A 230,686-nucleotide genomic window follows, 5' to 3' on the forward strand; every position below is an offset into this window, starting at 1 on the left:
CACAGTCGAAGTCTTCAAAAAGAGATCTACACCCTTTCACTGACAAACGACGACGAGCTCAATCGCTACGTCGAAAACCATCAACAAGAAAAAAGCACGTTATCACAAGGGCTTTGTATGTTGATTAGCCATCGTCAATTTACTAAATCGCTTCGCGAAGAAGCCGTTAGTATTTGGCTTCAAAAAAAGCGCCGACAATTTACCTCGGGCCTCAAATTACTGAACGTGATTGGCGTACTTAGCCCTTTGATTGGCCTTTTAGGTACCGTTATCGGTTTGATTGAGATGTTCAAAGGCCTTTCCGCTACTCAAGGCGGCATATATCCAGCAGAGCTTGCAGATGGTCTAGGTTTGGCCATGTCCACCACAGCGGCTGGTCTCCTGATCGCCCTTCCCGCCATAGCTGCATCTCAGTTATTTAGCCTTTGGGCAGACCGTACATTGGCGAAAATAGAATACGTGCTTAACCATTTCAATTTACATCTTGCTGGTGTGTCTTTTGATGAAAGTGAGATGTGTTGCGCCAAAGTGACCCGTTGCCCGCCGACTTGCTCAAGCCAAGTTTCTGCACGAAATACCGTTTCGGATGACGCCGCATGATTCAATCACGTCCTGACAACGAAATAAGCACGTTTACGCCCGACCTGACGCCGCTGCTCGACATCATTTTTATTGTGATGGTGTTTCTATTGCTGACCGCCAACGTGGAATTCAAAAGCATGGAAATCGCTATTCCACAAACCAACGACAGCGCCGTGTTGGATTCCCCAAATCAAAATGTCATTGCCATCAATATATTAGCGGGCTCTCCCGCGTGGGCAATTCAAGGCATACCAATGGATGACTGGGAAGCGTTCACGAGCGCCTTATTAGACGCAATAAAGGCAAATCCAGATAAAACCGTGGTCATAGCCGCAGATAAAACGGCAGATGTACAAAGCATGCTCAAAGTGCTGGCCTTTATGCAAAACAACAAAATCACTGCCACTAACATTGTGATGGAAGAAGAATGAAAACGAATACATCAATTAAAGCGCTCTCATTAACTCTTTGTATGTTGATCAGCCCACTCTCTATGGCAGCAGACAAAGAGACCCGCATTATTAGCGCAGGTTCAACCGTGACAGAATTGCTCTTCGCACTCGGTGCTGACAATAACGTGGTCGCTGTCGATTTAACCAGTCGCCACTATCTCGATCAACGAGACATTCCAGTGTTGGGCTATCACAGACAACTCGCCGCAGAAGGTCTTCTTGCACTCAGCCCTACTCACTTACTCGGTTCGCCAGATATGGGACCTGATTCAACATTGCAACTGCTTAAGCAAGCAGGTGTCACCGTTGAAGCCTTGCCAACAGGCAATTCCATTGACGCATTTCATGACCGTGTCGATACCATTGCGCAAATCACCGATACACAGCAACAAGGTGAGCTTATTAAAAAGCAGGTTGAAGAAAGAATCGGCGCGTTGAATGCACAACAACCCGTTAACGCACCTTCGGTTCTATTCATGATGCTCTCGGATGGTAGGCCTGTGACCGTGGCTGGCGATCAAACCACCGTCAATACCGTTATCCAATTGGCTGGCGGCAACAATCCAGCCGCAAAAGAAAGCACCAGCTACAAACCCCTTTCAGCGGAAGCTATCGTGACGATGCAACCCGACTACATATTGGTGTCGGATCGCACATTGGAACAAGTTGGTGGCATGGATGGGATGCTAAAGCAACAACCTCTGCTTGCCGCTACCCCGGCGTTTCAAAACAACAAGGTGATTCCTATCCGTGGTCACTCGATTTTGGGCGGGTTTGGATTAGCAAGCCTTGAGTTGGCAACGTCGCTTAATACCCGTTTTAACAACGATAACTAACACGCAGCGGAAATAACGGAATACAGAATGAACGAGTTAATGACGCGTCGCGTACCTGTTCGATGGATGCTGCTATTTGCTACCATCTTGCTATACACCGCCATGGTGAGTTCCATCACACTGGGCCCAATGGACATCAGTATCACGGATAGCTTAAAAGCCTTACTCCCAATAAAAGCAGACCTGCCAAATTATGTCAGCGTTATCATTCAGCAAGTGCGCTTACCTAGAACCCTGTTAGCCATTTCCATTGGTGGCATTTTGGCTATCTGTGGTGCTGTGATGCAGGGGCTTTTCAGAAACCCACTGGCTGACCCAGGTATTATTGGCGTGTCCGCTGGTGCTTCATTAGGCGCAGCGATTGCCATCGTGTTGTTTGGTGGAGTCATTGGACACACCGCCTTTCTAACAATGGGTACGGTTCCTCTGTTTGCATTTCTCGGCGGCGCGGCGGCCACTTTCGCCATTTACTACTTGGGCACAAACAGCAACGGCACATCCGTCACGATCATGTTGCTGGCTGGCGTAGCGCTGGGCGCAATTGCTGGTGCGGGAATGGGGCTGCTTAACTATTTTGCTGATGATCAGGCGCTGCGTGATTTATCACTATGGACCATGGGATCGTTAGCAGGCGCATCGTGGGATGCGATCATTCTGGCCTATGTTTCGTTGTTTGTACTGGCATTTTTCTATCAACGAAACGCCAAAAAACTCAATGCGCTATTACTCGGTGAAGCAGAAGCGCGTCACATGGGCATCAATGTACAGGCATTAAAGCGCCAGCTGATCCTACTCACTGCTGCTGGCGTCGGTATCACCGTCGCGCTGTCAGGGATGATTGGTTTTATCGGCCTCGTTGTACCACATATCGCGCGCATGCTGACGGGACCTGACCATCGAACCTTGCTGCCTGTTTCGCTGGTGCTTGGTGGCCTTATTTTGCTGGTCTCAGACATGATTGCACGAACCATTGTGGCACCTTTGGAAATCCCCGTGGGGATTATCACTGCAGCCATCGGGGCACCCTTCTTCTTGGCGCTATTGCTAAAACAACGAGGACGACTGGCGTAATGAGTATTGAAATCAAACACGCTTCGCTTTCAATGGGCAACAAAGTCCTACTCGATGATGTTAGCGTTCGGTTTAACAGCGGCGAACTGACCATTATTCTTGGCCCCAATGGCACGGGTAAAAGCAGCTTACTAAAACTGCTCAGTCGAGAATGGCCGTGCAATGGTGAGCTTAATTTCTATGACAAACCCGCGCCTGAATGGAAACCTGAAACTCTGGCGCAGTCTGTCGGTATCTTGCCGCAATCTAGCAGCTTAACGTTTGGCTTTACCGTTAGAGAAGTCGTTGAACTCGGTGGGTTAGCGTTGAGCGTGCCGCAGCGAGAGATTAACAACATTGCGACTGCCAATATGACGCAAACCGATGTTCTTCATCTTGAAGACCGGCTTTACCCAAGTCTCTCTGGCGGTGAAAAGCAACGGGTGCACCTCGCACGCGTATTAACACAAGTATCCAGAGCAGCAAGAAGCACAGTACTGATGTTGGATGAACCCACATCAGCATTGGATATCGGCCACCAACACAAGACATTACGTCTGGCAAAGCAACTAGCCAACGAGGGATCTGCCGTGATCGCCGTGATCCACGACCTTAATCTGGCATCACAGTACGCCGACCGCGTCATCATGCTAAATAATGGTAAAATAGTGGCGGACGGAGCCCCGGAAGCTGTCTTAACCTCGACCAACATTGAAGCAGTTTATGGCTGGCCTGTTCAAGTTATCCCCCACCCTGAACAGAACTATCCAGTGATCTTGGCCTAAACGGTTAACGTCCCATACCAAACCTATTTAAGCGCTCCTTTGTGGAGCGTTTTTTGTTTAATACCAATTCTTCACCCACAGAAACCCAAAACATGGCTAAATTTTTGGTATGGCGCAGTTTTGCTACGACATCACTGTTTAACGATACTACGCTGTAGAAAAAGCGATATAACGCTTAGAGTCATTCTGTATTAAGTCACTTAAGTGTCTTGGTATAAACAGTCTTACTCTCTGAGCATCAACCAAAACAAGGGTCTTATAATGATTCGTACGGGTATTGTTGGCTTTGGCTTTTCTGCACAAACCTTTCATCTGCCGTTTCTCTCTGTCCTGCCTGATTTTGAGCCTGTCGCGGTCGTGTCTTCTCAACAAGCACTTGTTGGTCAATTGCTTCCACAAGCTAGCTGTTATTCAAATATCGAAGCAATGCTGCGCGATGCTGACCTTGACCTTGTCGTTATCACTACACCTAACGACACCCACTATGACTTTGCCAGACAAGCGCTAGAAGCGGATTGTCATGTTCTGTTAGAAAAACCCTTTGTAGTCAATAGCGGTCAAGGGTTAGATTTACTGCGTATATCCAATACGCGCGGTAAGATTCTGTGTCCTTACCAAAATCGACGTTGGGATGGCGACTTCCAGACCGTTAAATCACTCATTGATTCAGATGAGTTAGGTAAGATTCGTGTGTTTGAATCGAATTTTGACCGATTCCGCCCTGAAGTGAAGCAACGTTGGCGCGAACAGCCTGGTGATGGCGCAGGTATTTTGTATGATTTAGGTTCACACCTTGTTGATCAGGCGCTTTTTCTATTTGGTGAGCCTTTGGCTATCACTGCTCATTGCAAAGCGATGCGCAATCAATCGAAAGCCACTGACTATTTTCACATGACCCTTCACTATTCAGACAAAGAAGTCATCCTCAATTCCAGTCCATTCCGATCGGGTAAAGGCGCGCGATTTGTCGTTCAGGGTGATAAAGCGACCTTCTCTTGCTTTGGTTTAGACGTACAAGAACAACAGTTACGTGACGGTGTCACAGTGACATATTCAGAATTTGGCCGCCAACAGCACCAAGGCAAGCTAGAAATCGGTGACAACGTCACTGAAAAAGATATCGAACTCGAATACGGCTGCTATTCGGATCTCTTTGCGCAACTCGCAAGCGCAATTCTAAACGGCACACCTCCGCCTGTTGATACCTATGATGCAGTAAAAGTGATTTACGCTTTAGAACTGGCACAGCACTCATCTCAGGCAGGTAGAACCGAGCGCTGGGAGTTCTGATTTACCCTCTCGTGACTCAGTTATTCACTAATGCCAGCGTGTTAGCTGGCATTGGTAAATCAATAAAATCTTAACCACTCTGCCATCTCTGGATGTCGAACCTTTCTCCTACCATTTTTTATCATGAGAGCAGTCATCGGTACTTCCTTAGCCCTCCCTTAGTTTTCCTCTACTTTGGCCATTCGGTGCCTTAGGTAGCGAAATAAAGTAATGCCCCATTTAATCAGCAATGTAGTGGTTTAATGATCCCGGACACCATTTAAGGTGGTAAAGTCACCACTAAAGAAAGAGGTGTTCCATGACAAGACAACGTCGTTCATTCTCCGCTGAATTTAAACTAGAAGCAGCCTGTTTGGTACTTGACCAAGGGTATTCAATTGCTGAGGCTAGCCGCTCATTAAACGTCGGTGAAACGGGACTCAGACGCTGGGTCACACAACTTGAACAAGAGCGCGGCGGTAGTACGCCAGTTTCCAAAGCCTTAACGCCAGAGCAGCAGAAAATCCAAGAGTTAGAGGCAAGGATCCATCGACTTGAACGAGAAAAATCTATTCTAAAAAAGGCTACTGCTCTCTTGATGTCGGACGAACTCGAACGTACGCGCTGATAGACCAATTGAGAGAGCAAGAACCGGTAGAATTGGTCTGTGCTGTGTTCAATATCGCCACGTCGACTTACTATGAGCACTGCCAACGACGCCATGATATTGATGCTGAACGTTTGCATCTTCGTAGCGAGATCAACCGACTGTTTACGCTGAGCAGAAGCTCTGCGGGTAGTCGCACTCTGGTCGACATGATGACTGATCTCGGACATAAGATTGGACGATTCAAGGTTCGCCGATTGATGAAGATGCACAACTCATCAGTAAGCAACCCGGTTCACATAACTATAAGCAAGCCTCGATTGAACGGCCAGATATTCCCAATCAGCTTGATCGTCAGTTCACTGTCGACGCCCCAGATCAAGTATGGTGCGGCGATATTACCTATATATGGGCGGGTCATCGTTGGTGCTATCTTGCCGTTGTCATTGACCTGTATCGCAGACGGGTTGTCGGTTGGGCCATGTCTGACAGTCCTGATGCGGCATTGGTGACAAAAGCGCTGTCGATGGCGTATGAGCAACGAGGAAGACCAAGTGGCGTGATGTTCCATTCGGATCAGGGGTCTCAATACGGCAGCCGCCAGTTTCGACAACACCTGTGGCGGTATCGGATGACACAAAGCATGAGTCGCCGTGGCAACTGTTGGGACAACGCTCCGATGGAAAGGCTATTTAGAAGTCTAAAATCTGAATGGATACCAGCAACAGGCTATGCATCTTTCGCTGAGGCATCCAAAGATATCAGCCATTACCTGATGAGCTATTACAACTGGAAGAGACCGCATAGTTATAACGGTGGTCTTCCACCTGCGAAAGCTGAAAATCGGCCTAATTTACTGTCCGGAATGAGTTGACCACTACACAAGAAGATGAGGATAAGCGCGGCAAAAGTAGCGCTAATAGCGTCGAAATAACAAGTTATAGTGCGTATAAGTTGAAAGATAGGAGGCGTCAGGTCGAATAATACATTTCAGATACAAAAAAGCCTGCACAAGGCAGGCTTCTATAGGATGAATCTAACACGTCAACTTTCTATGTTTACATCATGCTCTTTGCAATCACGTAAACCAACATGCCCGCGAGCAGCCAGAACACAGACATATTAAACTTACGCAATACAGCAAAACCGACCACCACTGCCACCATGTCGGCAATACCATGAACCGCTGACACCCAAACTGGCTGATAGAAAGCAGCAACAAGCAAGCCGACCACCGCAGCATTGATCAATACCACCGACCCTGCAAACTTATTGTGATTCATGACTTTTTGCCATACGGGTATCGCGGCAAACAGGAGCAATGCACCCGGCAAGAAAATGGCAACTGTAGCAATGACACTGCCGATCACAGGGTGAATACCATCCATCGATGCGCCAACGTAACTAGCAATCGTAAACATGGGCCCTGGAACGAGCTGCGCAGCTGCATAGCCTTCGACAAGTGCATCACCCGTTACTGCATCACCAATAAGGGGCTGCAGCAATGGCAACACGACATGGCCGCCACCAAACACAAAACTACCCGCTTGATAGAAATGGCTAAACATACTCACTAAGGGCGCACTGCTCAGGGTCGGCAATATTAGAAGTGCTGCAAAGACACCGAATAGAACCAATGTTTGTAAGAGGCTCGTATCTTTGTTCGCTTTGGCTTCGGTAGACACTGGTTTACGGATGAACAACCAACCGAGTATGCCTGCGACAACGATTGGCAATAACTGTGCAAGTAACCCTGACTGCCATAAAATCCAGCTTGCAGACCCCGCACAGACAATAAACGTGACGGCGTCACTGATAAATTTACGCGCCATTGTCCATATGGCGTCAGCGACAACGACTACGGCTAACAATTTGGCCGCAGAAATGAGTATGGTCAACCATGTCGCATCGCCAAGGCTTGCACTATACATAGCTGCGAGCGTCAACAATAAAAAAGATGGAAACGTGAAGCCAACGAATGCGGCAATCGCCCCCAGATATCCTGCTCGGTGATAACCAATGAACATACCCAACTGACTGCTTGCAGGACCAGGTAAAAACTGGCACAAGCTCAGTGCCATCGAGAATTTCTCTTCTTCAATCCATTTGCGCTTATCCACGAATTCACGTTGGAAATAGCCAATGTGGGCAACAGGCCCGCCAAAACTCATACAACCAAGAACTAAGAAACGAATAAATACGTCAAGCATTACAGATGTACCTCCATGATTGAGGCCGATTCTATCGGACTTCACCACATTAGTAGAAACAATTCATATCGATGATCACTATTAACTGCATCAATTAACTCACCGATACTCTGATCTGCCCGTCTTAATTTTGTTGCTTGGATCAGTAAGATCCGTTCTTTTTCTACATTTGTATGTAAGTGCACACTAACTAGCACCATGGTTGTTTCCACACGAAAACAATGATCTTTAATTGTTTAAAAATCAGTGGTTTAATTGGAAGTGAAAACCATGATTCTTAACTTGTACTGTGTGAAATCTAGTTACAAATGGCGATCTTGAGTCAACTTTATTACAAAGTTGGATCAATAGTCCCTGTTCAAAGTTAATGAGCCTTTTTCCTCAATCGCTCACGAAGATTAAAGTGAGCAGACAACAAGCATCGTCTTTTGTCAGTGGAAAATGCGCACTTCTGTGGAAACCATATGCGTGATTGCAATGAGTTGGTTTGTTATGGCTGTTTACCCTATTGGAAGAATTAGTCGCCATAGGTTCATCTGTACTACTCGCTTAATTCATGATGAGCTATCTACAATAACAACGTAAATTACGCCATGTGACACTGTCACTCGTTCAGTGCTCATGAGTTGTGATACGCTATGCCCTTCTTCTCATAGACGAAATTTCCGCATGTTAGATAATCTTCAGCAAATGGTTATCCTCGCTACCGTCGCGCATGAGCAACATTTCACGCGTGCCGCTGAGTTTTTGGGGATATCTAAATCACAAGTCAGCAAGCAGATCCGCTATCTTGAGGAGCGTCTAGGCGTTCAACTTGTGCAACGAAATACGCGTTCGGTCGCGTTAACGGAAGCGGGTAAACAGTACGCCGCGTTTGGCCGACAGATTGTTGAAACGATGCAAGATGCGGAAGCGATGGTTGCGGGCTATCGAAACGAGATATCAGGCCGCTTGAAGATTGGTATTGCTCAATCATTTGGCAATGCGCAGATCACTCGTTTGCTTTCGACATTTCAAGAAAAGTATCCCGCGCTAGAATTGGAAGTGCATTTATTTGACCACCGCCCAAACTTGGTCGAAGACGGTTTTGATTGTTGGCTAGCTATTCATGAACATCCACCTGAAGGTATGGTGGCGCGTAAATTAGGGGATTGTCAGTTTAAGATTGTCGCCTCTTCCTCGTATTTGAACACGCATGGCGAGCCGAAAAATCCTGCTGAACTCAGAGAACACAACTGTATTACGTATCAGAGTGTTCAACGTACTTACGATCAGTGGCTATTTCAAAAAGATGGAAGCGAACAATCTGTCACCATTCGCGGTACGTATCGGATCAATAACGCACCCGCGGTTTTAGAGGCTGCAAAGTCGGGTGTCGGCATCGCCTATATCGCAACATATTTGCTGAATGACGAAATCGAATCTGGTCAGTTGAAAGTATTGATGCCGAGTTGGAAGCCGACGCTCAAATTACCCGTTTATGTTGTGTATCCAAGAAGGGAGTTCTTAGCGCCGAAGGTGAGGCATTTTGTTGATTTTCTTGCGGAGAACATCGACGTGACAAACAATCAACGCTCGTCATTTTAGTCTTTAACAGGCTAAAAGTCAGAGCGCTATGATCGAACAACATTACACGTGCAGATAAAACAAAAAAAGAGTGACAACGTCACTCTTTTTTTTGTTATTTTTGTCTTAAGTATCTTATATTATTGAAATTTTTACTGAGCATCCACTTTCTTGTCTGTTGGCATCGCATACATGGATGTCACAATCTGCGCCACACCCTCAGGCAAAGAAGATATCTTACTGTCAAAAAGTGCGCGATCACTGTCAGTTATCGACGAATGATCTTTGCCAGCTGCAATATAATTCGACGGGAACAGATGATAATTTTGATAAATCTGACGGTCGATTTCAGCAGCGAGGGCAACCGGTGTTTCGAACTCATTCCCAATAACGTCACCAAACGCAACGTGGATACGACGTTTTTGTCCGACGATCCCTTGAACAATGCTTTCAATGTCTTCGAACTCACCTTTCTCATAGCCACCATCTTCTTGCTTTCGGTAAAGCTCATTGGCTTTAGCTGCATCACAGGGATCGTTTTCATAAGAGATCGTAACAGGGACAATACGCAATGATGCGATGTAATCAGCAAAAGGGATCTTTTCGCGACGCCCTTCTACATGAAACATTTTCAAAATAGCAGGATCAGTTTTGTCGTTTCCATCTTTGGCACGACCTTCTTTTTGTGCAATCCACACTGATTGATTTTCATCGATCGAATGTTTGATATAAGCAGACAGTTGTCCCAGAGCCTTCATCATTTCACGTGGCCCTTTGGCCGAACGCTTAACAATAAAACTCTTGTTCAACTTCATCAATTCGGTGGCGCAAGGCTTTTTCAGCAAATTGTCGCCAATGGCGATTCTTAACGTATCAAAGCCTTGGGTGTGAAGGCACCAGTTTACCATTGCCGGATCCATCGCAATATCACGGTGGTTTGAGACATACAGATAGCTTTGATTAGGGTCAAGTTTATCTACGCCACTCGTCGTAAATCCTTCCGATGAATTTTTGATCATTGATTGCATGTAGCTCGATACATTCAATTGAACATCACGAACCGAGTTGATTTTTCGCCATTTAGCGCGAAGGTATAATTTCATGAGCGGTTTTAGTAACCACCCGATAGTCCCTGACAGTCGAGAGAAACGATATTTTAGGATAGCCGAAATGAATTCGTCATCATTAACCAGGCGCTCAATGGCTGCCGGAACTTCATCATCGCGATAAGGGCGAATTTCTAAAAACGGATCGTTAGTTTGTGGCACGAGACTCTACTTACTCCGATAAAAACTGCGACATTTTACGCGCTTATAAGAATTGGAACATGGTTTTGATCGTCATTCATGACAGGTTGGAGGTCATACCTCCCTCTCTACGAGTCAGATCGTAACAAATTGATTATTTATCGCTCAAGAAGATACTCACAGCTTGATCTAGTTAACAAAACAAAAGAGTATGTGCGCGTCAGAACGAGAGAAAATCACAATGAAACAAGCTATCGAATTTAATCACTATCGTGCAGACACCATGATTATCGGTGCACGCAAGAAACAACACTATGCAAGTTACCTCCATGTACATAAAGGTACGGCATTAATACGCCTTGGTAAGGCCGAATTGCCCGTTTGCGCTAACCAAGGTTTCTGGCTACCGATTGACTGCCTCAATGCTGTTACCATCATGAAAGGCTCTCAAGTATCAACGCTAAACTTCTCTGTTCGTTCAACCGCTTTGCTGTCTAATCAGGCTGGCTTTATTGAAAAATCGCCGTTGATCACTGGCATCATTGAGCAACTGCACGCTCGTCAAGAAAAAGGCAACGAAGATTGGGATGCACCATACGGTCGACTACTTCGTTGTGCTCGTGACTATTTAGCCACTTTAACACCCCATGATATTACCACGGACTCGTTCCGCCTATCGATGACATCGCTAGATGCTTTAGGCAACGGCAAAGCTTTGTCAGAAAACACGGGCAAAGCCTTGGAACATGCACTCGGTTTATCAACAGAAGACATTGCGGTTCAACTACGGGTGCGAGAGTGGGTGCGCCTATACAAATCGGGACGCTCAATTAAAAAGATAGCGCTAGCTGTGTCACTTTCTGAAACTGAAGTTGAACAACTACTGCGTCAAATAGCAGGTATCAGTTAAACGGCAGCTGCATTTGAAGTAAAAATTCGGTATCGCTATCCTCATGCCAACGCATATCAAATCGATACCGAGCATCACTGATTTTCGATTCCGTACTGAAACTAAAGTTCAAACCATGGTTCATAATCCAATCTTCGGTTGAACTCTCTTTAAATGAAAGTCCTTGGTATTCCTCAGGCTTCCATATACCAAAACCATAGAATGTAGTGCCACTGGAAGTCGTTAGATATTGAGGAACGTCTAAATCATACTTCCAACCATCCCAAATTGATGGCAGTGGGATATCTTCCACTGTCCATTCAATCACACTTCTTTCATATGACTGAGAAAAGTGAACGTTATACGCCCCTCCATTCTTCAATGTATCGGCTTTCGGTGCTTGTTGTTCAAGGTAAGCAGCATGTAAAAGTGACGGTGTCACTAATAGCCCTAAAGCGACACTTATTTGTTTTATTATCTGAGTCACAGTCAACACATAATCCTACAAGGTAGTTAATCCAGGAGACAAAAAGAAGGCATCTCTAAATTGGAATGTTTTTATATTTTTTGTTTCGTTGCAAAGACGAAGGCCTGCGGTTTGTCAGTCTGACCTCTTCGCTTTATTCCATCGCGCTAAAATCAATCTTTGTCATATTCGCAGCCACCGTTGGCGTTGTCAGGTCTGAAATATCTATATTTTGTTCGAGTCTTTTCCTGATCTCCGTACTTCTCACCGGCACACTTTCAGGGCATGCCAGCACGCTCCAGCGCTTTAGGATATCTTGAGAGCGATAGAATTTTTCAAAGCTTAAAAAATTGTCAGGCCCGAGTACGAAGGTGAGATCAGAATTGGGATATTGCTTCTGAATATGGTTCAGCAACGCCCACGTTGTCACTGCACCTTCTTCACCTAAGCTTTTTTCATCTAAATAAATGTCTAGATTTGAACAACCCGCATCTTCAATGAACCCTTTCACCCATTGGCAACGTTTGGTGAAATCTGCCATCTTTTTTCCCCAAGCATGTGAATAACTTGGAACAAGCAACACCTTGTCGTAGTGCGCTAGTCGTTGCACCACACTTAGGTGACCAAGACTGGGAGGATTGAATGCACTACCAAAAATGGCAATTTTTTGATGTAAGTCCGTATTGACCATTATTAATCGTTTTTTGACAATGAGTTACATATAGATACTGAATCAGGCTGTAAGGTTCAATCTATTTCTCACAAAAGCATCACTAAGTGGGCAATAAAGCAACATCGGCATCATACTGCTCAAGCGTGGCCATTCGGGTAGATCAATCTCATGGCATAAAACGTACTTATTTCAACCAATAGGTCTTTATCTCAATGAATGTTCATGATTTTGGCATCGAGATATTGCAGAATAGAGCAAAAGAGAAAATGAGGAATCCCGCGAAATGGAACAAGCTATCCGCGCAGAGATGCGAGTACTGCCAACTATCGATGCAGAATTCGAAATACAACGTCGTGTTAACTTCATTAAGAAACGCTTGGTCGATTCAAGAACCCAATCCTTGGTGCTAGGCATCAGCGGCGGCGTTGATTCTTCAACCTGCGGGCGTTTGGCTCAACTTGCTGTTGAGCAGCTGAATCAAGAAACAGGCACCAATGACTATCAGTTCATTGCCGTGCGTTTACCTTATGGGATTCAACAAGACGAAGATGAAGCACAACTTGCGCTGAGTTTCATTCGCCCTACCCATTCTGTTAGCGTTAATATCAAAGACGGTGTTGATGGGATGCATTCAGCCACACTGGCAGCACTCGAAAATACAGGACTGACGCCAACTAACAACGCAAAAATCGACTTCGTGAAAGGCAATGTTAAGGCACGCGCTCGCATGGTCGCACAGTACGAAATCGCAGGTATGGTCGGCGGGCTTGTATTGGGAACGGATCATTCGGCAGAAAACATTACAGGTTTCTATACCAAGTTTGGTGATGGAGCCTGTGATCTTGCCCCGCTTTTTGGTTTGAATAAGCGTCAAGTTCGCCAACTTGCCGCCCAACTGGGTGCACCAGATCTGCTCGTGGTTAAAACACCAACAGCAGATCTGGAAGAACTGGCGCCTCAGAAAGCCGATGAAGATGCGCTTGAGCTCACCTATGACGAGATTGATGATTTCTTGGAAGGCAAAGATGTGTCAGATCGCGTTAAAGAAAGACTTGTTCATATCTATACAGTGACTCAACACAAGCGTCAGCCTATCCCTACGATTTACGACGACGAATAATTTCTTATTCGACTTCATAGATAAAAAACGCGCCTATCTTGGGCGCGTTTTTGTTTCGGACAATAAAAACCAAAACAGCATTCGGTATAACGTGTTTTTAGTACCGTCCTATTTTATCTCCAACCTCAATCAACATATCTAACTCCCACCAGATCATCTCACACAGTCCATGTCGGTATGTCGCTTTACGAAATTCAGCATGCTCTGATTGATACATTTTGTATTTTTCATGATGAAAGAGGCGGCAAGCTTTAACATTGGCAAGCCTGTCACACGATTTTACGATAAGTGCAAGACGTGCGGCCTCACTGGATTCATCAAGCTGGATGAGTCTTTGATGAAGTTGATGCTTTTTACTTTTTCGATCGCCACCCATGGGATCGGTGACATAGCTGACAGACAATCCAATCATGCCGCCAAACTCGACGACGAGCTCATCAACACTTGTTGTAGTGTCTTCGAGTATATCGTGCAATTGGGCAATGATCATGGCGTTGATACCGAAAGGCTGTGCAAGCCTTTCAACATCATCGAGGTGCACAGAATAGGGGAATTCACCATAACGCTGCCCTTCATGTCGGGCTCTGGCAAATGTTCTAGCTAGCAGTAAACGATCATTCAAGGCGATACCTAATATGTTGCACGTGAACTGTAAATAGCTTTACAAATTCAACGTGATTCAATATATGTATAGATTACCGCTAGAAAACAAAAAGAAAAACGGCCAATTATTGGCCGCTTTCACATTAATCATCTTTTTTTGATGCTTCGCGTTCTCGGATCTCGTTTGCCACAATCATAATGGCTTCTCCGCTGCTCATGCCTTGCGCCATCAGTGCGTGAATACGATCAGCAGCAACTTGTTGCTCTGCGTGCGTTAATGTAGGCGAAAAGTTCATACGCGACCTCAAATTCTTACGATAAGAAGTCGCGTATTCTACTGCCCAGCGGGGGCAATGTCACCTTAGAAGGTGAATGCCAACTGTGCAGAGGCACCATAACTGTTCTCATCAATAATCTGAGCAGCTATATCAAAGTGTACTGTATTGAAAGGCGACAAGCCGAGACCTAACGTCACGGTGCCGTCCAGGGTATCTTCCATGTCTTGAATATACCCTGCTCGTACCTGAGCCCATCCCCACGCGTTAAATTCCGTCCCTAAGCGAACCAACTGCGTATTGTCTTTTATCTCTGGTCCACTTGGTGCTGAGAAGCGTTTTTGCTCATTCAAATCAATATCTAGGGCTAACGTGAATAAATCAGTAACAAATGCCCCACCCACTGTGTAAAGTGGCGCGATCTCATACGTATATTCGCGCGTATAGAGTACCGTCTTAATATCTTGTGCAATCAGATTTTTTGCTGCAAAGCCAACACGAAATGGGCCCGTTTGCCACGCTGCGCCCAAATCCACGTTGAACACGCTTTCTTCTGTTTGATTGGCATCTGAATCCCAATCATCAGCATCAAAATCATCAATCGAGACTTCGTAGTGATACGTATAATACTTCTGCGATTTCGGGGTGATACCTAACGCAATACGTTGGCCAGCAAATTCGATATTTCCCCCCAACGCTAGCCCAACATCAACCACTGCAAATGCCAACACACGAGCTTTTGACGTTAATGTTGGCGCTGAGCCTAATCCGACATTTTCAATGGCTGAAATATCAGCATCTTCCACTTCGGGCATGATTATGGCTTCGGTGTAGCCTTTAACATAAAAGTTACCCGATATGGTCGATGTGGGTACGGCTATCGCACCACCAAATCCGCCACTAACATAAGCCACTTTGTTTTGGAGATTTTCAAGGGCATTGGCCGTTGCCGTAACATTGTCAGGGTTTTGAGGATTATTTGAAAAACTATCAAATACACCACTGAAGTCTTCCAAGGCATCGACAAGATCATCAGGATCGCGATACTGAATACCGATGACCGGAAACAGCACTCCAAATGCGGAATCTGGCTCTAACGCTACCAATGCTGGGTTATGAAAACCAGCAGTGAGGTAGCTTGCTGCTGCTGTGCCTGCGCCACCCATTGCATCAATACGAGGATCAATACTGTAATTTGCTGCAAGTGAAGGTAAAGAAACCATGGCCAAACTGACTGCGAGTAAGCTTTTCTTCATAACATGAATTCCATTTCTGATCATCAAAGGTCAGGAGACTTAAGCACATATCAATGACACGCTGTCTCTCTGTTTGTTTACAATCATGATCTTAGTCGACGATAAGTATCAACTTGGAGACACGTTTTAAAGGTGTGACATCACTCATGTGTATGAGCGAAATATGTGCAGAAAATAGTAGGGATATTCGCAAATAGCCTCAACGACGACTTACTTAACGTCTTTGTTTAATGACAGTTCTTTTAAATCAATATCGGGTAAATCAATTGATCGAGCAATGCGTTGAACATCTTCAAATAAAATAGCTCCCTGCCAACGCCTTTCTATCAACGCCACTGAAAACCAATACTGTCCATTAGGTACATCTATCACCGGCAACGATGTAGGCAAGTTTTTGTCTTTATCTTCTGACCAAATGGGGGCATCTTCCACGCCAGTTTGCTGATAAAGATTCATCGAGAGAAATGGACGCGGGCAAGTGCTCTTGAGATCTATCCTTGGCGCAATACGCCAGCTTCTGCTGTCTTTCCAACTGATCTTTTGGATCGGCTCAGGTTGAGCAATAAGCACCCATGATGACCAAGCCTCTCCTTCTTTGGAAGTGAGGTCGAGCTTGTAAAGACCCGCAGGAACAGCGCCGGCTACCGCTTCAAACTCCAACTTGAATTGGTTTTCGTTTTCCTCTGTCAGTTCTGAAAGAATCAACGATTGATTGGGCCATTCCGCAAATGAAAGGCTGGCTATCCCTTGGTTGGAGTTGCCATAAATGGAGAACTGATAGTAAACACGGTTAGGGGTTTGAACCGTTTCACGACGAATCACCATACTTTCCAGCCAGCTAGGCAAAGACAAGGTGCTCAAACTTCTTCCACAGTCTTCACTGATCGCCAAAGACAGTAATTCAGTCAGATGACGATGCTCAGTACTGGTCTTTTCTTGTTGCCATGCTTCCACCATCGCATCAAAACTTTCTGCGGTATTTCCTTCCAACAAGCGTTGATGAGCCGATGTCAGCGCATCCGATCCACTAAACCATGCACAGACACCTTTCAGGGGCAGCGCTATCATGACGAAAAGAAATACCGCGCGAACCATTATTGCACTTTCATCCTATATCCCACACCGCGAAGTGTTTCGATATCAATTTCAGGTAGCTTTTGGCGAAGCTGAAGGACATGAGTGTCTACCGTACGCGTCGTCGGGTAGTGGTTGTAGCCCCACACTTGATCCAACAGTTCGTCTCGCGTAAATACACGTCCCGCATTTCTCGCTAGAAACGCCAAAAGGTCGAATTCCGTTCGTGTCAAAATCACTTCGTTATTAGAACAAATCACACCACGTGTTGACAGGTTGATACGCAGTTTACCCACGACGATATCGTCGGAATCAACATCGTCTTCTGATGCAGGTTTACGTAAATGCACGCGAATACGTGCCAATAACTCAGCCTCTGCAAATGGCTTTGTCATATAATCAGTCGCGCCGGAGTCAAGTCCTCCCACTCTGTCCCGCACTGACACCATTGCGGTTAACATGATCACAGGGACTTCTTTAATTTTTCGCCAATCCGGCAACCAATCCATTGAATCGCCTTCCGGCAATTGACGGTCCAAGACGACCAAATCAGCATCCGCCCACAATGCTTCTACTTTGCTTGCACAATCTGCGTACAAACATGTATATCCGTTTTGCTCAAGACTGGCCAATAGGCCATCTGCTAGGTTTGCGTCATCCTCAACGAGCAACAGAGTCGTTTGGGTCACAAGGTATCTCCAAAATAAACGTCGTTGGAGGGCCGATAAGTATTAATTGGCCCCCCATCCTTTCAATCATCGATTCAACAATTGTCAGTCCAAGCCCTAGGCCTTTCTCACTGACAAAAGGTTTACGTATTGTTTTCCAATCCTTCGCGGTTAACTGTCCCTGATCCTGTACTTGAATCTTCAGTAAACCATTACTGATTTCGGCATTCACCTTAACGGGTGCGACACCATATTTCTTTGCGTTGCTTATAAGGTTGTCTAGCGATGTCGTCAACCAATAAATGTTAACTGCAACACACCCATCTTCTTTGACAGCCAATTCAACATCACGTTCTTCACAAATGTAACCCAGCCACTCAGAAAGCGAAGGGATATCCTCTCGGACAAGCTGTTGCTGATTCGATTGCAAATAATCTTTGCTCGCTTCTGCCAATTGCTTGAGACGCATTGAGTCTTCACACAAACGCCGAAATTCATCATAAAGCGCTTCGGGGAGGCTATCGAACTTACGCCTGAAGCCTTCAACCGTCATAGACAGACTCGCAATCGGAGTGCGAAGTTCATGCGTCAAAATTTGCAGTACTAGCATGCGTTCTTGCATCAAGCGTCTTTTGACTGTCCAACGGTTGAATACCCAACCGGCTATCCACAAAAGGTTTATCACTGCCAATATGACAACAAGATTCGACCAATATGAGGGGGCTTGTTCTTGGTTCCAACAGACATTGCCTATACGAGACAAACAATACGCGTCGTTATCCGTTGGGGATGCTAACAAATCGCGTTTTTCAAGCAACGGAAGCCATACATCGATACCATAAATTTTGTATTGGCTGCCTTCACGCAGCCATAGCTCTTCACCAGACAGGATTGATTCGGCCCCATCATTTAGCGCACTCACGCCGTTTTCAGGCATCCGTTGCAGACGCCCTAACAAAGTATCAGGCGGCGCAAGTAGGCGCTCTTTTATGTGAAAGAAGCGAAGAAGCTCATCTCTGCGTTCGGGGAATTTCTCGACGTACTTCGCCGCATAACTTCCCCCACCAGGGTGAATAAGATTCGATCGTGAAAACCAAACAGGTGGCAAGCGAGTGTTAAAACACAGCGCACGCGTGAAAACCAAAGGATCCGTAACCAATGGGCTAACAGGCCACGCGCCTTTGCATTTCTCAGAGGCTTGATAAAGTCGTTTCAAATCTTTCAGGGGGTAGTTTACGGACTGAGGCAATAAGCTGCCCGCTACCAATAGCGGCTTGGGATATTCGCTATGAACAGCATTCAATGTATACGCTGCCGCAGGTCGCTCTAATAAGAGTGATGACCTGAAAGCACCGAGTTGCTCAGGGAAAGATCCGTTGGCCAGTATATAAGGGCTGACAAAAGACAACATGATAAGTAGGAACGTACGCATTCGAAGAGAGTAGCATCAAAATATTACCAATTGTCAGTACTTTGTCAGAGTGAACGCTGCAAATAAACCTGTTGGCTACTCCTCATACAAAAAAGGCCAGCTTTCGCTGGCCTTCCTATAACGCTACTACGGCTAGAGCGCGAGATTAAAGTGCTTTCGCAATCGCTTCTACGCTTTCTTTCGCATCACCAAACAGCATTGCAGTGTTCTCTTTGAAGAACAGTGGGTTTTGAACACCCGCATAACCCGTATTCATTGAGCGCTTAAACACGATAACATTCTTCGCATTCCACACTTCAAGAACAGGCATACCCGCAATTGGACTGTTAGGATCTTCCATTGCTGCTGGGTTAACAGTGTCATTCGCGCCGATAACTAGAACCGTGTCCGTCTGTGGGAAATCATCATTGATTTCATCCATTTCAAGCACGATATCATATGGCACTTTAGCTTCAGCAAGCAAAACGTTCATGTGGCCTGGCAAACGACCCGCTACAGGGTGAATACCAAAGCGAACATTGATACCTTTCGCACGAAGTTTTTCCGTAATGTCCTGAACAGGATACTGCGCCTGAGCTACCGCCATGCCGTATCCTGGCGTGATGATAACCGAGCGAGAATCTTTCAGCATTTCTGCTACTTCTTCTGCTGAAGTTTCACGATGCTCACCATACTCAACATCACTTGCTACAGAAACTTCCTGACCGAAACCACCGGCGATAACGCTGATAAAAGATCGGTTCATTGCTTTACACATGATGTAAGAAAGAATCGCACCAGACGAGCCTACCAGCGCACCGGTCACAATCAACAGGTCGTTTGCCAGCATGAAACCCGCTGCCGCTGCTGCCCAACCTGAATACGAGTTCAGCATTGAAACCACAACCGGCATGTCCGCACCACCAATCGATGCGACCAAGTGGTAACCGAACGCGAATGCAATCAACGTCATTATGATCAGCGCAAACACACTGCCATCAGCTTTCACGAAGTAAGCCATCAACAATGCAGATGCCACGATCGCTGCCAAGTTAAGCTTGTGCTTATGTGGCAGATTCAGCGCAGATGAAGAAATGATGCCGCGAAGCTTTCCAAAGGCAACGATAGAACCAGTAAAGGTTACCGCACCAATGAACACACCCAAGAACACTTCCACCATGTGGATAACGTGCTCAGTGTGCGCAAATTCGCCGCTGTATTCTGGTGGCGCGAGAAAGCTGTTAAAACCGACCAATACCGCAGCCATACCCACAAAGCTGTGAAGTACGGCAACCAGTTCTGGCATTTCAGTCATTTCAACTTTCTTGGCGTAATAAATACCGATCGCGCCACCGATGATCATTGCAAGAATGATCCAAGTGATACCTTGAGAGTACGGGCCGAAGATGGTTGCAATCAATGCAATCGCCATACCCGCCATACCGTAATAGTTACCGGCTCTCGCTGACTCTTGCTTTGATAACCCAGCCAAACTCAGGATAAAAAATAGTGCAGCAACAATATATGCCGCTTGTGCTAGTCCTGCAGACATTCCTTGCTACTCCTACTAATCTTTACGGAACATTTCAAGCATGCGCTTGGTAACGGTGAAACCGCCAAAAATGTTAATGCTTGCAATAAGAACCGCAATGAATGCGAGGAAGGAAACCACACCATTACCTTGTCCAATTTGCAACAAAGCACCGACAACGATAATGCCTGAGATGGCATTTGTTACTGACATTAGCGGCGTATGCAGCGCATGGGTAACGTTCCAAACCACGTAGTAGCCAACAACACACGCCAAAACGAACACCGTAAAATGAGACAAAAACGCAGGTGGCGCGACAGAAGCAACCCAACCAAAGCCACCCAAAGCAACAGCCAGCCCCGCCAGTTTCTTCTTCGTTGAAACCGGTTCGTTAACTTTCTTCTTGGCAACAGGTTGAGCGTCTACTTTGGCTTGTGGTTGAGCAGAAACTTGAATGGGTGGCGCAGGCCAAGTGATTTCGCCGTCTTTGACCACGGTTACACCGCGAAGGACAACATCGTCGAAATCAATGTTGATGTTGCCGTCTTTTTCTTTACAAAGAAGCTTCATCAAGTTAACAAGGTTAGTACCGTATAACTGAGAAGATTGCGTAGGAAGACGGCTTACCATGTCGGTGTAACCGATCACTTTAACGCCGTTTTCAGTCACAATGACCTTATCAGCTTCGGTGTATTCGCAGTTACCGCCATTAGCCGCAGCAAGGTCGACAATCACGCTACCCGCACTCATCGAATCAACCATTTCTTTGGTGATAAGCGTTGGCGCAGGACGACCAGGAATAAGCGCGGTCGTGATAATGATATCTACGTCTTTCGCTTGTTCTGCATAAAGCTCAGCCGCTTTGCGATTGAAATCATCAGACATTTCTTTCGCATAACCATCGCCACTGCCCGCTTGTTCTTCGAAAGCGACTTCGAGGAACTGCGCCCCCATACTTTCGACCTGCTCTTTTACTTCAGGACGAACGTCAAAGGCACGAACAATAGCGCCAAGGCTACCCGCAGCACCAATCGCAGCGAGACCTGCAACGCCAGCACCAGCAACAAAGACTTTCGCTGGCGGCACTTTACCCGCAGCGGTGATTTGACCCGTAAAGAAACGACCGAATTCGTGGGCAGCTTCAACCACGGCACGATAGCCCGCGATGTTCGCCATAGAGCTCAACGCATCTAGCGCCTGTGCACGTGAAATACGTGGAACCGCATCCATTGCCAGTACGTTGATTTTTTTAGAGGTAAGTTGCTGCATCAATTCTTCGTTCTGGGCAGGCCAGATGAAGCTTACAAGGGTTGCACCCTCTTTGATTCGTGCAATTTCGTCAACGCCAGTCTCTGCGTTTTTCACAGGTGCGTTAACTTTAAAGATGATATCTGACTGCCATACGGAATCGGCATCAGCGATTTTTGCTCCAGCCTGCTCGAAAGCAGCATTGTCGAAACTTGCTAGTAATCCAGCATTGCTTTCAACAACAACTTCGAAGCCCATTTTAATCAGCTGCTCAACCGTTTTCGGCGTAGCAGCCACTCGCGCTTCATGCGCAAGTATTTCTTTTGGAACACCAATTTGCATAGTTAGTCCCTGACTATTGGCAGTATGAGTAATTTGTTTGTAGCGAACTGAAAAGGCTTAATCAAGCATTTTTGTAGTAAAAACACCAAAATAATCAATGACCAGCTTAAAAACGAGTAAATCTTAATGACTTTTAGTAATAAAATAACGCCATTTGTTTGTGGACAGAGGTCTTACCTCCAAACACTCACAACGATTAAATTATTGATTAAATGCTAATTTAGCCATCAAACTCACTAGGCCACTTTTCGATTCCGCACCCATTTGAATCCTTGGTGTACTATTTGACCTAAAACACAAACATTTGCGTTGATCTCGGTCACCTAGCTAAACATTCTTTCACCCATTTGATCGATAAAAAGTTGAGACTTTTTCATCATAAGGTCTGTTGCACCCGCTTCACTCAGAAGCAGATCCGACCGAATAAATTGATGTGTGCGGATTTCGCCATCGATCTCTTTGCAAATGCGACCACTGATGCGAAATTGACCGCCTTCGGCCTTCGGCTCTGGATAAATGAGAAAACCTTTGTATTCGGTTGGCTCTACCTCTTTGCTAGGCTTATCTTTATCGCCAAACAACCAGTTAAACAATCCCACGCAATCTCACCTTCTATGGTTCTTCAATAGTAATCAATCATACTGACGAACTGCGTCTGGCTTGTCTATACCCAAACAACACACGGTACACACCACGAAAAAAACTAAATAACAATGATCGCTAAAACTTGCGCTGATGGTGAGACAATCAATAGTGATGAGGATGAGTGTATCAATGAGTAAATTTGATGTTCAGAAGGGAAAAACAAAAAACGCCGGTTCGTCACCAGCGTTTTGTCTATTTCTTTTCAAGTGGTCATGAAAAAATTAGCGGATCAGCCCGATATCGCGCTTGATGTGTTCTGGCAAATCATTCGTTGAATGAAAGGCTTTGTTCGCATCGTTGTTGCGCAGTACGTCCATCACATGGGCAATCAATCCTTTGAAAGAAACCGCATAGTTTTTTTGCACTTTATCTACAGAAGTCATGGCTGGGCCAAGGTTTACTAGCTGTGTCATGTTTGCCTCACTATGTGATTGTCTTTACTGCACAAATTCTATTCGCATTCCCATACTTTATGAAATGACATTATTTTCTCTTTCAAATTAGTTTTTCTAATATCAAAAATAGAAATTGTCACCTTCAGTTGTCAAAAATACGCATAATACTGGGATTCTACGATTGGTTACCTAAAAATTACGCATTATTAGATTTTATTTATCAATGTATTTTCATTCTGATAACATCTCGCTTTAACAATGAAGGTCGAGACTCTCTTGCTGACATTTCTTAGTAAACACTCATCAGTACTTCTTATTGTCGCCGCACTTTTAGGTTTTACTTTTCCTACTGTGTCAGCGGCCAGTATCCCTTACCTGCCATATGTACTGTTTACACTCATGCTGTTTACTCTGATTGGGATTAATCAACGTGCGTTAGTTCAGGCTATCTTTAATCGCGCAGCATGGCTCTATGCACTCGCACACGGCGGCGTCACTACCCTGTTTGTTTCCAGTATTGCTTTGCTGTTTGGTGCCAGCACTGAATTGCTCATGGCAGCAACTGCCGTGTGTGCAACCGGGAGTCTTTTTGCCACCCCTGCCATCGTAAGGTCAGTGGGATTTGATCCATTAATGGCAATGGCATTTACTATATCGAGTACCCTGATGATGCCCGTCATTTTATACATCAACCTTGCTGTGTTTAGCGGGGATGAATTCTCTCTCGATCTACAAAGTTATTGTTTAAGACTGATTATTTTCATCTTCGGCCCCATGGTGATTGCCTCCCTCATTCATAAATATGCTTCCCAAAAACACCTGTCTCGCATCCACGGTAAATTGGCCCAGTTCACCATATTGCTGGTGTTCAGCTTTCCGTTTGGTTTAACCGGCCAATACCGAATGCTTTGGAACGACGATAGATCCTTTGCTATCTCTATGTTTTTCATGGCTTTCGCAATTTGCGTTTTATTTTTCATGATTGGATTGGCATTGTATTGGAGAAAAGGGCGTGAAGCGGCTTATGTCGCAGCGATTACATCCGGCAATCGAAATGTTCTCTTGACCTACTCGGTGGCAGGCGCATTTTTGGGCCCGCTATATTTGCCGCTGGTCGGGGCATTGCAGTTTCCCATTTTCTTGCAGCCTATTATGGTGAAGTTTCTATTGAGAAGACGAAGTAAAAAGGAGCAAAGCGTAGAGATGAATAAACGAAAAACTGAGTGATAAGAAAAACGACAAACACCAACACGACGAACGTGCTGTCTAGATTTTTAGCTTAAAACAATCTTTTAGTCTGATGGGCCCTTGTCTCAGACTCCCTTTCGCCACGCTTAGGCTATTTGTGGTTAACCACCAGCGCCTGGCACGAAATACACCAACGATAGCCATGCCGCCACCCAAAAGGCTATTAATCCGAAGTCAAACCAATCGCGTTTTTCTACCATGATTTATTCCCCTTTTAACACATCACTCATTATATCGACACGGTATCCGGCTTCTTGAGGCCTTTCGGATATATCTAATTCATAGACGGCAAAAGTCCGCCTTGTTTCCAAAGGCTTGCAAGTTTTGGGCACAAATGTGAAGAAGAACAATAAATAATCAGCTTATTGAAAAATAGCGGCATAAATTACCGCTATTTCAATGTATTAACGCACAGTTTCGAAGCAGAGTTACCTGGCGGAATCAGACATTCATTTGAGAGTCACATGACGGACAAGGGATATAATTTGCCATCACGATAGATGGTGCGATCAGCGCTTCCTTGGTTCGCGCATACTCAATAAAGCTTTCTGAAAGCGTCACGTCAATAGAACGAGGAGGCTCTTTGAGATGCTTAAGTGAGTCATACCCTTCTTTACCTTGCGACGTATAAGCGGAGGAAACCGCAGTATAAGTGGTATCCGGTTCAACGTTCAGCCACTCGCCATTAAGGCTTTGGTATTCAAGCGTTGTAATGCGATCACCTTTCGGCTTTTGGCATTCATACACATATTTGAGCCCAGCAGCATAAGGAAAACTACCGTCGCCTGTACCTTCCGTGCCATTGTTGATTGCGTTGTCTATGGCTCCTTCAAGCGCTTGCTTAACTTGCAGACCCGTGGGTTTGTAAAGCATCAAATCAATAGCAAACGGCAAAAGCCTGCCTGCAATTTCTGCTGCGGTCAGCTTGCCTTGCTCAAGGCTGACGCGAACGCCACCAGCGTTATGAATAGCAAAATCTACTTGATGACCTCTTTGACGAGCCGCATACAGAAAGCCTTCACAAACGAGGGGTGCAATGTCGCTTCCCCCTTTTTGATCCGGCACACGCAGATGCCGCAATCTCGCGGGCAAGCTCGTGACAACGTCACTCTTTAGCTTTTCAACAGCAGGCTTATAACGCGCATTCAGAACCTCTTTGATGGATTCATCACCACGACAATGCAGCACATTGGGTTGTTGTTCGAGATATTCTTTCGCTGTCTTAAATGCTTCTTCAGGAAGGCTTTGATCCCAAGATGCATCCATAGCAAGGCTTCTACCCAACATGAGATAGTTGCTGCCACTGTATTCGCTGACTTTACCCAGCTCATCAAGCGTCACGACTAACTGACCCAACGCGAAGGAATGGCAACCCGCCTGCACCACCAGCGTATTATTGATCAATCGACCATATGGGCCCATGTCGCCTAGGCCAAGATTACTGAAATCGCCCTGTAACACATGGCTGTGGCCACCTACGATGACAGAAACACCCTCCACTTCTTCCGCCACTTTTAGGTCTGGCTCATAGCCCAAGTGACTCAGTAGAATGATGTGGTGAGTGCCGAGCTCGCGTTTGATGTAAGAGACAGTATTGATGATCGTCTGTTTGGCATTAACAAACGGCGTATCGGCATCCGGCATGGCAATATCGGCCATCTTATCCAGCGCCACACTGAAGATGGCGACGTTCTGATCACCGAAGACTTTAACTAGTACGTTCGCTATTTGTTTGTCTGGGTCATACGGCAGCAACTGCTTTTTACCCTTAACAGGGCAGCGCTTAAGATCTGACTCGTTACTCACGTCCCAATTGCCAGCAAGCAGGGGAAATTCTATTTGATCAAGAAAGCGCGAAACCGCGCTATTACCGAGGTCAAGTTCATGATTCCCCAAAGCCATGGCATCGGGTTTGAGCAAATTGAGCAAGGTGGCATTCGCTTCGCCTTTAAACAAACTGTAATAAAGCGTGCCTTGGAAGCAATCACCCGCATGAAGAAACAGGAAACCGTCTGTATTGGCCTGTGTTTTCTCTTTAAAAGATTTAACAACGGAAGATATGCGAGCAAACCCACCTACATTGGCATAAATACGCTCTTCAAGTCCTTTCACAGCCAGTGACATCGGTGTTGGTTCGAAGTGAGAGTGGGTATCGTTGATATGCGCGATGGCGAGCGTTATTGGCGTGACGGTAGGCATGATTTCCTTTTACGCGTTTCACAAAATCTGAGTGTATCAAACTATAAGTCTAGTTCACATATATCACAGTTTTGTTGCAAGGAAATTCATGGCTTCATTATGATGGGAGGCACTAAGTCACAATCGTTCAAGGTGTTATCAGTGCGATAAAGGACAAAAGCTTTATTGAAGCGCCAAGGGTTAGGCTAATCATAGCGGCATACCACCACTTCATTTCGTCCGAAGAAAGGCTTTGAATATTAAACAGTACCACATTGAGTCTATGCCACTTTTCCGTTCGATAAGCATATTGGAAAGCACAACGCACCAGCATCACCACTCCGGTAACTAAGAAAACCGTTTCAATCGCGTGTGCAATCACTGGCAGCAAACCATTCACTCCATGTTTTTTGTCAACAGACAAAATAATACAAATGCGCAATCAAGATTCAATGTTTTATTTACATGGAGGTGAGAGTTCGTGAAGTGAGAAGTAAAAGGCAATGTCTCTTAAGCGATTCAAGGCTATGTATTCGAAACTATGTATTCGAAGCTATGTATTCGAGGCTATGTATTCGAAGCTCAGCTCAATCTGTCATTAGCTCCCAGAATCAAACAAGAAGAGAGCATGGCTCCCTTCTTGTTAAGTTAGTCGGTTAAAACACCATTCTGATAATCTTGAATCGCTTGATTAATTTCATCCATTGAGTTCATGACGAATGGTCCGTAATGCACGACAGGCTCATCGATGGGCAAACCCGCCAAGATCAACACACCGGAATCCTCAAGCGCAGTCATAGAAAGCTGCTCACCCGCTGAAAGCTGAACCAAATGGCCCTGCGCGGTCAACTTACCCTCGATCTCAATCGCGCCTTTATACACATACAGGTTTACTTGATAGTCCGGCGAAATTTCAATATCTCGCTTCTCACCTGACTGGGCCTGCCAGTCGGCAACCAGTGTTTCTATGCCCGTTTTTTGTAGAGGTCCAGTGATGGCCTCACCGTTTTCGGTCGCATTACCTGCGATCATTCTAAGTAGGTTTTGCGCAGACCCAAACTCGTTGATCTCGGGGGCTTGGAAATCATGATATTGCGCCGGAAGCATTTTCTTGGCGGCGGGCAAATTAATCCAGATTTGAAAACCGTGCAATTCTCCATCGCTCATAATCGGCATTTCGCTGTGAATCACGCCTTTCCCTGCTGACATCCACTGTGCACCACCGCTACTCAACTCACCTACATTCCCCATATGGTCGCGATGTTGGAAATGCCCTTTCAGCATATAAGTCAAGGTTTCAATCCCGCGGTGCGGATGCGGTGGGAAGCCACCAATGTAGTCATTCGGATTATCGCTTTTTAGCTCATCAACCATCAAAAACGGACTGAGCTTCGCGTCATTGAAACCATGAACGCGATTAATTTTTACGCCATCGCCATCTTTAGAAGGGTGAGACTGAATAACACGAGTGACAGTTCTTAATTTCATAACAAGCTCCTTTGTTGTAAACAGTCTAAGCCAGAGTGGCTAGGGGAAAAACCAATCAAACAGGAACAAGTTGTTCTATTTATTCGAACAATCGATTTTGGTGATCACGAGCAAAAAGATTTTCTGTTCCAGCGCGTGCATCTCTGATATTTATACCCAAGTTCTACTCATTCACGGATGAATTTCAATGATCGAATGGCAGGCAAACCACCTTTGGCACCACAGCGAAACGTATCGCTGTTTTGGGGTCGATATCGGTCAACGAATGACGATTATTCGGCTAGATGATGAAAGTTTGTTAGTTCACAACCCGTGTGAACTCACTGAAGAGATCAGAACGCAGATTGCCACACTTGGCAAAGTGAACTGCGTGACCACGGTTAACCAGAGATTGCACCATCCTCTTTCTGACTGGTGGCTTGTTTATCCTAATGCTTATTTCTATTCAGCACCGGGGCTTGCAACAAAGCGTACGGATATCGGTTTTGATGGCGAGCTCACGTCCACAAGCTCGCCTAGATGGCGCAACCAGCTTTACCAAACCGTGCTGCGTGGCAATGACCAACATGAAGAAGTGATTTTTTGTGACCCCGCCAGTCGCACACTTGTCGTGGGAGAAAGCCTGATCTTATTGAATGACGGTTCAATATTGCGCCGCACAGCAGGCAAGGCGAGTGGATGCAGCAAACACGCGGTAGTTCCTTTCAACCAACGCTTTCGCATCAAAGAACCCAAATTGCTCCGGCGATCGCTACAAGAAATTCTCACCTGGCCGTTTGATCACATACTGCCTGTACATGGTGACCCTATCTATGATGACGGAAAGAAGAAACTTGCCGCCGCCTACAACTGGATGTTGCACAATTAAGGACTGTGTCGTGTCTTACGACGAATTGATAGCCCTTTACATTCAAGTCGCTATAATTGGCCGATAATTTTTCCTCGTCCCCACAGAAGCAGTTCATGAAACAAAATATTTTGACCTTTTTGAAAGGAATGGCGATGGGCGCGGCTGATGTCGTACCCGGCGTTTCCGGTGGCACTATCGCATTTATCACCGGCATCTATGACACCCTTTTGGAAAGTATCCGTCGCGTCAATCCTTCGATATTTTCTCGTTGGCGTAAAGAGGGTTTCACCGCTGTATGGACACATGTCAATGGCACCTTCCTCTGCGCTTTGCTAGCCGGCATACTCACGGCAATTTTAACGCTAGCAAAAGCCGTCTCTTATGCCCTAACTGAACACCCGGTCGTCATTTGGTCGTTTTTCTTCGGCCTTATCGTGGCGTCTGCAATTCACATGATTAAGCAAGTGGAACGCTGGTCGATGGGTGAAATTGTTCTCGCCATTGCAGGTGCCGTGTTTGCTTATGGCATTACCGTGGCGAATCCTATTTCACTAGAGTTCAACATGCTAACCGTTTTCATTGCGGGTTCAATTGCCATCTGCGCCATGATCTTACCGGGTATTTCAGGCAGTTTTATTCTTCTACTACTTGGTATGTATGGGCCAGTGTTGGACGCAGTAAAAGGCCTAAACATCCCTATTCTTGCCTTGTTCGCTTTAGGCTGTTTAGCTGGGTTGTTGACCTTCTCGCATGTCCTGTCTTGGTTGCTTCGAAGCTATCGCAGCCTCACCATTGCTTTTCTAACTGGCCTTCTGATTGGCGCATTAGGAAAAGTGTGGCCTTGGAAAGAAGCGATAAGTTTCCGCATTAACTCTTCTGTCGAGCAAGTACCGTTGATGGAGAAAGCCCTGTCTCCCTCTGCCTTCGAAGCAGCAACGGGGCAACCTTCTCAACTTGCTATTGCACTAGTGATGATGATCGTCGGGTTTGGGTTGGTACTCGGTCTAGAGAAAGTCTCACAAAAGCTGGCTGACTAATCCCCCCATCACGTCCACATTAGTACATCAAATGAAAGGGTTGCTTCTTGGCAGCCCTTTTCATTTGCACTATTTCAAGACCTTACTCACATAGCCCCTCGCGAAAAAGTGATACGCTTCCCGTGTCTAATTCTTACTATTCCTCTTTATGAAAAACAGCCGTAATCCACTTCGTCGTTTGGTTGACGTTTTATTCATTATTGTATTTTTGTGCGCCGGTTACTGGCTTGCTGATCGTTTTCTCTTTGCAAACACTGAGGAAACGAGCGATCGCGCTCCCGACTGCACGCTTGGCACATCACCTTGCGTGTTTTCGTCAGCAACCGCATCACTTGTCAGCGATACCGTTGCCCCCTTGAACCCTACAACATTGAATGTCACAGTCACAGATGCCGATGCTCCCTATTTGCTTTTGGAGCTTAAAGGCGTAGAAATGAACATGGGTGTTTACAAGTTAAAGCTAACAAGAACCCAGGCCAATCAATATCGTGGTGATGTTATGCTACCCATTTGTATGGATGCTGAAATGACATGGCGCGGCGCAATTAGCAGCCCTGAAAAAGATATTTTGCTGCCTGTAGACATAAGGATGATGAGATGAAAACAAAGATCATCGTGTTAGCTCTGGCTTTGCTTGCCGGGCTAGGCGCGAGATACATGGTTCAGCAAAGTGAACCCACCTCGCCCAGCGTTCAACTTGGCCAATTGCACAGTGGCAAACAAACGGTTGATCTTTTTGACAACAAAGACGAACGATTACGCGTGGTCTATTTTGGCTATACGCACTGCCCTGATGTGTGCCCAACCTCATTGGCCATTCTTTCCGCCGCGCTCAAATCGCTCCCTGAAGACACGTTAGCCAATGTGCGGCCGATGTTCGTTACGCTCGATCCCAAAAGAGACGATGCAGACGCGGCGAAAGAATATGCAGGATATTTTCACCCGATGATTGAAGGTGCAAGTGGCAGTGAACAAGAAATTGCAGCATTAGCGCGCAAATATGGTGTGCTTTATCAAATTACCGAACTCGAAAACTCTGCCATGGAATACGCGGTTGACCACAGCTCCTATTTTTATTTTTTACATCCTGATGGCACCTTGGTTGAAAAAGTCCCGCATACGCTGAATCCAAACATGGTGTCTGATGCCATCTTGCGACTTACTACCGTCACGCGGTAACTTGCAGCCGTAGAATATCAACCGTTATATCAACGCGCTCATTGCGCGTTGTACTCACAATTAATCAATATCTACAAATAAAGGAACTCTTGATGAAAGCCCCGTCTTGCCTATGCGCTGCACTCTTTGGTTTACTCACGTTTTCTGCACAAGCAGCGATTGATGTTCATGACCCCTACGCACGTGCAACGCCGCCAAGAGCACCTAATAGCGCCGCATTTATGGTTCTCACTAACTCAGGTAACGAAGCCATCAACCTCATCAGCGCCGCCTCGCCCGCAGCAGGAAAAGTTGAACTACACAATCATGTCATGGCTGATGGCATGATGAAGATGCGACAAGTCGAAACCATCGTTATTCCTAGCCAAGGTAAAGCAACATTAGAGCCCGGTGGTTTTCACGTTATGCTTCTCGATTTGACGGCGCCATTGAAAGAAGGTGAGACACTTTCTCTCACACTTCGCTTCTCAGACGGTACAGAAATCACACAATCACTACCTATAAGAAAGACAATGGTTGAATCAAAAATGAAACACAGTCACGATAACGGCTAGAAATCTGCCAAAGTTCTAAACATTTATGCTGACGTGTGACTTAGATTTTTAGGCTGTATCAACATTGAGGCGGATATCAAAGGGCAACAGGCGGCAGAATAGACAATGGCAGTCTATGGTTATACTGCAGCCAGTTATTCAACAGGTAAAAGCAGTACAGTAATGCAACCCAACAAAAACAATGAGGTTTTAACTATGAAAATTCGTCTTCTAGCGTTAGCAGCAGTTGCATCCAGCGCACTACTTGCTGGTTGTTCTGGCAATTCAGCGCTTGAGCAAAGTGTTGCAGATATGTCATCTAAAGTAGATTCTCTTTCAAACCAAGTTTCAGCTCTACAAGGTGACGTTGCTGACGTAGCAGCTGCATCAGCATTGGCTTATGACGAAGCTGCTCGTGCAAATGAGCGTATCGACAACATGGCGCAGTCTTACACCAAGTAAGTTTACTGCACCATATATATCCTATAATTCTGCGGCATCTTCGGATGCCGCATCATTTCCTAACTCTATCGGCAATCCAGATTGCACCGCTAACGCCGCTCTGTAACGATTCACATTCATTCTGTTATTTTCTAGCCATTGAGCGGTACGTGCGTCAGGATGTGTCAAAATTCGAGATCCTGCTTCGGTTTCATCTTGTGAAAGCGGACGGTGAACTTCAACATACACCGCACCATCAGGTTCGTAGCTGGTTTTTACTGGCTCATTGATTACACGCACTTTCTCACCAACCGCCACTTCATTAAACAACCAGTTAATATCCTCCGGACGCATACGAATACAGCCTGAGCTGACACGCAATCCAATGCCGAAGTCTTTATTAGTACCATGAATCAAATAGCTACCTGAGCCATACGCAAGCCTCAGCGCATGCGTGCCCAGTGGGTTCTCAGGCCCTGCTGGTACCACTTCGGGCAACACAATGTTACGTTCTTCAAGGTATTCTTTTCGAATACTGGCTGGTGGTGTCCATGTTGGATTTTCGCGTTTTTGGCTGATTTTGGTTTTCATAATCGGCGTGTCACGGCCAATACGACCGATGCCAATCGGGAAAACATTTACTTTGCCGATTTCTGGCTCAAAGTAGTAAAGGCGAAGCTCGGCTAGGTTTATCACGATGCCATCGTAATCGACTTCGGGCAGAATAAGTTGCTGAGGAATGGTTACGAATGTGCCAGGTTCTGGGAGGTAAGGGTCAACGCCAGGGTTAGCGGAAAGCAGTGCAAGAAAGCCTACGTTGTATTCTTTTGCAATCAATTCAAGGTGTTCACCAGATTTAACGACATGCACGGTGTTTTCACCAATCAGACGCGTGTCTTTCTCTGGCCATTCGTATTGATTTGCCTGAAGTGCAAAAGGTGTCAGAAGAGCACACAGAATTGATAATCGTTTTAGCGTTAAACTCATTGATCAAATTTCTCGTCGATATTTTATCTAGAACCGTCTTCAGTTTTGTATCCCAGCTAAAACACACTCGATAAACGAGAGCTGCATTAAAACGGTTAATAGGCCTTAGCCCTATAGAGTATAAGATATCACGGCACGACACCTATTCTCGAAGCCAACCGCATCTATTAACCCAGCAAATATTCAATTTTTCTCGCGGCTGAAACAAAACGTAAAAAGCGCCCAACGGCGCTTTTCAAACTGTTCATTTCGTCTAGCGCTTACTTGATGTTCACCTTCTGAACTCAATGTTCAGTGTTAGAAGAACATACGCAACCCAAACGAGCCTTCGAATTTGAAAGCGGCGTCTTCTTGCCAATACCAAGCGGTTCCTGCCTCTCCATAGAGCTCAACATTGCCATGCCCCATAGGCAATGCAACACCTAATCCAGCTCTTGGTCCCCATTTATGTTTGGGATCATCCACCCATTGCATTCCCGCATAGCTATATAACGGTGCGTATTCTGGCCTTGCGAGCCACTCACCCAAATTCCATAAACCATCAACCGCAGCGCCTTTCTCTTGAATACCCAAAGAAACACGGACAATATCTTGTGACACTGTCACGCCAGACATGGGCGAACCAAAGAATACCCCAGCAGACAATCCTTGCGCGGATACAGAGACTGAAGGCAATGCCAAAGCAAACAAAAAGAGAATACGTTTCATCTTAACTTCCATTTTAATTCAACTGAAAGAGTGCATCTTTCAGGTACACAACTATGCACTAAATGTGGTCGGGCATATCGAGATAGTGGGCTTACTGAAAAGTGGGGCGAGTCATGGATCAAAATCCATACTGCTTATAAAACAAACACTTCACCATATGCATCGACAACATCTCCACTCTACATGCCAATGATCACATCTACCATCATCCAAGACGTATTTTTCTACGTAAGACATAAACTAGTGAAAGAAATTTGTCGTTATAAAGGTCTATTAGAATCAATACATAGGCTTTTGATTAAAATCTGACTTAACGTCACAGCCGGAGAGCATCAATGCTGATTCGTGTACCTAAGAAATCCGAAATAAAAGAGAATGAACTCACACCTGAATCCGTGTATCACTCACGCAGGGACGTTTTGAAAAAGCTGGGCATCGTGACAGCAACCCTGCCTTTTGCGGCTCAGAGTCAAGCTAACATCTTTGACATATTCAGTAGCGGAGAAGACAACGCTGAACCAGCGACAGTTTTTCAACGATTCCCGCTTATAACAAACTCAAGCCCTTATGGGAGTGGTTTGTCACTGACTCCGGAATCAAAAGTGCTTACCTACAACAACTTTTATGAGTTTGGTACAGGCAAAGGCGACCCTGTTGAAAACAGCCAGTCTTTTCGCGTTGACCCTTGGAAACTCGAGGTGACTGGATTAGTCAATAACCCTATCACGCTAAGTTATGATGATTTGCTCAAACAGTTTCCATTAGAAGAGCGCTTGTATCGAATGCGCTGTGTGGAAGCATGGTCGATGAATGTGCCATGGATAGGCTTCTCACTTGCTGCTCTATTGAAAGCTGCCGATCCTCTTGGCAGTGCGAAATACGTTGCATTTGAAACCCTACACGATCCCAAACAAATGCCAGGGCAAGCCTCTCAGTTTGTTGGTGGTGGGATTGACTACCCCTACGTTGAAGGATTACGCCTTGATGAAGCCATGAACCCATTAACATTGTTAAGTGTGGGCTTATATGGTCAAACTCTTGCCCCGCAAAACGGCGCACCGGTGCGCTTGGTTGTACCATGGAAATACGGATTTAAGAGCATCAAGTCGATCGTTAAAATTCATCTTTTGGAATCACAGCCAGCAACAACGTGGAACTTGCTTGCTCGTCACGAGTACGGGTTTTACGCCAACGTGAATCCTCAAGTTGATCATCCGCGTTGGAGCCAAGGCTCAGAACGTTTCATTGGTGAAGGATCAATCTTCAGTTCTCGTCGTCAACCTACACTGATGTTTAACGGCTATGAAGATGAAGTGGCGAGCTTGTACAAAGGCATGGATCTGAGGTCTAGCTACTGATGCCACTCACAGCAAAGCGAATCGTTTGGGTAAAAGCGCTGATTCATGTCGTCAGTCTGACGTTTGCGGCCAATATGGTTTGGTTAGTGCTGAACAACAAGTTCGGCGCTGACCCTGTAGACGGCATCACTCACTACACTGGGCTGGCTGCGCTTAATACTTTGATCATTACTATGTTAGTTAGCCCCATTGCGAAGTATGCCCGACAGGGTTTACTGATCCGTTGTCGGCGGGTGCTTGGGCTATATAGCTTTTTCTGGGCAACCTTACACGTGCTCACGTATTTGGCGTTGGATCTGACATTCGATTTTTCACTTCTAGGCACAGAAATCCTAAGCCGCCCTTACCTCACCGTCGGCGCATTTTGTTGGGTAATACTTTTTGCACTAACCGTGACTTCAACATCACGTATCCAACGGAAAATGGGCGTGAAATGGCAGAAACTGCACAATTCTGTTTATTTGGTTCTTATTTTGGCACCGATTCATTTTTACTGGTCATCAAAGTCTGAATTGCTTGAGCCTTCCCTCTATTTTTTGTTGGGAGTTTCACTACTGGCAATTCGCTGGAAGACCTTAAAAAGAATCGTATTAAACCCGATGCTTAAGCGCGGATAGCCTCACTTTTGAACGCTTCACCACATTTAGCTACCAGAGATAGTGCAAAGTGTAAATTTTTGCCATACTTTAGATAACCCTCTGTCGTGGGGCTTGTTTTGGAGTAGGCATTTTTGCTTGATGAACTTATTTCACAGAGCCTGCGAGACTTTCAATCAGACTGTCTCAATTTCTGTGAGCACCACTATCCGACGATTCATAATCGTGGCATGAATGAGAGCCATCTTGGTAAGGCTTTAGCACGACGGATCGTACACTCCTATGACAAGCTCAACATTGATGCTTTTCTTCATCAATTGGATGAATCACCTGCCCTAAAACAACCTGTGTTTCGTGTCGACGCACCCGATCATCAAATCTACATCGTTGCCCATCGACTCATCAGTGCAAACCTTGCTTGCCGAAAAGGCATTGTGAAAGACATGCATTGGACACTCGACCATATTGATACCACCAGCGATAAAGAGAAGCGCGTGATTTTAGTGGCGGACCACTGGATCGATCGCTCTTCTGCCAGCAAGTCAGTACCGAGTTGGTGGTTAGGCCACCAGCCCATTCACCAAGCCGATTTCGCTGCACAAGGGGTAAGGCTTCTTGAGGCTGAACATTCTCTGGCGGGTGATATCGAACTAGAATGCGCCCTAACTGGCGGGCTGAACCGGATTTTCCATCCATTCCATCGTCAGCGAGATGGCCTGCCTCTCTATAAATATTTGTTGTTAACCGCCACATATCCGCTTTAGTTATACGTATGAGTTCTGCGCATGCTTTATCCTGCGTACTTGCATTGTCTCTGGATGATGTGGAAACTCTAGTAGGCCAGACTCTCAGCGCGGCTTTCTAAGCGCCAATTAACCACTATTCGATACTCTTAAGGGGCATGGATGCTCGAAAAAGTCATTAGCATACTGTTCCCCGTTTTTGCGGTGGTTGCGGCAGGCTTTTTCGTTGGAAAGAGCTTTCGCCCCGATATGCGACACGTTAATCGAATCAATATCGATTTGATGGTGCCTTGTTTAGTGTTCACCACACTGTCCGTGATGCCCATGGGCGGAGAACAAAACGCACTGTTTATTGCAGCAGTCATTGCGGTATTGCTGCCCGGCGTACTGATGATACCCATCTGCAAGATCCTATCTTTGCCCTACAAAACATGGGCTCCCCCACAGATGTTTAGAAATAGCGGGAATCTCGCTATCCCCTTATTTGGTTATGCATTTGGCCTCATTGGAGAAGCGCCCGCCATCTTGCTGTTTGTGGTTTCCATGATGCTTCACATCACGGTGGGGTTGGCCATGCTAAGCAACAGCGAGTATCGCTTTCGTCAAATATTCAAAATGCCGATATTGATTGCTTCCATCCTCGCACTGATTTTCAATTTCAGCGGGATAACTGTGTGGGCGCCGTTAAACGAAGGAATGATATTGATTGGCAACGCAGCGGTGCCAGTGATGTTGATTTCTCTCGGGGTGCAACTCACCGCAATTCAATGGTCAGGATTGGGCGTGGGTATTCTCAGTACCTTCTTGAGCCTCGCAACAGGGGCGGTAAGTTTCGCCGTGATCTACTTCTTCGTGCCCCTGCCACCGGAGCACCTGCGTATGATGCTGTTGTTCGCCATGCTGCCACCTGCCGTGATGAATTTTTTGTTTGCTGAGCGTTTCAATGTGGGCGCAGATAAAGTCGCCTCTATGGTGTTGTTTGGTAACTTCCTCACCATCGTGACGTTACCCGCGTTGCTCATGGCTGCGTTTGCGCTGTTTTAAACCAGATTTAAACGAAGTTTGATCAAGTTTAAGCCTGCTAGAGCGCAGGCTTTTTCCAGACAGATTTAAAGTCAAACCAGCCCACCTTGTTAGAAGACACATCTTCCAGCTCACGTCCATCCACCACACCAAGCCAAATGTGAAACAACGGGATAATCTGCGCTGAACCCACCAAGGTTTTACCGATGGTTTCCGCGTCAAAATGCGGTTGGTCTTTATCACGCCACGTCGCCATTTTTTCAACAACAACGCTAAATTCATCTTGGGGCATTGCCGCTGAAAGGTGCTCAAAGTTCATTAACCAAGGCAAAATGGCATCGCTGCGCTTATTTCCTAAACTCATACCACAAAGCCAAATATCCACTTTCTTTACTTGTTTCGGCTCCATCATGTCTTCATAAGAAACGACTTCGATGTCTAACACCACCCCTTCTTTCGCCAGCAACGCCTTCAGGGCTTTAGCCATCAAAGGAAATAACGGATTGTCCGATTGATGCGCTAATCTCAGTGTTGTTTTTGAAGACGGTACAGCAATGTCAGAATGAGAAACATTGGTGTGAATCCAGCCTGGTAACAAACCATACGCATTGGTCAGGCGGTATTCGCCAATGCCGCTTTCTGCCAAGTATGGCAACAAACGTAACGACGACAGCCTATCGCTTAAATAAGCCGCCCAACGCGGGTCTTTCGCCACACCACTGCGGCGATTTAGCATCAGGTAATTACACCCTTCATCCAGCGCCAAGCGTTCTTTGGTTCCATTTTGCAAAATGCCCTGACGTGAATCCAACGCCGTCGGATCCAATGTTGCCGTGGGCTGCAAATAGCACATCGCCGCACTGTCTAAGACCCAGATCTCGATTTCATCCGTCAAGGCACGGAAGCCAAAATACTGATCGTGTGCTTTCAACACGAGCTGGTGGCTATTGTTCTCGACGACACGATAAGGCCCTGTACCAACAGGAAACTGCTCACCGTTTTTTGACGTGGCTGCTTTCTTCGATTGAATCGAGGCCATAGGCACTGCCAATGTATCGGGCAAGCGGCGATCTGGGCGATTCAAATAGAAATCAATGACATTGTCTTCGGGCGCCACAATGTGGTCGATATGCGAGAAATAGACATTCTCGCTAAGGGTTTGCAGTGACCAAATCACATCATCGGTCTGCAACAAGCTACCGTCATGAAAACGAACAGCGGGTCGCAGGTAAAATCGCCAATGCGTATCTGAAAGAGCTTCCCAATGGTGGGCGAGATCGGCTTCTACCTCTTCAGTCGAATCATTAAACCGAGTGAGTCCATTAAATATTTGCGTGATCAGGTGTTGCTCTGAACGTCGAAGCGGTTTGGCAGGGTTCAAACAAAGAAACGCGCGATAATAAGGAAGGCGAATGATCTGCTTACCTTCTTGCGTCGATACCCCGAGTTGTTCTTGGATAAGGTGCGCCAACTTGGCCGCGTCATTACCCAATTCTTCGAGTGCCGCATCCAGCTTTCCGTCTTTAACCCACTTTCTGACACGCTTCATTTGCAGATCAGAATCAGTACGGTGAAAAGTCAGTCGGCTTTGTTTACCACGCCCTACCGCAGGCTCCCAACTCAACCAACCTTGCTCTCCCATTTTACTCAGCACCATCCGAGCATTACGACGAGTACAACTGAAGATTTCAGCCATATCTTGGAGGTTTGTATCACTGTCCTTACCACTGAAATGGGCAAAGACTTTTGAAAACTGAGTTTGAAGACGCTGTCCTGACATAAAAGGGGAACCTAATTTCAAAGCAAGTGGGCATCAGAATTTCCTATTTTAACCCAAATTTTGGGAATGCCTACTGTTACTCGCTTTTTATCAATTGGTTAAGAGATATACAGTTACCAAAATAGTTTCCTAATTCTTTGGATTGAGCATTGTTATTTAACGCCATAGAGCTATTATCGATGCTCAACTGCAAGATGCCTAGCTGGCACAGGAGCCACCATGAGCGACGCCGCTGTTCTTTCTCACTTCCGCAAAAAGCATTTTTGGATGGCAAGCCATGTTGAAAACGCTCAATACCCAACGCCTGAGAGCCTTCAAGGTCTGAAATGCTATCAAGTAGCCGAAACAGAACCTAAGCAAGTCGAACGAGCTGCTGTCTCAGCGCCGGTTGAAGGTTATTCGTTTTATGCTGTGGATTGCCATCCATTGATGGTTCGCTACGCACGCACTTTAGCGCAAAAGTGGCCTGAAGCAGAACATGCCGCGATGCTCGAATATTTGTCTCAATTGTCGCTGACAGACATTCCCACTCCTGATGGCATAAATGTGGCGCTCTATGTAGCGATGCAATCGGGTAAACCTGTCGCAACGGGAATGATATTCAGTAGTACCGAAGAAAACGGTGTGTCGGTCGTCGGACCTTTACGATATCTATGGCATGACTGAAGAAGCAGAACGTGCAATACGTGGACATTTGGCGACACTCACAGACACCGAGGTTCTTGTTAGCGAGTAACGCATCCACCGCCAACGTCCAACTGTAATGTCAGCTTAGATGAACAAAAATAAAAAAGCAGAGCCAATCGGCTCTGCTTTTTTATTTCTCACTTACCCTGCACTAGGATAAGCCATTAAAATAACGTGTTAGTTTGGTTTACGCTGACAAAAATTGAAGCAAAAGATGTACTTACTCAGCGTAATCCAATTTTACGCACGTGATGCGCGTTCTTTCTTCACAATCACAAATGCTGCACAGATGAATGCGATGACAAGAATAGTTTCCACGGGGTTCTCCAAGATTTTTTTAGGCAGCATTAAGCCACAGTAATAAAAGGTAACAACATAAGGTTGTTTTTTCGGCAGCGAGTATAACCAAAACTCGTAACCAGATCTCGTCAAATGTTAAAAAATTTACATCTAATTTCGATGCCATGTTGAAGGGCATGATTTAACGCGATTCGACAATTCGGAGTTTATCTGCACATCGCCTTTAAAATCCTTGATTTACCGCAGATATAACAAAAAAACCACCTCATCTAGAGGTGGTTAAAGTTTGCTTTTGCGGGTGATACTAATATTTTGTAACAGTACTATTGAATCGCTGCTCCCAAGGACGCCCATTGGCCGATCAGATCTCGCTCTTCTTGCGTCATCTTCGTTAAGTTACCCAGAGGCATGATATTTGTGGAAACCGATTGGGCGACTATCCTCGTCACTTCGAGCTGAATTTGTTCTGGCGTATCGAGCATCACACCCGCAGGAGCCACCGCAAAAGCGGGATGTGTCGGCGATTGGGAGTGACAAACCGTACAACGTTCCGAAATAATGGTTTTCACTTCAATAAACGCCAGCGTATTCTGAGATTCTGCATTGGCTCCTGCTGTCGCAGGGGCAGAGCCTGAAGGAGAAATCGGCGAAGATACTGGCGCTGATACATACGCCAAACAAATCATTCCCAACGCTGCCGCCGGCAATGTCCATGCATACTTTTGGCTCGCATGTCGCGTGTTGAAGTAATGGCGAACCAAAACACTGAGCAACGAAACACCTGCCAGCACCGCCCAATTGAACTCATGACCGTAAGTGCTTGGAAAATGGTTGCTGATCATGATGAACAACACAGGCAACGTGAGATAGTTATTGTGTCGCGAACGCAGTAACGCTTTAGCTGGAAGGCTTGGATCAGGCGCTCTCTGTTCTTCAATCGCTTTCACCAAGGCGCGTTGCCCAGGCATGATCACTCGGAACACGTTACCCACCATAATGGTACCGATAATGGCACCAACATGGATGTAAGCGCCACGACCGCTAAACACGAGGCTCAATGCCCAAGCGGCGAACACCAAACCAACGAACAGCGCCACACCCAATAGCATTGGCTTTTTACCCAATGCCGAGTTGCAGAGAACGTCATAGCCAAACCAACCAGCAACCAGTGACGCGATACCAATCATGACTGTCGTGCTTGAACTAAATTCTGACCCCGGTTTCACCAAGTAAATATCAGCATTGGCGTAGAACACGATGAAAAGCAGGGTCATGCCCGTGAGCCACGTAAAGTAAGCTTCCCATTTAAACCAGTGTAAGGTTTCTGGCATTTTTTCAGGCGCGAGTTTGTATTTTTCTAAGTGATATATACCGCCACCATGAATGGCCCACAAATCACCAGACAAACCATCGCGCGGGTTTTGTCGATTTAAGTTATTTTCCAACCACACAAAGTAAAACGACGCACCAATCCATGCCACGCCAGTGATCATGTGCATCCAGCGAACCGCTATATTGAGCCATTCCGTGATATAAGGATCCATTACACTCTCCTTTTCGGATGCCGTTGATCATACCCATTCAATACGCACTCAATGCTCACTGAAAAACCGCATCTTGGCATTGCTTGGGTACATTATCGGCTACGTCATCCCTTACTGTTTTTTCTCAGATATTGACGCTCACTTTAAGCAAAGCAGGAATCGCTTGGCTTTGATAAGTCAAAATCACAATTCAGGTGCTAATATCACACGTGTTTGTTCTGAAAAGAAAAACTCGTCACAGTTATTCCCCGTACCTTCTCGGTCGACCACCAAGAATCTATCTTTTGCCGTCAATGCCAGTACAGGGTGATGCCACACGCCACAGTGATAATTCACCCCTTGCGTGCCTTTGGCATAGAAAGCGCGGATCGAGCGCGGATCCAGCTCCTCACCCACGGGCGCAACTAACACTAAGTAGTCATGACCAAGCAGCGGCATAAATGCCTGTGAGCCTTTCGGGTGACGCTCCAGCATCTTGATAGAAAGCGGATAGGAAAGCGGTGTTGCCTCAAAAATATTGATGACCACGCCACTCCCCTCATCCACTTGTGTGGTAGCAAGTTTGTGGTAACGACGTGTAGAACCGTTGTTGATCATGAAGAAGTCTCGATTTTCTGCTTCAATCACGTCTCCAAATGGCGCAAACTTTTCTTGCGTCAGCGGTACCGGCGTCAACGTAATCATGTTGTCGAGGGCAATATCTTTTTCCATGTCCATTTTCATCCTATGACTGTCTGCAACGCGTCTGTTTTTCAGTCTGATTTTCGACCAAATACGCGCACTCGACTGATGCCACCATCTGGGAAAATATTCACTCTAACGTGAGAGATAGTGCCCAGCCTATTCAGTTGATCCGCAAACTCATGGATATTATCGGCTGACAATTTTTGACTGGGCAGAAGTTCGCGCCAGAACAAGCTTTGTGTCGCGATTTGATCGTCCGTACCACCTTCAACAAAAGCGGCTTGAATAGACAGGCTGTCAGGGTAATTACCTTTAAAGTGCGCCGTATCGACAACGATGCGATCAACCAAACCTGCATGGCCCAGCGACAAGATAACCCAGTCATTACCGGGTACACGTCGACGCGCGGTTTCCCAACCGTCACCCATATTTACGCCACGGCCCGGCATAATGAGATTACTCATATGACCAAAGTGTTGATCATTACACGCTAACGCCCTGCCGCCATTTTCCACAGCAAGTAGGTCTAACTCTTGCTCAGTACTCACTCGATCCCAATCCATTTCGGGATGACCATACACACGCAATCGAGCAACACCACCATCTGGATAGATGTGGAATCGAACATGCGTACAAGGCTTTTGAGAGGAAACATCTGCAAAATGATGACTGTCGCCACGCAGATCTAAAGAAGGTAAGAGTTCATCCCACTGCTGGTGGGTTGCAGGTTCGCCATCGGGGCAATAACACCCTTCCAATGACGCGGACGGCGGATAGTTTCCAGTAAAGTGAGCGGTATCAATATCGACACCGACAACTTTTCCCGGCAGACCCAATTTAACGACACAGTAATCATGGCCTTCTTCACGCTTACGACGTGATTCCCAGCCATCCATCCACTTGCCATTTTCGTCATAAACATCTTCTTTCCATTCTGCTGGGGCATCATCGACAAGGCGCTGTTTGTCTGCAAAAAAGTCGTCAGTCGCATAGATTGCTTGCGAGCCCAGCCTGCTGCTGGCGAGATTGACGAGCTTGGTGAAATCAGGACGATTATCCATTTCCGTTGCTTCCTTCAAGAGTAAGAAGCGTCTTTTTTCCTTTCACTGTGGCAGGAAACCAAAAGCCGGTTTCCTGCGAGCTTCAATTTGCGAGACGCTGTATTCGCCGTCTACATTAATTAGTCGTTAACAGACGGCGGCCAGAGAGCTACAAATCACGTAGCCTGAACAAAGCGATGTTGTTGATTTCCTCAATCGCTGTGTTGAATTCGGTGATAACGTCATTTTCCAAACGACGCTCAAAAGCGTCCAAAATCAAATGCCGATTTGCCCCCTTTACCGCCATGATAAAAGGGAACTGAAACTTGTCCTTGTAGCGCTGATTAAAATCCGTAAAGCGCACAAATTCTTCGGTCAAACATTGATCAATGCCCGCACTTGCCTGCTCAGTCGTCGATTCAGCCGTCAGTTCACCAGCTTGCGCAGCGCGTCCGGCCAAATCAGGGTGAGCCAAAATCACCTGCATTTTAGATGCTTCGTCAGCATTGTTCAGAACGTGTGCCATTCGAGCATGCAGAACATCCTGATCGTTAAAGGCTTGGTCCAGCCCGTCGCCATAAGCTTGTTCCGCAACCCAAGGGCTGTGTTCATACACACCGCCAAAGGTTTGAACAAACTGATCTTTCGTTTGTTCACTTGGGCGACAGGTCGAAAATAATCCCATTGTGCTACCTACTCCTTGGTCATCGATGGATGCGGATGATGCTGATGCCAGTGTTTGGCAATATCGACACGACGCGTGATCCATACACTGTCGTGCTGTTTCACGTACTCAACGAAGCGCTTTAACGCAGCCAGTCGTCCAGGCCTGCCAATCAAACGGCAATGTAAACCGATAGACAGCATTTTGGGTGCATCCAACCCTTCCTCGTACAAGACATCAAAACTGTCTTTAAGATACTGGAAAAACTGTTCGCCAGAGTTGAAACCCTGCACGGTTGAAAAGCGCATATCATTGGCATCTAGCGAATAAGGAATAACGAGTTGGGGTTTACCCGGTGGCGTGCCATCTTCATGCCAGTAAGGCAAATCATCATCATAGGCATCAGAGTCATATAGAAAACCGCCCTCTTCAGCCACCAGCCGACGCGTATTTGGGCTTGTTCTGCCGGTGTACCAACCTACTGGTCGCTCGCCTGTTGTCTTCTCGATCGCTTCAATAGCTTTGGTCATGTCTGCGCGTTCGTCTTCTTCGCGCACATATTGGTAATCAATCCAACGATAGCCGTGGCTACAAATTTCATGGCCTTCGTTCGCCATGGCTTTGATCACATCAGGGCTTCGCTCTGCTGCCATGCCCACGGCAAAGATGGTTAATGGGATTTCATGTTGTCGAAACAAGCGAAGAACACGCCACACGCCTGCACGCGATCCATACTCATACATTGATTCCATACTGATATGACGAACACCAGCCAGAGGTTGTGCTGAGGGTATTTCAGACAAAAAAGCTTCTGATTCCCGGTCTCCATGCAAAACGCAGCGCTCGCCACCTTCTTCAAAATTGAGTACAAATGAAACCGCAATCCGAGCCTCCCCTGGCCATCTTGGGTGAGGAGGATGGGCGCCATAGCCTTTTAGATCTCGAGGATAGTCACTACTCATCGCGCCATTCCTATCATTATATTTGCGTCAAAATCTTGCGTGTTTAGTCACTTCCATTTCCCTGCTTATCAAGTCGATGTCAGCGAAGTTCACAAAAAGCGGGTTTCGCCATTCACTGGCAAGCTCAATTTTAGTATTACATTTTGTATACAATTTACAAGAACAAGTTAACAAAATGTTGCCGCCTTCATGTTTTCGACAATTCGATCCTGTCTAGATTAACTGCCATTTTTCACGCTAACCCCTTTGATTACGGTATTTATTCCCAGATTCTCACAATTAGCACTGCGTATTTTTTGACCTTTACAAGACTTAACTATTGTGTACATTTTAGTTATTAGATGTGCACATACGGCAGAATTCATTGCTACTGGGTAACGTTGATTTAACGGACCAATACAGCAGGAAGCTGTATCAATCGGGTTGACGTCACTGATGCGACGCCATTGCACAAAGGAACCGTTACTCATGAAGGACGAAGTGAAGATGGGAAAGCTGACAACACATGTTTTGGATACAAGCAAAGGTAAACCTGGTTCAGAGATAGAAGTCACGCTATTCAGGGTCTCTGGTCACAGTCTAGAACATGTCGTCACCACAATGACAAACCTTGATGGAAGAACGGATGAACCGTTACTCGAAGGTACAAACTTCCTAAAGGGAAAGTATCAATTGCAGTTCAATACCGCCGGTTATTTCCACAAAACAGGTGTCACGTTAAGTGATATTCCTTTTCTTGATGACGTGGTGATACGGTTCGGTATCGACGACCCTAGCGCTCACTTTCATGTTCCGCTGCTGGTTTCTCCGTACAGCTTTTCGACTTATCGAGGGAGCTGAAAAAACGCCCCTCGCAAATACTCACAGGACTAAATCGACATAGAAAGCGCGAACAGGTTCTTAGTGAAATTGGACAGAAGTAACAGGATGGAAACGATGGACAAGAATAGCACTGTTGAACAAACATCAGTAAAGAGTGGCTTTCTGGAGCGGTTCTTCAAACTCAGCCAACACGGCACATCAGTAAAGAACGAGTTTATTGGCGGGATCACCACCTTTGCCACCATGGCATATATCATTTTCGTGAACCCGAACATCATGTCAGCGTCTGGCATGGATCCCGGTGCGCTCTTTGTCGCTACCTGCATAGGCGCAGCCATCGGTACTTTGATGATGGGACTATTTGCGAACTGGCCTGTTGGTCTTGCGCCAGGGATGGGGTTGAACGCATTTTTTGCTTTCACCGTCGTTGGCGAAATGGGCTATAGCTGGCAAGTCGCACTCGGTGCCGTGTTTATTTCAGGTGTGATCTTTGTGGGTCTCAGCGTGTCACGTGTCCGTGAATGGGTCATCGAAAGTATTCCCACCAGTTTGCGTTATGGCATGACAGCGGGGGTCGGCCTATTCCTCGGCATTATCGGGTTAAAAAGCGCAGGCATTGTTGTCGGTAGCTCGGCCACCTTGGTGACACTGGGAGATTTTACTCAGCCCCCTGCCATTCTTGCCGCCGTGTGCTTCTTCATTATTTCCGTGTTGTCTGTGAAGAAGGTCTTTGGCTCCGTGCTCATCGGCATATTCAGCGTGACGCTCATTGGCCTTGGGCTCGGTCTTTTCGAATACAACGGTATCTTTTCCGCACCGCCAAGTATTGCCCCAACATTTATGGCCATGGACATCGCAGGCGCGTTCAATGTCGGCATGATCAGTATCATTCTCGCTTTCCTTTTCGTGAACATGTTCGATACCGCGGGTACGCTAATGGGCGTGGCTGAGCGCGCAAACTTGGTCAACAAAGAAACCGGTAAAATAGATGGGCTACCAAAGGCGCTCAAAGCAGACAGTCTGTCGAGCGTCATCGGCGCTTGCTTTGGTTGTCCTCCTGTCACCAGTTATGTTGAAAGTGCGGCAGGTGTTTCTGCCGGTGCGCGTACTGGCTTATCGGCGGTTGTGGTTAGCTTGTTGTTTCTGGCCGCCATTTTCCTCGCGCCGCTGGCAGGAATGATCCCTGCCTACGCCACGGCTGGTGCACTGATTTATGTCGCATTTCTCATGATGAGCAGCATCAAGAACGTCAACTGGGATGACTTTACCGATTCCGTCCCCGCTGCTGTTACCGCGCTCATGATGCCACTGACTTTTTCAATCTCAAACGGCATCGCATTGGGTTTCATCACTTACACCGTACTCAAAGCAGGCACCGGAAAATTCTCAGATATTTCCATCGCCATGTATGCATTGAGCATTCTCTTTGTATTCAAACTTATCATTCTTGGATAACAAAAACATAGGGACCCGCAGAGGTCCCTTTTTTCTATTTTAGGATTGGACAACCTTTCAATCAGCATCAAGGGTAAACGGAATTTCACTATCATCGCTGTCGAAGGGAACGAGACAGTAAGAGGAAAACACTATGAAATTGCTTTACGAGTTAAATGACAGGCCACCAGCAGGCTCAACATTCTTGCTGGCACTGCAACACATGCTTGCTTCCATTGGGGGCATTATTGCTGTCCCTCTCATCGTCGGCAGCGCCATCGGATTGCCTGCCGGTGATGTCGTGACACTGATTAACGCAGCACTATTCGTTTCTGGTGCCTTTACTATTGTTCAATGCCTTGGATTAGGCCCAGTGGGTATTCGGTTACCCGTGGTTATGGGGTCAAGTTTCGCCTTTTTGGGGATAGCTATCGGGATAGGCAAAGCTGATGGGGTCTCCGGCATAATGGGCGCAGCCCTCGTGGGTGCCTGTCTGGTCATTGTTTCAGCCTTCTTCATGGAGCAGATCCGAAAACTGTTTCCTCCCGTTGTCAGTGGCGTTGTGGTTACCTTGATTGGTTTAACGATATTACCCGTCGCGATGAATTGGATTGGTGATGCCCCCGCAGGCAGCGATCAATTCGCCACACTGCCGAAGCTATTTCTCGCTACAATTTCGCTATTGGTTGTCCTTTTAGTTTCGACCTATGCCAAAGGCGGAGTGGCAGCATCAGCCATCGTGATTGGTTTGGCGGGTGGTTACCTTGTCGCACTCAGTATGGGCATGGTCAATCTCGATCAGCTCCACAATTCAAGCTGGTTTGCTGCGCCAGAGCCCTTTAAGTTTGGTCTCAGTTTCTCTTGGTCGGCCATCATAGGCATGTGCCTTGCGTACATCGTCGTGATTGCAGAAGCGACAGGAGATTTCCTTGCCCTAGCCAGTAACTGTCATCGCACCATTTCCGGTAAAGATCTGAAGCGTGGACTGTTAGGTGATGGTATCGGCAGTGCCGTTGGCTCTTTATTTGGCGCCATGCCATTGGCATCGTTCAGCCAGAACGTCGGTATTGTGGGCATTACTGGGGTAGCAAGTCGCTTTGTGGTTGGCACCACTGGCGCATTGCTGATCCTTGCAGGCTTATTCCCTAAATTCGGCGCGTTAGCCGTCTCCGTACCGAAACCTGTATTGGGTGGTGTCGGTTTTGTCATGTTCGGGATGATTGCTTACGCGGGTATCCGCATGCTGGTGAAAGCCGCCGATACGCGTCGTAACGCCTTGGTGATTTGCGTATCGCTAGCAGCAGGTTTAGCCGTCACCATTAAACCTTCGTTACTCCAGCATTTACATCACGATATTGCGCAGCTTCTTCACTCCGGTATCACCACAGGCACGATTGTCGCCGTGATGTTGAATCTTGTTTTACCAAAGTCGAAAGAAGATGTGACCGCTGAGCGTGAAGCCGAAGAGGAAGAAATGAACAGCGAACACACTCAGCCATTGAACGAAGACACTGCCGACCCAGTGATGGTTCGCGCTGCCGCGCAAAAAGACGCGTCACTCGATGAGGATTCCAAACCGACACCCTAATCCTCACCTAGCACGCTATCGCCCCGTTCATTCGGGGCGATTTTCTTCAAAGACTCTGTTCTCAATCACATTGACTTCACCGACAAAGGATCTTCTCATATGGCGACAATCTGGCTTAAATCTCCCCTCGCAATTTGGACAGCCACTAACGAAGACGCGTCCGGTGGTGTGGTGATTGAAGGTAATACTATCGTTGAACTGGTCGCGCAGAACGCCCTACCATCCGTCAATGTCGATCAGATTGTGGATGCCTCAGAACATGTCGTGTTACCCGGCTTGATCAATGCGCATCACCACTTCTACCAAACCCTGACTCGCGCCTATCCCGATGCACTGGACAAAGAGCTGTTTCATTGGCTCAAAGCCTTGTACCCAGTGTGGGCAGGGCTTGATGAAGACATGATGCGTTTAGGCACAGAACTCGCGTCAGCAGAGCTGTTACTTTCAGGGTGTACAACCGCGTCCGATCACCATTACTTGATACCAGTAGGCCTCGAACACGCCATCGACATTCAAGTTGAAGCCACGCGAAAACTGGGATTGCGCACCGTGCTTACGCGTGGATCAATGAGCCTTGGTGAAGATCAAGGTGGCCTACCACCAAGGCACACCATTCAAACCGAGCAAGCCATTATTGATGACAGCCTACGTTTGATCCGCGATTACCATCAACCTGAATTGGGTGGAATGACACACATTGCTCTTGCTCCTTGCTCGCCATTTTCAGTCACCACAGAATTGATGAAAGAAACCGCACGCGTCGCCAAACAACACGATGTCATGCTTCACACCCACCTTTGCGAAACCATCGACGAAGAAGCCTTTTGTTTAGAAAAATTCGGGCTGCGACCTGTCGATTACCTCGAAGATGTCGGCTGGCTTCACAACCGAACATGGCTCGCACACGGTATTCACTTTAATGATGAAGAGATCAAACGATTGGGTCAGGCCGGTATTGGCATTTGCCATTGCCCGAGCTCAAACATGATGCTGGCTTCGGGTATTTGTCGGAATTTGGAACTCGAAGCAGCGGGCGCTTCGGTTGGGCTTGGTGTGGATGGTTCCGCCTCCAATGACGGTTCAAACCTCGTTAATGAACTTCGAATGGCGACCTATATTCAGCGCCTACGATACGGGTCCGCCAAGGTTAGTCATCTCGATGCTTTCCGTTGGGCAACCCAAGGCTCTGCAAAAAACATTGGCCGCAGTGACATCGGGACTCTGTCCAAAGGCATGCTGGCAGACATCGCGATGTTCAAACTCGATGAAATCCAATTCTCCGGCAGTCACGATCCACTTGCCGCTCTCGTGTTGTGTGGCGCCCACCGTGCAGACAGAGTCATGGTGAATGGAGAATGGCGCGTGAAAGACGGAGCACTCATTGGTGTCGATACACAAGAGTTGATGGTGAAGCATCGCGCCGCAGCGCGGAGATTGGCGGAAAAGGCACAACAGTTAAAACGATGAGTGTGGTTTTCTGAGTAGCTTCAAATCACATGATGATTTGATAAACCGCCTTATTCGAATCATCTGGTGATTAGAATAAAACGTTAGTCACCTTAAAACGTGGCAATGAAAACACGCCACTACGTGCAGCATTTCACTTGGTAGAAAGCGCCCTCTCTGGCATCATGCGCCCAAGATCGCCGTGGTCAGTTACGGCACAGTAAGTGTGAAGGTAGTCAGTGTTAGAAAACAGCCAACAATTAAGTAACCGTTACGATGAACACGGTTACTTTGTTCTCAGAAATTATTTCGATGAAGCTCAAATTGCTTCACTAAGAAAAGTCATCCTCAAATTCCACGAACTGTGGAAAGACGACAACAGAAGATTCTATCGAGAAGAAGCATTTAACTCGTCTTTGATCACTGGCAGTGAATATCTGCCCGATGAAGACAGAACCCAACTTTTTGAGTTCATCAGCTCCAAGAAAATCATGAATGTGGTCAATGCGGTTATACCGGAAAACCCTGTGTTCATGAACACGCAATTGTTCTTCAACCCAGTGAATCCGGAACAAAAAGACTTCTGGCACCGCGACTGTCAGTATGACTATGACCTTGAAGACCAAAAACGAATCATAAAGGACACTCAAGTCACGCACCTGCGGGTTCCACTGTTTGACGAACCCGGCATGGAGATCATTCCCGGTACACACAAACGTTGGGACAGCGAAGAAGAACACAATGTTCGCCAAGAAGAAAACGGTAAGGTAAGCAATGACGAGATCTCGGGTGGGATCAAAATTCCACTGGCTGCGGGTGATCTGTTGGTCTTCTCCGCCGATATGATCCATCGCGGCCTATACGGGTTAGATCGTTTGGCGTGGGATATCTTGATTTTTGATTCAGCGGCAGATTATATCGATTACATTGATGATGACTGTCTACCTACCCTCGCCATGCTGAACAAGCTTGCCGACCCAAGATTGTTTATTAACACGATGAACCTGAAATCATTGGCGTGTGCTTAGAGACTTTGAAAACAAGTGAAAAATCCCCAAAAGGGGATTTTCTGACCGCTGACAACCTCATCGTTAGAGATAACCGCCCTACCTCAGCATCATGTTTTACGCCTCTTTACACTGCGCTTTCATCGTCGATATCGATGATTTTGCACCATCCAAACTATAGTCAAACTGAACACTGCCGATATTTGACCAAGTAAGTTCAAGGGACAAAGTATCGGAAGATTGAATGCCTTCCAACAGATAAGCCTGATCGCTCGCTGTCGGGTTCAAATAATGTTGGCTTGAAGGCTGACTAATCGAGATCTCTCTAACGTCATCGTTAAATCTTACCTTCGCAATCAAGGGATCATCATGCATTAACATTTTTGGCATATTGGTTAAGCCAAAATACACACGCGTGCTCTCCCCCTTGCATGACAGACCAATCTAGCTTTCGGTATCGGCATGAAAATTCAAATGACTGGAAGGATAAGAGGACGGAGATATCGCCTCATACGCCACCTTAGAGCTAAACGCAGAGGTGCTTTCCGTATTGACCCATTCTGTTGTTGCTCCAGCAAACAACATCGCTCCCGCTGCAACGGCTCCCAGTGAATTGATCATTAGCACTTCCTTTCATTATTTTGTCTACCTTCAGACTACCTGTGCTTTCTGAACACAACGTAAACGACACACCCATGGTCATGATTATTCATCATGGCGTAGCCACAAACATTTAGCTCGGTGCTACCTGAGTCGCATCAATATTATCCAATGCTCGATATCTGCAAGCGCTGTGCTCAAATGAGGTAATTTCAGCCCATTGAGGACGACACAATGAATCGCGATCCCGCTCTTATCAGCAACAACACGACAAACTATCAAGGCGTGGTAGAGCGATTTTCATTTGTGGCCGCCTCGTTGAAAAGCAACATTGCAAACGAAGATGCTGAACGCCATATCGTCGTATACCTTCCCCCGTCATACGCCGAGAGTCCAAAGCGCGAGTATCCTATTGTCTACATGCTTCATGGCATGGACAGCCATCCAGAGCGTTGGTTTGACCAAACCGCAACCAATCCGGGCATTAGACACATCATGAATAATTTGGGCGAACGCGGAAAAATCGAAGACATGGTCGTTGTCGCCGTGGATGGCAGATCGTCTATCAAAGGCGCTTGGTATCTCAACTCTCCCATTTCTGGCAATTTCTTTGATTATCTGACGCAAGACATGATTAATGAAACTGAAAGCCGCTACCGTGCCAAAAAGGGGAAACGAGGCATTTGTGGACATTCAATGGGGGGATTTGGCGCACTCTACGCAACAATGCTTCATCCAGAGTTATATCAAGCATGTGCGGCATTAAGCCCTGGTGGAATGATAATGCGCGAGCATCGCTACCAACAACATGCTGAGTTTTTCAAAAATCAGGTAGAAGCTTTCACCAAAGGCGAAGAGTGTGAGTGGTTTTTCTATGCCTATCTTGCCATTCTTCGTGCCATTGCACCGGACAGGAGTAATCCTCCCTCTTACATCATTCGCGACATGGACGCAGCGATGCGAGCACTGGAACAATTTCACCTTTCAGCCATTGCTAAAAAACGTGCGCCTTTCATCAATAAGCAGGGTAAATACACAGCCATTGGCGACCGCGATATAAACGCGCAAGACGAATTACCTATCTATGCCGAGATCGGCTCAGATGAGGGCGAAGCAGCAGGCGAACCGATTCTAGAAAACTTCAAGAAGATGATCGCAACGTTTGAAGAGTTAGAGATTCCCATCACCCATCATGTCTTTGAGGGCGGACACATCGACAAAGTTGGAGAACAAATTGATCGAGGGATTCGGTTTATCGACGCTTCGTTTAAACAGTGAAATTGACAAATATATGCCTATCTGGGGTGTTTGATCCCCTCATCTCCTTTAGCCCCGTTGTAACCGCTTGAGTGAGCCGCCAAACACCGTCAGCAACAAGCCGACAATCACCACAACAGCACCAAAAACCTGTTGCGCGTTCAAGGTTTCTCCCAGCAACACGGCAGCACTGATCATCCCCACCACTGGCACCAACAATGAAAGCGGTGCGACACGCCACGTTTCATAACGGCCCAGCAAATAACCCCAAATACCATACCCCATTATCGTGGCGACAAAGGCCAGATAGAAGATAGAGAAAACAGACTGGAACCGGATATTTTGCAGGCTATATACAATGGCCTCTTTGCCTTCAAAAAACCAAGAGAATACAAGGAAAGGCAATACTGGAATTAAAGCGCTCCATACCACCAACGACAGCACAGGAACCTTGTTATCACGCATGATCACTTTGTTTGAAATGTTACCCAAACTCCAGCAAAAAGCGCCGGCAAGAGTCAGCAACATCGTGGTAAACGACAGGCCGACAGCAACGTCGCTGCTGCCCTCTGTGCCTGCGAGAAAATACATACCGGTCGAGGCGACAATAATCCCGACGATATGATGCCATTTAAGGCGCTCGGACAAGAACAACGCACCGAGTAAAATAGTAAAGAACGCCTGCGCTTGAAGCACCAAAGAAGCAATACCCGCAGGCATTCCGCTCTTAATAGCAAAGAACAAGAACGCAAACTGACCGAAGCTGATGGTTAGCCCGTAACACAACAACCAGCGCAGCGGTACATTTGGCCGTTTAACAAAGAAAATCGCGGGTATCGCCACCAAGCTAAAACGCAAAGCGCCCAATAGAAACGGCGGTACTTCGCTCACCCCGACTTTAATTACGACGAAGTTGACTCCCCAAACGACAACAACGAACAGCGCCAAAAACAAATCTTTTACGGTCATGCTTTTTCCTGCTGTTAGCCATGGTTTCGGTGTTTAAAAACCGTTCCTACCCCACGCGCTAAATTTATAGAATAGAGAATTGGCGCGAATCACCAGCCTGAGGTGAAGTAGAGTTGATAGCGTAGAAAAACACAAGTAAAAGAAAGGCTAACACCCAGCCAAAACATCCAATAAACACATTCAATCCCCTCACCCTTACAGCCGTCTTATAAAAGCGAGTGAAAATATGAGAATGATCTTTGTTGGTACTAGCGACTGTTTTTTCTTTGTTGGGACAGTCATTATTAAAAAATGGAAAATACATTTCATATGCCTTCCTACTCTTTGTTGGGACAGTCATTATTAAAAAATGGAAAATACATTTCATATGCCTTCCTACTATTGGCTAGTAGCAAGCTTTTGAAACTGGATAAAAGAGGTTCAAACTAGATTTCAAAGGAGATCGACATATAACAGGTATGCGAAAATCACCAATGTGGTGATTATTAGTGCTTGCAGGAAGTGTTGCCGATGCTAGCTAGCAGCGATGCGAAACCCGCAAAGTCGTTTTCGTCCAAGCAAGGGCAGCGCTGTTTTGATGGATGATTCAGAGCCAATCAAGGTTCCCTTTTCAACTTGCGCGTAGGTACTAAGCCATTCAGCGGAATCAAACCCTAGGCGGTTGAGTATCTCAGGTTCATGATCATCAATATGACCGCGCTTATCCTCTCGGCATTGACGCCCCGTCCAATCAACCAACTCTAAATAATCCATCAAGCGAAAAGGTATACCATCAGGCATATTTTCTCTGGGGTTTCCCGCAAAAGGCAGCAACCCTACAGCGCCAGGTTTATCAGTCTCTATCGCTTCAATTCGCGCTTTCACACTCGTGAAGTCAGACGTTTCCGGCGTGTCTGCGATCGCGGCGCGTACTGGGTTCAAATCCACATAAGCCATCGCTGCCGCTAAGGCTTTTTCATCTAACAGCGCCTGACTTTTAAACCGTCCTTCCCAGAAGTGGCCTGTGCATTTGTCTTCTTTATTGGCCTCTGACGCGATATGTTGATTGAGCAACCGCATGAACCAGCTAATCGAAGTAAGCCTCTCCCGCCATACTTCAATGATCTCGCTGCATAGTTCAGCTTCTGCCTCTGACAGTTTATCACCTTGAATAAAACGCTGGATAAGTGAAGACCCTTGATGAAACGCCAACCAGCGCTCAACAACATCACCTTGCGTCAGCTCGTTGGCTTTTTCCGTATTGATATGAAGAACCACATGGTAATGATTGCTCATAATGGCGTAAGCACAAACATCGACACAGAATGCATTTGCCAACGCTAACAACCGTTTTTCAATCCAGCCTCTGCGATGTTCGTAGGATTGTTGTGCTTGTTCGTCGTAGCCGCAGAGAAAAGAGCGGCGAACACAGCGCGAAACGCAGTGATAATAAGGGGTGGCGTCGACACTGATGAGAGAGGCGCGGGCTTTTGTCATTAGCAGTAAAGTGGCTATCTATTAAACGATACAGAGATAATATCGTTCAACAGTTAACCATTCATCTTTGAGCATTGCCTTTGAGCCTAAAAGCACAAAGCCATGAAACTGACAAATCTATGCCTTTCTAAATGTGCCTGTCCCCTTTATTCAGCACTAACTCCGATACGCCACCTTTAATTCCAAGCTCTTGTTTTAGTACGACGATAACTGTAGGCAATTGCTTCATATGATCGGAATGTTTTTGGATAGCAAATAGGAATGTGCTTTGTTGATCTAAGTTTGAAGAGTGTCTTTTCAAACCTAATTCGTAAAAAGTCTCTGCTAAATCAGCTAAGTAGCAAAGAACTGCACTGGACGTTTCTGCACTGACCGCAGTGTACATTTGGCCAAATATGTATTCGTTTTCGGATAGCACTCGATTGATTTCAGTCTGATCCATGCTCGGGTCAGCCATTTTCACTACTAATTGAGTTTGTCGATTCAAAGCGCCAGAAATGCTCAAAATAGTGTCTTTTTTGATATCTTTCCTATGGTTTTTGCTATTCCATACATTTGTAGCAACAAACGTAACAAACGCCACCACTATGGCTGCGATAGAAATCATTTCAGATATACTCATTTACATCCTTTAGCCTAACGTTCGAATAACGGGCGTTTACTAACACAAACTGATTGAAACACCTAAATCACGGTGTTTCTATGAAAATTGCGCCACGAGTAAACGTCCCTGTTTATTTGCTTGTTAGCTTTACTTTTCCGCAGTATTAAATTCTAACTTAACTCGCTGACCTAACCTTTTTGATGGAAGTCCGTTGACTATATAAGGCGAATATTTCCATTTACGCAATGCTTCAATTGCTAAAACGTCATGCCTTGAATCTGGAATTGATTCAATGACTTGAATATTTTCGGGCGAGCCACTTTCATCAATATCGAATGTAAGTAAAACGTAGTGTTGCTGTGAAGCGGCTGAATTACTCTGACAACCAACTAAAAGTAACACTAGAACGAGAAAACAGCTCCGTATCATATCCCTACTATCCGTTCTGCCAAGTAATGCTAACGTCGTTTTAAGGGGCGAAAAACATTAGCTTCATGCAAAAAAGCCATCTTAAACGCCATAAGTTGATTTAACAAAAATTGCGGGTGCGTTTTGCGTCCGCCTTGAAAACCTTTGTTATAAAGCAGCCACCCAATCTGTTTGAATAGCCGAACCTCGCCTTTTGCCTTTGCAAGCAGCCCTTGGGATGCTTGGTCTTTTCTGGCCATTGATGGCTTGTTTGCAACACTTTCAATGATGAGCGGCGATCCAAAACCAAACCGCTTTTTAGTTGAGAAAACTACTGTGGTTTGGCGCTCAAAGTCGCTGCTTACATGTAAGTAAAATTACAGCGTATAACGCCTGCATAACACGTTTGCTACGATACAGACTTAGCTGAATTTTACTACCTTAATCACTGAAACCAAAGGCAAACTGACAACGCCGAGTGTAGCAAATCGTGTTGATGCATTTGTTATAAGCGATTCTGATTTTGCCAATAACTATAAAGACCACTGATGTCTGACGAACACATTAAACTCATTGCGCCCTTGATTTGGTCATCGCTCCATTGCCACCATTTCATTTCTAACAACTGAGCAATCTCAATTTCAGTGAAACGATAACGAATATGTTTAGCTGGATTTGAGCCAACAATTGAATAAGGCGCGACATCTTTAGTTACGACAGCTCGACTTGCGATAATTGCACCATCACCGACTTTTACACCGCTCATAATCATTGCTTCAGTGCCAATCCAAACATCATTACCAATTACCGTGTCCCCTGAACGTTCAAAACCATCTTTAGCGTCCGAGAAATTTTCATTCTCTTGATAGAAAAACGGAAACGTACTGACCCAATTATTTTGATGTCCTTGATTGCCTGCCATCATAAAAACAGCACCCGAACCAATTGAGCAATAACTACCAATAATTAATTTATCAATATCCGTTCTATCAGCCAATAAATAACGAGCACAATCATCAAAGCTATGATTATGATAATAGCCAGAATAGTAACTATGCTCACCCACAATAATATTAGGATTGGTCACCTGTTCTTTCAGTGACTTACCCACAAAAGGGCTTTCAAAATAATTGTTCAACCTAAATCCTCTTTTAAGCTTATAACGTCGCGATAACAGGCGCATATCAAACCGCCAAAAACCGCTTAAACCATTGTATTCACGATGCTTTTAAAAACACCGAACCGAAATTGCGTCCTGTTGATAGCCTTGTTAGCGCAAGATTCGATTGTGCGCGGCTTGCCGCCAACCACCCTTTTGAACAAGAAGAATGACTTAAACACAAACCAAATGACTTGAGTTAACCACCAAGAAAAAGCCCTTTGATTTGAATTTTGCGCTTCAACCGATAAAACAAACACTTTAACCAACAGACAATTTGAAATGTAAAGTCAGACCCATTTAAACCACCTGCTATGAAAGGCCTTGTTGATCAAATCGTTAAGCTAACGAATTGATCCTATTTGATTTTAACGGCCTAACCAGTTGGTTTTCTAACAGGCATACCGAGTCTTATGACTTTGTTCATTGCCTTGACGTTCGCTAACGCTTCTCCGACTTGTGCGTTGTAATCTCTTAACGTCAATTTTGGACTGAGTAACTGCTTATAGCGGTACATCGCCGTTTCTGACAATGACCGTTTGTGATAACCACTTTCTTGTTTCCACGTGGCGAGATCACCCGATTTTAAGGCGCTTACAGCTATGTTTCGAGGATGCCCTTCCTCCCAAAAACCTGCGTTACTTCTCGGAGGAATGGTGGGTGTTATCCCCTTATTTTTCAATACACGATGGCACGCTTTAGTATCATAAGCACCGTCAGCGCTCACTTGTTGAACCTTTCGACGAAGCGGATTCAACAACGTCGGTAAGACTTCATTATCACCAACACTATCCAAGCTCACTTCAGCAGCAATGGTCTCGTGCGTAGCGGCATCAATAGCGAGGTGCAACTTACGCCATACTCGGCGTTTTTCTTTACCATGCTTACGCATTTTCCATTCACCTTCCCCATACACTTTTAGACCAGTGGCATCGATGACGACATGAGCGATAAAACCCACGGCTTGGAGAACGATAGTGAACTTCGACGGTCTTTGCTCGCTTGCTAATACAGCTATAAGAAGGAGACGTCAGTGGAACATCCATGAGCACAAACAGCGAGTTAATGAATCCTTCGAGTGCTCGCAAAGGGAGCTTGAAAACTCCTTTGATCATCAATGCCGTCTCGATCGATGCATCACTGAATTGAAAACCCCGACCGCGCTTCCCATGGTGTTTATTGCAGCGCCAAGATTTGATGGCAGCAGCATCAATCCAAAAGGTGACCGAGCCACGATTTTTCAGGGCTTGGTTGTATTCTTTCCAGTTGCTGATCTTGTGCTTGGATTTGCCCATCATCATCTACCTGTTTGAGGTCCTGATGATCTGATCGCGGCTATTGGGATTAGTTCAATGATTTAGGAAACAACGCCGCTATGAAAAGCAGGTTTAGCTACCAAACTTCGTACCAAGTACATCAAGAAAGAACAGGCAGCTAACATTATATTAGACCCCAAAATGGGGCGTTTAAACACCCCATTTTGTCCGATAACAACAGTACGTTAAAAGGTGAATTCTTGTAACATACTAATTTTTAATAGTTTTAACCACATTTCAAAATATGTTCATGGAGAAATACCCCAAAACGGCCTGCTTCGATATTATACACCTCGCGCTCAACCACTGTGCATCTAACCAGTGGTTGATTTTTACGAATATACACCCCAAACCGACGCATTCAAAACACAACCACCTCGCCCCACAGCAACACCCCAAACTGCCCAACATCACTGCCTACTTTACCAGCCCAAAAATACCACAAAGTGCATAAATCACGGCATGATTTACGTCGCAGTTAAGCGCGGGTGCTGAGTTTTTAATCAACAAATTAAGGAGGTTGTGAAGCAAGACTATCTTTGCAACTATTTCAGGGAGTTAAAGGAAAACCAGCCATCAATCGGCATGCCTAACCCCACACCCTTTCAATACCAGATTGACCAAAAACTCTGCGGCTTGTTCGAAGTCTTCGTCGTCGAGTTCATATTGTCCGGAGACTTGGCAAATCTGCCAGTTGAAGTCAGCGTAGGTTTGGGTGGAAGACCAAAGCATAAACATCAGATGCTTGGCGGGAACAGGGTCCATCCAGCCTTGGGTAATCCAATATTCAAACTTGTTGAGGATCATTTTGGATTGATCGATCAAGGCTTCTGCAATGTCTCTCGGCAAATGCGGCGCACCGGCCATGACTTCGGCAGCAAAGGTTTTTGATGCGGAGGCGTGGTCACGAGAAATTCGAAGTTTGGTGCGAATGTATTGGGTCAGCGCTTCTCTTGGGTCATCCAGTTGCTCAATCGGCAATGAGGCTTCGAGCAACGGCAAGGTGACGCTCTCCAATACCGCGCGGTAGAGGTTATCTTTGGTGTTGAAGTAGTAATAGAGGTTGGGCTTGGGGATTTCAGCGCGTTGGGCAATTTCGGCGGTTGTCGTGGCAGCATAACCTTTTTCAGCAAACAGTTGGCTGGCAACGTCGATGATCTTTTCCTGATTTTTCGCCCTGATGCGTGACATTACCCGTCCATGGATTCATTAAGTGCTTAGCTCAACTCTAATGAATCAACGGCAAATCATCCAGTCGCACTGGTGGAATTCACGATAAATGAAACAAAAAAAAGCCCGTCGTGAAAGAAGCGGGCAAATATCAAAGGACCGATATGATATCTAAAACAAAACTCGGTAAAGCTTAAACCATGCTACTCACCGCGAATATTGTGGTTTGAAAGGGATTCAATGGCTTTAATCAGTGCGGAGTGATCCCAATCCTGACCGCCTTGTTCTGCGCACAAGCCAAAGAGATCTTGGGCTGATTGCGTATTGGGCAATGCGACACCCAGTGTCTTGGCCCCCGTTAAAGCCAGATTCAAATCTTTCTGGTGCAGGCGAATTCTAAAACCGGGGTCGAAGGTGCCCTTCACCATGCGCTCTCCGTGTACTTCCAGCACTTTGGAATTGGCAAAACCGCCCAGCAAGGCGTTGCGAATACGCGCCGGATCAGCGCCCGCTTTAGAGGCAAATACCAACGCTTCCGACACCGCTTCTATGTTCAGCGCGACAATGATTTGGTTTGCGACTTTGCACACTTGCCCTGCGCCGCAGTCACCCACCAAATTGATGTTTTGACCCATGGCCCCAAACAAAGGCAATGCTTTCTCAAAATCAGTTTCAGCGCCACCCACCATGATGGTCAGTGTGGCATTGATGGCTCCCACTTCACCGCCAGACACGGGCGCATCTAAATACGCTGCGCCGCTTTCTTTTACGCGCGCAGCAAACTGCTTGGTTTCTAGCGGTGAAATTGAGCTCATGTCGATCACGGTTTTCGATGCATCTAACGCGGGCTCAATCCCTTCTGCGCCGAACAGTACCTCATCAACCTGCGGTGTATCAGGCACCATAATGATGATAAAATCTGCATCCTGAACGGCTTCTCGATGGGTGGCGAAGGTTATAGCGCCTCCTTCTTTCAAGCTGGTTGGTGCTGAAGAGCGACGTTCAGAAAGATGAAGTTGATAACCTGCCTTTTGCAGATTCTCTGCCATGGGTTTGCCCATGATGCCCGTGCCGATAAACGCGATTGTCGTCATGCTATGACTCCTTATTCTGTTGGTAGTCCGCTAACCATTTCAGCCCTTCGTGGGTTGTGGTGGCTGGTTTGTACTCGCAGCCCACCCAACCTTGGTAGCCAATGCTGTCGATATGATTAAACAGGAAGTGATAATTCAGTTCGCCCGTTCCTGGCTCATGTCGACCTGGGTTATCCGCGATTTGAATATGACCAATGCGATTGAGTGAGGAGGCCATCGTTTGGGCGATATCGCCTTCCATAATCTGCATGTGGTAGATGTCGTATTGCAGTGAAATGTTGTCACTGCCCACCGCATCACAAATCTTCAACGCCTGTTGGGTATTGGTGAGCGCAAAGCCCGGAATGTCACGGGTGTTGATGGCTTCAATCACTAGCCTTATTCCTGCGTTTTCCAACTGTTCATTGGCAAATATCAGGTTCTCAATCAGGGTCGTTTCTGCGTCTTCTTGAGTGACGCCTTTGGGCACAATGCCTGCCAGACAGTTTACTTGGTCGCATTCAAGTACCTTGGCGTATTCAATCGCGGTGGCAACGCCTGCGCGAAACTCATCGACTCGCGATGGGTCTGCAGCAATACCTCGGTCGCCATTGTCCCAATCACCCGATGGGAGGTTGAACAGCACTTGTCTCAGTTGGTTTCGATCAAGTTCTGCTTTCAGTTCCTTTGCGTTAAACGCATAGGGAAACAAGTACTCCACGCCTTTGAATCCGAACTCGGCCGCGGCACTGAAGCGCTCAATAAATGGCAGTTCGTTAAATAGCATGGATAAATTGGCAGCAAGCTTTGGCATATCAATCTCCTTATCTCTGTGTTCTTTGTTCTTGCTTCTTGATGTTGTATTTGCGCTGTGCTAACACTTATCTGTCTTGCGCCGCCAAAGCGGTGGGAGCGTCAGCTATGGATTCCGCCAGCGATTCGAATTCATTCACGGCATCGATTTCAGCGCCCATGGAAATGTTGGTGACCTTCTCCAGAATGATTTCCACCACAACGGGAACGCTGTGTTTTGCCATTAGTGCTTTCGCTTGTTCTAGTGCAGGCGCAATCAGATCAGGGTCTCTGACTCTTATCGCCTTACAGCCCAAGCCCTCTACGACAGCAACATGATCGACACCATAATCGGCCAATTCTGGCGAATTCTGATTTTCGAAGGCCAGTTGTACGCAGTAATCAATATCGAATTGACGCTGCGCCTGACGGATTAAACCAAGGTAGGAGTTATTCACCAGCACATGAATATAGGGAAGCTTGAACTGTGCACCGACAGCTAACTCTTCGATCATGAACTGAAAATCGTAATCGCCTGAAATCGCCACAATTTGACGCTCGGGGTCGGCAGCGCGAACGCCTAAGGCCGCAGGCACTGTCCAACCTAAAGGCCCAGCCTGACCACAGTTAATCCAGTGGCGCGGTTTATAAACATGCAGGAACTGCGCGGCGGCAATTTGTGAAAGACCAATGGTGCTGACGTAGCAAGTCTCACGGTCAAATACGCGGTTCATTTCTTCGTAAACACGCATGGGTTTGACTGGCTGTTCGGTGTAATGGGTTTTACGCAGCATAGTGGCTTTACGCCGCTGACAATCACTCACCCAAGCGCTGTGATCTTTCAGGCGACCTTGAGATTTCCATTCTTTGGCGACCTCAACGAGTTGCGACAGGGCTAAAAATGCATCTGACACGATGCCGAGATCCGGACAGAAAACACGGCCAATTTGCGTCGGTTCAATGTCGATGTGAACAAATTTTCTGCCTTCGGTATAAACATCAACCGATCCCGTATGGCGATTAGCCCAACGATTGCCAACGCCAAACACCAAATCAGACGCCAACATGGATGCATTGCCGTAGCGGTGAGACGTTTGAAGCCCCACCATGCCCGCCATCAGTTCATGATCATCCGCGATACTTCCCCATCCCATTAAAGTAGGAATAACCGGTACGCCGAGAATTTCAGCGAACGCTTGCAACAGCTCAGACGCATTGGCATTAATCACACCGCCGCCTGACACAATTAATGGCCGCTCTGCTTCATTGAGCATTTTCAACGCCATTTCCGCTTGATGGCGTGTCATCGCAGGTTTGTAGGGGTCAAGAGGCTCATAGCTATCAATATCGAATTCGATCTCAGCCAGCTGAACATCCAAAGGCAGGTCTATCAACACAGGACCAGGACGACCAGAACGCATCACCTGAAAAGCATGCTGAATCGCCCGAGGGACTTGTGCTGGCTCCATCACGGTTGAGCACCATTTGGTGACAGGACGCGCGATCGATTCTATGTCTACCGCTTGAAAATCTTCTTTATGAAGACGCGCTCTTGGTGCCTGCCCTGTAATACATAAGATGGGTATGGAATCAGCCTGCGCAGAATAAAGCCCCGTGATCATATCGGTGCCTGCTGGGCCAGATGTGCCAATACAAACGCCGATATTTCCTGCATTTGCTCGCGTGTAGCCCTCAGCCATGTGCGATGCGCCTTCAACATGACGAGCGAGAATATGGTCTATCCCTCCCACTTTCTTCAATGCTGAATAAAAAGGGTTGATGGCAGCCCCCGGAACACCAAATGCTTTCACCACCCCTTCACGCTTTAACACTTCTATGGCTGCATCAATCGCTCTCATCTTTGCCATGCAAAACTCCTTTTGTATACAATTTAAAGCTTAATTGTATTTTTAGATCGAATAAATTTTAACCGCAAGGGATTTTTAACATTTTCCCAACAAGAGAACGACGGTGAGTAACCTTCAACGGCATCAGGCTTGGCATGGAGGGAGTGGTCTGACAACTTACGAAATATCAGAGATTAGAAGAAATCACTATTCACATCGCATTAACATTGTGTTTTTATTGTTCACTATAAAACAAATAATAAAACACCATAATTAGAAAAATTGTATACATTCAATAAAGGACCTTACCGATGCATGACATTCAGAACAATCCAGAACATCAGCAAAAACAACGCCAAATTGATCAACCCAACGCCGCTGCATCAAGGCTAGAGGTCATTGGTTCGCTTTTTAGCGAAGAGGCTAAAGCGATACTCGATACAAAGGCATTAGCATTTTTGGAAGCCCTGTGTGTGAATTTTGCGGGTGATCGGCAAACACTGCTCGATACACGAATAGCGAAACAGGCTGAATTTGACAGCGGATCACTGCCAGATTTTCGTGCCGATACGCAGCCAATTCGTGATGACCCGAATTGGAGAGTGGACGCAGTGCCTGATGCCCTGCTCGACCGTCGCGTTGAGATCACAGGCCCGATCGACCGAAAGATGGTGATTAATGCCCTCAACTCTGGGGCCAATGTTTTCATGTGCTGCTTTGAAGATGCAACGTCGCCGACATGGGAGAATATGGTCAATGGCCAAATCAACATGCGCGATGCGAATGCTGGCACGATTGCGTTCACCGAACCCAAAAACGGTAAGCACTATCAACTGATAGACAACCCTGCCACCTTGATCCATCGCCCTCGTGGTTTGCACTTAGAAGAGGCGCACATTCTGTTTGATGGCAAGGCGATGCCTGCTAGTTTGATGGATTTTGGCCTGTACTTTTTCCATAACCACCAGAGCAGAAAAAACACAGGACAAGGCGTGTATTACTACCTGCCGAAACTCGAATCAATGGAAGAAGCCGCATGGTGGGAATCCGTATTTGATTTTACGGAGCAATATTTCAACGCAGATAGCGGCACCATTAAAGCAACGGTTTTATTAGAAACACTGCCAGCCGTATTCCAGATGGAAGAGATTCTGTATGTCATGCGCAAGCACATCGTCGGTATGAACTGTGGCCGTTGGGATTACATTTTCAGCTACATCAAAACACTAAAAAACCATACTGACCGTATCCTGCCCGATCGTCATGCCATTGGCATGGATCAGCCGTTCCTTGAGGCATACAGCAAGCGTTTGATCCAGACCTGTCATCGTCGCGGGGCACTGGCTATTGGCGGTATGTCGGCGTTTATTCCTTCCAAAGATCCCGAAGAAATGGATCGCGTGACTAAGAAGGTTGTCGATGACAAACGCCGAGAGGCCACCAACGGCCATGACGGCACTTGGGTTGCACACCCGCATTTGGTTTCTCTGGCACGCGAAGTGTTTGATCAATACCTCGATGGCTCTACTAATCAACGTCACTTCATTCCTGACGGCACATTCAGTAGAGAAGCATTACTTCGCCCAAGCCGAGGGCCGAAAGACGAGCAAGGGGTAAGAAAAAACATCCGAATCGCGGTGCTTTACATGGAATCGTGGCTTCGCGGCGTCGGCTGTGTGCCTATTTATGGAATGATGGAAGATGCCGCCACCGCAGAAATTTCTCGCGCAAATATTTGGCAATGGTTGAAACACAACGTGTCGTTAGATGACGGGCGCACTTTTACCACTGAGATGTTTAGAGAATGGTTGGATCAAGAAGTGGCTGAAATGAAAGCATCTTCAGATGACCCCAACAGCAGGAAATTCGATCAAGCGTCTGATCTGTTTTTCACGCTTTCGACCGACAACCATTTTGCCGACTTTCTGACGATTCCTTGCTACGCAAAACTCGAATAACAAGCATTGGCGGCTTGCTTAACCCGTAGCCGCCCACAAAGTCTAGGAGACTTCCAATGGAAAATCTGACGATGATAAAAGCACTGGAAATTACCACTCAAGTATTTCTTGCGGCACAAAACCGAAAAACGGCCCCGCTCACTGTTGCCATATTGGACAAAGGCGGCGCGTTAATCTCGCTTCAGCGGCAAGATGGTTCCAGTATGATGCGCCCAGAAATTGCCATCGGCAAAGCGTGGGGAGCCTTAGCACTGGGTTGCTCATCAAGAAAGATTGCTGATGATGCGCAAGCAAGGCCAAATTTTATCTCGTCGATTTCCACGCTTGCTCAGGGCAATTTGGTGCCTGTTGCTGGCGGGGTTCTCATTCGTGATGAACACGCCGAGCTACTGGGTGCGGTAGGGGTTTCTGGCGACATTTCTGACACCGACGAAGCGGTTGCGATTGCAGGGATTATCGCAGCTAAATTGAACACAGATACGGCTCTCAATGCGTAGTTAATAGTGCGCAATTAATCGACGCACAAACAAAACCCTTCAGGCTCCCTCCATTTGCGGGGAGCTAAAACAACAACTATCAATGAATCATTACTGTACCCAAGCATCTTGAGGTTGTTTGGGTACAGTCGAACCTCCGCAATCACCAAATTCTCATCAATCTCCTGAATGGAACAGAACACGCACCGCAAACATAAACGCAATCAATACAATAATTGCGTTGATGTTGTACAATCACTTCAACTATTCTTATACAAACCAATAGTCAAAATTATCAATTTTTTTGCGTTCGCTTTCAGAACGTTATTTGTCAGTTGGCTCACCCTTGGTGGGTCGTGAAAGGGATAACTGTATGACAGGGCTTCTCAAAGCTACCACAAAAAAAAGTAAACCGACGAACCCTAAAATGACACAAGATGACATCGTATACGGTCATATTTTCGATGCCATCCTCGAGCAACGTCTTCCGCCAGGTACCAAGCTTAGCGAAGAAGCGCTAGGTGAAATTTTTGGTGTAAGCCGCACCATTATTCGTCGTGCACTGCTTCGCCTTTCTGTTGAGCAGGTCGTCAGCACGCGCCCGAACCGAGGTTCGATTGTCGCTTCACCATCTGTTAGCGAAGCACTGCAAATACTCAAGGCCCGTGACGTTATGGAACTCGCGATTGTTGAGCTTGCGGCTGAAAATGCCACCAGCGAGCAAATCGCAAAGTGCCGTGCCATGGTTGCAGAAGAACATGAAGCCATCGCGCTAAATGACACAGGCCGAAGCATTCGCCTTTCCGGAGAGTTTCACATTGAGCTGGCTGCGATGGCAGACAACCTCCCCTTGATGAGCTTCCAGCGCAGTTTGGTTTCCCAATGTTCTTTGATCATTGCGCTTTATGAATCAACCAAGCAACATAACTGTTCTTACGATGAACACACACAACTTCTTGATGCCATTGAAGCTCGCGATAAAGTGAAAGCGATGGCGTTGATGAAAACGCATCTCAACCACATCAAATCAAAACTTAACCTTCACGATGAAACCAACGCTCAAGATCTTCATGCCGTTTTTTCTAACGTGCTGAAAAAGAAAGCTTAAGTTCTGAGTCTAGATTCTACATATTCACTCTGTAGTGGGACAATCATGCCTCCCCCACATATTGCCCTTATCTTCCATTGCCTTTTCCGTTGTCACGAAACCAATCCCACCTATCGTTTCCGAGATTATGAGACGATCAAACTCACAAATTGTATACAATAATTAAAGACAATTTAAGATTCTAACAACCCAAAAGACCAATTATCCGTTGATTTATAATGATTTTCCTTTGTTAATTTTCACGATCACACTTGTTAACAGAAAGTTGACCCATCGGTCAGAAATGACTAGTTTATAGACAATGGATTCGAAAGCGTCATGGAGGCAGTGTGATCCGTTTTCTCTTAAATCAAACCTTGCAGGAAGAAAAGGATATTTCTCCCAACCTGACTGTATTGAATTACCTTCGCGAACATGTGCGCAAGACAGGTACCAAGGAAGGATGTGGTTCCGGTGATTGCGGTGCATGCACCGTCGTGTTGGGTGAGGTGGTAGATGGCAAGCTTGAATACCGCAGCCTGAACTCCTGCCTCACCTTTGTTTCGGCACTTCACGGAAAACAGCTTATTACCGTGGAAGATCTTCGAACGAAAGAGGCGCTTCATCCCGTACAGAAAGCCATTGTCGATTTTCACGGCAGCCAATGCGGCTTCTGCACCCCCGGTTTTATCATGTCGATGTTTGCACTCACCAAAAACACACCGAACGCCGATAAAGAAGATACCTATGAAGCGCTCGCTGGCAATCTTTGTCGTTGCACGGGTTATCGCCCTATCGTTGAAGCGGCGTTATCACTCAGTCAAGAAGCGCCCATCCGCGATCAGTTCTCCGATTACGAGCGAGAAACCGTCGAAAAGCTCAATGCGATGGGTAAACCCGAACTTGAACACCATGCTGATGGTAAGACGGCTTTTACCCCGACGAACAGTGACGAACTTGCCAAAACCTTGATGGCACATCCCAATGCCAAACTGTTAGCAGGTGGCACTGATCTGGCGTTGGAAGTCACGCAATTTCATCGTGACATTGATAAGCTGATTTACCTCGGCCATGTCGATGATATCAAAACCGTGAACGAGACTGACACGCACATCGAAATCGGTGCCAATGTTCCGTTAACGGATGTGTATCGCGCGCTCGAACCTCACTACCCTGATTTCGGCGCACTGATCCAGCGTTTTGCTTCTCTGCAAATCCGCAACCAAGGCACAATTGGCGGCAATATTGCCAATGCTTCGCCGATTGGTGATGGGCCACCGTTGTTAATAGCGCTAGGTGCGACAATCACGCTTAGACGTGGAGAAACAGCACGTGAGATCGCGCTGGAAGATTTCTTCAAAGACTACAAAGTCACTGCGCTGCAAACCTCTGAGTTTATTCAGACGATTCGTGTACCCAAACCGTTGCCAGACCAAGTATTCAAAGCATACAAAATCTCCAAACGCTTTGATGATGATATCTCGGCGGTATGTGCTGCATTTCGCCTGAAATTCATCGGTGACACTGTCACAGAAGCGCGCATGGCGTTTGGTGGAATGGCAGCCATTCCAGCTCGGGCCGTTAAGTGTGAACAGGCATTAGTCGGCAAACCGCTTTCTTTAAGTACAGTGCAAGCCGCCATGACTGCGATAGCCGATGACTTTTCTCCCATTTCTGATTTCAGAGCGACCAAAGAATATCGCGCTGAAACGGCAGCGAACCTGCTTTATCGACTGTACACCGAGTTGAACTATTCATCTGGTGGCAAAATGATTGAAACGAGGGTGATTCACTATGTCTCGTAAAACAACCCCCTCCATGACAATGGAAGAAATGACCACGCAGGCCAAAGCCGGACTAATGACAGGTGTCGGCAAATCCGTGAAGCATGAAAGTGCTGAGAAACAGGTTTCCGGTGAAGCACTGTATATTGATGACCGCGGCGAATTTCCCAATCAGCTCCACGTTTATGCGCTGATGAGTCCCCATGCGCATGCCAACATCACCAAGTTGGATGTGACGCCCTGTTACAACGTGCCAGGTGTGCGTTCGGTGATCACTTCAAAAGATGTACCAGGCGAGTTGGATATTGGTCCTCTTCTCCCCGGCGACCCAATGCTGGCTGACGGTAAAGTCGTTTATGTCGGCCAACCCGTCATAGCCGTTGCCGCAGACAGTCTCGACAACGCCCGCAAAGGAGCAGAAGCCGCCATTGTTGAATACGAACTCTTGCCTGCCGCGCTAGATGTTGAAGAAGCATTGGCACAAGAACTGTTTGTGACTGACAGCCACACTCAAAAACGTGGTGATTCTGCCGCTGCCATTGCCAACGCTGATCACGTCTTAGAAGGATCACTACACATTGGTGGTCAAGAACATTTCTACTTAGAAACGCAGGTTTCTAGTGTCGTTCCGACCGAAGATGGTGGCGTGATTGTCTATTGCTCCACCCAAAACCCGACTGAAGTGCAAAAGCTTGTGTCATCGGTTCTTGGTGTTCCTATGCACAAAGTGCTGATTGATATGCGCCGAATGGGGGGTGGATTTGGTGGTAAAGAGACACAAGCTGCTGGCCCTGCCTGTATCGCAGCGGTTTTCGCCATTCAAACCGGTCAACCGGTGAAGTTCCGACTACCTCGTCGTGAAGACATGATGATGACAGGTAAACGTCACCCTTTCTTTAATCAGTACAAAGTTGGTTTTGATAACAATGGTTTGATTGAGGGAATCGATATTGTGGTGTCTGGTAATGCTGGGCATTCACCCGATTTATCACGCTCGATTGTCGATCGCGCCATGTTCCACTCAGACAACGCGTATTTTCTTGGCAACGCCACTGTCACAGGGCATTGCGTGAAAACCAACACCGCATCAAACACGGCTTATCGGGGATTCGGTGGCCCTCAAGGGATGATGACCATTGAACACGTGATGGACTCCATCGCTTACCATCTCGGTAAAGATCCGCTCGATGTGCGAAAAGTAAACTACTACGGCGCAGAAGGCGAAGGCCGTGATGAAACCCACTACTACCAGAAAGTGGAAGATAACTTTATCCACGAAATGACCACAGACTTGGAATCAGAGTGCGACTATCAAGCAAGACGAAAAGCCATTGCTGATTTCAACGCGAGTAGCCCGATCCTAAAAAAAGGCATTTCCATCACGCCTGTGAAGTTTGGGATCTCTTTTACGGCGACCTTCCTGAATCAAGCTGGCGCACTTGTGACCGTGTATACCGATGGCAGTATTAGCCTGAACCACGGTGGCACAGAAATGGGCCAAGGTTTGAACACCAAAGTCGCCCAAATCGTCGCCGAAACCTTCAGCGTTGATATCAGCACGATTCAGGTGACCGCTACCAATACTGAAAAGGTGCCAAACGCTTCGCCCACAGCGGCCTCTTCAGGAACAGATCTTAACGGTAAAGCGGCACAGAATGCTGCGTTGATGATTAAAGAGCGCATGGTGAGTTTCGCCTCGTCGCATTTCGATGTTTCACCAGAGGCTGTGGTTTTCAGTAATGGCATAGTTTCCGTTGGCGACAAAAAGACGATGACTTTTGCCGATTTCACTGAGCTTTGCTGGTTTAACCAAATCTCACTGGCAGCGTCTGGTTTTTATCGCACACCGAAGATCTTTTACGATCACGAAAAAGCCCGTGGACGTCCCTTCTATTACTTTGCTTATGGCGTGTCTTGCTCTGAAGTGATTATTGATACGCTAACAGGGGAATACAAAGTGCTCCGTGCTGACATTCTCCACGACGTGGGGGCATCACTTAACCCAGCGATAGATGTCGGTCAGGTTGAAGGTGGCTTTATTCAAGGCATGGGATGGCTGACAACGGAAGAATTGGTCTGGAACGACAAAGGCCAGCTGATGACTGCAGGCCCGGCAAGTTACAAGATCCCAGCTGTCGCTGACACGCCGGAAATTTTCAACACGCGTTTGGTCGAAAACCGCACTAACCCAGAAGATACGGTTTTCCACTCCAAAGCCGTGGGCGAACCTCCTTTCATGTTGGCGATTTCGGTATGGAGCGCGATTCGCGATGCCATTGTGAGTGTTGCTGAAGAAGGGGAAATCCCGCACCTTCCTGCCCCCGCCACACCCGAGCAGGTTTACAACGCCATCAACCAGGCTCGTAAAGGCAAATCTGCCGCGGATTTTTCGCTCTAAGCAGATAACCCAGAACCATGGATTGGAGAACAGTGATGTTTAAAGACAATTGGATCCAGGCACTGGCTGACTTTGAAGCCAAAGGCACACCTTGTGTGATAGTTACAGTACTCGAAGACAAGGGCTCCGTGCCACGTGGCGCAGGCACGAAAATGCTGGTGACGGAAAACGAGGTCATTGCCACCATTGGTGGCGGGCATCTTGAGCATGTTGCAATGAAAGCCGCGCAAGAGATGCTAACGCTCGGTGATAGCGAGATGAAAATCGAGCGGTTCAATCTAGGCGCAAGGCTGGGGCAATGCTGCGGTGGCATTGTCACACTGAGCTTCGAACCCATTGGACAACAACGACATATACTGGCTCTTTTCGGTGCTGGCCATGTTGCCAAAGCACTGGTTCATGTTCTCGCCACCCTGCCATTCAAGGTGATATGGATTGATGAGCGTGAAGCGCAATTTCCTGCTCAAATTCCTGACAACGTTGAAATGCTATTAACGGACGACCCCGTCGGTGAGGTGGCTAGCCTGCCAGCCAACAGCATGTATCTGGTGCTGACCCATAACCACCAGCTGGATTTTGATCTCTCTCGCGCCATCCTCAAACGCGGAGACAGCCGCTACTTCGGTTTGATTGGCTCACTGTCTAAGCGCAAACGTTTTGATTATCGTCTGAAAGAACGTGGATTTAACGATGATGCCATCAATACCATGATCTGTCCCATCGGTATCGAGGCCGTAAAAGGCAAACACCCCGCAGAAATCGCCGTTTCCGTCGCGGGCGAGCTTATCGCCTGCTACCAAGGTGAACACATCTCTAGCAAACGGGAGCATACGCCACAGAAACGGGCAGAAAAACTCTCTATTCTGAATACACAACCAAGCGAAAACCCAAACAATAAAAATAACGAGAAAATAAGGGCATAAAGGAATGAAAGACCCAAAAGCTCATCCTACAAAAGCCTTTCGCGCTGCTATTTTACACAGTCTTGCCAACCCAACGGATGTGGGTTTGGAAGATTCATACCAATATTTTGAAAACGGTATGCTGCTTGTCGCCGACGGTCACATTGTTAACGTCGGTCATGCAGAGGATATCCTTCCAATGCTTGATGCCAGTATTGAAGTTGTCGAGCTTGACGGAAAATTAATCATGCCGGGATTTATCGACACCCATATTCACTACCCGCAGACGGGTATGATTGCGGCCTATGGCGATCAACTGATCGATTGGCTGAACAACTATACCTTCCCTGAAGAAAGGCGCTTTGAAGACGATGACTATGCGCGAGATGTCGCGGTGCATTTTCTTGATGAACTGGCGCGAAACGGCACCACCACTGCACTCGTGTTTGGCACTGTGCATAAATCCTCTGTTGATGTGTTTTTTCAAGAGGCAGAGAAGCGCAACCTGCGCATGATCGCGGGAAAAGTGTTGATGGACCGAAATGCGCCGGACGATCTGACCGACACACCCGAGTCTGGCTACGCCGACAGCAAAGCGCTGATAGAAAAGTGGCACAACAAAGGTCGACTTCATTACGCTATCACGCCACGTTTTGCGCCGACCAGTTCGTCTGAACAGCTTCGATTAGCCGGAAAACTGCGCCAAGAATATCCCGATGTTTACCTGCACACACATCTGTCTGAAAACCCCAAAGAGATAGAATGGGTGGCGGAATTATTTCCAGACAGCAAAAACTACTTGGATGTTTACGACTCACACGGTTTGCTCTCGAATCGCTCAGTGTTTGCCCACGGCATTCATTTGTGCGAGCAAGAGTGCGCAAGACTGGCAGAAACCGATTCAGCGATTGCGTTCTGCCCCACGTCGAACTTGTTTTTAGGCTCGGGCTTGTTCCCTTTGTCGAAAATGGAACAAAGCGGAATTAAAGTAGGCATGGGTACAGATGTCGGTGCAGGCACCAGTTTTTCACTGCTTCAAACCATGAGCGAAGCCTATAAGGTGATGCAACTGCAAGGCGAGAAACTGCACCCACTAAAATCGTTGTATCAAGCCACGTTGGGCGGAGCAAAAGCACTCTCATTGGATAACGACATTGGTAACTTAGAGGTTGGGAAAGAAGCGGACTTTGTGATTATCGATCTTCATGCAACTCAACTGATGAAGTTTAGAATGGAGCACGCGGAATCATTAGAAGACAAACTGTTTGTGCTCATGACACTGGGCGATGATCGCGCCGTATTTGATACATACTCTTATGGGCAATCCGTGTATCCCGTCAATAACAGGTAGAACTTCTCATATCCCATAACGAAGAATCTGTCTCATGTCTACGCTGAGACACTTAGCCTCTCGGCCAAAGCCTCCTCCTGATTGCCATTAAACACTCAGCAGAATCAATTCCGCTGAGTTCAATGGACATGGATTCATCACAACTTAAGTGTTGTCGTCGCATTTATTGCTCACTCACGACACATGAATCATCTGACTCTTAAATGAGACAGATAAAGGCTATCTACAGTCCCAAACACAAAAATTAACCACAAAAAAAGCGCCTTAACAAAGGCGCTTTCTTATTCAATCGACGATTACTCTTCGACGGGCTTTTTCTTCTTAACCATAAAGACATCTTCACCCACAGACACACCTTGATAGAAGCTTTTATTGCGCTTCTTCGGTGCTGCTTTTTTAGAGGTTGGCTTATTGGTTTTCTTCGCTTGAGTCGGTTTCTTACTAAACGCTTTCTTACGTTGAGGCACCAGACCTTTAAACTTACCTTCCAACCCTTCAAAGGTCGCAAAGGTCATTTTCTTGTCAAGGAAGCCTTCAATGCTTTTGAAGCTGTTCCAGTCTTTCGGGCCAACGAAAGAAATCGCGATACCTTTATTACCAGCACGACCTGTACGGCCAATACGGTGAACATATTCTTCGGAGTGCTTAGGCATATCAAAGTTCACAACATGCGAAACGTTTGAAATGTCCAAGCCACGCGATGCCAGATCTGTTGTGACCAACACTCGATGCAAGCCGCGCTCAAACTCATTCATGATGCGGTTACGCGCACTTTGGCTCATCTCGCCGCTCAGTGCGACAGCCTTGATGCCACGCTCTACAAACATGTTTGCCAAACGTTCAGTATCTGCTCGCGTTGCAGTAAATACCATTAGCTGTTGATATTCTTCTTCTGCTAGCACGCGATCCAGCAATGCTTGCTTGTGATCTAGGTGGTCACATAGATAGAAGCGCTGCTCGATATCTTTGTGTTCTTCGTTAACAAAACCAATCGCTACGCGCTTTGGTTCATTCAACATGTCAGCGGCAATATCATTCACTTGGCGATGATCAAGCGTTGCAGAGAACATCAGCGTTTGACGACGACGGTGACCCGCAGCATCGTTAATCGCTTTAAGCTGAGGTGCAAAGCCCAAATCCAACATGCGGTCGGCTTCATCAAGGATCAACATTTCCAAACCTTCTAGGCTTAGATGGCGATGCTCAAGGTGGTCAGCAAGACGACCAGGGGTCGCAACCACGAACACTGGGTCTTTACGAAATTCTTTCGCTTGATCATTGAAGTTCTCACCACCAAGGATCAACACGGCTTTGTATTGTGTGCCCGCAATCAATTTACGCAACTCACCATATACTTGTTTTGCCAATTCACGAGTAGGTGCAAGCACAACAACACGTGGATCACGGCGGGTTAACGCCTTGACGTGCATCACGCGCTGCATCGCTGGGAGCAAGAAGGCCAGTGTTTTACCTGAGCCCGTTTTAGACGACGCCAACAAATCTTTCCCTGCATTTACAACAGGAATGGCGGATGCCTGAACATCTGTCGCGGAATCAAATCCCCAGTGTTCAATTGTTTTTAGCAGGCGCTTGTCTAAACCCAGGTCTTCAAATTGCAAGGTGATACTCCAATGTTTCTTTATATACAGGCCGTTACTGCGTATTCGTTATACTTATCAACGCAAAGTGACGCCCCACAGAAATAGGCGCGGATCTTATCATATTTCTTCATTACCACACATTTTTATTGTGCGTGATCACACTTTCACCGACAACCAGCATCTATCCATCGGTATTTCTCTTTTTGACAGGTAGCGTGGGGTTCAAACTAGTCATACCGAGAAACCAATTAATGCCAACATCCAGCCCACTATATGCTTGGAAACGCTTTACGCTTGAAGAACGCGAACACACTTTTCCAAACGGATTAGTGACCTCGCACATCACCCTTACCCATCCTGGTGCCGTGCTTATCCTGCCAGTGGCGAATGACGGTAAATTGGTCATGATTCACCAATACCGTCCATCTATCGATCGTTGGATTTACGAGTTTCCCGCAGGCACCATGGAATTAAACGAATCACCTGATGTGTGTGCAAAACGTGAACTTGCCGAAGAAGTGCAATTAGCAGCCTCTGAGTGGCACAAGATTGGAGAATCACTGCCTGCTCCCGGGTTTTGCGATGAAACCCAGTATTTGTATGTGGCAAAACAGGTTTCAGACTGTGAAGGCGAACTGGACGACGATGAAGTGCTTGAAGTGGTGCATTTCCCTGTTGATGAAGTGGCTCGTATGATAGCCAACAACGACATTCAAGATAGCAAAACCATTGTGGCATTTTGCCGCGCTCAACTTTTAGGGCTGATACCCTGATAATTCCCAGTCCAGTGTCTCTTTGATTTTTTGTATCAGCGCTGACTACCTTTCCCTGCGACCTACGCCACCTCACATGGCGAAGGTAATCGGCACGTCGATCACAACGTGCCTTTTAAACAAAGTGTTAACATTGACATCCGACCAGTTGAACAATTAACGTGAGTGAAGCAATTTCAACTCAAGGAAGAACAATGAAACAGACTCTTGCCCATGCTAACCGAATGCTAAAACTATTCGGATTCTTCAAAGTTCCTTTAATTTGGTATTGCCGCCCTAAAATTCTTGTGCTCAACGAAGAGCGCGTTCAAATTCGAATTCCACTGAAGCGCAGAAACAAAAATCACCTGAACAGTATGTATTTCGGCGTTTTGGCGGTAGGTGCTGATGTGGCAGGCGGTTTTATGGCAATGAGTAAATCTGAGTCTCGAGGCAAGACAATATCACTTGCATTCAAATCAGTGACCGCGGAGTTCCTAAAGCGTCCAGAGGCTGATGTGATTTTCACATGTGACGACGGAAAACTCATCGATCAGATGCTAGATCAGACAATATCAAGCGGCGAGCGTGTCAATCAACCCGTCAGAATCACGGCAACATGCCCTTCCTTACATGGTGATGAACCGATGGCGATCTTTGATTTAACATTATCAGTAAAAGCAATAGGCTGAATTTTTCACACAACTTTGCTGGATACACCCAAAAAATACAATAAGTCTCTAAAATGAAATAACTATTTCTTTGCCCTTTTATTGTTTTCGTTATTAGACTTAAGTATTAAAGCGAATTCAGCGGAGTCTGTTTTGGGCAAAAAAATAAGCGACTTTTTCCAACTCGATACAGCGCCCGGCATCATCCTTATTGCCTCCGCTTTTTTAGCACTCATTATTGCTAATTCCCCCCTTGCTCCCTATTACCTCGCCCTTCTCGATACGCCTATTCACTTCAAAGTAGGTTCGCTAGATATCGAGAAAAATTTATTACTCTGGATCAATGATGGTTTGATGGCCATTTTCTTTTTACTTATTGGCTTGGAAGTAAAACGTGAGTTAATACAAGGCGCCCTGCGAACTCGCTCTAGAGCCATGTTCCCTTTGATTGCGGCTGTCGGCGGAATGGTTTTTCCGGTGCTTATTTTTGTTTTGTTTAACGCAAACGATCCACAAGCTCTGGGAGGCTGGGCAATACCTGCCGCTACAGATATCGCTTTTACATTGGGTGTATTGGCGTTGTTTGGAAAACGCGTTCCTGTGAGTTTAAAAGTGTTCCTGCTTGCATTGGCGGTGATCGACGATCTTGGCGCGGTGATCATTATTGCACTGTTTTTTAGCAGTGATTTGTCTTTGCTCGCACTGTCCATTGCCGTTTTAGCTTCTGCCACTTTGTTCTACATGAATGCAAAAGGCGTTGCTCGATTGACGGGGTATTTATTGGTTGGTGCGATTCTTTGGGTCGCGGTACTTAAATCAGGGGTACACGCCACTGTGGCGGGCGTTATTCTGGGCTTTGCCGTTCCACTGAAAATTAAACATCACCGCATCAGAAGCCCTTTGCGTTATCTTGAGCATGGCATCCACCCATGGAGTAGCTTCGTTATACTGCCGTTGTTTGCATTTGCCAACTCGGGCGTTCCAATGGAAAACTTCAACATGGGCATGATATCTGAACCCCTCCCTCTGGGTATTATTCTAGGATTGCTGTTAGGCAAGCCTATAGGGATTTCCATCACCTGCTATGCATCAATCAAGTTAGGGATAGCCAGCTTGCCAAAGGGTGTTCAGTTTGCGCACATCATGGCGTCATCTATCTTATGCGGTATTGGTTTCACCATGTCGATATTCATCACCACTCTGGCCTTCCCTGGCGTCGATAATCACGCATTGGTCGACTTGTCTCGTATTTCTATTTTTATTGGATCGATATTGGCTGCGGTCTTGGGTTATCTGGCATTGAAGTATGCTTTGCAGTTACAACCAAAACCGAACGCTGACGAGATTGAAGCAGAGCAAAAGTAGCGCCTTTCTAAATGGACATTAACAACTAGAATGCGACTTCTCATTCGCTGGTAAATGATTTCCACCTCACTTGTAGACACAAAAATGTCACGCATTTTCTCCCCTTTTTTCAACTGTCATAAGTCAGAAGTTCTGCAAGTTTTCTGGCGTGTTTTTACCCCACCAAAGCCCAACTATTGACATTTATAGAAGCCGCATCACAGCAGTGTTCAAAGAGGAAACCTACCTAGTTATCAACTGTTTCTGTGGATAAAAAATCATTTATCCACATGCCAAAAACGCACAAAAGCCATTGATATTAAAGGAATTAATATAGTCCAGAAATAGATGCTGTTTTTCATGCAAATTTTCTTTGTGATTTTCGGCAAATAATAGACATGAAAAAGGCCTGCAATATACAGACCTTTTGACGGTGAATGTTACTTAGTCAGCAGCGAAATATTTCACTCTATAGAAGATTCGATAAAGCACAGGAACCACAATCAAAGTGAGTACTGTGGCAAAACCCAGCCCGAACATGATGGTTACAGCCATTGGTTTAAAAAACACATCAGGCAAGAGTGGCAACATGCCAAGTACCGTGGTAATAGCTGCCATACAAACGGGACGAAAACGGCTCACAGACGCGTCGACAATGGCAGTGTATGGTTCTTTTCCGCTTTCCATTTCAGTGTTGATTTGGTCAATTAAAACAATGCCATTCTTAATCAACATGCCCGATAAGCTCAAGAAACCTAGCAATGCCATAAAGCCAAACGGTGTATTAAGCACCAACAAGCCAGTCGTGACACCAATAATAGCCAGAGGCACGGTTAACCAGACGATGAGTGAGTCCTTCACTGAGTTAAACAGAAATACCGTAATCAAGAACATGAACAGATAACCGAGAGGCATGGTAGTGAACAAGCTTTCCTGCGCATCGCCCGACGATTCATATTCTCCACCCCATTCGATGCTGTAGCCTTTAGGTAGTGGAATAGCTTCAATTTCTGGCTTGATACGTTTTAACAAGGTAGCCGCCGTCACATCTTTCAACGGATCGGGATCAGCAAATACCGTTAATGTACGCTTGCGATTTTCTCGCACAATAAGCGGGTCTTCCCAAATCAAATCGTAACCCAAAATAACCTGCTGCAGTGGGATAAAGTCATTGAGCACTGGGCTCCAAATTTTTATCCCTTCAATGGTTTTCACATCCACACGTTCAAGCTCTGGCAACCTGGCCACAATCGGCATCAAGGTGGTTCCATCGCGATAGACACCCACATTCAAACCTGAAAACGACATCATGAATAGGTCATCAACATCTGCTTTAGTAATGCCATAACGTCGGGCTTGGCTTTCATTAAACTCTGGTTGCAGAATTTTTGTTCGCTCTCTCCAATCATGACGAACATTCACCACATCAGGGTCGGCTTTTAATGTGTCGACTACCTTAGCGGCAATGGAACGCAGCACACTCGGATCTGAGCCGACAATGCGAGTCTCGATTTTTGAACCGCTAGAAGGCCCAAGTTCAATACGCTTTAGCTTGTACTGAATACCGGGGAATTCCTTATCAATGTGTGATCTTACGTCGGACATAGATGGTAATACTGCATCGTAGTCTGTCACTCGAACGATCAGTTCACCGTAGGCTGAGTAACTTTTTTCAGGTGCATAGGTCAGCATAAATCGCTGCGTACCTTTACCTGTGCTCGTTGATACGTATTTAACCGTCGGCTGTTCACTTACCCATGCTTCCAATGATGACAGTGTTTCTTGGGTTGCACGGATATCCGTTCCTTCTGGCATCCACACGTCCACCATATAAACAGGCGTTGTTGAAGACGGAAAGAACGACTGCTTAAGCAGCGTGAAACCATAAAGAGAGACGGCGAGTGCGACAGAAAGCACCAACACGGTGAGGTAAGCGCGACGCATACAAATATCAAGAAGCTTTGTATACACCACAAACAACACGCCGTTGTATGGATCACTTTCGCCATCACTCTCGCTGGCGCTTTGCTCTTTAAAAAACAGGTTGGCGAAAAATGGCGTCAAGGTAATTGCGGTAAACCAACTGAGCATCAGCGATATGAGTAATACGCTGAATAACGTACCGCAATACTCACCCGTGGAATCGCTCGACAATCCAATGGGGGCAAAGGCAGTGACAGAAATGACGGTTGCACCCAACAATGGCCACTTGGTCTGAGTGACAATGTCAGATGCTGCTTCTATTCTGGTTCGCCCTTTCTTCAACCCAATGAGTATGCCTTCCACCACCACAATGGCGTTATCCACCAGCATACCCAGCGCTATAACCAATGCACCAAGCGAAATGCGCTGCAAATCAATTTGGAAATACTTCATGAAGATAAAAGTACCCAAAACGGTAAGCAGCAATATCAAGCCAATCAGTAATCCCGACCTCAGCCCCATGAACAACAACAGCACCACGATCACAATTGCCACTGCTTGCGCTAGGCTCACAACAAAACCGTTAACGGATGTTTCCACTTCCACGGGTTGCGCATACACCACACCGATATCAATGCCGATAGGCTGATTTTCTTTTAATTCCGCCAAACGGCGATCGACCCGTTTTCCAACCTCCACAACATTGACCCCTTCGGCAAATGAAATGCCGAGGTTTAATGCCCTTTCTCCGTTGTATGAAAGTAAGTTGCTTGGTACGTCTTGATAACCACGGGTGATATCAGCGACATCCTTTAAATAGATCAGACCACTGGAGCCAGCTTCATTGATGATGAGATTACCGAGTTCATCCACGCTTTTAAATTCGCCGGTTGGATGAATACGAATATATTCATCACCCACCCGTAATGCGCCCGCGTTACTCACCACGTTTTGCGTCGCTAAAAGGTTGTAAATGACTTGTGGCGATATCCCCAAGTTCGACAGACGCCGTATCGAAATTTCGATAAAAACTTGCTCTTGCTGGGAACCGGTAACTTGTACCTTGGCCACGCCATCAACCAGCTCAAGATCTCGCCGAAGAAAATCAACGTAATCCGTCAGTTCTTTCGATGAGTAGCCTTCACCTGTTATGGCCAGCAATACACCATATACGTCGCCAAAATCATCAATAACTTGCGGCGTATTCACGCCAGGAGGAAAACTGCCTTGAAGGTCGTTAACTTTGCGTCGCATTTCATCCCAGATTTGGGGTAGATCATCCGGTCCGTAATTGTTCTTCATTGTCACCGTGATTTGTGACAATCCACGGCTGGAAATGGATGTCACTTCATCAACATACACCAGTTGCTGAACCGCTTTCTCTATCGGGTAGGTGACTTCCTCTTCCACTTGCTGTGGCGTTGCTCCGGGGTAGCTTGTGACGATAAGTGCACTTCATCTTTACCGCGCGTTGATATTGAACAGTGGCTAATTGATGAATAGATTTCGCTTTTTCTAGCAACAATAAGTATTCAGCTTTGTCGAGTTCCGCCAGTACGCTTCCTTCGACAACCTCCTCTCCTGAAAACACCGGCATGGCAATGATTTTGCCTTCTACTCGAAAAGCTAACACCGCCTGATCATCGGCCTCAACGGTTCCAGGAAAAGCTCGCTCAACGTTGCTTTCTCCAATCGAGACGGTCATTAATTTTGCGGGGCGTGCTTCAGGTTCAGGGATTGAAACTTCTTCACTGCAACCCATTAAATAAAAACAACACGCAAAAATAAGCGTTATTTTCATCATAACTCTCCTTGTCAGAACAATTTTATTGAGAGGATTTGAAAACGTACGAGTAGCGCAGTAGCACTTGAAAACCCTGAAGATAGAGTACTCGAAGAAAGGATAGAATTAGCCAGATATGGTCATTTTCTTATATATCAAACAAATAACTGCGTAATTTTGACAATATCACTCTATGTGATTAGAGATTATGTAATATTTGTTCCATTTAATTCTGAACAAATTGTTTCAACTTCACGGGTAATAGTACCCGTGCTCTGATCCAATTCAGGAAGAAATTGTTGCAGGTCCTCGATAGCTTCACCGGGCATTTTCTCTATGCGTAAACACAATTCTGCCAAACCATCCGCGCCAATCATTGATGCTGCGCCTTTCATACGATGCGCGATTTTTTTCGCAGCAGCAACGTCGCCACTGTCGAGTGTTTGCTGAAAAGCATCAATATCTGCTTGCTGTGCCGACACATACTTCCCAAGAATATGATGAAGCAGCTCCTCGCTGTCCCCAACCTGATCGCGAATACGCTCTAGGTCGAGACTAGGATGCGGAGCAGCCATGTTTGACGATGACAGCGAAGATGACATATCTGCGTGTGACGTTTCTTGAGAAGTCAGCTTGTTATGATTGTTCACGGCGTCATTGAGCCTAAGGGTCGACGTATAATCATCTTCCAAAGTACTCGATACATATTTACTGCTGACATATAGCAACATCAAGTTGACCAATTGTTCTTTAGTAAATGGTTTTGCTAGGTGAGCGTTCATCCCTGCACCAATACAACGTTCTGCATCTCCCGACAACGCATTCGCTGTTACCGCTATGATTGGCGTATCAGTATCAAACTCACGAATTTTATTGGTTGCTTCAAACCCATCCATCTGTGGCATCTGGCAATCCATCAGTATCAGGTCATAAGGCGTATCGGTGTGCATTTCCAATGCCTTAAGACCATCTTCTGCGAGCGAAGGGTTACACCCTAAGCTATTAAGAATTAACATCATCAAATCTTGATTCACTAAGTGATCTTCTGCCACCAGCACGTTTAACCCTTCAAATCTCACAAATTCCGTCGATTTGACTTCAACAGTCGGCAATGGTTTGTCTATCGCCAAGGAATGGAACAATGTATCGGGGTTCACAGGGTTAATCAGACACGGTAAGCCCAACTCATCAATGACGCCATCGTGGCTGATCATGATCGAATTTGCCGCCATGTTGATGACGGGACGCATCTCTCCCATGACGCTGTCATCGATGAAAAGCAATGTTGTCTCCGTGATGGATTCATTGGGCGTTTTACCCGGCGTAAATTCCGACACATCCATACCAACACTAGACAGATAGGTGTTAAAGACCGTGAATAGCTGGGCGTCGTTAGTTGCAATGACAGCATTAAGGTTGCGAATATCATCAGGAAGATGCATACCACTAAACAACGTGTCGTTCATGTCTTCTACACTTTTCAGCGGTATATCGACAGTGAATGTCGTCCCCATACTTTCTTTACTCACCACGGTCAGGGTGCCATGCATAAGTTCAGTGAGTTTCAGACAAACGGGTAAGCCAAGTCCTGTGCCTTGATAAGATCGCGAATAGGAACTGTCAACTTGCGTGAAATTATCAAAAATTGCCTGCTGGTTTTTTTCTGGAATGCCGATACCTGTATCTTTGACTGTCAAACGAACCATCGCCTTTCCATCAACGACAATCTGACTGATGTGAACCATGACAGAGCCTTTCTTGGTGAATTTAACGGCATTACCCACCAAGTTAAGAATGATTTGGGTGTAGCGAACAGGATCCAAAATCAACCAACGAGGAAGATCTGGCTCAATCAAGCAATGAAGGCGAAGGCTTTTTTCTACCGCGCGAGCGTGAAACACAACCAAAGCATCATGCACCAGATCAACCAATTCCGTTTCCTGCTCGATAAGCTGCATTTTGCCCGCTTCGATTTTGGTCAAATCGAGTACATCGTTAATGATATTTAGCAAGGCATTAGATGAATGAGCGAGCGTATCAACAAAATAGGATTGTTGTTGGTTGAGTGGCGTATCTTTGAGCAAGTTAGACATGCCGACAATGCCATTCATCGGCGTTCTTATCTCATGGCTCATCATGGCAAGGAAGTTGGTTTTAGCTTCGTTGGCGCGTTCCGCTTCTTCTTTCGCGCTCAACATTTCTTCGGATATCAAATCATTAAGTTTCTTTTGGCGCACAAAGTTGACCATCGCACTCAGGCTCGACAATACCGGCTCTAGCCAAGAAAGTAGATCATCATCGTAGCTCGTCGATTCATCAAATAGGCAAACCACACCAACTAATTGATTCGATAAAAATAAAGGCATGCATAGTGAATTGATAATGAGCTTATTGTTGTTGGTAGTCAGCCCTGCAACTTGCAGGCTCTTATCCCCTTTTGTTGTTTCAATTACCTTGGTGACAACACTCTTAACAAATTCCTCAGACACATAGCCATTAGCAACAAGGCGAGTTTGTGCCAAAGGACGATAGTTGTCTTTCTCGTTGTAATCGACCTCTACAATCAAGCCGTGGTTACTTTCCCCGATCCGGAGTAGTATTTTCAGTACTTCTTTAAAGCTGTTGTGATAATCATCGCTGACAAGAAACTTATCTTGAAGTGTTTTCACTGCGGAAAAAAGTTCAGCACCTTTAGACACTTTTATTTTGTCGAGATGTTGCTCTGTAATGTCTCGAATAATGGCAACTTGAAGTTGTGCATCATTAACTTCAATTTTCGTCGAGCGAACTTGAACAATGACTTTGTCATGAGATCGCACAAGCTCGTAATTTAAATTCTTAGTGTTAAAGCCATACAAAGCTTGCGAGAAATAAGCGCGTGAATCAGGGACCACTTTTGCAATAATGTCGGTGAGCGACGTTTTTTCTAATGGGATATCGTCCAGCTCAAACATCCGCTTTGCGGCATCATTGAGTGTCGTCACTTTGTGGTCTTCCCCGAGCACCAGCAATCCATCTTTGTAGCTGTGAATGATGGTATTGAGGTAATTTTTACTGGCTTCAATTTCTTTAATCGCGCGCGCATATTTCCATATCAAAAACATGATCATCAAATCGAGCAAAAATATCTGCGCAATACCCGATACGATTTCAGATGTCAGCGTGTTTTCAATGGGTCTTGGGTCTTCATAGATAATGAGCTCGCCAACTGGTCTGGGTTTATCAAGCTCCGAGTATGTAATCGGAAAGCGATGAAGGCGGAACTCGTTATCAAATCGGCCATCTTTGGGGGGCGTGATATGGCGGAAACTATCATCGTTCGCAACCACCTCAATGCGATACACGAATCGAGAGAGCGCCTCGCTCTCTAAATCCTTAACGACGGTCTCAAAATCAAAGTTCCAAAGTTGATTGGGTAAGCGATAAGACAAGCGTGTAGCAATAGACGCAATTTCATACTCTAGTTCACCATGAAGTCTGTCATGGGTTTTCACATAGTTGAACGCACCAAACATACTGAGTATCAACGTGCCACATATCAGCAAAATCACAGCAAGTTTTGTTCGCATCATCAACATAGGGCTAAACCTGCATGCTAGAAGTGATATCCGCAGTACTATCTCGCGCCTGCTCGTACTCTTTTAACACCGCTTTATCATTAAGCTTGAGTTGATTGCACCAATGCAATAAACCATTCCAGTTCGCATGTTCAATGTCGTGACACAATGAAAGTAAGTTGCCATATACACCCGCTCTGGCAACCAAAGCGCGCTTCACATCGGGAGAAAGATCAAGCAACCCAATAATGTCGGCCATTGGCTTACTCAACATCACGTCTAGCATTGAGAAAGCGCCAACAATGAACCCTTCATCCTGATTAAATTGCTCAGAATCGAGCGTCAATGACGAAAGAAACGTCGCGCGGGTAAGAGACACACTTTGGAGTTGGGCTGCATGTTGGTGGTTCAAGTTAGACATGATCAGCAATGACACTAGACGCCTTAGAGATTGCACACCTAAATACACCACCGCCTGACGTGGATTAGAAATTTTGTTTTTCTTGGTTTTTGCCAAAATGTTTGCGCTAGCTATCACCTTGTAAAGCAAAGAAACATCTTTGGAAATAATTTTGGTGAGGGTGTCGATATCATCAGGAGTACGATTGATGATGATACAAACGTCCAGCAACGACATCACTGACGGGGCAACATCATCAGTACGAACAACCTGAGGTTTTTCAAAAAAGTAGCCTTGAAACAACGCAAATCCATAGCCTTGCGCTGCAGCTAACTCTTCTTGTGTCTCTACTTTTCTTGCCAAAAACACTTGTTGTGAAAACTGTGTAATGGTTTCTTCCCAATCTGCTGGATTGCTACGTTCCATACTAATGCTAAAGATATCGACCAATTCAAGATGCCTGCGCCATTCATTATCCATGGCCTTACTATCCATCAAGATACGATATCCTTCAGAACGATAGCTTCTCAGCTTACTAACGAGCTCTTGAGAAGGTAAGCAATCGTCCGTCACCGAAATGATCAAATGCTGTGACGGCATCGCCAATGGGATCTCATTCAGTAACGAGGACTCCCCGAAACTGACGATATAGAGAATGTCAGCGTTACGATTGGCACTGGATAGAAAATTGGCACTCAAGATACGCGATGTCGCCGTGTCTTCATCGACAGACGGAAATTTGTTTTCCAATCCCTCACGGAATAGCAATTCGCTACCCCAATGGTGCAGTTCATTGTCAAAGATTGGTTGGCATGAGAAAAACACTTCGGCCACGCAGTCGCCATCCTATTTATGAGACATGTAATTAAAATTTAGACCAAATGCCGTATATTTCCTTTTTTTTCCGTTAAATAGACGAAACTCTTGTTCAACATCACACGTCTTGGACCCACGAATGACAAAAACAAAAAAAGAAGCCAAGAGGCTTCTTTTTTATTTATAACTTTCAATAGGTTTGCTGTTTACTCAGTGGCTTCTTCAATGCGGAAAGGGATCCGCTGAGGTTTGTCACTGAAACCTCCAACACTCACTTGAGTGATGTCATCACCATCAGGCTCAACACTGGCCCAAATTAATGAGCGTCGGTTCAAGTTCTCGCCTTGCTCAAACAAATAGCGATACTTACCACCACCTTGATAAACATGCAGATAAGACGCTAACGCACCCGCAGCACTTCCGGTTGCTGATTCTTCATTAATACCAAGTAGCGGGGCAAAGTTACGACAGCGTGCTGAAATATCGGATTCTGCAGGCGTCAGTGAAAACACGTGTACAGCCCCTGTCTTGGTTGCCTTGTTAAATTTCTTAATGGCTGCAAAATCGGGCGAAACCTTGTTCAATACCGCTTCGTCGGTTACCGGGACAATGATATCAAACAAGCCAGTAGATACTGCTTTTACCGGTAATCCGGTTGCAAGTATGTCTTCAACGGTTAAGCCGAGCATTGATGCTAGTTCATCAGCAGCAAACTCTTTACCAAATTTAGGCAATGTTTGCTCCATGGAGATGCGTCCTTCAGGAGAGACGGATACCCCTAACACCCCTGCGCCAGTTTCTTGCTTGTAGTCACCAGCCTCTATTTTCCCATTTTTAAACAGAGTAGAAAACGTACCGACCGTAGCGTGACCACAAAAATCGACTTCATTTGTTGGTGTGAAAAAACGCACACGAAAATCTGCTTTTTTCGAAGGGGAGACAAACGCGGTTTCAGAATGGCCAAGTTCTTTGGCGATAGACTGCATTTGCTTGGCGGTGAGATGAGCGCTGTTGAGAACAACGCCCGCTGGATTGCCGCCTTTATTGTCAGCAACAAAGGCATTAACCACATAGACTTCAATAAATTCTGACATCGCTACCTTCCTTGTTTTTTATTATTCTCTGTCGGCCATGCGACCTGTTTCGAAATAACAGGCACAAAACACATTTAGGTATATTTGTTACAGTGTTACAAAAAAGCGAAAAACACAAGAAATTGATGTTCTTTCAGGGTATGCGCGACCTTGTCGTCACGAAAATTGCTTTAACCACGCTAAGAATGCTGTTGAGGCGTCATTTGCTTGCTAGATGTTAGGTATTTTCCTTAGAATATGTCCCACATTGGCTATGAGTATTAAACAATGATCGATTTAGAAAACATGATGAAAGGCGCTCCTGAGCGCGAACCCGATCTTCCTTTGCCTTCTTTAGAAGATCAAAAGCGTATCGTCGCGGAGCTTAAAGCATTAGAAGAGAAAGGCGAACTCACGCCTGAGGTTATGGAAAAGTACTTCGGCGGTAAATCAACGCATTAATGATGATTTGAACACTAACCGCGAACGGTCGCGGAGTTTGTCAGTTCAATGGCATATGGCTCCGCTATTAAGCGGTTAAATTCGTCAAAAAAAACGCGCCTAAAGCGCGTTTTTTATTTCAGGTTGTTGGGTCTCAAGGTTGTTAGGTCTCAAGATACTTTCAAACAGTGTACTGCCGTCAAATAATTGTTTAGCTAAACGGGTCAACATCCCCTCATCTATTTGATAGATAATCTCATCAGGGTACAACACCCCTTCTACGCCATATCCCCACAGGTCGTATCGCGCCAGTGCACCCACCATGTACAAACCATCGTTACTAATGTCATACATATCACTTGAAAGCTGACGAGCGGCGTTATCTCTTTCACGTTTTGACACAGGGGCAGTCAGCGCGCCCTGAATCTCGGGCCAAAGCGACGCCAATAGCTTTTCTTTTTCCGGAGAAATTAACGCAGTTAAACTCGTCACCGATAAAGCCTCGCCATCCCGCGTCCAAGAAGAAAAATACGGGTCGTAAGACAACGCATGTTTTTCTCGAACAAGGTCGTTATAACGAGATTGCAACACACGGTTTAACATGTCTTCTGCGTAAATTAAATTCAATGTTCGCGGCGTTGCCTCAGAGACGAATACACGCTCGACATAGGTACGATATTCTGGTGAAAGATGCTTAACAACACGACCACCATTACGGTTATATCGGTTCAATACTGGCTTTGTTTCTTGCCTTTGGGTGGTCATGCTACCCAAATAGCCCGTCACCATACTTTCAACAATGCCAAGTGATTCATCTGACACTACATAGATACTGAAGTGCCCTACGTCACTGAACAGCTTTTGGTAAACATGTTTAACATCATTAAACGTTACCGATTCATAATCTTCCGCTGACAACGGAGACTCATAAGAGTCAGACGGATAAATCGTATCTAACGATGCCCGGCCAAACACATCATAAGGTGAGCTTTCCGCACTATTTACCCGATGAATAATGCGTGCTTTTTCTCGTGAAAACGCCTCGTTATTGGGTTCAATCTTTTCAATCAGGTATCGCAGCGCATTCAATGCTTCAGGGAGGTATTCATTGGGACTCAACAACGCGAAATTATGACTTTTATTGAATACTTCGGGTTCGATAGAAATCGAACGAACCTCAAGATAGTGCGAAAAATCAAACGCTTCAATATTGCCGACGTTGCCGGTTCGGTAGGTTTCAAACAGTAAATCAAGCGCAGCCCTTTCTGTTCTAGAAAGAACGGATAGCCCCCCTTTGGCTTGTAAAACCACATAACTTTCATACGTCGGCCGATCCATTTGATAAAACATCACGGGCAATCCGTTTGGCAGTTGCCATTCAAATAGGCTGTCGTGTCGTTCATTGACCGCCTCCACCCCCTCACTGAATGTTTCAGGTTGCGGTATCTCCACATCCAAATAGGCGACATTTACGTTTTCGCCCCGCTTTCCGGCATCAGCAAAATAGCGCCGCTTCAATGCTTCAGCATCAGATATTGATTCCCCATTGTCGTAAACCAAAGTGACGGCTTGATGAGGGGCAGAAAGAAGCTTGGCTAACCTTGCATTGAATGCATCAAGCGACAGCGTATTGAGAAAACCTTCGAAATTTGCATTCTGCTCTCGGTCATCTTGGGGTAATCGGTTGAGGTAGAGATCTTGCATTGCCGTTTCTGCAATCTCAATGGGCAGGTAGTCTTCATACAAATTAATGGACGCTTTGTACTGCTCAAGCAACGCAGAAAATTCACCATGGCTAGCACCATGGTCGCGAAGAGATGCCATATTTTTCGCCAATTCATCCAATATAAATTGTCTGTCGACATTATTAAATTCAACAACCAACTCGTACACGTCATAACCTGGCGTAAAGGCAACACTGTTATAAATGCCATTGTGCGAAACACCGGCACGGTCGAACTGTTCTTCTAATCGCAATTGAATGGCATCCAAAACCATCCATTCCAACCACATCTCTCTTTGCTCTCTCAACGTATTGATCGCGTTCTGACGTCCATCGGGAAAGCTAACTACAACAGCAGGCGACTCGCCTTGCGGCGCATAAAGCGTTAATGGATAAAGAATATTGGCGTCTATCTCGTCAAGTTGATGGAGCTCTGGCTTTGCGTTATTGGAAGGCAATGACGCAAACGCGTCATCAATCTTCTGACTTAAGTTGGCGACATCGATACCGCCAACCACGACCAACTGCATTCGATTGGCTTGGTACCACTTCGTGTAAAACGCCCTGAGTTTGTCAGCCGTAGCCTCTGTCAACGTTGAATCAGTACCAATCGGATCGCGAACGACATAGGGCGAGTTTGCGAGTAATGTGTCATAGAGTTTGAGCTGCCAAGATGCATCGCTGCGATTGTCTTGACGCCATTCACCAAAAATAACCCCTATCTCACTGTCCACTTCTTGCGGGTCGAGTATCAGCCCATCGCCAATGTCTCTAAACCACGCCAACGCTTGCTGCGTACTTCCGTTGTCCGGGAGAGAAAGCTGATAGATCGTCCGCCCATAATCAGTTACCGCATTAATGTCAGGCCCAAATTCGACGCCTACCGCAGCAAACGTATCGAACACAGAATTGCTTGGAAATCGCTCGGTGCCATTAAACGCCATGTGCTCAATGAAATGCGCATAGCCTCGCTCATTGTCCTGCTCGTTTAGACTCCCAACGTTCACTACCAAGCGAATTTCAACGTTTTCACCTTCTATCGGGAACAGGTGATACTGAAAACCATTGGCAAGCGTGACTGATGTCCAATTAGGATCCGTCGTTAATGCAGGAGAAAGCGTAAGTGTTGAGCAACCCACCACTAACAGTAATGCTAGTGTTGTTGCTAGACGAGCAAACATAGAGGCTCCGGAAATTCAATGCTACGAATCACTGACAAGAAATGATGTTTTAATTTGATGACTATTAAGACATAGGCAAGGTTGGAAAAATTGCAATTCAAGCGAGAATGTGAGGTTCAGTGTCAATTGAGATTAATTTCGCTCGGAGATCACTAAAGTCATGCCCGATTTCTTTCGAAAAAAAAAGCCGCCAACGCGTGGCGACTCCGTATCTCTTTCATGACTAAATAAAATCAAGCATTAGGCAATGAGATCAAAGCGATCTAAGTTCATGACTTTCGTCCACGCTGCTATAAAATCATTCAGGAATTTTTGTTGCGAAGCTTGTGTGGCATAAACTTCTGCCAATGCGCGAAGTTGTGAGTTTGAGCCGAAAACTAAATCAACACGAGTACCTGTCCATTTGACCGCACCTGTTGACCTGTCACGACCTTCAAACACGTCATCGCCACTAATGGGTTTCCATTCAATGCCCATGTCGAGCAAGTTAACAAAGAAATCATTGGTTAACGACTCAGGACGATGCGTGAATACTCCGTGACAATGACCACCCGCGTTGGTGTTAAGAACACGCATGCCACCCACAAGCACGGTCATTTCTGGCGCTGTTAGTGTCAGTAATTGCGCGCGATCAACCAACATTTCCTCTGCAGAGACGGTGTATTTGGCCTTCTCATAGTTTCGGAAACCATCAGCCTCAGGCTCTAACACCTCAAAGGAATGAACATCAGTTTCGTCCTGTGACGCGTCCATCCTTCCCGGTGTAAACGGCACATCAACCGTTTCGCCAGCATGTTTAGCCGCCTTTTCGATGCCGACACCACCCGCTAGAACAATGATATCCGCAAGTGAAACACGCTTATCGCCCGTTTGAGTTCCATTGAAGTCAAACTGCACGCCTTCCAATTTCTCTAGCACCATCGACAACTGGTCTGGGTGATTAACCGCCCAATCTTTTTGAGGTGCAAGTGCAACGCGTGCGCCATTGGCACCACCACGCTTGTCTGAACCACGGAACGTCGATGCAGACGCCCAGGCTGTAGACACTAATTCTGAGACAGTTAAACCCGTTGCCTCAATTTTGGCTTTCAGATGTGCAATGTCAGCGGCATCGATCAATACATGATTGCGCTCTGGTACATGATCTTGCCAAATCATTACGTCACTCGGCGCTTCTGAACCAAGATAACGAGTACGAGGACCGAGGTCACGGTGGGTCAACTTAAACCATGCGCGTGCAAACACCTCTGCAAACTGATCCGGATTTTCCATGAAACGACGAGAAATCTTTTCGTAAGCTGGATCAAAACGAAGAGACAAATCCGTTGTTAGCATAGTGGGGAGCCGTTTCTTCGAACTGTCAAATGGGTCAGGGATAACGCCATCTGCGTCTTTCGCAACCCATTGGTGTGCACCAGCGGGACTTTTCGACAGTTCCCACTCGTAACCAAACAAGTTTTCAAAGAAATAGTTGGTCCATTGCGTTGGTGCTTGTGTCCAAGTGACTTCAACGCCACTGGTAATTGCATCACCGGCTTTACCCGAACCATGGCTGCTTATCCAACCAAAGCCTTGTAATTCTATCGGCGCTTCTTCCGGCGCTGGCCCAACCAATGCAGCATCACCTGCGCCATGTGTTTTACCAAAAGTATGCCCACCCGCAATCAATGCGACGGTTTCTTCGTCATTCATTGCCATTCGTGCGAAGGTTTCACGAATATCAACAGCAGCAGCAAGTGGGTCAGGGTTACCGTTTGGCCCTTCTGGATTCACATAGATAAGCCCCATTTGAACAGCAGCAAGTGGGTTTTCCAAATCGCGGTCTCCGCTATAGCGAGTATCACCAAGCCAAGTCTTTTCTGTGCCCCAATAAACATCTTCCTCTGGCGCCCAAATGTCTTCACGACCGCCTGCATAACCAATCGTTTTGAATCCCATCGACTCCAATGCAACGTTACCCGTTAGGATCAGCAAATCAGCCCAAGAGATCTGTTGGCCATATTTTTGTTTGATCGGCCAAAGTAATCGACGAGCTTTATCTAAGTTTCCGTTGTCAGGCCAGCTATTGACTGGCGCAAATCGCTGATTCCCAGTGCCTGCGCCACCGCGTCCATCTGATGTTCTGTAGGTACCCGCGCTGTGCCACGCCATACGAATAAAAAACGGGCCATAATGACCAAAATCTGCAGGCCACCAATCTTGAGAGTCAGTCATTACTGCATGAATGTCTTGCTTCACCGCTTCGAGATCGAGCGCTTTGAATGCGTTTCGGTAATTAAAACCACCGCCTAGGGGATTAGACTCAGGGGTGTGTTGATGCAAAATACTGATGCGAAGTTGGTTTGGCCACCAATCACGATTTGTGGTGCCACCACCAGCAGAATTGTGGAATGGGCATTGACTCATATCAGACATAACTTTCCTCCAGATAAACGCATGTTGTCTGCGCAGACTTTAGGTATAGATGGATTAGCCCCTCGTATCCAATTGGAAGATCTGAACGTTGTAATAGGTAATTTCGATGTCAGACGTGATAAGTTTTAAATTTATATATATCATAGATTTACATGATTTCGATATTTTCACATTTGATACAGTGCATTCATAAACAAGCCTCCCAAATGAAACATCCAATACCGACCAATGAAACCTAGAGTCACCCCGAAAAAATAAGCCCCGCGAAATGCGGGGCTCGGTATGACTTATTTAACGCTAACTAAGCGTGAATCATTACTGAAGTGACCAAGGGCCATTAGCAGATCCTGGCATGTCACCTTTAGTCCACCATTTCGCCTTGTACGTGCTACCTTGGTAAGTTGTTTGATCACCACCTGTGTAGACTTTATCTGAACGCCACTCGTTCAATGAACCATCGTCAAACTCTTCCCAAACGGAAGCTTTGCCTGGCTCTTCACCTTTGGTCCACCATTTCGCGGTAAACTCAACACTGTTGTGAATGACTTTGTCGCCCGTGTTGTAAACCTTGTTGGCGTCCCAGTTGCTGTCAGTTGGCCCCGTATCACCTTTCACGTTAACCGCAACGGTGGCTGAATCAGCATCCGAACCGTCAGTCACTGTTACCACGACTAAGATCACGCTGTCTTTATCAGATGCAGGTGCAGTCACAGTAATAACTGCAGAGTTACCATTTTGAGCAACGACACCTTCGCTTGCAGTAAAGGTCAACGCATCGCCTTCAGCATCAGAAGCAGACACCGAGATATCGACAGGCTCGCCAGCGTTAACTGAAACTGATGAAGGAACGGTCAGTGCTGGTGGCGTATTTTCAACAACACCAGAGCCTTTCACATTCACAGCCACGGTAGCCACGTCAGATTTCTTACCATCTGTTGCAGTTATTGTAATCGTGTCAGTGACATCTGTTGCGGTGTTCGGTGCTTTGTAAGTGATTGTCGCCGTGCCGTCACCGTTGTCGAGCACATCTGCACCAGACGCGGTAAATGACAATGCGTCGCCGTCTGCGTCTTTCGCTGAAACAGCAAAGCTAATCACTTGACCAGATTCCGCTGCTTGTGCACCCGGTACAGAAATGACTGGCGCTTCATTTGGCATTACATTCGCGCTAAACACGTTGTCAATTTGCTGTGCCAGTGGCGATTTCAGGTTGGTACACTCTTTTAGCTTAGTGCCGTGATTGATGAAGGTACCTTCACACTGAATGTCACCGTGTACCTGCCAAACGATAATACCGCCAAGATCGTTGTTCACAACATACTCAGCTTTCTTACGAATGGCTTCTTCATCGTCGTAGCTAAGGAAATACTTTCCTTTCACTGCATAAGGCACTTCTGCATTGGCGTCCCAGAAATGCTCCCAGCCGTTTTGCTTAATGATGTAGTTGTAGTTTGGTTGACCTTCAAACGCTTTCCAGTTATCCAAGTCCACTGACGACTCAGTCGGACCATCAACGGAGAAATTCACGGTACGCTTGTCAGTAGGTGCGCCTAAGTACGCCGTTGTTTCGTTAGTTTGAACACCACGACCGTAGAACGCTGCGCCGAAGTTAATCTTCTTAGATGGAATACCACGCGCCTGCATCCAAACGCGCAAATCGTCTAACGTTAGTCCATCAAACTCTTCTTCTGGGTACGGGTACAGCGGGGAGTTATGACCCGCAACGTTTGACCAACCACCGTTAAGGTCGTACGTCATCATGTTGAAGTAATCCATCGAGTTCGACAGACGATTCCAATCGTAACCTTCTAGTGCAGCGGGTACTGCTTTAAACGCTGCCGTCAGCAGTTTGTCATCACCAATACGCGCACGAATGTCATCCATCAACTGTTCAAAGTTCGCGTAATCGACATCAGAGCCAGTGAAGTTCATGCCGCCAGAACCAGGGAATTCCCAATCAATATCAATACCGTGGAAACCTAGTGCCATTAGACGGTCTACGTCAGCAAGGAAGCGTTCTTTTTTGACCGGATCAGCCGCCATTTCAGGAAAGTGCTTGGACATACTCCAGCCGCCAAGTGAGGCCATCACTTTCACGCCTTTTTGGTTTGCCAAATCAATCAAACCCGGTGCGCCGCCTTCTTTTTTCAACGGAATAGGCATTTGGCCTGTTACGCCTGACGGCGCATGTTTCCAACCGCGTCCATCTTTCACAAAACCTTGTGCTTGTACTTTTGCTAGCTGATCAGCCTGCCATGGTTCGTTTCCAGGGAACTCATGAATGTACTCAAGCTCACCCCAAAGAATATGGAAATCCCAGCTTGAATAAACATCTGGGTGCAACAGTGGGCCTGGTTCTTGAACAGAATTAGGTTGGTAGATATTCTTGTTACGTAAATCACCACTGTGCAGCGAGCCATCTTTTGCAACGCCGAAAAAGGAGAAGTTAAGGATGGAGTAGATATCCATGTCTACGTTTAAATGGGTTGCTTCGCCTTTTACGCTAAAACCTGCATCAGTTCCCTTCCACGCTTCCCATTGCGTCAGGTAACCAATAACCGCTTTATCATGTGTCGGTGCGGCTTGCAGTGAGGCACTCATGCCTAACACGCCAGCGACACATACGGCAACCGCTGTGAACTTAAGTCCTTTATACATTGTTATTTTTCTCCACGTCTTGGATGTTGGTTGTTGTGCTAACACCTACTTTTCCATTACTTAATTTCTGACGCGAATGTAAATATCAAACTTTGGTATCAAGGTTAGGAATGCTTTTACTCAGTTACATTTATTTCGTAAATTTTTTGCAGCAAGACAGCTAATTGGAAGAGAAAAACAGGCGAATATCACATTGTGAACAATTCACTTTTTATCTTAAAAATCAACCATATTTAACCAACATCACGATGAAGCTGAGTGAAGTAAAGAAGTTAAATAATAGATAAAAAAAACTCCGCCAGCGCAAGGCATGGCGGAGACAAGCAACAAATGTGAAGCGCTAACTAAATATTCCCTTCAGCAGAGAAATAGTGAGTGTAAGCCGTGCCGTGTAAGCACTATGGCTTATAGCAAATGGCATACCAATTAATTCAATCAGTGGAACATATGGGAGGACGGGTGTTTATACGTCGAAATTCAAAGCATTACGTTAGATATTGGGGCAATTTTTGCACCATCTATGCGCAAGGTGGCAACGAGGACTGGCTCTAAACGTGCGTTTCAATACGTCATTCTTACCTTCAACGTTAGCAGCGTCACATCTTGTTTAGCTTTAACGATTCCAATCTGACCTCTGCTTGATGATAATGTCTCACTTCAAGGCTTTGCCAATAACAACCAGTGAGATAGCTACCATGGATTTTGCGTTACCTCTCGTCATCCTCGTGATATTCGTTTTCATTATTCTTAACCGCCAGAAGGCTAAGAAAGCCGCAGCAGAAAACATTGAAGCTGGCACAGCATTCTTAGACAAAAATGCACAAGAGGAAGGTGTGATGACCACCGCTTCTGGTCTTCAATACAAGGTGTTGGAACAAGGCGAAGGCGAAGCACACCCAACCGCCAAATCTCGCGTAAAAGTGCACTACCACGGCACCTTGCTCGATGGCACTGTGTTTGACAGTTCTGTGCAACGTGGTGAGCCAATTGATTTTGGCTTAAACCAAGTGATTCGTGGCTGGACAGAAGGTGTTCAGTTGATGAAAAAAGGCGAAAAAACGCGTTTCTTTATTCCCTCACATTTGGCATATGGCAATGGGTCAGCGGGTGCAATTAAACCGGGTTCAACACTGATCTTTGAAGTTGAGTTACTCGATTTTAACTAATACCTTTGCCTATCATATTGAAAAAAAGCCGCATACATTGATGCGGCTTTTGTATCTTCCCTACTCCACTGCCTACTTTCAGATTCGGTTTTAATCGATTTCGACGACTGGCGGATGCGACACACTGCGCGTCCAAACGACAGCTTCCTCAAGAGGCATAGGCTTCGCAAAAAAGTAGCCCTGACAAATATCAATGCCGCAGCCTTTGACAAACATTTTCTCAGCATAGGTTTCCACACCTTCTGCAACGATGGCACACCCTGTCACTTCACTGATCTTCGCTAGCAATTGATACAGATTCTGCCCGCGCTCTTCCTGCACATTGAGCAATAACGAGCGATCTAGTTTCACCTTATCGAAGTTGAATTTGAGCAAATGAGGAAACGACGCATAACCTGCACCAAAATCATCAATCGCCACTTTTACACCTAAGTGCTGCAGGGCATCAATGTTGTTCTTTATCTGACTATGGTCTTCTAAAATGGCCTCTTCCGTTATCTCTATCTCCAACGCCGAAGCGGGTACACCGTATCGTGCTAAGCGCTTCGCAATGAAATCTACCGTTCTTGGGTCGGAGATCGTATCTGCAGAAACATTCACCCCTATTTTGCATCCGCTCCCCAAAGGGAAAGTATTCATGTCAGAGAGAACAAGATCGATCACCATCGTATCAAGCTGCCACATGGCACCCAATTGCTGAAAATCGGCGACAAATGTTGGTGGCTGGAGGTTACCTTTCACATCTCTGTATCGCACAAGCGATTCAAATGCGATGTGATTCGGATTATGCAAATGCACCTGCGGTTGATAGAACATCACAAATTCGCCGTGGCTCAGCATACGGCTCACACGTTGACTGACTTCATGCTTGTTGATATAGCCGCCCATCGAAGTATTTACGTCGACGAGGAAAGATTTCAAGGTACTGTTTTCAATTTCGCTTTTGCGAAGAATGGCCCTGTCGTCAATGTTACTTCTCCCTGCGTAATGCAAGTAGAAAGGGCGATAAATCAGTATACCGACTCCCACCACAACAAGTTGAAGCACAACGCCACCAAGACTGTCTTGTGTCGCCCAATAGCCGCTTAAAAATGGTGGCGTCATCCAATCCACAATCGTGCTCACCGGGTTAACCCAACCAATAGACATTACGCCATATACCACCGCAAAGCTGACGATAGGAACGAGGATAAACGGGAGAATCAATGTCGGGTTAAACACGATCGGCAAACCGAACAAAAGCAATTCGTTGATGTTAAACATCACTAAAGGCAATGCTGACAGCGCCAATATGGTATGGCGACGATCTTTGGAAAATAGCAAGATACAACACAGCAAACTGAGCGCATTTCCAGAACCGCCGATCGCAAGAAACGCGTCATAGAATCCCTGCCCCAAGATATTCAGTGATGCCTCGCCCGCCTCCCATGCAGCGATATTTAACTGCGTGTCTTCAAACAACTGCTGCTTTGCTCTAAACAGAAAGTTATGCCCATTAATGCCCACTGAACCTAACAGGCCCAATAGAAAGACATATGCCATGCCGCCATCAAACGTCAGTGGATCAATCACCGACAAATCACGGTACTTATCACCATACGCAATGATGGTCTTCGTGAGTGCTGAGAACGCCATGGTTAGCAATAAGAAACCAAAAAAATGTGCCACTTGCTTATAGAGCGCACTGACAAAATCGACACGTGATGGATTGAGTGGGTACAGACGAAATGACACACAAGATGCCGTCGCGACGCCTGCAGTCAACAAGGCTACGAGTGGGTTATTTGGCAAACCATTGTGATCCGCCACCAAACCATTCGCCAACGAAATCGTGACGAACATTGCCAACGCATACGGCACAACGACCATTGGATTCACACTGTGCTTTGACGACAAGTAGTACGTCGTAATCAAACACAATGCCGTTGGGTATACCCCGATCAAAATATTCGAAAAGTAAAAAAATTGTTGCGCAACAAAAGGGATGTTTGAGAAATTTAATAGTTGCCCAACAAATATCGAAATCGCGTTACAAATAGTTAAAGGGAGAAGCAGTAAAAAAACAATGGATATATCACGTACATAGGTATCGTAATAGGATCGGAAAGTAGACAAGTTGCGCATATACAGTTGTTAAATCTCAGCACGTACGATTAATACACAACAAACATTACCCATAAATCACCCTGATGATTGCATTCGGCATCATTAAACACACAAAAAAATCGCACTCACTATCTTTCGAAAGTAAGCCGTGATTTTGTCTGTTAATGAGGGAAGACGGGCATACCCGCTAAATCAATTGGCAAGAACTCATAGCCTGAGAGTCCGCACTATCCAAGGAGAGAAGCAGTTTGTTGACGGTGTTCACTGTTGTTCAAAAATTTTGCGAATTATATAGTCCAAAATATATACACTCAACCAAACCTTGGTGTTATTTCTAATTAGCATCCCCCAAGCACCCATTGGAAATAAAACACATCCACCATATAAATACTTGGTAACAACACAACCACAAACTAAGGCAATAAGCCGTAACTAAACTAAAAGTGACTGAATTATCTAAATGAAAGACATGTATCCACTACAACAGAAAATGTGGTGGCGGTGGCTCGCTTTTCACCAAGTCTGAAACGATCTGCAATCCACGCTTGATACGATAACGACTGGCTTCTCCTCCCAAGCTAATTCGAACATGATTTCTGCGTATATCGTTATCTAATGTGAACGGCTGAAAACCTGTCAGTTGAACACCCGCTTGTCTTGCGGCAACCAGTAAATTGTCAGCTTGCCATTCGCTGGGCAAGGTTAACCACACATGCTGACCATAAGGGTGAGCTTCAAAGTGCATGCCGGATAGGCAATTCGCGGCAAGACGCTGTCTAGCCGCAAACTCCTGACGCTGAAATGCTTCAATGCGCTCAACTGAGCCATTAATGATCCAGTGACTGGCGATTTCAAACGGCAAAGGTGTGGCCATCCAACTCGTCGCCGCCAATCGTCCAACAGCATGCTGCTTAAGATGGCGCGGAACAACCAGATACCCTACGCGCAAGCCTGGTGCGACTGTTTTTGTCAGGCTAGTAACATAGAAACTCTGCTCAGGGATCAAGCTCGAAATCGGCGGTAAACGATTCGGTTCTAACGCGCCATAAACATCATCTTCGATTAGCATCAAGTTATGTCGCTGCACCACTTCAGCAATCGCCATTCGGCGCTCCATGCCCATGTGTGCGCTGGTAGGGTTGCTCATGCTCGGCGTACATGCCAATGCTTTAATTTCTCTTTGGTTGCAGATGCGATCAAGCGCTTCAGGAATGATTCCTTGTTCGTCCATGTCGATGCCGCACAGCTTAAAATTGAAGATCTTTGAACGTGCAATTAAACCGTGATCAACAAGCCGCTCGCATGCCACTGTGTCACCAGACGAAATCGCTGTGCCCAGCGCCAGTACCAAGCCGTGGCATGCGCCATTGGTTAACAAAACACATTCCGCTTCCGCGTTCAGCTTTTGTTGGGCAAGATAATGTACCGCCGCGTCTATGTGTCGTCGCAGCCCAGCAACGGGTCGCGCTGAATTGAGCAGATGAGCGGTATCACCACGGGTGGCAATGTCTAACAAGGTTTCATTGAACAGTTGAGTGATTTGATTGGTGTAAACCGGATGTGCAATTGACATGTCAATCACGTCGGAAACCGACTGTTCACTCTTAACGTCTTGCGTCAGCAGAAACTCACTTTCCTTCCCTTGGGCAAAGCTTCTGACAAACGTCCCGCTGCCCACCCACGCCTCAACCGCACCTTGCTTTTCTGCATGGGCATAGGCATTGCTGACCGTCTGCACACTGACGGCCAATTGATCGGCCAGCTCACGATGAGGCGGCAATTTCGATCCCGGCAGCAATACGCCCAAAGAAATTTGATCCATTATCGCTTTTGAGATCGCCATATATTTCGGGAGCCCTGGGGCTAATTCGAGGTTTAATTTAATTGTCATAGTTCAATATTTTTATTGACCAAATTTTAGCCAGTGGTGTATCTCTAATGTATGCCTAATCAAAACAATTTGGCAACATTGAATCGTATTGATATGTATTGAACTAGTTTGAACTATAAACGGCACTGATAAAAAGGAGGCCGGAAACGCATAAAACTGAGCTTAACGCATTCATAACAAAGTTATGGACGTGTTGCTGCTACTCAAGTTTCAGCACCACAAAGCGGAAGGCAAAGCTGGGAGGCAAAACAGTCATAAGTGGAAGGTCGATCCTGAGCTCTACTAGATATTGATGACTGGCGATGACTCTAACGATGGTCAACGTTCGTCCATTTGGGCGGTATATTGAGGAGTAAAGGGACATGAGTGATGTAGTCCTTAATTTTACACTGGAAGAGTTCGACGTCCGGCTGGAGAAAGTTCGTGCGGCTATGGAAATCAACGAAATTGATATTCTCATCGTCCATGATCCTTCCAACATGGCGTGGCTAACAGGCTATGACGGCTGGTCATTTTACGTACCTCAATGTGTCGTCGTCGCGCAAACTGGCGTTCCTTTGTGGTTTGGTCGTAACCAAGACGCCAATGGTGCACGTCGCACCGTTCATATGTCTCCTGAAAATGTCGTAGGCTACCCGGATCACTATGTGATGAATCCTCCGCTTCATCCTATGGAGTATCTCGCTAACGCAGTGCTTGGTGAAAAACTATGGGACCGTGGTCGAATTGGCGTCGAAAAAGACAATTACTACTTCAGCGCAACCGCCTACGAGGCATTGCGTGACAACCTACCCAACGCATCATTTACTGATGCAACAGGCTTGGTTAACTGGTGCAGAGCAGAGAAATCAGAACAAGAACTCTATTACATGAGAGCAGCTGCGCGCATTGTAGAAAACATGCACCGCGTGGCTTACGACCTGATCGAGCCCGGATTACCGAAACATATTCTGGTGGCCGAAATTAACAAGCACTCCGTGATCGGTCACGATGGTCACTTCGGCGACTATGCCGCTATCGTCCCCTTGCTACCGTCTGGCATTGACGCGTCGGCCCCACATCTCACGTACGATGATCGTCCCTTTAAAAAAGGTGAAGGCACTTTTATCGAAATGGCGGGGGTTCACCGTCGCTATCACTGTCCGCTTTCACGCACGATTTATCTTGGCGAGCCGGCCGATCATTTTAAACGCGCCAACGATGCATTGAATGAAGGTCTAGAAGCGGGACTGGCGGTTGCCAAGCCTGGTAATACGTGTGGCGACATTGCCCGCGCCCTCAATGCCATCATGGTGAAGTATGGTTTTGATCGGGGCGGTTCACGATGCGGCTACCCAATCGGTATGAGCTATCCACCCGATTGGGGTGAGCGCACCATGAGCCTTCGCGACACTGACACTACCATTTTGAAAGAAGGCATGACATTTCACTTTATGCCCGGTCTTTGGATGGATGATTGGGGCATGGAAACCACAGAAAGCATCGTGATCACGCAGTATGGTGCAGAAACATTGTGCAATTTTCCACGCCAGCTTTTTATTAAGCATTAGCAGTGAAGCACATACTCAAACGCTCACGAAAAAAGGATTAAGATTCTATGGCGAAATTACCGCCTAGTTCAGTATCAACAACCGTTGATTTTGAAGCAGACGGCATACAGCATGGCTTTTTGAAATTGCCTTATTCTCATGATGGATCGGCGTGGGGTGCCATCATGACCCCCATCACTGTCATTAAAAATGGTGAGGGTCAAACAGCGCTGCTAACTGGGGGAAATCATGGCGATGAATACGAAGGGATCACGTCATTACTCAAATTGAGCCATACCCTAACACCCGCTGATATCAAAGGCCGCGTAATTATCGTGCCAATGATGAACCACCCGGCTGTCGAAGCGGGAAGCCGTGTTTCTCCCATTGATAACGGCAACATGAACCGCGCATTTCCGGGTCACCCCTACGGCAGCATGACAGAACGCATGGCCGACTATTTCAGCCGTCATCTTGTCACCTTGTGTGATACCGCGCTGGATATTCACTCAGGGGGCAAGACACTAGACATTCTCCCTTTCGCTGCGGCTCACCGTCTTGTCGATAAAACGCAGGAAGAACGTTGCATAGAAGGCGCACGATTGTTTGGCGCGCCCTACTGTTTTTATATGGAAGAAATGGACCCGACGCAGCTGTATGACACGGCTGTTGAAGCACAAGGAAAAGTGTTCGTCACCACGGAATTGCGAGGCGGCGGAACCACGAATCCTGAAACAATTGAAATGGCAGATCGTGGTATTCATAACTTTCTTGTTTACAGCGGTATTTTGCTTAAAAGCTACATTGAGCCAACTAGCGATCCTATCTTCTTAGAAATCCCAAATGCTCAGTGTTATTTGCAAAGCGAGCACAATGGAATTTTGGAGCTATGTGTGAACTTGGGTGATGACATCAAAGAAGGTGACCTCATCGCGCGCGTTTATTCGACCGAGCGCAGTGGACAAGCCCCGATCGAATACCGTTCACAAACTCACGGTATCCTCGCTGCCCGTCGGCATTTAGCTAAGATCAGCCTCGGGGACACCTTCGCCGTGCTTGCGAAGCCAATCGACTAACCACCTCACTTCTGCGGTATTGCGAACGGCGTTGCATCATGCATCCTAAAGCTGCTCGACGCCGCTTGTTTCTGCCTGGGCTATGTGAACCAAGCGCCCTCGCCCATCACCTCTCACCTCTCACCTCAAGCACGCAAAATTGGCGACGAGAAATGTCAACAATTCCAACTCTGTGCCACGCTTAAAGCTATCGAGCACACTGAGACAGGGTCATCAATGCAACTTGATCGGTACGACACAAAAATCCTGCAAATTTTGGCGACGCAAGGGCGAATCACAAAATCGCACCTCGCCGAAGCGATTAATCTGTCGATCAGTCCGTGCTGGGAACGAGTAAAACGCCTTGAAGAGGCTGGGATCATTGAAGGCTATGGCGCCAAGATCAACCCCAGTATCTTCAGTAAAAAAACGCCGGTGATGGTGGAAGTCACACTTGGAAAACACGACGCAGCCAGCTTCAAACGTTTTGAAGAAGCCATGCAAACCTGCCCTGAAGTGGCTGACTGTTTCGCAACGGGTGGAGGCATTGACTACATCCTCAGAGTCATGGTGAAAGATATCGACCAATATCAACGTCTTGTCGACAGTTGGCTGGTGTCAGAACTCAGTATTGAGCGCTATTACACCTACATCGTCACGAAAACGATCAAGCACCAAGGTGACACATTTGAAATCGATGAAAACCTGATGCGATAACCTTCTTTTCGCCTCACAAAACTCTCCTCAACGCCTCTTTTATTGCTCACGTCAGGCCATTAATCGCACTCGTTTTCCTGTGCAGAAAAAACACCATGTCTTTCGTCGTCCAATAGAAAAAAACCTCATGCCAAACGCTATTTAACAGAAAACAACCCAGCCGAAACTGACTTACCTTTTAATGACAACAACCATATATACCCAAACAAACTCTCGCTCTACAAGCATCTTGAGGTTGCTTGGAGATACACGAGTCACCTTATAGGGAGGTCATGATATGGCCGCACTGAATTTGCCATACGAAGGAAAAGCCAGCAACGCTGTGTTAGCCCAGTTGGATGATGCGCGCTTACTCCGTCAGCTTGCTTATATAAACGGGAAATGGGTGGCAGGTAACGACGATATTGCCGTAACCAACCCCGCCGATGATCATGTGTTGGGTTATGTCACCTCATTAAAAAAATCTCAGGTCGACAAGGCCATCAACGCTGCGCACAAAGCGTTTGTTCCTTGGCGTGCCTTATCCGCAGAACAACGGGCGACCAAACTGATGCGTTGGCATGATTTGCTGCTTGAAAACAGAGAGGACCTCGCCCGCTTAATGGTATTGGAACAAGGAAAAACCTTAAACGATGCTCGTGGCGAAATTGATTATGGCGCATCGTTCATTCGCTGGTTTGCCGAAGAAGCGCGTAGAGCTTATGGTGAAACCATCCCTAGCCATATCCCCAATGCACAGCTTGCTACTCTGAGAGAACCGATTGGCGTCGCGGCGTTAATCACGCCATGGAATTTCCCCAATGCAATGATCACCCGCAAAGCCGCTGCTGCATTGGCAATTGGTTGTACGGTGATCGTGAAACCTGCCAACGAAACGCCCTTCTCCGCATTAGCACTCGCGGAATTGGCAGAGCGGGCTGGCATTCCAGCCGGAGTATTTAACGTGGTCACCGGCGATGCACCCATGATCTCCGCCACGCTGTGCGCCTCAGACAAAGTAAAGGCCCTCTCGTTTACCGGCTCCACACGCGTCGGGAAAATCCTACTCGAACAATGCGCAGATACAGTGAAGAAGTGCTCGATGGAGTTAGGTGGCAATGCCCCTTTCATTGTTCTGCCGGACATGGACATTCATGAAGCAGCCAACGCTGCGATTGATGCCAAGTTCCAGACATCAGGCCAAGACTGCCTCGCCGCCAACCGGATCTTTGTACCACGCGAATACCATGACGAATTTGTCGCGGCCTTCGCTGCTGGCATGCAAAAACTTCGCGTTGGAAATGGTATGCAAAAAGGCGTAGACCTTGGCCCGTTGATAAGCCGTCAAGCCGTCGAAAAAGCGCAAAAATTGGTCGACGATGCACTCGAAAAAGGCGCAACGCTACTCGCAGGAAAATCACCACAATCGCTAAACAGCAATTTTTTTCATCCCGTACTGCTAACCCAAGTTACGCCTGACATGGCGGTATATCGTGAAGAGAACTTCTGCCCCGTTGCAGGTGTGATTGCCTACGACAACTTAGATGACCTCCTTGTTGCCGCGAACGACACCGAATATGGCCTTGCCGCCTACGTTTACGGAAACGATATCCGCGACATATGGAAGCTCATGCGCGGGCTAGAGTTTGGCATGGTGAGTGTGAACAGCGTGAAAATGACGGGTCACCCGATCCCGTTTGGCGGCATGAAGCAGTCAGGCCTTGGGCGCGAAGGTAGCCGACACGGTTTTGATGAATACAGCGAAATTAAATATTACTGCCTTGGCGGTTTACCGACAGCCAGCGGTTGCTGATCTTTTGCAGATACATGGAGTTTGATATGACACAGAATATTGATACCAAAGCCTTGCTCGAAATAGACCGTCAGAACGTCTTTCACGCATCAACCCATCTAAAGCAATACGCCGATGGTGACTTGCCTGGGCGTATTATCACCAGCGCCAAAGGCATTCGCATTCAAGACTCAGAAGGCATAGAACTTGTCGATGCTTTCGCGGGGCTTTACTGTGTGAACATCGGCTACGGCCGAGAAGAAATGGCCGAAGCCATCTACGAACAAGCAAAAAAACTCGCTTACTACCACACGTATGTCGGCCACACGAACGAAGCATTGATCACCCTGTCAGAACGTATTTTGAAGATGGCGGCCAAGGCATGAGCAAGGTGTATTACGGTATGTCGGGCAGTGATGCCAATGAAACCCAACTCAAGCTCGTTTGGTATTACAACAATGTGCGCGGGCTGCCAGAGAAAAAGAAAATCATCTCTCGTGATCGTGGTTATCACGGCTCCAGTATCGCCTCGGGTTCAATGACAGGGCTGCCACTCTTTCATGCCCATTTCGATCTGCCGCTTGATCGGATTAAACACACTGTCGCGCCTTACTATTATCGTCGTCAAGACGACGGGATGACCGAACGTGAGTTCTCAAAATACTGCGCAGATGAATTGGAAAAAATGGTGCTCGCCGAAGGTCCAGAAACCGTCGCCGCCATGATTGGCGAACCTGTACTGGGCACTGGTGGTATTGTTCCGCCACCAGAAGGCTACTGGCAGGAAATCCGCAAAGTATTGGATAAATACGACATTTTGCTCATTTCTGATGAAGTGGTTTGTGGTTTTGGTCGTCTTGGCGCTGACTTTGGTTCAATCATGTATGACATGAAGCCCGACCTCATTACCGTCGCCAAGGGACTGACTTCAGCCTATCAACCGCTTTCCGGCGTCATGGTGGGTGAAAGAGTATGGAAGGTGCTTGAAGATGGCACAGATCAATGGGGCGCTATCGGGCACGGTTATACCTATTCAGGTCACCCATTGGGCGCAGCATCGGCGCTGTGTAACCTCGATATTATCGAGCGTGAAAACCTGACGGCGAATGCCCGTGATACGGGCGCCTATTTCCAACAACAGATGCAGGCCACATTTGCCAATCACCCGCTCATTGGTGACAGCCGCGGTATCGGATTGCTGCATGCGCTTGAGTTTTCCAGCAACAAATTCAAACGCGAACACTTCGATCCCTCGTTAAAAGTCGGCCCACAAATCGCCGCTGCATGTCTTGAACAGGGTTTGATCGCTCGTGCCATGCCACACGGCGACATTTTGGGTTTCGCGCCACCACTGGTTGTTAACCATGCAGACATTGACGATATCGTCTCGCGGGCAAAAAAAGCCATCGACAAAGTGACAGACAAGTTGGTGAGCAGTGGTAGCTGGAAGGCCGCTTAACACATTCAAACATCACGTCATGCCATTGAAAAAGCCCCGAATTCGGGGCTTTTTATTGAAGATGACAATAGCGATCATCCCGACACCCCTATTACGTTGTGGGAAATGAAGTGGAAAATGTTACAACACGCCCATGCAGCAGTAAGCCTGAAACCCATGCTAAATAAGGCTTGGCCAGAACTTGGCGGTAATGAATACGAGCATTGCAAAGGAAGACATGATTCATCCAGACAAACTGGATGACATTCTTCTTGATACTCCGTGCAATATTGAAAAAATGTGCCCGTAGCCGCCTAAAAATGGCTAACACGTGTGCAATTACACGTATTCTCAGGATCTAGAAACGATATTTGTTGACCTTCCCCCAACTGTAACCTTTATACTTCTCTTCAATATCTACTCACAAAAGTCTTTCGATGCGCTTTTCATCTTTTCGTACATACTGGATCGCTATTATCAGCTTGCTTGTCATGCTGACGTCCGGTTTTGCGTCGAGCGCATCAATGATGTCGATGTCAGTGCACATGATGTCCAGCGAACAGATGTCTCACGCTACAATGAGCGAAGAGCATCACGCGGCTTCAAATACAGATTCTGATCAAGATTGCTTGTTGCTTGAACCTTCAACCGATTTGCATGCTCAACATAGGGCTTCACCTAACCCTCCATCAGAAACAGAAATGCTCGATTGCAGCGCCGATCCAACCATGGTTCATAACTGCTGTACGGCGACCTGTTTCAGCGCTGTTGCGCTAATCTCCCCCAATTATCAATCTGAGCAACACGTAACCAAACTTGCCCTTATCCACTTGGAGCAAGGCGTTACCCTCATCGCTCGCGTTCAATCTCTCTACCGACCCCCGATAGCATAAATCCATCCCTGATATGTCGTACCACTGCGCCTATAAAACGCCGTGGAGGGTAATTCCGCGTCCGAATTTGACGCGAACAGAATGGATTTAACTCGTGAATATCAAACCAAGCTTATTAGCACTGTCGATCAGTGCCATGGTATGGATGCCAACGCCCGCTTTCGCCGCTCCATCGGCAGAGCAAGTACGTTTGGCGTCTGACTCCAACACACTGACGCAACTTATCGAAACAGCATTAGCAAACGATGCCAGCCGAAAGCAGTTCTATGCGCAATCTCAAGCAATGCGTGAAACAGGCATAGCCAGTGCTACCTTGATGGATCCCAAACTCAAAGTGGGTGTGGGTGGCCTGCCCGTAGACAGCTTCCAGTTCGATAAAGACCCAATGACCAACATCTCCATTGGCCTGATGCAGCAGTTTGAACGTGGTGACACCTTGTCTTTGCAAGGTAGAAAAGCCAATCAGCAAGCCGATGGCATTCAGCTTCAAGTCGAAGTGCGTGAGCGCGAAGTGGCCAATACTCTGACTCAGCTCTGGTTAGAATTGGGTTATCAGCAACAGGCTAAACGCATTTTGCGCGAGAACCAACGCCTGATGCGAGAGCTTACTACCTTCATCCAAACCAACTATTCGATTGGCAAGAATGAAGCGCAAGACTTGCTCAACGCCCAACTTCAAGTCAGTAAGCTTGATGAAAAACTGCAAGCCAACGCGCAGGTTCAGCGCCGCATTATTTCTCAACTCTCCGAATGGCTGGGTGCAAACTGGCTGGAAAACGCGCAGGAACTGAAAGCGACCAATCAGCTAAATTGGCAAACCCTGACGGCAACGCTGAGTCAAACCAACTCCGTCGAGCATTTTGCCCTTCTTCGCCAGCACCCAATGGTAAAAATGGCCGATGTGGCTATCACCACACAAGAAACGCAGGTTGAATTGGCCGAGCAAGCTTACGCGCCGCAGTTTGGTGTCGAAGTGATGTACGGCTATCGCCAAGCTAACGGCATGAACGGTCAACCTGCCTCCGATTTAGTTAGCGCGTATCTGACGCTCGATATTCCGCTGTTCACCGATAACCGTCAGGACAGAAACCATGCCGCCGCTCAGTACCAAGTGGGCGCTGCAAAATCACAGAAAGACCTCCTCCTTGCGCAAATGAACGCCAAGGTGAATGCGCTTTTGGTGGATAAAAGCAATCTAGAGCAACGTTTAGATCGCTACAGAACCACCTTGCTAGAACAGGCTAGCGCACGCACCAAAGCGGTTGAACGTGGATACCAAAACAACACGGCACAGTTTAATGACGTGATAGCCGCCGCCAGTGATGAACTCACTTTATCCCTTGAGCAGCAACGTTTGATCACCGATTTAAATCTCGTGAACAGCAATTTGGCGACCTTATTGGGTAGTTTTGATTACACGACCGTGACACCTGATATCGCAATGCCAAACCCAGCGCCATCACAAACAAAGCACTAAGCCGCAAGGTAGGAGATAACAATGAAAACAATGCAAGTAGCTACCCTCGCTTTGCTGGTTGGCGGTGCCATCGGATTTGGTGCAAACCAACTGCTTTCAGGGCATGACATGTCAGCCATGGCTGGCGCAGCGACACCTGCGAGTAATGATGAGCCTTTATATTGGGTCGCGCCTATGGACCCCAATTACCAGCGTGATAAACCGGGACAATCCCCGATGGGCATGGATTTGATCCCCGTGTATGCGGATGATGCGTCAAGCGAAGGCGACAAAGCAGGGACAGTAAAAATTAGCCCAGCGGTCGAAAATAACCTTGGCGTAAAAACAGCCGCCGTTGAGTGGGCGCCACTGTCACCGCGTATTGAAACCGTTGGTTATATTGCCTTTGATGAAAGCCACCTATGGCAAACCAACGTCCGCGTCGCGGGTTGGGTACAAAAGTTATATATCAATGCCGTGGGCGAAAAAGTCAGCAAAGACGATGTGCTTTTTACGCTCTATTCTCCCGATCTCGTTAAAGCACAAGAAGAACTGCTCAACGCCTACCGCACAGGCCGCAAAGGCTTGATGAAGGGCGCAACAGAACGATTGGTTTCTTTAGGGGTCGACCGCGACCAAATTGCACAGATCATTAAACGCGGAAAAGCGTCACAAACCATAGATGTCAAAGCCTTGGGCGATGGCATTATCGCCAGTCTTAACATTCGTGAGGGGGGATACCTTTCTCCTTCCCAAGCGGTGATCAGTGCCGGCCCACTAGACGAAGTGTGGGTTGATGCCGAGGTGTTTGAACGTCAGGCGCACTGGGTCAATGCAGGCAGCATGGCAACCATGACACTAGATGGTGTTCCTGGTAAAGAATGGCAAGGCAAAGTCGATTACGTGTATCCAATTTTAGACCCGAAAACCCGTACCCTGCGCATGCGCTTGAAGTTCACCAATGCAGACGGTGAACTCAAACCCAATATGTTTGCCAATATTGCACTGCAACCTGTCACGGAAGATGCCGTTCTCACTATCCCAAAATCCTCAGTGATCCGCTCTGGCGGCATGACCCGCGTGGTACTCGCTGAAGGCGATGGCAAGTATCGCTCTGCTCGTATTGAAGTGGGACGTGAAGCGGGAGATACCATTGAAGTGCTGCAAGGTTTAACCGACAAACATCGTGTCGTCACTTCTGCCCACTTTATGCTGGACTCAGAATCCAGCCAGTCTGCCGATTTAGCCAGAATCAATGGTATTGAAGCGGCCGCAGAAACCCAATGGGCCAAAGGCGAAATCACTGATGTGATGATGGGACACCGCATGCTCACCATCAATCACGAACCCGTTCCCGCATGGAACTTGCCAGGCATGGTGATGAATTTCACCTTTGCCGAGGGTATTGAACTGGACGAGTTCGACGTCGGACAAGCCATCGATTTTGAAATGCAAAAAGCCGAATCAGGCCAATATGAAATCGTTGATTTCAAACTCAGTGACGACGCTGCGCCGAATGAAGTTTGGGTATCCGGCGAAATCTCCATGTTGATGGCAGATTTCGGCATGATCACCCTAACCCACCAGCCGGTGAGTGAGTGGAAATGGGACGCGGGAGAAATGAATTTCTCCGTGGAAGAAAGCGTTAATCTAGGCGCTTTTGCTGAAGGCCAAACCGTCCGCTTTTTAGTCACCAAAAACGGGGCGGATTACTTCCTTAAAGCACTTGAGCTAGAAGGAGGCAAACAATGATTGGTGCCGTTATTCGCTGGTCGATTGCCAACCGATTTCTGGTACTGGTCGCGACCCTCTTTCTTACGCTGGGCGGCTTATACAGCGTTAAGAATACCCCCGTCGATGCCCTGCCGGATCTGTCCGATGTGCAGGTGATCATCAAAACCAGTTATCCGGGTCAAGCGCCACAAGTGGTGGAAGATCAGGTCACGTATCCATTAACCACCGCCATGTTAGCCGTGCCGGGCGCCGAAACGGTTCGAGGTTACTCCTTCTTTGGTGACTCCTACGTTTACATCATCTTCGACGACAATACCGACATGTATTGGGCACGTTCGCGTGTATTGGAGTATTTAAGCCAAGTCGCGCCAAAATTACCACCGAGCGCCAAACCGACACTGGGGCCTGATGCAACGGGCGTGGGCTGGATTTACAGCTACGTACTGCAAGACAAAACCGGGCAGCACGATCTGGCAGAGCTTCGTAGCCTGCAAGATTGGTTCTTAAAGTACGAACTACAAACCGTGGATGGTGTCTCTGAAGTCGCCACTGTTGGCGGCATGGTGAAGCAATATCAGGTGCAAATCGATCCGGCCAAACTGCGTGCGTACAACCTAACGCTGCAACAGATCAACATGGCGATCCAAAACGGCAACCAAGAAGCAGGTGCGTCTGTCATTGAAGTGGCAGAAGCCGAACACATGGTTCGCACCACGGGTTACCTTTCGAGTGTTGAAGACATTCAATCGTTGCCGCTAAAAGTCACCGAAAAAGGCACGCCATTGCTGTTGGGCGACATTGCTGACATCAACATTGGCCCACAAATGCGTCGCGGCATTTCCGAATTCAACGGAGAAGGCGAAGCGGTGGGTGGCGTGATTGTCATGCGCTTTGGTGAAAATGCCAGCGAGGTGATCGCCAATGTCAAAGCTAAGCTCGATGAACTGCAACGCAGCCTGCCAGACGGCGTGGAAATTGTTGCCACTTACGATCGTTCTACCCTGATTGATGCCGCCGTGGAAAACCTATGGCAGAAACTGGCGGAAGAATTCATCGTGGTCGCCGTCGTGTGCGCCCTGTTCCTTTTCCATATTCGCTCATCACTGGTTATTGCCATCAGCTTGCCGATTGGTATTTTATCCGCCTTTATCGTCATGCACTGGCAAGGCATTAACGCCAACATCATGTCCCTTGGTGGTATCGCCATCGCCATCGGTGCCATGGTGGATGGCGCTATCGTCATGATTGAGAACGTCCACAAGCACATAGAGCGAACCCCACTCACCGACAAAAACCGCTGGCAAGTGATCAGTAAAGCGGCAGAAGAAGTGGGTGCGCCGCTGTTCTTCTCCCTGCTGATTATTACCCTCAGCTTTGTGCCTGTGTTTGCGCTCGAAGGGCAAGAAGGCAAGATGTTCTCGCCATTGGCTTTCACCAAAACCTATGCAATGGCTGCGGCTGCAGGTCTCTCGATCACTTTGGTGCCGGTACTGATGGGCTACTTCATTCGCGGGAAGATATTGCCAGAGAACAAAAACCCGGTTAACCGTGGTCTGATTGCCTTATATCGACCATTGCTGAACCTTAGTCTGACCTTCCCTAAGACCATGATTGTGGTCGCTATCGCATTGATGGCCTCGGCGTATTACCCCACCAGTAAACTTGGCAGCGAATTCATTCCGCCGCTGGATGAAGGTGATTTGATGTACATGCCGACGACGTATCCCGGTATCTCTATCGGTAAAGCGCGCGAGCTATTGCAGCAAACCAATAAGCTGATCAAAACCGTGCCTGAAGTGGAAACGGTGTGGGGCAAAATTGGACGAGCGGAAACCGCGACCGACCCTGCCCCATTGACCATGATTGAAACCGTGATCCAACTGAAGCCACGTAAAGAATGGCGTGAAGGACTCACCACTGAATCGCTACGTAAAGAATTTGATGATTTGGTGCAATTCCCCGGCCTCACCAACGCATGGGTCATGCCAATCAAAACGCGCATCGACATGCTGGCAACGGGCATTAAAACGCCTATCGGCATCAAGATTGCGGGCCCTGATCTTAAGGTCATCGAAGGCATCGGCGCGGATCTGGAACCTATCTTGAATCAGGTTGCTGGCACGGCCTCTGTGTATGCAGAACGTGTTGCTGGCGGACGTTACGTCACCATCGACATCAAACGTCTCTCCGCAGCCCGTTATGGCTTGAGCATAAAAGACGTTCAGCAAGTGGTTTCCACTGCTGTGGGCGGTATGAATGTGGGTGAAACCGTTGAAGGGTTAGAGCGCTACCCTATCAATGTTCGCTACCCGCAAGACTACCGTGACTCTGTGGTGAAGCTGCAAAACCTGCCGCTCGTGACACCCAATGGCGCACGTATCGCACTGGCTGATGTAGCCGATATTCGCTATGAAGACGGCCCACCGATGATCAAAACCGAAAACGCGCGTCCTAATGGCTGGGTGTTCGTGGATATCGACGGTCGTGATCTTGGCTCTTACGTGGTCGACGCGCAAAAAGCTGTCGCAGACCAACTGATATTACCAACAGGTTACTCTTTAGCATGGTCGGGTCAGTACGAATACATGGAGCGCGCAAAAGAGCGCTTGAGCGTGGTCGTGCCTATCACCATCGCCATCATCATGTTGCTGTTGTACTTGAGTTTCCGTCGCGTAGGCGAAGTCATGATCATCATGGCAACCCTACCACTGGCAATGGTCGGCGGCCTGTGGCTCATGCACTACTTGGGTTACAACTTCTCGATTGCCGTTGGCGTAGGGTTTATTGCCCTTTCGGGTGTGGCTGTCGAAATCGGCGTCATCATGTTGGTTTACCTCAACCAGGCATGGCACGCCAAAAAGCTTGAAGCACAAGAAAACAACCAACCGCTTTACCCAGAAGATCTCACTGGCGCCATTCGTGAAGGTGCGGGGCTGCGTGTTCGCCCCGTGATGATGACAGTGCTGACCGTCATTATCGGCCTGATCCCCATCATGTATGGCGAAGGCACAGGCTCTGAAGTGATGCAGCGTATTGCCGCCCCGATGATTGGCGGCATGGCATCTGCCCTCATTCTGACGCTGCTGGTTCTGCCAGCCATTTACAAACTTTGGAAAAACCGAGAAATCACACAACACAGTTAATGAATTTTCCGTGTCGACGAGGCGCGGAATATCTACTTTAAGAAGGAAAACACAATGAAAAAGACACTACTTGCACTTTCACTGGCTATTTTCACGACGAGCGTAATGGCTGCAGACATGGATCATTCCAAAATGGACCACAGCAAGATGGATCATGGCAAGAAGCCACAAGAAACCATGGATCACGCAGCCATGGGGCACGGCGACATGGATGATTCAAAGATGGACCATTCGAGCATGATGAACATGGAAGGTATGTCTGCAGTGGGTATGCCAGCAAATGGCGCAAAACCCGACAAAGTGGTTCACGTTATTTTGACTGATGACATGCGCATTAACTTCAAGAAAGACGTGACCATTGAGCCAAATGACGTGGTGCAATTTGTGGTGATGAACGTGGGTAAAATCGACCACGAGTTTTCTATCGGCTCAATGGACGAACAACTCAAACACCGCGAAATGATGAAAAACATGACAGGCCATCACGACCACGATTCAGGCAGCACGGTCACCGTTAAACCGGGTAAAGCCAAGCAACTTCTGTGGCATTTCCACGGCGACAAAAGCGTTGAGTTTGCCTGCAACATCCCAGGTCATGCCGAAGCTGGCATGATAAAGAGTGTGACACTGTAACTCTCTTTGAGATAGCCCAGTCATCGCAACCATAGCCGCAGCAATGCGGCTATGGTTTGTCTTACTCCCCCTTCAGTACCGCTTTCTTGGTTCGCGTTTCAACCAACACAGTGACAATCACGGCAAACACACCCACCAGCGCCGAAGCTAACCAAGAAGAAACATACACCTCACCGAACACGCGCGTCCAAAGGATCGCTAGCACAACAAACCAACCAAACAGAAAGGCCGCGTTGTTAATCGCGATAACCAAAAGCGTTGGGAAAATGGGCTTGGTTACTGTCTCTTTGAGTTCTGGATGCGCCTTGCTCACCTTGCCCGCAAACACCTTCGCCGTGATCAGCGAAAGAATAATGCCAAGGCCAAATGTCAGCGGGACTGCTTGCCCCCAAACTGATAGCTCTTTGGTCGAAATCATATCCAACGACATCGGAACCAATGTCTTTGAGCCAAACGTATAGCTGGCAATCACTGCATTAATGACCCCATTGATCAGTGCGGATATCAGAGAGTCTTTGAGTTTTACTTCAATCGTGGGTGACATATTTACCTCAGCCAAAATACCTTACAAAACAGCAAACCCATGTCGCCACACAGAATGTAGTGCTAGATGACAACTAACGTTTTAAAACTGTTTGAAAATCCCAGATACAGGACTGCGGCAACACCCAGTGTAAATTTCACTGAACACCTCATTTATCCAAATCCATGCCGGTATCTCGACAAATGTCAGCAAGAACCGCATCTTACTTAGCAATTACCTGCACATTTATGGATTCGCAGGGATCAGGAATAGAGAAAGGAATCATCAGACATGGATAAAGATCATAGCCTCAGAGAAAACCTCTTGGCCTTACTGCTTGGCAGCGCACTCGTCTCGCTGGGCGTCATTTTCTTCAACAAAGTTGGCTTACTGACAGGCGGCACGGCAGGCCTTGCCATCTTCCTCACCAAAGTGAGCGCCTTAAGTTTCGGCCAAGCCTTTTTCGCCCTCAATCTGCCGTTCTACATCCTGTCAGTCATGCGCATGGGTTGGCGTTTCACGCTGAATACTTTCATCGCGGTCAGCATCGTCTCTGTGGCTGTTGATCATCTGTATCGCGTTATTGATATTGCGCATATTGATCCCATTTACGCGGCCCTGATTGGCGGTGGCTTAATCGGAACAGGCATGTTAGTTATCTTCCGCCACAAAATGAGTCTGGGCGGATTCAATATTCTCGCGCTGTATCTTCAAGAACGCTTTGGGATTCGTGCTGGCAAGGTGCAAATGGCACTGGATTGCGCCATTGTGGTGATGTCACTGTTCATTGTGGATTTGAGCTTGATTGCATTGTCGATACTGGGCGCGATCACCACCAACCTTATCTTAGCGATGAATCACAAACCTGGGCGTTATCAGGCCAAATCGCAAGCTGTTTAGACCCTGATCGCCATCCGATCTTTTTGCTTCTAGATAAACAGTAAATAGCACCTGAACTGGCCACCTTCTCGGTGGCCTTTTTGTTATCAGAAGGAACTAATTGGCAGATAGAAATCCAACTCAAAGCGTTCCTGCTCATCGAGAAAATGGTTTTGGTGATAATGCACGTAAGCAGGCGTTGAGCCCAATTTAAAACCAGACGCCAAAAAAGATTGGACAGGCACTTTAAGAAAAGAACAAAACTGTCAGTTTCAGCATTCCTTGCTAATCAGCCCATCCTGAATACCTAAAGATGAAACGGTTAACTCGCCGCGATACCTTGTCCTCACTATCATCATTCATCAAAGATTTCGGCCATGGCTCAAGCGCGCTCTTCTCTTATCAGTCTTGACGCAACACCCTACTACCACTGCGTTTCTCGTTGCGTTCGTCGCTCCTTTCTATGCGGCCATGATGATACAACTGACAAAAGTTATGAACATCGTAGAGGATGGATAGAGAAGCGATTATTGGCCCTTTCTCACGCGTTTTGCATTGATGTTTGTGCCTACGCCATCATGAGCAATCACTATCACGTCGTGCTGCATATCAACATAAATAAAGCCAAGACATTATCTCCACTAGACGTTGCGGAGCGTTGGTTGGCGTTTCATCAAGGTCCTTTGCTTATCCAGCGATTCATTCGTGGGGACAAGCTCTCGGAGGCAGAATCCGAAAGCTGTATGAACATCATTGAAGTGTGGCGCGAACGTCTAACGTCAGTCAGCTGGTTTATGCGACTTATCAATCAACACATCGCAGCAGAAGCGAACCGTGAAGACAAATGCACAGGTCATTTCTGGGAAGGGCGATTTAAGAGCCAAGCTCTGCTAGATGAAAAAGCGTTGGCGGCAGCCATGGCGTATGTTGACTTAAATCCTGTGCGTGCGGCGATTGCAGATACACCCGAGCAGTCTGACCATACGTCTGTGAAAGCGCGAATTGAGTCTTTGAAAAGTGAAGACATTACGGCACCAAGCTTGTTCCCGTTCGCTGGAAACCCACGCGAAGACATGCCCGACGGCATTCCCTTTCGTCTCATGGATTATTTAGAACTTGTAGATTGGACAGGGCGACAGGTACGTGATGATAAACGTGGTCATATTGAAAACGGACTGCCGCCCTTACTTTCGCGCCTAGGCTTCGATACTCAGAGCTGGATACGAACCTGCACCAAAATAGAAAGAGGAAGTATTGTTGGAGCGGAGTCAGCAGTGAAAGCAGCCTTGCCGCATCTCAATCGACAAAGAATGTCTGGCATTCGACTGCCAGATAGATAACCCAACACCTACCTTGGTTTCAGTGCCCCAATCAGATAACCATCTGAGCCTTCTGCTTCCCCAAATTTTTGTATACGACAGATTTTGATCGCATTCTTCGATAACTGCCGTTTACTGCTAAATACAGAGTAAACATATCTCCCTTTTTAAGCGTTCGCCATCGAGAAATAGTCAATGTTTCCTAATGTGTCTGTCTGTGTTTTATGCATATAATGCAGTTTTTTATGCATATTACGCAGTTTTTTATGCATATTCACCTTGGGTAAATGTTATCGAAAGGCTTTGGCATGCCTTACATGAAACGATAACCAGAAATCACCGGTGCAAGTATATGTGGCAATGGCTCAGGCAAGTTAAACAATTTTTAGAGCAGGTATCGCCCTATCCAGGCAGTGGTCATGGCACAGCGAAAATATAGCGCTATTTGGATCGGCTATTTATCGGGGCGAATGATTGTGTTTGACTTTATTTCCATTGTGAATCAAGTGCGTCCTTATTGTTCGAGTTAACCCAAAATAAAGAGGCAATGATGCGTAAGGGGTATCAAAAAATTTAGGCCGAGTGAGAAGAATACAGCCTGATAGATTGGCCAGTAAAACTAATTGCCATACCGTACAGGCGCATCATGGATAGACGTAACATATCTGAATACGATTTTTTACTCTCAAGGATGAACAAATGACACAACATATACCGATCGCGATGCTCGGTTTTTTTCTTATTGTCCCCCAATTATGCTTTGGCGCAGGATCTGCCTGATTCACAAGTAATAAGTGCATTCTCAACGCGCTCATCGAGCTCGGGAATAGCGCCGCCAAAAGAAACGTTAGGTACTTATGTTCTTAACTCGGGAGGTGGCCTTGATACGGGGTGCACTTATAAATCCGGTGGTCCATTGATTATTAAGTTGCCAGTCCCGAATGTGGTCAATGAAGCTGTATTGCAAAATGACGGGAAGATTGATCCGGGTAAGTTGGCAAATATGCAAAGTCAGAGTGTTATTGGTGCCAAGGCGCGAATTAGCATGCCTGTTTTTGATATCGATTCAAGCGCTAACGTTCCCGGCATCAACCCGGAAGTCGATGTTGTTTCCTTTAACGGGAAAACGATGGGAACCCTTCAAGGGGCTGACGGTCGCTGGACTGACACAAATCTTCAAGTCGACGTCGGTGAAATAAAGTTCGGACAAGATAACGAAATCCGCGTTGATATAGATACTGCGAACAGTGGCGACAATTGGTGTATGTCTGTCGATTGGGTTTCGATAGAGTTTGATGTGGCACTTCCGGTCGTTCTCGCACACGGAATCGCGGCTCAAGCAGACTCTTGGGATGAAAGCAGCGCGCCAGGTGTATTGAGTACCTTAGATGATCTGGGAATTCGCTATGCGCGTTTCTCTGCTCAAAAGAATGGCACTACCGCGACAAATGCGGGAATTTTAAATCGAAAAATCCAGACGTTCCTTGATGAGTTAAAAGCCGATAAAGTCCACATTATTGCGCATAGCAAAGGCGGGTTGGACACTCAGAATCTCAAAGCGCTAAGCCCTAACTTTGAAATTAAATCTCTCTCCACGTTTTCCACCCCACACCTTGGCAGCGTAGCCGCAGACCTTTCCTTTATAAAAATGGAACACTATGCGGATAGATACACCAATACCACAGCCGATCCAAATAACTTTGCCCGGGAATATATGAAACTGCCGGATATTCCTTTTGTGGGACCTAAAATGCCGGGTATTGAGGATCTTACTACGGACACTGCATCAAATGCGATAAGTGCTGGAACGCGTGGAAATATCACACAAACGTTCTCTATGGGTGCAAATGCCGATTTAGATCAAGACGGAGTGATTCAGAAAGATCCGGACATAGTTGGTCTCTTTCCTTGGGGATCCCATTGGGCTGGCGTCGCGGCATGGGAAGCCCTTAGAAACTTCAGTTCGGCAGCTTATCTTGATACCCAGCAATTTGTATCGCCACATTACTCTAACGGTTATAACGTGATAATCACTACCGTCAGATACACAGCTAACGTAACAACGGCTCAGGAAAACGATGTTGTCGTTACGCTCGCCAGTGCGAATCCAAGCTTCGCTACGTCTTTGGGCAACGTGTTGGCAAACCATTCGACAATGAAAACGGGGCCAAATGTACTTCGTTTTGTCCAAAATATTATTTCGATGCGCTAAGGAGTGGCGAGCATGAAATTTTTTAAACAGCTTATGACGGCGCTTGCCTTTATCGGTGTCTTACTACAGCCAGTTTTGGCGAGTACCCAGGTTCCAATTGGCATGAGCACCAGTACAACCTTATCGTTTCCTGTAACAAGCACTGATAGCAACGCAGAATTGGCATTTGATATTGATGTGGCTGATGCCTTTGTTGTAGAAGTTATTGTTCCTGTTGATGATGCCACCGTTTCGATTGTGGATCCGAACGGGAAAATTGTATTGTTATCGACCGACGCATCAACCAATAGCGTATTGGGAAGCAGCCAAACACCAGCGTTACCGGGTAGCTATGTTTTCTTCCCGGAAGTAAAGGAGCCGATGGCGGGCACATGGAAAGTTCTTGTTGATTTCCCAAGCCCTTCTTACGATACGGTTATTATTGGCCAAGTTGCGGTTCAAACGCCCATTGCTTTTGGAATGGCGATTGCGGCCAACGAATATGTATTGGGTGAGCCGGTACCCGTAGCAGCGTTACTGACTGATAGGGGTGAACCTATATCTACAGCAGCGACTCAAGCAACGGTTGTTGAACCAAGCAACAGCAACACTGTGCTATCCCTTGCGGATGACGGACAAGGTATCGATGCAGCGCAAGGTGATGGGATATACAGCAATACTTATATTCCTAACGAGTTGGGCGAATACGAAATTAAGGGAACAGCGACAGTCAACTGGAAGGGCAGCCAACTGGTACGGGAAGCGACCAAAAAAGTTAACGTCATCCCTGCGTCAGTGAATATTGTTAGCCATAAATTGTCACCGGTGTTTACGTCCGAAGGTTGCGTGAGTGCAATCAGCCAATATTTTGAACTGGACGTTCAAACAGATGGCGATTATGCCTTACACGGGCATTTAACCGACGGGGTTAACGAATTAAACAGCAGCAAAAGACTACTCCTGACAGCCGGTAAGCATGTGGTTGCTCTCGAATACAGCAAAGAGAAGATTGCCGAATTGTTCTCCGAGACCGCAGAGCTTTCGGTTAATACACCCTTTATCTATAGCATTACCGATGACGCGATTAAACTCGCGACTCCTCGCTTGCGCTTCGAAGATATCATTGATCTTTCAACATTGGAGCGTTGCAGAGAGCCAATCGAGATAACCGGGCAACTACAAACTACACCGGTTATGTCAGAAGACGGCACATTCATTAAAGCACTGTCTTTCAGTTTCCCTGTTCATGTGACCAACACCAGCACTTATACCGGCTCGGTTAATATTAGCAGTGCCGCTGGTGAAAACCTTGAGCTAGTGAGCTTCCAAAAGTACCTCCAAAAAGGGGAAAGCACATTCGAATTTACGGTGTCGGGAGAGGTCTTCAAGCAAGCTGACGGTCCGTATGAGCTTAATTCGTTGTTGCTATACAGCCGCTCGACGTCTTACCGTCAATCCGTGTTGGGTGAAACACCTCCTTACAAGAAGGAAAACTTTAGCCCACCAGTCAACGTTACGTTAACCGGTAATCTCTTTGGCCTGGAAAGGAACAACTGGGAAAGTGTACCGGCGGCAAATGTATCGCAGCCTAAAGTGGGCGGATACCTGCGTGCCGGCGCGTCAATACCGTACGACTTTGAAACGCTGGCAAGTTTTGACCTGAGTAAAGTTACTGGAGACATTACCAAAGCCACGCTCATCGTCACGTTTGGTGATTCTACTCTCCAGTACCCGTTCAACGATGTGACAGTGCACACGGTTGATGATGCCACTTGGGATCCTGCGTCGGTAAGTTACGATTCATTCTGTGAATCCTTCACTGTCTGCCCGGCGTGGTCAAATACACTAGCCGCGTTGAAGAATGTAGAGCAAAACCAAACCGTCGAAATGTCAGGGCAAGCATTATTGGATGTTCTAAACGAGAAGCGCAGCTTACCAACTGCAATGACATCGTTTGTTCTTGTATCAGCACCGCATGAACGCAGCTACTTTGTTGAAGTTAAAAACGTGTCGCTATTTATCGAATACTAAATTCGGATGATTGAATTTAGGGAAGAAGAAAGGCCAGAAGCGAAAGCTTCTGGCCTTTTCGTTGAGGTGAGCTGTGGTAAGACCCTATACACTTTCAAGATTCTGATAATACTGTCTTTTATATTCATTCGGGGACAGCCCACCACTAGTACCATGATTACGTTTTGGATTGTAGAAGCACTCAATATATTCAAATATTTCAGAGCGTGCTTCCTCACGGGTTTTATAGATCCTTCGCTTTACTCTATCTTTCTTGAACAGCGAAAAAAAACTCTCAGCAACGGTGTTGTCGTGACAGTTCCCTTTTCTACTCATACTAATTTCCATATTGTGCTCTTTTAGGAAACTGCGCCAGTCGCTCGATGTATACTGAACGATTTGATCTGAGCGAACTAGCACCTTTTCACTTGGCCGTCTTCGCCAAATCGCGATCAACAAAGCATCAATGACAAAGGTCTACAGGGACAGGCAAAGTTAAATATCGTACAAATTATCTTTTGAAAACATCAGTGACCATCGGCCAATCAGTCAGTTGAGGATGCTTCTCTGAGATATTCAAAAGTTCGCTGGATTGACGTCGATTTAGCACAATGCAGATGCGTCAAAACCACCAATCACGTGGTTGATAGGTATTAACGAAGGTTTGGATGACGTTAGCTAGCTGGAATACGATAACCACAGAGTCTTTTCCACCCTAGCAAAGGTAAGGCTCCTTTAATCGATGACTCTGTGCCTATTATGGTTCCCTTTTCCACTTTCGTGGAAGTGTCGAGCCATTCGGCAACGCCAAACCCTAAACGACTGAGTATGTCGGGTTCACGACTCTCAATATGACCGCGTTTATCTTCTCGGCATTGCCGTCCTGTCCAATCGACAAGCTCTAGGTAATCCATCAATCGAAAGGTATACCTTCTGGTATCTGTTTTCTCGGATTTCCCGCAAAGGGGAATAGGTGTGGTGCAGTATTTTCGGGCTTGTTGCAAAAAATTCGATGGCGCGGATTTCTCCACACATCCTCCTGACATTACGTGTAAATCACCTCGACATTAAATAGCCAATTCATGAAGATGGATCTCTCCCTGACGCGCCATATTCGATCGTTATGGCGTAACCAACAATCGAGTTGCCTCTTGTTCAACAGGCGTAATGATTCAAATCCCTTGATGGTGGCCTACTCTCGGATGTAGTGTTCCGGTTCAAAGCCGCCGGTCGCGGTGATGAGTTTTTAACGGCACATGGTCAGATTCAATACGGTTATTGAGATATTTCACTTGCCGATATGCCACAACTTCTCGCAGTAATCCCTCTTCTTTCAGTCGAGCAATCGCATTACCATAAGAAGAATGCTGGTCGGTATTTAGGGTCTTTGGTTGCACGTCGTGTTTGTACTTTTCAGACAATGCTTTAGGAAACGATAAACGGCATATTTATCTCGTTTTTTTGAAAAGTAGAAGTCTAATGTTTCTACTTTTTTATTAATGGCACAGTACAGGTAGCGCCATTTCCCCTTCACTTTGATGTAGGCTTCATCAAGCAGCCAACATATCACTGACGCTGGCATAACTCATGGGCGTATGATCCATACCAACGTAGCGACCAAAGGATGATTTCAAAGGCGAAGTGTTGTAAGCGGTTAATAAACCAGTGAGGTCCTACTCAATTGCACAAAAATCGGTGACCAAGTTTTGTTTCAGTTTTATTAAATGCTGAAAAATGGTTTTAAATGACAAAAAATGAACGTAGATTTTCATATGGTTATGATTTGTAATGACTTTAGTTTGAGTAGGTATCCCCCCTCCAAGCTGATGATGCGGGTTCGATTCCCGCTGCACGCTCCAATCCGCTTTATGCTTCATTTCCTACTGTCTATCTACCATTTCTCCCATGTACTAACCGTCTCAGAAGAAGCTGATCGGCAAATAGAAATCCAACTCAAAGCGTTCCTGCTCATCGAGAAAATGGTTTTGGTGATAATGCACATACGCAGGCGTTGATCCCAGTTTAAAACCAGACGCTGGCAGCCACTGCTCGAGCACCTTGCTAATTTGGGGAAGCAGTTCGCCATACACCCCCTGCAATCGAAACACCGCATGTAACCCGCCCGGCACCACCAATTGATTGACGACTCCGCGCACTTTTATCGGCGCATCAATGGCAATGCAGGCAACATAGCGACACTTATCTAATTCCACCCATGCAGGGTTTGAATGGTGCAAACCAAACTGCTGTGAAAAATCACGCCCTTCGCTACTCGCCCATGCGTGCAATATTCGCCATGTGTTTTTTATCGAACGGTCATAACCGACATGGCGCACATACGCGGCGAACCGCTCTGGCACTTCGACAATTTTGGGCGAAGGCAATTTGAGATCAGCCACACGAAGATAACCGGCCGCCACATCGGGATCTTTCAAGTAAGGCTTATTGGCTATCTGCATGTCATGTTTACGCCATTCACCCGGCGCGACATCAAACGTGGCTTTGAATGCACGACTAAACGACGACACCGAGTTAAACCCACACTTGTTGGCAATCTCAAGCACGGATGACCGTGTATCAAACATCAATTGATTGGCGGCATATTCCATGCGAGTGCGGCGGATATATTGATGAATCGACTCGCCCACCACGCTTTTAAAAATACGATGGAAGTGTTGTTCCGAATACGCAGCCACATCTGCCAAGGTTTTGGCGGGCAAATCGCGGCTAATATCTTTGTGAATGTAGTACAGCACATCATTGATGCGGGAAATGTGTTGATGGCTCATTTGACCAAATAGCATAAACGGACATATCGAACAGCATAAACGGACATTCTAAAAACCACAATGCGTTGTAATATTTTTTGATAAGTCATTCATACGTTGTTCAGGTACTGATATGGAAATCGCAACATCGCTTCAGCAAATCCCTTCTTCCTATATTCGTGAGATTTTGGCCGCAGCGTCAGATAAGAACGTTATCTCTCTCGCGGGTGGTTTGCCGGATGAAAAAACCTTCCCTATCGACCTGATGAAAGCCACCCTCGAAGGCCTGTCTGACATGCCCGAGGTATTTCAATACGGTGCGACAGCGGGTTATGGCCCACTACTCACGTTCCTCAACACCTATTTCGAACTGCCAGAAAGCCACATGGCGATGGTTTGTACCGGCTCACAACAAGGCTTGGATTTGATTGCCCGCGCCTACGTGAACCCTGGTGACAAAGTCGTGATGGAAGCACCAAGCTATTTGGGTGCGATGCAAGTATTTGGCTTGGTACAAGCTGACATGGTGACCGTGCCGCAAACAGAATTCGGGCCGGATTTAACTGCGCTAGAAACCTGCTTTGCCGAGCAATCACCAAAAATGTTTTATGCCGTACCGGATTTTCATAACCCAACCGGGGTTTGCTGGTCACTAGAAACACGTCAGCAAGTCGCCGCGCTGTGCATCAAATACAAAGTGGCACTGATTGAAGATGCCCCTTACCGCGAACTGCGTTTTGCTGGCGATGCCCTACCCTTGGTTTCAGATTTCTGCCCGCAAAACTCGATTGTTCTGCGTTCTTTCTCGAAAATTGCGTCTCCCGGCCTGCGCATTGGCGTCGTCACGGGCAAACGCAGCTACATCGAACCGATGGTTAAAGTTAAACAAGGCGCAGACCTGCATTCGAGTGTGCCAATGCAAGCCCTGCTGCTTGGCCTGTTAGAACACAAAGACTTCGATCAACACATTGATACCATTCGCTCGCTTTACAAGTCTCGCTATGAAACCTTGTTCAACGAATTGCAGCAAAAGCTGCCTGAAGGGTGTGAATTGAATGCCGTTGATGGTGGCATGTTTGTTTGGGTAACACTGCCTGAGTGCGACACCTTTGCGCTGGCAAAATCGCTACTCAGTAACGGTGTGGCGGTTGTACCTAGCCCTGTTTTCTACCCGAAACCAGAAAGTGCGGATGCTGCGCTGCGTTTGAATTTCACCAACGCGACAAACGAAGAACTTGCCGAAGCGGTGACGCGTTTGGCAGCAGGTCTGCGCGAACAATTGAGCGCTGCGACCAATCAAGAAATGCCCGTTTTTGTATAACGGCAAGTCACACACCGCCATCTGATCCCTGGAAAACAGCGAACAAAAAGGGCATCGCAAATTTCTCTGCGATGCCCTTTTTCGTATGATGTTAACGTTACCGAATGAACGTGTATTAGTTCGCGTCGATCACTTCAACCGTGTCAGCACCATCTACTGTGATCGCGGTCGTTTCTGTCGCCGCTTTCTCTGTAGCACTCGCCGCAGCGGCTAACGACGCATCCACGTCGCACGCATACGCGTTACCAAACATGGTGACAGAGCTTGAGAAACCAAACGGTTGATACAGATACAGCACGTTGCCGCCTTTCTCTGCCGCTTTCTTACGCATTTGGTTTAGCGTTCCCCAAACCATGTCTTTGTCTGCGTGTAACCAGTAATCGTAAAAATGCCCTTCTGAGCCGATCACTGTGCCTTTATGCTCACATCCTTGAATCGCATTGATATCATCCCAAATCACTTGGACTTGTTCTGACTCTTGGGTTGGGAAAGTCACACAGCCCGATAACAATGCAGCAGAAACCCATGCTGCACATAGCGATATTTTTTTCATTTAAGACGCGTCTCTACTGTTTCAAGGGCGCGAAGTTTATCCTGAGTTGATGTAAAAGCAAGCGAAATAGACTGGCATAATTCTGCGTGCTTATTAGCTCTGTTTCAGGAATAGCTCTTTGAAGTCAAAAAAACGCGCCAACTACCAAAGTGAGAGATATCTCGGCCTCCGGCTGCACCCGCTTCTTCGCAGATAAAACCTGTCACCCAAGTCCCGTCATCCAACTCAACTTTCCCCAAGCCTAACGGGCTTGGAATGCCCGCCAGAAAATCACCGAATCGTGCCGTTGGCATCTCCCAAAGTTCCAATTCAATGCGATTCCCACCTTCTTTTGTGCGCACCATGCCCGGACGCTTGGGCTCTTCTCCTGCCAACGCAAACAACTGGTACCGCGCGGCACTGCGTCTTTTTTCCAAGAACGTCGCTTGGCGACTAACCAACTGATGGTTAAGCGGCAGTCCCGCCATATGTGCGCCACAGACAGCAATCACCATAGATTCTGGGATACGCTCACCGACTTCAATGCGAGACTTACCCGTGTACGCTTTGGCCATTTCTAAGAGCTTCGGCTCAGTGCCTTTGTCTGAAAACAGCGTGATACCAAATGGCATGTTTTCGGATTCGTTGTCTGCAGGCACAGCGATGGCAGCATAATCTAACAAGTTCATGAAATTGGTGTAGAAACCCAAGTTGGTATTCAACTGGATCGGGTCAGCCTGCATTTCCTCAATGGTGTAGATACTTCCAGCCGTTGGGATCAATATGGCATCGACAGAATTCAAAATCGCATCACAACGCTTTTTCAATGCTTGAAGTTCATATTGGGCATTGAACGCATCTACCGCTGTTAACCCACGAGCGCCGCCAATAATGGCTTGAATTGCGGGGTCGCAGTCAGCTTCATGTTCATCAAAAAACGCTTTGATCCCGGCATAACGCTCAGCAACCCAAGGGCCGTGATACAACAATTTGGCCGCATCCAAAAACGGACTAAAATCCACGTCCACTAACTCTGCGCCTAACGCTTCGCATTGGGCTTTGCTTGCGCTAAAACGACGCCTGTAATTATCGTTGCCGAAGAATTCCAATTGGGTATCACGCGGCACACCAATGCGTGGCTTATCGAAGGAATAAGTGACCTCTGAATCAGAGTCAGAAAAGTCTCTCGCATAGCAATCAGACGGGTCGTATTGCCCAGCTACTGGCAACACGTGTTCAATGTCATCCACCGAATGTGCGAACACAGTAATGCAATCCAGCGTTCGGCATGCTGGCACTAAGCCGCGACAGCTAATTCGCCCGATACTCGCTTTCATGCCCACCAAGCGATTAAACGCCGCGGGGACACGCCCTGATCCTGCGGTGTCTGTCCCCAGAGAGAACAACACCTGCTTCAATGCCACAGACACGGCACTGCCAGCACTTGACCCCCCTGAGATGTACGTTGGGTCGATACTATTTTGACACGCGCCATACGGGCTACGTGTGCCGTTTAAGCCCGTGGCAAACTGATCGAGGTTGGTTTTGCCTAACGGCACAGCGCCCGCATCAATCAAGGCCTGTACCACAAAGGCTGAACTGCCTGGCGAGTAGGCGAATTCTTTGCAGGCTGCCGTGGTCGGTAGCCCCAATAAGTCGATATTGTCTTTGATCGCGAATGGCACGCCATAAAGTGGTTTTAATTCGGGGTTGCTGTTTTTGAGCGCTTTGATATAGCCATCTAATTGCGCTTCGCTGATATTCGAAATCCAACAATGATTGACGTCAGCTTTGGCTTGCTTCCACTGCTGACGTAAGTATGCCTCTGGCGTCGTCTCACCGCTTTTGTAGGCATCCAGCAAGGCTTGAATTGACGTGAATTCCATTAGATCTGCTCCATGATTAACAATGTTTGACCTGCTCGCACTTGCTCACCTTCCGCTTTGGCATAGTGCACCACGCGACCCGATTGGGTGGCGGTGACTTCGATTTCCATTTTCATCGACTCAACAATCAAGAGGGGTTGGCCAATTTCAATGGTATCGCCGGGTTTTGCCAGCAATTGCCACACGTTGCCCGCCAACTGGCTAGAAACGGTAAATTGTCCATCTTCCAATATGTCGTCAGCCGTGCTTTGCTCTTCCACCGTTTCGGCAACAAAGTTGGCTTCACCGCTTTCTTCCCAGCGCTGACGCTCTTCATCGAACGCCTGTTGCTGGCGAGATTTGAACGCGGTGATCGACGCCTTTTCTTGCTCAAGCATGGCTTCATAGTCAGCAAGGCTGAAGCGGGTTTCTTCGATGCGGACGTCAAATTGCCCGCGCGGGAAATCACGACGAATATCCGTCAGTTCTTCGTGGGAAACCGGATAGAAACGGATCTGATCGAAAAAGCGCAGCAGCCAAGGTTTATCAAAGGCTTTGCTCTTTCCGTAGCGATTCCACATTTGGAGCGTTCGGCCCATCAGCTGATAGCCACCCGGCCCTTCCATGCCATACACACACATATACGCGCCGCCAATACCGACGGCATTTTCAGGCGTCCATGTACGCGCGGGGTTGTATTTGGTGGTCACCAAACGATGGCGAGGATCCATCGGCGTCGCGACAGGCGCGCCAAGGTAAACATCACCCAGCCCCATCACCAAATAGCTGGCATCAAACACGATGTCCTTGACCTGATCCATGCTGTCCAAGCCGTTAATACGACGAATGAACTCGATATTATTCGGGCTCCACGGCGCATTTTTTCGCACCACTTCGTCGTATTTACGCATCGCTAGTTGAATGGAAGGATCGTCCCAAGACAAAGGAAGATGCACCACGCGTGATGGCACGGTGAGCTGTGAAATATCACCGATAGCCGCTTCTGCACGTTCGAGGATCGCCAGCATTTCTTCGCAAGGTGACTGCAAGTTGTCGTAATGCACTTGCAGCGAACGAATACCCGGCGTTAGCTCTTTAATCGCGGGGACGGCCATGCTTTCCAAGGTCATCATTAAGGCGTGAACACGAAAACGCAGGCGGATATCCAGCATTTGTGGGCCGTATTCCACCAGCAGGAAATCCTCACCGCTTGGGCGATACACCACCGTCTCACCGTATTTGTCGGCAGCAAGTTCTTTCAACACAGGCGTAGTTGGCATGAAAGCCGCGAGTGGAAGTTCTTGGGTTTGTAACTGGGCAATAGCGAGGCGTTGATGTTTCTCGGCTTCTTCGGCATCAAACATAGTGACAGGCTGGAATCGCACTTTGTCGCCTGCTTTTAGTTGCCCCATTTTCCACAAATCCGCTTTGATAATGGTCGCCGGACAGACAAAGCCCCCTAGGCTTGGGCCATCTGGCCCTAAAATCACAGGCATATCTCCCGTGAAATCGACCGTGCCTACCGCATAAGCGTTGTCGTGAATATTCGATGGATGCAGCCCTGCTTCACCGCCGTCGGTTCTCGCCCATTCAGGTTTTGGCCCGATAAGACGCACACCCGTGCGGCTGGAGTTAAAGTGCACTTCCCATTCCGCATCAAAAAACGCCGAAATGTCATTGTCAGTAAAGAAATCAGGCGCACCGTGCGGGCCGTAAATCACGCGCAATGTATGCGTCATGCCCAGATCGGGTTTATCCATGGTTCTGGCAGTCAGGCTTTTATCGTGTTCAACGGGATGAAGATGAAGCACATCACCCGCCATTAACGCGCAGCCACCATGACCACCGAATTTGCCCAAGGTAAACGTCGAACGGCTGCCGAGATATTCAGGACAATCAAACCCGTCTTTGATCAGAAGATACGCGCGAGCCCCCTCACCTGTCATCGCGCCAAGCGCAAGCGTATCGCCCTTTTCAATATCCAGTACCGTCCACATAGGCGCGTCCGCACCGTTGCATTTCACATTGATGTCAGCGCCCGTTACCACCACTTGAGTCGGCTGGTTGAAGCGCAGCGTCGGGCCATTAGCGATGATTTCTAAACCCGCACACGTCTCTGCATTTTCGAGCAATTGATTCCCGAGACGAAAACTCAGGCTGTCCATTGGGCCCGATGGCGGAATGCCGACATGCCAATAGCCACTGCGCGCGGGATAGTCTTGAACCGTCGTTTGTGTCCCGCTTGCCAATACATCCACCGTCGATGGTTGATAATTGAACCCAGCGAGACTCGATGTCAGCACTGTGCCCTGCTTCACCATAGGTTCAACAGCAAGCTGAGCTAAATAAGCCAGATTAGTTTCAATGCCATACAGATGAGTGCTATTCAATAATTCAGCAATATCTTCCAGTGCGCTGTGGCGATCGCTCCCGTGCACCATGACTTTGGCAATCATAGGGTCAAAAAACGGACTGACTTCTACACCCGCCTCCACCCAGGTATCAATCCGTACTGTGCTGCCGTTTTCTTGTGTGATCACACGGTTTGCATCAATGCCCTCAGGGAAGACGCCAACGTCGTGATCAGCCCTGTTGATGGCTGAAACTGTCGGTTTGGATCTTCCGCGTACAAACGGAACTGAATCGCGTGGCCATGTGGTTTGGCGGCTTTCGTTTCCACCCAACTTGCGTGATATTCGCCCGCGCCAATTTCCACCATCAGCTTGACAATATCGACGCCAAAGATCATTTCAGTGACGCCATGCTCCACTTGCAGACGGGTATTGACTTCGAGGAAATAGAACTGCTGCGTGGACTGATCAAGAATGAATTCCACCGTACCCGCGCTGCGATAATTGACCGATTCCGCCAGCTGAATCGCCGTCTGTTGCAATGCTTGCCGGGTTTCATCGTCCAGATTTGGGGCGGGTGTTTCTTCCATCACTTTTTGGTTACGTCGCTGCGCGGAGCAATCACGTTCACCAAGGGCAATCACATTGCCTTCGCCGTCACCCACCACTTGCACTTCAATGTGGCGTGCCGCTGTGATGAATTTTTCCATGAACAAGCCACTATGGCTGAAGTTGGCTTCACCCAGACGTTTTACGGCATCAAACGCATCGGTTAACTGCTCGGCATTTTCGCAAAAACGCATGCCGATACCACCGCCACCGGCGGTGCTTTTCAGCATGATGGGATAGCCCATGGTTTCAGCGTTAGCAATCGCTTCTTCAACGCTTTCCAACAAGCCCGTACCGGGAAGCAGGGGCACATTCGCCTGCTCCGCCAGTTCACGAGCGGTATGCTTTAAGCCAAACTGATTAATTTGGTCACTGGTTGGGCCGAGGAACACCAGGTTCTCTTGCTGACACGCTGCCACAAAATCAGGGTTTTCACTTAAAAAGCCGTAACCTGGATGAATCGCTTCTGCGCCCGCTTCTTTGGCAATAGCGATGATTTTGTTCATGTTGAGATAGGTTTCAGCGGCGCTGCCTTCACCGAGGCTAAAGGCTTCTGTGGCATTTCGCGTATGCAGGCTGCCTGCATCGTCTTCGTGATAAACCGCCACACTCGCCACACCCATTGCATCTAATGTGCGGATGATCCGACATGCAATCGCACCACGGTTTGCAATCAACACTTTATTGAACATCTTGTTCTTGTTAAACATAGCTTTGCCTTCAATTCGTCGGGTCGTCCCGAATTAAGACCGAAAGTGTGTCGCCAACACGGTGAGTGAACCCGATGGCGTTAGGGTCGTCCCTTACCTTATTCTTTGTGTCTACCGTTCGAACTTACGCCGCTTCCCACACCGAAATTTCAACGGGTGTTGGGTTATACGCGTTGCACGGGTTATTCAATTGGGGGCAATTCGACACCAACACAATCACGTCCATTTTCGCTTCCAGTTCCACGTATTTACCCGGCGCACTGATGCCATCGGCAAAGGTCAGCCCCCCTTCGGCGGTGACAGGCACATTCATAAAGAAGTTGATGTTGTGGCTAATATCGCGCTTAGTCAGGCCATATTCAGGGTGCTCTGCCACCGCCAACAGCCAAGAGTCTCGGCAAGCATGCATACAACGTTTTTCCAGTGCATAGCGCACGGTGTTGCTTTCGGTAGAGCATGCGCCACCGAGGGTGTCGTGACGCCCGCACGTATCAGCCACAATTTCGAGCATCGGGTTCGACAAATTCGACATCAACACAGATTCAGCAGTGAGGTAGGCGTTGCCCTGCTCACGCAAGGTATCCATGGCGCTATAACGCTCTGCGGGATTATTCGCGTTGTAGAACAAGGTATCCGCAGCCTGATTGCCCTCCAGATCGGTAATGCGAACACGTTCGCCTTTTTTCACCACGTTGAAGTAGTAGTCACCCGCATCGACCACTTCAAGAGAAATGGCGTTCTCCATTTTAAAATCACTCTCTTTGATCATGTCATTCTCCTTAAGCGACGAATACAGGCTGATATTGGCGAGTGTTGATGAATCCACGGCGGTTTTCATCGCAATGATTTAGACAAGCATCATCTGCCTCAACTGGAGAAGATTTCACCATTTCGACATCAACCGGATTGCGCGGATAAACCACGGCTTCATTCATCGGGTGCGGGCAGGTGCTAAACAATACGATGGTGTCCATCTCAAAACGCAGTTCAACCACTGAGGCGGCTTTGCTGTGTCTTTGCACAAAGGTGAGCTGACCATCATCAGTGGTTTCGACCTTGCTGAAGACATTGAGCGTGGCGGCCAAATCACGCAAACCAAGCCCAAATTTCGCCATTTCCACCAGCATGGCGTCATGTCCATTTTGCAGCCAATCATTACGGTCACTTTGGTAGTTACGCTCGCCCCATACCTTGGCCACATGGTTTTTGTTACTCAAACCGCCGACGCTGTCGATCCAGCCCGTATCGTCTTGCACGATGGAGCAGAAAATTCGTCCCATGTCGGAATAGACACAATTGCCTGCCGTCAGCTTGAATGTGTGCTGGCATTTGAGGGTGTCAGGCAAGTTAATGCGCTCTAGCGGGTTGCGCGGGTTGAACAGCAGTAAGCTCGCATTCGCGCCACCTTCCACGTCCGTTAAACGCAGGCTATGGCCTGCTGGGATGTCTAATCCGCCGTGTTGACCACCGAGATACCGGTGATAAAACAAATTCTTCAGTTCCATTTATTGCTCTCCTTGCTATTCACTTGCGAAATATTCCCAGCTCAGGCCACGTCTTGCTGCTTGGCTTGTAAACTGGCAATCAGCGCATCTTGTCCGGTTGAATTGAGTGGGATATCAAACGTGACTTGCGAACCAAAACGCTCTGGCGCTTGTGGGTCGAATCGTGGTTTGTCGAACACCCAAAGACGCGAGCCCAATTTGAAGCCTTCGTGTAAATCGTGAGTGATCATAAAAATGGTGAGATTCTGCTCTTGCCAGATTTGGTTGATCAGTTCGTGCATGTCTTTACGAATACCGGGGTCGAGCGCGCCGAAGGGTTCATCGAGCAATAAAATGCGCGGCTTTTTCATCAATGCCTGAGCAATGGCAAGTCGCTGCTGCATACCGCCTGACATTTCTGCTGGATACTTATCTGCCGCGTGCGCCAATCCAAGCTTGTCGAGCTGCGCCATCGCTTTGTCTCGCAACACGGCGCGACCACTGCCCCATATTCGGCCTGTTAAGCGACTCATTTCTAGCTCATCCGCCACCATGATGTTTTGCAACGCGGTCATGTGTGGAAACACCGAATACTTTTGGAACACAATGCCGCGCTCCGGCCCCGGTTCAGAACTCAGCGGTTCGCCATCAAGCAGCAATTGACCACGTGAAGGAGCTTGAGTGCCGAGCAGCATGTTGAGAAAAGTTGATTTCCCGCAGCCCGACGTACCCAAAATACTGATGAACTCCCCCGCCATCACTTTGATGTTGAGGCGTTCAATCACCACATGGCTGCCATACTCTTTCCACAGACCTTTTGCTTCGATGATCGGCGTGTTGGCTTCCATCATTGACGCAATACCATCAACAATCGGCTTTGGTCCTTGGCTGTTCGACGTGTTGCTTGCTGATTCACTCATTAGGATTTCCCTCCCTGTGCGTGAAACCATGGGTAACGATGGGCTGACAATTTCTGTAAGGCCCAATCCATCAAGAACGCCAAAATCGTAATCCACAGCACGTATGGCAAAATCACATCCATCGCCAAGTAACGGCGAATCAAAAAGATGCGATAACCCAACCCTTCCGTCGCAGCAATGGCTTCCGCGGCAATCAAAAACAGCCATGCGCTGCCAAGCGTCAGTCGCACAGCTTCAATGAGCCGAGGCATCACTTGCGGAAGGACAACGCGCAGCATGAGCGTCCAAGAGTTTGCGCCCAAGGTTTGGGCTTTGATGATTTGTTCGGCAGGAAGGCTTTCGGTGCGTAGCTGAAGATCGCGGATCATCATCGGTGTAATCCCAATGATAATCAGCATCACCTTAGACAGTTCACCCAACCCCAACGCGATAAACAAAATGGGAAGAATCGCCATGGGCGGAATCAATGACAAGGCGCGAACCATGGGAGACATTGGCGCACGCACATACGGGATCATGCCGTTTGCCACACCAATCACCAGCGCCAATAACCCGCTGATCCCCACGCCCAGAAACAAGCGCTGTAAGCTCGCCCACGTATCGACCCACAATAAGTAATCGCCAGTACGTTTGCTCGGCTCAAAAGCCATGCGATCAATCGCGGCTGCAATACTGTCAAACGACGGCAGTAACTTGTCGTTGGGGTTAATCGCCAATCGCGCATCTGATGCCACCATGTAGGCGGCGATCAGAAGAACAAAGGGCAAACAGGCCAGAACAGTGCGCCCAAACGCGGAAGGCTTTCGGTTAATAATCCGAGTCATCATGCTTCCTTACAGCGCGTTATCTGCCGCCATTGCCATGTAATTCGGGTTGAAGCGAAGCGTGATGTTTTGCTCATCACCGAACACACCCGCTGGCGTTTCAATACCGATGAAACCGGCATCCGGTGCGCCTTCACCCAGTAAACCATGCTTGAAAGAGAATTCAGCCACTTTCGCCATGGTGTCTTTCAGTGCGGCAGATTCAGTGAACGCCACAGCGTCAGCGGGTTCATAGAACATTTTGGTCGATGCCAGTTGGTCTTTGTAGCCCGCCAAGTCCGTACCGGAAGCGGCAGCCATAAACTCGAGTGCTTTAGCGCCTGCTTCGTTGTCCTGTTGCATGGTCGCCATAATTTCATACCATGCGCCCGTCAGTGCCTTACCCAGCTCAGGATGCTGCGCCAAGGTGTCTGTGTTCACCACCAAAAGGTCAATGATTTCGCCAGGGATCATGGAAGAATCGAACACTTTGTTGGCGTTTGGCATTTTGATGATTTCAGCCAGTAAGGGGTTCCACGTCGTCACAGCCGTCACGTCTTCGGTCACAAATGCAGGCACCAAATCAGCGTCAGTGGTATTCACCACAGTGACATCACGCTCGGTCATATCGACAGTTTCAAGCGCACGAGCCAACAAGTAATGAGAAACACTCAACTCTACCAAGTTGACCCGTTGGCCTTTGATATCAGCGAGCTTGTCAGCACTTTTCAGCACGATGCCGTCATTACCGTTTGAAAAATCACCCACAATCAGTGCGGTGGAATCTACGCCGCTGGCAGCCGGAATAGTCAGTGCATCCATGTTGGTCATCACAGTGGCATCAAACGAACCGGCGGTGTATTGGTTGATCGACTCGATGTAATCGTTCACCTGCACCACATCGATGTTAACGCCGTATTTGTCGCCCCACTTTTTGATGATCCCTGCATTGTTGCCGTAGTCCCAAGGCATCCAACCGACATAGATTGACCAAGCAAGACGAAACGTAGGCTTGTCTTCCGCTATCGTTGGGCTTGATAGAAAAGAGAAACAGACAGCAACGCTCAGGATCAAACGTGAGATGGTTTTTCGGGTTGATGAAATATTGCGGAGTATTGATGAGAATTTATACATAACTACCTCTACCTTGAGTTTCACAAACTGGATGGAGCCAAAGAGATATCAATTTCATCTCCCGGGCTTTTATCCCTCCGTGTGACCTCAAGTGAGGTTGACAACTCTCGGACCAGACACCGTGACCTTCTTCGTTCGGGCAATTAACCGCGATATAGTGACGAAGAGAAGAAACAGCCGGAACCCTAGTTATCTATTGCAAATTGTCGTCTAGCGCTAACAGAATCTAGTATTAACGCTACGTAGTGTTGGTGATAAATCACCATTTACCGATACATCTTTGGCTCGCTACTGTTTCGATAAAAGCAAATGCCTTGCCAGATTTGCATCTTATTGATTAATATAATTTTAAGGAGGTTTTCTCGTATTTCATCGAATATCGATGCGCCAATTCAGTGCGTGAGTTGCACCGATTTACACCGAAATATCTTCTGTCAGTGCATCACCGAAGCCCACCGAGCAAGCCACCTCAACGCTATTCACCTTTTTTTGCCAAAACATCCCATAGATTGACTGAACTTAAATAGCTGAAGAACCGTAATCATTGAACGGTTTCCAGATAGACCCAAACCAACACTGACACTGACACTGACACCTATGGAGTACATGTGAATCAAATCAATCCAGCCAAGTTACGAAACAGCAAATGGACAGCAGTGAAACCGATGAATCGAGAAAAGCATTTTCTGATCTCAGACATTGAGTTTGAAGAAGACGGTTCAGTGATTTCGTGTCAACTCGAAGCAGTGCTGTCGAAAAATGCGTACCCCATTGATTGGACAGACCTAAAAAATAGTGAGAAATGGGTTCAAGGTTGGAAATAACGATGGCTCAATCAAGAACGCTAACTAATCAGCCACAAGACTCTCAAAGACGAACTATTCTCAGCCGATTTACACGGTAAATTCGAACTCAATGTGTGGGTATCTAGCGGTAATCTAACAAGAGAAGCCGACACATTCGTCGGCACTTTCTTTTATACACGATGAATGGCGATGCCCATTACAAATGGCTTCAGCAATAATAACGACTACAGTAACGACGCCAAGTGTTCAGAGAACTCAGGGGTTCGCAGATAACCGTAAGATTTATGCTCATTGTTCGGGTAATCATTGCAGACCAAATGATCCTTCACCCCAATATTCGTGCTGTTGCGGCTGTAATCATCCGCTAAGTGGGTATCAATGCACACATAGTCACCAGGATCAGAGAAGTTCGCCCAAGACTTTGTCACGCAAGACGGAGTGCGCAGTTGATTACGATGATTCAGCATGTTGCCCTGCACTGCTGCCATGCCAAGTGGTGAGCCCATGGTGATAAAGTGATCAATTTGATAGCCTGTTTTACCCATATCACGAAGCACTTCATAGGCAATAATGGTGCCCATAGAATGGGAGACCAAAATCACTTCGTCGTCACGATGTTTCTTTAAGATATCTTCCAAACGATTGTTCACACTGCGGCGGAAAGTAGGTTGGCTATAATACTTGCCCAAATCTCTCAGTAATTTCTTGGCGACACTTCGCGCAAGATGAGAAAACACGCCGCTGTACTCTTCAACGCTATCAACCACGCCTTCAATCCAATCGCCAGATAGCTTTCTGATCCTATCGAAAAAGCCCTTTTTGTAACGCTTAATACTACCCAGTGCGGCTTCTTTATAAGGCTCACTGTTATCAACATCGTTCACGGGGCCGCCGGTATAATGGAGATCGGCGTAATACGCCATTTCGATTTTTGTATCCCCCAGCGATGTCAATGATGTGTTCGCTCTCAAACCCTCTTGAATGGCTTCAATCCAATTGTCTTTTAATGTCGCAGGCGCTGGCTTATTCGAGCGCCCGTGAATCAATACGATTACCTTTGCCATCTTTTCACCTTCTTTTTTATATTTTGCCGTACGCAGCACGGAATATAAGAAAAGCGTAGATTGGCATAGCCATTCAAGGTGTCTATATATAGCTACAGCAGCAAAGAAAGGTTTTTCGACACACAACGCAATGAAAAGGAGAAGAAAAGACAGGGAACAAAGGGAGTTGAGATGCATCGACGGAAAAGTAAAAAAAAGTTTCTCTGTCAACCGTCACAAGGACATTGACCAGAGAAACAAATATCTTTACAGCAAGGAGTAAACGTTTATTGTCTGTAGGACATGTGCCTTACGCACACTTCTCTTATTGCAAACCCCTTGCCACTTTTTTATTTATTTGATTTTAAACACAAAAATTTAAGTTGCCTGACTTTCATCTCTGGCTGGGGCGCTGTTGTAGTGCACTGTTTGCACTGTTCTGTTTCACTGGCGCTTACTTTAGCGAGCGCATCAATGCTCCAGCCGTACACTCATTTTGAAATAAGGGATATCACCTTTGTAAAAACGCTCGCCTTCTGGCGACATACCAAAGCGTTGATACAACCGCATGGCAGATTCACGCGCATCGCACCAAAACACTTCGGCTCCTCGGTCTTTGAGCACGTTTCCACTTAGCAGTGCAGAAAGCACTTCAGCGCCGATGCCCTGCCCTTGATAGCTTTGCAGCGTGGCAAACTTTCTCAACCGCGCACGGCTACCATCAAAGAACACTGACGCGACACAAACAAGCTGCCCTTTTATGAACGCGCCCAAATGCAATGCCGTTTCATCGCCGTCTAATTCACAAAACACGGGTGGCTTGTCAGGCCAAAGCACTTGATGCCGAATGGGGATGGCCTCTTGCCAGGTAATGTTTCTAATATTGATACGCTATCCTCTTCAACATTCCGAAACCCTAAGAACAAACGTTCACATGATGGGTGACGAAAAAAATCCCCGATGAATCGAGGATTTCAAACATAATTGTCAGCACTGGATTAACGTTTACTCGTTCAGTAACTCAACCACGCCAATACCACCGACATAATTGCCACTTCCTAACGGATAGTCATCAAATTTTTCATCGATGTACGTGGTGCTGCCGTCCGAATTAGTAAGCAGTATGTTGTCGAGAATACTGCGATATTCTGCGCCAAAACCATTATCGTCAAACGTATACGTCAGAGAGTAATCTTCATTTAAGTGGTCAATTTCTCGTGATACGTCATACGTATTACCTAGTTCATCGGTTATTTTCAGGCTAAAGACAATTTTGCCGTTGCGTTCAACAAGATCAGCATCCATTTTCACGACAGAGCCAATGACTTTTGGATCTTCGAATAGCCAGTCACGATCACCGCTAAAATTATCACTCTCTTTCAAGATGTGTAATGAGCCAGTGATCGCCAGATAATCGAACTTAATGTAACCCTTCCACTCGCTAGAAGAAGTATGGAAAGCCAACTCCCAATCTTCGTTATACGCCGTAACCAAAGACAACTTGTGATCGAAAGTGCGCTCACGTTCAATCAGTGGAATCTTTACATTTTTGCCAAACACATTGATGGCCTTACCTGTCGTGAAGCTGTAATTGTCGTGCTCAGCATCGACAACAGTTAAGCCTTCTCCGATTCGCGTAGACCAATTGAATGTCCTGTCGGCATCACTTTGTGCCAGTGATAATGGCACACCTTCAAGGTTAGTCCCTGAACCACCCAAAGCGATTTGATAATCTGTGCTGAATTTCAAGGGTTGATTAGTGCTGCTGCTTGAACCACCCGACGTGTCATAAATAAGGTGAACAACCTTGCCAAGCCAGATAGGCATAACATCTACGTCATCCACATACCCACCGAACCCGTCGTGTTCAGTCACGCTCAAATTGCTTGAAACGCTTTCTATGTCCATCCAATGATTGAATTCAATCGTACTTGCGTAAACCTCTTCTTGAGGCTGAATGTGATTAACCACTTTCGGCGATCCCACATTTACGCGTTCTTCTTCATCACGTAATAGTTGGAGGTCTCGAATTTCAAGAGAATCGTCATAAACTGATGCTGTATTATTTAGCGTTAAGTATTCCGATTCAGGACGCCCTTCAGACAATGCTTCAATATCGATTTGGCCTGTCACCATGGTGGAATTAGCATTGTTTAAACCCGTGAAGTAGATCGTATCACCACTTAGTTTCCACGCTTCAATACTCAACCTAAGATCAGTCAGCGCATCACCAAACAAAATGGTTGCCGACTCTCCTGTGAGCGGCTGAACGCCCACTACATCATATTGACCATAAGCAGAATGCGTCTGCTCTTCGACGTAAAACGCATTCCCCTTGGAAACATGAACAGGTGTTTTCCAATAGTAATAGTCAGGTACTTTTACCGAGAGAATTTCACCCGCTGCGTAAGGCAAAATACGCTGCATTTTTTCATATTTGCTAAAATCGCCTTCAGAGTCGTCTTCATACGTTACATACATGCTGTAAACATAGCCATCGTCACCAATAACCACACGGTTAGACCAACTCAAACTGTCTGGACGATAACTTTTGATGGTTCGTTTCTTGACGCCACCTTCAAACTCGTCGCTCGTGCGGGCGATACTGATATCGTCATTTGCCGTCAAATTGTCACGGTAAATAACGGTGCCGTTATCATCCAAAGAGTAGAAACCGTCACTCCAGTACAAGTCATCCGTTAACGTGACCGTGCTCAGGGATGTCGCTAAAACATTGGGGATCATATTCAGCGTATCGGAGCGATACACCAAAGCGTCATCTTGCGTCACAATGAAACTGTTTACTTGATCGGCATCAGACGTCATGGTGACTGCGTTACCGCTCACTGCATCAATTTTGGTCAATTTTGCATTCGTAAAATACGAGTAATCTAGCGATTTGTATTCATAATCCGTGCCTTCATTGCTTGTCGTTACAGTGAATGCTTGGCTTAAAAAGTAAACGTTACCTTGGCTATCAAACTGAATCGGCTTGTATCGGCCATCGCTGATTTCTTGCAACCATGTCCCCCAAGGCGCTTCTGCAAAATGACCAGGGAGCAGACAGCTCACACCGTTGTCCGCAAGGGTAATTCTAAAGATGGCGCAGTTTTCTTCTCGAACCAGAGAATAACTGTCGAAACGATTCGACCAATCCAACGCAGCATAAATGTACCTGCCATCGGGACTCTTCACTGTGAACGAGAAATTAGCATCAAAATCGGAAGTGACCACGGGTACAAGCGCACCATCGTCTCCCAAAGCAAATAAATTGGTGCTACCTGAACCTGTACTTAGAGACTTTTTCCCCGAAGACGTGTTGAAGTCACTAAATTCAATCGATGGCAAAGTGTCCTGCTGATTGCTAGCACTCGACATTGTTGCTCGCAATGCGCTTTGAGAAAACGCTTTCTCCGTTGTCACTAATGTGGACGCGTTGCGTAATTCAAACGCAATATTCGTGTATGTCGATGACGAAGAATCACTGCCACCTGAGATTGACCCATCATCAACACCACCAGGAGAGCTTCCAGAGCCTCCACCTGTTGACGAATCACCACCACCGCCTCCACCGCCACAGGCGGAAAGCATCAATGAAAGAATAACCGACGTTGCAATTTTATTTCTGTAGAAACCCATGAATGTCCCTTTCTGAGCAATTAAACTTCTCGGTGTTTTGATTCACCATCAAGCGCTCGCGCTTTTCTTGAACGCTATCTTGTGAATCGAAGCACCATTTGCTTCTGGTTCTTTCATGCTTAAGAGCACGAAGCCAACAAATAAAGAGTTTCATATTTTGGTCATACAGGTTGTCGCAAAATTTGTAAAAACACACAGAATGTTTGTCTACAAATTAAGACGATGAGATGAGTAAAAAATGCGGATTAACACCATTGATGAGAGGAAAAGATGCAAGATATGAGAAAAGTAACCTGAATAGGCAGCTCGACCGCGACAAACAACATACTAACCAATTGGTCAATAAGAAAATTCAGAAATACCAGCGCAGTACATAAAGATACGTTCACGATGAAGACACAATTGAAAACCGTGTTGAATATCTCATTATTTCAGCGGGTTAGTCATTATATTCACCCCATCGAACATGCTGTCGGGCGTACCCTACGATGAGACGATTTCGTCTTTGCCCGACAGCTCTTCTCCTTCTAGTTCAACGTAAGAAACATTACTCTTGCAAACCAATTCTGCCGGCATCATGCCCACCAAAAGCTTGGAATGGTCTTAGTCCGAACATTGGCATTATTGCGTAGATATGGTCAAAAATATCGGCTTGAACACCTTCGTAAAAGATCCAATCCGTATTATTGGTAAAAGCGTAGATTTGCAGTGGTAACCCCTCAGACGTTGGGGCAAGTTGGCGCACCATAAAGAGCATGTAATGGTGGATGTCTTTGTGAGAACGAAGATACGTTGTGAGGTAAGCGCGAAACACGCCCACATTCGTCATTTGGCGAAGGTTAGCGGCATGATGAACATCTTCTAAGTTCTCATTGAACTCTTTAATCTCTCGCGATTTTTCAAACAGAAATTCGCGCAGTATTCGAATCTCTTTTAAGGCTTCAATTTCCTCCTCGGTCATAAATCTAATCGAGGTCAGGTCAATGTTCACCGAGCGCATAATACGTCGCCCACCGGAATCGGACATGCCCTGCCAGTTGATGAACGCGTTCTGTACCAACGCATACGCAGGTAACATGGTGACTGTGTTGTCGAAGTTTCGTACTTTCACTGTCGTGAGCGACACTTCTTCCACCGAGCCATTCGCGCCGTAATCGTTCATCTCAATCCAATCATTGAGGCTCACCATGCGGTTGGCAGCAAGCTGAATGCCCGCAACAAATCCCAAAATAGTGTCTTTGAACACCAACATGACCAAGCCTGTCGCCACGCCTAAACCACTAAGGAAAATCACCGGCGATTCATTGGCGAGGATAGATACCGACACAACAATACCGACAAAAAAAGTGAACAGCTTGATGAGCTGAACAAAGCTCTTAATGGGCATTCTGCGGGTCACACCTTTGTTAACCGCAATTTCATGCAGCGCATCTAACAGAGCAAACATCATCCAGATGAACATCACCAACACGGACACACCAAGCAATCGGTCTGATAGCGTTTCAAGTACAGGATGATGCGTAAGAATAGGGGGGATAAGAAGATCGAGGATCATGATGGGAACGAGCAAGGCGATTTTTTCAAGCACCTCATGATTAGTCAGACTGTTTCCCCATGATTTTTTGTTTTTGCTGATAGCAAAATTGACCGTTCGTACAATGATCTTGTACACGATTAAATAGCTAATCACCGCCACGCCAACCGCAGCAAGAATAAATATGATGGTGGGCTCTGTACCATAAGGATCGCTGTTGACCCCCATTAACGCTAACTTGTCGCTGACGTACTGACGAACCCCGTGATCTAACATGCGCACTCTCCCTCAATGGCGGTATGTCTGAGTGACATCAAGATGCAAGTTGTCGCGTCTTGTCAGTGACTCGGATCTAAGCCTATCAGGCACATTTCATCTGTGGTGAGGCAGTTTTGATACTGGGTTGGTTTCGTTCAATTAATACAACTTGTTGTCACTGATCAGCACTTCCAATCGATTTCCATCGCCTTTTTCGGGGCCACCAACCATCTCGTCATAAGCACTTTCTTGGCGCATCACCTGCGATTTCGCTTTCACGTTCTGACACTGCTTTTGAATTTCTAGTAACGAATGAGCGCGGATCAAGTTACCAATATCATCCGTGACCAAGAATTCCTCGCCCTCGATGATCACGGACGCTTGATACAAACACAGGTCGAGCGAGTGGATAATCAAAGTGTCTATGCTATTGAGTGTTGCTAACGCTCTCAGTGTCATTTTCATCGCTTGCCCTCTATTGGTTATTTCTTGCACTCATTGGCGATAACCCATTATTACGCGCATCAGTAATATAAGGTTTAATTTCTCTCCAACATTCCCTGAGCCTCAGAGGCATCACACCGCCCTCGAATCTAACAGGCAATGCGAACGCTGAAAATTTGGGCAAAACATCTCAAAGCAACAGTGCAATATTCTCAACACACCCCACTTATGGGACAAAGCGTCATGTCAATAAGAATGGGCTTTGAAACCCTGTTCGTCCGTGTTTTTTGGGCTTCACATCCAAGGAAATTAGACAAATCTGTGCTCCACTAAATTTGAGATACCATCAATAATCACAGATACGGAAATCATAATGAAAAATACGATCACAACCGTCCTTTGCGGCACACTCTTACTCTCAGGCACGGTGTTTGTCTCCGGCGCAGCGTTTGCAGACGACTACGCATGGGATCAACTCGTTGCATTAACCGATGAAACCAATGGCATTGGTGCCAGACGCGTTGGCACACCACAGGAAAAACAAACCGCAGATTGGATTGCAGAACAATGGAAAAAATCCGGTTACAAAGTCACCACTCAACCCTTCTCTTTCGAGCTTGATGGAAAAGTACTGAAGTCTGAGAACGTGATGGTCGATATCCCCGGCCAGTCCGACAAAGTGCTGGTTATTGGCGCGCATTACGACACCAAAGGCGATGAAAAAGGCTCACTCGGTGCGACGGACAATGGCTCCGGCGTCGTTGCCCTGCTCGCCATGGCGAAAGATCTAAAAGGGAAACCACTTCCCTACACAGTTCGCTTAATCGCATTTGGTGCAGAAGAGTTTGGCCTCAATGGTTCTAAGTATTATGTGAATAAAACGGGTGCACTCGACAATGTCGTCGGCATGATCAACCTCGACACCATCATTGGTGGCGACAAACTCTATGTTCACAGCGCTCACTCCACGCCGTACAAATGTGACTATGTGAAAAAAGCCAATTACACGGGCGACACATCTGTTCGATCAGGCTTGAAAGCGGTTTCTGACCAACTCTACAAAGAAAATGGCCACAAACTTCACCCCACCTTTGAAGGATACCCTGAGGGTGAAACCGGCAATTGGTCTGATCATGCGCCGTTTGCATGTAGCGGCATTCCTATCGGATACCTTGAAGCCACGAACTTTGCCATTGATGGTGAAGAAGGGAATGACGGATATTCACAAACCACCAATGACGCGCTCTGGAGTTGCTTTGACGACAAGACTCTTAGTGCGTGTAACCGTGAAGAAGAGGAGCATTGGGGTAAGATTTGGCACACCAAGTTTGACCGCTTGGATACCCTAACCCCACTGTTTAAAGACAGGTTACAAACGCAGCTGAACCAAAACATTCAAGTGCTAGAAACCTTTGCCCTTGAAGCGAACAAATGGGTGAAGTGATAGACCGAAATACACTGAAACCAAAGCGCTAACCCAAACGAAAAACGGTGCCATCAGGCACCGTTTTTATATATTCATTGTCTCGCTCATCGTCGATGAGTTCATGATCGTATTATCAACGCCAGAACGTTCACTGCTCGTTTAACGCCTATATGTATTCATCGATGATAATCGTATCGCGGCGATCTGCACTGTTCCGGCGATCGTACCCCTGAAACCTCACGCGATTGTCTCTGCGTTCACGTGGTCGCCGACGCTCAATCACATACATACCATCGACAAGTTGCGTGTCGATAGCTTCAAAAAAATCATCATAGGATTTAAGGTAGTTTTGGACTTTCATCTGCCGCTCTCTTTTCGCCTAAATAATCTTAATGACAACCCGCCTGATTAACTTCAATTGAAATGTAGTACCGCCAATCAAAACAGATGTCTCTTTGTTGATCACAAAACCTTGAGAGTAAGAGTTTTACATCTCAAGCAGCGTCACTCCAGCCAATAAACACCCAAAATGAATACGAGTTTCATCGGTGAGTCATGTGCTCAACTTAGAGACACGACGAGTATGATCGACAAACATCACCGCACTAACCCTGTCACTCATGCTGTTTTTGTAAGCAATCAAACACTTATAACGCCAAGCAATTTGAACCAATATCACACATGACAAAACCCTGACATTCACCCTGATTTTCACGCACAACTGCTGTGATAGATTCCGCGCCGAAAATTAAGCACTTTGTCTTTTAGGGACTTTTGAATGAAACGATACGCAATGATCCCCCTGCTAACCCTGACTCTGACTGCCTGTGGTGGCGGTAGCGACGGCGGAAATAACACAACAACTCAGCCAGCAACGCCAATGTCGGTTGAAGGGAAAATCGAGCAGATTTCCGCAAATTCAGTGACAGTTAACGGGCATCAGTATCAAGCGAACAAGGTTCAATACCGTGGCTTCGCGATTGATCCAGTGCAGCTTCAAACCAACATGATGGTCAACGTTAGCACGGCAGCACGCGCACAAACTGGCGCTCACATTGAGCTTGAGCCAACGTTTACCGGTCGTATTGAAAAAATCGGCGAACCTAACGGCACATTTACCATTAATGGCATTGAGTTAAGCTTTGCCGCCCTTTCACCAGGCATTCAAAACGGTGACTGGGTAATGGTCTCCTCCCTCCCAAGCACGAACGACAGCTACAAAGTCTTGTCTGTGATTAGCTTCGACTTTGACCAAGACGGGTTGGCGGAAGCCGAAGGCCGCATTTCATCCATTGATTTCAACAACGGCACTTTTAAAATTGGCAAATCGCTAACCGTGTTGTTTGATCAAAACCTCGTTAACAATCCAAAGAAACTGCGCAATGGCACCTGGGTTGAGGTGATTGGTAGTTACAACGAAGATAACGGTGTATTGACCGCTGAAAAGATCAAACTCAAAAACTACAACGATGTCCATGGCGACGGTGAGATTGAAGGCGTTGTCACTTGGGTAGCGACAGACAAGAGTGCGTTTGAAGTGAACTATCGCGGCACCTTTGATATTCACCCATCGACCAAATACGACGATGGCGACAAATCCTCTCTGCGCATCGGCGCTGAAGTGGAAGTCGATTACATCAAAAAAGGCGACAAGCTGATTGCCAAAGAAATCGAGTTTGAAGACGACGTTGATTTTGACTTTGATTGGGATGCGTTTGAATTTGAAACCGAAGGCACTGCATCAAGCTTGAATACCGAAGACGAAACATTCGTTATCACGGTCAAAGGTAAAGAACAAACTATCTACATCGATGCTCAAACTCGCTTTGACGACGGCCTAACCATAGATACTCTTGATGGCGAATTACTGGAAGTTGAAGGCGTGATCATCAGCGGTGATTATGTTGCGCGTGAGATTGAAAGAGAAGACGACTAAGTCGAACCTCTGAATCAAAACAACAAACATAAAGAAAGGGGCGAACGCCCCTTTTTTGTTTACTGAATACTAACACCAAGCTTGCAGCTATCTGGTTCACGCTCAGTGTTAATCAATCAGAATTAGTTACAGCCGTTTGAGCAATTAACGCTATCACCCGCAAGACCATTGAGACGAATCCCGCCGGCTACGTTATAGGTTTTTCCGTTTGTGCCAACTAAACGTACCCATGCGGTTTGTCCTTGTTGCATGCGACGACGGTCATTTATGCCACGTTCATAGTAAAGGCCGCTGTTATTAATGGTGAAGCTGTTTAACTTCGTACCGCCTATATAGAACTCGACGACAGTACCTGCAGGGATAGTGCGGCTAAAGATGGCGTGAATGCCCTCGATGTCTTTATCGGCAGAGAAGAAAATACTGTTAGAACCATGCCAAGCCACACGCCCCTCTGAGGCTGCATCAGTAAGCAAGCCATCGACATCAACATCGTTATCACTGATTGTCACACTCGCCGATTTCAGATCGCTCTTATCATCTTCCAGCCATGCTTGAACCGAAAAGTTCTCGTTTTGTTCAAATGTGCTGTCATTCACAGTAGCAACCGCGATATTGACTGAATCCACACCTGACGGAAGCGCAATTTCAGTTCCCGTCGCAGACAACGTCGCACTTGCCGTTGAGTTGTCAGAGAACGTTAACGTTACCGCGTTATTGTAATCGCTGTTCAAATGCGCAGAGCCATTGACCAAAGCCAAATTAATAGTGTTACTGGTACCAACGGTCTCTTTAGCAAATGAAACCGTAAAGTTCGCCGTAGAGCCTTCGGTCACCGTTGTCGCATTTGCCGTCAGGCCAGACAATTCGGTTTTAGCATCGCTAACAAACACGGTAGTGTCATAACAAGTATGCGTTTCAGATGTCACCGTCGCCATTGCGCTAATTCGCGTTGGGAAGATACCAACAGAAACAATTTCACCCGTAGAAGGCTTTAAACGCCAAATTCGGTTCGTGTTCACATTGCCCGACACATTCTGGTTTTTAGTCGTCACAAGTAACTGGTTATTTTGGTCTTTCGTCACGCCAGCGACAAAGTCCAAATTATGGAAAGCAAGCAGCGTCAGATCTGCCGTTTCGGTGTTTACAACGAAAGTACGCGTGTTGGTTACAAACAACAGCTCGCCATCCACAAACTCAAAATCACCCCAGTTTGTGAACCCACCTAATCGAGCGTTCGTTGGGAACAGTGCAACTTGAACCATCTCGCCAGACGCAGCATCAACAGTGAACAGGCGATTAGCGTCTGACGCGTAAAGTACGCCAGTGCTCGGATCAAACGCCATTCGCAGAATTTGATACTTAGTGTTTGCCACTAAATGGTGTGTGCCGCTCGCGACATCAAAGTAAGCCAACTCAAAAGCAGTGCTCGTGCTCGCGTGAAAATCCAGTGCCTTTAATTCTTCTTCGCTGAACACTGATTCAACACCGTCAACATGGTAAGAAACAGGTGCTGGAACACTTGCATAGTAAATGCGATCTGAGTTTGCGTCATAAGCCATTGAAGAGGCACTGAATAGTGCTTTCGAATCAAGGAGCATACGCTCTGAAGCATCTAGAAAATATTGCGAACCCATTTCCTTGCTTTCTTGAACGTCTAGAAGCGCACCCACATGCCCTCTGCCTGCATTCATTGAATAAACGTTGCCGTAACATTCTGCATAAGCAGCGGCGGAAGTTAACGTGGTCGCCGCGACAAGAGTTGCAATACGAGCATACTTCATAAAGGTGTCCTTCCTTAATAGATGAAAATTTGATGTTCTTTATCTGAAACGCTTGCAACTATTTCGATAACTCACTATTGATAACACTAACAGTAGTAAGGTCACTTATCCTTTAACTGGTATGACAACTAGGCGATATTCATAACAAGGGATGAGTACATAATGAGAAAACATTCTTAGTGTTTAACCTGATTCAATGAAATAGGCGTAGAAAAGCATGAGCCGAGCAGATATCTATCTGACACCACAGACATTTTTCATTTCAATGCGAATTAAAGCCTTATATTTCATGATCTTAATTTAACCCCCCTTTAATGCCGTCACATCAAAGAATACAAATCATCACGTACACCTAGGGCTGCTCACCTTCTTGCGATGAGTCGAGATGCCACTCATCAACCAGATCAATGCAGAAAAACCTTTCGAAAAATATGGATAACTGTTTCGACGGCTAACGATAACAAAATATGTACGCCTCAATAACCAACCAGCGTATAGAGACAACAACTAGGCGCGTTCAGACAGACAGTATTTTTTATCTAGCGATGAATGCAGACACTGGGCAATAATATTTGCCTAAATAAATAAGCAGAGAAGAAAAGATGAAAGATGAAAGATGAAAGATGAAAATATGCCGCTCCAAGCGGCACGACACAAAATGGTTATTGTGGTTTATTTATTCACACCAACGACGCGAAATACACCTCGATTTCTGCCTTGGTCATTTCTTTGGATTCATTTGAAAAACAGTAATAGTCTGGGCGTTGATCGCTAAAATACTGCATAGACATCACCAAATCACTTAACTCAGGGATCAAGCCCAAAGGCATGTTGTAGCTGCCCGTTTTATTCAAACGATAGAATAGATGAGTGCCACATTTCCCACAGAAGCCACGCGTTGCCCAAGGTGACGACTCATACTCTTTAATCATCTCTGAGCCTTCAAACTGAACCTCGGTTTCGCATTGAACGGCAAACAACGGCCCTCCACCCCATGAACGGCACGTATCGCAATGGCACACGGTGAAGTTCGGGTTCACTTCACCAATCTCAACGTTAACGCTTCCGCAAAGGCAACTTGCGCGTGTTTTGTCTGACCCTTCCATTCTTCATTCCTTAAAATATGATGTCACTTTCATCATGCGCGCGCGCACAAGCAGTGAGACGTAACATACCTGCCTCCATGCAACGCAAACACCCAAACGGTATCCGTATAAGAACCTTCACCCTACCACAAGGCATGATGTCGTGTTTGCCACGCCTGGCAAAATGACGCTTGACCAATCTGCCCATCGCAGTGGTTGTGACGGTGCAACCCGCGTTAACGGTATTCTGCGATTGATCAATATCGAAAGACACCCACATTTCTCTGTCTTTAGACGGATTAAGGTTTAAAACACAGTCAACACAGATTATTCTGTCAAAACAGCAAGCTAATGCCGTGTATTCGAATAATCCCGATAGCGCTAAACACTTAATATAAAGACATTTTTGGTAAGGAGACAAAGACCAATGAAGGTGACGCACTTCTTTAAGCAGTTAAACAAGAACCTAATTGGCAAGCTTCACCAGACCAGCGAATTTCAACAAAGAATGTGGATTGTGAACGTGCGTGAAAGCACCTTGAAGAATGAATCGTTTGTGGTGAGCGAAGACAGCTTCTCAGAACCCATGCAATGGATGAAGCGCCAAAACTACACTGATTACATGATTGACGAGCTAGACCAACTCAAACTTTCTCAGTCGGCCAATTTCAAAGTCGGTAACGCAGAGCATTGCCTTTTTAGGGTGAAGTAGATGTGTGAATGAATCGACGCTTGGTGGCAGCTGATTTTAGCCGCCACACACACCAAAACTGAACAACAAGCCTTACAGATTATTCGTTATTAATGGCGTCAATGATCGCTTGCGGGAAACGATATCGATCAACGTTCTCTCTGTTCTTCACCAGTCTATAAAGCTTTTTCAACGTCTCGATGTCTTCATCATCATTGTCCCAAAATAAGCCGCCTGCTGTCCTCACAGCTCCCCAGATCATGTTCGCACGAAGGTTATCCACCCCGTTTTGGCGAAGCAATGTGAATAAAATATCGTCGGCTTGCTCTCGATCAACTTGATGATTGTAAAACAGCCAGTCATGAACCAAAGCTGGCATCATAACGTCTGGGTGAAACGGCGTGAACGTGATCTGCCAAGCGATGGCTGGAATTGTTGCGCCGTCATAACGAAAATATTTAGGAACAACAATATCCACGCCATCGGCTTCAATTTCAAAGTCCCATGTTAATTCGTATTTATTAACCAACGCACTGGGCTGAAGTTTGGGTTGTTTAAGCATCGCATTCTCCTACTCACGACTTAAGGGTATAGCATAGTTATTACACCGCCCTTGTTGCCATGCAGCGAAGTGGACCTTCCACAATCGAGCCATTTCGGCGGCGTAGAGAAATTACGACTAGGAATGGCAGAGACAGCCAACCAATCGAGCCACCAGAGCCACCCTTTTCATTCGTTTTTGACGGTACAATCGTTATTGTATCCGTCCCATTATCGGTGTCTGGTGTTGTTGTGTTGCCAGTTTCCGGAACATCAGTCCTTTTGATGACTTTGGCTTCATTACAAATACCATCCATGCACCCTCCTATCCACGCGGTATAGTTTGAGGCTTGCGTGTAAACTGTTGAGGTATTACCGCAGCGGTAAGTAGACCCAAAGTAGCTTCCTCCCCAACTTGTCACTCCTATCAGGTACTGCTCCTGAGAGTGCGTATCTTTCCACACCATTGGGCCACCTGAGTCACCCTGACACGCGCCAATCTGATCGATGGGATTAACACTCGCGACCGATTCAGCACCTGCACAAATAAAGGCATTGTCGTCATCTAACATGGAAGGCAATAGCGCATCATGTTGATTTGAAAATGTGTTGAACTCTTGTCGGCACGCTTCATCAGTCAAGGCGTAGGTGTATACTGATTGCAGCTTCCGTGGCATATCGAATTGGCTATGACGGGGATTGATAAAACCATAGCCGCTGATAAGTTGCGATTTCTCAGGCGCATAGCGATTCTGCCATGTAGCGTTGTCATAGGCCGCTTGCACAGAGGGTGACGCGATCTTAATGGCTTTGGCTGGAGACGCTACCGACGAATCTAATTCGATCAATGCAATGTCTGCATTCATTGAGTTACTTTCATGGTCCCAGCCTGCATGGATATACACTTTTCGGGCAGAAACAGCTCTCGCCTTAAATTCTGGCGCTTGTGTGTCGGCTTCACCTGTTGAGACAAATACGTCCGCTGCATCTTGAGGCAGCATGGTAATGATTATTCCGCTAATGTCGTAATCAATATCAAAACAATGTGCTGCCGTTAGAATCCATTTGGCTTCACCCGTTTTATTGTCTTCGATCACGGTGCCACCGCAGCGTCCAACTTTGTCAAACAAATGAGATTCAACATAGGCTTGCCAAGGTGCCTCCGAAATATTCGTGTCTGAGCCGTTCAAAATATACGGAGAGAAAAGCGAATCTTTAAAAGCCGCCTCTGAAGCAGCAGTAGTGGTGCTAACCGAGCATACAGTCGCGAGCGCTAAAGAAAGAAATCCAAAGACATTTTTCATATATTTTCCAAAAAGTAGAATAAAAAGGACAACAGTTCAGGTGCTATTGGCAAATGCTAGTGCGGAAAGCTAGGGCGCATTGTTCGCTATGACATTGACTTTCTCTATGAACCGATGGCTGCAATCTTCCACTGTCGTTATCCAGACACGTCCTAGAAACTCAGTGAAAGAAACCGCAAAAAGGCTATCGAAAGGCATCAATACATGGGAAGTCGTTTCACCACTCGACATTTCATCGGAAAATGAGCAGGTTTCTCTTTGTGTCAGGAGCAGTTGGTTATTGCCATCAAAGAGTTCGAATACGATTTCTGCTTTCGCATGGCTCTCGCCAAACACCGTACTCGGGATAGACAATTCTTTGTGTTCAATGCGGTAGGCAATGGCATAGTGTGAAAAATCAGATCTACCAACGGTAAGGGCATTGCCATCAGCAACGGAATAGTTACTATTCAATAACTCAGTTCTAGTCACGTTGGCGACGACCTGATAGAAATTGATTTCGTAGCCTTGAAGCGCTGACTGTTCGATTTCTTCTTTTGCACTCTTGGTCGGGTCAACAAGTAATTCAACGTTTGCGATACAGTGCTGTCCGCATGTGCTGCTTTTGTCCGTTTCCGGAAGGTTAACGCCAATAGTGCATGCCGAAAGGGATAAAAGAGAGAGTACTAATAATAGTGATCGCATAAAATTCAGATTTTTATTTTCATTAAGATCCGCACGTCATCCCTATATGCGAACCTTTTATGTTAATGACTCTATTTCTCTATAAATACCATCGAAATAGATGAAAACTCTCTAGAAGGTATAATTAACACTAGCAAAGAATGCAAACTGGTTTTCGTTTTTGTATTCAATATTTGCGCCGTTATTTTCGAATTTGATAGAATTTCCATTAAGACGCATATAGTTCACACCAGATTCAAACGCCCAGCTTTCATTAAACGCGTAGCCAATACTGGCATTCAAACCCACAGCCAAACCGCTAGACTCAATGTTTGTTTTATCAGCAAAGCGAAACATCGATTTTGACTCCATCTCAACTTCTGACGAATAACGACCAAGGCTAGCACCAACAACCCAATACATTCTTTCATTAATCGGTAGCATGTAGTCCAACCCTAAACCACCAATACTTTCCTGACGTTTAATATCAACCGTACCTAATTGAACTTGATTAGAGGATAACACTCTTGATTGGGCAGAGTCTTCACTGGTTACACGCCAAAAAGCATACGCTCGAAAATTATTATTAAACTTGTAACCGAGCTTTATGTCATTATATATTGAGTCATCAATTGCCCTACCCAATCCGCCAAGTGCAGAGTCCATCTGATTATTACCCAAATCTGATGCCAGTTCTGAATCTGTTTTTAGGAAGCCGACATCAAATCCAAGGTATAATGCATCATTGTTAAATGGTGTCGCGGCAAATGAAGATGAAGAAGCAAAAGCTAAAGCGATTGCTGCGAAGTGAACATTTTTTCTCATTACGAATACTACTCTATTGTGTTTGCATTTAGTTTGAGCCCATATAACAAAGAAGGCTCTATTATCATTTTTAAGCCTATATAAGCCGCCGCATTGGATCTCGCACCACGTAGAGTGCATGCAGCAATGAGCCAGTTTGATACAAGTCATGAATTCGGCGGCCATTCTCTAAAAAATGGGACGGGCGGTCTAAATGCAAATCAAATGGTTTTCAAATCACTTTGACATTCACCTAATTTTTTTATGGTTAATTTTCAGTAAGTACATGTTTTGGTTGATTTTATATTTCACCCCCTTCATGCCTAAATATTAACCTTCCATGATATTCAAATACTCAGGGAAATATTCATTCAATATCGTTCATTTGGTGATGGCATAAATTGGTCAACAACTATCGGTGTTAAGCGATATGTTTCTGACACATGCACTTGCGACACTTCGCACAGTGGACATTTCCAACTTGTTTTGCTTTAATTAGTTATGATTTTATTTTGGGGAAAATAAATGCCCGAAAGTTCACAACTTTATAGTTTCTCTGATGCTGTCTATGATACTGGAAAAAGAACACTCTCCTTTTCGACGGGACACTCGGAATCACTAAGCCCAATTGTGGGAAAAGTATTTGTCTACCTTTTAGACAATACAGATATTAGCGTCAGCAAGGATGAAATATTTTCAGCGTGCTGGGGCAATACGGTGGTTTCAGATCAGTCATTAACCAATGTCATTTCCACATTAAGGAGGTCACTCAAGAAAAGTAACAACAGTGACATTAAGATAAAAACAATAAGCAAAGTTGGATATATCCTTAGCTTTAATGGAAACTTGACCATTGGAAATGTAAACAACGAATCAGTAATAGAAAATAATACATCAAGAATAAAGAGAGAAACATCACAAGCACCTAGTACGGACCAGGAGATCTCGAGTAACAATCAATCAAAGAAACAAGAAAAAAATAATAAAATCGAGGAGGTAGATAAAAAAGATGAATTGATAAAAACTCACCCCATATTAAATAAACCATTTGATGATTGGGGAAGTGTAACATCCGATATTGAACAAGATAGACTGCGTAAAAACGATGCTGAAAAAAACGCATCGACACGCCAACAGTCAGCACCTCTAATGATCGGTTCATGTTTATTGATTATTATTATGGTAACCATGGCGATTTTTTCTCTCAAGACGAGTGATGAAAAGCCCTACTTCGTCAATAAGTCAGAATACGCATACAGCAATACAGTAGGTAGTATTCACGTATTTTCGAACAAAGAATCAGAAGTCGAAGAAGGAAGCTCATTGCTTAACGGCATTAAAAGTAGCTTGCCCCACACGTGCGAGCTAGACGTTTTTCTCAGGCTTTATCCTTCCGTTGATCATCCAAGTCATAATGCATTGTATGTTTTCATATTGACCCCAAAACACACGGCACTTAACTATGCTGTGTCAAAATATCAGAGCGAATCATCATGGATAGCGTTAGAAGCGTTTTTCTCAGAAGCAAATTTACTGTGTCGATCGTCGCTGTCTTGATAATGCTATTGGCCTACATGGCTTATCACATGATCAAAGAACATCGCAGCGTGAACCTAGTGTCGACCAGTTGGCATTGTGAAACCATCAAAACAGGTTTCGCCTCTCAGGCGTATTCTGAATATCGTTCTGTACTCGAAAAGATGACGCTCACTTTCACATCTCGTCATCACTTCTCCATCAGAGAGTTTGTTCAGGTGACAGACGTCAAAGGGCAAATCGACAAGTTAGAAAACTTGTATTTTGGCTCATATGATCTCGAAGGCGATGAGCTTTCGATGAAGTTCGAAACCGTAAAACAAAATGTCACACATCATGATCACCTGCTAAACAGTGATTACAAAGAATACGAAGGGTTAACTATCAGGTATGCACTCAGCATGACTGCTCGTAACCTGTTCTTCTATGCCAAGAATCGCTCGGAAATTTTCAACCTCATCTGCTTTTCACCGTCTTAGTAACGCTAACTTGATTAGGGTGGCATGGCTCCCTAATCATTCGGCGCATCGAGAAAACAAACCACGCAAACCAATCACCTCGTATTGCCTTCATTCTTCGTCCAGGTTCTTATGCCGACTGAATTGAGCTCACAGACACTTTAGACAGAAAGAAGATGAAATACAGCGGCTTTTCTACTATCATCCTGCCGCCTGAGCGCAAGCGTTTGCTTTCTTTTCTCATTCCTTGCTGACAGGCGCCAATCCGAATTTTTTCTATGGAGGGACGCCTAAAAATGACCACACTAACAATCACACGCCCTGACGACTGGCACGTTCACCTACGCGATGGTGAAGTCCTGACCAATACCGTCCACGACATCAGCCGCTACAATGGTCGCGCGCTCATCATGCCGAACACGGTTCCTCCTGTTACCAACACTGAAATGGCCCTTGCCTACCGTGATCGCATCATGGCAGAAAAGCCATCTGCACAGTTTGAGCCCCTGATGGCGCTTTACCTGACAGACAACACCACGCGTGATGAAATTCAAAAAGCGAAACAAGCTGGCGTTGTGGCTGCAAAACTCTACCCTGCTGGCGCAACCACCAACTCAGATTCTGGTGTGACGTCTGCGCGCAATATCTATCCGGTATTGGAAGCGATGCAGGAAGTGGGCATGCTTTTGCTTATCCACGGTGAGGTCACCACCCATGACGTAGATATCTTCGACCGCGAAAAAGCATTCCTCGACACCGTTCTGGCACCGATTGTTAACGATTTCCCTGAGCTGAAAATTGTCCTTGAGCACATCACAACCGCAGACGCAGCGACCTTTGTGAAAAACGCCAACGACAACGTAGCGGCAACCATTACTGCGCACCACTTGATGTACAACCGTAACCACATGCTGGTTGGTGGCATTAAACCGCATTTCTACTGCCTGCCAATTTTGAAGCGCAACACGCACCAAAAAGCATTGGTAGAAGCCGCAACCAGCGGCAACAAAAAATTCTTCTTGGGTACAGACTCTGCCCCTCACGCCAAAGGCGCGAAAGAAGCCGCGTGTGGTTGTGCCGGTTCATACACCGCCCATGCCGCGCTTGAGCTTTATGCAGAAGTGTTCGAGCAGGAAGGTAAATTAGATAACCTAGAAGCCTTCGCAAGTTTCAATGGCCCAGATTTCTACGGCCTACCGCGTAACAGCGATACCGTGACCCTCACTAAAGAAGAGTGGGCCGTGCCAGACACCATGCCATTTGGTTCAGACATTGTTGTTCCAATCCGTGGTGGCGAAAGCATCAGCTGGAAAGTGAAGTAAACACGAATAGCGAATAGCGAATAGCGAATAGCGCAAACTTTAAAGGCCTAACCACAATGTGGTTAGGCCTTTTTAATCACCGAACGACCCACTGTATCAGCGTCGTCAAAAGCGAAATTACAACACGCGTAGGCTTTTCACGCGCAAGGTGCTTGTTTCGCCGGTTTTAAAATTCAGCTTTGGCGAAAGGTAGATATCTTTCACGTTGGAGAGATTCAGCGCGATTTTTTGTGTGCTTTCAGGCGCCCAGCTTGGTTGTGCAAAATCGCTGGTATCTAGTTTGATGGTTGTCCACTGATCAGACGCTGGGATCACGGTTTGGTAATGCGCGTATGAACCATCGCCGCTCGATCCAAAATCAGACTGGTTGAACTTAACCGAAACGTCCGCGCTAGAACGGTAAGTGATCTCGACAAAAGACACACCCGTTAGCGCTGTATCCGTCGCGCAAACCAGCTCTACAAATGGCCAGTTCTTACCTTCTTGTTTTTTGAACAAGGTGAACTCGACCTGAATTTCGTCATTTTGAACCAATGGATCAGAAGCTTTAAAGCTAGAACCAAAGCTATCAGTTGCCGCCTTCCAATTCGCTGTGTGAAGTAGATTAACGCCCTTAATGTCGTCTGCCGCCTGAGCGATAGGCATCGCTAAGCTGCTGCAAATAAGCGCACCAAATAAAAAGATCTTAGAAGAAGTGAGTGTCATGTTAGTCAGAAACCTTATGTGAATAATGGTTTCTTCAGTATGGATTGACCAAAATAACATGTCTGTAAACAAGAAGTTAAACTACGAGTCAGGTCATTGGGCAGCGTTTTGGGCAGGTGGATTTGCGAGTGGCAGTGACTTTTGTTTGATGGTGAGTGAAAGTACCAAAGCAACTGCACAGGTAGCGGATTTCAAAGCCAGTTTGATAGAACAGACATTTTAGTATCGGTTATTGGAAGATGACTAAAGTGTCTGTCCGCTTTATTTAACCTCAGATAGCGGATTTCAAAGCCAGCTTGATAGAGACGGACACTTTAGTATTGGTTACTAGAAGATGACTAAAGTGCCTGATGAGATGGACGCTCCCAAATACGGCGTCATGCACCAAACTGAGATTGCGAAATCAGTTAATCAGGAGCGTCCGTTATGCAGTGTAAAACCATTGGCCTCGATCTGGCTAAGAACACCTTTCAAGTCTGTGGCGTAGGCGAACATTCCACGCCGATTTTTAACCGTAAATTGAAGCGCAGCCAACTGGTGCAGTTTTTTGTCCAACAACCACCGACAACCGTGGTGATGGAGGCCTGCTACTCCGCCCACTATTGGGGGCGTGAACTGGCTAAACTTGGTCATCAAACAAAGCTTATTCCCGCACAACATGTCACGCCCTTCGTGCGAGGAAACAAAAATGACCACAATGATGCCTTAGCCATTGTTGAAGCCTGCCAACGGCCTCATGTCCGTTTTGTGCCCGTAAAAACCGAGTACCAACAAGAAATACTGTCTCTGCACCGTGTACGTGAGCGACTACAGCGAAATCGTACATCTTTGGTTAACCAAACCCGAGGCATATTGAGTGAATTTGGTGTCATTGCACCTGTTGGCGTTAAGCACCTCAGAGCCAAGCTTGCCGACATTATCGGGGATACCTCGTGCTCTCAAGGGCTACGTAACATTGTGGCTAACGCCTACATAGAGTTGCTTGATACGGAGCAGCGTATTGAAGACATTGAACAAAGGCTTAAGGCCTTCCTTGACGAACATCCTTGCGGTGACATTGTCATGAGCCTTCCTGGTGTTGGGCTCATCAATGCGTCGGCGTTTCTTGCTTCCATAGATAAAGGGCAAGCTTTTCATTCCCCGAGAGAATTTGCGGTGTGGCTAGGCCTGACGCCTCAGCTTTATGCCTCGGGCGATACACGTCGCATGGGAGGCATTACGAAGCGAGGCGACCGATATCTGAGAACACTATTGGTGCATGGAGCTCGGGCGGCGTTGAGTCGTGCGAGAAACAAAACAGACGCATTAAGTGTGTGGGGCAATCAGTTGGTACATCGGCGTGGTTACAACAAAGCCGTTGTGGCCTTCGCCCATCGCCTGGCACGACTGATGTGGATATTGCTCCAGCGGAATGAATGCTACCAACCGCAGCCAGCCTTGGAGGCATGCCAAGGATGAACACACAAAGAACGACGAGTCTGCCTTCACAATCACACCATTTTTATACAAAAAGCAATGCAACAAGATGGCGTGGCGGCGGATAATACAATCAGTTTCACCCACCGTGGTCAGTCATGGTTGATGAACAAAGGTTTTCCCTACCTGATTCAAGCCTGTCTGGGACAAGGGCGCTAAGCCCGAGTGTCTGTTGAAGGCGGTCAGGTACGGAACTCATTAGAGGCCGAGGCAGGCGAAAAAACCGCCTCATTCTTGTCAAAGAAACGAGCCTGGATATATGTCAGTACTGACCTTCCCTTAAAGGGAATGAAAACCTGAACATCAACACTGAACACAGTGGCAAAAACAACCTGAAATTCGTCTCGCTACGCGAAACGACAAGAGCATTTTGGCTTGACGTTCGGGGAGCGTCCATATATGTCCCTTTTATCTCGACACTTATTCTTATTTGTTATGTGCTGATTGCTTTGCACATATTGTGACTTACAACGCCGTAGCCAATAGATTTATATAAAGCTTTTGCACCTTCGTTTTGATTAAATACATGAAGGGCAACGCTTGTCACTCCAAGTTCTGAGACCACTTTCTCGATTAGATCGAGTGCTGATTTTGCATAGCCATTTCTACGATGCTCTTCGTAGATACCAACGTCATATATAAAAGCGGATTTTGTAGTCGCATGTTCCTCTACTTTAATTCCAATATAACCAACCTCAATGTTACTTTCGGTTTCTATAACATTGAACAGGTAATTATTTTTGGTATCTAATCCCTCAGGCAAAAGCCAATCATATTCCTTTTTAGAACGATCTAATATATTAAAATCCTCCCAACGACCAGACTCAATATTATCTTGGGCATAATGAGGAATGACTAAATTTAAGTACTCTGTAAAAGAGCTTTCATCCATAGCTTTTAATGACACTTTCATAATATAGATAACTCTCAGATTAGGCACATAACGTCGCGATAACAGGCGCATATCAAACCGCCCAAAACCGCTTAAACCATTGTATTCAAGATATTTTTAAAAACACCGAACCGAAATTGCGTCCTGTTGATAGCCTTGTTTAAAGTGTCGGCTGCGCGACACTTATTCTTATTTGTTATAATTCTTCTGCCATCTCGACTTCTAATTCTTTAAAGGAATCTCTATTGTAGTAACCGGTGTCTAATCTGACTAAAATAAATTGAACATTACCCAGTTTTTGTTTATCTGCAACAGCCCTTATCCACGCAAATAGACTTTCATAAGGTGAGCCAAAGTCAGGTACTCTTCTATTATTGCTTGCCATTTCATCCAAGTACTCCAACTCTCTTTCTCGAATAAGAACCATACCAGCCCACCAAACATTAAACACAGACTGCCCCAAGAACTTGTTAATAAGGTCTTTATCATAAATCCCAGATTTAACACCAAAACATAACTTATTTGCATAATCTAGCGCATCGATAATATGTGCGTATTCTTCAGGGTTAGTACTTTTATATTCACCAACAAATCTAGTAGCATTTGTCCTTAATCTTACTAATGCTTTAAAACTCCCCTCGCCATCCATTTTTTGTGTGAGAAGGTTGCAAGCCGAATCTAATTTTACTCTTTTTTCGCCTTTAAATAGTTCATTGTCAATTGCGTCTAATGTGTTTTTTAGAAGTTCACTTCTTTTATTATTATTTATTGTTCTTGTCACCATAAATGCAGCAATTAGGGCGGACATCAAAGCAACTGATGGTGTCATAAAGTCCTTTATTGATAAATTCCCAATAGGAACTCCTCCTATGTGAACACCCACAAAGAAAGCTATTAACACTATTGACAATAGAACCAACACATTTATAAGACTGGTTTCTTTACGCACTTTGTTCCCTTAATCTGAATCAAATTTAAAAAGTTATAACAGCTTATTAAACCCAAAAACGGCGTGTTTAATCCCACCATCAAGACCAATAACAACGCGATCGGGCTTCATCTTCACATCAGACGACCTACCAATAAGCACCCAATCGCCATGCCCAAAATTTTGCACGCAAGATACCACATAACACAATAAACCATACTAATGATGAGTCACACATCCCACTCAACTGACTGATTTTTGTTCAAATGTGCTTATTGAGTCGCAACAGTTTTCTGATGAGAGCTTTTGGCGTTTGCTTGTTGTAAACGAGGTGAAAGAAAGGAAACCAAAAAGTGCGCTCTAGGCGCACTCTTTGTTATTTTTTCGGGGTGTTTAACACTTGCGGGGGAATGGCGTCGCCTTGTTTAACCAACAACTTGAGTTCGCCGGTTTCATGGTGGGGCAAGGTACGGTGCTTATTTGGCGGTAGGTCATTAAACGCGGTGGCGAGTATTTGCAACGTGTCGCCGTGTGCCACCAGCAATATGACTTCGCCGTGGTATTTGGCATCGAATTCCAATATGGCATTCAATGCGCGGGCCCTGACTTGCGCCGTGCTTTCAACGCCGTTTTCATTGTTGTCCACCGAGAGCGCATCTTTCGCCCAAACTTGCTCATACGCGGCGGAGGTCTTCCCTTCCCATTCCCCAAAATAACGTTCACGCAACCGAATGTCTTCGGTGGGCGCGGGCAAGTTCAGCGTGTTGGCAACAATGGCGGCGGTTTCTCTTGTTCGCGTGAAATCTGAGGTGAATATTTGGGTGATCGCTGCGCCGCTGTATTGCTCTGCGGCGGTTTTGGCTTGTTGTTCACCCAATGGTGAAAGGCCATATTGCACGCAGCCTATGGCGGGGTCACTGACCACTATGTCAGCCACATTGGCTTGGCTTTGGCCATGTCGTATCACCAAATAGGTATTGTTAAACACTGTCATCGCACTTCCTTTTTTATTCTTTCAATTCGGGGCAATTCTGCTTTTCTGCCTGTGTTCTGGTGTTCTGGTGTTCTGAAAAGCACTATTGAGAAAATCGCCGCGCTGCATGGCTAAAGGCTAATGCAGCTGCCCTGACTTTGCTATACCCACCCGCTGATGAGTGGTAGACACGCAAAACCTTCATCTGGCTGAAACCTGATTTTCATATTCGCTTGCTAACAATACGCATCACAAAACACCTAAATGACCAATTGCTCAAAATCACAGCCACATCTTGCAGTAGTGAGCACTTGACCATAAAAGTAATCATAAATGAGCATTTGATCAACAAATGAACAATATTTTCGTTCAAACGCTCAAAGATGTTGGCAAAATGTTAAATAACGGACTAGGTTGATTGGAAAATGGAGAAACAAGCAGTATGACTCTGGATTCCAAGCTCAAATCAAAAACAGAGATTCGCCGCGAGTTGATCATCGAGATGACGCAGGCGAAAGGCAACGTATCGGTAGAGATGCTCACCGAGTTTCTTGGCGTGTCTGCACAAACGGTACGACGTGACATTAACCAGCTCTGCGGTGAAAACCTGTTACGCAGACGACATGGTGGCGTCGAAAGTTTTGAACGCCAACTAAACGCTCCCTATCAACAAAGGGCGCTGACCAAATCTGAAGAAAAACGTGCCATTGCTCGTGCCGTGGCAGACATCATTCCTGATGGTGCAACCATTTTCATTTCTATTGGCTCTACCCCGGCCATTGTTGCCGAAGCACTCACGCAAAAATCCGAACTGACCGTGATGACCAATAACCTGAATGCCGCGATGACGCTGAGTAATGAGCCATCTAATCGCATCATCATTCCCGGCGGTGAATTAAGAATGCCTGATCGCGACATACTGGGTGATGGGGTGTTGGATTTTTTCAATAGTTACCGCGCTGAATTCGGCATTTTTGGCGTAGCAGGCGTCACGGAAGACGGCGGCATGTTGGATTTTCATGCGTCAGAAGTTCGTGTTCGTGAGGCCATTCGTACCCATTGCAAAACATCCGTGTTGGTGATGGACAGCACGAAACTCACACGTACAGCACCTGCCGTTGGTGGCAGTATTTTCGATGTTGACCAGATCATCATGGATCGGCATCCCGGCGATGATTTCTCTGCGCTCAGTGAGCGTGTTGGAGATCGTCTGAAGTTAGTTGGAGGCGAAGTTTGATGAACGCAGAGTCCTTTGTGGTATTCGACAATATTGGCAAGCGCTGGAACGGTCAGCTTGGTGTCGAAAACATTTCTATACAAATCCCTGAAGGGTCGTTTGTGGCATTACTTGGGCCATCTGGTTGCGGTAAATCCACCACATTGCGTTTACTGGCGGGATTGGAAATTCCCGATGAAGGTGAAATTCATATTGATGGCCTCGACGTGACAGAAATGGCGCCGTCTGCGCGAAACCTGTCGATGGTGTTTCAGTCTTATGCGCTTTTCCCGCACCTCTCTGTGGCGGAAAACGTTATGTTCGGCATGAAGGTGCGAAAAGTCCCGAAGCAAGAACGATTGGAAAAGCTCAACAACGCGCTCGATATTACGGGGCTGCTGGGTTACGAAGACAGAAAACCCGGCGAGCTATCCGGCGGTCAGCGTCAACGTGTGGCTTTGGCTCGCGCCATTGTTGCGCGTCAGCCGTTGTGTTTGATGGATGAACCCCTTTCAAACCTTGATGCCAAGCTGCGCCATTCGGTGCGAAAAGACATCAAGAAACTGCAACGCGACCTGGGCATGACGGTGGTGTATGTCACCCATGACCAAACCGAAGCCATGAGCATGGCCGACATCATCATATTGATGAAAGACGGTCACATCATGCAAACCGGTTCGCCGAGAGATCTCTATGGCCAACCTCAGAATACTTTTGCTGCTGAATTTATTGGTGCTCCGCCCATGGCGTTGATCAACGGCGGCACGATTTCAGGCAGCGACCATGCCGACAAAGTGGGTGTGAGAACTGAAAACGTCACGGTGGTGGAAGCCGGTAAAGGCCGACTGACCTGCACCGTGGCAGAAAGCGAATATCTTGGTGAAGAAACCCATGTGTTGTTAGAACACCCTGCCGCCAAAGGGCTTGTGGTGAAAATGCCAGGTTATACGTCGTTAGTTGAAGGAAGCATCGTCGATATTACATTTGAAGATTCGACACTGCATTACTTCGATGACAAGGGAAACCGAATGTCTTAGCAAAGCCTGCTGAGCAATTATTCTCTCGCCGCTTATCCGTGGGATTTGCAGGCAATCAGGGAATCGAACTTGAGATAAATGTTCAACTAAACCAATGGTGAAACTATGAAGTTCTCTACGTTATTCAGTTGTGCCTTTGCGGGTACATTTGCTTTAGCCACCACATCTGCGGCAGCCGTCACAGAGCTAAACATGTACTACCCCATTGCCGTGGGCGGCTCGTTGACCAAAGTGGTCGATAAATTGGTGGATGATTTTGAAACCCAAAATCCGGATATCAAGGTCAATGCCATTTACTCAGGCAACTACGACGACACCCGCGTTCGCGCCTTGTCTGCACTCAATTCTGGCGAACCGGCACAGCTTGCGGTGATGTTCTCTATTGATGTGTATGACTTGATTGATCAAGAACTCATTTCTCCGTTTGATGACGTGATGAACAGCGAAACCGACAAAGCATGGCTGGAAGATTTCTATCCTGCCTTGATGGAAAACGGTCAAGCTGAAGGTCAAACGTGGGGCATTCCGTTTCAGCGTTCAACCATTGTGGCTTACTACAACAAAGACATGTTTAGAGCCGCAGGGCTTGACCCAGAGAAGCCACCGACAACGTGGGCTGAACTGGTGGAAGTGGGCAAAAAGCTCACCAATGATGACACTTACGGCATCATGATCCCCTCTACCGGTTACCCCTACTGGATGTTCCAAGCATTGGCGATTCAGAACGGCAAAAAGCTGATGTCTGATGACGGCTTAACCACTTACTTTGATGATAAAGACGTGGTGGATACGTTGAAATTCTGGCAATCCCTGTCTCAAGAGCACGGCGTCATGCCATCAGGTACGGTTGAATGGGGCACGCTACGTCAGGCATTCCTTGAAGGCAAAACAGCCATGATGTGGCATTCAACGGGTAACCTCACCGCAGTGAAAAATGCCGCTAAATTTGATTTCGGTGTGGCGATGCTACCAGGCAATGTCCGCCTTGGTTCACCAACGGGTGGCGGTAACTTCTACCTTTTCAAAGACACCACTGACGAAGAAAAAGCCGCGTCACTCAAACTCATCAAGTTTATGACTGCACCTGAGCAAGCGGCGCAATGGTCAATCGCAACGGGTTATATGGGCGTATCCAAAGGCGCATATAAAACGGAAGCACTGAAAAATTACGTCGTGGAATTCCCACCTGCGCTGGTTGCGAGCAACCAACTTGAACATGCTGTGGCCGAGTTCTCGACCTATGAAACTGCACGTGTTCGTGAAGGGTTGAACAACGCGATTCAATCTGCATTAACGGGTAACAAAACGCCGGAAGAGGCACTGGGTGAAGCGCAGCAATCTGCAAAACGCCTGCTTCGAAACTATCAATAGGCTTTAAGTGCTATCAATAGGCTGCAAGTACTATCAACAGGTTGCAACTAAAGGCCATTCGTTAGAAGTCAGTCAGTACAAATAGGTACAGCCAGTAAGTAAAACGTCAGTTGGCGAACACCTATTCGTAAAACAGTAAAAAAGATATCAATAATCTAACCTGCATACGCCCCACCGCTGTCGTGGCGGGGTTTATGTCTCATACCGAGCAGTATTATGAATCATTACGCGGAAATGGAACGTCGCAGACAACACCTCTACGGGTGGTTTCTCCTCACGCCTGCGGCCATTCTATTGACACTGTTTGCGTTTTATCCGTCGATGGCGACCTTTTGGGAAAGCTTATTTTCCAAAGGGACACGACGCAGACCGTCCGAATTTGTTGCCATGGAGAACTATACGGATCTGTTTAACGATCCCACGTTCTGGATTGTGGTAAAGAACAACCTCTTTTATGCCGCCATGACGATTCCGATCTCGATTGCTATCGCGCTGGCTATGGCGCTGTGGGCAAACTCGAAAATATCGGGTAAAGGCTTTGTGCGAACGGCATATTTCACCCCGACTGTGCTGCCGATGATCGCTGCTGCGAATCTCTGGCTGTTTTTCTACACACCTGACCTTGGGGTGTTAGATCAAATCGGGGCATTCTTTGGCTTTGAATCCGTCAACTGGCTAGGTCGACCTGAAACCGCGCTGTGGGCGGTGATCATCGTGACTATCTGGAAAGAAGCCGGCTTCTTCATGATTTTCTATCTTGCCGCGTTGCAGACCATTCCGGCGGATTATAAAGAAGCCGCCGACATTGAAGGCACAGGCCGATGGACTTACACGCGCCGCATTGTGTTACCCCTTTTGATGCCAACCACGTTGTTCATCACAGTTAACGCGATGATCAACTCAGTCAAACTGATTGACCATCTGTTTATTCTGACCAAAGGCGGGCCCTCTGATTCGTCCAAACTGATCCTTTATTACATCTGGGAAATGGCGTTCGCCTTCTTCGATGCGCCACATGCCGCCGCCATGACGGTATTGGTGTTGCTAGTGCTGGGCATTGCTGCCGCTGTACAGTTCTTGTACCTCGATAAAAGGACGCATTACCAATGAGTTCCGTATCCTCAATGAAAAGCGTATCTCCGATGAAAATCGTCGAAAAATACCTCGATTCCTTTGGTGCATTGCTGCTTGCTGTTATCTGGATTTCACCGTTGCTATTTGCATTTTGGGCTGCGTTTCACACCACCTCTGATGCGGTGAACTTCAATCTATTGTCTGCATGGACATTGGATAACTTCAGAGTGGCATGGGATGGCGCACCGTGGATTAAATACTTCATCAATACCTTCTTTCTGGTCACCATCGTACTGATCGGCCAGTTTGTGATCACCACGTTGGCAGGTTTTGCTTTCGCGCAGGTCAAATTCCCGGGTAAAGATTTCGTGTTTATTCTGGTGCTGCTTCAGCTGTTTATTTTGCCTGAAGTGCTGATCGTCGAAAACTACGCGGTCACATCAAAACTGGGGTTGTTCGATACCATTTTGGGTGTGGGCATGCCCTACATGGCGAGTGCTTTCGGGATATTCCTGATGCGCCAGTCGTTCAAATCCGTGCCCTATGAATTGCACGAAGCGGCGAGTGTTGAAGGGTGTTCACTGTTTGGCATCTTAATGAAGGTGTATGTGCCGTTAGCGAAGCCAACCTATTTGGCTTACGCGCTGGTGTCGGTTTCAACGCATTGGAATAACTTCCTGTGGCCGTTAATCGTGACCAATTCCGACGATACACGCCCATTAACCGTAGGTTTGTCGATTTTCGGCGCACCAGAGAACGGGGTCGATATTTCGGTGATCTCCGCCGCGACCATGATGTCGGTTGCGCCACTGCTGATCGCGTTTTTGATTTTCCAACGTCAGTTCGTGCAAGCGTTCTTGCGTGCGGGCATTAAATAGTTGAATCGCTAAGTAGAGGCTTTATTGTGACTCGGATTATTCAAATCACAGATATTCACCTGACTGTGCCGCCTCACAAGGTGTCCGGTCAGTTGAATACTTACGCACTGTTTGAACAGGCGATAGATAAGATTGAACAAGATCTTCCTTTGTTCGGTGATGTTGACGCCATTATCGCAACAGGAGACATCACGGATTACGGCGATGTTGAAAGCTATGAGCTGTTTAAGACACAGATTGAGCGCCTCAACTTGCCCTATTTGGTGATACCGGGAAATCATGACAGCCGCGAATCCATGAATGCGAGCTTTCCGCAATTGGCAGGGTTCGCCCCTCACGATGAAATCAATTGGGTGCAGGAATTTTCAGATTTCGATGTGATTGGGCTGGATACTGTCATTCCGCAACAAGGTGGTGGCGCGTTGTCGCCATCCACCTTGCAGTTTTTGGAACGCGCACTAGCGGCAAACCAAAACAAACCGGCGTTGATTGCCTTGCACCATCCGCCGTTTGCATCTGGCATTCGGTTTATGGACAGCATTGGTTTAAAAGGCGCTGACGACATGGCCGATTTGTTGAACCAGACCTCACGAGAAGTCCGTGTGATTTGCGGGCATTTGCATAACAGCATTGTGTGCAGCATGGGCAACGCGACCGTGCTGTCCTCCCCCGCTGTCGCCAGTAGTTTCATGACAGACCACCGACCGGACGCCCCAGTGGGTTTCACACAAAAACCCGGCGGTTACATGCTTCATGAATGGCAAAACGGCTTTCGCAGCAGCTACCTTTCTTTGTCGCCAAATGGAGAGCTTTATCCGTTTTAAGGCAGGAAACGACAATTCGACAACATGTACATGAACCAAAAACGACGCTATTCGCGTCGTTTCCTCTTCCTGTCAATTTTCGACAACCAAGAAGCACAAAGCCTCTCAATTCTCACAAAATGCTCTCAATGCCCTGCTAAATCTCTCAATATCTGAACATTTCCACATTGATGCAATGTTGTGGCCTGCCGTCTGTTCTGTTTCTACTCAATACAAAAATAATGATAGGACGTGTTCCGTGATGAGACTCTTTGTGCTCCCCGTGTCTGGGCTTGCCTTGTTGGCGCTATCCATCAATGTGGCCGCTAATGACAAGTATGACGACTATGGGTTTGTAGGTGGCAGTGTCACCGTCGGAGAATCCGTATTCTCTAACGATGGAGCAAAAGGTGGCGTAGAACCCAATATTTTCTACAACGGTGAATATGGTTTTATAGATGGCAGCTTGTTGAATTATTCCGTGTTGCCTTGGGTGGGCATTTCAGGCCAGTGGCGATTCGCTGAAGTCTCCAATGATTTTGATGACATTCCAAATGGTATCCATGATCGCGACGGCAACGGGGAGTTAGGCCTCACCATTGGCACTGTCGGCGCTAGGCTGACGTATTTACATGATGTCACCAATGAGCACAACGGCTACGAAGTGCAACTGCATTTGGGGCGAGCGTTTGATACCCCTTTTGAACCATTCACTCTCTCTCCGTATGTCGAAGTGGATTACCGTGATGCTAAGTTGTCCAATCATCTTTATAGCGTGTCAACGAACGAAAGCCGTGCCTCTGGTCTTGATGCTTTCGACTCAGGCAGCACTTGGGTTTATAAATCAGGCTTGATAGGAATATACGATTTTTCTGACGAATTTATTGGTTTAACCAAGTTAGAGCTTGAACATCACGACAACGCCAGTCCATTGGTGCAGCAAGATCTTGGCTGGCAATTTAGCATTGGGGCGGCGTATACGTTTTGATCCGAGTTTACCCTTTCGTTGTTGGCGGTGATCACTCCATCGCCATGCGATTTCCCACCCACTTCACGCACAAGAAAAACCTGATATCTACCTATTCCAATCCACATCTGTCAGCATATAGCAGACTCTACTGATAGCCATCAACCCAGCGTCGCGAATATTTCAGACTTTAGCGGCTTCCTCAAAATAAGATTGTCTTAATATGAACAAAGTTAAAAACAATCGACTCACCCGCAATTCTATTAACATTACCATCAGATGTTACCTTACTGTTAATCATGTCAAAAAATGAAACGTAGGCTTATATATAATTCATTGAAAGATATGGATTAAATATAAAGCGTTGGATGATGATAAATAAACATGTCTACATACTCTCAGGGGATGCTAATTGGTCCAGTTTTGTTTTGGCGGGATTACAATCCATCTTTTCAGATGACACATTTTCCGCTTTGTCAGAGCCTGAACAACTGTGGGCGCTTGAGGAAAATAGCATTGTGATCTTTGATAAATCCACGTTGGGACACCCGTCTTCACTGTTAATTTCCCCCTTAGAACGTGGTGGACAGTGGCTAATCGTTAATGGCGAAGATATTGATGAGGAAAGCGTCTCTGGTCTGATTTCACTGGGCTTCTCTGGATTAATCATCTCGCCGTTCACACTAGAAATGTTGCCTCGTGCGCTCAGAACCTTAGCGTCTGGTCAACTATGGTTTAGTCGCAACGCTATGTCTACCGCGCTTAAATTTCTCGTCAAAGCGGGCGGGAATTCATACCATTCGGTAAATGTACTGAGCGCCAAACATTCCTTTTCTATCCGTGAGCAGCAGGTATTTCTTCACCTGTTGCAAGGTAAAAGCAATAAAGACATTGCAGTACAACTGCACCTAAGCCCGAGTACCGTCAAATCTCATGTGTCCAGTATTTTGCTCAAAACAGGAAAAAGCAGTCGGAATCAATTGAGCACGCTCCTCCTCGAAGAAGACCAAGATATAGGGGAAGATAAAGTACATACAGGGGCTAAAAAGTTCGCCCTTGAACACACAGCGTGATCTTTAGTCCATTTCTAGTCCCTAATTGAACAACAATATGGACATTTGGCCGATACAAAAGCAAGGGCATGCCATCTACAGTTCTCCCTATCAAGACAAGGTAGTCTTAACATTGGAGAAAGAGATGAAACGTTTAATTGGTGGTATCGCAATCACACTACTGTTTTCTGCTGGCGTAAGCGCTGATGGCTGGTCTAGTTCACCTCGCGAAGATGGCCAGACTCAATTTTACGTTGATTTAAGCGGTGAAGTGCCACAGCGCTGCCGTATGCACACACAGCAAGAAAGAAGCATTGAGCTGGATGTGGAAAACACGAATTCACAAACCAGTGATTTCACATTTAAAGCTTGGTGTAACAACGACAATGCAAAAGGCTTGCTGGTCGTTGGTGCTCAACCGTTTAAGAACCAAAATGGTACTGACGTTATCCCATTGAACGTGGCTTTCAAAGACGCTTCTGGCGTTATTGATGGTTCAAATAACGCATCAAATGGCCACGCTATTCACACATCTATGGATGTGAGCAACAGCACTGAAGGTGATTTGGGCGACGCGAACACCATCAACATCACACCAACGATTAATGGTTGGGAAAAAGCGGGTCAATACACAACGGCTATGTACGTTTCTTTGTACCCGAACTAAGTAACACTTTTCATTTAAATATTTGGGGGCGTTAGCCCCCTTTTGAGGATTATATGCGTTTAGTCAGAATATCGCTGATGGCGCTTTTGCTGTTTTCTCCCATTTCAAAAGCCTTTGAACTGTTGCCGATGGTCTCGTTTTTCTCAACGCAGAGCACCAACAGTGAGAAGTTTTTCCAGATTAACAACACCACTGATCAACCCTTGCCGATCGAAATCTTTGTTAAAAGCCGATCGATTGAAGGCGATAAACCCGAATCACTCACGGATTCGGACGATTTCTTTGTCTTCCCGCCTCAGGTGCTTATTCCTGCAGGTAAAACGCAAATGGTAAAGGTGAAGTACATCGGTTCACCCATTGAATCCTCAACGTCTTATCGCGTTATTTTTAGCCAACTTCCCATCCAAGATGATGAAACGGAAAGCAGCATTAAAATGTTGTTTCAAATCGGCGCATTGGTGTTTGTTTCACCCGACTCAGCCACTAGCCTTGTTAGCGCTGCGGTTAATGTCGAGAATAAAGAAGCCCCTTCTTTAGTGTTGGAAAACACAGGAACAGATATCGTTATCATTCCTCAGTTAGAGCTAAACGTAAAAACCAATGTCACTGCGCACACCTGGAAATGGGATGACATTAATTCACTCCTGAATCGCCAATTCCTGGTGCCAGGAGAACGCGTCCATGTTCAGATCGACGCTCTTTTAGCGGCTAATGAAATCCCTAACACGGTGGATGTGAAAGGATTCCAGTGAGTATATTAGGGAAACTGCGTGTATTTTTTTTCCTGTTCCTGTTCCTGCTTTCTGCTTCTGCGAACGCAACAACGTTCAATCTGCCGCTAAACCTCTCGCAGAAAGCACTAGGAATGGTTTCTGTCTCCTTGCAGGGAATGGATATTGACGCAGTTTCGCTCTCTCAACTTAAAAGCCTGTTGGGGCAACGTGTCTCTGACGAAAGTTGGTTGGCACTTTCTCTGAACGAAAGCCTCAGCAGTGATGGCATGGTTTCACTCAACACACTTGCTGAAGCCGGCATTGATATTAGCTTTGACCCTTCAACACTTTCTCTGGCAGCAAAGATCTCCAATAAAGCACTCGGCCTAGCCAATGTTGATTTTGGTGAACAATACGAGCCCTTTAGCCCATCGGACAACAGTCCATTCAGTTGGCTTAACAGCTTCAATTTTGCACACAACTCACGCTGGGAAGGTGAAGGACAAGAACACGACCGCTACAGTTCTGTTGAATGGCTAACGCAAGTGAATATCGGTGGTGCTTCGGGTGTGCATTTTGAGGCCGCTAACTACTTACAAATGTCTGAAACGGATTCTCAGGTGTTACGGGGGGAATGGACGGCATTTTACGATAACCCTCACGCGCCTTTTCGCGCATCTGTCGGCGATGTTGAATCCGGTATTTCAGGCTTTCAATCTAACGTGAGCCTTGGTGGGTTTTCCATCGAGAGTGACTATTCCGAATTACAACCACAGCGAGTTATCGATCCGAGCAATAGCCAAGAATTGATATTGCAAGAAAGTGCCGAAGTGGAAATCATCGTCAACGGACAAATCATCTTCAGTGGGCGTCAAGATGCAGGTCGCTTCAATTTGATGAATTTACCCATGTCTAACGGCGCAAACGACATCACGGTCAACGTCACGTATCTGTCGGGAAAAACGGAAACGCTGGTATTCAGCCAGTTTTACAACAGCAACCTGTTAGATGAAGGGATGTTTAACTACGCATTCAGCGTGGGTGTACCTTCTACCTTCGGTGATGATGGCATTGAGTACTTAGATACTTGGGCGGCAACCGGTTTTACGGAATATGGTTTATTTCCTTGGCTCACTCTTGGTGTGAATGGCACCTTCGCAAAACATGGCCAAATCTTCGGTGGACTGGCAACGATACGTTCAGATTGGGGCAACATTTCTGCTCGCATGGGACTGAGTAACCATTCCGAGGCTGACGCTGGAAATGTCACTTCCCTCAGCTTTGAAAGCGCCATTATCGGTGCACCAGAAAGCAAAACGCCAAACCTGAGATTGAGCGTGGAATTTGCAGACAACTATGCCTCATCACCGTGGGATAACAAGGCGCTGCCTGTCTCTTATGATCGTTATCTCGCTAACTATGTGCTTTCTATTAACGCACGGTGGGATGCAACCTTGTCTGGCTCCTATTATCTGGATAATAACGATGAAGAGCTGACGGGTCTTACGTCGACGCTGAACTGGAAAAACGGAGACATCACCCTAGGCGCAGGCGTGACCTACAGCCAAGACAGCAACGTGGCATCCGATGATACCCAGTATTTCTTTACGCTTGATTGGCGATGGAACCATCAACAATACGGCTACAACTTGGGCGCGAGTTATAACACGAGGGAAAACCAATCTCGTATCGATGTAAGCAAAACCAACAATGACCGTGTCGGTAGTGTCGGATTCCGCGCACTAGGCGAGTACGAAGACACCAGACAACGCCAAAATGCACAACTGAGCTACACCGCAAATCGCGTTCGTTTGGAAGGCGAAGTGGAAAGAAGTGAGTTAAATAACACCTCGTCAGACGCCAGCTATTTGGCTTCGATTCGCGGCAACACGGCGTTCGGTTTTACTGATGGCAAACTGGGTTGGGGTCGCGCACAATCGGGCCCATTCGTGGTTGCTCAACTTCACCCTACGCTTTCTGACCACGAAGCACAGTTAGGTGTGGCACAAGATGGTAGCTATAAAGCAGCCGCGACCTCTTTGATCGGTGGCTTGTTACCTCTCGACATGCCCTATTCACGTAACACTGTCGACCTCTCTGTGCAGAATGCACCGATAGGCTATGACTGGGGAGAAAGCCGAGTCAATTTCTCCCCTGCCGCGACCACTGGCCACCTCATCATGATCGGTTCTGATGCATCCTACACGGCGAAAGGTGTGCTCCTTTCCAACAACGGCACTCCCATTTCTTACCTGCAAGGTGAGCTCATCCGAGGCGACAAGCGCCTCTCGTTTTTCACCAATAAAACGGGACGCTTTTTTGCCCAAGGTATTGGCCCCGGCACTTACACAATGACTATCGGCAATTCCACGTACCAGCCACTGACCATCGTGGTTGAGGCAAACGACAACCGCTTAATTGACCTTGGAACGCTAACCGCGAAATGTGTCGAGGAGAACTGTGATGCAAATCCTTAAATCACTCACCAAAACGATCATAGGCTCAACAATTGCGCTGATGGTTTCATTCCATGCATTGGCGCAAGCCGAAAACAATGAATGCAGCGGAAACTGGCACATTAACGTCAACACCACGTCTTCCGTCGAAGACCAAAAAGGTCAGAAAGGTGTCTGGATCCCGGCCACCGTTTCCCTTGACCGCGAACTGGCGAAGTGCGCCAATAAAATGTTAATGAAGCAGCCTGAAGGGGGAAAACCTACACTCAATGGCCCAATCTCTTCACATCATTATCAATTCAAAAATGCAGCACGTCAGGATTTAAAGATCCGTAAAACAGGTGTGTATGTACTGAATTTATCCGGCCAGCCTTCCGTCGATTTTTGGATCTATGTTCCCTCCGCAAGAGCGTTTTCTCCTGGTGACTATAAGGGGGTCATTGAAGCTCGTCTCAACGGCACCAATATAGGCAAATCGTTCACTCAGACACATGCTTTTAACTTCCAAGTGAAGCCTTATGTCCGCGCAAAATTAATCAATACCCATGACGATTGGCTAAAGCCAACGGGCACATCGGTAAGAGTTCACTTAGGTGATTTAACGGAGAGGAATCGTCGTGAAATTCCTGTTTACATGGAAAGCAATGGCTTTGTCAGCATTGCTTTTTCTTCGCAAAATAAAGGACAACTCGTCAACACCACAAATCGACGAAACCAAGTGCCCTATCAGCTTCATTTTGCCGATCAATCGGTGAACTTAACTGACGAGGTTACCTTTGACGTGGGAAATCGCCCATTCCGTGGCAAAAAAGTCACCATCACATTTGAAAACACGGCGTCTCCCTATGCGCGTGCGGGCCAATATGAGGATGTCGTGACCATCAATATGTTTGCGCGATAGTTTTACTTCTCTGCGCTAGTTTTACTTCTATGCGCTAGGCGCGTGTCACTCTGTGATTCGCGCTCTTGTCGCTTTATCTGTTTACCTCTTTACGACCTATCAGCCTTTGAGATTTCCTCCCCTTCTTAATATTGAACCCTACAATGTTAAAGGAGCGTTATCAAAGCACGTTCTTAAAGGACGGAGTATGGAAAACTGCATTTTCCAATGAGAAATTTTGTGGGGCAAACTGATGGAAAAACAAGACGCAGCGAAATCAATTCAAATTATCGGTGTTCCCGTGGATTTAGGCGCTTCGCGCAGAGGCACTGATGGCGGGGTTTCAGCCGTTCGTATTGCCGGACTCGGTGAACAGCTTAAAAAGATGGGATACACCATTTCACAAGAGCTAGATATTGCCGTCCCATCCCAAGAATCTCGACCTGTCGATACTGGCGGCAATATGCGCTTTAGAAGCGAAATTCTGCAGGTGTGCCGCGATTTAGCCGTCGCGACGAGAGCTGCGCTCGAAAATGGCGATATTCCATTGGTGGTCGGCGGTGACCATTCGATTGCGATGGGCTCCATCTCGGGCATTTCTGACTTCTATCAAACACAAAATCAGAATATCGGGCTTGTGTGGTTTGATGCTCATGCAGACATGAATATTCCGGGCATTTCGCCTTCTGGCAATGTTCACGGTATGCCGCTGTCTCACCTTCTTGGTTATGGTGACAAAGACTTCACCAGCATCCTGAGTGCAAATCCCAAGATAAAGCCTGAAAACGTTGCATTGGTTGGCGTGAGAGACATTGATGCAAAAGAAAGAGAGCTCATCAAGGAGTCTGGCGTTAAGGTTTATAGCATGCGCGATATCGACGAGTTGGGCATGAGCAGAGTCAGTGACGAAATCATCGAAATTGTCACCAAAGACACGGTGGGTTTTCACGTCAGCTTCGATGTTGATGGCTGTGACCCTGAGTTCATCCCCGGTTCAGGGACGCTTGTCCCGGGTGGTGTCACTTATCGCGAAGCGCATCTGCTGTTGGAGAAATTGGCCGAAACGAATCTCATCACATCGGTTGATCTGGTCGAGTTGAATCCGTTCTTGGATCAGAAGAACGTGTCTGCTGAACGCGCTGTATCTTTGATGCTAAGTGCTTTTGGGCGAAGCGTGCTGTAAGACATATAGAAAAGGGTTGGCTTAGATCCTAACGCCAACCCTCTCCCTCTTAGCAACGTCCCCTCTCTTTGCAACGTCCCTTCTCTTAGCAATGCCCCTTCACGCGCTCAACCACATGCTGTGCCAGTATTTGTGACGCATCAAATGACGGTAGTGCACTTTTCAGTGACGATGAGATAACCGACAATTCCGTGCAGGCGATCAGCAAACATTCCGCACCATGATCTTCCAAATTTTCAGCAGCACAATTAAACGCGTCGATTGATTTGTCATTGTGCGCATTGGCTTTCACTTCGCGGATCAGTGCCATGAGTGCTGATTGTTCTTTCGCTCCAGGGAACAGGGTTTCAACGCCATAATGCGCAAAAGCAGGGGTATAGAGCTGGGTGATTTGCAACGCGGTTGAACCTAATAGCCCCACCCTTTTGATATTTGGATAACGGCGCAAAATTTGCGCCGCTGACAACTCTAATAAGTTCACCACGGGGACAGACACTGCATTCGCGACATCGTCGTAATATTTATGGGCTGTATTACACGGGATCACCAGAAAATCCGCGCCACCTTTGACCAACCCCTGCGCCATGTTTGCCATATAGGGCGCAGGCGATTCGCCCGTTTTTTCGATTAACGCCTTGATGCGTGATGGCACTTTGGGGTCGTTATCCACCAACAGACGAATATGGTCGGCATCGTCCTCTGCGGGGGTTGCCGCAATAATCCTGCGCATAAGATCCACGGTGGCATCTGGCCCCATGCCACCAATAATACCGACTGTCATTTCTTTATCGTTCACACCTATTCTCTCTTTAATATCCCATCATTCTGGGTAGCCAAAGCACGGTGTCTGGGAAGTAACTCATGATGAACACCACCAGTATTTCGACCAATACAAACGGCAGTGCCTTCACGGATATTTCTTCAATGGTGACCTTGGCAATACTGGAACTGATGAACATGTTCTCCCCAAGCGGTGGTGTGGAAAAACCAATTTCACAGCAACAAACCAACACCACGCCGAAGTGAATCGGGTGGACACCAAACTGCACCATAACGGGCAATAGCACGGGCGTGACAATCATGATGGTGGCAAGGGTTTCCATGAACATGCCAATTAAGATCAAAAACAGGATCACCACCAGCCAGATCAGTGCGAGGCTGTCTGTCATCGACAATAACGCATTGGCGATTTCGGTGGGTGTATCGTTTTCGACCAGAATGCGTCCAAACGCAGTCGCGGCGAACATGATGATCAACACACGCCCCGTCAGCCATGTGGTGGAACTGAGCGACTCTTTCAAGCCGTCTAGCGTCAGTTCTTTGTGAATGAATTTACCCACGAACAAGGTGTAGAAGACAGACACCACGGCAGCTTCGGTTGGGGTAAACATGCCCGAGTAGATACCACCAAGGATCACAAACGGTGCGAGAATCGACCAAATACCCTCTTTGCACGCTTTGCGAAGTGCGCCGGGTTCATCATTTACCGCGCCGACATAACCGCGCTTTTTACTGATCACATAGTTGGTGATCATCAAACCACCTGCCAACATGATGCCGGGAACCACACCCGCAATGAACAGTGCGCCAATCGATTCACTGGCAGTCACACCATAAATCACCATGGGTATACTCGGGGGAATAACCACACCCAAACCACCAGAAGACGCGGTAAGTGCTGCTGCATAGCCTTTGTTGTAGCCTTTATCGGCGAGCGCGGGGATCATCAACATGCCCACAGCGGCTGTGGTTGCTGGGCCTGATCCTGAAATCGCGCCGAAAAACATACTGGCAAGAATGGCCGAAAATCCGAGACCACCCGCCATTGGGCCAGCCATCAATTCGGCAATGTGTACCAAACGGCGAGAAATGCCCGAAGCCTGCATTAATGCGCCAGAAAGAATGAATGCCGGTAGCGCCATAATGGGAAATGAGTCCACGGCGTTCCATGCAGTTTGTACGAGAGAAACGTAATCGTCACCCGACAACAAATACACCAGCATGGCCGAGCCACCCAGTGCAATGACGATGGGAGCGCCAATGAGAAGAAGCCCAAAAAATGAGCCGAAAAGAACGAGCGATGCCTCCATTGAGGACTCCTTTTCTTTTTGATTGCAACAATCCGTATGGCGGCGTTGTCTTTGTTAACAATCGTCACGGGTTATACGGCTTAACCCAGCTAAAACATATCGAGACGATCCGTCAATCGACCTGAACATCGTCCACATCTTTGAACTCAACACCTTTCACTAACTTCAAGTAGTTAACCTGAATGATCCGAATGGAGGTCAACGTGAAAGAAATGGGGAAAATCCAATAGAGGTAGGCCATTGACCAATCAAGTGCCGGAGACATGAACTTGTATTCCATCAAGCTTTCAATCACTTCAATGCTTTTGGTTGTCATTAAGGTGTTGAAGGCAATCCAAAGCATATCGGCGATCAGCTCAACGCCTGTGCGTACTTTGTTTGGCAGCATTTTCAAATGGAAGGTCACACGGTTATGTGCCGCAAGACGCGCCGCATACGATGCGCCGAGGAACACAAACCACACAAAGGCGAAGCGGGATAACTCTTCACTCCATGGAATGCCGTAATTGAAAGCCACGCGAAGGATCACTTGAATAAACAGTAAGGTGACAAACAGACAAAGCAACGCCTGGCAGGCGTAACTTTCAAATTTGTCCATTCTTTGCCAAAAGGTTTTCCATACACTTTGCGGTACATTTTGCGGTACATTTCGCATAAACACGTCCTGGTAAGGGGCGTTGCCGCCCCTTCTGTTAGTTGGACAGTTCGTCAACTATTCCGAATAGAGAGGACGATTACTTCTGCATTTTCTGCAGTACATTGTCGAAGCTTTCTTTGCCGCCAATGTCTTCATAAAACTCAGGCCATACTTTCTCTTTCGCCAACTCAACCCATTTGTCTTCGTCTTCCAGCGTGAACACTTCCACACCGTTATCAATCATGTTTTGCTTGGCGTTTTCCGCTTCCGTCATCTGGAACACCAAGGCGTATTGCTGCGCTTCTAATCCTGCACGGTTCAAAATGGCTTGCTGCTCTTCGCTCAGCTTGCCCATGGTACGGTTACCGATTAGCAGCGGTTGCAACGAATACTGGTGGTGTACTTCTGTCAGGTATGGCTGCACTTCGTAGAACTTCATGGTGTTGTTCACGATGTACGGGTTGTCCTGTCCATCCACCACTTTTTGTTGCAGTGCGGTGAAGGTTTCTGTCCACGCCATCGCAATCGGGTTTGCACCGAACACTTCCCATGATTTCAGCATGATGCTGTTTTGAGGAACGCGGATTTTCAGCCCTTTCACGTCTTCCATGTTTTTCACGGGGCGCTTTGAATTGGTCAGGTGGCGGAAGTTGGAATAGGTCCAACCCAGAATGTTTACGCCCGCTTCTTCTTTAGCGAGGGTATTCCAATATTCGCCCAATTCACCGGTGGTAATTAACACCGCATCAGAAGAGTTGGTGATCAAATACGGCATGGTGAGTGCGCCGAGTTTTTTCGAAAACGGGGTCACGTTACCTATGCCCACTAACGCCATATCCAATGAACCCAAGCGGATGTTTTGCACCATCTCGGTTTCACCGCCGAGCGCACCACCGGGATAGAGTTTGATCTTGATATCGCCACCAGAATAAAACTCAACCAAGTTTTGAAAGCGAAGTGCATACGCACCCTGATCGGATTCGATAGGGTCGCCCATTCCTACTTTCATCGTTTTAGCGCTGACGAGCACTGGGAGTGCCAAAATAGAAATGACTGCCAATGTTGCCAATTGCTTTAACTTCATATCTTTACCTCTTTTTCGATGACATCCGTGAATTCACTGACGCTGTTGCGTCGCGTTGGTATCGGTTTAGATTTCAGTACTTGCTGATAGATAAATGTCGCGCTCGATAGCACTTAAAGCGTATCGAGTACTTCAGCGATAACCGCTGCAATGGTTGCTCCGTCTGATTCGTCAAACGTCAACGGGATCCGCATGTCCAATAAGGACGCCAGAACCCGCTCGGTTTGTGGCAAAACAGTGTGTTCTTGAAGATATTCCCAATGATCGTATTTGCTGCTGTACCCTGAAGGCTGACTGTCGCCGACCCATTTCAGGCTGACGCCTCGCGCCGTGCATCCTTTCACCAACTGTGAAAGCTGGTTAGCCGTCAGATCAGGGAATGAGAATTGGATAGAACTGCCAACGAAATGTTCTTTGGGCGAACGTTCAATTAAGCGAATGCCGCGCAACGATGACAGCGCAGACACCATGGCGAGATAGAGCTGATTCCAACGCTCGCACTGCTCATCTAAATGCGCCAATTGAGGGCGCAAGATGGCAGCGCGAAGGTTGTCCATTCGCCCGCTGTAATTAGGTGTACCTTTGGCAATACCTTCAAACGTTTCTAGGGGCGGAAGCGTGGGGTGTTGGCCAAACAACATATATGAGCCGGAATAAATAATGGCTTTGGCCATCACTTCATCGTTGTTGGTGACTAAAAAGCCCCCTTCACCGGAATTAATGTGTTTGTAAGTTTGGGTGCTGAAACACGACACCAAACCGAAGGTGCCGCTTTTCTGCCCATTCCAATCTGCCCCCATGGTGTGGGCACAATCTTCAATCAACACGATGTTATGCTGGCGGCATATCGCCATCACGGCATCCATGTCCGCGAGATGACCGCGCATGTGCGAAAGGAGCAGGAATTTCGCCCCTGTGGCTTTCGCTTTGTGTGACAAGTCATCCAGATCCATGGTGAGATCGTCGGTGGTTTCAACCAGCACAGGCACACCGCCAGCGTTGTTGATAGATCCAGGAACGGGCGCGAGAGTGAACGCGTTGCACAATACGCCATCACCCTGTTTTACGCCTGCGCACAGCAGTGCGATAGACAGTGCATAACCGCCAGACGCGCAGCTCAAGCAATATTTAACACCGAGATAATCAGCAAATTGCTTGTCCAACAAATCCGCTTCGCTGCGCTCACCGCTCACCGTGTTATAGCGATGAAGCCTGCCAGTACGCATGACTTCTACGGCACTGGCAATGGCGCTTTCCGGTATTGGCATTTGTTGCGTAAACGATTTTTTAAACGTGTGCATCGTCGTGTTCCTTACGCTTTGCGCATTCAAGCCGTATTCGATCGCGTCGTCATCAGTCGTAACGCTTTTGCTGATAGACGTCGAAATCCCAATCCGCATCTGGGAAGTATTTTTTCAATCGCCAATCACATGCGCGTGCGTGACCTTCCATGCCTTCCGTACGGGAAATCCGCGAACCTGCGGTGCTAAACGTCAAGTTGGCTTCTTTGCTCAATTCCTGCGTGGTTAAGATTTTCAGGAACTTCTGCACATTCAGTCCACCGCTGTAACGCGCCGCTTTTTTGGTGGGCAGAATATGGTTAGTTCCGGCACATTTATCGCCGTGCGTGACCGTGCTGCCTTCGCCTAAAAACAACGAGCCATAATTGGTGAGATTTTCTTTCCACCAGCCCAAGTCTGCGGCTTGAACCTGAACATGTTCACACGCCCATTCATCACTCACTTTCGCGGCTTCTTCACGGTCGTCGCACACAATCACCACGCCGTGATCTCGCCAAGCGGCTTCGCAGACATCTGCATTGGGCATGTCTGCAATCACATGGGGCATTAATTCAATCACTTTCTGACCCAGTGCTTTATCCGTGGTGAATAACCAAACCGGAGAATTCGGGCCATGCTCGGCTTGTGAAACCAGATCAACTGCAATGGTCATCGGGTCAGCGGTTTCATCGGCAATGACGGCGGACTCGGTTGGCCCTGCAAACACATCAATGCCCACTTCGCCAAACAACAAACGCTTAGCTTCTGCCACATAAGCATTTCCTGGGCCAACTAGAATATCGGCGGATTTTCCGGTGTAGAGCCCGAATGCCATGGTTGCAATTGCATGCACACCCCCCATCTCAAGGATGATGTCTGCACCAGCAAGATCCATTGCGTACACCACGGCGGGGTTGATTGAGTCACCGCGAGGCGGAGAACAGGCAATCACGGTTGGCACACCCGCCGCTTTTGCCGTTGCCACACTCATCAATGCAGACGCTGCATGAGCATAACGACCACCGGGCACGTAGCACCCTGCGCAATCGACAGGAATCACCCGTTGGCTCAGTTTCACGCCTTCTTCGGTTTCAATCTCAAACGCCTGTAAACTCGACCGTTGTGCATTTGCAAAACGTTGGATCTGACGATGCGCAAAATCGATGTCGTCTTTTACGCGTTGCGGCACAGAGGCAATCAGTGCTGCTCTTTTTTCGTCGGACAGAACGAAATCACCCTGCCAGTTATCGAACTGCATGGCGTATTCTTCAACCGCCGCCGTCCCTTCACGACGGATTTTAGTCAACATGTCTTTGACCACTTGCTGAATGCGCTCATCATCGGTTTGCACGTCGGCTTCCCGCTCAGCGCGTTTTAGATATTCCATTGTGTTTACTCACTGATATTCGGATTCAAAAAGAAAGAGATACGTGAAGATTCCAAACTAAAAGCCGCTCAAAGAAAGCGGCTTTATCAGGACGGATTAACAGTAATCTTCAAATCCAAACGCGTCACGGTAGCCCGGTAGCGCTTGTGCACCCCCTGTGTGCAAGAACACGATGTTTTCGCCTTTTTTGAAGTGACCCTTACGGATAAGGTCAATCAAGCCCGCGCCGCCTTTGCCTGAGTAAACAGGGTCGAGCAAAATGCCTTCGTGCTTGGCAAACATCGAGATAGCTTCAATCGTGCTTTCAGCTGGAATACCGTAGCCTTCGCCCACGTAATCACAGTTAGCCACCACGCTTTCACGCGGCACTGCGCCAGGGATGCCCAATAAGTCACACGTGCGTTCTGCCAGTGCAAACACGTTGGCTTCTTGCTTGTCTTTTGGCACACGCACGCCAATGCCCAGTAGTGGAATTTGGCTGTTCGAGGCGCATAAACCGGTGATCAAGCCCGCTTGTGTGCCCGCTGAACCTGTTGCGTGAACAAGGTGGTCAATCAGAAGGCTCTGATCGTTGGCTTGCGTCAACAGTTCCAATGCGCAATTCACATAACCCAGCGCACCAATTGCGTTAGAACCGCCACCCGGAATGATGTAAGGCTTACGGCCTTCAGCGCGCATCGTCGCTGCCACATCTTCCATCGCCGCATTCATGTCGACGCCAGCTGGAAATTTCTGCAAAGAAGACCCAAACAGTTGATCCAGCATGACGTTGCCGTTGAATATATATTCTGGGTCGTCTGAACCCGTGCGGTCTTCCAACAGGATGTGACACGCCATGCCGCACTTGGTCGCTATCGCTGCGGTTTGACGCGCATGGTTTGATTGGGTTGCGCCTTGAGTGATGATGATGTCTGCACCTTGAGCGATTGCATCTGCCATCAAAAATTCCAGTTTGCGCGTTTTGTTACCGCCACCGGCCAGACCCGTACAATCGTCACGCTTGATCCACAAATTGGGGCCGCCAAGCGCTTTAGACAGGTTTGGCATAGGTTCTAACGGCGTAGAAAGGTGTGCGAAGTGAAGACGAGGAAAGCGAGATAAATGCATGGTCATGTCCCTTTTAATCAATAACTAAAAAATCGGCTCAAATGGCCTTTTACAATAATTACAGCCTGTGAGACACCGCTGACTTCCGCCAATACCTATATTGAATAGACACCGGTTACTTTTCGGCATATCTGTTTTAGCAGGACGCTAAGGGATTGAATTAATGGAATTGAAATGGCTTAAAGACTTCGTTGCGCTCAGTGAGAACGGCAGCTTCTCTAAAGCCGCTGACGCGCGATTTGTGACACAACCAGCGTTTAGTCGGCGGATCCGTTCGCTGGAAAATTGGTTAGGCATTGCCTTGGTTAACCGCGATACCCTGCCCACAACGTTGACAGAGGCTGGGACCGATTTTGTTGACGAGGCGCGGCGATTAATCAATGACATCACGGATGTCAGGCATCGACTGCAACAGCGTAAGAACCCACATTCGTTGATTTTTCTCGCTCAACACTCCACGGCAGTCTCTTTCTTTCCGGGGTGGATACAAACCCTTAGCCCATTGGTTGGCGATGCTTTGGTGAAACTCGTTCCGGGCAATATTCACCATCTCAATGAGTCGTTTTTGGCAGGTTCAGGGGATTTTCTGCTCGCGTTTGCATCTCAAGCGTTTGATAGCCCACAAATGAAGCGCAAGAGTCAGTCGATTCAAGTGGGACGTGACCGCCTTATTCCTGTTTCTGCGCCGAATGAATTTGGCGCGCCAATACACACCTTCGCCGAAGGAAAAACCTGCCGTTTGCTGGCGTTTCCCGAAGAAATCTATCTTGGCGGATTGGTTAAGAGATCCGCGATAAGTGCGATCCCTTCCCATTTTCGCTATGAGGTGGTGTGTGAAAACGAAATGGCAGAAGGATTGAAGGCGATGGCAACGCAAGGTTTTGGTGCAACCTGGTTGCCTTCAAGTTTGGTGAAGCAGGAGTTAGAGGAAAAGCGATTAGTCGAACTCGATGAAGCGTTACCCAGAATAGATTTGCGAATTTTGCTGTACCGAAACCGCCATACTGCCAAACCGGAAGTTGAGCGATTTTGGCAGTACTTGAGCGAGCTTTATGGGCAGCAATAGCGGCCAATCAAACGGGTATTCGCCAGCCAGAAACGGCTACTTGGTCGTATTGAAAAACTCCGTTAACACCGTATGGGTGATCACTTGCTTCAGCTCAGGATAGGCCTGAATGTGTTCACGAATTTCATTTAAACGTGCCATGTTGGGCACATCAACATACAGCATCATGTCCGTTTCGCCGCTGATGGCATGACACCATTTCACGCCATCTATCGTGTAAATGTCAGCCGCGTAGGCTTCGCAGTGCTGAGAGCATGCAGATGTATCAAACTTCAATGCTAAATACGCTGTCACGCCGATGTCTGATTCTTCTTCGGCGATATCAGCGTGGTAGCCGAGTATGACTTTATCTTGTTCTAGCTTGCGAATTCGGGCGGTGACCGCAGAGCGAGACAGACTCACATCTCGTGCGATTTCACTGACTGTACGGCGGGCATCAACACGCAATATGCTTAAGATCTGCTTATCAAATTTGTCCATCTTTCTTCTCTCAACTTACCTGTTGATTTTGTTATCGCGTCTTCACCATCACTTTAGCCCTCTACTTTATCTTTCCTCTTCGTTTATCGCTCATAAATTTCGTTCAAGAACACGTTACCTTCGCGAAAAAGCGTCACTTTGACGGCGAGGCAAGTAAATTCCGTTAATCTGACACTGAACTAAGACAGTTTGACCGATGCTTTTTATCTGACAACTCATTAACCTGTTGTCATTGCTTCACAGGTATTTGCCCCGCTCAAGGAACGCCAATGAACCAACTGAAAAAAGAAATCACCTTGTTATCGGGTATAGGGCAACTGTCCACCACGCTATTAGGCACGGGGCTTTTTATGATCCCTGCCATTGTTGCTGGTATAGCAGGTGAATTTTCATTGTGGGCGTGGTTGGTGCTGTTTGCCGCTATTTGCCCAATAGCATTAACCTTTGCGCAATTGGGGAAACGCTACCCCAACGCGGGTGGCACGGCGTATTTCGTTCGCAAAGCATTCAACCCTCACCTAGAACGCAGTGTCGCTTGGCTGTTTGTCAGTGTGATCCCCGTGGGTGTTCCGGCGGCGATTGCACTGGCGGCGGGGTTCCTACAACAACTTCTTCCCAGTGCGTTGAATGATTTTCTGATAGCGCAACTGATCACGGTAGCGCTGCTGATCGGCGTCAATTTGATGGGTGCGAAATCATCAGGCCAATTACAAACCCTTATCGCGATTAGCATCTTTGCTCTTGTCGGCGCATTTTTGTGGCGCGGCGAAGTCGGCATGGCGGATTTAACCATGCCTGCGATGAGTTCCGACTCCCTCTGGCCGATTGGCGCGGCATTGGGTGTGATGTTTTGGTGCTTCGTCGGCATTGAGGCTTTTGCTCACATGGGCGAAGAATTTAAAAATCCGCAACGGGATTTCCCCATCGCCATTATCGTCGGCTGTTTTGTGGCTGGCGCAACGTATTGGGCCATGTCTGTGGTGATCTTAAAATTCCACGCGTATGGCAGTGTTGAGTTTGATACCGCGTCCATTCCCTATCTGAGTGAAAAATTGTTCGGCCCCAATTTTAAACTGCTCGTCAGTGTTGTCGGTTTTTCTGCATGCTTTGCCAGCGTCAATCTCTACACACAAAGCCTATCTCGCATGGTGTGGGCACAAGCACGAGAATATAAACCCAACGGAAAAATGGCGCAGATTTCTGAACGTGGCGTGCCTAAAAACGCCACCTTGGCGATAGGCGCCGTGCTGGCTATTTCATGTGTGATCGGTGAATTGTCAGGGTTGAATTTGGAGTTTTTCCTTAAACTCGCCAATGGCATTTTCGTGCTGGTGTATCTGATGGCGATGCTCGCCGCGTTCAAATTACTCCAAGGCGCATCCAAGTGGCTTGCTGCTTTGTCGCTTGCGCTATGTACTTTTGTGTTTATCTGTTTGGGCTGGTCAATGCTTTATGCCCTCACGATTTTTGGCTTGCTCATGCTGCAAGGAAGAAAAGACAATCGCAAAGCGGTGAACCTGTAACTTGATGCCTATAAAATATTGCTGCCAAACATTCGCTTCCGAAATTCTATCGACAATACTGTCAACATATGCGATTTTCTCGCTCATAGACGTTACAAGGAAGCGAAACGGATGTTTGTACTACTCGATGGAGGCATGGGAAGAGAACTTCAGCGCATTGGCGCACCCTTCTCACAGCCACTTTGGAGCGCTCAGGCGTTAATTGAAGCACCCGATGCGGTATATCAAGCGCATCAGAACTTTATTGATGCGGGCTGTGACGTGATCACCGTCAACAGCTATGCCTGTGTGCCTTTCCACCTTGGCGAAGATCGCTATCAGCAACACGGTTTTGCGCTTGCAGAATTGGCCGCACAAATTGCCCAACGCGCTGCCGAAGACAGCGAGCGCGAAGTGCGTGTGGCTGGCTGTATTCCGCCCGTGCTAGGTTCTTATCGCCCTGATTTGTTTAACGCGGAAGCCGCCACACCTATCATTGAAAATCTGATTGATGCACAGGCACCCTACATTGATTTCTGGTTAGCCGAAACCATTGGCTCTATTGAAGAGTTCCACACGATTTGTGATGCCCTTACTCGCGCCACGTCGGTTAAGCCCGCTTATTTTGCGTTTTCTTTGATGGACGCGGAAATGGATCAGCCTCGCTTGCGCTCTGGCGAATCCGTGGTAGATGCAGTGAAAGCGGCTTGCGAGCGCGATGTGGATGGCATTTTGTTTAATTGTTCTCAACCCGAAGTGATGCTGGATGCAATCGGCGTGGCTCGCGTGATAGTAGACGGGCATTCAAACACGATTTCATTGGGTGCGTATGCCAACGGGTTTTCCGTGATTCAGCAAGCACACCAAGCGAACGATGCGCTCACCACGGTGAGAGAATTATCTGCCGATCAATATGCGGCTTACGTGAAAGCGTGGCTGGATGCAGGTTCTAACATTGTTGGCGGCTGTTGCGCCATTTTCCCCGAACACATTGCTTATCTCGATTCACTGAGAAAACAATAACCGTTCAACATTAAAAACTTCCTCACTGTGTCGATGCGCTGAGCGTTATCAACACAGCGAGGGAGTTGTCTATCTAGAATCGTATTAAATGCATTCGTTGAGTGCTAAGCGCCGCTGTTTCACTTTGTCACTTTGTAGAAAATCAAGCACGAGCAAGTTAAAGATCTGGGTTTTCTCAAGGTGAATGTTATGCGCGGCCTGCGGCACGACCGCGAGATTTGCCCCCGTAATTCCCCGCCACAGCGACTCGGTTTGTTGCCACATGTAAGAGCGATCACTGTCTGGCCACAGCACTAGCGTTTTAGCCTCTATTTCATTCAAACGCTCAAGCGACCGCCACCCCGCCATGGCACGCAACCCGTTGATATAGGTCTGTGTCTGAACACGTTCTGCCAACTCCATGCCTCCGGCAAAATCAGGATCGCCTTCTCCATCTGAGAACCAGGTTTTGACCGTATCATGCGCGACTTGCTCAGTCCCCTGAGTTTCGGCGCGCACAATGCTTTCTTCGATAGATTCAAAACGCCCAGGCAAACTACCCATTGGCCCAGTCGCGTATAGCACCAAACCGATCACTCTTTCAGGGGCTTTGAGCGCCACTTCCTGTGCAATCATGCCACCCATGGAATGCCCCATCAGGTGAAACTGGTCAATGCCCATTGCATCCAGTCGCTCCAACACATAATCAGCAAAGCCATCAACACTGTCTAAGCCAATCACATCCGCTTTTCCGCCGTATCCCGGTAAATCAAAGGCGACGACATCAAAGCGTGAGGAAAACAGTGAGATCTGTTTTTCCCAATAAGCCAGACCACTTAGAAATCCATGCACTAGCACCAACGTGGGCCCAGTACCGACACGTAAACAATTCATCGTATTTTTATTCCATTAATTCAGGGAGCCAAAGCGCAGTATCAGGCATGCCAATCAGCACGAATAACAAGACCACCAGTGCGGCAATAAATGGGAGACACCCAATAATCACGTCGCCTATGGTCACCTTGTCCCGGGCGAGATTTTGAATTACGAAGAGGTTTAACCCCACGGGGGGCGTTAACACGGCAATCTCCATGGTGATGGTGTACACCACGCCAAACCAAATAAGGTCGAATCCAGCGGCATGTATCAAAGGGTACAAGGTCGGCAAGGTGATAAATGTCATGGAAACAGGTTCCAAGAACATGCCGAGAATGATATAGAACACAATGATCATCGCGAGCACGGCATATGGCGATAACTGCATTTCGACAAACAATTCTGTGAATTGCTGCGGGATCTGGTGGTAGGTCATCACAAAGCCGAACAGCACACCTGACGACAGCAATAAACCCAAATATCCCATGGTTTGCATGGTGGATTTCAGTGCCTCCAGCAAGCCTTTCAGTCGCAACCCTCCGAAGAAGTATGCAAGACCCAACATAAACATCGCCGACACGCCCGCTGCCTCGGTGGGCGTTGCGATACCGGCATAGATGGAGATAGTAATCACCAAGCCAACAAGGGTGATTGGAAGCAATGCAGAGAACGCGATGAGCCAGGGGATGGGGGTCGAATTTTCATGACCCGGAATATCATCCGGATTCACTTTTCCCCAAATAAACACGATGATGAAGAACATGGTCACTAACACGAGACCGGGGACGACACCCGCGATGAACAGTGCGCCGATCGACTGGTCGGTCACAATGCCGTAGAACAATAAAATTAAGCTTGGTGGCAGCAGGACACTGAGTGTACCCCCGGCTGCGAGCACGCCACTGGACAGGCGTTTGCCATACCCAAGTTTGAGCATTTCAGGCAAAGCAACGCCACCAATGGTCAGCGCACCCACCATGCTGGAACCACATACCGCACCAAAGCCCGCACAGGCCCCAATACTGCCGTAGGCGGCTGCCCCACGGATCGGGAGTTTGCTGTGCATAAACCAATAGAGATTTGGCCCAATTGACGATCGCCCTATGAGTTCTCCCAGAAACACAAACAGCGGCACAGCCAGTAAAATATAATCAAACCACACACCCCAGAGTTTCAACTCAACCGTGACGAGCGACGATTTGAGGCTCAGAATATCGAGCAAAAACGGGATTGAAGCGGCGGCGAGCGCAAAAGGGATCGGCACGCCAATGAGGATAAGCCCCATCAACAAACCCAGCATCCCTAACCCAACTACGTACCATTCCATCACTGATCCTTGTTTTCTTTGTTTAGTCTTCAGTTAATCTTTTGTTGTCACGTGATGACTGTTTTCACGTGATGACTATGCTCACGCCGCGTCCTGCGAGCGAATGTCTTCATCAAGAGTGGTTGCGTTTTCTTCCTCTGGCGGGTCACCCCAAATGAGCATGCACAACGCCGTGATACAAAAACTGAGCAAAGCAATAACGACCGGGATCCAGAAGTAAAAGCGCGGCCAAAGTAAAATTTCAGACGCCGCACCTGAGCTAATGGATTTGAACATGGCTTTGGATGACGCAGCCAAGAAGAAACTGCCGACCATCAGCATGACCAGCATGTTGAATTTATCGACCCAAAATTGGATTCCCTTGGGCAGCCTGTCCCTGATCAGGCTGACTTTTGGGTAAGAATGATTGAGCAGCGCGTAAGACACGCCAAGAAATGCCACAGGCACTAGCAAGAGTGCGGTGGCTTCTGTCACCATGCCGTCTGGGCTTTTGAGTATGTAACGAACCCCCACCCCGTAAGTGATCCAAGCAGCTTGGATCACTACGATGGCGGCACCCGCATACAACATCGCCAAAGACATAAGGCGCAGTAGTGGAAACACGTTTGCCTTCATTGCCCGCTCCTCAGCAATTATTCAGAGTGCGCAGCAAACAAGGTTCGAATCTCATCAGCCAATGGGACGCCACAAGCTTTGTTCACTTCTGATGTCCATTTTTTCTCAATGCCTTCTAGCAACGCTTCTGTGCGGTCTTCTGACATGGAAACCGCAGAGCCACCGTTAGCCATCACTGCATCACCGACGCGTTCGTTAACCCAATTTTCATAGCGAGGTTTCAACCAGGTTTCAGCTTCTACTGCGGCTTCTTTCAGCGCTTTCTGATTAGCAGGGCTGAGGTCATCAAACTTGTCTTTGTTCATCATGTAAATGATGTTGCCATAGAACATATTGGCGTTAACCATGTACGGCATCACTGACCACAACTTCCAAGAGCTGTACGTCGCCACACCCATGTTGATGCCATCAACGACGCCACGTTCTGCCGACTGGAACACTTCTTTGGGTGCGACGAAAACAGGTTTGCCACCCCAAGATTCAATCATCAAGCTCACCAATGGACCAATTGAACGCACTAGCTTTCCATCCAACTTGCCGATGTCTGTTACTGGATCTTCAAACCACCATTCCTGATCGTACGAATAGTTTGAGTTAATCAAAGGGATCAGATCAGACTTCGCCGCTTCCGCTTCAATCAAGCTGGCATAAGCGGCATCAAGCTCAATTTGTTTCTCCAAATCAATGGCGACGGGATATAAAGAAGTCACGCGATAACACGGCAGACGTGTATCCGCAGGAACCCAACTGATATCAGATACCCCTCCTTGAACGGCATCGACACCTTCACTCCAACCGTGCAGCGTCGACGATGGGAAGATTTGTACTTTCAAATCACCGTTACTTTTCGCAGCAGCCAATTCAGCAAACTTCTGAAAGCCTTGATACCTAACATCCGATTCATTCACATACGTCGACAAACGAATGGTCTCTGCCGCTTGTGCGGCAATCGGCATCGCGCCAATAAGCGCACAAGTGATTGCGGTGAGGCGGAAGGCGTTGGCAGATTTTGCAATGTTCATGTGACTTCTCCTTGTCTCTTTCGACACAGATTGGAACGTTTAAAACATGAGGCCGCCCATTGGTGATTTGCGGCGAGGTTGACAACTGGTGCTAGTAATAAGCATGACCACATACCATTTTTATGCGTTATGCCGATTCGATTGGTCGGCATGCCGATTTTTAAGGGCACAAGATCTATCGCGAATAATCAGAGAGTTGGAGCAATTTCACCTGCTATACCCCTGAAAAAGAAAAGGGTTTTTACGTGAGGATTTTTCGTTGATTTAGTATTTTCTTATCTTTAATGCCTGAACAATGAATGCGCTTTGTTAAGTTTAAAGAAGCGATATGCGGAACGCAGTTCACACAAAGGAATGTGATGAAAGGCTCTGGACTCTGCAATGTGGGGTTAACTAGATATAGCCTCATCGCTACGAGCAACTTGGATGCATAACGGGTTTGGAGAGGATGTTTGGACTTTAAACTATTGGAAGATTTGGTGTGTCTCGCCCATTCCACCAGCTTTACGTCAGCGGCAAGAGAACGATTTGTTACGCAACCTGCGTTTAGCCGTCGAATTAAAGCACTCGAGCAATGGGTAGGAGCAGAACTGGTAAACAGGGAATCGCAACAGCTTGAGTTAACCGAACAAGGGCAAGCGTTTGTGGTGGAGGCGGAGGAAATTCTCAATCGCCTTTATTTGGCTCGCGACTCTGCCCGAGCGCTGAAAAAGAACGCGAACAATGAAATCTCAGTCGCCGCGCAAAACTCGATAGTGCAAACCTTGTTTATGCAATGGATGCAACACGTCGAGAAAGCGGTAGGACCGGTTTATGTCCGCCTTTCTTCAGACAGACTCGCGGATTGCATTGACCTCTTCGTTCAAGGCACCGTGGACTATTTACTGTGCTATACCCACAAAGAACTGGGGCTCGGCATTGACCCATCGCGCTTTCAAAGCGCGGTGATTGGCATGGAAACCTTAGTTCCCGTCTCTTTAGCCGTGAACGCCCAACCTAAATATTGCCTTCCTGGCACTGAGCATGAACCCCTCCCGTTAGTGGCTTATACCCATCAGTCACTGTTTGGCAAAGCGATTAATCAATTGCTGGATAAACAACCTTGCTATCTGACTCGACGCTACGAGAATCCGTTTGCCCATACTTTAAAATCTATGGTGTTGGGCGGTTATGGCGTGGCGTGGCTTCCCCGCTCGTTTGTTAAAGACGAATTGATGCGCGGCGAGTTGTGTATTGCAGGTGATGAAAGCTGGCACGTCCCGTTTGAAGTTCGGCTTTATTATCGCGATCCTGACAATGCTTTCACAAAATCTATTGTGCGGATCTCTCAGAAAATGTCATGCGAAGAAGACCCAAATGAAAACCATTCCAATGAAGATGATACACGTGGTGTGAGTGCCAATGAAAACAGGCTTAGTCGCCCGATTAAATCTGGGCGGCGTTTTTTGTAGCCTATCCCCCTTGATAATCCAAACTCCACCCAGAAGCCGATCGCGTGGCAATGATTCGATACTCTCCCATGCCTGCTCGCGCTGCCTGAGCCACAAAAAATGGCATGATGCTACGCATACTTTCGCCCTGCTCTGTCATGGGTGTTCCGCGCTCCAATTTCTCAAACCCCGGCGCAATCTCACTGGCAGATCGTCTGATCGTGAACACAACTCGACGATAACCTTGCCTATCTGCATCGGAAAGTACATCAACAAACACAGCCACCGTGGTATCTATTTGTGACTGTGGAACGGGTTCAACGGTGATCACTTGCGGTTCGCCACCCGAAACTGGGCTGCCAACACCTGCGGCAGGGCTTGCCGTTCTGCTGCCAGAACCCGATGAGCCGCCATCTGGCGTTAACATCACCCGCATCAGCGTGGAAACAATGGTCGGCATAACCGCCCCCGCCGCTAACATGGTTTCTTGCACCACGGTGCCACCAATGATCCTTGCCATTCCCCCTTCAACGAGGCGCAATCCCGTGCCTGATTGGGCAATATGATCCAAAATCGTGATGGGAACGAGTCGATTTACCGCCGCACCTGCTGGCATCAATCGCGCGAGTGCTTCGGCAGAAAGCCCTGAAGCCTCGAGCAACGCACCTTGCATAATGCCGCAACTGGTTGGGTTACCGCCTAACCAACGAACAATCGCGGGTGCACTGTTTTGCACAAGAGAAGTCGCTCGTTCGATATCAACCGCGGCTTCTGCGGCTTCAACAATCACGTAGGCATTGACACGCTGCCCCATGCCCGCCACGGCTCTTTCTGTGATTTCTCTTGGCGCAACTTCAAACAACAATTTAAGCGGGCCGCCGTGGAGCTTGATCAACTGGCCTGCGGCATTTCGCGCATACATGACGGCGTGATTAATTCCACCTTCCGTCACCAAAATCATGGCGCCGCGCTCTAGCGCTTGCATCATTTCAGCCGTCGCAGCTGTGCGAGTCGCAAACACTGCGCCACCTTCACGAACAAACGCTTCACCGGTTTCCCTTAGCACGGCTTCCGTCGCAATCTCGCCGCCTTCTCGCACCACGAGTCGTGAGCCTTGCCGTTGCACTGCTGTTCTCACTAACGCCGCAGGTGCTCGTATCAAGGCTCTCGCAGCCACACCCGCAGAACCCAGTGTTGCCATATCCAACATCAGAAAACCAACGCCCAATACACGCTGAAAATAGGTTTCCGCTTCGCGTATTTGCTGGATTGAGCCGTAAATCGGCACTAAGGTCCAAAGGCTACGTGATGGGTCAGGTTCACCCGCCGCGTGTCTTGCGCGGTTCTCTTCTGGGCTGTCGGACACCGCCCACGTTACCAGCCCTGCGGCAAGACCAATGCCTGCCAGAATAAGCCAAGGGGCGATTTGGTGAAGGTCCTGATCGACGGCGCGGTTAATCTCATATTTTTTTCCACGCAGCGCCGCACTCGCTGCATATTCCGCTTCATATTCAGAATGCCAAAAAGGTTGGCTAATACGCAGATCGGCATACGCCGTTCCCGCACCTAAACGCCCTTGCACCGTATGCGCCAATTCATGACCAAGAACGTGCTGCCCTGCCCGACTGGCTAGGTCAAGACTGCTATCGACAACAATATGATCATTGAGCGTGTAGGCGACCGTGTTTAGGGCTTTCAACGATTGAGTGGCTGCCGCACTTCGATGCAAACGAATGGGCGACAAATCGTAACCGTACGATTGTTCAAACGGCGCTCTTACTTCTGCGGGAATGGGCTGTCCACTTTCAAGCCCCAATGAGTGAACCTGAGGTGCCAAGCGCGGAGACGCGAAACGTGACGTGGATTCTTGCTGGGAGAACGCTGCCGGAGAGGGGCTCTCAGACGCTGCGCTCAACAACGCATTACCCAATGCCCCCAGCGAAGAGGACACAGAACGAGGAACGGGCGGCAATGCGGGTGCGGGCTTTGTCGGCGTAAACCGCTTGATCACCCGTGCCATATCCATGGGCCTCGTATCGGAGCCACCTGGAAGCGACCGCTGGCGCGTTTGTGATGATGGCAAAGATGACGAAGATGCCGGTGGTGTGCCTGCCATCGGCGTGCCACCGCTTCTCGATAGCAGTTGAGAACCCCTTTCTGACAGTAAAGAGCCCGATTCTGATAATAAAGAACTTGTCTCCATCAAAGCGCCATTACCCACCGACAACACATCACTGGTGCGCGATTTTTGGACGAGGCCGTTCTTACTGCGTTCGGAATTCGCAGTCTCCGTCTTTTTCTGTGGCGGCGCAAAATCAGGCATGGTTACCGCGACTCCAAACTGCTTTAGGCTATTTCTTCGTCGGTCTGCCTTTCACGGGTTGCCTTAACGTTGTCTTGCGCCTTGCGGCGGCTTTTTCTGTTGGAGCGGCTTTCAATTTTGCGTCCACATTGAGTGTCGTTTTAGGTCGCGGTTTCGGCGCGGGTTTCTCGGGTCTTATTTCGTCTTGCTTGATCGGTTCCTCTTTTGGCTGCTCCTTTTTGGGCTCAGTCGTCTGAGAAACCATGTCTTCAAACTTGCCTATCTCTTTCAACTGCTCACGTTCACGTTGAATAGATTCATCAATTTGCTTATTAAACACTGCACGTTGCTGCTCCAGATCGGCAATACGACGTTCAACCCGAGACTGTTGTGCCAGCGCATTGGCTTTGGTTCTGCCAATCGGATCCGGCTCTGTGTCGGGGTGACTGACTTTCTGCAACGCCTCGACCAGAGAAATGTGTTTTTTCAGTACCTCACTTGCCTTAGCCATCATGTACTCCTTACTCAAATCTGCTGATTAAATGCGTTCTGAGGGGCAGGAAATTCAGCATGATTTATCACTGAACTGGTCGTGATGTTGCCAACGAATGGCCCCTGCATATTGTTGAAATCAAACGACGGTAAAAAACGGGTATTGGCCTTGACCTGATTGCCCATGACCACCGCACGGAAACCGCGAAGTACGACGGTAGCATGTTGCCCAATTTCATCAGGAACAAAGCCCACATGCTCAACATAGTTGTTGTTGAAGAACACGCGTTCGAAACGAATATGGAAGTTATCTATCAAGGTATTGGAGAGAATTTCCACGACCGTGTCAGCCCCTCGACCCAAAAATTTGTTGTTGCTGATCTGTGCGGAATAACCAATGCGCAGTGCCGTTGCACCCAAAGGGAAGGCAATTTCGATCAACCCTTGCATCAGCAACGCTCTGTCTTCCAATGTCCGCTCTCGCGTTAACAAATCGGAATAAGACACCAGATTGCTTTCGATGCGCGCTTCCAGCACGAAAAGTGCGCCAATTCCCACGGTGCGAGCGGGATTGACCTTTTCATCTTTGCTCACGCCCGTGTTCAAAACCTCGTTAGATTCCACATGACATTCGCCAAGCTGAAAGATGCACGCAATGGACGACGCCAGCACGTTCTTACCTTCTGCACCGACATAATTGAGCCGATTACCAATAATGGCAGCACGCGCCAAACACAGCGCGACGAAAATCCCACCGTTGCGGCAATTGCTGATTTGGTTGTTGGCGATATCCACCCTGACACAGCGCTCGCAAAGTACCGCCGCGCCGCCATCCACAATGTGGTTATTCTGCATTTGAATGTCTTCACATTGGCTGGCAAATACGCCGATGGTGCAGCCCGATAGGGTGTTGTCGTCCACATTGACCACGGTGCATTCCGAGAGAGACACGGCAAGTTCGTCACCGGAATCTCCTGCAAAATCATTGTTTTTGATCCGCAACCCTGCGACCTGCTCTGCCACAATGTTGCCGGTACAACCTTGAATCCAATTCTGCGCAACGGTGATCCCGCCAGTGAACATTTCATCGTCGCCACCTAACAAAATGGCAATCTGAGATTCAATCTGTTCTTGGGTTTGTATGCGATTACGTTCAATTAACGCACCCAATCCACGCACCATGATGCCGGTACTGTCTTCAGCGGCGAGCATGATTTGGTTTTCTGATACCACGCCAAACGCACAGGCACTTTCTATCGCGACGGCTTCTTGATTGCTTTGCAATCGTCCCAACACGATTCGGTTACCCATCACTGTGCTGTAGGACGCTGTGGAGAACGAGCGACCCAGTGGCTGGTTATTGATCACCACGCCGCGCACATAGCCTTGAATATCATTGCCGAGTACCTGTACTCGTCCCGTCAGACGCGCAACGCCGACGCCGACGATACCGCTTTCCTGCCCTCCTTTGTCGACATGGGCGTTGATTTGGTTGTTTTCAATCACCAGATCTTCGCCGCCATCGTCCATCCAAACACCAATTTGTGTGCCTGACAGTGAACATTGCGCCACGCGGACGCGCTCGCAATCAAATAGACCAATGGCAGGGCTATCGGTTGGCACGGCACTCTCTCGAGTCGAGATCACTCGACAATCTTCAATCAAGCTGTCTTGCACGTGACGAAACACCATCACGCCTTGCGGCTTTTCGCTGCTTAAACCCGTTAAAACAGAAATCATGGTGACATGAATGCCCGACAAGGTTTCTTCTTGTTCGCCGCTGACAAGCAACGCGGCATCATTGCCAAGGTGACGAATTTGCGCACCATGAGATTCACCGTGCAAGGTGACATTGGGATAACGAATACGAAGCGGACGACGGATGACATGCACGCCCACTTTTAAGCAGACACAGCCCCCAAATTCTGGCGACAAGCTATCTAATGCGGTTTGAATATCTTCGCCGGGACGCACCACCACGGTACAACAGCCCGTCACACCTATTGGATCACGGCAATCTTGAAAAACCGGGGCGACAAACTCACCATTTAACGCATCGATCACCGCTAAGCGGCAGCGATGATGATGAAAAGCTTGTGGCGGCGCATTAGTCAGTGTTTCAACTGAACTGTCGGCATAGCGGGTGACAAAACTCCAATTATCACCAATATGGTATGCCCCTGCCCCTGCATCGCGGGACAAGGCCACTTCGACCCCATCTTCGAGTGCGATAAACACACCTTCAGGGACGGCAATTAGACCGTCACTGGCTGGTGCATCAAGATTGGTGATTTCATTGCCATCGGTATCGAGTACCACACCAAACTGGTCCCAACGACGAAGAATAGGATGAAGGGTTTGGTTAGCCGCTATCGAGGCGGGAACCAATACGATTTCCCCTGCTGCGAGCGGATTTACTAACACCACGGTATTGGCAGCATCATTGACTGAAAGAATACGCACCATGGTGCCGGGCAGGCCTTCCAACACGCGCACATCGTCGGTAATTTCAGCCCAATCGCCTGCACTGAAGCGCAGGTAATCGTCTTTGGCGACTTGCTCAAGGGTCAAGGTGTTGTTGGCAGGTTGCGCCAATATTCGTCCAGCGAATGCGCCGTTTACCCGCGACCATTTCATCAAGGGCAAACCCGCTTCATTCACATCATGAACCGCCACCATGTAGGTGCGATTTTCTAGCCCTCGATAACCGCCCTCTGGCGGCAGCAAGCAAGGGTCGTTGACCGCAGACGCGGGATTGGCACGGGAGGATAATCGCCCTGAAGATGGCGCAATAAACGCGTCCCAACCTTCAATGTCTTCATCGTCGGTATTACACGTTACGCCTTCACCGACAGGACCAAACAATCGCACTTGCCATACGGTTTGCATGCGGGCGCTGGTATCGACGCCAATCGCCGGATCAACTAAATCGGGGGCTTCCAAAAACGTGACCGGACGTTTCCACACATCGAGATAGGCCAGATACCGTCCGTCTTCAGGCTGTATTCCCGGATCGGCGCTAGTCAGCATCGGTCGATAAGGCTGATCATCAAAGGGGATCGGCACCTCACTGTGCAGTTCTTCAAGGGGCAATGAAAAGTGATGCTCATCGTCGCCAAAGTTCTCAGCTAACAAGCCATCGACATAATATCGACCTGGATGAATCAGCAAACTGCCTGCAACCACATCCAATCGAAAGCTGTCTGGAAGATGCGCGGGATAGCCACAGAAGCCTGCTAAATCGATAGTTTCAGCACGAAAGCGGCGATCTATCATGGCCGCCGCTTCATTCAGCGGCGTGTCGGAGACCACCCTGCCTTGCATCGACACCAATTCGGCGTAATTGTGGCGTGGGTCAAAGGTCTTTCCTGAAATATCTACAGCCATGGAACTCTCCTTCAAGTCACATAGATCAAACCGGCATCGAGCCCGATGGGTAAGAATTCATTGAGACGAAACAGCAGCGCATCATGCCGCTGCGGCTGATAAAGATGGTGATACACACCTATTTCGCTGCCACTATCTGCACCACGTAATATCTCGGTTGGCGCAGAAAGCAGTAACTGCCCGTAAGCGGGGTCGCCATAACGGGTAGAGATAAACGCAGGCACGACACGCGCCCGAACACCATGAAGAATATGTTCGCGTTCGGCATCAGTGAGCGAGGGGTTGCGCGCTTCGGCTTTTTCGATAGCGTTTGACCCTGCGAACTGCGGCTGACAACGATGCTGACGCGGTACACGAGAAAAGGGAGGGATATAAGAAAAACGGGCGCATCCGGTTTGTCGTTGTAATGCCCAAACCGGTGATGTCCACGCATCCCCTTCGCCAAGTGCGGCGTCGAGAATGGAATTTGATATCAGTGGAAAAGACCGCGCAGCTATTTTGCCAATGACCGTGGTTTCACGCAGAGTCAGCACACCGCCATGACTGATTTCATCAAGGGCTGAAAAGGCGACATGGTTATGTGAAGTGGCATCGACAATGCTGTCTTTCGCCGACACTGACGCCCCTTCTACCGTGCGAATTGCACCGACGATGCTGTTTTCAATTTCCACGGTAACATTGGGGATTTCAACCACCAGCGACGCTGCATTCGGCAGCATCGGCTGTCGGTTTATCGACAAAGCGTGTCCAGGCACTAAGGTGACGTTTCGAAGCACTAAGCGGCGTAATTGATTGTCGCCGGTATCAGGCACCACCAGCCTTCCACCAAACACCACCAACCCATCAATGATCACTTCGGATTCCGCACCACCGACCACGGTAAAATCATCACCTTCAAGATCGATAAATACGCGATGTCCGTCTGCGGCGCGCAGCGACACCGTTTGATCGGTATTCACCGAAATGTCAGGCGATACAGCAAATCGATGCGACACGCCAATTTCAACCACACCGCCGGATTCCACATTGCCCAGTGCGGCTTGAATATCGCCGCCCGCGCCGACACTGTGCAAATTAGCGGAATGGCTAATAAAGCCTTCGCTGCGAGAATAGGCCCCGCCACCAATATCGGCGCATGCACCATAGTGGAATGTCACTTCCACGGTTTCTGGCTCAACCATGCTGGCAGGAAACGATAAGCGCCCAAGTTCGGGGTCGACCGAGATTCTGTCTACGGGCGAATGCGCCCAGTCTGCGCCGTCATCACTGAGGTTACAGATCTGCAATTGATTGGCGGTTTGCATAATGCCATCAACCACCACGGTGAACGCATGAGGATAAAAACCGTCGAGCCGATTTGCTGCAATGCTTCGGCGCAACAGCGGCACAGGCAGATTTTCCTCGCGAGCCAAATGGTTAATATCAGGCTCAGTCTGAGGCTCATTAAACAGCGGAGCATTGAACCCCATCGGCTGGAACAGATATCGTCGCGCTGCCAAACGAAACGCAGGCGTTAACGATTGACGGTAATGACGCAATCGCCACAAGAATATGCCGACATGTTGAAAATGATGTTTCCCTTCACCTTGGCTGATCCGCCCTGTCGCCATCGTGTAGCTGGCGGTATCAAATGGCGTGTTGATAGCTTCACACTTCGCACTGTCTCTGACATTCAAGGTGTAATGATTATCAGGACGCGGCGCGGCAAGATGTTCTGGGCGCGCGAGCAGTTGGAAGAACTCCACCACTTTGGCAGGCCAGCGCGCGGTATCAGATGCTAATTGTTCCAGCGCCAACGCCACACCGCGGCGTCGGGTTAAGCGAATTTGATTGGCGGCTGCTGCGCGTTGGCTCACACCGGGAATATTTGGCCCGTAGCGATAACCCACCAACTCGCCAATGTAAGGCGCTGCCCACTCATCACAGGTTTCAATAAACTGGTTATCATAAAGACGATCGGCATCGTTTTTCACGATCGCCGCTTGCTCGGCGAGTATTTCCATTAAGGCTTTGAGGGGAAATCCCTGTGCTTCATCGCGTTTGCGATAAACCTCTGGCAAGAGTTGATAGAGCGCGTCAGGTGACAAGCTGTTCATACGCTGACCTCCAGATAATCAAGCGGCCCAGGATGCAAACTCAGCACTGATGCGCCCAGCACTTCGGCATCAACGCCGCTACCCATCACCTCGGCATTCGCTGCCGCGAGACCATCGTGGCGTGTAGGGATCTCGCCCGTGTATAAGCGTTCAATCACCACCGCGTCGATTCCCGCCACGTCGTGCAACAGCGCAATAATTTCACTGGCAAAAACTGGCTGACCAAAACGGCGAGCGTCAAACGACAATGCCGCACGTAATACAGCTTCGGCACTCACACTCACTTCATCGGGGAGATAATCAGGATGGACTTGAAGACGCACACCGAGCTTAAAAAAGCGCTGGCGATAACTTCGCAAAATAAAGCGTGCAAACGGGTCGCCGGCTGCGGTCAACGCTTCCGTTAAGCTGTTATGCAACGCACTGCCCTCCGGCACTTGCGCCCCTTCTTCTGCTGCTACAGTGACCACCACTTGTGGCCCACCAGAAAGATGCAACCACTGCGCACTGGCTTTGGCAATGCCGCCATAACCTTGGGAGAAGTCGGCGTAATCCGTTAAAGAAACCACGCGTCCCAAGGTGCGACAGGACAAAGGTGCGCTGCGTTTTATCGCATCACGCCCTTCGGGATCCGCACCGCCGTCGGCATCGAGCAAATTATCGACCGCCTGAACACCAAGCGGCTGCGACATCAATAAATTGAGTTGCCCGGCTTTTACTCGCCCCATCAAACCATGGGTTTTACGATAGCTGGCGCGAATGTTCTGCTGACCTTTACCCGGCATTGCGCCTTTCACGCCATCGCCAAAGGTGATGTGACTGTAACCTTGTTCATCAACACGCATCGAATACACGCGATCAGCGGGCTGCGTGCTCAAAAAGTTCGCCACCGGATGCCACAGGATTTGGTTAACTCGAATTTCTAGCGTGGGTTTCACGCCCGTTGGCGTCGCCGCAGGCACAAAGGTTTGTGGCGCTTGGCGGGTAGTAAAAGAAGCATGGGGCAAGGCCGCGCCATCACCCAGGACTTCCACCACCGATTCACCTTGAGTGGCTTGTGCAACATTGGCAGCAATACGCAGGCTTTGTGGGAAGTAAGCCGCGCCTAAGGGTTCAGTCAGAGTGAGCGATGTGCCCGTACCCGCCGTGAGTTCATGGTTAACGGACTGCACAATGCGCGTGGCAATGACAGGCATCGCGCCTGAGCCTTCAGCCAGTCCGTTGAGAATCACTTTGCGCCCTTCTTCTAGTCCGGGGAACCAGCCATTCAGCTGAACGGAAACCGTGTCAGCATCCAAGGGGGCAGTGATCGGCAGTTCCGCCAAGGTTAAGAACTCACTGGCGCCAAATATCGTAGTCTGTCTAATGGAGAACTCGACAAAATCTTCGTTTCGATCCAACGCCAAGCGGCTACTTTTTCCGGTGACGGCAAAAAATGAAGCCGCGACCTCGGCAGTGTCTGTGACCTGATAACGCGCCCATGTGTCTCCATCTCGAATAACGACCTCACTGTCATTGGCGATTTCTGCTATCTGCCGTTCAAGATAAACATGATTCGCGCCGTCTCTCATCAAAGATAATGTCCCTGCATCGGCCCATGTGGCGGCAGTCTTGTCCGCGTATGGACCCGGTTCAAGGCTTTCTACCACCACATCGCTGCCGTCCACACTGTAAACTGGCACCATGCCCGTCAACGAATGATGAAGGCTGCTCAGGGGCGGCGCTGCGTGTCCAAAAATGGCCGCTGACGCACGAAAAACCAGCACGGTTTTGTTGCTCTGGCTCGCCGCTTCCAAAGGGGCGAAAAAGGCTTTTTCTGACAACTCAGCATCCGCCAATACTGTGACCAATTCTGAGGTACCAAGGGTGTGATCAAGCTTTTCTGCCAACGCACCAGACACCGTGGCGGAAAAGCTGCTTGACGCAGAAAACCCTATTTCTGAAGCAGGATCCGAAGCAGGTTCAGAAATCGGCTCCGTGCCGATTGGCGATACCGTCACCCATGTCAGATCTTTCGCATCGGGGTCTTGGGCGATATTCGCCAACACCGGATCGACAGCATTCACCACAGCAAAAACTGGCGTGCCGTCGTCGGCGGTGAAAGCGACCCCATCTCCCGCTTTCAGCTTGGTATTGGTGCCCCAAAACGGCAGTTGCGTCGTCGAGGTCGTTAACGGATGGAGAGCCGTCAGTTTTGGACGAATGGCATTCCATTTCGCGCGAGCCAAGAGATCATCAAGGGTTTCATAAATAACGGGCGTTTCATCCTGCCCCGGCGTACTTTGTATTTTGGTGCCTGCTGGGACAGTAATACGCTCAGGAATGCCTGCGCCCGCGGCAATGTTAAACGACAGATCGGCACTGGCTGCCGCGCCGGGATGAGGAATGTAATCAATCAACAGCGCCATTTCATGCAGCGATTGGGGCAGTTGCGCGGTGCGCACATAGGCTTCGTTCAGCCACATTTCATTGTAGAAAGTCAGCACGTCACAACTGGCTGCCCAAGCCTCTAACAACGCCAGAGTGAAGTCTTCCCCTTCTCGTGTGGTTAAAGTACCGAGTGCGCCGTATTGCGATGAAGAAAGCCTCGCCACCATGCTTTGATAGAAATCTTGGTGGCTACCTGCGCGAAAACCAATCCGAGGTAAGCCCGGCGTGTTATCAGGCGCTTGCGGCGTCAGTACGCGAGTGCCATTACACGCGCCGCAATGTGACTGTTCTTGTGAGCGAGCATTTAACAGAGAATCAACCATGTCAGCGCCCTCCTTCTAAGTCGAGCAAAAACACACCGTTGCCAGGATGGCTGGCGTCGTTGTCTACTCGCGCAATTTCGGTGCGACCGAACAGGAGTTTTCGCCCTGTCAGCCCACTGGTTCGCGGGTCGCCAAAACGACGAAAACGGGTCGCTTTGGCGGCGATCACCCCTTCTACGTTTTGTGCTGCCGCTAACATGGGCGACAGGTGCAAGATTTGTCCGGCGCGGAACTGATCGGGATGAAGTAGCCCCAGTGCACCATTGGCTTGTCGCTGCGGAGAAAAAATCGTCAATAAGCGCTGGCGAACATGAGATTTAGACGCATTGGGCGCGACACAAACATGCAGTGTAATTTCCAGCGGCACATAAACGGGCGTGGACACGGCGACATCATGGGCGGCAAGTCGGAATTTTTCATAGTGACCGCGTAACTGGTTGCGCTGATCTTCGGTGACACCAATGCGCCCTTTGGGATCGGGCAATGCAAACGTGGTGATCCAACTGCCCGTGTGCACATAGGCACAACTCACGTCTTGCACCCATTCCACGCGGCGTCCAAGGGTCTGATAATCTTCTCGAGTGACGGCTCGCTCTTGCGTTTTGAACAAGAACGGTGCGCGCTTACGAATGGCGGCATTGGTTTCTCGGTTTCGCCCGCCTGCGCCCGCCGTGATGTTTCTCACTTCAATCACTTCAGGCAGGTTTATCGCTAAGTGATGCAGCTTATCAGGCCCAATATGTCCCGACGTGCCCAAGCCCACACGATAACGGGCGCTAAATGCGGTGCCGGAAAGTGGACGACGGCCAAACTGGTTATCGCCAAACCGCAGTGAAGCACTGTTGTCTCGTTCAATTTCAGCGGTGAACACACGCGCGCTGGCATCACTGGCTAACAAATCTGCGACTGGCTGATAAGGCAGCACTTCAACACCATCATCACCATCGAGTTCAATACAAGGATACGTCGCGTTCGGCTCAGGGGTGCGCAACGCATCTGAGGCCGGTACGCCTGACGCATAATTTGGTGCAAAGGTCAGTGGTGATTGAGCGAGTTTGGGTCGAAATGCAGGCATGATCATTTCTGCCTGTTCTTGATCGCATTGACTATCGGCGCAAGTCACGCCGTGATTCTGACCTGATTCAAAGCCTTTGCCCGCCGCCCAACTGAGCCATGGTGACGGCACTTGGCCGAGATTTTCGTCATCCTGTGTTTGCCCGTGATCGACGAGTACCACATTGCCACGAACGACACTGACAGGCTCAATGTATCGCCTTCCTTCTTCCATCGAGGTTTCTGACGATATGCAGACGGGGAAACGCAAGGCATCACGATCATGCCACACGATTTCGGTGATCAAATCGCCCGTAATGGGGTCCGTCAGCGGCGCGTTAGCGGCATCAAATGCGCGTACCTCTGTCAACAGCACGACTTGGCGACGGTCTAAAAATCGGTCGGCTTGATTGCCTGTTTTCGCGCCGGTGATTTCCTCCATCGCGACATACAGGCCTTGGCTGAGATTTGGTAGATGCCCTGCCAACGTCGCGCTCGTTGACCCTTTGGCGAGATGGCACCGAGCGTTACTCCACGTATGAAATTCCATTTCATTGTGCGCGATGAACAAGGCTGGCACGTCGTGACAGGTTTCGTACACCGCGGCGCTTTGAGCCAGTAACGCATTGTTTCTGGCAAAGGTGATAGGCTGTTCACTCAGCCTTGTACACACTGCTGCACCTTGCGGGATCACCGCTGTGCTTGGCGCAATCGGCAGTACATCAGCAGACACGGCAAAGTGACAAAAACATCGCGCGTTGCAGCCTTCATCCACGGAGTAATCCAACAATCGTGTTAACCGCTTCAGTGAAATTCGCGAACGCGCACGGTTGAGATACGCTTCGGTTTGGGCTGCGTCTTGTTGGTAGGCCAATTGATCGGCGGTGTACGCGAGAATATCGACAATGGCGGTAGAAAGGTCGGCAGGATGCCCAGTGGCAAAAGCGGGAGCCGCAATGGCCATGCGATCGAGCATCATGCGGCGAAACGAAAGATAATCACGCGCGGTGTAATCTATTTCTGTCTCTGGTTCAGGCGGCGTTTCGCACTCGCAATCACTCAAACAATCAAACGCTGTGGGGCACTCTACCTTGAACGAAAATGTAATGGATGCCAGAACGGGGTCTATCTCGGGCGGCGGCGCAGGGTTTAAAGTGCTGGTGACAATATTGAGCATATAGGGGCCGAAATCGCCCGGTTGTGCGAGTTCAATCACGATCACGTTTTGCTGTCCGCCCAGCCCCATGGTGACAGCGACTATCTCAACGGCGGCGTCGCCTTCAATGCGAATATTGTCTTCTGTATAAACCACCGCGCCGGGGTCGTTAACAAGGTGAAGATGCAAGAAGCGCTGACGATCAGCAGGATTCACCGCTTCCAAATCCAACACTTCGACGAAGTCGATACCGTTGAATGCACTGTTGCGCACCGCTTCTCTGCGTCGTTGGTCACAGCAAAAATAAATCATGCGGCAGACTCCCTCACAAATTGGGCTTGCTGGGGATCACCCGATGGCAGCACCAAATAGGACACGTCGATAAACATGGCACCTTGATCAAATAGCACAGAGACATCCGTCACTTCGATGTCATCTTGCATCCAGCTTTGCAAGGCTGTCGCAATCAAAGTGCGGGTATCTTCTATCAAAGCATCACTGACTCCCGCAAACAGCAGACGGTTTAAGCCACAGCCAAAAGTTGGCATCATCACCCGCTCTCCTGGCTCAGTGAATAACACCTGCTCAATGCGATCGCGAATGAGATCAAAGCGGTGCGTTGTCGCTGTCCGCCCTTGAGTATCAATGCGATAGGGGAAATCTGGATAATTCATCTTTCCTCCGCGAAATTAAGACGTTAATAAGTTAAGCCGTTAATAAGTCGGAAATTAACTCGCAATCACACGTACTTGCGCCACAGTTGGCAGCAAGGGTGTCCCTGTTGGCGCGCAGACAGATTGGCCAGTTAGCAGCACAAAAGGCTGCCCCATCGACACCACACGCACCGAGCCCGATAAAAATTGCCCTGTTATACAAGGTCCATTGCCCGCTGTCGGGGGTGGCATTGCGCACCCTGCCACGACATAAGGAGACGTCAGCAATACGGTGGCCGCGCCCGAAACCACGACTCGCGGATTCGGCACTGTCGGTGTTGCTTGGCCACCATGGGAGCACATGACTGTCGCACCAACATGTAACAAGGGCCCGGGCATGGCTGTCTCCTTCGTTTCGCGCTTACGGTGTGGTTGAGCGTTTAATCACTAAGTATTAAGCGCTAAGTAATGGTGAGCGCACCGGTATTAATATCTACCGTCGGCCCGACCAAGCTAATTTGTGCACCTTTCCCGTTGGTGATGAATATTCCTGCGTCAGTCACCGACAAGGTGACGCCGGTGGCGGTCTGCAAGGTAATACCCCCCAACCCCATAGGCCCGCCTGCATCGCAAATCACGATGCCGTTCTTCGCCATGGTTTGCAGCGTAATGGCGGAGATCGGCGCGGGTGCGGTTTTTGCCAACGTCGGCACATCTGCCGCAGAGCCTGCAAAGCACCCTGTCCAAATAGGATGGTCGACTTCGCCCTGTTCAAACTCAATCCAAACACCCGCGCCAATGGGCGGCACAGCAAAGATGCCGGCGTTCAAACCCAACACGGGTAAACACGGCATACACCAACTGCCGGGTGGCATGCCTGTCACATCGGAAACGGTGGCTAGGATTCGCCCTTGCTGAGATAAATCGACGTTGTTCACCACCACGCCGCGATATTTCCCGTAAAACTTTTCGCTCATACTGGCACCCTACTGACGGTTGAAAGCAGCCCATCTCGGCTCAGTTCAAATTGCTGTTTGAGTTGGCCTTCGCTCAAGGTCGTGGTGACGGATTCCACGTAATGCAGTCCATTAAACGCATGACCTGCGCCGCGCACTGACACCAATTTTCTTGCTTCCAATAAGGAGCCATACGCCAAAACATCAAGCGAACCCGACATTCTCACCGCCCTAACGGCAGACCTTGCCGCTTTCGCTAACCCTATTAGCGCACCTTGCACCGGTGAGTATTTGGCCGTGTCGCGAATCGGTTCGCCAAGCCTCAGTGGAATTGGTCGTAACAGACCAAGAGGCGGATTGAGCGGATTAACGTCCGGCACCGGTATGGTGATGGGCATTTTTGTCTGCGGATTTTGAATAGTGACCATTGGCACTACCGCGCTTTGAGTATCAACACTGCCGGACAAGGATTCCACGTTTCGATGTGCATCTAAGTCGTCATTGATCGGGCGTTGGACCTTGCCAATGCGAATGTCCGGCCCCCAATAGGCGGTTGAAACTCCCACTTGAGACGTGGGCTCGATGTAGAACACGTAGCCGACACGCTCCGCTAGCGACAAGATGTAATTAAGATCAGTGCCCTGGTGCACCGGAATGCGTTCTGTGGGGATCGGCACATCAATCAGCACTGACGGGATGACTTTTGGGATCAGCCCCAAAAACGCATATTTCGCCAGAACCAGATTAATGCGAGCGAAATCCGGCATGGCGGGATAACGCATAAAACTGAAATCGATGTAATCGAGCACACGGCTGAGATCTTCTCCCGTCAGCGTGAGCCGAGACACACCGGGTGCACTGCCGGGGCTAACGCGATGATCGGTGACGACACCGTCAATAAGCACGGATTTTTGACCGAACATATCTATCGCGATCACGGTGCGTACTAAGGGAATGGGATTGTTGGCTGACAGCAGAAATACCGTATGAAGCGGTGAGTTATTGTCAATCTCGAACACCAGTTGAAACCCTGATTTACCTTCCGTCACGGAACGCACTTCGCAAGAGACAAAGGCGTTAATCACCACTTTTGATACGGGTACAGGGGCAACAGGGCCAATGTAGAGACTCATCACCACCTCTGACATTACTGCTCTCCTTCATCGCCATGTAGGGCAATTCTGCGCCCGACGATGGTCAATAATTCGCTCGGATTCTGCACCAAGTTGGCATCGGCGATTCGCCACCAAAGGGTTGGGTCGGCGTAATACGCCGCACCGAGTAAATCCAGCCGGTCTCCTTCTCTGATCGTCATGCTTTGCACGTTTTCAATGGACGCAGGCTGCGGCAGGAATCGGCGACTGACAAACACACGCTCTGTGCCACGATCATCCGTCATCACATTCAACGGCGCACCGGCATAACGGCTGCTGGACGCAAAGTCCGCCGTTTCTTCCGTGTTGCTGAGTAAATAGTGCGTGAGATCAGTCATCAATGATTCCTTATTGGCGTCCGTTCTGTGGTGTTCTCAGTTGCTGCTTTTTGCAATCAGCAGCTGGCTAACAGGACTTAGCTATTTGTGACAGGTTTAATGACCCGCCCCGCCTGCGTTTCTAGCCCAGTGAGGTAATGCAAAAACAGTGAAGAAGCGGGATGATCAAAACCAAGATCGTCGACCGTCAACACTTGTAAACTCAAGTTGGCTTTCGCGCTTAATGGATTAAGCCGCGCGCTGAAAAACTCTTCTGTCAGAGCCAAGCTTTTGACTTTCACTGGTACGCGGCGATACGCGCCCCAGCTAAACAAGGGCAATGGCTGAACCATCGGAATAATGGTCAGCTTTCCTTCTCGGGCTCGCGCATCGTTTTGCAGCAGTTGCCGCTTCGTCGGCGAAATCAAGCTTCTCAACGCGGCGATGTAATGGCCAATGCCATAAGTCACCGCATCCTCATCGCCCCGCTCGAGCGCATCAGTGGCATCGAGAATGGCCTCAAAACTGATCGATTCGGTTGGAGGACCATTGAGTCGCATCTGCTCTGTACGAGTTTGCGACCCTGCCTGCGATTTCACTTCAAACTGCGTACTGAGCGTGGAAGGATTGATCAGCAATGGAATCGCATTTACGGGCTCGCCACTTTGCGGATCGAGCAACACAATGCCGGCTTTAACGTAGTTCGGCTGACTCGATAACATTTATCGCCCCTTTACGCTGTGTTTGTGGCTAGTCAGTTGATGCATCAATGCATCAGTGGCCCTCACTATCGCCTTCTCCTTAGCGACCCACTGTTGCTCAGTGCTGATCGACTCCATCACTGGCCATTGTGTCGACACGGCGGTAGACATCGCGCGATAGACATCGGCATAACCCGCGTCGCTGCTGATTTTAATGTGCCGAAAGTGCACGTTAAGTTGTGTCATTTCGTTCTCCCTTTATGGCAAAGCAAGGTTGCCGGGCACTGTCCACCAAAGCGGCGGTGCGAGTGATGGGATCATGCGAATACCACGATAAATCAAATAGCCAAGCCCCACGGTGGCAGCAGCACCTGCCACAGCTTGCGGCGTAACGGTATGAGGCGCTGTACGTGGCACAGTGTGTGGAACTGGTTTTACCACCGGCACAGGATTGGGAATAACAATAGGGATCGGACGAGGCCGGCGGCGCGGCTTGTTTGTACAGCGATAGTAGTAAACCCCATTTGACGTTGCCCCACCCGTTCTTGGCCAGACTGAAATATTCTGCAATGGATTGCCAACAAATGTCATTCGCGGAAAAGCAAATGAAGACATGGAGGTCGCTGGGCCAATAATGGCCTGGTAACTGGCAATGTCTCGGTTGAGCTGGGCTTCTGCAATGGCCTGACGATTATTGAGCGGGTTGAGCCATGAGGCGGGTTTGATTTCTCCCACTTCATCGATGAAAGGCCCAGCAGGGTATTGAATCACCATATCTGGCCGTGTTGCGCCGGGAATTTGAAATCCCGGGTGTCCACCACCTAAACATGATGTCGACATCATGGTGTGCATCGCGCCACAAAATCCGCCAATCTGCATGTGTGCTTGAATACCTATTTGATTCGCGCTTAGAGCGGGAACATGACACCCAGCGACCGTGGCTCGTTGAATAAAGGGAAATCCCGATCTCTCGCCTAGAGAGGTCGTGCTTGCACCATCCAGTGCTTTTGTTTGCGCGATAGGCCCGCGGGGTGTTGAAGTTGCGGGTGGCGATGGTGAAGCTGTTGGCGTTGAAGGCGGTGTTGGTGCCGATCTGGGTGCTGGTGCGGGAGAGCTTGAGCCCACATTCTGCACCGATGATTCTGGTACAAGAAGGAGCCGGTGGCCTTCGTCTTCCAGCATGCTGAGTTCGTCCAAAATGCCTTCAAGATCTTCAGGATCCCAAAACTCGCCTAAGAAATCGAGTTGATGCGAAGGATCAGCCACGCCAACCGCTGACGCAGATTCTCCCGCATCTGCCTTCTGGGTCCATCGGCCAATCGAACCCGATGGCGTCGACAGTTGGAAGGGTTTACCGGCTGCGAAAGCGTCACCACCACGGTCAGCTTCTTGTTCATAGGTATCACTCGATCCATTCAATTTGGCAAAGGACAGCCCACGACGTTGTTGCACAACGTGGGTCAGTTCATGCCCTATGAGCGAGAGACCCTGTTGCGAATCGGGGTTGTAAAAACCTGAACCAAAGTAAACATCTGACCCTGCAGTAAAAGCCTTAGCTTGAAGTTGACGGGCGTAACGCTGTGCAACACCTCCGGTATAAAGCTTGGCTTCCGGAAACTCTGCACCGAAGGTTTTCTCCGCTCGCTGACGCAATTCTTCCGGCAAATGCCCATCGGGTTGCTGCGAGTTTGTGCTCATCGGTGGCTTTGTCATGCTCACACCTGAGCCCGCGAACGCAGCGCTAGACTGTGCTGACATAGACGCTTTCGCCCCACACGCTGAGCAAGGTGCGCCTTGTGTCGCGGTGCTACCGCAACTGCATTTTCGCTGCAGGATCGGCGACTGCGTATTGAACGTTAACCCAACTGGCGAAGACTGCGCTTTTGCTGTGCTTGGGCTGGCGAATTCATTCATATTCCAGGTCCCCCGCTTTAATCGGTCGATCGAGCTTTTGTAACTCGGCCGCCGCCGCTTCCATTAGCCATTGCATGGAAACAGAATCGCCGTGTTGAGCAGCTAAGAACGCGCCATTCAAAGCGACATTGTGAATACTCCCGCCCGTTAAATTGAGCCTAGAAAGACGAGAGGGATTCACATCGGCTGAGAGCGGTGTTTCAGGCGGGAATGCAGTAACCCAAATGCGTTCGCGCTCTAATGGCCCGGGGAAGGGGAAATCGACGACAAAGCGTAGTCGACGCAGAAACGCTTTATCGACGGAGGATTTCAAATTGGTCGCAAGAATGGCTAGACCTCGATAAGTTTCAATACGTTGCAACAAATCATCAATGCCGATATTGGCAAAGCGATCATTGCTGTTTTTCACTTCACTGCGCTTGCCAAACAAGGCATCGGCTTCATCAAAAAACAGAATCGCTCCGCATTGTTCGGCCGCTTGAAACAACTCGCGCATTTTCTTTTCTGTATCACCGATGTATTTACTGATCACGCTGGATAAATCAATGCGGTACAAATCCAAGCCAAGTTCATTAGCAATCGCTTCAGCGGCCATGGTTTTGCCTGTGCCACTGTCACCACAAAACATGGCGCTGATCCCCATGCCGCGACTCATGCGATGACGAAAACCCCATTGCTGGTATACACGGCTTCGAAGCCCCACTTGCGCGGTTAACTGCTCCAGCATTTTGGTTTGTGCCAGCGGTAGCACCAACGTTTGCCAACTGGCTTTACAGTCGATACGTTGCGCCAATTTCGCGAGTGATGATGCGGCGCGTTGCTGACAACATGTCCAAAGCGCTTTTTCAAATCGAGGGTCAGAATGAAGGAGTGACTCTCCGCCGCCGGACTCAGCAATCAAGGTCATTTGGTTGATGTCTTGCTGACTGAGCGAAAACTGCTCCGACAATCGTGCCGGTAAACTTTCATTTGCCCCTTGAATAGCGTTTCGCCACAAACCTTCTTGTTCTTCCACCGTCGGCCTTTCAACCAAAAGCGGAAAGCTGTTGGGTGTCACACCAATGGGCATGACGCCGGCATCAATCATCACCAGCCCGCCGACACGGCCAACAAACTGCTGCAACTGTCTGAGACGCGCTGGGTCGTCAGCCCCTTCAATGAGCAACAGCAACGGCATTAACCCTGCTTCGCGTTGCCATAACCTTGCCAGCGCATCCAAATCATTGGGTTGAGTTGGCAAACTGCTGGCATGAAGGATTTGAACCGTCGCACCAAGTTGGTGTGCAAGGGCTGCAGCCATCAAGATTTTACTGGGTTTGTCCTCACCAAAAAACTCAATCACCACTTGCTGGCGATGAGATTGATGCGGGTGCGATTGATGCAGATTGAGTTGATGCTGATGGGATTGCTGTATGTAGGTGAGTGCAGATTGCAAACCGCGTGATTGAGAATAAGAAAGCGACGCATCACTGGCGACCGCGGGCATCGGTTCAAGCATCACCGCCAAGCGCTCGTCAAGGTAGTTGATACCACGTAAAAAATTGAGGATACGTTCATCGACAACCAGCGTGGCATCGCCATTTCCTATCGGCTGCCATTCCAAAAGTAACCAATAGCGCAGCGGACTATGAGGCGAAAAATTGCCCCAATCACAATCATGAGAAACTGAAAATGCCAGTGTTGCTGTTGGATGAGAACGTATTGAATTCTCTGTCACCATGGCGCATTTTGCAGCAACACGACCATCAAATGACATCGCTAGAACCAGAGCCAGTACGGCTTGATCGCCCTCGTTCAAGTCGAACTGCTGCACTAACACGTTAAAGGCGGTAGGAGGATCACAGACGAAGCCTTTATTGATATCCGCTAACGTACAGTGCCCTGACTCTTCATTTCGCACCGCATCGAACGACACAAGTACCCATTCGATGAGTCGAGATATATGTGCCTGATTGGTCGCCTGCCATTGAGAAAACAGATCAACCGCTGGTCCACTACCTGACGGATTATTTCCAAATTCTGCGCGTTGTTCTTGCGCTGAGGCATTAACACGGAAGGTATCAGTCATGCTGGCACCTCTACTCTTTGCGTGGGATCATAAATGGGCGCGCGTGATGTGAAATCCGGCGCGATGGGCGGCCTGTCTTTGAGGATGAACCAACTGTCTGCGCCATCTACCCGCAATCTCGCGGGGTAGATGCCTGCAGCCAAAGGCCCAAAGTGAAAGACCAGTGTGCTCGTAATCACGGACACCGACTCAGCCTGAGCGCCTTCGCTGCCTAACCAAAGTGTTGCTTGTTGACCGGGATGTACATTGGGTGACACCCCGACGGTGACGATGACAGCTTGGCCATTTCGTACAACGCTATTTGGTGGCAGCGCCAATACAGGCGCGATTTGTGCTGTAAGTTCATTGGATTGTTGTGTAGCCCCATTGACATCTACGGCATAAGAGATTGAATAGATACCTGATGCCCAGTTGGCGGGAACGTTTGGCAGCGTTAAAGACTGCCCTTGCGCGGAGCCGCCAGCATTGGCAGCCACCGTGTGTTCTATATCGAGTGAGAGATGAGAAAGCGTGAAACGTGGATTAGCGCCATCAAGTGCACGGCCTTCAACATCCAGAATATCGCCCAGCCTTGCACTTGCTTGGTGTGCAGGCGAAATAACACGGGTGAGTTGAGGCAAGGACGATAACAGATGAGGAAATACCGTAGGACCGAGATCATCTTCGCCAATGGTCAGCACAGGTAGCGGATTTCGTGTGCCATATTCCGCTTCGATCAATACCGTGGAAACGCGATAGGCCATCGAGGGTCGATATTGACTTTGCAATGCGCTCCAAAGGCCGGATTTTTCCGCCATTGGCATTTGATGGGGCGCAATACGAAGCGCTTCTGCTTGATCAGCAAGTCCGGTGTCAGCCAACGCTTGCAAAAGTGGCGGTAAGCCCGCGGCAATGGCTGGCGAAGGGTTCAATGCCGTTTGGATTTCTGTTCGCGTAAATCCAGGGTGTTCGTGCAGTATTTGCATCGCATAGCCGAGCAATACATCGCCATGCAGATCTGCCGTGCCATAAGCACACACCAGATAATAGAGATCGAGCGGTAATGGCGTGTTATTGACTCTCTCACCCTCTGGATTACGTGTTGGCAGGCACTGATTCGCCCACGCTGCGTTCACCTCTGTGTGATAGAGAAAAACATTTAGCGCAGGGGCATTGTTGTCTTCTTGTGCCAGCATTTGATCCGGTGCCAATGCGTGAACAGGCACATTAGTGTTCACCACCGCCGCCACATCGTGATCCACCAGCCCATCATTGAGCAGATCGCGCAACAATTGGGTGACGCCCGCGATGGCAAGCGCGCTACTCATCGTTCACCGTCCTGACGCTGACGTAAATAGTCAGACAATGAGAGGTCTGGTTTCCAAGTGGTTGATTGACGCTGCGCTTGCAATGGGGTTTGAGAATCCGCTTTGCTAGCAATGATCGACACTTGATCAATCGTCACATTTACCGTAATCGGTGGTGAGGGTTTAGCGCGATTTCGATGCGTCACACTGCGCGGTGCAGATTCCTCTGTTCCTAGATGACGAAGAGAATCACGCGGCGATTCATCACGATTTGGTGATGCATGAGCTGCAGGCTCTGCGCGAAGGCGCTGTTCCGCTAACAGATGTAAATTCGACGCTATCCCCTGTTCATCTTGTTTGTTATTCGGTATATGCCTTTCAACTGAGGCATGTTCAAATACGGGTTGCTCACTTGGCGATTGATTCGCATCCGTCTCACCCAAAATGGATGCCGCCACTTGTTGCGTGAAATCATGTCGTGTTCGAGTTGGAGTCGATGGTGTATTTAGCGGTGCATGAATAAGTGTATTCGATGAAGACGGATTGGTGGAGACCGGATGATTAAAAGCATCACTCACATCGGTATTGTTCGCTTGGCTTTTCGTCTTTGAAATACGAGAAGGATGAGAACCAACCTGTGTTTTCTCGATGTTAATGGTCACATCGTGATTACCCGCAACTTCATCTTGTCTGCTTGGAGCACGCTGTGATGCTGTTTGATTGGGCGATTCTTCAAGGTGAGTGTCCAATAACGAATTAGTGACAGTGTCACCTACCATTCCATCACTCACCGTATTTAAATCATCGACCAAGGGTTCTGACTGAACACGATCTTGACTGACATTCGACGCAGAAGCCGACACTGACCGGGTCGCACCTGCATAGTAAGAGTTCACCACAGGTTTCAGCATCTGAAAGCCATCAATGTTTCGGCGAATGTAATGTCCTAATTGGCGACTCATACACATATCCTTTGGATAAGATGAGGTTTCAGCCTGATCTTATTAAGTCTTTCATAAACATCGCTATTCAATCACCATGGCGATGTGTTGACGGCGGCGCGCAGGGCTCATAGCCAGAATGTCGTGGCTCGACCAACCATAAGCAGACGCAAGAATGTGCACGTCCCACAGTTGACGCTCCACGTCGGCAGCCAACAATGCCCAAAACTGACTGACAATATCGAATTGGTGTGCAGTTTCGCCTCTGCACTCTGGGCAAGAGGCATTGAGCGAAACAATGGTAAGCGGTTCAATCGCTAACATTTGCGCTTCGAGGGTTTGGTAGAAACCTTCCCACGCGGAAACTGGGTCGTCCTTCTGCGTGATTGCAGTGGCGACATCGTTATAGCTTTCAGGTGCCAGCACACATTGTGCAAGCTGTGAAAGTGGAGAATGGGCAGACGCGAGCAGGTAAAGATCACCGATTGTCGGTAGACGAAATCGACAACTGAACTCGTCGTCATTCATTGACACGTAATGAGGAAGATACGCCTCTGTGTTGACTGAATCTAAATGGCAGGCCGTTTTAAGGCGGTCTGAACTTGTCGCTAAAACGTCGGAAACACGAAAAGACAACTGGGTTTTGGTATCGCATGATGCGCAAGGTGACGTCACCGTGATGTTTTCACCAAACTCACAACGATAGGCGAGAAGTAGAAAGTGGTCGCGACCTGCCAGCGTCCATTCGCCAACATCTTCATCTGACGGCTTTGGAAGATACGCGGCGAGCAAAGCCAGATTGCGATCGGGTGGCGACATATCAAGTGCCTTTTCCCAAAGCGCAACGCGATCATTGTCATTGAGTGCCGAAATCGTGACACGCATAGTGGATCACTCACTGTTCCGGATGCACAAAGCTAGGTTCTTTTGGCACTGTCACTGCATTACGCTCCCACCCTTCATTTTCAAGTTTTACCGATTGGATCATAAATGCAGAACTTGATGCATCGAGCGCCGGAATAGCCTTGTACTCTGATACCCAGCATTGGAAGAGTGTGTAACTCATGACCTTTTGCCCTGCTTCATTTAGCACGTCAAGAATGAGTGTTTTGCGAAAATCTGCCAGTGAAACTTCACCACCCAAATCTGTGCCAATTCGCCAGACTTTGTTAGCCCATTGCTCAAATTGCAGATTTTCCGTCACACCACGTTCAAGGGTGATGGCTTCAAATTTCACTTGGTCCGGTGATTTGCGGGTATGAGAAGGGTCTCCCCCTTCGCGATACTCCATCACTTCGACAGAACGGCTGAGACCCGATACTTTTTGCACCGCCGCGAGCACATCTCCACCGGCTTCCTTGATGATAAATTTGTAGCCGGGATAAGGCACAATACGTTGACCATTCACGTTGAGCTGAGACATGTCGCCCCCTCGCTATTTACCGAAGAACACTAAACCAATAAAACCGAACAACACGGAAACGAAAAATGATTTCCAACAGACCTGCGGGCTTTCACCAACAGGTAGAAGGATGATTACCCGCCGCTGTTATTCATCAATTGCAGACTCACAACCACAAATTCCGCGGGTTTTAACGGCGCGAAACCCACGAGCACATTCACCACGCCCGCATCGATGTTAGCTTGAGTGGTGGTTTCCGCATCACACTTGACACGAAATGCCTGCTCGGGTGCCGTGCCCTGAAATGCGCCTTGTCTGAACAGTCCCTGCATGAAATTACCCACCGCAATGCGAATTTCTGACCAAAGCGGTTCGTCATTGGGTTGGAACACGGCCCACTGCAAGCCTCGGAACAAGGACTCTTCGATAAACAACGCGGTTCGCCGCACGGGAATGTAAGTCCATTCAGACGCCAATTCGTTCGCGCCACGCAAGGTTCTTGCACCCCATGCAATGTTCCCGCTGATCCCGCCGTTTCTAAGGCAATTAAGACCGATAGGGTTTAGCTGCCCAATTTCGTTATTGGTCAGGGCATGATTAAAGCCAATCACATTGCGAAGACTTGCCGTTATCCCTGCTGCTGCTGTCCAAATACCCGCTTCGGTATCTTTACGCGCGTAAAGCCCAGCAATCGTGCCACTCGGGGCGATGGTTCTGAGTCGGTTTTCATTGTTGGGGTCAGGAACCTGAACCCGAGGATAGTAAGCTGCCGTGTTACGATGACGAAGGCCTGCACCTGCGACTTCATCAAGCCAATCTATGGCCTCGTCAACACTGTTTGCATCTGCAGGTGGGTCAATCAATAAGAAGGCACGCTGCTCTTCGCAATAGCTCATGGCAGGGCTTATCACGCTGGACATATTGGCAACCGAACCCAAATCTGACGCTTCAGGTATGGCGAGAAGATTGAATAAATCCACATCTTCCAAGGCATAAAAACCCGTGCGCAATGCCCGATTCCCACGCAGTTGCGCAGCGGTAGGAGCAGCAGCTGCATCGACTCCCGCCGTCGCAACGGTCTGATGCCCAGCCGGTGCAGCGGTATTCATGGCGTATTGTTGAACATTGGCGGTGACACTGCCGACTAAGCCGATTACGGTGCCGAAATCACCGACTGATTCCGCCACGGACACCACTTGTCCTGCGCGATATTCGGCGCTGTTTCTGCCAGTGAAAACACCTATTCTTGTGCCGCGCACCACCACTTGGCATTGTGCCCAAAGCGGATCGGCTGGCCGTGTATCGCGGATCGCGTTTTGCAGCATCAATGCGGCATCAGCGATAGTCACCGGTTTAGTGGTGGCATCCACTGTCACGTCATGCGCACCCGTCCCTAAATCAACCTGCAAGGTGTTGGCATCGGCCATACCCGCATACTGCGTGGTGTCCTGAACATCGGAGTAAAATCCGGTCGGAGCCGGCATGTCGGTATTACCCGCCGTGGTAAGTTGCACCATCATTGAATCATCATTGACGACATTCAATACATAGCGAGGATGGGTCGCCAACATGGATACATTGCGGTAGGACTCGTTACGAACCGGAATTTCCAGCCCATCAACGTGGCGAATTTCGGTCACCGCGAGATTGAACAACGCGGAGGGGTCTGACGATTGATAATCAACATCGACCCGAATGTGGTTGTTCCATCCTCCGGGATCTTGAACCGCATTGTCCTGAAATTGTCGTCCGGCAGAAAAAGTGAGCGAGGTTGCGCCATTCCAGCTTTGCGCTGTTAGGTTGCCGTTGGTACCACCACCAACTCGCACCGCGATTGCCTCACCGCCGCCGTTGATATAAAACTGCGAGAGCGCATAGCTGGTTTCACTGTCCGTATGCACGCCGCCGAAATTCGTATCGAAATCGCCGACATGGAACATACGCACAGGGACATTGAGAGGGCCGCGGGAAAAACCACCGACAAACGCAGAAATGGATGTGGCAATACCGCTAATTGATCGGCTACCACTGGGAATTTCTTGAATATAAACGCCGGGATATGTCAGTGCTACTGGCATGGGTGACCTCCTCTACCAAGACAATGGATCCTTAATGATTGGCGTTAACTTGTGGTAGGAATGCCCTGACTCAAACCCAATGATAAAAACCTAAATTAGCGTTGTTAAACGGATGGGGAATAAGTCAGGGTTGCATACCACGACAGACACAGTATCGATCTTACGATACACAAGATCATGGTCAATATTTGACCGCACCACTGTCTTAAAAATTGGAGCGTGCGATTTTAGAAGATCGTATAGCGGAAAAAGAACAGTCGTATTAATGACTAATTTTCAAGTGATTAGGTGAAATGTAATCGTTCTTATTTATTGATGAAATAAGGGAATAAGCAGCGACCAATACTCTCTTTATTGTCTAACTTATTAGTCTTGATGACTTAAAGGCTAGATTTATTGATATACATATTACTGCTTATTAACGTCCCCCTATTCTTGTATTCCCAATCAGCCTCTCAACATATGTGACAATCATATCGACACAAAAAAAGCTGCAGAGGCAGCTTTTTAAATCGAGGATGTAAAGCGGATTACTTGCTGACGAAATCGCGAATATAATCCATTTGAACTTGCTTGGTGAATGCACCAGGGCGGAGGGCTTGTACTTCGCGAATAATGTCGTCCAATTCCCACCCACGCTCTAGCAGCAAGTGCGCAGCCATTAAACCCGTGCGACCTGACCCGCCCATGCAATGTAACGCCACTTTTTCACCATTGGCGATGGCCTGATGCAAGCGAGGTTGGCACTGCTGCCAGCTTTGCACAAACACGGCTTCCGGCACTTCATCGTCTTCAATCGGCGCATGGAACCAAGCGATACCGACTTGCTCCGCGCAGTCACTCAATTCGGTTACACCTTTTTTCGCCATTTCGGCGTGGTTAATCGCCGTCACTATTACGGTCACGCCTTGCGCTTTAAGTTGCTCTAAGCTTTCCTTTAGTGGCGTGCCTTTGGTGCCAGGGCAAGGCGTTAAGATCAATGCGCCCGTTTCTACAGGCAGTTCCCATATTGGATGTGTCATTTATTTCCCTTTGATCCTTTCATCTTGCTGATTTTGGTTGCGATGCTATTTTGCCGATAAAGTATTGCAAATTAAATAGCGATAGTCGTTGATGATAACGATCAAAAGCCTCAGAATAGCGCCCCTTTCCCTACTGACTTGGCGAATGTGCCATCAGCCGTCCATTTTGGGACGTAATCTTATTGAGAATTATAAATATGGGTTTTACCTCGTTAGGTCTTTCTGCACCAATCCTTAAAGCGATACAAGAGAAGGGTTACACGACGCCTTCTCCAATTCAGGCACAGGCTATCCCTGCTGTTCTGGAAGGCAAGGATGTCATGGCTGCAGCACAAACCGGTACAGGTAAAACCGCTGGATTTGTCCTGCCAATCCTTGAAAAACTGAGCCAAGGTGAACGCGCAAAGCCAAATCACACTCGCGTTCTTATCCTAACGCCAACGCGTGAACTTGCCGCGCAGATCCATGAAAACGCCGTGGTTTACAGCAAGCACTTGCGCCTTCGTTCAACGGTTGTTTTCGGTGGGGTGAAAATTAACCCACAAATGACAGCACTACGTAAAGGTACTGAGATTTTGGTGGCAACACCGGGTCGTCTTCTTGACCTCTACAACCAAAATGCCGTGAAGTTCTCTCAGCTTGAAGTGCTGGTTCTTGATGAAGCTGACCGCATGTTGGACATGGGTTTCTTCCGTGACATCAAAAAAATCCTAGACCTATTGCCGAAAAATCGTCAGAACCTGCTGTTCTCAGCAACTTTCTCTGATGAAATTCGTCAGTTAGCAAAAGGTTTGGTCAACAACCCAGTTGAGATTTCAGTGACGCCTGCCAACTCGACGGCGCGTACTGTTGAGCAGTGTATTTTCCCTGCCGACAAGAAAAAGAAATCAGCAATGCTGACTAAGCTAATCAAAGAAGGCAACTGGCGTCAGGTGTTAGTCTTCAGCCGCACAAAACACGGTGCAAACAAGCTTTCGCATTTCCTCAATGAAGAAGGCATTACCGCTGCACCCATTCACGGTAACAAGAGCCAAGGCGCGCGTACTAAAGCACTGGCTGATTTTAAATCTGGCGAAGTGCGTGTGTTGGTTGCCACTGACATTGCTGCTCGCGGCATCGATATTCCACAGTTACCACAAGTGGTTAACTTTGACTTGCCAAACGTTGCGGAAGATTACGTTCACCGTATCGGTCGTACTGGTCGTGCTGGCGAAGTGGGTAAAGCCATCTCGTTGGTTTGTGCTGACGAAGCGGACGATCTGTTCGGCATCGAGCGTCTGATTCAGCAATTGCTGCCACGCCAAGAACTGCAGGGCTTTAAGCCAAGCATTCCAGTGCCAGAATCTAAACTGGATTCTCGCCCAATCCGAGCCAAGAAACCGAAGAAGCCAAGTGCACCAACAGGTGGACGCCGCTCTTCTAGCTATAAAGGCAATGGTGACAAGGCCGTATTTGAAAATCGCAAGCCACGCCAAGGCGGACAGCAAGGTCAAAAAGCGGAAGGCACTGGCGAAGGCCAAGCACGTCGTGAAGGCACTGACCGTAACAGCAACAGCCGCAACGGCAACAATGCAGGCCAAACGCAATCACGTGGTAAGCCACAAGGTAACAATGGTCAACGCCCACAAGGCAACAACGCAGGCAAACCCGGCGGTAACCGTCGTCGTACGCCGTCAAAAAGCGCCGCAAACGCGAGCTAATGTAGCCTGAAAGCAACGCACAAAACAGAAAGCCAGATCGTTTGATCTGGCTTTTTTTATTTGGTTTATCACCTGTTTCAGCGCAACAAAAGACCTTATTTTACTCGCATCTTGTATCAGTAGTTTCACCTTGCCCCACTACGCACTCATATCAACGCCTCCCACTAAAACTGCAATAATCTCATTATCTTACGGTTTAAAAATGCTCACTTTGTGCACATACACAACACTCGTTCAGGTTTTTGCATATAAAACTCGTCTTTACCTTAATTTTGCAGTAAAACGTGCCGCTTTTTCATTAAGTACCTCATAGAAAAGCCCCCTCCATTTATCTGCCGTTAAGTGGCACATTGGAACAATAATGCATAATAAAAAACGACTTTCCATGCTCATCATTGCCCTCCTTGCAGGGTGTAACAGCGAATCATCTATTCCCCTTCAGCCTGATGTTGACGTTGAAACACCAGCCCCAGTTCTTCCTGAAGAAGGAACTGATGGCTCTCCCGATATGGGTATGCCGGACCCAATAATTGCTGGCGAATTCTCCCTAGATGGCACCAAGGTATTTGGCGCTTCGGTCACCTGTAACGGTGAACAGGCGAATGCGTTTGAGTTCTCTCAAAACGATGCGGTTGTTTGTGAATACAACGGCACAGTACTGGCCTCTTTCAGTCATATCTTTGACGAACAACCATCGGGAACCCGCGAGGCCATTGTTCGTCATCGTCTTTCACTGAAAAGTGCGAATGAATTTGCCAATAGCCCAGACAAATTGCGTAATGCACAAGCATTGATCACTTCTGTTGCACCGATTCATGGCAATCAAATTGATTTCCCTTCGATGACAACCCAAGATGAACTCGTGTTTTCTTCGACTTACAACAATGACCTGTCTTTAGCACCCGTAGACTTCGACAAATTACTGGAAGAAGAGCCAGCTGAAGAGAACCTTGCTGACAAACTGCCTAGCACCCATGTGCCAGATGTTGAACCCGAAGTGTCAGAAGGCACATCGACAAATCTAAATGGGAGTTTCGTTTCCGCTAACGCCGAAGAGTCCTATCAGTACAAACCAACAGAAACGATTCTGTCTAAAGCGATCATCACTGATTCGCATGGCAAGCCCGTTCAAGGTTTGTCTTACTTCTGCCGATCTTCTCGTGGAAAAACTAACGCGTCAGGTGAGTTTGAATTTGTGTGGGGCGAAACCCTCTCATTCGGTATCGATACCTTTGAACTCGGCGGCCTTCGCGCTAACCAAACTAGGTTTACGCTGGCTGATTTAGGCGTTGAGCAACGTGGGCGCAATGCTGAAGCACTGGTTCATCGCTATGCGACCAAGCAGGGGGAAACACTCTCAATCAATGACACCGTTGAACGCGTATTCGCGCAATACCCTAACGTGATCAACGAAGCGATCTCGCTGTCTCTTAACGACAAAGACACCGAGCTTGAAGTGGGTGGTGGTCAAACCCAAACCGTCCCTGCCGAGTTTGAACATCAGTTTGAACGTGGGATTGCAAAACAAATCGATGACGCCATTTGCGGGGCAACCTGTCATTCTTCAGCATTTCGTTTTGACGCTCAACCGGACGTTCGTGTTGCTACCGACGAGTTGCAAAACATTCAAGAAGACATCAACAAGCTTTGGGGCATCAACGATGCCGTCACCCAAGGTTGGAAGCCTGTCGATAAATTCCATGTTTTCGCCGATGCAACTTGGTTTTATGGCAGCGTAGGCACCGCGCGTGGACAAGCGGCGGTGAATATTTCGAACCGCGCATTCCCTGTCATGATGGCGCGTAACGACAATAACTATTGGATTGAATTCGGTCAGCCTAAAGCCTACGACGAGCGTGACTTAGCGTACATCACCGAATCCCCTACTGTGAAACCTGATTTAGCGGGTGCTAACACTGCCACCTATGGCCTGCCGTTTGTCAGTATTGGTGAATTAGGTAAAGGCAAAATCATGGTAATGGGTAACGCCCGTTACAACTCCATTTTGGTGTGCCCAGACAACTATTCTTGGGGCGGTGGTACCCAATGTACCAATGGGAAAGATGGCGATGACATGAAGCATTTCTTCAACAATGTTATTCGCTACCTTACAAACCGCAACGCTGATGAGCGGATCAAAGTCGGCACCAATATTCCTCACGTGTATTTTACCCGTGCAGGGATCACGTTGGGCGAAAAAGCTGATTACGTGATTGCTGATGATTTCAATGTGACCACCGAGCAAACTCAGTCGTTTGATGGCATTGACCCGGCGGATACACCGCTACTGATCATTAACGGATTCGACTACAACGGTCCAACGGGTGACTATTATCTTCCACCTCACACCGCCAATACCCACAGTCCTAAATTGAGCCAAGATGACACCACGGCACTGATGGAATACGTGTCTAAGGGCGGTAGCATTCTCGTCATGGAAACCTTACGAGCAACCAATGACGCTGGGGAGCTGGGTCGCTTGCTGGACGCGGCTGGCATTGCTTTTGGCATGGGTGAAACTGTTGTGCCAAACGGTAATGGTCCGAACGATGGTTATGCTGATCGCGTGCGTTCACACCGTGAATATGGCCTTTACATCATTGAACGTTACGCGGCTATTGATGGTGAAATCGGCGAGCAACCAAAACTGCCTTACAACATTGATGAAAATGGCAACGTGACTTGGGATTTCATCGAAAGCGGTAAACCCGATGATAAGCCCAATCTGGAAACTGCTTATTACGTAGAGAAAGGCGAAGACGGTGAAGACGTTGCTCATAGAGCATTTATTCGCGAAGAAGACCATTTCGTCCGTGATGACAACGGTCATATTGACGTATCACATGGCGAGCCAGTCATTGATACCAAGTCACTGCGTAAAGCCATCAATGATTTACTGAGTAAATTTTCCGTCGAGGGTCAGCGTACCTACCAAGCATGTACCGACTCTAGCTACCACTATGAAATCAACTGTCTTGAGTATCGTCCTGGAAATAACGTTCCGCTGACTGGCGGCATGTCTCGCCCAATCTATACCAAATTGGATTTGGGAGACAAAGAAGCACGCGCCATGATCAAAGCGGCGGACTTGGGCACCAACATTGAGCTTCTGTACCAACACGAGCGCTATTTCCGCACCAGTGGTCAACAAGGGGAACGTTTAAGCAGTGTCGATCTTAATCGACTCTACACCAACATGTCTGTTTGGCTGTGGAACGATCTGGATTATCGCTATGAAGCGAGTCTTGATGACGAACTGGGCTTCGAGAAATTCACCCAATTCCTAAACTGCTATTCACAAAACAAGGGCGCTCAGGGTACGCGTTGCCCAGAAGAGCTTGGCAATCAACTGGTTAACATGGCGATGATCTATGGCGCAGATGCCGGTGAATATGCAGGGCTAATGAACCCAAGCTACCCGCTCAACTACATGGAAAAACCACTCACGCGTTTGATGCTGGGGCGTTCTTTCTGGGACTACGACATCAAAGTGGATATCCGCCAGTTCCCGGGTGAACCAGACGGAGCCAATACGGGCAAAGACCTGACCTTTGATATGAGTGGAAATACCGTTGCTTACTACGCGGACAACCGACAGGCCACGGGGCAATGGGCGGTGGCGCATAAGCCCGTTACGGTCTCAATCTCAGGTAACACTTCACCCGTGACATTGACCGTTAGCCTTCATGACGATCTGACTGGTCGTGACAAACACGAGCTTGCACTAAAACGACCACCCCGCATGCAACAAAGTTATTCGGTGACAAGCAGTGGTGAATTTACTGTGCCTTATGGCGGCTTAATCTACGTTCAAGGTGGCAATAGCAACGCAGTTAATATCTCCTTTAACGGCACAGTCGCCGCGCCATTGTTTGACGGTAGTAAGGGAGAGTGGGTGAATCCCCAGCACTCCCCTGCCCCAATCGGTGATGTGGTGTCCAACAGCTTTATTTACACCGCTCCAAAAGCCAACTTGATCGCAGCAAACATTGATGGTGGCATCGCACAGTTTGCTGCAGATCTCGATACTTTCGCAAAAGATCTCAATGACTTTTATGCGAGAGACGAAGGCATTAACGGACAACACAACCGTGCAGCGACGCACTCAGACACACCAAATAATCGCCATGCGTTTGTTAACGATGTTGCCATCAGTATTGGTGCCGCTCACTCGGGTTATCCGGTGATGAACAGCAGCTTTAATGCCGACAGCGAAAATATACCGACAACGCCTATGAACGATTGGTTAATTTGGCATGAAGTCGGCCACAACGCCGCTGAAGCCCCACTGACAGTGGAAGGTGCGACGGAAGTGGCCAACAACGTACTGGGTTTGTACATGCAGCAAAAGTACCTCGGAACCATGTCGCGCGTTGAGCGAGATATTCGCATCGCACCCGATTTTGTTGCTGCTGAAAACGGTCACGCTTGGGGCGCCGGTGGCGCGGGAGAGCGCTTACTGATGTTTGCACAACTGAAAGAATGGGCAGAAACAGAGTTCGACATCACCCCTTGGTATCAAGGCAGCATACCTGCATTCTACAACCAAGAAACGGGTATGAATGGCTTCAATCTGTTCAAGTTGATGCACCGTTTGACGCGCAATCAAATGGAAGAAGCCGTTAGCTTAATGGGTGACAACAAGTGCTATCAGCAAGATCTGGGGAAAAGTGACGCCTTGATGCTGTGTGCGTCTTATGCCGCTCAAACTGATTTAACCGCCTTCTTTGAAGCGTGGAACCCAGGTGTCGTGGCGAGTATTTTGCCTGGCGTTTCCAAACCGCAATACTCAGGAGGGGTTACTGATCAAGGTCTTGCTACAGTTCGTGCGTTAAAGCTTCCGCTTCCTACACGCAATCCACTTGCGATTGATTCGGTGACGGTGGGAGTGCCAGCTCTGTAATCATTAAAACAAATAAAAGAAGGGAGCCATTTGGCTCCCTTCTTCGTGTGGCTCACAATGGACTTGGCCTATTGCTTTGTAATGAGTCTGTATTCCGTCAACGTCAGAATCGCACTTTCAAGCACTTCTAAGCCTTGGTTGCTGTAACCATAAAAGTTTGGCGTTACCGCGCCTCTCAGGCTTACCACCATTTCGGTAATATCATCACCTAACATCAAGCCATCCGATAACTCGGACAACAGACGTTGCTTCTGTTCGTCTAACGGCTCAAGAAACTCGCTGTACCCTGCGACAGAGCTATAAAGATTACTGAACGTTCCCGTCGTATTCTCTTCAATGTAGTAGCTCACTGAACGTGAGAAGTTAACACGAATATCGCTCACGCTTTCATTGGAAGAAAATGCGGTTTCTAACAGTTCCTCACCACCCGCATGCTCCGCGCTATTCGGTGTATAACCTTCTTTCGGAAAAACAAGGAAAGCCGTAATTGCGCCATCACGAGTCACAGCAGAAAGCACAAAACGCTTGTCGTTGTAATATTTGATGAAATCGCCAGACATCGATTTCTTAATGTACACAGGCGCGCCAAAGGTTTCCTCAAGCACATCTTCAGACGCGCGTATATATACACGTTCCAGATTATTGTGTGAAGGAATATCCGTAAACTGAGAAAGCGTAATGTTATACACCTTATCAATTGCATCCATGGTGTCGTTAAGCCCACCTAAGGCAATGGCTACAATGGAGACAAATGTGATTGTCTTGGCCCATTTCTCTCGTACACGTTCCTTTAAGTTACTACGCTGTATTTCTTCAAGTACCTGCGTTTCATTTAGCTCGTTGGCTTCAACCACCGACATGCATTACCCCTTCAAATCTTCCAGTTTTTCTATCGCGGTTTCAATAACGTGTTCGCTGAACGCTTCGATTTCATCTTGACTCACGTACTGCTTGATATCATCAGCAAAACGCACACCGATAAATACGCCAATGCCCATAAGGCCAAAGACAAAAATCCTAAACATGTCTGTTCTCCAAAGTTATTGGTACATCGCGATTCGACCCTTTACCTTTCGCAGGTAATTTTTGGTTTCATCGTAAGGTAGATTTTCAAGCAGGTGGTTATACACTTCGTCCGGCGTCATGCTGTTGATCACCACTGCGGCTTTACGAATGTTGGTCGACCTGTCTTTATTGAACGCTTTTGCAACGTTGCCAGCACCGGTGTTGTAAGCCGCAATCACACAATAAAGGCGAGCTTCTTCGTTGGTAACGAACTTCAGATAGCGCTTATCCAAGATATTGAGATAGGCAGTGCCCGTCTCCACGTTAATAGGCGGAACGTAGAGGTCTGCTGCCGACATTGGAGAATCGATCTTACGGAACAATTTGTTCACGTCGTGACCCGCACTGTTCGGCACAACTTGCATCAAGCCAAAAGCAGGAACATGTGATTTCGCATC

The 230,686-nt window shown here is 47.6% G+C and carries 192 protein-coding genes, 9 pseudogenes and 1 riboswitch (2 of these 202 only partly in view); of the genes and pseudogenes, 85 read left to right on the forward strand and 116 right to left on the reverse strand.

The annotated features are described in order from the left end of the window. The 7 genes and pseudogenes from AC3CIC_RS17975 to AC3CIC_RS18005 all read left to right on the forward strand — a co-directional run. Positions 1-600, forward strand: partial view of a MotA/TolQ/ExbB proton channel family protein gene (locus AC3CIC_RS17975; protein WP_488516577.1) — the 3' portion only. 135 nt of this gene lie to the left of the window's left edge; the window shows 600 of its 735 coding nt (coding positions 136-735); its start codon lies beyond the left edge, outside the window; the stop codon is at positions 598-600. Further along, entirely contained in the window at positions 597-1,013 is a 417-nt protein-coding gene (locus AC3CIC_RS17980; RefSeq protein ID WP_488516578.1) for an ExbD/TolR family protein, read from the forward strand. The genes AC3CIC_RS17975 and AC3CIC_RS17980 overlap by 4 nt, the downstream gene beginning before the upstream one ends. Continuing rightward, positions 1,010-1,870 carry a heme/hemin ABC transporter substrate-binding protein gene (locus tag AC3CIC_RS17985; protein ID WP_488516579.1) on the forward strand — a complete coding sequence of 287 codons (861 nt, stop codon included), beginning with the start codon at positions 1,010-1,012 and terminating at the stop codon, positions 1,868-1,870. The genes AC3CIC_RS17980 and AC3CIC_RS17985 overlap by 4 nt, the downstream gene beginning before the upstream one ends. A gap of 27 nt (positions 1,871-1,897) precedes the next feature. After that, positions 1,898-2,941 (forward strand): FecCD family ABC transporter permease, encoded by a 1,044-nt coding sequence (locus tag AC3CIC_RS17990; RefSeq protein WP_488516580.1) that lies wholly within the window; start codon positions 1,898-1,900, stop codon positions 2,939-2,941. Continuing rightward, a complete protein-coding gene (locus AC3CIC_RS17995) occupies positions 2,941-3,705 on the forward strand; it encodes a heme ABC transporter ATP-binding protein (protein WP_394209692.1) in 765 nt (254 codons plus the stop codon). Before AC3CIC_RS17990 ends, AC3CIC_RS17995 begins: the two co-directional genes overlap by 1 nt. Before the next feature lie 261 nt (positions 3,706-3,966). Then, positions 3,967-4,995, forward strand: a complete 1,029-nt coding sequence (locus AC3CIC_RS18000; protein WP_488516581.1) for a Gfo/Idh/MocA family oxidoreductase — start codon at positions 3,967-3,969, stop codon at positions 4,993-4,995. A gap of 298 nt (positions 4,996-5,293) precedes the next feature. Beyond that, positions 5,294-6,452, forward strand: a pseudogene (locus AC3CIC_RS18005) (transposase); the annotation flags it as partial. A 187-nt stretch (positions 6,453-6,639) separates the two neighbouring features. Here AC3CIC_RS18005 and chrA read toward each other — a convergent pair. Further along, positions 6,640-7,791, reverse strand: coding sequence for a chromate efflux transporter (chrA, locus tag AC3CIC_RS18010; RefSeq protein WP_488516582.1), 1,152 nt, complete (start codon positions 7,789-7,791; stop codon positions 6,640-6,642). 669 nt (positions 7,792-8,460) lie between these two features. On the opposite strand from chrA, the gene AC3CIC_RS18015 reads away from it, so the two are divergent. After that, positions 8,461-9,378 (forward strand): LysR family transcriptional regulator, encoded by a 918-nt coding sequence (locus AC3CIC_RS18015; RefSeq protein ID WP_016958743.1) that lies wholly within the window; start codon positions 8,461-8,463, stop codon positions 9,376-9,378. A 131-nt stretch (positions 9,379-9,509) separates the two neighbouring features. On the opposite strand, the gene AC3CIC_RS18020 is transcribed toward AC3CIC_RS18015, so the two are convergent. Beyond that, on the reverse strand, positions 9,510-10,625 hold the full coding sequence (locus tag AC3CIC_RS18020) for a 1-acyl-sn-glycerol-3-phosphate acyltransferase (protein WP_017003512.1): 1,116 nt from the start codon (positions 10,623-10,625) through the stop codon (positions 9,510-9,512). A 220-nt stretch (positions 10,626-10,845) separates the two neighbouring features. Between AC3CIC_RS18020 and AC3CIC_RS18025 the strand changes: the two genes are divergently transcribed. Beyond that, positions 10,846-11,514, forward strand: a complete 669-nt coding sequence (locus AC3CIC_RS18025) for a hypothetical protein (RefSeq protein ID WP_488516583.1) — start codon at positions 10,846-10,848, stop codon at positions 11,512-11,514. Here the strand turns inward: AC3CIC_RS18025 and AC3CIC_RS18030 are convergent. Further along, positions 11,507-11,980 (reverse strand): hypothetical protein, encoded by a 474-nt coding sequence (locus tag AC3CIC_RS18030; RefSeq protein ID WP_241819242.1) that lies wholly within the window; start codon positions 11,978-11,980, stop codon positions 11,507-11,509. The genes AC3CIC_RS18025 and AC3CIC_RS18030 overlap by 8 nt on opposite strands. A 133-nt stretch (positions 11,981-12,113) precedes the next feature. Then, complete coding sequence (locus tag AC3CIC_RS18035) at positions 12,114-12,650, reverse strand: nicotinate-nicotinamide nucleotide adenylyltransferase (protein WP_488516584.1); 537 nt, start codon at positions 12,648-12,650, stop codon at positions 12,114-12,116. Positions 12,651-12,915: 265 nt separating this feature from the next. Here AC3CIC_RS18035 and nadE point away from each other — a divergent pair, with 265 nt between their 5' ends. Continuing rightward, a complete protein-coding gene (nadE, locus tag AC3CIC_RS18040) occupies positions 12,916-13,752 on the forward strand; it encodes an NAD(+) synthase (protein ID WP_488516585.1) in 837 nt (278 codons plus the stop codon). Positions 13,753-13,849: 97 nt separating this feature from the next. Here the strand turns inward: nadE and AC3CIC_RS18045 are convergent, their stop codons facing one another. The 10 genes from AC3CIC_RS18045 to AC3CIC_RS18090 form a co-directional block, all read right to left on the reverse strand. Beyond that, on the reverse strand, positions 13,850-14,374 hold the full coding sequence (locus tag AC3CIC_RS18045) for a phosphohydrolase (protein WP_394209703.1): 525 nt from the start codon (positions 14,372-14,374) through the stop codon (positions 13,850-13,852). Positions 14,375-14,498: 124 nt separating this feature from the next. Further along, positions 14,499-14,651, reverse strand: coding sequence for a YoaH family protein (locus AC3CIC_RS18050; RefSeq protein ID WP_016958750.1), 153 nt, complete (start codon positions 14,649-14,651; stop codon positions 14,499-14,501). A 65-nt stretch (positions 14,652-14,716) separates the two neighbouring features. Then, a complete protein-coding gene (locus AC3CIC_RS18055; RefSeq protein ID WP_488516586.1) occupies positions 14,717-15,886 on the reverse strand; it encodes a conjugal transfer protein TraF in 1,170 nt (389 codons plus the stop codon). Between the two features lie 210 nt (positions 15,887-16,096). Then, complete coding sequence (locus AC3CIC_RS18060) at positions 16,097-16,981, reverse strand: DUF2861 family protein (RefSeq protein WP_488516587.1); 885 nt, start codon at positions 16,979-16,981, stop codon at positions 16,097-16,099. Continuing rightward, complete coding sequence (locus AC3CIC_RS18065; RefSeq protein ID WP_016958753.1) at positions 16,981-17,649, reverse strand: response regulator transcription factor; 669 nt, start codon at positions 17,647-17,649, stop codon at positions 16,981-16,983. The genes AC3CIC_RS18060 and AC3CIC_RS18065 overlap by 1 nt, the downstream gene beginning before the upstream one ends. Then, positions 17,621-19,060, reverse strand: coding sequence for an ATP-binding protein (locus AC3CIC_RS18070; RefSeq protein WP_488516588.1), 1,440 nt, complete (start codon positions 19,058-19,060; stop codon positions 17,621-17,623). The genes AC3CIC_RS18065 and AC3CIC_RS18070 overlap by 29 nt, the downstream gene beginning before the upstream one ends. A gap of 145 nt (positions 19,061-19,205) precedes the next feature. Beyond that, the gene (pntB, locus tag AC3CIC_RS18075) at positions 19,206-20,591 is read right to left on the reverse strand and encodes a Re/Si-specific NAD(P)(+) transhydrogenase subunit beta (RefSeq protein WP_016958755.1); all 1,386 of its coding nucleotides are present in this window, start codon (positions 20,589-20,591) and stop codon (positions 19,206-19,208) included. A 15-nt stretch (positions 20,592-20,606) separates the two neighbouring features. Continuing rightward, on the reverse strand, positions 20,607-22,160 hold the full coding sequence (gene pntA, locus AC3CIC_RS18080) for a Re/Si-specific NAD(P)(+) transhydrogenase subunit alpha (protein ID WP_488516589.1): 1,554 nt from the start codon (positions 22,158-22,160) through the stop codon (positions 20,607-20,609). Between the two features lie 323 nt (positions 22,161-22,483). Next, complete coding sequence (locus AC3CIC_RS18085) at positions 22,484-22,759, reverse strand: HlyU family transcriptional regulator (RefSeq protein ID WP_488516590.1); 276 nt, start codon at positions 22,757-22,759, stop codon at positions 22,484-22,486. 267 nt (positions 22,760-23,026) lie between these two features. Further along, on the reverse strand, positions 23,027-23,218 hold the full coding sequence (locus AC3CIC_RS18090; protein WP_407333846.1) for a hypothetical protein: 192 nt from the start codon (positions 23,216-23,218) through the stop codon (positions 23,027-23,029). A 258-nt stretch (positions 23,219-23,476) separates the two neighbouring features. On the opposite strand from AC3CIC_RS18090, the gene AC3CIC_RS18095 reads away from it, so the two are divergent. Continuing rightward, complete coding sequence (locus tag AC3CIC_RS18095; RefSeq protein ID WP_488516591.1) at positions 23,477-24,427, forward strand: hypothetical protein; 951 nt, start codon at positions 23,477-23,479, stop codon at positions 24,425-24,427. A gap of 462 nt (positions 24,428-24,889) precedes the next feature. Here AC3CIC_RS18095 and AC3CIC_RS18100 read toward each other — a convergent pair whose 3' ends face one another. The 3 genes from AC3CIC_RS18100 to AC3CIC_RS18110 all read right to left on the reverse strand — a co-directional run bounded on the left by AC3CIC_RS18100 (position 24,890) and on the right by AC3CIC_RS18110 (position 28,114). Continuing rightward, a complete protein-coding gene (locus AC3CIC_RS18100) occupies positions 24,890-26,647 on the reverse strand; it encodes a bifunctional metallophosphatase/5'-nucleotidase (protein ID WP_488516592.1) in 1,758 nt (585 codons plus the stop codon). A 127-nt stretch (positions 26,648-26,774) separates the two neighbouring features. Continuing rightward, positions 26,775-27,068: a hypothetical protein gene (locus AC3CIC_RS18105; protein WP_488516593.1), complete on the reverse strand. Its 294-nt coding sequence runs from the start codon at positions 27,066-27,068 to the stop codon at positions 26,775-26,777. A gap of 206 nt (positions 27,069-27,274) precedes the next feature. Then, positions 27,275-28,114: a pirin family protein gene (locus AC3CIC_RS18110; protein ID WP_488516594.1), complete on the reverse strand. Its 840-nt coding sequence runs from the start codon at positions 28,112-28,114 to the stop codon at positions 27,275-27,277. 187 nt (positions 28,115-28,301) lie between these two features. On the opposite strand from AC3CIC_RS18110, the gene AC3CIC_RS18115 reads away from it, so the two are divergent. From AC3CIC_RS18115 to AC3CIC_RS18140, 6 genes are all read left to right on the forward strand, one after another. Further along, positions 28,302-28,982, forward strand: coding sequence for a DUF4336 domain-containing protein (locus AC3CIC_RS18115; RefSeq protein ID WP_488516595.1), 681 nt, complete (start codon positions 28,302-28,304; stop codon positions 28,980-28,982). Between the two features lie 95 nt (positions 28,983-29,077). Next, positions 29,078-30,001: a polyprenyl-phosphate transporter gene (locus tag AC3CIC_RS18120; RefSeq protein ID WP_488516596.1), complete on the forward strand. Its 924-nt coding sequence runs from the start codon at positions 29,078-29,080 to the stop codon at positions 29,999-30,001. Positions 30,002-30,149: 148 nt separating this feature from the next. Then, complete coding sequence (locus AC3CIC_RS18125; RefSeq protein WP_488516597.1) at positions 30,150-30,602, forward strand: hypothetical protein; 453 nt, start codon at positions 30,150-30,152, stop codon at positions 30,600-30,602. Beyond that, positions 30,599-31,180, forward strand: coding sequence for an SCO family protein (locus AC3CIC_RS18130; RefSeq protein ID WP_488516598.1), 582 nt, complete (start codon positions 30,599-30,601; stop codon positions 31,178-31,180). The genes AC3CIC_RS18125 and AC3CIC_RS18130 overlap by 4 nt, the downstream gene beginning before the upstream one ends. Positions 31,181-31,272: 92 nt before the next feature. After that, positions 31,273-31,734 (forward strand): copper chaperone PCu(A)C, encoded by a 462-nt coding sequence (locus AC3CIC_RS18135; protein ID WP_488516599.1) that lies wholly within the window; start codon positions 31,273-31,275, stop codon positions 31,732-31,734. Positions 31,735-31,929: 195 nt separating this feature from the next. Then, complete coding sequence (locus tag AC3CIC_RS18140; protein WP_016958769.1) at positions 31,930-32,175, forward strand: LPP leucine zipper domain-containing protein; 246 nt, start codon at positions 31,930-31,932, stop codon at positions 32,173-32,175. Positions 32,176-32,196: 21 nt separating this feature from the next. On the opposite strand, the gene AC3CIC_RS18145 is transcribed toward AC3CIC_RS18140, so the two are convergent. After that, complete coding sequence (locus AC3CIC_RS18145; protein ID WP_407333854.1) at positions 32,197-33,141, reverse strand: L,D-transpeptidase family protein; 945 nt, start codon at positions 33,139-33,141, stop codon at positions 32,197-32,199. A gap of 297 nt (positions 33,142-33,438) precedes the next feature. After that, complete coding sequence (locus tag AC3CIC_RS18150) at positions 33,439-33,849, reverse strand: hypothetical protein (protein ID WP_407333855.1); 411 nt, start codon at positions 33,847-33,849, stop codon at positions 33,439-33,441. 335 nt (positions 33,850-34,184) lie between these two features. Between AC3CIC_RS18150 and msrP the strand changes: the two genes are divergently transcribed. The 4 genes from msrP (at position 34,185) to AC3CIC_RS18170 (ending at position 37,590) form a co-directional block, all read left to right on the forward strand. Next, positions 34,185-35,207: a protein-methionine-sulfoxide reductase catalytic subunit MsrP gene (gene msrP / locus AC3CIC_RS18155; RefSeq protein ID WP_488516600.1), complete on the forward strand. Its 1,023-nt coding sequence runs from the start codon at positions 34,185-34,187 to the stop codon at positions 35,205-35,207. Continuing rightward, on the forward strand, positions 35,207-35,824 hold the full coding sequence (gene msrQ / locus AC3CIC_RS18160) for a protein-methionine-sulfoxide reductase heme-binding subunit MsrQ (protein WP_488516601.1): 618 nt from the start codon (positions 35,207-35,209) through the stop codon (positions 35,822-35,824). Before msrP ends, msrQ begins: the two co-directional genes overlap by 1 nt. A gap of 113 nt (positions 35,825-35,937) precedes the next feature. Then, complete coding sequence (locus tag AC3CIC_RS18165) at positions 35,938-36,567, forward strand: hypothetical protein (RefSeq protein ID WP_488516602.1); 630 nt, start codon at positions 35,938-35,940, stop codon at positions 36,565-36,567. A gap of 141 nt (positions 36,568-36,708) precedes the next feature. Further along, on the forward strand, positions 36,709-37,590 hold the full coding sequence (locus tag AC3CIC_RS18170; RefSeq protein WP_488516603.1) for an AEC family transporter: 882 nt from the start codon (positions 36,709-36,711) through the stop codon (positions 37,588-37,590). A 37-nt stretch (positions 37,591-37,627) separates the two neighbouring features. On the opposite strand, the gene AC3CIC_RS18175 is transcribed toward AC3CIC_RS18170, so the two are convergent. Further along, positions 37,628-39,349: an SgrR family transcriptional regulator gene (locus AC3CIC_RS18175; protein WP_488516604.1), complete on the reverse strand. Its 1,722-nt coding sequence runs from the start codon at positions 39,347-39,349 to the stop codon at positions 37,628-37,630. Positions 39,350-39,568: 219 nt separating this feature from the next. Here AC3CIC_RS18175 and AC3CIC_RS18180 point away from each other — a divergent pair, with 219 nt between their 5' ends. Next, the gene (locus tag AC3CIC_RS18180; RefSeq protein WP_488516605.1) at positions 39,569-40,015 is read left to right on the forward strand and encodes a hypothetical protein; all 447 of its coding nucleotides are present in this window, start codon (positions 39,569-39,571) and stop codon (positions 40,013-40,015) included. Between the two features lie 644 nt (positions 40,016-40,659). Here AC3CIC_RS18180 and AC3CIC_RS18185 read toward each other — a convergent pair. The 5 genes from AC3CIC_RS18185 to puuE all read right to left on the reverse strand — a co-directional run bounded on the left by AC3CIC_RS18185 (position 40,660) and on the right by puuE (position 45,230). Next, positions 40,660-41,880: a urate hydroxylase PuuD gene (locus AC3CIC_RS18185; RefSeq protein ID WP_488516606.1), complete on the reverse strand. Its 1,221-nt coding sequence runs from the start codon at positions 41,878-41,880 to the stop codon at positions 40,660-40,662. 183 nt (positions 41,881-42,063) lie between these two features. Next, positions 42,064-42,597 (reverse strand): ureidoglycolate lyase, encoded by a 534-nt coding sequence (locus AC3CIC_RS18190; protein ID WP_488516607.1) that lies wholly within the window; start codon positions 42,595-42,597, stop codon positions 42,064-42,066. A 35-nt stretch (positions 42,598-42,632) separates the two neighbouring features. Next, positions 42,633-43,625 carry an allantoicase gene (gene alc, locus AC3CIC_RS18195; protein WP_371732535.1) on the reverse strand — a complete coding sequence of 331 codons (993 nt, stop codon included), beginning with the start codon at positions 43,623-43,625 and terminating at the stop codon, positions 42,633-42,635. 148 nt (positions 43,626-43,773) lie between these two features. Continuing rightward, positions 43,774-44,289: a 2-oxo-4-hydroxy-4-carboxy-5-ureidoimidazoline decarboxylase gene (gene uraD / locus AC3CIC_RS18200; RefSeq protein ID WP_394209742.1), complete on the reverse strand. Its 516-nt coding sequence runs from the start codon at positions 44,287-44,289 to the stop codon at positions 43,774-43,776. An 8-nt stretch (positions 44,290-44,297) separates the two neighbouring features. After that, complete coding sequence (puuE, locus tag AC3CIC_RS18205) at positions 44,298-45,230, reverse strand: allantoinase PuuE (protein ID WP_371732534.1); 933 nt, start codon at positions 45,228-45,230, stop codon at positions 44,298-44,300. Between the two features lie 486 nt (positions 45,231-45,716). Here puuE and uraH point away from each other — a divergent pair, with 486 nt between their 5' ends. The 5 genes from uraH to AC3CIC_RS18230 all read left to right on the forward strand — a co-directional run bounded on the left by uraH (position 45,717) and on the right by AC3CIC_RS18230 (position 51,548). Then, positions 45,717-46,070 carry a hydroxyisourate hydrolase gene (gene uraH, locus AC3CIC_RS18210; RefSeq protein ID WP_488516835.1) on the forward strand — a complete coding sequence of 118 codons (354 nt, stop codon included), beginning with the start codon at positions 45,717-45,719 and terminating at the stop codon, positions 46,068-46,070. A gap of 96 nt (positions 46,071-46,166) precedes the next feature. Further along, entirely contained in the window at positions 46,167-47,507 is a 1,341-nt protein-coding gene (locus AC3CIC_RS18215) for an NCS2 family permease (RefSeq protein WP_016958786.1), read from the forward strand. Positions 47,508-47,640: 133 nt separating this feature from the next. Then, positions 47,641-49,074 (forward strand): nucleobase:cation symporter-2 family protein, encoded by a 1,434-nt coding sequence (locus AC3CIC_RS18220; protein ID WP_488516608.1) that lies wholly within the window; start codon positions 47,641-47,643, stop codon positions 49,072-49,074. A 99-nt stretch (positions 49,075-49,173) separates the two neighbouring features. Further along, positions 49,174-50,541, forward strand: coding sequence for an 8-oxoguanine deaminase (locus AC3CIC_RS18225; RefSeq protein ID WP_488516609.1), 1,368 nt, complete (start codon positions 49,174-49,176; stop codon positions 50,539-50,541). A gap of 218 nt (positions 50,542-50,759) precedes the next feature. Next, complete coding sequence (locus AC3CIC_RS18230) at positions 50,760-51,548, forward strand: phytanoyl-CoA dioxygenase family protein (protein WP_394209748.1); 789 nt, start codon at positions 50,760-50,762, stop codon at positions 51,546-51,548. A 96-nt stretch (positions 51,549-51,644) separates the two neighbouring features. On the opposite strand, the gene AC3CIC_RS18235 is transcribed toward AC3CIC_RS18230, so the two are convergent. Together AC3CIC_RS18235 and AC3CIC_RS18240 are read right to left on the reverse strand one after the other, a co-directional pair. After that, a complete protein-coding gene (locus AC3CIC_RS18235) occupies positions 51,645-51,917 on the reverse strand; it encodes a hypothetical protein (protein WP_488516610.1) in 273 nt (90 codons plus the stop codon). A gap of 54 nt (positions 51,918-51,971) precedes the next feature. After that, the gene (locus AC3CIC_RS18240) at positions 51,972-52,148 is read right to left on the reverse strand and encodes a hypothetical protein (protein ID WP_488516611.1); all 177 of its coding nucleotides are present in this window, start codon (positions 52,146-52,148) and stop codon (positions 51,972-51,974) included. A 213-nt stretch (positions 52,149-52,361) separates the two neighbouring features. Between AC3CIC_RS18240 and AC3CIC_RS18245 the strand changes: the two genes are divergently transcribed. Further along, on the forward strand, positions 52,362-53,405 hold the full coding sequence (locus tag AC3CIC_RS18245; RefSeq protein ID WP_488516612.1) for an alpha/beta hydrolase: 1,044 nt from the start codon (positions 52,362-52,364) through the stop codon (positions 53,403-53,405). A gap of 48 nt (positions 53,406-53,453) precedes the next feature. Here the strand turns inward: AC3CIC_RS18245 and AC3CIC_RS18250 are convergent, their stop codons facing one another. From AC3CIC_RS18250 to gcl, 11 genes and pseudogenes are all read right to left on the reverse strand, one after another. Then, positions 53,454-54,353, reverse strand: a complete 900-nt coding sequence (locus tag AC3CIC_RS18250; protein ID WP_488516613.1) for an EamA family transporter — start codon at positions 54,351-54,353, stop codon at positions 53,454-53,456. A gap of 513 nt (positions 54,354-54,866) precedes the next feature. Then, the gene (locus tag AC3CIC_RS18255) at positions 54,867-55,829 is read right to left on the reverse strand and encodes a transposase (protein WP_488516614.1); all 963 of its coding nucleotides are present in this window, start codon (positions 55,827-55,829) and stop codon (positions 54,867-54,869) included. A gap of 127 nt (positions 55,830-55,956) precedes the next feature. After that, positions 55,957-56,451 carry a hypothetical protein gene (locus AC3CIC_RS18260; RefSeq protein ID WP_488516615.1) on the reverse strand — a complete coding sequence of 165 codons (495 nt, stop codon included), beginning with the start codon at positions 56,449-56,451 and terminating at the stop codon, positions 55,957-55,959. A gap of 129 nt (positions 56,452-56,580) precedes the next feature. Beyond that, positions 56,581-56,862 (reverse strand): energy transducer TonB, encoded by a 282-nt coding sequence (locus AC3CIC_RS18265; RefSeq protein WP_488516616.1) that lies wholly within the window; start codon positions 56,860-56,862, stop codon positions 56,581-56,583. A 29-nt stretch (positions 56,863-56,891) separates the two neighbouring features. Further along, entirely contained in the window at positions 56,892-57,101 is a 210-nt protein-coding gene (locus AC3CIC_RS18270) for a hypothetical protein (RefSeq protein WP_488516617.1), read from the reverse strand. A gap of 245 nt (positions 57,102-57,346) precedes the next feature. Then, on the reverse strand, positions 57,347-57,979 hold the full coding sequence (gene catB / locus AC3CIC_RS18275) for a type B chloramphenicol O-acetyltransferase (RefSeq protein WP_446709097.1): 633 nt from the start codon (positions 57,977-57,979) through the stop codon (positions 57,347-57,349). Between the two features lie 397 nt (positions 57,980-58,376). After that, positions 58,377-59,295: pseudogene (locus AC3CIC_RS18280) on the reverse strand (IS5 family transposase). Positions 59,296-59,892: 597 nt separating this feature from the next. Further along, positions 59,893-60,507, reverse strand: a complete 615-nt coding sequence (locus tag AC3CIC_RS18285) for a TetR family transcriptional regulator C-terminal domain-containing protein (protein ID WP_488516618.1) — start codon at positions 60,505-60,507, stop codon at positions 59,893-59,895. Positions 60,508-60,689: 182 nt separating this feature from the next. Further along, on the reverse strand, positions 60,690-61,580 hold the full coding sequence (locus AC3CIC_RS18290; RefSeq protein ID WP_488516619.1) for a 2-hydroxy-3-oxopropionate reductase: 891 nt from the start codon (positions 61,578-61,580) through the stop codon (positions 60,690-60,692). 1 nt (position 61,581) lies between these two features. After that, the gene (hyi, locus tag AC3CIC_RS18295; RefSeq protein WP_488516620.1) at positions 61,582-62,373 is read right to left on the reverse strand and encodes a hydroxypyruvate isomerase; all 792 of its coding nucleotides are present in this window, start codon (positions 62,371-62,373) and stop codon (positions 61,582-61,584) included. Between the two features lie 67 nt (positions 62,374-62,440). Then, positions 62,441-64,219: a glyoxylate carboligase gene (gene gcl, locus AC3CIC_RS18300; RefSeq protein WP_488516621.1), complete on the reverse strand. Its 1,779-nt coding sequence runs from the start codon at positions 64,217-64,219 to the stop codon at positions 62,441-62,443. A gap of 290 nt (positions 64,220-64,509) precedes the next feature. Between gcl and aceB the strand changes: the two genes are divergently transcribed. The 7 genes from aceB (at position 64,510) to guaD (ending at position 74,154) form a co-directional block, all read left to right on the forward strand. Beyond that, the gene (gene aceB / locus AC3CIC_RS18305; protein ID WP_488516622.1) at positions 64,510-66,156 is read left to right on the forward strand and encodes a malate synthase A; all 1,647 of its coding nucleotides are present in this window, start codon (positions 64,510-64,512) and stop codon (positions 66,154-66,156) included. Between the two features lie 56 nt (positions 66,157-66,212). Continuing rightward, a complete protein-coding gene (locus AC3CIC_RS18310; RefSeq protein WP_016959313.1) occupies positions 66,213-66,653 on the forward strand; it encodes a GlcG/HbpS family heme-binding protein in 441 nt (146 codons plus the stop codon). 352 nt (positions 66,654-67,005) lie between these two features. Next, positions 67,006-67,740, forward strand: a complete 735-nt coding sequence (locus tag AC3CIC_RS18315; RefSeq protein WP_488516623.1) for a GntR family transcriptional regulator — start codon at positions 67,006-67,008, stop codon at positions 67,738-67,740. Positions 67,741-68,069: 329 nt separating this feature from the next. Beyond that, positions 68,070-69,524 carry a xanthine dehydrogenase small subunit gene (gene xdhA / locus AC3CIC_RS18320; protein WP_488516624.1) on the forward strand — a complete coding sequence of 485 codons (1,455 nt, stop codon included), beginning with the start codon at positions 68,070-68,072 and terminating at the stop codon, positions 69,522-69,524. After that, entirely contained in the window at positions 69,514-71,901 is a 2,388-nt protein-coding gene (gene xdhB, locus AC3CIC_RS18325) for a xanthine dehydrogenase molybdopterin binding subunit (protein ID WP_488516625.1), read from the forward strand. Before xdhA ends, xdhB begins: the two co-directional genes overlap by 11 nt. A gap of 35 nt (positions 71,902-71,936) precedes the next feature. Further along, positions 71,937-72,824, forward strand: coding sequence for a xanthine dehydrogenase accessory protein XdhC (gene xdhC / locus AC3CIC_RS18330; protein ID WP_488516626.1), 888 nt, complete (start codon positions 71,937-71,939; stop codon positions 72,822-72,824). Between the two features lie 4 nt (positions 72,825-72,828). After that, complete coding sequence (gene guaD, locus AC3CIC_RS18335) at positions 72,829-74,154, forward strand: guanine deaminase (RefSeq protein ID WP_488516627.1); 1,326 nt, start codon at positions 72,829-72,831, stop codon at positions 74,152-74,154. 296 nt (positions 74,155-74,450) lie between these two features. On the opposite strand, the gene AC3CIC_RS18340 is transcribed toward guaD, so the two are convergent. After that, entirely contained in the window at positions 74,451-75,773 is a 1,323-nt protein-coding gene (locus AC3CIC_RS18340) for a DEAD/DEAH box helicase (RefSeq protein ID WP_488516628.1), read from the reverse strand. Positions 75,774-76,006: 233 nt separating this feature from the next. On the opposite strand from AC3CIC_RS18340, the gene AC3CIC_RS18345 reads away from it, so the two are divergent. The 3 genes from AC3CIC_RS18345 (at position 76,007) to nhaA (ending at position 78,543) form a co-directional block, all read left to right on the forward strand. Then, the gene (locus tag AC3CIC_RS18345) at positions 76,007-76,528 is read left to right on the forward strand and encodes an NUDIX hydrolase (protein ID WP_488516629.1); all 522 of its coding nucleotides are present in this window, start codon (positions 76,007-76,009) and stop codon (positions 76,526-76,528) included. A 194-nt stretch (positions 76,529-76,722) separates the two neighbouring features. Further along, positions 76,723-77,199 (forward strand): PaaI family thioesterase, encoded by a 477-nt coding sequence (locus AC3CIC_RS18350; RefSeq protein ID WP_488516630.1) that lies wholly within the window; start codon positions 76,723-76,725, stop codon positions 77,197-77,199. A gap of 132 nt (positions 77,200-77,331) precedes the next feature. Then, a complete protein-coding gene (gene nhaA, locus AC3CIC_RS18355) occupies positions 77,332-78,543 on the forward strand; it encodes a Na+/H+ antiporter NhaA (protein ID WP_488516631.1) in 1,212 nt (403 codons plus the stop codon). 423 nt (positions 78,544-78,966) lie between these two features. Here the strand turns inward: nhaA and AC3CIC_RS18360 are convergent. From AC3CIC_RS18360 to AC3CIC_RS18380, 5 genes and pseudogenes are all read right to left on the reverse strand, one after another. After that, positions 78,967-81,897: pseudogene (locus AC3CIC_RS18360) on the reverse strand (efflux RND transporter permease subunit); the annotation flags it as partial. Beyond that, positions 81,797-82,249 (reverse strand): hypothetical protein, encoded by a 453-nt coding sequence (locus tag AC3CIC_RS18365; protein WP_488516632.1) that lies wholly within the window; start codon positions 82,247-82,249, stop codon positions 81,797-81,799. The gene AC3CIC_RS18365 and the pseudogene AC3CIC_RS18360, both read right to left, overlap by 101 nt. Positions 82,250-82,434: 185 nt before the next feature. Beyond that, a complete protein-coding gene (locus tag AC3CIC_RS18370; RefSeq protein WP_488516633.1) occupies positions 82,435-85,806 on the reverse strand; it encodes an ATP-binding protein in 3,372 nt (1,123 codons plus the stop codon). Positions 85,807-85,810: 4 nt separating this feature from the next. After that, on the reverse strand, positions 85,811-87,019 hold the full coding sequence (locus tag AC3CIC_RS18375) for an EAL and HDOD domain-containing protein (RefSeq protein WP_488516634.1): 1,209 nt from the start codon (positions 87,017-87,019) through the stop codon (positions 85,811-85,813). 188 nt (positions 87,020-87,207) lie between these two features. Continuing rightward, a complete protein-coding gene (locus AC3CIC_RS18380; protein WP_394209256.1) occupies positions 87,208-88,095 on the reverse strand; it encodes a PhzF family phenazine biosynthesis protein in 888 nt (295 codons plus the stop codon). Between the two features lie 267 nt (positions 88,096-88,362). Between AC3CIC_RS18380 and AC3CIC_RS18385 the strand changes: the two genes are divergently transcribed. Then, on the forward strand, positions 88,363-88,536 hold the full coding sequence (locus AC3CIC_RS18385) for an ATPase (protein ID WP_016960244.1): 174 nt from the start codon (positions 88,363-88,365) through the stop codon (positions 88,534-88,536). A 99-nt stretch (positions 88,537-88,635) separates the two neighbouring features. On the opposite strand, the gene AC3CIC_RS18390 is transcribed toward AC3CIC_RS18385, so the two are convergent. From AC3CIC_RS18390 to AC3CIC_RS18400, 3 genes are all read right to left on the reverse strand, one after another. After that, positions 88,636-91,419 carry a M16 family metallopeptidase gene (locus AC3CIC_RS18390; RefSeq protein WP_488516635.1) on the reverse strand — a complete coding sequence of 928 codons (2,784 nt, stop codon included), beginning with the start codon at positions 91,417-91,419 and terminating at the stop codon, positions 88,636-88,638. A 240-nt stretch (positions 91,420-91,659) separates the two neighbouring features. Then, positions 91,660-93,834, reverse strand: a complete 2,175-nt coding sequence (gene katG, locus AC3CIC_RS18395; RefSeq protein WP_488516636.1) for a catalase/peroxidase HPI — start codon at positions 93,832-93,834, stop codon at positions 91,660-91,662. A 315-nt stretch (positions 93,835-94,149) separates the two neighbouring features. Beyond that, positions 94,150-96,492 carry a glycosyl hydrolase family 18 protein gene (locus AC3CIC_RS18400; protein WP_488516637.1) on the reverse strand — a complete coding sequence of 781 codons (2,343 nt, stop codon included), beginning with the start codon at positions 96,490-96,492 and terminating at the stop codon, positions 94,150-94,152. A gap of 695 nt (positions 96,493-97,187) precedes the next feature. On the opposite strand from AC3CIC_RS18400, the gene bamJ reads away from it, so the two are divergent. After that, positions 97,188-97,658, forward strand: a complete 471-nt coding sequence (gene bamJ / locus AC3CIC_RS18405; RefSeq protein ID WP_017006499.1) for a BamJ family beta-barrel-assembly machinery protein — start codon at positions 97,188-97,190, stop codon at positions 97,656-97,658. 90 nt (positions 97,659-97,748) lie between these two features. Here the strand turns inward: bamJ and AC3CIC_RS18410 are convergent, their stop codons facing one another. After that, positions 97,749-99,572: an EAL domain-containing protein gene (locus tag AC3CIC_RS18410; protein ID WP_488516638.1), complete on the reverse strand. Its 1,824-nt coding sequence runs from the start codon at positions 99,570-99,572 to the stop codon at positions 97,749-97,751. Positions 99,573-100,242: 670 nt separating this feature from the next. Further along, on the reverse strand, positions 100,243-101,655 hold the full coding sequence (gene ehuR, locus AC3CIC_RS18415; protein WP_488516639.1) for a MocR-like ectoine utilization transcription factor EhuR: 1,413 nt from the start codon (positions 101,653-101,655) through the stop codon (positions 100,243-100,245). 362 nt (positions 101,656-102,017) lie between these two features. Here ehuR and doeA point away from each other — a divergent pair, with 362 nt between their 5' ends. The 10 genes and pseudogenes from doeA to copI all read left to right on the forward strand — a co-directional run bounded on the left by doeA (position 102,018) and on the right by copI (position 116,024). After that, positions 102,018-103,205, forward strand: a complete 1,188-nt coding sequence (gene doeA / locus AC3CIC_RS18420; protein ID WP_016960251.1) for an ectoine hydrolase DoeA — start codon at positions 102,018-102,020, stop codon at positions 103,203-103,205. Between the two features lie 47 nt (positions 103,206-103,252). Continuing rightward, positions 103,253-104,260 carry a N(2)-acetyl-L-2,4-diaminobutanoate deacetylase DoeB gene (gene doeB / locus AC3CIC_RS18425; RefSeq protein ID WP_488516640.1) on the forward strand — a complete coding sequence of 336 codons (1,008 nt, stop codon included), beginning with the start codon at positions 103,253-103,255 and terminating at the stop codon, positions 104,258-104,260. A 216-nt stretch (positions 104,261-104,476) separates the two neighbouring features. Then, complete coding sequence (locus tag AC3CIC_RS18430; protein ID WP_394209288.1) at positions 104,477-104,956, forward strand: Lrp/AsnC family transcriptional regulator; 480 nt, start codon at positions 104,477-104,479, stop codon at positions 104,954-104,956. 277 nt (positions 104,957-105,233) lie between these two features. Next, positions 105,234-106,748, forward strand: coding sequence for an NAD-dependent succinate-semialdehyde dehydrogenase (locus AC3CIC_RS18435; protein WP_394209248.1), 1,515 nt, complete (start codon positions 105,234-105,236; stop codon positions 106,746-106,748). A gap of 26 nt (positions 106,749-106,774) precedes the next feature. Then, positions 106,775-108,186: pseudogene (locus AC3CIC_RS18440) on the forward strand (aminotransferase). Between the two features lie 416 nt (positions 108,187-108,602). Next, the gene (locus AC3CIC_RS18445) at positions 108,603-109,058 is read left to right on the forward strand and encodes a hypothetical protein (protein ID WP_488516641.1); all 456 of its coding nucleotides are present in this window, start codon (positions 108,603-108,605) and stop codon (positions 109,056-109,058) included. A gap of 100 nt (positions 109,059-109,158) precedes the next feature. Continuing rightward, a complete protein-coding gene (locus AC3CIC_RS18450; protein ID WP_488516836.1) occupies positions 109,159-110,535 on the forward strand; it encodes a TolC family protein in 1,377 nt (458 codons plus the stop codon). 21 nt (positions 110,536-110,556) lie between these two features. Beyond that, positions 110,557-112,266: an efflux RND transporter periplasmic adaptor subunit gene (locus AC3CIC_RS18455; RefSeq protein ID WP_488516642.1), complete on the forward strand. Its 1,710-nt coding sequence runs from the start codon at positions 110,557-110,559 to the stop codon at positions 112,264-112,266. Then, a complete protein-coding gene (locus tag AC3CIC_RS18460) occupies positions 112,263-115,391 on the forward strand; it encodes an efflux RND transporter permease subunit (protein ID WP_488516643.1) in 3,129 nt (1,042 codons plus the stop codon). Before AC3CIC_RS18455 ends, AC3CIC_RS18460 begins: the two co-directional genes overlap by 4 nt. 54 nt (positions 115,392-115,445) lie before the next feature. Then, positions 115,446-116,024: a copper-resistant cuproprotein CopI gene (gene copI / locus AC3CIC_RS18465; protein ID WP_488516644.1), complete on the forward strand. Its 579-nt coding sequence runs from the start codon at positions 115,446-115,448 to the stop codon at positions 116,022-116,024. 61 nt (positions 116,025-116,085) lie between these two features. Here the strand turns inward: copI and AC3CIC_RS18470 are convergent, their stop codons facing one another. Continuing rightward, entirely contained in the window at positions 116,086-116,568 is a 483-nt protein-coding gene (locus AC3CIC_RS18470) for a permease (RefSeq protein ID WP_488516645.1), read from the reverse strand. A 270-nt stretch (positions 116,569-116,838) separates the two neighbouring features. Between AC3CIC_RS18470 and AC3CIC_RS18475 the strand changes: the two genes are divergently transcribed. After that, on the forward strand, positions 116,839-117,447 hold the full coding sequence (locus AC3CIC_RS18475) for a DUF6198 family protein (RefSeq protein ID WP_488516646.1): 609 nt from the start codon (positions 116,839-116,841) through the stop codon (positions 117,445-117,447). Positions 117,448-117,533: 86 nt separating this feature from the next. On the opposite strand, the pseudogene AC3CIC_RS18480 reads toward AC3CIC_RS18475, so the two are convergent. Continuing rightward, positions 117,534-117,650 (reverse strand): annotated as a pseudogene (locus tag AC3CIC_RS18480) (AraC family transcriptional regulator); the annotation flags it as partial. Positions 117,651-117,803: 153 nt separating this feature from the next. Here AC3CIC_RS18480 and AC3CIC_RS18485 point away from each other — a divergent pair. The 4 genes and pseudogenes from AC3CIC_RS18485 to AC3CIC_RS18500 all read left to right on the forward strand — a co-directional run bounded on the left by AC3CIC_RS18485 (position 117,804) and on the right by AC3CIC_RS18500 (position 122,967). After that, a complete protein-coding gene (locus tag AC3CIC_RS18485; RefSeq protein ID WP_488516647.1) occupies positions 117,804-118,766 on the forward strand; it encodes a transposase in 963 nt (320 codons plus the stop codon). Positions 118,767-119,016: 250 nt separating this feature from the next. Beyond that, positions 119,017-119,184: pseudogene (locus AC3CIC_RS18490) on the forward strand (IS630 family transposase); the annotation flags it as partial. A gap of 477 nt (positions 119,185-119,661) precedes the next feature. Next, positions 119,662-120,957 (forward strand): esterase/lipase family protein, encoded by a 1,296-nt coding sequence (locus AC3CIC_RS18495; RefSeq protein WP_488516648.1) that lies wholly within the window; start codon positions 119,662-119,664, stop codon positions 120,955-120,957. 12 nt (positions 120,958-120,969) lie between these two features. Next, positions 120,970-122,967, forward strand: coding sequence for a choice-of-anchor X domain-containing protein (locus AC3CIC_RS18500; protein ID WP_488516649.1), 1,998 nt, complete (start codon positions 120,970-120,972; stop codon positions 122,965-122,967). A gap of 84 nt (positions 122,968-123,051) precedes the next feature. Here AC3CIC_RS18500 and AC3CIC_RS18505 read toward each other — a convergent pair. From AC3CIC_RS18505 to AC3CIC_RS18520, 4 genes and pseudogenes are all read right to left on the reverse strand, one after another. Further along, a pseudogene (locus AC3CIC_RS18505) lies at positions 123,052-123,414 on the reverse strand (IS3 family transposase); the annotation flags it as partial. Positions 123,415-123,620: 206 nt separating this feature from the next. After that, positions 123,621-123,919 (reverse strand): annotated as a pseudogene (locus AC3CIC_RS18510) (alpha-amylase family glycosyl hydrolase); the annotation flags it as partial. 72 nt (positions 123,920-123,991) lie between these two features. Beyond that, positions 123,992-124,605 (reverse strand): annotated as a pseudogene (locus tag AC3CIC_RS18515) (IS6 family transposase). Between the two features lie 260 nt (positions 124,606-124,865). After that, positions 124,866-125,735, reverse strand: coding sequence for an AraC family transcriptional regulator (locus tag AC3CIC_RS18520; protein ID WP_026024188.1), 870 nt, complete (start codon positions 125,733-125,735; stop codon positions 124,866-124,868). A 112-nt stretch (positions 125,736-125,847) separates the two neighbouring features. On the opposite strand from AC3CIC_RS18520, the gene AC3CIC_RS18525 reads away from it, so the two are divergent. Then, entirely contained in the window at positions 125,848-127,035 is a 1,188-nt protein-coding gene (locus AC3CIC_RS18525; protein ID WP_488516650.1) for an aminotransferase-like domain-containing protein, read from the forward strand. Positions 127,036-127,150: 115 nt separating this feature from the next. Here AC3CIC_RS18525 and AC3CIC_RS18530 read toward each other — a convergent pair whose 3' ends face one another. The 9 genes from AC3CIC_RS18530 to AC3CIC_RS18570 form a co-directional block, all read right to left on the reverse strand. After that, positions 127,151-127,588 carry a DUF4156 domain-containing protein gene (locus AC3CIC_RS18530; protein WP_488516651.1) on the reverse strand — a complete coding sequence of 146 codons (438 nt, stop codon included), beginning with the start codon at positions 127,586-127,588 and terminating at the stop codon, positions 127,151-127,153. Positions 127,589-127,692: 104 nt separating this feature from the next. Beyond that, on the reverse strand, positions 127,693-129,453 hold the full coding sequence (gene atzF / locus AC3CIC_RS18535) for an allophanate hydrolase (RefSeq protein WP_488516652.1): 1,761 nt from the start codon (positions 129,451-129,453) through the stop codon (positions 127,693-127,695). Then, positions 129,453-131,972 carry a 5-oxoprolinase/urea amidolyase family protein gene (locus tag AC3CIC_RS18540; protein WP_488516653.1) on the reverse strand — a complete coding sequence of 840 codons (2,520 nt, stop codon included), beginning with the start codon at positions 131,970-131,972 and terminating at the stop codon, positions 129,453-129,455. The genes atzF and AC3CIC_RS18540 overlap by 1 nt, the downstream gene beginning before the upstream one ends. Then, complete coding sequence (locus AC3CIC_RS18545; RefSeq protein ID WP_488516654.1) at positions 131,969-133,102, reverse strand: acetyl-CoA carboxylase biotin carboxylase subunit; 1,134 nt, start codon at positions 133,100-133,102, stop codon at positions 131,969-131,971. The genes AC3CIC_RS18540 and AC3CIC_RS18545 overlap by 4 nt, the downstream gene beginning before the upstream one ends. Before the next feature lie 124 nt (positions 133,103-133,226). Beyond that, positions 133,227-133,871: an urea amidolyase associated protein UAAP2 gene (locus tag AC3CIC_RS18550; protein ID WP_488516655.1), complete on the reverse strand. Its 645-nt coding sequence runs from the start codon at positions 133,869-133,871 to the stop codon at positions 133,227-133,229. Positions 133,872-133,881: 10 nt separating this feature from the next. Continuing rightward, entirely contained in the window at positions 133,882-134,607 is a 726-nt protein-coding gene (locus AC3CIC_RS18555; protein WP_488516656.1) for an urea amidolyase associated protein UAAP1, read from the reverse strand. A gap of 41 nt (positions 134,608-134,648) precedes the next feature. Continuing rightward, on the reverse strand, positions 134,649-135,506 hold the full coding sequence (locus AC3CIC_RS18560; protein WP_488516657.1) for an ABC transporter ATP-binding protein: 858 nt from the start codon (positions 135,504-135,506) through the stop codon (positions 134,649-134,651). Further along, positions 135,506-136,333: an ABC transporter permease gene (locus AC3CIC_RS18565; protein ID WP_488516658.1), complete on the reverse strand. Its 828-nt coding sequence runs from the start codon at positions 136,331-136,333 to the stop codon at positions 135,506-135,508. Before AC3CIC_RS18565 ends, AC3CIC_RS18560 begins: the two co-directional genes overlap by 1 nt. A 6-nt stretch (positions 136,334-136,339) precedes the next feature. Beyond that, positions 136,340-137,443: a putative urea ABC transporter substrate-binding protein gene (locus AC3CIC_RS18570; protein ID WP_488516659.1), complete on the reverse strand. Its 1,104-nt coding sequence runs from the start codon at positions 137,441-137,443 to the stop codon at positions 136,340-136,342. A gap of 56 nt (positions 137,444-137,499) precedes the next feature. Beyond that, a riboswitch (guanidine-I (ykkC/yxkD leader) is annotated at positions 137,500-137,643 on the reverse strand. Between the two features lie 408 nt (positions 137,644-138,051). Between AC3CIC_RS18570 and AC3CIC_RS18575 the strand changes: the two genes are divergently transcribed. Then, positions 138,052-138,267: a TIGR02450 family Trp-rich protein gene (locus tag AC3CIC_RS18575; RefSeq protein WP_017003598.1), complete on the forward strand. Its 216-nt coding sequence runs from the start codon at positions 138,052-138,054 to the stop codon at positions 138,265-138,267. 206 nt (positions 138,268-138,473) lie between these two features. On the opposite strand, the gene AC3CIC_RS18580 is transcribed toward AC3CIC_RS18575, so the two are convergent. The 5 genes from AC3CIC_RS18580 to AC3CIC_RS18600 all read right to left on the reverse strand — a co-directional run bounded on the left by AC3CIC_RS18580 (position 138,474) and on the right by AC3CIC_RS18600 (position 145,188). Then, positions 138,474-139,313: an esterase/lipase family protein gene (locus tag AC3CIC_RS18580; protein ID WP_016960977.1), complete on the reverse strand. Its 840-nt coding sequence runs from the start codon at positions 139,311-139,313 to the stop codon at positions 138,474-138,476. A 450-nt stretch (positions 139,314-139,763) separates the two neighbouring features. After that, complete coding sequence (locus tag AC3CIC_RS18585; protein WP_488516837.1) at positions 139,764-140,180, reverse strand: GNAT family N-acetyltransferase; 417 nt, start codon at positions 140,178-140,180, stop codon at positions 139,764-139,766. A gap of 117 nt (positions 140,181-140,297) precedes the next feature. After that, on the reverse strand, positions 140,298-142,931 hold the full coding sequence (locus AC3CIC_RS18590) for a hypothetical protein (protein ID WP_488516660.1): 2,634 nt from the start codon (positions 142,929-142,931) through the stop codon (positions 140,298-140,300). Between the two features lie 547 nt (positions 142,932-143,478). Further along, entirely contained in the window at positions 143,479-144,741 is a 1,263-nt protein-coding gene (locus AC3CIC_RS18595) for a mechanosensitive ion channel family protein (RefSeq protein ID WP_488516661.1), read from the reverse strand. Between the two features lie 141 nt (positions 144,742-144,882). Continuing rightward, entirely contained in the window at positions 144,883-145,188 is a 306-nt protein-coding gene (locus tag AC3CIC_RS18600) for a DUF6482 family protein (RefSeq protein ID WP_488516662.1), read from the reverse strand. A gap of 352 nt (positions 145,189-145,540) precedes the next feature. Between AC3CIC_RS18600 and AC3CIC_RS18605 the strand changes: the two genes are divergently transcribed. Next, the gene (locus tag AC3CIC_RS18605) at positions 145,541-146,611 is read left to right on the forward strand and encodes a M28 family metallopeptidase (RefSeq protein ID WP_488516663.1); all 1,071 of its coding nucleotides are present in this window, start codon (positions 145,541-145,543) and stop codon (positions 146,609-146,611) included. Between the two features lie 148 nt (positions 146,612-146,759). Here AC3CIC_RS18605 and AC3CIC_RS18610 read toward each other — a convergent pair whose 3' ends face one another. Further along, positions 146,760-146,954, reverse strand: a complete 195-nt coding sequence (locus AC3CIC_RS18610; protein WP_016960982.1) for a hypothetical protein — start codon at positions 146,952-146,954, stop codon at positions 146,760-146,762. A 417-nt stretch (positions 146,955-147,371) separates the two neighbouring features. On the opposite strand from AC3CIC_RS18610, the gene AC3CIC_RS18615 reads away from it, so the two are divergent. Further along, a complete protein-coding gene (locus tag AC3CIC_RS18615; RefSeq protein WP_488516664.1) occupies positions 147,372-148,529 on the forward strand; it encodes a DUF5666 domain-containing protein in 1,158 nt (385 codons plus the stop codon). A gap of 122 nt (positions 148,530-148,651) precedes the next feature. Here the strand turns inward: AC3CIC_RS18615 and AC3CIC_RS18620 are convergent, their stop codons facing one another. Both AC3CIC_RS18620 and AC3CIC_RS18625 read right to left on the reverse strand, forming a co-directional pair. Beyond that, on the reverse strand, positions 148,652-150,310 hold the full coding sequence (locus AC3CIC_RS18620; RefSeq protein ID WP_488516665.1) for a Calx-beta domain-containing protein: 1,659 nt from the start codon (positions 150,308-150,310) through the stop codon (positions 148,652-148,654). Positions 150,311-150,990: 680 nt separating this feature from the next. After that, the gene (locus AC3CIC_RS18625) at positions 150,991-151,416 is read right to left on the reverse strand and encodes a GFA family protein (protein WP_488516666.1); all 426 of its coding nucleotides are present in this window, start codon (positions 151,414-151,416) and stop codon (positions 150,991-150,993) included. Between the two features lie 142 nt (positions 151,417-151,558). Here AC3CIC_RS18625 and AC3CIC_RS18630 point away from each other — a divergent pair, with 142 nt between their 5' ends. Then, on the forward strand, positions 151,559-151,705 hold the full coding sequence (locus tag AC3CIC_RS18630; RefSeq protein ID WP_488516667.1) for a hypothetical protein: 147 nt from the start codon (positions 151,559-151,561) through the stop codon (positions 151,703-151,705). A 117-nt stretch (positions 151,706-151,822) separates the two neighbouring features. Then, a complete protein-coding gene (locus AC3CIC_RS18635) occupies positions 151,823-152,107 on the forward strand; it encodes a hypothetical protein (protein WP_017003605.1) in 285 nt (94 codons plus the stop codon). A 79-nt stretch (positions 152,108-152,186) separates the two neighbouring features. Here the strand turns inward: AC3CIC_RS18635 and AC3CIC_RS18640 are convergent, their stop codons facing one another. The 4 genes from AC3CIC_RS18640 to AC3CIC_RS18655 all read right to left on the reverse strand — a co-directional run bounded on the left by AC3CIC_RS18640 (position 152,187) and on the right by AC3CIC_RS18655 (position 155,418). After that, positions 152,187-152,648 (reverse strand): DUF1353 domain-containing protein, encoded by a 462-nt coding sequence (locus AC3CIC_RS18640; RefSeq protein ID WP_017003606.1) that lies wholly within the window; start codon positions 152,646-152,648, stop codon positions 152,187-152,189. Positions 152,649-152,688: 40 nt separating this feature from the next. Then, positions 152,689-153,930 carry a trypsin-like serine protease gene (locus AC3CIC_RS18645; protein ID WP_488516668.1) on the reverse strand — a complete coding sequence of 414 codons (1,242 nt, stop codon included), beginning with the start codon at positions 153,928-153,930 and terminating at the stop codon, positions 152,689-152,691. A gap of 69 nt (positions 153,931-153,999) precedes the next feature. Continuing rightward, positions 154,000-154,614 carry a hypothetical protein gene (locus AC3CIC_RS18650; protein ID WP_488516669.1) on the reverse strand — a complete coding sequence of 205 codons (615 nt, stop codon included), beginning with the start codon at positions 154,612-154,614 and terminating at the stop codon, positions 154,000-154,002. Between the two features lie 111 nt (positions 154,615-154,725). Further along, on the reverse strand, positions 154,726-155,418 hold the full coding sequence (locus tag AC3CIC_RS18655) for a hypothetical protein (RefSeq protein ID WP_488516670.1): 693 nt from the start codon (positions 155,416-155,418) through the stop codon (positions 154,726-154,728). A gap of 504 nt (positions 155,419-155,922) precedes the next feature. On the opposite strand from AC3CIC_RS18655, the gene AC3CIC_RS18660 reads away from it, so the two are divergent. The 3 genes from AC3CIC_RS18660 (at position 155,923) to pyrC (ending at position 158,713) form a co-directional block, all read left to right on the forward strand. Beyond that, positions 155,923-156,954, forward strand: coding sequence for a winged helix-turn-helix domain-containing protein (locus AC3CIC_RS18660; RefSeq protein WP_488516671.1), 1,032 nt, complete (start codon positions 155,923-155,925; stop codon positions 156,952-156,954). A gap of 29 nt (positions 156,955-156,983) precedes the next feature. Next, positions 156,984-157,412 carry a hypothetical protein gene (locus AC3CIC_RS18665; protein WP_488516672.1) on the forward strand — a complete coding sequence of 143 codons (429 nt, stop codon included), beginning with the start codon at positions 156,984-156,986 and terminating at the stop codon, positions 157,410-157,412. 275 nt (positions 157,413-157,687) lie between these two features. Next, positions 157,688-158,713 carry a dihydroorotase gene (gene pyrC, locus AC3CIC_RS18670; RefSeq protein WP_488516673.1) on the forward strand — a complete coding sequence of 342 codons (1,026 nt, stop codon included), beginning with the start codon at positions 157,688-157,690 and terminating at the stop codon, positions 158,711-158,713. Between the two features lie 117 nt (positions 158,714-158,830). On the opposite strand, the gene AC3CIC_RS18675 is transcribed toward pyrC, so the two are convergent. Then, complete coding sequence (locus AC3CIC_RS18675; RefSeq protein WP_488516674.1) at positions 158,831-159,418, reverse strand: hypothetical protein; 588 nt, start codon at positions 159,416-159,418, stop codon at positions 158,831-158,833. Between the two features lie 58 nt (positions 159,419-159,476). Here AC3CIC_RS18675 and AC3CIC_RS18680 point away from each other — a divergent pair, with 58 nt between their 5' ends. Both AC3CIC_RS18680 and AC3CIC_RS18685 read left to right on the forward strand, forming a co-directional pair. Further along, positions 159,477-159,641 carry a hypothetical protein gene (locus tag AC3CIC_RS18680; protein WP_488516675.1) on the forward strand — a complete coding sequence of 55 codons (165 nt, stop codon included), beginning with the start codon at positions 159,477-159,479 and terminating at the stop codon, positions 159,639-159,641. A gap of 203 nt (positions 159,642-159,844) precedes the next feature. Further along, positions 159,845-160,876, forward strand: coding sequence for an IS110 family RNA-guided transposase (locus AC3CIC_RS18685; protein WP_488515408.1), 1,032 nt, complete (start codon positions 159,845-159,847; stop codon positions 160,874-160,876). 451 nt (positions 160,877-161,327) lie between these two features. Here AC3CIC_RS18685 and AC3CIC_RS18690 read toward each other — a convergent pair whose 3' ends face one another. The 3 genes from AC3CIC_RS18690 to AC3CIC_RS18700 all read right to left on the reverse strand — a co-directional run bounded on the left by AC3CIC_RS18690 (position 161,328) and on the right by AC3CIC_RS18700 (position 163,708). Then, entirely contained in the window at positions 161,328-161,858 is a 531-nt protein-coding gene (locus tag AC3CIC_RS18690; protein ID WP_488516676.1) for a GNAT family N-acetyltransferase, read from the reverse strand. Between the two features lie 124 nt (positions 161,859-161,982). Next, positions 161,983-162,735, reverse strand: a complete 753-nt coding sequence (locus AC3CIC_RS18695) for a DUF4760 domain-containing protein (RefSeq protein ID WP_488516677.1) — start codon at positions 162,733-162,735, stop codon at positions 161,983-161,985. Between the two features lie 355 nt (positions 162,736-163,090). After that, the gene (locus tag AC3CIC_RS18700) at positions 163,091-163,708 is read right to left on the reverse strand and encodes a histidine phosphatase family protein (protein ID WP_488516678.1); all 618 of its coding nucleotides are present in this window, start codon (positions 163,706-163,708) and stop codon (positions 163,091-163,093) included. Positions 163,709-164,129: 421 nt separating this feature from the next. Between AC3CIC_RS18700 and AC3CIC_RS18705 the strand changes: the two genes are divergently transcribed. The 13 genes from AC3CIC_RS18705 to rocF all read left to right on the forward strand — a co-directional run bounded on the left by AC3CIC_RS18705 (position 164,130) and on the right by rocF (position 177,984). After that, positions 164,130-164,924 (forward strand): DeoR/GlpR family DNA-binding transcription regulator, encoded by a 795-nt coding sequence (locus AC3CIC_RS18705; protein ID WP_016961452.1) that lies wholly within the window; start codon positions 164,130-164,132, stop codon positions 164,922-164,924. Further along, entirely contained in the window at positions 164,924-165,940 is a 1,017-nt protein-coding gene (locus tag AC3CIC_RS18710; protein ID WP_016961454.1) for an ABC transporter ATP-binding protein, read from the forward strand. The genes AC3CIC_RS18705 and AC3CIC_RS18710 overlap by 1 nt, the downstream gene beginning before the upstream one ends. A gap of 105 nt (positions 165,941-166,045) precedes the next feature. After that, entirely contained in the window at positions 166,046-167,311 is a 1,266-nt protein-coding gene (locus AC3CIC_RS18715; RefSeq protein WP_488516679.1) for an ABC transporter substrate-binding protein, read from the forward strand. 216 nt (positions 167,312-167,527) lie between these two features. Beyond that, positions 167,528-168,421 (forward strand): carbohydrate ABC transporter permease, encoded by an 894-nt coding sequence (locus AC3CIC_RS18720; protein ID WP_016961457.1) that lies wholly within the window; start codon positions 167,528-167,530, stop codon positions 168,419-168,421. Then, entirely contained in the window at positions 168,418-169,263 is an 846-nt protein-coding gene (locus AC3CIC_RS18725) for a carbohydrate ABC transporter permease (RefSeq protein ID WP_017006222.1), read from the forward strand. The genes AC3CIC_RS18720 and AC3CIC_RS18725 overlap by 4 nt, the downstream gene beginning before the upstream one ends. Positions 169,264-169,289: 26 nt before the next feature. Beyond that, positions 169,290-170,087 (forward strand): phosphodiesterase, encoded by a 798-nt coding sequence (locus AC3CIC_RS18730; protein WP_371732698.1) that lies wholly within the window; start codon positions 169,290-169,292, stop codon positions 170,085-170,087. Between the two features lie 241 nt (positions 170,088-170,328). After that, complete coding sequence (locus AC3CIC_RS18735) at positions 170,329-171,054, forward strand: MipA/OmpV family protein (RefSeq protein WP_488516838.1); 726 nt, start codon at positions 170,329-170,331, stop codon at positions 171,052-171,054. A 347-nt stretch (positions 171,055-171,401) separates the two neighbouring features. After that, complete coding sequence (locus tag AC3CIC_RS18740; protein ID WP_488516680.1) at positions 171,402-172,106, forward strand: helix-turn-helix transcriptional regulator; 705 nt, start codon at positions 171,402-171,404, stop codon at positions 172,104-172,106. Positions 172,107-172,230: 124 nt separating this feature from the next. Beyond that, a complete protein-coding gene (locus AC3CIC_RS18745; RefSeq protein WP_488516681.1) occupies positions 172,231-172,752 on the forward strand; it encodes a hypothetical protein in 522 nt (173 codons plus the stop codon). A gap of 53 nt (positions 172,753-172,805) precedes the next feature. Continuing rightward, positions 172,806-173,504: a fimbria/pilus periplasmic chaperone gene (locus AC3CIC_RS18750; protein ID WP_488516682.1), complete on the forward strand. Its 699-nt coding sequence runs from the start codon at positions 172,806-172,808 to the stop codon at positions 173,502-173,504. Further along, positions 173,501-175,942 carry a fimbria/pilus outer membrane usher protein gene (locus tag AC3CIC_RS18755; RefSeq protein WP_488516683.1) on the forward strand — a complete coding sequence of 814 codons (2,442 nt, stop codon included), beginning with the start codon at positions 173,501-173,503 and terminating at the stop codon, positions 175,940-175,942. Before AC3CIC_RS18750 ends, AC3CIC_RS18755 begins: the two co-directional genes overlap by 4 nt. Continuing rightward, the gene (locus AC3CIC_RS18760; RefSeq protein WP_488516684.1) at positions 175,929-176,822 is read left to right on the forward strand and encodes a hypothetical protein; all 894 of its coding nucleotides are present in this window, start codon (positions 175,929-175,931) and stop codon (positions 176,820-176,822) included. The genes AC3CIC_RS18755 and AC3CIC_RS18760 overlap by 14 nt, the downstream gene beginning before the upstream one ends. Before the next feature lie 232 nt (positions 176,823-177,054). Then, on the forward strand, positions 177,055-177,984 hold the full coding sequence (gene rocF, locus AC3CIC_RS18765; protein ID WP_488516685.1) for an arginase: 930 nt from the start codon (positions 177,055-177,057) through the stop codon (positions 177,982-177,984). 85 nt (positions 177,985-178,069) lie between these two features. Here rocF and cuyB read toward each other — a convergent pair whose 3' ends face one another. The 7 genes from cuyB to cuyA all read right to left on the reverse strand — a co-directional run bounded on the left by cuyB (position 178,070) and on the right by cuyA (position 185,569). Beyond that, the gene (cuyB, locus tag AC3CIC_RS18770; RefSeq protein WP_488516686.1) at positions 178,070-178,780 is read right to left on the reverse strand and encodes a cysteate racemase; all 711 of its coding nucleotides are present in this window, start codon (positions 178,778-178,780) and stop codon (positions 178,070-178,072) included. Between the two features lie 13 nt (positions 178,781-178,793). Then, a complete protein-coding gene (locus AC3CIC_RS18775; protein ID WP_488516687.1) occupies positions 178,794-180,074 on the reverse strand; it encodes a TRAP transporter large permease in 1,281 nt (426 codons plus the stop codon). Between the two features lie 112 nt (positions 180,075-180,186). Further along, entirely contained in the window at positions 180,187-180,729 is a 543-nt protein-coding gene (locus tag AC3CIC_RS18780) for a TRAP transporter small permease (RefSeq protein ID WP_488516688.1), read from the reverse strand. Positions 180,730-180,808: 79 nt separating this feature from the next. Next, the gene (locus AC3CIC_RS18785) at positions 180,809-181,795 is read right to left on the reverse strand and encodes a TRAP transporter substrate-binding protein (protein ID WP_488516689.1); all 987 of its coding nucleotides are present in this window, start codon (positions 181,793-181,795) and stop codon (positions 180,809-180,811) included. Between the two features lie 113 nt (positions 181,796-181,908). Further along, entirely contained in the window at positions 181,909-183,096 is a 1,188-nt protein-coding gene (locus tag AC3CIC_RS18790; protein WP_488516690.1) for a DegT/DnrJ/EryC1/StrS family aminotransferase, read from the reverse strand. Positions 183,097-183,148: 52 nt separating this feature from the next. Beyond that, positions 183,149-184,462, reverse strand: coding sequence for a histidinol dehydrogenase (gene hisD / locus AC3CIC_RS18795; RefSeq protein WP_488516691.1), 1,314 nt, complete (start codon positions 184,460-184,462; stop codon positions 183,149-183,151). A gap of 96 nt (positions 184,463-184,558) precedes the next feature. Continuing rightward, on the reverse strand, positions 184,559-185,569 hold the full coding sequence (cuyA, locus tag AC3CIC_RS18800) for a D-cysteate sulfo-lyase (protein WP_488516692.1): 1,011 nt from the start codon (positions 185,567-185,569) through the stop codon (positions 184,559-184,561). A 163-nt stretch (positions 185,570-185,732) separates the two neighbouring features. Here cuyA and AC3CIC_RS18805 point away from each other — a divergent pair, with 163 nt between their 5' ends. Beyond that, positions 185,733-186,635 (forward strand): LysR family transcriptional regulator, encoded by a 903-nt coding sequence (locus AC3CIC_RS18805; protein WP_488516693.1) that lies wholly within the window; start codon positions 185,733-185,735, stop codon positions 186,633-186,635. 36 nt (positions 186,636-186,671) lie between these two features. Here AC3CIC_RS18805 and AC3CIC_RS18810 read toward each other — a convergent pair whose 3' ends face one another. Next, a complete protein-coding gene (locus AC3CIC_RS18810; RefSeq protein ID WP_488516694.1) occupies positions 186,672-187,115 on the reverse strand; it encodes an Lrp/AsnC family transcriptional regulator in 444 nt (147 codons plus the stop codon). Positions 187,116-187,384: 269 nt separating this feature from the next. Here AC3CIC_RS18810 and yjeH point away from each other — a divergent pair, with 269 nt between their 5' ends. Beyond that, entirely contained in the window at positions 187,385-188,638 is a 1,254-nt protein-coding gene (yjeH, locus tag AC3CIC_RS18815; protein ID WP_488516695.1) for an L-methionine/branched-chain amino acid transporter, read from the forward strand. Between the two features lie 111 nt (positions 188,639-188,749). Next, on the forward strand, positions 188,750-189,640 hold the full coding sequence (locus AC3CIC_RS18820) for a homocysteine S-methyltransferase family protein (protein ID WP_394209212.1): 891 nt from the start codon (positions 188,750-188,752) through the stop codon (positions 189,638-189,640). Positions 189,641-189,724: 84 nt separating this feature from the next. On the opposite strand, the gene AC3CIC_RS18825 is transcribed toward AC3CIC_RS18820, so the two are convergent. The 4 genes from AC3CIC_RS18825 to dctP form a co-directional block, all read right to left on the reverse strand. Further along, complete coding sequence (locus AC3CIC_RS18825) at positions 189,725-190,513, reverse strand: alpha/beta fold hydrolase (protein ID WP_488516696.1); 789 nt, start codon at positions 190,511-190,513, stop codon at positions 189,725-189,727. A gap of 7 nt (positions 190,514-190,520) precedes the next feature. Beyond that, positions 190,521-191,822, reverse strand: coding sequence for a TRAP transporter large permease (locus AC3CIC_RS18830; RefSeq protein ID WP_016961476.1), 1,302 nt, complete (start codon positions 191,820-191,822; stop codon positions 190,521-190,523). 81 nt (positions 191,823-191,903) lie between these two features. Continuing rightward, positions 191,904-192,437 carry a TRAP transporter small permease gene (locus AC3CIC_RS18835; protein ID WP_488516697.1) on the reverse strand — a complete coding sequence of 178 codons (534 nt, stop codon included), beginning with the start codon at positions 192,435-192,437 and terminating at the stop codon, positions 191,904-191,906. Between the two features lie 17 nt (positions 192,438-192,454). Then, entirely contained in the window at positions 192,455-193,459 is a 1,005-nt protein-coding gene (dctP, locus tag AC3CIC_RS18840) for a TRAP transporter substrate-binding protein DctP (RefSeq protein WP_394209209.1), read from the reverse strand. A gap of 452 nt (positions 193,460-193,911) precedes the next feature. On the opposite strand from dctP, the gene AC3CIC_RS18845 reads away from it, so the two are divergent. Then, positions 193,912-194,910, forward strand: a complete 999-nt coding sequence (locus tag AC3CIC_RS18845) for a LysR family transcriptional regulator (protein WP_488516698.1) — start codon at positions 193,912-193,914, stop codon at positions 194,908-194,910. Position 194,911: 1 nt separating this feature from the next. Here AC3CIC_RS18845 and AC3CIC_RS18850 read toward each other — a convergent pair whose 3' ends face one another. The 21 genes from AC3CIC_RS18850 to AC3CIC_RS18950 form a co-directional block, all read right to left on the reverse strand. Beyond that, complete coding sequence (locus tag AC3CIC_RS18850) at positions 194,912-197,212, reverse strand: eCIS core domain-containing protein (RefSeq protein ID WP_488516699.1); 2,301 nt, start codon at positions 197,210-197,212, stop codon at positions 194,912-194,914. A gap of 28 nt (positions 197,213-197,240) precedes the next feature. After that, positions 197,241-197,702, reverse strand: a complete 462-nt coding sequence (locus tag AC3CIC_RS18855; protein ID WP_488516700.1) for a hypothetical protein — start codon at positions 197,700-197,702, stop codon at positions 197,241-197,243. 14 nt (positions 197,703-197,716) lie between these two features. Further along, complete coding sequence (locus tag AC3CIC_RS18860; RefSeq protein WP_488516701.1) at positions 197,717-201,070, reverse strand: DUF6519 domain-containing protein; 3,354 nt, start codon at positions 201,068-201,070, stop codon at positions 197,717-197,719. A gap of 11 nt (positions 201,071-201,081) precedes the next feature. Then, a complete protein-coding gene (locus AC3CIC_RS18865) occupies positions 201,082-203,166 on the reverse strand; it encodes a hypothetical protein (protein ID WP_488516702.1) in 2,085 nt (694 codons plus the stop codon). Further along, the gene (locus tag AC3CIC_RS18870; protein ID WP_488516703.1) at positions 203,163-205,919 is read right to left on the reverse strand and encodes a baseplate J/gp47 family protein; all 2,757 of its coding nucleotides are present in this window, start codon (positions 205,917-205,919) and stop codon (positions 203,163-203,165) included. The genes AC3CIC_RS18865 and AC3CIC_RS18870 overlap by 4 nt, the downstream gene beginning before the upstream one ends. A gap of 1 nt (position 205,920) precedes the next feature. Further along, on the reverse strand, positions 205,921-208,440 hold the full coding sequence (locus AC3CIC_RS18875; protein ID WP_488516704.1) for a baseplate J/gp47 family protein: 2,520 nt from the start codon (positions 208,438-208,440) through the stop codon (positions 205,921-205,923). Further along, the gene (locus AC3CIC_RS18880) at positions 208,437-208,802 is read right to left on the reverse strand and encodes a GPW/gp25 family protein (protein ID WP_488516705.1); all 366 of its coding nucleotides are present in this window, start codon (positions 208,800-208,802) and stop codon (positions 208,437-208,439) included. The genes AC3CIC_RS18875 and AC3CIC_RS18880 overlap by 4 nt, the downstream gene beginning before the upstream one ends. A 54-nt stretch (positions 208,803-208,856) precedes the next feature. Then, positions 208,857-209,180 (reverse strand): hypothetical protein, encoded by a 324-nt coding sequence (locus AC3CIC_RS18885; RefSeq protein ID WP_016958818.1) that lies wholly within the window; start codon positions 209,178-209,180, stop codon positions 208,857-208,859. 62 nt (positions 209,181-209,242) lie between these two features. Then, the gene (locus AC3CIC_RS18890) at positions 209,243-209,758 is read right to left on the reverse strand and encodes a phage baseplate assembly protein V (protein ID WP_017003639.1); all 516 of its coding nucleotides are present in this window, start codon (positions 209,756-209,758) and stop codon (positions 209,243-209,245) included. After that, the gene (locus tag AC3CIC_RS18895) at positions 209,755-210,885 is read right to left on the reverse strand and encodes a hypothetical protein (RefSeq protein WP_488516706.1); all 1,131 of its coding nucleotides are present in this window, start codon (positions 210,883-210,885) and stop codon (positions 209,755-209,757) included. The genes AC3CIC_RS18890 and AC3CIC_RS18895 overlap by 4 nt, the downstream gene beginning before the upstream one ends. Next, a complete protein-coding gene (locus AC3CIC_RS18900) occupies positions 210,885-211,229 on the reverse strand; it encodes a hypothetical protein (RefSeq protein WP_016958821.1) in 345 nt (114 codons plus the stop codon). Before AC3CIC_RS18900 ends, AC3CIC_RS18895 begins: the two co-directional genes overlap by 1 nt. 77 nt (positions 211,230-211,306) lie before the next feature. Further along, positions 211,307-211,930: a hypothetical protein gene (locus AC3CIC_RS18905; RefSeq protein ID WP_017005648.1), complete on the reverse strand. Its 624-nt coding sequence runs from the start codon at positions 211,928-211,930 to the stop codon at positions 211,307-211,309. Beyond that, positions 211,931-212,155, reverse strand: a complete 225-nt coding sequence (locus tag AC3CIC_RS18910; protein ID WP_488516707.1) for a hypothetical protein — start codon at positions 212,153-212,155, stop codon at positions 211,931-211,933. 12 nt (positions 212,156-212,167) lie between these two features. Beyond that, positions 212,168-213,823, reverse strand: coding sequence for an eCIS core domain-containing protein (locus AC3CIC_RS18915; protein ID WP_488516708.1), 1,656 nt, complete (start codon positions 213,821-213,823; stop codon positions 212,168-212,170). After that, the gene (locus AC3CIC_RS18920; protein ID WP_488516709.1) at positions 213,816-215,891 is read right to left on the reverse strand and encodes an ATP-binding protein; all 2,076 of its coding nucleotides are present in this window, start codon (positions 215,889-215,891) and stop codon (positions 213,816-213,818) included. The genes AC3CIC_RS18915 and AC3CIC_RS18920 overlap by 8 nt, the downstream gene beginning before the upstream one ends. Continuing rightward, positions 215,888-217,198 carry a Pvc16 family protein gene (locus AC3CIC_RS18925; RefSeq protein ID WP_488516710.1) on the reverse strand — a complete coding sequence of 437 codons (1,311 nt, stop codon included), beginning with the start codon at positions 217,196-217,198 and terminating at the stop codon, positions 215,888-215,890. Before AC3CIC_RS18925 ends, AC3CIC_RS18920 begins: the two co-directional genes overlap by 4 nt. Beyond that, positions 217,195-218,139, reverse strand: coding sequence for a hypothetical protein (locus AC3CIC_RS18930; RefSeq protein WP_488516711.1), 945 nt, complete (start codon positions 218,137-218,139; stop codon positions 217,195-217,197). The genes AC3CIC_RS18925 and AC3CIC_RS18930 overlap by 4 nt, the downstream gene beginning before the upstream one ends. A 63-nt stretch (positions 218,140-218,202) precedes the next feature. Further along, positions 218,203-219,003 (reverse strand): hypothetical protein, encoded by an 801-nt coding sequence (locus AC3CIC_RS18935; RefSeq protein WP_488516712.1) that lies wholly within the window; start codon positions 219,001-219,003, stop codon positions 218,203-218,205. Between the two features lie 10 nt (positions 219,004-219,013). After that, positions 219,014-219,541 (reverse strand): phage tail protein, encoded by a 528-nt coding sequence (locus AC3CIC_RS18940; protein WP_488516713.1) that lies wholly within the window; start codon positions 219,539-219,541, stop codon positions 219,014-219,016. A 113-nt stretch (positions 219,542-219,654) separates the two neighbouring features. Then, entirely contained in the window at positions 219,655-221,598 is a 1,944-nt protein-coding gene (locus AC3CIC_RS18945) for a phage tail sheath family protein (protein ID WP_488516714.1), read from the reverse strand. Between the two features lie 530 nt (positions 221,599-222,128). Beyond that, positions 222,129-222,620 carry a cyclin-dependent kinase inhibitor 3 family protein gene (locus tag AC3CIC_RS18950; protein ID WP_488516715.1) on the reverse strand — a complete coding sequence of 164 codons (492 nt, stop codon included), beginning with the start codon at positions 222,618-222,620 and terminating at the stop codon, positions 222,129-222,131. A gap of 197 nt (positions 222,621-222,817) precedes the next feature. Here AC3CIC_RS18950 and AC3CIC_RS18955 point away from each other — a divergent pair, with 197 nt between their 5' ends. Together AC3CIC_RS18955 and AC3CIC_RS18960 are read left to right on the forward strand one after the other, a co-directional pair. Further along, a complete protein-coding gene (locus AC3CIC_RS18955) occupies positions 222,818-224,320 on the forward strand; it encodes a DEAD/DEAH box helicase (protein WP_488516839.1) in 1,503 nt (500 codons plus the stop codon). A gap of 361 nt (positions 224,321-224,681) precedes the next feature. Further along, on the forward strand, positions 224,682-229,223 hold the full coding sequence (locus tag AC3CIC_RS18960; RefSeq protein ID WP_488516716.1) for an SslE/AcfD family lipoprotein zinc metalloprotease: 4,542 nt from the start codon (positions 224,682-224,684) through the stop codon (positions 229,221-229,223). A gap of 68 nt (positions 229,224-229,291) precedes the next feature. Here the strand turns inward: AC3CIC_RS18960 and AC3CIC_RS18965 are convergent, their stop codons facing one another. The 3 genes in view from AC3CIC_RS18965 to AC3CIC_RS18975 are tightly spaced (at most 15 nt apart) and all read right to left on the reverse strand, a layout consistent with a single transcriptional unit that may run on beyond the window. Then, positions 229,292-230,083: an ETEC_3214 domain-containing protein gene (locus AC3CIC_RS18965; RefSeq protein ID WP_488516717.1), complete on the reverse strand. Its 792-nt coding sequence runs from the start codon at positions 230,081-230,083 to the stop codon at positions 229,292-229,294. Positions 230,084-230,086: 3 nt separating this feature from the next. Continuing rightward, positions 230,087-230,248: a hypothetical protein gene (locus AC3CIC_RS18970; RefSeq protein WP_016958835.1), complete on the reverse strand. Its 162-nt coding sequence runs from the start codon at positions 230,246-230,248 to the stop codon at positions 230,087-230,089. Between the two features lie 15 nt (positions 230,249-230,263). Then, on the reverse strand, positions 230,264-230,686 hold the end of the coding sequence (locus tag AC3CIC_RS18975) for a transglycosylase SLT domain-containing protein (RefSeq protein ID WP_488516718.1). The gene runs 1,248 nt beyond the window's last position; 423 of the gene's 1,671 nt are visible here — the last part of the coding sequence; its start codon lies off the right edge, out of view; the stop codon is at positions 230,264-230,266.

The sequence above is a fragment of the Enterovibrio sp. QJM3NY_24 genome, assembly GCF_057786035.1.

Bases quoted from the DNA above. Each gene is read 5' to 3' on its own strand.
- AC3CIC_RS17990 (WP_488516580.1), top strand. From the start codon at position 1,898: ATGAACGAGTTAATGACGCGTCGCGTACCTGTTCGATGGATGCTGCTA.
- AC3CIC_RS18640 (WP_017003606.1), bottom strand. From the start codon at position 152,648: ATGCTTAAACAACCCAAACTTCAGCCCAGTGCGTTGGTTAATAAATAC.
- copI (WP_488516644.1), top strand. From the start codon at position 115,446: ATGAAAAAGACACTACTTGCACTTTCACTGGCTATTTTCACGACGAGC.
- pntB (WP_016958755.1), bottom strand. From the start codon at position 20,591: ATGTCTGCAGGACTAGCACAAGCGGCATATATTGTTGCTGCACTATTT.
- AC3CIC_RS18525 (WP_488516650.1), top strand. From the start codon at position 125,848: ATGGAAATCGCAACATCGCTTCAGCAAATCCCTTCTTCCTATATTCGT.
- AC3CIC_RS18930 (WP_488516711.1), bottom strand. From the start codon at position 218,139: ATGAGTCGCCAATTAGGACATTACATTCGCCGAAACATTGATGGCTTT.
- AC3CIC_RS18915 (WP_488516708.1), bottom strand. From the start codon at position 213,823: ATGAATGAATTCGCCAGCCCAAGCACAGCAAAAGCGCAGTCTTCGCCA.
- AC3CIC_RS18555 (WP_488516656.1), bottom strand. From the start codon at position 134,607: ATGGAACTGAAGAATTTGTTTTATCACCGGTATCTCGGTGGTCAACAC.
- AC3CIC_RS18120 (WP_488516596.1), top strand. From the start codon at position 29,078: ATGAAACAAAATATTTTGACCTTTTTGAAAGGAATGGCGATGGGCGCG.
- AC3CIC_RS18825 (WP_488516696.1), bottom strand. From the start codon at position 190,513: ATGAATTGTTTACGTGTCGGTACTGGGCCCACGTTGGTGCTAGTGCAT.
- AC3CIC_RS18445 (WP_488516641.1), top strand. From the start codon at position 108,603: ATGCGCTTTTCATCTTTTCGTACATACTGGATCGCTATTATCAGCTTG.
- AC3CIC_RS18665 (WP_488516672.1), top strand. From the start codon at position 156,984: ATGATCAAAGAACATCGCAGCGTGAACCTAGTGTCGACCAGTTGGCAT.
- doeB (WP_488516640.1), top strand. From the start codon at position 103,253: ATGGCGAAATTACCGCCTAGTTCAGTATCAACAACCGTTGATTTTGAA.
- AC3CIC_RS18180 (WP_488516605.1), top strand. From the start codon at position 39,569: ATGAGCGACGCCGCTGTTCTTTCTCACTTCCGCAAAAAGCATTTTTGG.
- rocF (WP_488516685.1), top strand. From the start codon at position 177,055: ATGGAAAAACAAGACGCAGCGAAATCAATTCAAATTATCGGTGTTCCC.
- AC3CIC_RS18580 (WP_016960977.1), bottom strand. From the start codon at position 139,313: ATGGCAAAGGTAATCGTATTGATTCACGGGCGCTCGAATAAGCCAGCG.
- AC3CIC_RS18940 (WP_488516713.1), bottom strand. From the start codon at position 219,541: ATGTCTCAGCTCAACGTGAATGGTCAACGTATTGTGCCTTATCCCGGC.
- AC3CIC_RS18635 (WP_017003605.1), top strand. From the start codon at position 151,823: ATGAAGGTGACGCACTTCTTTAAGCAGTTAAACAAGAACCTAATTGGC.
- hisD (WP_488516691.1), bottom strand. From the start codon at position 184,462: ATGGAATATCTAAAACGCGCTGAGCGGGAAGCCGACGTGCAAACCGAT.
- AC3CIC_RS18015 (WP_016958743.1), top strand. From the start codon at position 8,461: ATGTTAGATAATCTTCAGCAAATGGTTATCCTCGCTACCGTCGCGCAT.
- AC3CIC_RS18655 (WP_488516670.1), bottom strand. From the start codon at position 155,418: ATGAGAAAAAATGTTCACTTCGCAGCAATCGCTTTAGCTTTTGCTTCT.
- AC3CIC_RS18100 (WP_488516592.1), bottom strand. From the start codon at position 26,647: ATGCCTACCGTCACGCCAATAACGCTCGCCATCGCGCATATCAACGAT.
- AC3CIC_RS18520 (WP_026024188.1), bottom strand. From the start codon at position 125,735: ATGAGCCATCAACACATTTCCCGCATCAATGATGTGCTGTACTACATT.
- AC3CIC_RS18865 (WP_488516702.1), bottom strand. From the start codon at position 203,166: ATGAACAGCTTGTCACCTGACGCGCTCTATCAACTCTTGCCAGAGGTT.
- AC3CIC_RS18385 (WP_016960244.1), top strand. From the start codon at position 88,363: ATGATCGATTTAGAAAACATGATGAAAGGCGCTCCTGAGCGCGAACCC.
- AC3CIC_RS18125 (WP_488516597.1), top strand. From the start codon at position 30,150: ATGAAAAACAGCCGTAATCCACTTCGTCGTTTGGTTGACGTTTTATTC.
- AC3CIC_RS18130 (WP_488516598.1), top strand. From the start codon at position 30,599: ATGAAAACAAAGATCATCGTGTTAGCTCTGGCTTTGCTTGCCGGGCTA.
- AC3CIC_RS18835 (WP_488516697.1), bottom strand. From the start codon at position 192,437: ATGAAGGCAAACGTGTTTCCACTACTGCGCCTTATGTCTTTGGCGATG.
- AC3CIC_RS18235 (WP_488516610.1), bottom strand. From the start codon at position 51,917: ATGCCAAAAATGTTAATGCATGATGATCCCTTGATTGCGAAGGTAAGA.
- AC3CIC_RS18225 (WP_488516609.1), top strand. From the start codon at position 49,174: ATGGCGACAATCTGGCTTAAATCTCCCCTCGCAATTTGGACAGCCACT.
- AC3CIC_RS18925 (WP_488516710.1), bottom strand. From the start codon at position 217,198: ATGAGTAGCGCGCTTGCCATCGCGGGCGTCACCCAATTGTTGCGCGAT.
- AC3CIC_RS18660 (WP_488516671.1), top strand. From the start codon at position 155,923: ATGCCCGAAAGTTCACAACTTTATAGTTTCTCTGATGCTGTCTATGAT.
- AC3CIC_RS18650 (WP_488516669.1), bottom strand. From the start codon at position 154,614: ATGCGATCACTATTATTAGTACTCTCTCTTTTATCCCTTTCGGCATGC.
- AC3CIC_RS18250 (WP_488516613.1), bottom strand. From the start codon at position 54,353: ATGACCGTAAAAGATTTGTTTTTGGCGCTGTTCGTTGTTGTCGTTTGG.
- AC3CIC_RS18785 (WP_488516689.1), bottom strand. From the start codon at position 181,795: ATGAAGTTAAAGCAATTGGCAACATTGGCAGTCATTTCTATTTTGGCA.
- xdhC (WP_488516626.1), top strand. From the start codon at position 71,937: ATGTTTAAAGACAATTGGATCCAGGCACTGGCTGACTTTGAAGCCAAA.
- AC3CIC_RS18560 (WP_488516657.1), bottom strand. From the start codon at position 135,506: ATGAGTGAATCAGCAAGCAACACGTCGAACAGCCAAGGACCAAAGCCG.
- AC3CIC_RS18675 (WP_488516674.1), bottom strand. From the start codon at position 159,418: ATGACACTCACTTCTTCTAAGATCTTTTTATTTGGTGCGCTTATTTGC.
- AC3CIC_RS18000 (WP_488516581.1), top strand. From the start codon at position 3,967: ATGATTCGTACGGGTATTGTTGGCTTTGGCTTTTCTGCACAAACCTTT.
- AC3CIC_RS18870 (WP_488516703.1), bottom strand. From the start codon at position 205,919: ATGGTTGATTCTCTGTTAAATGCTCGCTCACAAGAACAGTCACATTGC.
- AC3CIC_RS18735 (WP_488516838.1), top strand. From the start codon at position 170,329: ATGAGACTCTTTGTGCTCCCCGTGTCTGGGCTTGCCTTGTTGGCGCTA.
- AC3CIC_RS18945 (WP_488516714.1), bottom strand. From the start codon at position 221,598: ATGCCAGTAGCACTGACATATCCCGGCGTTTATATTCAAGAAATTCCC.
- chrA (WP_488516582.1), bottom strand. From the start codon at position 7,791: ATGCTTGACGTATTTATTCGTTTCTTAGTTCTTGGTTGTATGAGTTTT.
- AC3CIC_RS18135 (WP_488516599.1), top strand. From the start codon at position 31,273: ATGAAAGCCCCGTCTTGCCTATGCGCTGCACTCTTTGGTTTACTCACG.
- AC3CIC_RS18715 (WP_488516679.1), top strand. From the start codon at position 166,046: ATGAAGTTCTCTACGTTATTCAGTTGTGCCTTTGCGGGTACATTTGCT.
- ehuR (WP_488516639.1), bottom strand. From the start codon at position 101,655: ATGACAATTAAATTAAACCTCGAATTAGCCCCAGGGCTCCCGAAATAT.
- AC3CIC_RS18110 (WP_488516594.1), bottom strand. From the start codon at position 28,114: ATGAAATTAAGAACTGTCACTCGTGTTATTCAGTCTCACCCTTCTAAA.
- AC3CIC_RS18035 (WP_488516584.1), bottom strand. From the start codon at position 12,650: ATGGTCAATACGGACTTACATCAAAAAATTGCCATTTTTGGTAGTGCA.
- AC3CIC_RS18315 (WP_488516623.1), top strand. From the start codon at position 67,006: ATGACAGGGCTTCTCAAAGCTACCACAAAAAAAAGTAAACCGACGAAC.
- AC3CIC_RS18270 (WP_488516617.1), bottom strand. From the start codon at position 57,101: ATGGCCAGAAAAGACCAAGCATCCCAAGGGCTGCTTGCAAAGGCAAAA.
- AC3CIC_RS18970 (WP_016958835.1), bottom strand. From the start codon at position 230,248: ATGTTTAGGATTTTTGTCTTTGGCCTTATGGGCATTGGCGTATTTATC.
- AC3CIC_RS18620 (WP_488516665.1), bottom strand. From the start codon at position 150,310: ATGAAGTATGCTCGTATTGCAACTCTTGTCGCGGCGACCACGTTAACT.
- AC3CIC_RS18255 (WP_488516614.1), bottom strand. From the start codon at position 55,829: ATGACAAAAGCCCGCGCCTCTCTCATCAGTGTCGACGCCACCCCTTAT.
- AC3CIC_RS18710 (WP_016961454.1), top strand. From the start codon at position 164,924: ATGAACGCAGAGTCCTTTGTGGTATTCGACAATATTGGCAAGCGCTGG.
- AC3CIC_RS18390 (WP_488516635.1), bottom strand. From the start codon at position 91,419: ATGTTTGCTCGTCTAGCAACAACACTAGCATTACTGTTAGTGGTGGGT.
- gcl (WP_488516621.1), bottom strand. From the start codon at position 64,219: ATGGCAAAGATGAGAGCGATTGATGCAGCCATAGAAGTGTTAAAGCGT.
- AC3CIC_RS18175 (WP_488516604.1), bottom strand. From the start codon at position 39,349: ATGTCAGGACAGCGTCTTCAAACTCAGTTTTCAAAAGTCTTTGCCCAT.
- AC3CIC_RS18685 (WP_488515408.1), top strand. From the start codon at position 159,845: ATGCAGTGTAAAACCATTGGCCTCGATCTGGCTAAGAACACCTTTCAA.
- AC3CIC_RS18740 (WP_488516680.1), top strand. From the start codon at position 171,402: ATGATGATAAATAAACATGTCTACATACTCTCAGGGGATGCTAATTGG.
- AC3CIC_RS18025 (WP_488516583.1), top strand. From the start codon at position 10,846: ATGAAACAAGCTATCGAATTTAATCACTATCGTGCAGACACCATGATT.
- AC3CIC_RS18435 (WP_394209248.1), top strand. From the start codon at position 105,234: ATGGCCGCACTGAATTTGCCATACGAAGGAAAAGCCAGCAACGCTGTG.
- AC3CIC_RS18830 (WP_016961476.1), bottom strand. From the start codon at position 191,822: ATGGAATGGTACGTAGTTGGGTTAGGGATGCTGGGTTTGTTGATGGGG.
- msrP (WP_488516600.1), top strand. From the start codon at position 34,185: ATGCTGATTCGTGTACCTAAGAAATCCGAAATAAAAGAGAATGAACTC.
- AC3CIC_RS18885 (WP_016958818.1), bottom strand. From the start codon at position 209,180: ATGCCCGGGCCCTTGTTACATGTTGGTGCGACAGTCATGTGCTCCCAT.
- AC3CIC_RS18370 (WP_488516633.1), bottom strand. From the start codon at position 85,806: ATGTTGATGATGCGAACAAAACTTGCTGTGATTTTGCTGATATGTGGC.
- AC3CIC_RS18775 (WP_488516687.1), bottom strand. From the start codon at position 180,074: ATGGAGGCATCGCTCGTTCTTTTCGGCTCATTTTTTGGGCTTCTTCTC.
- AC3CIC_RS18905 (WP_017005648.1), bottom strand. From the start codon at position 211,930: ATGTTATCGAGTCAGCCGAACTACGTTAAAGCCGGCATTGTGTTGCTC.
- AC3CIC_RS18470 (WP_488516645.1), bottom strand. From the start codon at position 116,568: ATGTCACCCACGATTGAAGTAAAACTCAAAGACTCTCTGATATCCGCA.
- AC3CIC_RS18960 (WP_488516716.1), top strand. From the start codon at position 224,682: ATGCATAATAAAAAACGACTTTCCATGCTCATCATTGCCCTCCTTGCA.
- AC3CIC_RS18285 (WP_488516618.1), bottom strand. From the start codon at position 60,507: ATGTCACGCATCAGGGCGAAAAATCAGGAAAAGATCATCGACGTTGCC.
- AC3CIC_RS18430 (WP_394209288.1), top strand. From the start codon at position 104,477: ATGCAACTTGATCGGTACGACACAAAAATCCTGCAAATTTTGGCGACG.
- AC3CIC_RS18145 (WP_407333854.1), bottom strand. From the start codon at position 33,141: ATGAGTTTAACGCTAAAACGATTATCAATTCTGTGTGCTCTTCTGACA.
- AC3CIC_RS18725 (WP_017006222.1), top strand. From the start codon at position 168,418: ATGAGTTCCGTATCCTCAATGAAAAGCGTATCTCCGATGAAAATCGTC.
- yjeH (WP_488516695.1), top strand. From the start codon at position 187,385: ATGAACCAACTGAAAAAAGAAATCACCTTGTTATCGGGTATAGGGCAA.
- AC3CIC_RS18595 (WP_488516661.1), bottom strand. From the start codon at position 144,741: ATGTTAGATCACGGGGTTCGTCAGTACGTCAGCGACAAGTTAGCGTTA.
- AC3CIC_RS18890 (WP_017003639.1), bottom strand. From the start codon at position 209,758: ATGAGCGAAAAGTTTTACGGGAAATATCGCGGCGTGGTGGTGAACAAC.
- AC3CIC_RS18565 (WP_488516658.1), bottom strand. From the start codon at position 136,333: ATGATGACTCGGATTATTAACCGAAAGCCTTCCGCGTTTGGGCGCACT.
- pyrC (WP_488516673.1), top strand. From the start codon at position 157,688: ATGACCACACTAACAATCACACGCCCTGACGACTGGCACGTTCACCTA.
- AC3CIC_RS18245 (WP_488516612.1), top strand. From the start codon at position 52,362: ATGAATCGCGATCCCGCTCTTATCAGCAACAACACGACAAACTATCAA.
- AC3CIC_RS18600 (WP_488516662.1), bottom strand. From the start codon at position 145,188: ATGAAAATGACACTGAGAGCGTTAGCAACACTCAATAGCATAGACACT.
- AC3CIC_RS18965 (WP_488516717.1), bottom strand. From the start codon at position 230,083: ATGTCGGTGGTTGAAGCCAACGAGCTAAATGAAACGCAGGTACTTGAA.
- AC3CIC_RS18400 (WP_488516637.1), bottom strand. From the start codon at position 96,492: ATGTATAAAGGACTTAAGTTCACAGCGGTTGCCGTATGTGTCGCTGGC.
- AC3CIC_RS18590 (WP_488516660.1), bottom strand. From the start codon at position 142,931: ATGGGTTTCTACAGAAATAAAATTGCAACGTCGGTTATTCTTTCATTG.
- AC3CIC_RS18240 (WP_488516611.1), bottom strand. From the start codon at position 52,148: ATGATCAATTCACTGGGAGCCGTTGCAGCGGGAGCGATGTTGTTTGCT.
- AC3CIC_RS18070 (WP_488516588.1), bottom strand. From the start codon at position 19,060: ATGCGTACGTTCCTACTTATCATGTTGTCTTTTGTCAGCCCTTATATA.
- AC3CIC_RS18855 (WP_488516700.1), bottom strand. From the start codon at position 197,702: ATGGCTAAGGCAAGTGAGGTACTGAAAAAACACATTTCTCTGGTCGAG.
- AC3CIC_RS18140 (WP_016958769.1), top strand. From the start codon at position 31,930: ATGAAAATTCGTCTTCTAGCGTTAGCAGCAGTTGCATCCAGCGCACTA.
- AC3CIC_RS18050 (WP_016958750.1), bottom strand. From the start codon at position 14,651: ATGAACTTTTCGCCTACATTAACGCACGCAGAGCAACAAGTTGCTGCT.
- AC3CIC_RS18920 (WP_488516709.1), bottom strand. From the start codon at position 215,891: ATGACTGATACCTTCCGTGTTAATGCCTCAGCGCAAGAACAACGCGCA.
- AC3CIC_RS18290 (WP_488516619.1), bottom strand. From the start codon at position 61,580: ATGACGACAATCGCGTTTATCGGCACGGGCATCATGGGCAAACCCATG.
- AC3CIC_RS18090 (WP_407333846.1), bottom strand. From the start codon at position 23,218: ATGACACAGCTAGTAAACCTTGGCCCAGCCATGACTTCTGTAGATAAA.
- AC3CIC_RS18530 (WP_488516651.1), bottom strand. From the start codon at position 127,588: ATGAAAAAAATATCGCTATGTGCAGCATGGGTTTCTGCTGCATTGTTA.
- alc (WP_371732535.1), bottom strand. From the start codon at position 43,625: ATGGATAATCGTCCTGATTTCACCAAGCTCGTCAATCTCGCCAGCAGC.
- AC3CIC_RS18610 (WP_016960982.1), bottom strand. From the start codon at position 146,954: ATGAAAGTCCAAAACTACCTTAAATCCTATGATGATTTTTTTGAAGCT.
- cuyA (WP_488516692.1), bottom strand. From the start codon at position 185,569: ATGCATTTATCTCGCTTTCCTCGTCTTCACTTCGCACACCTTTCTACG.
- AC3CIC_RS18615 (WP_488516664.1), top strand. From the start codon at position 147,372: ATGAAACGATACGCAATGATCCCCCTGCTAACCCTGACTCTGACTGCC.
- AC3CIC_RS18850 (WP_488516699.1), bottom strand. From the start codon at position 197,212: ATGCCTGATTTTGCGCCGCCACAGAAAAAGACGGAGACTGCGAATTCC.
- aceB (WP_488516622.1), top strand. From the start codon at position 64,510: ATGCATGACATTCAGAACAATCCAGAACATCAGCAAAAACAACGCCAA.
- AC3CIC_RS18350 (WP_488516630.1), top strand. From the start codon at position 76,723: ATGAAACAGACTCTTGCCCATGCTAACCGAATGCTAAAACTATTCGGA.
- AC3CIC_RS18185 (WP_488516606.1), bottom strand. From the start codon at position 41,880: ATGGATCCTTATATCACGGAATGGCTCAATATAGCGGTTCGCTGGATG.
- AC3CIC_RS18170 (WP_488516603.1), top strand. From the start codon at position 36,709: ATGCTCGAAAAAGTCATTAGCATACTGTTCCCCGTTTTTGCGGTGGTT.
- guaD (WP_488516627.1), top strand. From the start codon at position 72,829: ATGAAAGACCCAAAAGCTCATCCTACAAAAGCCTTTCGCGCTGCTATT.
- AC3CIC_RS18820 (WP_394209212.1), top strand. From the start codon at position 188,750: ATGTTTGTACTACTCGATGGAGGCATGGGAAGAGAACTTCAGCGCATT.
- AC3CIC_RS18475 (WP_488516646.1), top strand. From the start codon at position 116,839: ATGGATAAAGATCATAGCCTCAGAGAAAACCTCTTGGCCTTACTGCTT.
- atzF (WP_488516652.1), bottom strand. From the start codon at position 129,453: ATGGAATTCACGTCAATTCAAGCCTTGCTGGATGCCTACAAAAGCGGT.
- AC3CIC_RS18625 (WP_488516666.1), bottom strand. From the start codon at position 151,416: ATGGAAGGGTCAGACAAAACACGCGCAAGTTGCCTTTGCGGAAGCGTT.
- AC3CIC_RS17995 (WP_394209692.1), top strand. From the start codon at position 2,941: ATGAGTATTGAAATCAAACACGCTTCGCTTTCAATGGGCAACAAAGTC.
- AC3CIC_RS18545 (WP_488516654.1), bottom strand. From the start codon at position 133,102: ATGTTTAACAAGAACAAGATGTTCAATAAAGTGTTGATTGCAAACCGT.
- AC3CIC_RS18220 (WP_488516608.1), top strand. From the start codon at position 47,641: ATGAAATTGCTTTACGAGTTAAATGACAGGCCACCAGCAGGCTCAACA.
- bamJ (WP_017006499.1), top strand. From the start codon at position 97,188: ATGGATTTTGCGTTACCTCTCGTCATCCTCGTGATATTCGTTTTCATT.
- AC3CIC_RS18750 (WP_488516682.1), top strand. From the start codon at position 172,806: ATGCGTTTAGTCAGAATATCGCTGATGGCGCTTTTGCTGTTTTCTCCC.
- AC3CIC_RS18720 (WP_016961457.1), top strand. From the start codon at position 167,528: ATGAATCATTACGCGGAAATGGAACGTCGCAGACAACACCTCTACGGG.
- AC3CIC_RS18935 (WP_488516712.1), bottom strand. From the start codon at position 219,003: ATGCGTGTCACGATTTCGGCACTCAATGACAATGATCGCGTTGCGCTT.
- AC3CIC_RS18115 (WP_488516595.1), top strand. From the start codon at position 28,302: ATGATCGAATGGCAGGCAAACCACCTTTGGCACCACAGCGAAACGTAT.
- AC3CIC_RS18345 (WP_488516629.1), top strand. From the start codon at position 76,007: ATGCCAACATCCAGCCCACTATATGCTTGGAAACGCTTTACGCTTGAA.
- AC3CIC_RS18895 (WP_488516706.1), bottom strand. From the start codon at position 210,885: ATGTCAGAGGTGGTGATGAGTCTCTACATTGGCCCTGTTGCCCCTGTA.
- AC3CIC_RS18190 (WP_488516607.1), bottom strand. From the start codon at position 42,597: ATGGACATGGAAAAAGATATTGCCCTCGACAACATGATTACGTTGACG.
- uraH (WP_488516835.1), top strand. From the start codon at position 45,717: ATGGGAAAGCTGACAACACATGTTTTGGATACAAGCAAAGGTAAACCT.
- AC3CIC_RS18645 (WP_488516668.1), bottom strand. From the start codon at position 153,930: ATGAAAAATGTCTTTGGATTTCTTTCTTTAGCGCTCGCGACTGTATGC.
- AC3CIC_RS18485 (WP_488516647.1), top strand. From the start codon at position 117,804: ATGGCTCAAGCGCGCTCTTCTCTTATCAGTCTTGACGCAACACCCTAC.
- AC3CIC_RS18605 (WP_488516663.1), top strand. From the start codon at position 145,541: ATGAAAAATACGATCACAACCGTCCTTTGCGGCACACTCTTACTCTCA.
- puuE (WP_371732534.1), bottom strand. From the start codon at position 45,230: ATGAGTAGTGACTATCCTCGAGATCTAAAAGGCTATGGCGCCCATCCT.
- AC3CIC_RS18380 (WP_394209256.1), bottom strand. From the start codon at position 88,095: ATGTCAGAATTTATTGAAGTCTATGTGGTTAATGCCTTTGTTGCTGAC.
- AC3CIC_RS18760 (WP_488516684.1), top strand. From the start codon at position 175,929: ATGCAAATCCTTAAATCACTCACCAAAACGATCATAGGCTCAACAATT.
- AC3CIC_RS18910 (WP_488516707.1), bottom strand. From the start codon at position 212,155: ATGACACAACTTAACGTGCACTTTCGGCACATTAAAATCAGCAGCGAC.
- uraD (WP_394209742.1), bottom strand. From the start codon at position 44,289: ATGGGATTATTTTCGACCTGTCGCCCAAGTGAACAAACGAAAGATCAG.
- AC3CIC_RS18700 (WP_488516678.1), bottom strand. From the start codon at position 163,708: ATGACAGTGTTTAACAATACCTATTTGGTGATACGACATGGCCAAAGC.
- AC3CIC_RS18790 (WP_488516690.1), bottom strand. From the start codon at position 183,096: ATGCACACGTTTAAAAAATCGTTTACGCAACAAATGCCAATACCGGAA.
- AC3CIC_RS18570 (WP_488516659.1), bottom strand. From the start codon at position 137,443: ATGTATAAATTCTCATCAATACTCCGCAATATTTCATCAACCCGAAAA.
- AC3CIC_RS18805 (WP_488516693.1), top strand. From the start codon at position 185,733: ATGGAATTGAAATGGCTTAAAGACTTCGTTGCGCTCAGTGAGAACGGC.
- msrQ (WP_488516601.1), top strand. From the start codon at position 35,207: ATGCCACTCACAGCAAAGCGAATCGTTTGGGTAAAAGCGCTGATTCAT.
- nadE (WP_488516585.1), top strand. From the start codon at position 12,916: ATGGAACAAGCTATCCGCGCAGAGATGCGAGTACTGCCAACTATCGAT.
- AC3CIC_RS18705 (WP_016961452.1), top strand. From the start codon at position 164,130: ATGACTCTGGATTCCAAGCTCAAATCAAAAACAGAGATTCGCCGCGAG.
- xdhB (WP_488516625.1), top strand. From the start codon at position 69,514: ATGTCTCGTAAAACAACCCCCTCCATGACAATGGAAGAAATGACCACG.
- AC3CIC_RS18780 (WP_488516688.1), bottom strand. From the start codon at position 180,729: ATGCGAAATGTACCGCAAAATGTACCGCAAAGTGTATGGAAAACCTTT.
- AC3CIC_RS18365 (WP_488516632.1), bottom strand. From the start codon at position 82,249: ATGATGAAAATAACGCTTATTTTTGCGTGTTGTTTTTATTTAATGGGT.
- AC3CIC_RS17980 (WP_488516578.1), top strand. From the start codon at position 597: ATGATTCAATCACGTCCTGACAACGAAATAAGCACGTTTACGCCCGAC.
- katG (WP_488516636.1), bottom strand. From the start codon at position 93,834: ATGTCTGATATGAGTCAATGCCCATTCCACAATTCTGCTGGTGGTGGC.
- AC3CIC_RS18455 (WP_488516642.1), top strand. From the start codon at position 110,557: ATGAAAACAATGCAAGTAGCTACCCTCGCTTTGCTGGTTGGCGGTGCC.
- AC3CIC_RS18900 (WP_016958821.1), bottom strand. From the start codon at position 211,229: ATGACTGATCTCACGCACTATTTACTCAGCAACACGGAAGAAACGGCG.
- AC3CIC_RS18875 (WP_488516704.1), bottom strand. From the start codon at position 208,440: ATGATTTATTTTTGCTGTGACCAACGACGCAGAGAAGCGGTGCGCAAC.
- AC3CIC_RS18745 (WP_488516681.1), top strand. From the start codon at position 172,231: ATGAAACGTTTAATTGGTGGTATCGCAATCACACTACTGTTTTCTGCT.
- AC3CIC_RS18955 (WP_488516839.1), top strand. From the start codon at position 222,818: ATGGGTTTTACCTCGTTAGGTCTTTCTGCACCAATCCTTAAAGCGATA.
- AC3CIC_RS18950 (WP_488516715.1), bottom strand. From the start codon at position 222,620: ATGACACATCCAATATGGGAACTGCCTGTAGAAACGGGCGCATTGATC.
- AC3CIC_RS18550 (WP_488516655.1), bottom strand. From the start codon at position 133,871: ATGATCAAAGAGAGTGATTTTAAAATGGAGAACGCCATTTCTCTTGAA.
- AC3CIC_RS18500 (WP_488516649.1), top strand. From the start codon at position 120,970: ATGAAATTTTTTAAACAGCTTATGACGGCGCTTGCCTTTATCGGTGTC.
- AC3CIC_RS18060 (WP_488516587.1), bottom strand. From the start codon at position 16,981: ATGGTTCGCGCGGTATTTCTTTTCGTCATGATAGCGCTGCCCCTGAAA.
- AC3CIC_RS18690 (WP_488516676.1), bottom strand. From the start codon at position 161,858: ATGCGCCTGTTATCGCGACGTTATGTGCCTAATCTGAGAGTTATCTAT.
- pntA (WP_488516589.1), bottom strand. From the start codon at position 22,160: ATGCAAATTGGTGTTCCAAAAGAAATACTTGCGCATGAAGCGCGAGTG.
- dctP (WP_394209209.1), bottom strand. From the start codon at position 193,459: ATGAACATTGCAAAATCTGCCAACGCCTTCCGCCTCACCGCAATCACT.
- AC3CIC_RS18215 (WP_016958786.1), top strand. From the start codon at position 46,167: ATGGACAAGAATAGCACTGTTGAACAAACATCAGTAAAGAGTGGCTTT.
- AC3CIC_RS18055 (WP_488516586.1), bottom strand. From the start codon at position 15,886: ATGAAGAAAAGCTTACTCGCAGTCAGTTTGGCCATGGTTTCTTTACCT.
- AC3CIC_RS18810 (WP_488516694.1), bottom strand. From the start codon at position 187,115: ATGGACAAATTTGATAAGCAGATCTTAAGCATATTGCGTGTTGATGCC.
- AC3CIC_RS17985 (WP_488516579.1), top strand. From the start codon at position 1,010: ATGAAAACGAATACATCAATTAAAGCGCTCTCATTAACTCTTTGTATG.
- AC3CIC_RS18265 (WP_488516616.1), bottom strand. From the start codon at position 56,862: ATGATACGGAGCTGTTTTCTCGTTCTAGTGTTACTTTTAGTTGGTTGT.
- AC3CIC_RS18460 (WP_488516643.1), top strand. From the start codon at position 112,263: ATGATTGGTGCCGTTATTCGCTGGTCGATTGCCAACCGATTTCTGGTA.
- hyi (WP_488516620.1), bottom strand. From the start codon at position 62,373: ATGCCAAAGCTTGCTGCCAATTTATCCATGCTATTTAACGAACTGCCA.
- AC3CIC_RS18150 (WP_407333855.1), bottom strand. From the start codon at position 33,849: ATGAAACGTATTCTCTTTTTGTTTGCTTTGGCATTGCCTTCAGTCTCT.
- AC3CIC_RS18860 (WP_488516701.1), bottom strand. From the start codon at position 201,070: ATGGCTGTAGATATTTCAGGAAAGACCTTTGACCCACGCCACAATTAC.
- AC3CIC_RS18260 (WP_488516615.1), bottom strand. From the start codon at position 56,451: ATGAGTATATCTGAAATGATTTCTATCGCAGCCATAGTGGTGGCGTTT.
- doeA (WP_016960251.1), top strand. From the start codon at position 102,018: ATGAGTGATGTAGTCCTTAATTTTACACTGGAAGAGTTCGACGTCCGG.
- AC3CIC_RS18680 (WP_488516675.1), top strand. From the start codon at position 159,477: ATGTCTGTAAACAAGAAGTTAAACTACGAGTCAGGTCATTGGGCAGCG.
- AC3CIC_RS18880 (WP_488516705.1), bottom strand. From the start codon at position 208,802: ATGAATTATCCAGATTTCCCCTATCGCATTGATACTCAAGGGCGGACA.
- AC3CIC_RS18310 (WP_016959313.1), top strand. From the start codon at position 66,213: ATGGAAAATCTGACGATGATAAAAGCACTGGAAATTACCACTCAAGTA.